At 71.0% G+C, this 227,140-nt stretch carries 204 protein-coding genes, 1 pseudogene and 2 riboswitches (2 of these 207 only partly in view); of the genes and pseudogenes, 108 read left to right on the top strand and 97 right to left on the bottom strand.

Going from position 1 to position 227,140, the window contains the following annotated elements:
- Window positions 1–798 carry the 3' portion of a GuaB3 family IMP dehydrogenase-related protein gene (locus AQI70_RS18705; RefSeq protein WP_062151172.1) on the top strand. The gene continues 327 nt to the left of window position 1, outside the view, so only the last 798 of its 1,125 coding nucleotides appear in the window; the start codon falls outside the window, past its left edge; it ends in the stop codon at window positions 796–798.
- Window positions 799–1,439: 641 nt separating this feature from the next.
- Here the strand turns inward: AQI70_RS18705 and AQI70_RS18700 are convergent.
- Window positions 1,440–2,648: a nucleotide sugar dehydrogenase gene (locus AQI70_RS18700; RefSeq protein ID WP_062151169.1), complete on the bottom strand. Its 1,209-nt coding sequence runs from the start codon at window positions 2,646–2,648 to the stop codon at window positions 1,440–1,442.
- Window positions 2,649–2,910: 262 nt separating this feature from the next.
- On the opposite strand from AQI70_RS18700, the gene AQI70_RS18695 reads away from it, so the two are divergent.
- The gene (locus tag AQI70_RS18695; RefSeq protein ID WP_062151166.1) at window positions 2,911–4,617 is read left to right on the top strand and encodes a glycerol-3-phosphate dehydrogenase/oxidase; all 1,707 of its coding nucleotides are present in this window, start codon (window positions 2,911–2,913) and stop codon (window positions 4,615–4,617) included.
- A gap of 235 nt (window positions 4,618–4,852) precedes the next feature.
- Here AQI70_RS18695 and AQI70_RS18690 read toward each other — a convergent pair whose 3' ends face one another.
- The gene (locus AQI70_RS18690; RefSeq protein ID WP_062151163.1) at window positions 4,853–5,893 is read right to left on the bottom strand and encodes a serine hydrolase domain-containing protein; all 1,041 of its coding nucleotides are present in this window, start codon (window positions 5,891–5,893) and stop codon (window positions 4,853–4,855) included.
- A 220-nt stretch (window positions 5,894–6,113) separates the two neighbouring features.
- Between AQI70_RS18690 and AQI70_RS18685 the strand changes: the two genes are divergently transcribed.
- The 8 genes from AQI70_RS18685 to AQI70_RS18650 all read left to right on the top strand — a co-directional run bounded on the left by AQI70_RS18685 (window position 6,114) and on the right by AQI70_RS18650 (window position 21,492).
- Window positions 6,114–8,273 carry a serine/threonine-protein kinase gene (locus AQI70_RS18685; RefSeq protein ID WP_062151160.1) on the top strand — a complete coding sequence of 720 codons (2,160 nt, stop codon included), beginning with the start codon at window positions 6,114–6,116 and terminating at the stop codon, window positions 8,271–8,273.
- 184 nt (window positions 8,274–8,457) lie between these two features.
- Window positions 8,458–11,157: a protein kinase gene (locus AQI70_RS18680; RefSeq protein ID WP_062151157.1), complete on the top strand. Its 2,700-nt coding sequence runs from the start codon at window positions 8,458–8,460 to the stop codon at window positions 11,155–11,157.
- Between the two features lie 162 nt (window positions 11,158–11,319).
- Window positions 11,320–13,017: a serine/threonine-protein kinase gene (locus tag AQI70_RS18675; protein WP_062151154.1), complete on the top strand. Its 1,698-nt coding sequence runs from the start codon at window positions 11,320–11,322 to the stop codon at window positions 13,015–13,017.
- 74 nt (window positions 13,018–13,091) lie between these two features.
- Window positions 13,092–14,312 (top strand): serine/threonine-protein kinase, encoded by a 1,221-nt coding sequence (locus tag AQI70_RS18670; protein WP_079051359.1) that lies wholly within the window; start codon window positions 13,092–13,094, stop codon window positions 14,310–14,312.
- 93 nt (window positions 14,313–14,405) lie between these two features.
- Window positions 14,406–16,046 carry a serine/threonine-protein kinase gene (locus AQI70_RS18665; protein WP_079051358.1) on the top strand — a complete coding sequence of 547 codons (1,641 nt, stop codon included), beginning with the start codon at window positions 14,406–14,408 and terminating at the stop codon, window positions 16,044–16,046.
- 38 nt (window positions 16,047–16,084) lie between these two features.
- On the top strand, window positions 16,085–17,911 hold the full coding sequence (locus AQI70_RS18660) for a serine/threonine-protein kinase (protein WP_062151149.1): 1,827 nt from the start codon (window positions 16,085–16,087) through the stop codon (window positions 17,909–17,911).
- 120 nt (window positions 17,912–18,031) lie between these two features.
- A complete protein-coding gene (locus AQI70_RS18655) occupies window positions 18,032–19,645 on the top strand; it encodes a succinic semialdehyde dehydrogenase (RefSeq protein ID WP_062151146.1) in 1,614 nt (537 codons plus the stop codon).
- A 41-nt stretch (window positions 19,646–19,686) separates the two neighbouring features.
- On the top strand, window positions 19,687–21,492 hold the full coding sequence (locus tag AQI70_RS18650) for a GMC family oxidoreductase N-terminal domain-containing protein (RefSeq protein WP_062151143.1): 1,806 nt from the start codon (window positions 19,687–19,689) through the stop codon (window positions 21,490–21,492).
- Window positions 21,493–21,627: 135 nt separating this feature from the next.
- Here AQI70_RS18650 and AQI70_RS38600 read toward each other — a convergent pair whose 3' ends face one another.
- Complete coding sequence (locus AQI70_RS38600) at window positions 21,628–22,680, bottom strand: LPXTG cell wall anchor domain-containing protein (RefSeq protein ID WP_062151140.1); 1,053 nt, start codon at window positions 22,678–22,680, stop codon at window positions 21,628–21,630.
- A gap of 247 nt (window positions 22,681–22,927) precedes the next feature.
- On the opposite strand from AQI70_RS38600, the gene AQI70_RS18640 reads away from it, so the two are divergent.
- On the top strand, window positions 22,928–24,157 hold the full coding sequence (locus tag AQI70_RS18640) for a hypothetical protein (RefSeq protein ID WP_063801603.1): 1,230 nt from the start codon (window positions 22,928–22,930) through the stop codon (window positions 24,155–24,157).
- Between the two features lie 552 nt (window positions 24,158–24,709).
- Here AQI70_RS18640 and AQI70_RS18635 read toward each other — a convergent pair.
- Window positions 24,710–25,000 (bottom strand): chorismate mutase, encoded by a 291-nt coding sequence (locus AQI70_RS18635; protein WP_003998731.1) that lies wholly within the window; start codon window positions 24,998–25,000, stop codon window positions 24,710–24,712.
- A 329-nt stretch (window positions 25,001–25,329) separates the two neighbouring features.
- On the opposite strand from AQI70_RS18635, the gene guaA reads away from it, so the two are divergent.
- Window positions 25,330–26,910 (top strand): glutamine-hydrolyzing GMP synthase, encoded by a 1,581-nt coding sequence (gene guaA / locus AQI70_RS18630; protein WP_062151137.1) that lies wholly within the window; start codon window positions 25,330–25,332, stop codon window positions 26,908–26,910.
- Window positions 26,911–26,921: 11 nt separating this feature from the next.
- On the opposite strand, the gene AQI70_RS18625 is transcribed toward guaA, so the two are convergent.
- Entirely contained in the window at window positions 26,922–27,407 is a 486-nt protein-coding gene (locus AQI70_RS18625; RefSeq protein WP_062151134.1) for a pyridoxamine 5'-phosphate oxidase family protein, read from the bottom strand.
- A 140-nt stretch (window positions 27,408–27,547) separates the two neighbouring features.
- On the opposite strand from AQI70_RS18625, the gene AQI70_RS18620 reads away from it, so the two are divergent.
- A complete protein-coding gene (locus AQI70_RS18620; RefSeq protein ID WP_062151964.1) occupies window positions 27,548–28,396 on the top strand; it encodes a class II aldolase/adducin family protein in 849 nt (282 codons plus the stop codon).
- Window positions 28,397–28,447: 51 nt separating this feature from the next.
- On the opposite strand, the gene AQI70_RS18615 is transcribed toward AQI70_RS18620, so the two are convergent.
- Entirely contained in the window at window positions 28,448–29,368 is a 921-nt protein-coding gene (locus AQI70_RS18615) for a DUF4429 domain-containing protein (protein WP_062151131.1), read from the bottom strand.
- Between the two features lie 347 nt (window positions 29,369–29,715).
- Here AQI70_RS18615 and AQI70_RS18610 point away from each other — a divergent pair, with 347 nt between their 5' ends.
- Both AQI70_RS18610 and AQI70_RS18605 read left to right on the top strand, forming a co-directional pair.
- Complete coding sequence (locus tag AQI70_RS18610) at window positions 29,716–31,020, top strand: hypothetical protein (RefSeq protein ID WP_062151128.1); 1,305 nt, start codon at window positions 29,716–29,718, stop codon at window positions 31,018–31,020.
- Window positions 31,021–31,217: 197 nt separating this feature from the next.
- Entirely contained in the window at window positions 31,218–31,748 is a 531-nt protein-coding gene (locus AQI70_RS18605) for a DoxX family protein (RefSeq protein ID WP_062151125.1), read from the top strand.
- 40 nt (window positions 31,749–31,788) lie between these two features.
- Here the strand turns inward: AQI70_RS18605 and AQI70_RS18600 are convergent, their stop codons facing one another.
- Complete coding sequence (locus tag AQI70_RS18600) at window positions 31,789–32,028, bottom strand: hypothetical protein (RefSeq protein ID WP_062151122.1); 240 nt, start codon at window positions 32,026–32,028, stop codon at window positions 31,789–31,791.
- Complete coding sequence (locus AQI70_RS18595) at window positions 32,015–33,448, bottom strand: PspC domain-containing protein (RefSeq protein WP_062151120.1); 1,434 nt, start codon at window positions 33,446–33,448, stop codon at window positions 32,015–32,017. The genes AQI70_RS18600 and AQI70_RS18595 overlap by 14 nt, the downstream gene beginning before the upstream one ends.
- Window positions 33,449–33,590: 142 nt before the next feature.
- Here AQI70_RS18595 and AQI70_RS18590 point away from each other — a divergent pair, with 142 nt between their 5' ends.
- Window positions 33,591–34,916, top strand: a complete 1,326-nt coding sequence (locus AQI70_RS18590) for an ATP-binding protein (protein WP_208607392.1) — start codon at window positions 33,591–33,593, stop codon at window positions 34,914–34,916.
- Window positions 34,913–35,644 (top strand): LuxR C-terminal-related transcriptional regulator, encoded by a 732-nt coding sequence (locus tag AQI70_RS18585; RefSeq protein WP_062151114.1) that lies wholly within the window; start codon window positions 34,913–34,915, stop codon window positions 35,642–35,644. Before AQI70_RS18590 ends, AQI70_RS18585 begins: the two co-directional genes overlap by 4 nt.
- A 47-nt stretch (window positions 35,645–35,691) precedes the next feature.
- On the opposite strand, the gene AQI70_RS18580 is transcribed toward AQI70_RS18585, so the two are convergent.
- The gene (locus AQI70_RS18580; protein WP_062151111.1) at window positions 35,692–36,765 is read right to left on the bottom strand and encodes a C40 family peptidase; all 1,074 of its coding nucleotides are present in this window, start codon (window positions 36,763–36,765) and stop codon (window positions 35,692–35,694) included.
- A 529-nt stretch (window positions 36,766–37,294) separates the two neighbouring features.
- On the opposite strand from AQI70_RS18580, the gene AQI70_RS18575 reads away from it, so the two are divergent.
- Complete coding sequence (locus AQI70_RS18575; RefSeq protein WP_062151108.1) at window positions 37,295–37,648, top strand: hypothetical protein; 354 nt, start codon at window positions 37,295–37,297, stop codon at window positions 37,646–37,648.
- A gap of 130 nt (window positions 37,649–37,778) precedes the next feature.
- On the opposite strand, the gene AQI70_RS18570 is transcribed toward AQI70_RS18575, so the two are convergent.
- Complete coding sequence (locus AQI70_RS18570; protein WP_062151105.1) at window positions 37,779–38,942, bottom strand: C40 family peptidase; 1,164 nt, start codon at window positions 38,940–38,942, stop codon at window positions 37,779–37,781.
- Window positions 38,943–38,950: 8 nt separating this feature from the next.
- Window positions 38,951–39,118, bottom strand: a riboswitch (cyclic di-AMP (ydaO/yuaA leader).
- 343 nt (window positions 39,119–39,461) lie between these two features.
- Here AQI70_RS18570 and pcrA point away from each other — a divergent pair.
- Complete coding sequence (gene pcrA / locus AQI70_RS18565; RefSeq protein WP_062151102.1) at window positions 39,462–41,948, top strand: DNA helicase PcrA; 2,487 nt, start codon at window positions 39,462–39,464, stop codon at window positions 41,946–41,948.
- An 82-nt stretch (window positions 41,949–42,030) separates the two neighbouring features.
- On the opposite strand, the gene AQI70_RS18560 is transcribed toward pcrA, so the two are convergent.
- The gene (locus AQI70_RS18560) at window positions 42,031–43,524 is read right to left on the bottom strand and encodes a M23 family metallopeptidase (RefSeq protein ID WP_062151099.1); all 1,494 of its coding nucleotides are present in this window, start codon (window positions 43,522–43,524) and stop codon (window positions 42,031–42,033) included.
- Between the two features lie 273 nt (window positions 43,525–43,797).
- Window positions 43,798–44,655 carry an esterase/lipase family protein gene (locus AQI70_RS18555; protein ID WP_062151096.1) on the bottom strand — a complete coding sequence of 286 codons (858 nt, stop codon included), beginning with the start codon at window positions 44,653–44,655 and terminating at the stop codon, window positions 43,798–43,800.
- Between the two features lie 664 nt (window positions 44,656–45,319).
- Between AQI70_RS18555 and icmB the strand changes: the two genes are divergently transcribed.
- Window positions 45,320–45,736 (top strand): coenzyme B12-dependent isobutyryl CoA mutase small subunit, encoded by a 417-nt coding sequence (icmB, locus tag AQI70_RS18550; RefSeq protein WP_062151093.1) that lies wholly within the window; start codon window positions 45,320–45,322, stop codon window positions 45,734–45,736.
- 33 nt (window positions 45,737–45,769) lie between these two features.
- On the opposite strand, the gene AQI70_RS18545 is transcribed toward icmB, so the two are convergent.
- Complete coding sequence (locus AQI70_RS18545; RefSeq protein ID WP_062151090.1) at window positions 45,770–47,419, bottom strand: DUF5691 domain-containing protein; 1,650 nt, start codon at window positions 47,417–47,419, stop codon at window positions 45,770–45,772.
- Between the two features lie 104 nt (window positions 47,420–47,523).
- A complete protein-coding gene (locus AQI70_RS18540; RefSeq protein WP_062151087.1) occupies window positions 47,524–48,879 on the bottom strand; it encodes an SWIM zinc finger family protein in 1,356 nt (451 codons plus the stop codon).
- A 156-nt stretch (window positions 48,880–49,035) separates the two neighbouring features.
- Between AQI70_RS18540 and AQI70_RS18535 the strand changes: the two genes are divergently transcribed.
- From AQI70_RS18535 to sucD, 8 genes are all read left to right on the top strand, one after another.
- Window positions 49,036–50,166 (top strand): ATP-binding protein, encoded by a 1,131-nt coding sequence (locus tag AQI70_RS18535; RefSeq protein WP_062151962.1) that lies wholly within the window; start codon window positions 49,036–49,038, stop codon window positions 50,164–50,166.
- A gap of 315 nt (window positions 50,167–50,481) precedes the next feature.
- A complete protein-coding gene (locus AQI70_RS18530; protein WP_062151083.1) occupies window positions 50,482–52,932 on the top strand; it encodes a DUF5682 family protein in 2,451 nt (816 codons plus the stop codon).
- A gap of 11 nt (window positions 52,933–52,943) precedes the next feature.
- A complete protein-coding gene (locus AQI70_RS39220; protein ID WP_159042684.1) occupies window positions 52,944–53,081 on the top strand; it encodes a hypothetical protein in 138 nt (45 codons plus the stop codon).
- Window positions 53,078–54,241, top strand: a complete 1,164-nt coding sequence (locus AQI70_RS18525; protein WP_062151080.1) for a VWA domain-containing protein — start codon at window positions 53,078–53,080, stop codon at window positions 54,239–54,241. The genes AQI70_RS39220 and AQI70_RS18525 overlap by 4 nt, the downstream gene beginning before the upstream one ends.
- 282 nt (window positions 54,242–54,523) lie before the next feature.
- Window positions 54,524–55,552, top strand: a complete 1,029-nt coding sequence (locus tag AQI70_RS18520) for a hypothetical protein (RefSeq protein WP_159042683.1) — start codon at window positions 54,524–54,526, stop codon at window positions 55,550–55,552.
- Window positions 55,553–55,829: 277 nt separating this feature from the next.
- The gene (locus AQI70_RS40200) at window positions 55,830–58,022 is read left to right on the top strand and encodes a hypothetical protein (protein WP_244181743.1); all 2,193 of its coding nucleotides are present in this window, start codon (window positions 55,830–55,832) and stop codon (window positions 58,020–58,022) included.
- Window positions 58,023–58,531: 509 nt separating this feature from the next.
- On the top strand, window positions 58,532–59,713 hold the full coding sequence (sucC, locus tag AQI70_RS18510) for an ADP-forming succinate--CoA ligase subunit beta (RefSeq protein ID WP_062151074.1): 1,182 nt from the start codon (window positions 58,532–58,534) through the stop codon (window positions 59,711–59,713).
- A gap of 28 nt (window positions 59,714–59,741) precedes the next feature.
- Window positions 59,742–60,626 carry a succinate--CoA ligase subunit alpha gene (gene sucD, locus AQI70_RS18505; RefSeq protein ID WP_062151071.1) on the top strand — a complete coding sequence of 295 codons (885 nt, stop codon included), beginning with the start codon at window positions 59,742–59,744 and terminating at the stop codon, window positions 60,624–60,626.
- A gap of 83 nt (window positions 60,627–60,709) precedes the next feature.
- On the opposite strand, the gene AQI70_RS18500 is transcribed toward sucD, so the two are convergent.
- Window positions 60,710–61,849, bottom strand: coding sequence for a sigma factor-like helix-turn-helix DNA-binding protein (locus AQI70_RS18500; protein WP_062151068.1), 1,140 nt, complete (start codon window positions 61,847–61,849; stop codon window positions 60,710–60,712).
- A gap of 113 nt (window positions 61,850–61,962) precedes the next feature.
- Here AQI70_RS18500 and AQI70_RS18495 point away from each other — a divergent pair, with 113 nt between their 5' ends.
- Window positions 61,963–63,885: a cell division protein PerM gene (locus AQI70_RS18495; protein WP_244181739.1), complete on the top strand. Its 1,923-nt coding sequence runs from the start codon at window positions 61,963–61,965 to the stop codon at window positions 63,883–63,885.
- Window positions 63,886–64,493: 608 nt separating this feature from the next.
- Here the strand turns inward: AQI70_RS18495 and AQI70_RS18490 are convergent.
- A complete protein-coding gene (locus tag AQI70_RS18490; protein ID WP_062151061.1) occupies window positions 64,494–65,282 on the bottom strand; it encodes a hypothetical protein in 789 nt (262 codons plus the stop codon).
- 314 nt (window positions 65,283–65,596) lie between these two features.
- On the opposite strand from AQI70_RS18490, the gene purN reads away from it, so the two are divergent.
- Window positions 65,597–66,235, top strand: a complete 639-nt coding sequence (gene purN, locus AQI70_RS18485; protein ID WP_062151058.1) for a phosphoribosylglycinamide formyltransferase — start codon at window positions 65,597–65,599, stop codon at window positions 66,233–66,235.
- Complete coding sequence (gene purH, locus AQI70_RS18480) at window positions 66,232–67,842, top strand: bifunctional phosphoribosylaminoimidazolecarboxamide formyltransferase/IMP cyclohydrolase (protein WP_062151055.1); 1,611 nt, start codon at window positions 66,232–66,234, stop codon at window positions 67,840–67,842. Before purN ends, purH begins: the two co-directional genes overlap by 4 nt.
- 71 nt (window positions 67,843–67,913) lie before the next feature.
- On the opposite strand, the gene AQI70_RS18475 is transcribed toward purH, so the two are convergent.
- The 5 genes from AQI70_RS18475 to AQI70_RS18455 all read right to left on the bottom strand — a co-directional run bounded on the left by AQI70_RS18475 (window position 67,914) and on the right by AQI70_RS18455 (window position 71,518).
- Window positions 67,914–68,513, bottom strand: a complete 600-nt coding sequence (locus AQI70_RS18475; protein ID WP_159042682.1) for a hypothetical protein — start codon at window positions 68,511–68,513, stop codon at window positions 67,914–67,916.
- 13 nt (window positions 68,514–68,526) lie between these two features.
- Entirely contained in the window at window positions 68,527–68,868 is a 342-nt protein-coding gene (locus tag AQI70_RS18470) for a hypothetical protein (protein ID WP_062151050.1), read from the bottom strand.
- Window positions 68,869–68,995: 127 nt separating this feature from the next.
- Entirely contained in the window at window positions 68,996–70,804 is a 1,809-nt protein-coding gene (locus AQI70_RS18465) for a serine/threonine-protein kinase (RefSeq protein WP_244181712.1), read from the bottom strand.
- 139 nt (window positions 70,805–70,943) lie between these two features.
- Window positions 70,944–71,318, bottom strand: a complete 375-nt coding sequence (locus AQI70_RS18460; protein ID WP_062151044.1) for an ATP-binding protein — start codon at window positions 71,316–71,318, stop codon at window positions 70,944–70,946.
- Window positions 71,315–71,518 carry a hypothetical protein gene (locus tag AQI70_RS18455; protein ID WP_062151041.1) on the bottom strand — a complete coding sequence of 68 codons (204 nt, stop codon included), beginning with the start codon at window positions 71,516–71,518 and terminating at the stop codon, window positions 71,315–71,317. Before AQI70_RS18455 ends, AQI70_RS18460 begins: the two co-directional genes overlap by 4 nt.
- Before the next feature lie 120 nt (window positions 71,519–71,638).
- Between AQI70_RS18455 and AQI70_RS18450 the strand changes: the two genes are divergently transcribed.
- Window positions 71,639–72,496: a helix-turn-helix domain-containing protein gene (locus tag AQI70_RS18450; RefSeq protein ID WP_062151037.1), complete on the top strand. Its 858-nt coding sequence runs from the start codon at window positions 71,639–71,641 to the stop codon at window positions 72,494–72,496.
- Entirely contained in the window at window positions 72,477–72,692 is a 216-nt protein-coding gene (locus tag AQI70_RS18445; protein ID WP_062151034.1) for a DUF397 domain-containing protein, read from the top strand. Before AQI70_RS18450 ends, AQI70_RS18445 begins: the two co-directional genes overlap by 20 nt.
- Window positions 72,693–72,758: 66 nt before the next feature.
- Here the strand turns inward: AQI70_RS18445 and AQI70_RS18440 are convergent, their stop codons facing one another.
- From AQI70_RS18440 to AQI70_RS18425, 5 genes are all read right to left on the bottom strand, one after another.
- On the bottom strand, window positions 72,759–73,145 hold the full coding sequence (locus AQI70_RS18440; RefSeq protein ID WP_244181711.1) for a hypothetical protein: 387 nt from the start codon (window positions 73,143–73,145) through the stop codon (window positions 72,759–72,761).
- Window positions 73,146–73,237: 92 nt separating this feature from the next.
- Window positions 73,238–74,812 carry a serine/threonine protein kinase gene (locus AQI70_RS18435; protein WP_062151031.1) on the bottom strand — a complete coding sequence of 525 codons (1,575 nt, stop codon included), beginning with the start codon at window positions 74,810–74,812 and terminating at the stop codon, window positions 73,238–73,240.
- Window positions 74,809–75,630, bottom strand: a complete 822-nt coding sequence (locus tag AQI70_RS18430; protein ID WP_062151028.1) for an FHA domain-containing protein — start codon at window positions 75,628–75,630, stop codon at window positions 74,809–74,811. Before AQI70_RS18430 ends, AQI70_RS18435 begins: the two co-directional genes overlap by 4 nt.
- Window positions 75,631–75,818: 188 nt before the next feature.
- Entirely contained in the window at window positions 75,819–76,304 is a 486-nt protein-coding gene (locus AQI70_RS38595; protein WP_159042681.1) for a phospholipase A2 family protein, read from the bottom strand.
- A 798-nt stretch (window positions 76,305–77,102) separates the two neighbouring features.
- On the bottom strand, window positions 77,103–77,750 hold the full coding sequence (locus AQI70_RS18425; RefSeq protein WP_062151025.1) for a hypothetical protein: 648 nt from the start codon (window positions 77,748–77,750) through the stop codon (window positions 77,103–77,105).
- A 275-nt stretch (window positions 77,751–78,025) separates the two neighbouring features.
- Here AQI70_RS18425 and AQI70_RS18420 point away from each other — a divergent pair, with 275 nt between their 5' ends.
- The 5 genes from AQI70_RS18420 to AQI70_RS18400 all read left to right on the top strand — a co-directional run bounded on the left by AQI70_RS18420 (window position 78,026) and on the right by AQI70_RS18400 (window position 83,957).
- Complete coding sequence (locus AQI70_RS18420) at window positions 78,026–78,880, top strand: bifunctional methylenetetrahydrofolate dehydrogenase/methenyltetrahydrofolate cyclohydrolase (protein ID WP_062151022.1); 855 nt, start codon at window positions 78,026–78,028, stop codon at window positions 78,878–78,880.
- On the top strand, window positions 78,870–79,382 hold the full coding sequence (locus tag AQI70_RS18415; protein WP_062151019.1) for a DUF3017 domain-containing protein: 513 nt from the start codon (window positions 78,870–78,872) through the stop codon (window positions 79,380–79,382). The genes AQI70_RS18420 and AQI70_RS18415 overlap by 11 nt, the downstream gene beginning before the upstream one ends.
- Window positions 79,383–79,590: 208 nt before the next feature.
- Window positions 79,591–80,118, top strand: coding sequence for a helix-turn-helix domain-containing protein (locus AQI70_RS18410; protein WP_062151016.1), 528 nt, complete (start codon window positions 79,591–79,593; stop codon window positions 80,116–80,118).
- A gap of 423 nt (window positions 80,119–80,541) precedes the next feature.
- Window positions 80,542–81,819, top strand: a complete 1,278-nt coding sequence (locus AQI70_RS18405) for a helix-turn-helix domain-containing protein (RefSeq protein ID WP_063801602.1) — start codon at window positions 80,542–80,544, stop codon at window positions 81,817–81,819.
- A 1,148-nt stretch (window positions 81,820–82,967) separates the two neighbouring features.
- On the top strand, window positions 82,968–83,957 hold the full coding sequence (locus AQI70_RS18400) for a malate dehydrogenase (protein WP_062151011.1): 990 nt from the start codon (window positions 82,968–82,970) through the stop codon (window positions 83,955–83,957).
- An 83-nt stretch (window positions 83,958–84,040) separates the two neighbouring features.
- On the opposite strand, the gene AQI70_RS18395 is transcribed toward AQI70_RS18400, so the two are convergent.
- The 5 genes from AQI70_RS18395 to AQI70_RS18375 all read right to left on the bottom strand — a co-directional run bounded on the left by AQI70_RS18395 (window position 84,041) and on the right by AQI70_RS18375 (window position 88,497).
- Window positions 84,041–84,739, bottom strand: a complete 699-nt coding sequence (locus AQI70_RS18395) for an SDR family oxidoreductase (RefSeq protein ID WP_062151008.1) — start codon at window positions 84,737–84,739, stop codon at window positions 84,041–84,043.
- Window positions 84,721–85,191, bottom strand: coding sequence for a VOC family protein (locus AQI70_RS18390; protein WP_062151005.1), 471 nt, complete (start codon window positions 85,189–85,191; stop codon window positions 84,721–84,723). Before AQI70_RS18390 ends, AQI70_RS18395 begins: the two co-directional genes overlap by 19 nt.
- Window positions 85,188–86,399 (bottom strand): MFS transporter, encoded by a 1,212-nt coding sequence (locus AQI70_RS18385; protein WP_062151002.1) that lies wholly within the window; start codon window positions 86,397–86,399, stop codon window positions 85,188–85,190. Before AQI70_RS18385 ends, AQI70_RS18390 begins: the two co-directional genes overlap by 4 nt.
- A gap of 119 nt (window positions 86,400–86,518) precedes the next feature.
- Window positions 86,519–87,667 (bottom strand): ferritin-like domain-containing protein, encoded by a 1,149-nt coding sequence (locus AQI70_RS18380; protein WP_062150998.1) that lies wholly within the window; start codon window positions 87,665–87,667, stop codon window positions 86,519–86,521.
- A gap of 20 nt (window positions 87,668–87,687) precedes the next feature.
- The gene (locus AQI70_RS18375; protein ID WP_062150995.1) at window positions 87,688–88,497 is read right to left on the bottom strand and encodes a DJ-1/PfpI family protein; all 810 of its coding nucleotides are present in this window, start codon (window positions 88,495–88,497) and stop codon (window positions 87,688–87,690) included.
- Window positions 88,498–88,743: 246 nt separating this feature from the next.
- Between AQI70_RS18375 and AQI70_RS18370 the strand changes: the two genes are divergently transcribed.
- The 5 genes from AQI70_RS18370 (at window position 88,744) to AQI70_RS18350 (ending at window position 92,799) form a co-directional block, all read left to right on the top strand.
- On the top strand, window positions 88,744–89,517 hold the full coding sequence (locus AQI70_RS18370) for a cupin domain-containing protein (protein WP_062150992.1): 774 nt from the start codon (window positions 88,744–88,746) through the stop codon (window positions 89,515–89,517).
- A gap of 41 nt (window positions 89,518–89,558) precedes the next feature.
- Window positions 89,559–90,116, top strand: a complete 558-nt coding sequence (locus AQI70_RS18365; protein WP_062150989.1) for a type 1 glutamine amidotransferase domain-containing protein — start codon at window positions 89,559–89,561, stop codon at window positions 90,114–90,116.
- A 131-nt stretch (window positions 90,117–90,247) separates the two neighbouring features.
- Window positions 90,248–90,979 (top strand): HAD family hydrolase, encoded by a 732-nt coding sequence (locus AQI70_RS18360; protein WP_062150986.1) that lies wholly within the window; start codon window positions 90,248–90,250, stop codon window positions 90,977–90,979.
- Between the two features lie 29 nt (window positions 90,980–91,008).
- Window positions 91,009–91,677 carry a type 1 glutamine amidotransferase domain-containing protein gene (locus tag AQI70_RS18355; protein WP_062150983.1) on the top strand — a complete coding sequence of 223 codons (669 nt, stop codon included), beginning with the start codon at window positions 91,009–91,011 and terminating at the stop codon, window positions 91,675–91,677.
- 213 nt (window positions 91,678–91,890) lie between these two features.
- Window positions 91,891–92,799, top strand: coding sequence for a LysR family transcriptional regulator (locus tag AQI70_RS18350; protein ID WP_062150980.1), 909 nt, complete (start codon window positions 91,891–91,893; stop codon window positions 92,797–92,799).
- A gap of 39 nt (window positions 92,800–92,838) precedes the next feature.
- On the opposite strand, the gene AQI70_RS18345 is transcribed toward AQI70_RS18350, so the two are convergent.
- The gene (locus AQI70_RS18345; RefSeq protein ID WP_062150977.1) at window positions 92,839–93,735 is read right to left on the bottom strand and encodes a GNAT family N-acetyltransferase; all 897 of its coding nucleotides are present in this window, start codon (window positions 93,733–93,735) and stop codon (window positions 92,839–92,841) included.
- A 12-nt stretch (window positions 93,736–93,747) separates the two neighbouring features.
- Entirely contained in the window at window positions 93,748–94,785 is a 1,038-nt protein-coding gene (locus tag AQI70_RS18340; RefSeq protein ID WP_062150974.1) for a helix-turn-helix transcriptional regulator, read from the bottom strand.
- A gap of 74 nt (window positions 94,786–94,859) precedes the next feature.
- Between AQI70_RS18340 and AQI70_RS18335 the strand changes: the two genes are divergently transcribed.
- The 6 genes from AQI70_RS18335 (at window position 94,860) to AQI70_RS18310 (ending at window position 102,827) form a co-directional block, all read left to right on the top strand.
- Window positions 94,860–95,429, top strand: coding sequence for a DinB family protein (locus AQI70_RS18335; protein ID WP_062150971.1), 570 nt, complete (start codon window positions 94,860–94,862; stop codon window positions 95,427–95,429).
- Window positions 95,430–95,639: 210 nt separating this feature from the next.
- Window positions 95,640–97,166, top strand: a complete 1,527-nt coding sequence (locus AQI70_RS18330; protein ID WP_062150967.1) for an aldehyde dehydrogenase family protein — start codon at window positions 95,640–95,642, stop codon at window positions 97,164–97,166.
- A 145-nt stretch (window positions 97,167–97,311) separates the two neighbouring features.
- Complete coding sequence (locus AQI70_RS18325; protein WP_062150964.1) at window positions 97,312–98,841, top strand: GMC family oxidoreductase; 1,530 nt, start codon at window positions 97,312–97,314, stop codon at window positions 98,839–98,841.
- Window positions 98,841–99,923 (top strand): quaternary amine ABC transporter ATP-binding protein, encoded by a 1,083-nt coding sequence (locus tag AQI70_RS18320; protein ID WP_062150961.1) that lies wholly within the window; start codon window positions 98,841–98,843, stop codon window positions 99,921–99,923. Before AQI70_RS18325 ends, AQI70_RS18320 begins: the two co-directional genes overlap by 1 nt.
- Window positions 99,923–101,869 (top strand): ABC transporter permease, encoded by a 1,947-nt coding sequence (locus tag AQI70_RS18315; protein WP_062150959.1) that lies wholly within the window; start codon window positions 99,923–99,925, stop codon window positions 101,867–101,869. Before AQI70_RS18320 ends, AQI70_RS18315 begins: the two co-directional genes overlap by 1 nt.
- A gap of 1 nt (window position 101,870) precedes the next feature.
- Entirely contained in the window at window positions 101,871–102,827 is a 957-nt protein-coding gene (locus AQI70_RS18310) for an ABC transporter substrate-binding protein (protein ID WP_062150955.1), read from the top strand.
- A gap of 45 nt (window positions 102,828–102,872) precedes the next feature.
- Here the strand turns inward: AQI70_RS18310 and AQI70_RS18305 are convergent, their stop codons facing one another.
- Genes AQI70_RS18305 through AQI70_RS18295 form a run of 3 tightly spaced genes read right to left on the bottom strand, consistent with a single transcriptional unit; the run spans window position 102,873 to window position 104,583 of the window.
- Window positions 102,873–103,607 carry an isocitrate lyase/PEP mutase family protein gene (locus tag AQI70_RS18305; RefSeq protein WP_062151953.1) on the bottom strand — a complete coding sequence of 245 codons (735 nt, stop codon included), beginning with the start codon at window positions 103,605–103,607 and terminating at the stop codon, window positions 102,873–102,875.
- Between the two features lie 8 nt (window positions 103,608–103,615).
- On the bottom strand, window positions 103,616–104,074 hold the full coding sequence (locus AQI70_RS18300; protein WP_062150952.1) for a carboxymuconolactone decarboxylase family protein: 459 nt from the start codon (window positions 104,072–104,074) through the stop codon (window positions 103,616–103,618).
- Window positions 104,071–104,583 carry a carboxymuconolactone decarboxylase family protein gene (locus AQI70_RS18295; protein ID WP_062150949.1) on the bottom strand — a complete coding sequence of 171 codons (513 nt, stop codon included), beginning with the start codon at window positions 104,581–104,583 and terminating at the stop codon, window positions 104,071–104,073. Before AQI70_RS18295 ends, AQI70_RS18300 begins: the two co-directional genes overlap by 4 nt.
- A gap of 47 nt (window positions 104,584–104,630) precedes the next feature.
- On the opposite strand from AQI70_RS18295, the gene pdxR reads away from it, so the two are divergent.
- From pdxR to AQI70_RS18275, 4 genes are all read left to right on the top strand, one after another.
- The gene (gene pdxR / locus AQI70_RS18290; protein ID WP_062150947.1) at window positions 104,631–106,037 is read left to right on the top strand and encodes a MocR-like pyridoxine biosynthesis transcription factor PdxR; all 1,407 of its coding nucleotides are present in this window, start codon (window positions 104,631–104,633) and stop codon (window positions 106,035–106,037) included.
- A gap of 156 nt (window positions 106,038–106,193) precedes the next feature.
- A complete protein-coding gene (locus AQI70_RS18285) occupies window positions 106,194–106,547 on the top strand; it encodes a hypothetical protein (protein ID WP_003998657.1) in 354 nt (117 codons plus the stop codon).
- Between the two features lie 24 nt (window positions 106,548–106,571).
- Window positions 106,572–107,756 (top strand): glutathionylspermidine synthase family protein, encoded by a 1,185-nt coding sequence (locus tag AQI70_RS18280; protein WP_062150943.1) that lies wholly within the window; start codon window positions 106,572–106,574, stop codon window positions 107,754–107,756.
- Between the two features lie 178 nt (window positions 107,757–107,934).
- Window positions 107,935–108,807, top strand: a complete 873-nt coding sequence (locus tag AQI70_RS18275; RefSeq protein ID WP_062150941.1) for an alpha/beta fold hydrolase — start codon at window positions 107,935–107,937, stop codon at window positions 108,805–108,807.
- A 12-nt stretch (window positions 108,808–108,819) separates the two neighbouring features.
- Here the strand turns inward: AQI70_RS18275 and rocD are convergent, their stop codons facing one another.
- Window positions 108,820–110,034 carry an ornithine--oxo-acid transaminase gene (gene rocD, locus AQI70_RS18270; protein WP_062150937.1) on the bottom strand — a complete coding sequence of 405 codons (1,215 nt, stop codon included), beginning with the start codon at window positions 110,032–110,034 and terminating at the stop codon, window positions 108,820–108,822.
- Between the two features lie 162 nt (window positions 110,035–110,196).
- A riboswitch (ZMP/ZTP riboswitch) is annotated at window positions 110,197–110,299 on the top strand.
- A gap of 31 nt (window positions 110,300–110,330) precedes the next feature.
- On the opposite strand from rocD, the gene AQI70_RS18265 reads away from it, so the two are divergent.
- Window positions 110,331–111,779: a glycine hydroxymethyltransferase gene (locus AQI70_RS18265; protein WP_062150934.1), complete on the top strand. Its 1,449-nt coding sequence runs from the start codon at window positions 110,331–110,333 to the stop codon at window positions 111,777–111,779.
- Window positions 111,780–111,954: 175 nt separating this feature from the next.
- On the opposite strand, the gene AQI70_RS18260 is transcribed toward AQI70_RS18265, so the two are convergent.
- The 3 genes from AQI70_RS18260 to AQI70_RS18250 form a co-directional block, all read right to left on the bottom strand.
- Window positions 111,955–112,659 carry a hypothetical protein gene (locus tag AQI70_RS18260; RefSeq protein WP_244181710.1) on the bottom strand — a complete coding sequence of 235 codons (705 nt, stop codon included), beginning with the start codon at window positions 112,657–112,659 and terminating at the stop codon, window positions 111,955–111,957.
- Between the two features lie 189 nt (window positions 112,660–112,848).
- Window positions 112,849–113,871 (bottom strand): hypothetical protein, encoded by a 1,023-nt coding sequence (locus AQI70_RS18255; protein WP_425264621.1) that lies wholly within the window; start codon window positions 113,869–113,871, stop codon window positions 112,849–112,851.
- Window positions 113,855–114,466: an RNA polymerase sigma factor gene (locus AQI70_RS18250; protein ID WP_208607391.1), complete on the bottom strand. Its 612-nt coding sequence runs from the start codon at window positions 114,464–114,466 to the stop codon at window positions 113,855–113,857. Before AQI70_RS18250 ends, AQI70_RS18255 begins: the two co-directional genes overlap by 17 nt.
- 89 nt (window positions 114,467–114,555) lie before the next feature.
- Between AQI70_RS18250 and trpS the strand changes: the two genes are divergently transcribed.
- Window positions 114,556–115,569, top strand: coding sequence for a tryptophan--tRNA ligase (gene trpS / locus AQI70_RS18245; RefSeq protein ID WP_037886953.1), 1,014 nt, complete (start codon window positions 114,556–114,558; stop codon window positions 115,567–115,569).
- A 214-nt stretch (window positions 115,570–115,783) separates the two neighbouring features.
- On the top strand, window positions 115,784–116,362 hold the full coding sequence (locus tag AQI70_RS18240) for a 2'-5' RNA ligase family protein (RefSeq protein WP_062150927.1): 579 nt from the start codon (window positions 115,784–115,786) through the stop codon (window positions 116,360–116,362).
- Window positions 116,363–116,600: 238 nt separating this feature from the next.
- Here the strand turns inward: AQI70_RS18240 and dprE2 are convergent, their stop codons facing one another.
- A complete protein-coding gene (gene dprE2 / locus AQI70_RS18235; RefSeq protein ID WP_062150924.1) occupies window positions 116,601–117,356 on the bottom strand; it encodes a decaprenylphospho-beta-D-erythro-pentofuranosid-2-ulose 2-reductase in 756 nt (251 codons plus the stop codon).
- A 152-nt stretch (window positions 117,357–117,508) separates the two neighbouring features.
- Window positions 117,509–118,864: a decaprenylphosphoryl-beta-D-ribose oxidase gene (gene dprE1, locus AQI70_RS18230; RefSeq protein WP_062151943.1), complete on the bottom strand. Its 1,356-nt coding sequence runs from the start codon at window positions 118,862–118,864 to the stop codon at window positions 117,509–117,511.
- Between the two features lie 133 nt (window positions 118,865–118,997).
- On the opposite strand from dprE1, the gene AQI70_RS18225 reads away from it, so the two are divergent.
- From AQI70_RS18225 to AQI70_RS18210, 4 genes are all read left to right on the top strand, one after another.
- Window positions 118,998–119,534, top strand: coding sequence for a phosphatase PAP2 family protein (locus tag AQI70_RS18225; protein WP_062150921.1), 537 nt, complete (start codon window positions 118,998–119,000; stop codon window positions 119,532–119,534).
- On the top strand, window positions 119,527–120,519 hold the full coding sequence (locus tag AQI70_RS18220) for a decaprenyl-phosphate phosphoribosyltransferase (protein WP_062150918.1): 993 nt from the start codon (window positions 119,527–119,529) through the stop codon (window positions 120,517–120,519). The genes AQI70_RS18225 and AQI70_RS18220 overlap by 8 nt, the downstream gene beginning before the upstream one ends.
- Before the next feature lie 158 nt (window positions 120,520–120,677).
- Window positions 120,678–121,145 carry a GtrA family protein gene (locus AQI70_RS18215; protein ID WP_062151940.1) on the top strand — a complete coding sequence of 156 codons (468 nt, stop codon included), beginning with the start codon at window positions 120,678–120,680 and terminating at the stop codon, window positions 121,143–121,145.
- Complete coding sequence (locus AQI70_RS18210; protein ID WP_079051352.1) at window positions 121,133–122,266, top strand: YihY/virulence factor BrkB family protein; 1,134 nt, start codon at window positions 121,133–121,135, stop codon at window positions 122,264–122,266. Before AQI70_RS18215 ends, AQI70_RS18210 begins: the two co-directional genes overlap by 13 nt.
- On the opposite strand, the gene AQI70_RS18205 is transcribed toward AQI70_RS18210, so the two are convergent.
- Window positions 122,214–123,500: a D-alanyl-D-alanine carboxypeptidase family protein gene (locus tag AQI70_RS18205; RefSeq protein ID WP_062150916.1), complete on the bottom strand. Its 1,287-nt coding sequence runs from the start codon at window positions 123,498–123,500 to the stop codon at window positions 122,214–122,216. The two genes, AQI70_RS18210 and AQI70_RS18205, sit on opposite strands and share 53 nt — an antisense overlap.
- 91 nt (window positions 123,501–123,591) lie before the next feature.
- On the opposite strand from AQI70_RS18205, the gene AQI70_RS18200 reads away from it, so the two are divergent.
- The 4 genes from AQI70_RS18200 (at window position 123,592) to AQI70_RS18185 (ending at window position 127,661) form a co-directional block, all read left to right on the top strand.
- Complete coding sequence (locus AQI70_RS18200) at window positions 123,592–123,831, top strand: SCO4848 family membrane protein (RefSeq protein WP_003998640.1); 240 nt, start codon at window positions 123,592–123,594, stop codon at window positions 123,829–123,831.
- A 57-nt stretch (window positions 123,832–123,888) separates the two neighbouring features.
- Window positions 123,889–125,346, top strand: coding sequence for a metallophosphoesterase (locus AQI70_RS18195; protein ID WP_062150913.1), 1,458 nt, complete (start codon window positions 123,889–123,891; stop codon window positions 125,344–125,346).
- A gap of 215 nt (window positions 125,347–125,561) precedes the next feature.
- The gene (locus tag AQI70_RS18190) at window positions 125,562–127,118 is read left to right on the top strand and encodes an ABC transporter substrate-binding protein (protein ID WP_062150910.1); all 1,557 of its coding nucleotides are present in this window, start codon (window positions 125,562–125,564) and stop codon (window positions 127,116–127,118) included.
- Between the two features lie 96 nt (window positions 127,119–127,214).
- Window positions 127,215–127,661 (top strand): ATP-binding protein, encoded by a 447-nt coding sequence (locus AQI70_RS18185; protein ID WP_062150907.1) that lies wholly within the window; start codon window positions 127,215–127,217, stop codon window positions 127,659–127,661.
- Between the two features lie 16 nt (window positions 127,662–127,677).
- On the opposite strand, the gene AQI70_RS18180 is transcribed toward AQI70_RS18185, so the two are convergent.
- The 6 genes from AQI70_RS18180 to AQI70_RS40795 form a co-directional block, all read right to left on the bottom strand.
- The gene (locus AQI70_RS18180) at window positions 127,678–128,556 is read right to left on the bottom strand and encodes a TetR/AcrR family transcriptional regulator (protein ID WP_079051350.1); all 879 of its coding nucleotides are present in this window, start codon (window positions 128,554–128,556) and stop codon (window positions 127,678–127,680) included.
- A gap of 37 nt (window positions 128,557–128,593) precedes the next feature.
- On the bottom strand, window positions 128,594–129,619 hold the full coding sequence (locus AQI70_RS18175; RefSeq protein WP_244181708.1) for a trypsin-like serine peptidase: 1,026 nt from the start codon (window positions 129,617–129,619) through the stop codon (window positions 128,594–128,596).
- Window positions 129,620–129,795: 176 nt separating this feature from the next.
- Entirely contained in the window at window positions 129,796–130,347 is a 552-nt protein-coding gene (locus AQI70_RS18170) for a thiol-disulfide oxidoreductase DCC family protein (protein WP_062150904.1), read from the bottom strand.
- Window positions 130,348–130,351: 4 nt separating this feature from the next.
- Window positions 130,352–130,759 carry a hypothetical protein gene (locus tag AQI70_RS18165; RefSeq protein ID WP_062150901.1) on the bottom strand — a complete coding sequence of 136 codons (408 nt, stop codon included), beginning with the start codon at window positions 130,757–130,759 and terminating at the stop codon, window positions 130,352–130,354.
- 140 nt (window positions 130,760–130,899) lie between these two features.
- The gene (locus AQI70_RS18160; RefSeq protein ID WP_062150898.1) at window positions 130,900–131,310 is read right to left on the bottom strand and encodes a VOC family protein; all 411 of its coding nucleotides are present in this window, start codon (window positions 131,308–131,310) and stop codon (window positions 130,900–130,902) included.
- Between the two features lie 72 nt (window positions 131,311–131,382).
- Entirely contained in the window at window positions 131,383–131,544 is a 162-nt protein-coding gene (locus AQI70_RS40795) for a hypothetical protein (protein ID WP_341845957.1), read from the bottom strand.
- 139 nt (window positions 131,545–131,683) lie between these two features.
- Between AQI70_RS40795 and AQI70_RS40790 the strand changes: the two genes are divergently transcribed.
- Window positions 131,684–131,806, top strand: coding sequence for a hypothetical protein (locus AQI70_RS40790; protein WP_341845956.1), 123 nt, complete (start codon window positions 131,684–131,686; stop codon window positions 131,804–131,806).
- Between the two features lie 360 nt (window positions 131,807–132,166).
- On the opposite strand, the gene AQI70_RS18150 is transcribed toward AQI70_RS40790, so the two are convergent.
- The 6 genes from AQI70_RS18150 to AQI70_RS18125 form a co-directional block, all read right to left on the bottom strand.
- A complete protein-coding gene (locus tag AQI70_RS18150; RefSeq protein WP_062150895.1) occupies window positions 132,167–132,766 on the bottom strand; it encodes a Uma2 family endonuclease in 600 nt (199 codons plus the stop codon).
- A gap of 155 nt (window positions 132,767–132,921) precedes the next feature.
- Window positions 132,922–133,683: a succinate dehydrogenase iron-sulfur subunit gene (locus tag AQI70_RS18145; RefSeq protein ID WP_062150893.1), complete on the bottom strand. Its 762-nt coding sequence runs from the start codon at window positions 133,681–133,683 to the stop codon at window positions 132,922–132,924.
- A complete protein-coding gene (sdhA, locus tag AQI70_RS18140; protein ID WP_003998628.1) occupies window positions 133,683–135,437 on the bottom strand; it encodes a succinate dehydrogenase flavoprotein subunit in 1,755 nt (584 codons plus the stop codon). Before sdhA ends, AQI70_RS18145 begins: the two co-directional genes overlap by 1 nt.
- A 23-nt stretch (window positions 135,438–135,460) precedes the next feature.
- Window positions 135,461–135,943, bottom strand: coding sequence for a succinate dehydrogenase hydrophobic membrane anchor subunit (locus AQI70_RS18135; RefSeq protein ID WP_062150890.1), 483 nt, complete (start codon window positions 135,941–135,943; stop codon window positions 135,461–135,463).
- 5 nt (window positions 135,944–135,948) lie between these two features.
- Complete coding sequence (gene sdhC / locus AQI70_RS18130) at window positions 135,949–136,329, bottom strand: succinate dehydrogenase, cytochrome b556 subunit (RefSeq protein ID WP_078504082.1); 381 nt, start codon at window positions 136,327–136,329, stop codon at window positions 135,949–135,951.
- Window positions 136,330–136,517: 188 nt separating this feature from the next.
- Window positions 136,518–137,066, bottom strand: a complete 549-nt coding sequence (locus AQI70_RS18125) for a 2-oxo-4-hydroxy-4-carboxy-5-ureidoimidazoline decarboxylase (RefSeq protein WP_062150887.1) — start codon at window positions 137,064–137,066, stop codon at window positions 136,518–136,520.
- Window positions 137,067–137,280: 214 nt separating this feature from the next.
- On the opposite strand from AQI70_RS18125, the gene AQI70_RS18120 reads away from it, so the two are divergent.
- From AQI70_RS18120 to AQI70_RS18110, 3 genes are all read left to right on the top strand, one after another.
- Window positions 137,281–138,894, top strand: coding sequence for a family 20 glycosylhydrolase (locus AQI70_RS18120; protein ID WP_062151934.1), 1,614 nt, complete (start codon window positions 137,281–137,283; stop codon window positions 138,892–138,894).
- 88 nt (window positions 138,895–138,982) lie between these two features.
- Window positions 138,983–139,486 (top strand): hypothetical protein, encoded by a 504-nt coding sequence (locus AQI70_RS18115; protein WP_003998623.1) that lies wholly within the window; start codon window positions 138,983–138,985, stop codon window positions 139,484–139,486.
- A gap of 117 nt (window positions 139,487–139,603) precedes the next feature.
- Entirely contained in the window at window positions 139,604–140,215 is a 612-nt protein-coding gene (locus AQI70_RS18110; RefSeq protein WP_062150883.1) for a hypothetical protein, read from the top strand.
- 80 nt (window positions 140,216–140,295) lie between these two features.
- Here AQI70_RS18110 and AQI70_RS18105 read toward each other — a convergent pair whose 3' ends face one another.
- Complete coding sequence (locus AQI70_RS18105; RefSeq protein ID WP_062150880.1) at window positions 140,296–140,790, bottom strand: DUF1877 family protein; 495 nt, start codon at window positions 140,788–140,790, stop codon at window positions 140,296–140,298.
- A gap of 183 nt (window positions 140,791–140,973) precedes the next feature.
- Between AQI70_RS18105 and AQI70_RS18100 the strand changes: the two genes are divergently transcribed.
- Window positions 140,974–141,372 carry a hypothetical protein gene (locus AQI70_RS18100; RefSeq protein ID WP_079051381.1) on the top strand — a complete coding sequence of 133 codons (399 nt, stop codon included), beginning with the start codon at window positions 140,974–140,976 and terminating at the stop codon, window positions 141,370–141,372.
- A gap of 87 nt (window positions 141,373–141,459) precedes the next feature.
- Here AQI70_RS18100 and AQI70_RS18095 read toward each other — a convergent pair whose 3' ends face one another.
- From AQI70_RS18095 to AQI70_RS18085, 3 genes are all read right to left on the bottom strand, one after another.
- A complete protein-coding gene (locus tag AQI70_RS18095) occupies window positions 141,460–144,165 on the bottom strand; it encodes an FG-GAP-like repeat-containing protein (protein WP_062150874.1) in 2,706 nt (901 codons plus the stop codon).
- 139 nt (window positions 144,166–144,304) lie between these two features.
- Window positions 144,305–145,231, bottom strand: coding sequence for a L,D-transpeptidase family protein (locus tag AQI70_RS18090; RefSeq protein ID WP_062150871.1), 927 nt, complete (start codon window positions 145,229–145,231; stop codon window positions 144,305–144,307).
- Window positions 145,232–145,413: 182 nt separating this feature from the next.
- Complete coding sequence (locus tag AQI70_RS18085) at window positions 145,414–145,905, bottom strand: hypothetical protein (protein WP_244181707.1); 492 nt, start codon at window positions 145,903–145,905, stop codon at window positions 145,414–145,416.
- Window positions 145,906–146,418: 513 nt separating this feature from the next.
- Here AQI70_RS18085 and AQI70_RS18080 point away from each other — a divergent pair.
- Window positions 146,419–146,868: a hypothetical protein gene (locus AQI70_RS18080; RefSeq protein ID WP_062150865.1), complete on the top strand. Its 450-nt coding sequence runs from the start codon at window positions 146,419–146,421 to the stop codon at window positions 146,866–146,868.
- Window positions 146,869–146,969: 101 nt separating this feature from the next.
- On the opposite strand, the gene AQI70_RS18075 is transcribed toward AQI70_RS18080, so the two are convergent.
- Window positions 146,970–147,863 (bottom strand): septum formation family protein, encoded by an 894-nt coding sequence (locus AQI70_RS18075; RefSeq protein ID WP_062150862.1) that lies wholly within the window; start codon window positions 147,861–147,863, stop codon window positions 146,970–146,972.
- A 334-nt stretch (window positions 147,864–148,197) separates the two neighbouring features.
- Here AQI70_RS18075 and AQI70_RS18070 point away from each other — a divergent pair, with 334 nt between their 5' ends.
- From AQI70_RS18070 to AQI70_RS39810, 4 genes are all read left to right on the top strand, one after another.
- Window positions 148,198–148,629 carry a hypothetical protein gene (locus AQI70_RS18070; RefSeq protein WP_062150859.1) on the top strand — a complete coding sequence of 144 codons (432 nt, stop codon included), beginning with the start codon at window positions 148,198–148,200 and terminating at the stop codon, window positions 148,627–148,629.
- Window positions 148,626–149,510, top strand: a complete 885-nt coding sequence (locus AQI70_RS18065; protein ID WP_062150856.1) for a hypothetical protein — start codon at window positions 148,626–148,628, stop codon at window positions 149,508–149,510. Before AQI70_RS18070 ends, AQI70_RS18065 begins: the two co-directional genes overlap by 4 nt.
- Before the next feature lie 118 nt (window positions 149,511–149,628).
- Window positions 149,629–150,246, top strand: a complete 618-nt coding sequence (locus AQI70_RS18060) for an RNA polymerase sigma factor (protein ID WP_062150853.1) — start codon at window positions 149,629–149,631, stop codon at window positions 150,244–150,246.
- Between the two features lie 300 nt (window positions 150,247–150,546).
- Window positions 150,547–151,419 carry a hypothetical protein gene (locus AQI70_RS39810; RefSeq protein ID WP_062150851.1) on the top strand — a complete coding sequence of 291 codons (873 nt, stop codon included), beginning with the start codon at window positions 150,547–150,549 and terminating at the stop codon, window positions 151,417–151,419.
- A 37-nt stretch (window positions 151,420–151,456) separates the two neighbouring features.
- Here the strand turns inward: AQI70_RS39810 and AQI70_RS18050 are convergent, their stop codons facing one another.
- Window positions 151,457–152,260: a MerR family transcriptional regulator gene (locus AQI70_RS18050; protein WP_107117019.1), complete on the bottom strand. Its 804-nt coding sequence runs from the start codon at window positions 152,258–152,260 to the stop codon at window positions 151,457–151,459.
- Window positions 152,253–152,789, bottom strand: a complete 537-nt coding sequence (locus tag AQI70_RS18045) for a VOC family protein (protein ID WP_062150845.1) — start codon at window positions 152,787–152,789, stop codon at window positions 152,253–152,255. The genes AQI70_RS18050 and AQI70_RS18045 overlap by 8 nt, the downstream gene beginning before the upstream one ends.
- A gap of 242 nt (window positions 152,790–153,031) precedes the next feature.
- Between AQI70_RS18045 and AQI70_RS18040 the strand changes: the two genes are divergently transcribed.
- From AQI70_RS18040 to AQI70_RS40670, 4 genes are all read left to right on the top strand, one after another.
- A complete protein-coding gene (locus AQI70_RS18040; protein ID WP_062150842.1) occupies window positions 153,032–153,232 on the top strand; it encodes a cold-shock protein in 201 nt (66 codons plus the stop codon).
- A gap of 468 nt (window positions 153,233–153,700) precedes the next feature.
- Window positions 153,701–154,363, top strand: coding sequence for an RNA polymerase sigma factor (locus tag AQI70_RS18035; protein WP_062150839.1), 663 nt, complete (start codon window positions 153,701–153,703; stop codon window positions 154,361–154,363).
- A complete protein-coding gene (locus AQI70_RS18030) occupies window positions 154,363–155,415 on the top strand; it encodes a hypothetical protein (RefSeq protein ID WP_062150836.1) in 1,053 nt (350 codons plus the stop codon). Before AQI70_RS18035 ends, AQI70_RS18030 begins: the two co-directional genes overlap by 1 nt.
- A gap of 140 nt (window positions 155,416–155,555) precedes the next feature.
- Window positions 155,556–155,687: a hypothetical protein gene (locus tag AQI70_RS40670; protein WP_279616759.1), complete on the top strand. Its 132-nt coding sequence runs from the start codon at window positions 155,556–155,558 to the stop codon at window positions 155,685–155,687.
- 239 nt (window positions 155,688–155,926) lie between these two features.
- Here AQI70_RS40670 and AQI70_RS18025 read toward each other — a convergent pair whose 3' ends face one another.
- Complete coding sequence (locus AQI70_RS18025; RefSeq protein WP_244181737.1) at window positions 155,927–156,808, bottom strand: L,D-transpeptidase family protein; 882 nt, start codon at window positions 156,806–156,808, stop codon at window positions 155,927–155,929.
- Between the two features lie 244 nt (window positions 156,809–157,052).
- Here AQI70_RS18025 and AQI70_RS18020 point away from each other — a divergent pair, with 244 nt between their 5' ends.
- Window positions 157,053–158,633: an acyl-CoA mutase large subunit family protein gene (locus tag AQI70_RS18020; RefSeq protein ID WP_062150833.1), complete on the top strand. Its 1,581-nt coding sequence runs from the start codon at window positions 157,053–157,055 to the stop codon at window positions 158,631–158,633.
- A 28-nt stretch (window positions 158,634–158,661) separates the two neighbouring features.
- Here the strand turns inward: AQI70_RS18020 and AQI70_RS18015 are convergent, their stop codons facing one another.
- On the bottom strand, window positions 158,662–160,068 hold the full coding sequence (locus AQI70_RS18015) for an FAD-dependent oxidoreductase (protein WP_062151928.1): 1,407 nt from the start codon (window positions 160,066–160,068) through the stop codon (window positions 158,662–158,664).
- 76 nt (window positions 160,069–160,144) lie between these two features.
- On the opposite strand from AQI70_RS18015, the gene AQI70_RS18010 reads away from it, so the two are divergent.
- From AQI70_RS18010 to AQI70_RS18000, 3 genes are all read left to right on the top strand, one after another.
- A complete protein-coding gene (locus AQI70_RS18010) occupies window positions 160,145–160,795 on the top strand; it encodes a TetR/AcrR family transcriptional regulator C-terminal domain-containing protein (RefSeq protein WP_062150831.1) in 651 nt (216 codons plus the stop codon).
- Between the two features lie 104 nt (window positions 160,796–160,899).
- Entirely contained in the window at window positions 160,900–161,886 is a 987-nt protein-coding gene (locus tag AQI70_RS18005) for a glycosyltransferase family 2 protein (protein WP_079051348.1), read from the top strand.
- A complete protein-coding gene (locus AQI70_RS18000; RefSeq protein WP_062150828.1) occupies window positions 161,883–163,226 on the top strand; it encodes an alpha-2,8-polysialyltransferase family protein in 1,344 nt (447 codons plus the stop codon). Before AQI70_RS18005 ends, AQI70_RS18000 begins: the two co-directional genes overlap by 4 nt.
- Before the next feature lie 67 nt (window positions 163,227–163,293).
- On the opposite strand, the gene AQI70_RS17995 is transcribed toward AQI70_RS18000, so the two are convergent.
- The 3 genes from AQI70_RS17995 to AQI70_RS17985 form a co-directional block, all read right to left on the bottom strand.
- Entirely contained in the window at window positions 163,294–164,451 is a 1,158-nt protein-coding gene (locus AQI70_RS17995; protein ID WP_208607390.1) for an acyltransferase family protein, read from the bottom strand.
- Window positions 164,452–164,576: 125 nt separating this feature from the next.
- The gene (locus tag AQI70_RS17990; protein WP_062150825.1) at window positions 164,577–165,941 is read right to left on the bottom strand and encodes a polysialyltransferase family glycosyltransferase; all 1,365 of its coding nucleotides are present in this window, start codon (window positions 165,939–165,941) and stop codon (window positions 164,577–164,579) included.
- Window positions 165,941–166,921 carry a glycosyltransferase family 2 protein gene (locus tag AQI70_RS17985; protein ID WP_062150822.1) on the bottom strand — a complete coding sequence of 327 codons (981 nt, stop codon included), beginning with the start codon at window positions 166,919–166,921 and terminating at the stop codon, window positions 165,941–165,943. The genes AQI70_RS17990 and AQI70_RS17985 overlap by 1 nt, the downstream gene beginning before the upstream one ends.
- A gap of 198 nt (window positions 166,922–167,119) precedes the next feature.
- Between AQI70_RS17985 and AQI70_RS17980 the strand changes: the two genes are divergently transcribed.
- From AQI70_RS17980 to AQI70_RS17965, 4 genes are all read left to right on the top strand, one after another.
- The gene (locus tag AQI70_RS17980; RefSeq protein ID WP_062150811.1) at window positions 167,120–168,445 is read left to right on the top strand and encodes a DUF6716 putative glycosyltransferase; all 1,326 of its coding nucleotides are present in this window, start codon (window positions 167,120–167,122) and stop codon (window positions 168,443–168,445) included.
- A gap of 41 nt (window positions 168,446–168,486) precedes the next feature.
- Window positions 168,487–169,752, top strand: a complete 1,266-nt coding sequence (locus AQI70_RS17975) for an N-acylneuraminate cytidylyltransferase (RefSeq protein WP_062150808.1) — start codon at window positions 168,487–168,489, stop codon at window positions 169,750–169,752.
- 14 nt (window positions 169,753–169,766) lie between these two features.
- Window positions 169,767–170,705: an N-acetylneuraminate synthase family protein gene (locus tag AQI70_RS17970; RefSeq protein WP_062150805.1), complete on the top strand. Its 939-nt coding sequence runs from the start codon at window positions 169,767–169,769 to the stop codon at window positions 170,703–170,705.
- 118 nt (window positions 170,706–170,823) lie between these two features.
- Window positions 170,824–171,894: a hypothetical protein gene (locus AQI70_RS17965; protein WP_062150801.1), complete on the top strand. Its 1,071-nt coding sequence runs from the start codon at window positions 170,824–170,826 to the stop codon at window positions 171,892–171,894.
- Here AQI70_RS17965 and AQI70_RS17960 read toward each other — a convergent pair.
- Both AQI70_RS17960 and AQI70_RS17955 read right to left on the bottom strand, forming a co-directional pair.
- Window positions 171,881–172,072, bottom strand: coding sequence for a DUF397 domain-containing protein (locus tag AQI70_RS17960; RefSeq protein ID WP_062150799.1), 192 nt, complete (start codon window positions 172,070–172,072; stop codon window positions 171,881–171,883). The two genes, AQI70_RS17965 and AQI70_RS17960, sit on opposite strands and share 14 nt — an antisense overlap.
- Window positions 172,073–172,080: 8 nt before the next feature.
- Window positions 172,081–172,932 (bottom strand): helix-turn-helix domain-containing protein, encoded by an 852-nt coding sequence (locus AQI70_RS17955; protein WP_062150797.1) that lies wholly within the window; start codon window positions 172,930–172,932, stop codon window positions 172,081–172,083.
- Window positions 172,933–173,156: 224 nt separating this feature from the next.
- Between AQI70_RS17955 and AQI70_RS17950 the strand changes: the two are divergent.
- Window positions 173,157–173,560 (top strand): annotated as a pseudogene (locus AQI70_RS17950) (ATP-binding protein).
- A gap of 1 nt (window position 173,561) precedes the next feature.
- On the opposite strand, the gene AQI70_RS17945 reads toward AQI70_RS17950, so the two are convergent.
- From AQI70_RS17945 to AQI70_RS17935, 3 genes are all read right to left on the bottom strand, one after another.
- Window positions 173,562–174,224 (bottom strand): class I SAM-dependent DNA methyltransferase, encoded by a 663-nt coding sequence (locus tag AQI70_RS17945; RefSeq protein WP_062150795.1) that lies wholly within the window; start codon window positions 174,222–174,224, stop codon window positions 173,562–173,564.
- Window positions 174,225–174,399: 175 nt separating this feature from the next.
- Window positions 174,400–174,690: a DUF6881 domain-containing protein gene (locus tag AQI70_RS17940; protein ID WP_062150793.1), complete on the bottom strand. Its 291-nt coding sequence runs from the start codon at window positions 174,688–174,690 to the stop codon at window positions 174,400–174,402.
- A gap of 4 nt (window positions 174,691–174,694) precedes the next feature.
- On the bottom strand, window positions 174,695–179,344 hold the full coding sequence (locus AQI70_RS17935; protein WP_062150791.1) for an HYD1 signature containing ADP-ribosyltransferase family protein: 4,650 nt from the start codon (window positions 179,342–179,344) through the stop codon (window positions 174,695–174,697).
- Between the two features lie 603 nt (window positions 179,345–179,947).
- Between AQI70_RS17935 and AQI70_RS17930 the strand changes: the two genes are divergently transcribed.
- The 9 genes from AQI70_RS17930 (at window position 179,948) to AQI70_RS17890 (ending at window position 190,520) form a co-directional block, all read left to right on the top strand.
- A complete protein-coding gene (locus AQI70_RS17930; RefSeq protein ID WP_062150789.1) occupies window positions 179,948–181,168 on the top strand; it encodes a M20 family metallopeptidase in 1,221 nt (406 codons plus the stop codon).
- Window positions 181,169–181,487: 319 nt separating this feature from the next.
- Entirely contained in the window at window positions 181,488–182,543 is a 1,056-nt protein-coding gene (locus AQI70_RS17925) for a BMP family lipoprotein (RefSeq protein WP_159042680.1), read from the top strand.
- Window positions 182,544–182,814: 271 nt separating this feature from the next.
- Window positions 182,815–183,864: a BMP family lipoprotein gene (locus AQI70_RS17920; RefSeq protein ID WP_062150785.1), complete on the top strand. Its 1,050-nt coding sequence runs from the start codon at window positions 182,815–182,817 to the stop codon at window positions 183,862–183,864.
- A gap of 223 nt (window positions 183,865–184,087) precedes the next feature.
- Window positions 184,088–185,662, top strand: coding sequence for an ABC transporter ATP-binding protein (locus tag AQI70_RS17915; RefSeq protein WP_062150781.1), 1,575 nt, complete (start codon window positions 184,088–184,090; stop codon window positions 185,660–185,662).
- On the top strand, window positions 185,662–186,786 hold the full coding sequence (locus AQI70_RS17910) for an ABC transporter permease (protein ID WP_062150778.1): 1,125 nt from the start codon (window positions 185,662–185,664) through the stop codon (window positions 186,784–186,786). The genes AQI70_RS17915 and AQI70_RS17910 overlap by 1 nt, the downstream gene beginning before the upstream one ends.
- Window positions 186,783–188,060, top strand: a complete 1,278-nt coding sequence (locus tag AQI70_RS17905) for an ABC transporter permease (protein WP_062150775.1) — start codon at window positions 186,783–186,785, stop codon at window positions 188,058–188,060. The genes AQI70_RS17910 and AQI70_RS17905 overlap by 4 nt, the downstream gene beginning before the upstream one ends.
- On the top strand, window positions 188,057–188,464 hold the full coding sequence (locus tag AQI70_RS17900; protein WP_062150772.1) for a cytidine deaminase: 408 nt from the start codon (window positions 188,057–188,059) through the stop codon (window positions 188,462–188,464). Before AQI70_RS17905 ends, AQI70_RS17900 begins: the two co-directional genes overlap by 4 nt.
- A gap of 73 nt (window positions 188,465–188,537) precedes the next feature.
- Window positions 188,538–189,815: a thymidine phosphorylase gene (locus tag AQI70_RS17895; RefSeq protein ID WP_208607389.1), complete on the top strand. Its 1,278-nt coding sequence runs from the start codon at window positions 188,538–188,540 to the stop codon at window positions 189,813–189,815.
- A gap of 120 nt (window positions 189,816–189,935) precedes the next feature.
- Window positions 189,936–190,520, top strand: a complete 585-nt coding sequence (locus AQI70_RS17890) for a Uma2 family endonuclease (RefSeq protein ID WP_062150766.1) — start codon at window positions 189,936–189,938, stop codon at window positions 190,518–190,520.
- A 3-nt stretch (window positions 190,521–190,523) separates the two neighbouring features.
- Here the strand turns inward: AQI70_RS17890 and AQI70_RS17885 are convergent, their stop codons facing one another.
- Window positions 190,524–191,444, bottom strand: coding sequence for an AEC family transporter (locus AQI70_RS17885; protein ID WP_062150763.1), 921 nt, complete (start codon window positions 191,442–191,444; stop codon window positions 190,524–190,526).
- 220 nt (window positions 191,445–191,664) lie between these two features.
- Here AQI70_RS17885 and AQI70_RS37540 point away from each other — a divergent pair, with 220 nt between their 5' ends.
- Window positions 191,665–192,009: an STAS domain-containing protein gene (locus tag AQI70_RS37540; protein ID WP_244181705.1), complete on the top strand. Its 345-nt coding sequence runs from the start codon at window positions 191,665–191,667 to the stop codon at window positions 192,007–192,009.
- On the opposite strand, the gene AQI70_RS17880 is transcribed toward AQI70_RS37540, so the two are convergent.
- From AQI70_RS17880 to AQI70_RS17870, 3 genes are all read right to left on the bottom strand, one after another.
- Window positions 191,893–192,909, bottom strand: a complete 1,017-nt coding sequence (locus AQI70_RS17880) for a sigma-70 family RNA polymerase sigma factor (RefSeq protein WP_062150761.1) — start codon at window positions 192,907–192,909, stop codon at window positions 191,893–191,895. The genes AQI70_RS37540 and AQI70_RS17880 overlap by 117 nt on opposite strands.
- A 121-nt stretch (window positions 192,910–193,030) precedes the next feature.
- Entirely contained in the window at window positions 193,031–194,206 is a 1,176-nt protein-coding gene (gene dnaN / locus AQI70_RS17875) for a DNA polymerase III subunit beta (protein ID WP_062150757.1), read from the bottom strand.
- A 523-nt stretch (window positions 194,207–194,729) separates the two neighbouring features.
- Window positions 194,730–196,001 carry an MFS transporter gene (locus AQI70_RS17870; protein WP_062150754.1) on the bottom strand — a complete coding sequence of 424 codons (1,272 nt, stop codon included), beginning with the start codon at window positions 195,999–196,001 and terminating at the stop codon, window positions 194,730–194,732.
- 63 nt (window positions 196,002–196,064) lie between these two features.
- Between AQI70_RS17870 and AQI70_RS17865 the strand changes: the two genes are divergently transcribed.
- Entirely contained in the window at window positions 196,065–197,015 is a 951-nt protein-coding gene (locus tag AQI70_RS17865) for a LysR family transcriptional regulator (protein WP_062150751.1), read from the top strand.
- 8 nt (window positions 197,016–197,023) lie between these two features.
- Here the strand turns inward: AQI70_RS17865 and AQI70_RS17860 are convergent, their stop codons facing one another.
- Window positions 197,024–197,785 (bottom strand): prolyl oligopeptidase family serine peptidase, encoded by a 762-nt coding sequence (locus tag AQI70_RS17860; protein ID WP_062150746.1) that lies wholly within the window; start codon window positions 197,783–197,785, stop codon window positions 197,024–197,026.
- A gap of 257 nt (window positions 197,786–198,042) precedes the next feature.
- On the opposite strand from AQI70_RS17860, the gene AQI70_RS17855 reads away from it, so the two are divergent.
- Both AQI70_RS17855 and AQI70_RS17850 read left to right on the top strand, forming a co-directional pair.
- Window positions 198,043–199,206, top strand: coding sequence for an adenosine deaminase (locus tag AQI70_RS17855; RefSeq protein WP_003998409.1), 1,164 nt, complete (start codon window positions 198,043–198,045; stop codon window positions 199,204–199,206).
- Between the two features lie 139 nt (window positions 199,207–199,345).
- Window positions 199,346–199,714, top strand: coding sequence for a hypothetical protein (locus AQI70_RS17850; protein ID WP_062150743.1), 369 nt, complete (start codon window positions 199,346–199,348; stop codon window positions 199,712–199,714).
- A 148-nt stretch (window positions 199,715–199,862) separates the two neighbouring features.
- On the opposite strand, the gene AQI70_RS17845 is transcribed toward AQI70_RS17850, so the two are convergent.
- From AQI70_RS17845 to afsQ1, 5 genes are all read right to left on the bottom strand, one after another.
- Window positions 199,863–200,072, bottom strand: coding sequence for a PspC domain-containing protein (locus AQI70_RS17845; protein ID WP_062150739.1), 210 nt, complete (start codon window positions 200,070–200,072; stop codon window positions 199,863–199,865).
- 106 nt (window positions 200,073–200,178) lie between these two features.
- On the bottom strand, window positions 200,179–200,730 hold the full coding sequence (locus AQI70_RS17840; protein ID WP_062150735.1) for a VanZ family protein: 552 nt from the start codon (window positions 200,728–200,730) through the stop codon (window positions 200,179–200,181).
- Window positions 200,731–201,105: 375 nt separating this feature from the next.
- The gene (locus AQI70_RS17835; protein WP_062150732.1) at window positions 201,106–201,720 is read right to left on the bottom strand and encodes a hypothetical protein; all 615 of its coding nucleotides are present in this window, start codon (window positions 201,718–201,720) and stop codon (window positions 201,106–201,108) included.
- Window positions 201,721–201,739: 19 nt separating this feature from the next.
- On the bottom strand, window positions 201,740–203,311 hold the full coding sequence (locus AQI70_RS17830; RefSeq protein ID WP_062150729.1) for a sensor histidine kinase: 1,572 nt from the start codon (window positions 203,309–203,311) through the stop codon (window positions 201,740–201,742).
- Window positions 203,308–203,985, bottom strand: coding sequence for a two-component system response regulator AfsQ1 (gene afsQ1 / locus AQI70_RS17825; RefSeq protein ID WP_037886857.1), 678 nt, complete (start codon window positions 203,983–203,985; stop codon window positions 203,308–203,310). Before afsQ1 ends, AQI70_RS17830 begins: the two co-directional genes overlap by 4 nt.
- Before the next feature lie 263 nt (window positions 203,986–204,248).
- Here afsQ1 and AQI70_RS17820 point away from each other — a divergent pair, with 263 nt between their 5' ends.
- Window positions 204,249–205,058, top strand: a complete 810-nt coding sequence (locus tag AQI70_RS17820) for a SigE family RNA polymerase sigma factor (protein WP_062150726.1) — start codon at window positions 204,249–204,251, stop codon at window positions 205,056–205,058.
- A gap of 170 nt (window positions 205,059–205,228) precedes the next feature.
- On the opposite strand, the gene AQI70_RS17815 is transcribed toward AQI70_RS17820, so the two are convergent.
- The 5 genes from AQI70_RS17815 to deoC form a co-directional block, all read right to left on the bottom strand.
- Window positions 205,229–205,579, bottom strand: coding sequence for a DUF6281 family protein (locus AQI70_RS17815; protein WP_062150724.1), 351 nt, complete (start codon window positions 205,577–205,579; stop codon window positions 205,229–205,231).
- A gap of 59 nt (window positions 205,580–205,638) precedes the next feature.
- Complete coding sequence (locus AQI70_RS17810) at window positions 205,639–206,340, bottom strand: uridine kinase family protein (RefSeq protein WP_079051347.1); 702 nt, start codon at window positions 206,338–206,340, stop codon at window positions 205,639–205,641.
- Window positions 206,341–206,464: 124 nt separating this feature from the next.
- Window positions 206,465–207,403, bottom strand: coding sequence for an aldehyde dehydrogenase family protein (locus tag AQI70_RS17805; protein WP_062150718.1), 939 nt, complete (start codon window positions 207,401–207,403; stop codon window positions 206,465–206,467).
- Window positions 207,396–208,832, bottom strand: a complete 1,437-nt coding sequence (locus AQI70_RS17800) for an aldehyde dehydrogenase family protein (RefSeq protein ID WP_062150715.1) — start codon at window positions 208,830–208,832, stop codon at window positions 207,396–207,398. The genes AQI70_RS17805 and AQI70_RS17800 overlap by 8 nt, the downstream gene beginning before the upstream one ends.
- 5 nt (window positions 208,833–208,837) lie before the next feature.
- Window positions 208,838–209,800: a deoxyribose-phosphate aldolase gene (gene deoC, locus AQI70_RS17795; RefSeq protein WP_062151919.1), complete on the bottom strand. Its 963-nt coding sequence runs from the start codon at window positions 209,798–209,800 to the stop codon at window positions 208,838–208,840.
- A gap of 114 nt (window positions 209,801–209,914) precedes the next feature.
- Between deoC and AQI70_RS17790 the strand changes: the two genes are divergently transcribed.
- Window positions 209,915–210,601, top strand: coding sequence for a PH domain-containing protein (locus tag AQI70_RS17790; RefSeq protein ID WP_062150712.1), 687 nt, complete (start codon window positions 209,915–209,917; stop codon window positions 210,599–210,601).
- A 261-nt stretch (window positions 210,602–210,862) separates the two neighbouring features.
- Here AQI70_RS17790 and AQI70_RS17785 read toward each other — a convergent pair whose 3' ends face one another.
- The 4 genes from AQI70_RS17785 to AQI70_RS17770 all read right to left on the bottom strand — a co-directional run bounded on the left by AQI70_RS17785 (window position 210,863) and on the right by AQI70_RS17770 (window position 215,593).
- Complete coding sequence (locus AQI70_RS17785) at window positions 210,863–212,071, bottom strand: hypothetical protein (protein WP_425264620.1); 1,209 nt, start codon at window positions 212,069–212,071, stop codon at window positions 210,863–210,865.
- 162 nt (window positions 212,072–212,233) lie between these two features.
- Complete coding sequence (locus tag AQI70_RS17780) at window positions 212,234–213,865, bottom strand: phospho-sugar mutase (RefSeq protein WP_062150707.1); 1,632 nt, start codon at window positions 213,863–213,865, stop codon at window positions 212,234–212,236.
- A gap of 337 nt (window positions 213,866–214,202) precedes the next feature.
- Window positions 214,203–215,027 (bottom strand): purine-nucleoside phosphorylase, encoded by an 825-nt coding sequence (locus tag AQI70_RS17775; protein WP_062150704.1) that lies wholly within the window; start codon window positions 215,025–215,027, stop codon window positions 214,203–214,205.
- Between the two features lie 128 nt (window positions 215,028–215,155).
- A complete protein-coding gene (locus AQI70_RS17770; protein WP_003998392.1) occupies window positions 215,156–215,593 on the bottom strand; it encodes a gamma-glutamylcyclotransferase family protein in 438 nt (145 codons plus the stop codon).
- Between the two features lie 96 nt (window positions 215,594–215,689).
- Between AQI70_RS17770 and AQI70_RS17765 the strand changes: the two genes are divergently transcribed.
- Window positions 215,690–217,138, top strand: a complete 1,449-nt coding sequence (locus AQI70_RS17765) for an NAD(P)H-quinone dehydrogenase (protein WP_062150701.1) — start codon at window positions 215,690–215,692, stop codon at window positions 217,136–217,138.
- A 166-nt stretch (window positions 217,139–217,304) separates the two neighbouring features.
- Window positions 217,305–218,261, top strand: coding sequence for a DeoR/GlpR family DNA-binding transcription regulator (locus AQI70_RS17760; RefSeq protein WP_078504067.1), 957 nt, complete (start codon window positions 217,305–217,307; stop codon window positions 218,259–218,261).
- On the opposite strand, the gene AQI70_RS17755 is transcribed toward AQI70_RS17760, so the two are convergent.
- Window positions 218,258–218,911, bottom strand: a complete 654-nt coding sequence (locus AQI70_RS17755; protein ID WP_425264619.1) for a TetR/AcrR family transcriptional regulator — start codon at window positions 218,909–218,911, stop codon at window positions 218,258–218,260. The two genes, AQI70_RS17760 and AQI70_RS17755, sit on opposite strands and share 4 nt — an antisense overlap.
- A gap of 219 nt (window positions 218,912–219,130) precedes the next feature.
- On the bottom strand, window positions 219,131–220,906 hold the full coding sequence (locus tag AQI70_RS17750) for an acetyl/propionyl/methylcrotonyl-CoA carboxylase subunit alpha (protein WP_062150699.1): 1,776 nt from the start codon (window positions 220,904–220,906) through the stop codon (window positions 219,131–219,133).
- Between the two features lie 362 nt (window positions 220,907–221,268).
- Between AQI70_RS17750 and AQI70_RS17745 the strand changes: the two genes are divergently transcribed.
- Window positions 221,269–221,784, top strand: a complete 516-nt coding sequence (locus AQI70_RS17745) for a hypothetical protein (RefSeq protein WP_062150695.1) — start codon at window positions 221,269–221,271, stop codon at window positions 221,782–221,784.
- Here AQI70_RS17745 and AQI70_RS17740 read toward each other — a convergent pair.
- Both AQI70_RS17740 and mmpB read right to left on the bottom strand, forming a co-directional pair.
- Window positions 221,753–222,373, bottom strand: coding sequence for a Maf family protein (locus tag AQI70_RS17740; RefSeq protein WP_003998386.1), 621 nt, complete (start codon window positions 222,371–222,373; stop codon window positions 221,753–221,755). The two genes, AQI70_RS17745 and AQI70_RS17740, sit on opposite strands and share 32 nt — an antisense overlap.
- 31 nt (window positions 222,374–222,404) lie before the next feature.
- Window positions 222,405–222,533: a morphogenic membrane protein MmpB gene (gene mmpB / locus AQI70_RS40665; protein ID WP_279616758.1), complete on the bottom strand. Its 129-nt coding sequence runs from the start codon at window positions 222,531–222,533 to the stop codon at window positions 222,405–222,407.
- A 119-nt stretch (window positions 222,534–222,652) separates the two neighbouring features.
- Between mmpB and AQI70_RS17735 the strand changes: the two genes are divergently transcribed.
- Window positions 222,653–223,783 (top strand): SGNH/GDSL hydrolase family protein, encoded by a 1,131-nt coding sequence (locus tag AQI70_RS17735; protein WP_062150692.1) that lies wholly within the window; start codon window positions 222,653–222,655, stop codon window positions 223,781–223,783.
- Between the two features lie 21 nt (window positions 223,784–223,804).
- On the opposite strand, the gene AQI70_RS17730 is transcribed toward AQI70_RS17735, so the two are convergent.
- Entirely contained in the window at window positions 223,805–224,014 is a 210-nt protein-coding gene (locus tag AQI70_RS17730) for an acyl-CoA carboxylase epsilon subunit (protein ID WP_062150689.1), read from the bottom strand.
- A 17-nt stretch (window positions 224,015–224,031) separates the two neighbouring features.
- Window positions 224,032–225,645, bottom strand: coding sequence for an acyl-CoA carboxylase subunit beta (locus AQI70_RS17725; protein WP_062150686.1), 1,614 nt, complete (start codon window positions 225,643–225,645; stop codon window positions 224,032–224,034).
- Between the two features lie 110 nt (window positions 225,646–225,755).
- On the opposite strand from AQI70_RS17725, the gene AQI70_RS17720 reads away from it, so the two are divergent.
- Window positions 225,756–226,616, top strand: coding sequence for a biotin--[acetyl-CoA-carboxylase] ligase (locus AQI70_RS17720; protein ID WP_062150683.1), 861 nt, complete (start codon window positions 225,756–225,758; stop codon window positions 226,614–226,616).
- Window positions 226,617–226,742: 126 nt separating this feature from the next.
- A protein-coding gene (locus AQI70_RS17715) for an adenylate/guanylate cyclase domain-containing protein (RefSeq protein ID WP_003998380.1) crosses the window boundary here: on the top strand, window positions 226,743–227,140 show its beginning. It continues 730 nt past the right edge of the window; 398 of the gene's 1,128 nt are visible here — the first part of the coding sequence; it begins with the start codon at window positions 226,743–226,745; the stop codon falls past the right edge of the window.

Raw genomic sequence — 227,140 nt, 5'->3', positions numbered from 1 at the left:
ATCTACGCCGCTCCCATCAAGGAGGAGCTGATCGGCGCCCGCATCAAGGAGGTGCGCGACTCCGGCGTGGTCACGGCCGCCGCGCTCTCCCCGCAGCGCACCGCGCAGTTCTCCAAGGCGGTCGTCGACGCGGGCGTGGACATCTTCGTCATCCGCGGCACGACGGTCTCCGCGGAGCACGTCTCGTCCTCGCACGAGCCGCTGAACCTGAAGCAGTTCATCTACGAGCTCGACGTCCCGGTGATCGTCGGCGGCTGCGCCACCTACACCGCGGCCCTGCACCTGATGCGCACCGGCGCGGCGGGCGTCCTGGTCGGCTTCGGCGGCGGCGCCGCGCACACCACGCGCAACGTGCTGGGCATCCGGGTCCCGATGGCCACGGCGGTCGCTGACGTGGCGGCGGCCCGCCGTGACTACATGGACGAGTCCGGCGGCCGGTACGTGCACGTGATCGCGGACGGTGGCGTCGGCTGGTCCGGCGACCTGCCCAAGGCGATCGCCTGCGGCGCGGACGCCGTGATGATGGGCTCCCCGCTCGCCCGCGCCACGGACGCGCCGGGCAAGGGCCACCACTGGGGCATGGAGGCCGTCAACGAGGAGCTGCCGCGCGGCAAGAAGGTCCACCTGGGGACGGTCGGCACGATCGAGGAGGTGCTGACGGGGCCGTCGCACACTCCCGACGGTTCGATGAACTTCTTCGGTGCGCTGCGGCGGGCCATGGCTACGACCGGGTACAGCGAGCTGAAGGAGTTCCAGCGGGTCGAGGTCACGGTGGCGGACTCGCAGCACATGCGGTAGTCCGTACGGCGTGATGGGGGCCGGTCGCCTGTGAGGCGACCGGCCCCTTCGCATGCCGTGGGCGCCACGCGGGGCGTGTGGCGTGGCGCGGGGGCGCGTGGTTGCGTTCGAGGCGGATACGGCCTGGTCAGCCGGCCTGACAGCGATAACGTCCGTATCGGCGCCCCGGGTTGCTGGAGCGCCCCCTTCCAAGGACCTGGTCCGGACCCCGCCCTCGGGGCCCGGCCCGATTCCGACGGACCGTCCACCGGGCTACTGGGCGGTGTCGTGGAAGGGGGCGCCGATGGGTCGCCACCGCAAGCCCACCCGCTGGGACCGGATCCGTCTGTGGACGGTGAAGTGCCGGAGGAGGTGGATCTTGCGAATTTTCGGATGGTGAGCGGCCGCCCCCAAGCGACCTAGGGGCGGACACTCCGTGATCCATCCAGGAGCCTGCCGCAGTAGCCGCTGCGGTGGGCTCCACCTTGTTGGCGGATGGTGAGCGGCCGCCCCCAAGGCAACTAGGGGCGGACACTCCGTGATCCATCCAGGAGCCTGCCGCAGTACCCGCTGCGGTGGGCTCCACCTGTCTCCGTAAGGTACCCGCGCCGCGCCCCGCATGCCACCAGCCCCGGGTGCCCGCCCCGCCCACGCGCCCCCTGTCACAACCGATGCGCCGCCCCCGTAGGCGCCGCCCCCCGCGTGTCCAGCAACAGCTGTGCCTTCACCGACAGCCCCTGCAAGTCATACGTCCGATGCTGCTGAAGCAGAATCGTCAGGTCGGCCTCCGCAACAGCCTCGTACAGGGCGTCCGCGCGCGGCACTGGACGCTCCAGGACGCTCCAGGACGGGACGTACGGGTCGTGATAGCTGATGCAGGCGCCCAGCTCCAGCAGGCGGATCGCGACCTCCTGGGCGGGCGTGGACTGCTGGTCGGCGAGGTCGGGCTTGTAGGTGACACCGAGCAGCAGCACGCGGGCGCCCCGGGCCGACTTGCCGTGCTCGTTGAGGAGGGTGGCGGCGCGCTGGACGACGTACCGGGGCATCTGGCTGTTGACCTGCTGGGCCAGCTCGACCATCCGCAGGGTGCGGCCCGCGTGGGCGGTCAGGTCCTGCGGGACGGCGTGGCCGCCGACGCCGGGGCCGGGACGGAAGGCATGGAAGCCGAACGGTTTGGTCTCCGCGCAGCGGATGACGTCCCACAGGTCGACGCCCATGTCGTGGCAGAGGACGGCCATTTCATTGACGAGCGCGATGTTGACGTGCCGGAAGTTGGTCTCCAGCACCTGCACGGTCTCCGCCTCGCGCAGTCCACGCGCGCGTACCACCTTGTCGGTGAGGCGGCCGTAGAAGGCCGCGGCCGACTCGGTGCACGCGGGTGTGAAGCCGCCGATCACCTTGGGGGTGTTGGCCGGTGTGAAGGCGCGGTTGCCGGGGTCGACTCGGCTGGGGGAGTAGGCCAGGTGGAAGTCGCGGCCGGCACGCAGTCCCGAGCCCTCTTCCAGGAGGGGCCGCAGGATGTTCTCCGTGGTGCCCGGCAGTACGGGCGACTCCAGGATGACGGTGGTGTGCGGGCGCAGTCGTGCGGCCAGGGTGCGGGCGGCGGCCTCCACCTGGCTCAGGTCGAGCCCGCCGTCCGCACCGGCCGGGGTCGGTGCGCAGATGACGGCGGTGCGCACGCGGCCGAGCTCGGCGGGGCTGGTGGCGTGCCGGAAGCCCCCCGAGAGCATCCGGCGCAGTTCGGCGGGACTGAGAGAGGCGGCCTCGGGCCCGGTCCGGTAACCGAGCGTGGCGATGCCGGCGGCCACGGCGGCCTGTGCCAGGGGCAGGCCGTACGGGCCGAGTCCGATGACGGCGAGATCTGCGGGCATGGCGTGGGCCGTCCTTCCCAATAACCGAAGCGGGGCAGGTGCGCAAGCCCTGTGGACAGGACGAGGGAGCGCAATGTCAGACTAGGAGTAAATATGACCTACTTGCGGCATTGAATGATCGCGTTTCCGTGAGTGTTGTCCACAGGCTGGGGGCGCGTGGTGGCTGAAGTCGGGCAACCCGGTCAGAATTTGGGCATGGGGGGTACGAACCGGGCTTCGCCCGACGGGTGCGGCCTACGCGACCGATGAGCGGGAGGCAGCGGTGAGGACAGCGACACTGGGCCCGGCGGAGCGCGCCGAGTCACTCGCATCAATGGCCGAGCGCGAGCTGGACCTACTGGTCGTGGGCGGTGGCGTCGTGGGCGCGGGCACCGCCCTCGACGCGGTGACCCGCGGACTGTCCACCGGCCTGGTCGAGGCCCGGGACTGGGCGTCGGGCACGTCCAGCAGGTCCAGCAAGCTGATCCACGGCGGCCTGCGCTATCTGGAGATGCTCGACTTCGCGCTCGTACGGGAAGCCCTCAAGGAACGCGGCCTGCTGCTGGAGCGGCTCGCCCCGCATCTGGTCAAGCCGGTGCCGTTCCTGTATCCGCTGCAGCACAAGGGCTGGGAGCGCCTGTACGCCGGTTCCGGCGTCGCGCTCTACGACGCCATGTCGATGGCCCGCGGCCACGGGCGGGGCCTGCCGCTGCACCGCCACCTGAGCCGACGTCACGCCCTGCGCGTCGCCCCCGCCCTGAAGAGGGACGCGCTGGTCGGCGCGCTGCAGTACTACGACGCTCAGATGGACGACGCCCGCTATGTCGCCACCCTCGTGCGTACCGCGGCGGCGTACGGCGCGAAGGCTGCCAACCGGGCGCGCGTGACCGGGTTTCTGCGCGAGGGCGAACGCGTCGTCGGCGCCCGCGTGCAGGACGTCGAGGCGGGCGGGGAGTACGAGATCCGCGCCAAGCAGATCGTCAACGCGACCGGTGTGTGGACCGACGACACGCAGTCGATGGTGGGAGAGCGAGGCCAGTTCCACGTGCGCGCTTCCAAGGGCATCCACCTGGTCGTGCCCAAGGACCGCATCCACTCCTCGACGGGACTGATCCTGCGTACCGAGAAGTCCGTGCTGTTCGTCATCCCCTGGGGCCGGCACTGGATCGTCGGCACGACCGACACCGACTGGGACCTCGACAAGGCGCATCCGGCCGCGTCCAGCGCGGACATCGACTACCTGCTGGAACACGTGAACTCGGTGCTCGCGGTGCCCTTGACGCGGGACGACGTGGAAGGTGTGTACGCGGGGCTGAGGCCGCTGCTCGCCGGCGAGTCGGAGGCCACCAGCAAGCTCTCGCGCGAACACACCGTGGCGCACCCCGTCCCCGGGCTCGTCGTCGTGGCCGGCGGCAAGTACACGACATACCGGGTGATGGCCAAGGACGCGGTGGACGCGGCGGTGCACGGGCTCGACATGCGGGTCGCCGAATGCGTCACGGAGGACATTCCGCTGGTGGGCGCGGAGGGATACCGGGCGCTGTGGAACGCGCGTGCCCGGATCGCGGCGCGGACGGGGCTTCATGTGGTGCGGGTGGAGCACCTGTTGAACCGGTTCGGATCGCTGACGGAGGAGGTGCTTGAGCTCATCGCCGCCGATCCGACGCTGGGCGAGCCCCTGCAGACCGCCGACGACTATCTGCGCGCCGAGATCGTCTACGCCGCCTCGCACGAGGGGGCGCGGCACCTGGACGACGTGCTGACGCGGCGTACGCGCATCTCCATCGAGACGTTCGACCGGGGGACCCGGTGCGCGCGCGAGGTGGCCGAGCTGATGGCTCCGGTGCTGGGCTGGGACAAGGACCATGTCGAGCGCGAGATCGAGCACTACCGGAAGCGGGTGGAGGCCGAGCGGGAGTCGCAGCGGCAGCCGGACGATCTGACGGCGGACGCGGCGCGGTTGGGGGCGCCGGACATCGTGCCGTTGTAGTGCTTCGGCGGATTCCCGCCGACAGTTGTGGCTGGTGGCTGGTGGCTGGTGGCTGGTGGCTGGTGGCTGGTTGTCGGGCGCCGGTTGGTGGCTACTGGTTGCTGGTCGTCGGGCCGCCGGTTGGTGGTTGCTGGTCGTCGGTCGGGTCGACGCCGGCCGAACGCGCGCCGACGGCGGGAGAACGTCACCCGAACGGGTGGCCGGAGTCGGGATATCCGCTCGAACCTCGTCCGTTCTACCAGGTGCGAGGGCAGAACTCGGCGGAGAGCAGCCGGGGTTCGAGACCGGGAGCTGCGATCGCCGTCGTGTTCACCCGGAAGGTAAGGACACGACGACCGCCGACGGTGGCCGCGGAGCGCACGTAGCTGCCGGAGATGCGCCCGTTGTGCCCCCATACGACGGTGCCGCACGGCAGTTTCACGGGAAAGATGCCCATGCCGTACGAGCCATGCGCGGCACGGGTGTCGAGCATCTCGCGCAGCCAGCGCGGGGGAAGCAGCCGGCCGCCGAGCAGGGCGGCATAGAAGCGGTCGAGGTCGGCGAGCGTGGTCACCAGCTCGCCCGCGGCCCCAGCCACCCGCGGGTCGAGTTCGGTGACGTCGGCCCCGTCGGTGGCGAGGGCACGGCCGTGCGGGGAGGGAAGAGTGGTGCGGGATCCAGGGAAGGAGGTGCCGGTCAGACCCAGCGGGACGATGACGCGGCGCTCGGCCTCGGCGGCGTAGGAGTGGCCGGTGACCTGCTCGACGACCAGGCCGAGCAGAACGTAGTTGGTGTTCGAGTAGGAATAGCTGCCACGGTCGGCAGGGGGGTGGGTGAGTGCGATGTGCACGGCCTGAAGCGGCGTGAGGGGGACGGCGCCTTTGGTGTCGGCGGCGAAGTCGTACAGGCCGCTGGTGTGGGTCAGCAGGGAACGAAGGGTCAGCGCGCGCCCGTCGTTGCCGACCCCGCGCACCAGGCCCGGCAGATGCTGCTCCACCGTGTCGGACAGGGACAGCCGGTGCTCGACGGCCAGTTGCAGTACGACCGTCGCGATGAAGGTCTTCGTGATGCTGCCGGCGCGGAAGTGGTCGGTGCGGGCGATGCCCTGGCCGGCCCGGGCGTAACGGCTGCCGGTCTCCTCGCGGGCCAGCAGGGCCGCGGCGGGGGCCTTGCCCCGGGTGACGAGCAGCGGGAGGAGGGCGTCCGTCGCCGGTGCCGTGGGTGCCGGCGCGGCCGGGGTCAGAGCGAGGAGGGCCAGGGCCACGGAGACGGTCACCAGTGTTCGAAACGGCGGCATCGCCGGTCGTGCCATGGCGCGTCCTTCCCTTGTCGCGGCTCATCATGCCGGGCGGCGGAACGTGCGATTCAGCGGGGTCCGGGTGTGTCGCGACCGGGAGGTTCGGGTCCTGCGGTGGCCTGCTGGGACGAGGGGCACCCTGGGCGTCGGGCACTTGTCGGGTGAGAGACAATGGAGGCTCTGTCAGGGCGGGTTGTATGCGGGTTGTATGAGGGGACGCATGTCGGAGGCGGAGCGGGCGGGGACATCTCGTCAGGACACTCGTCAGGACAACCGCGAGCGTCTCCTGGCGGGGCGGTACCGGCTGGGCGAAGTGCTCGGCCGGGGCGGCATGGGCACGGTGTGGCGTGCCGTGGACGAGACGCTGGGGCGGACCGTCGCCGTCAAGGAGCTGAGGTTCCCGTCGAACATCGACGAGGAGGAGAAGCGGCGGCTGATCACGCGCACCCTGCGTGAGGCCAAGGCGATCGCGCGGATCCGCAACAACAGCGCGGTGACGGTGTTCGACGTGGTCGACGAGGACGACCGGCCGTGGATCGTGATGGAACTCGTCGAGGGCAAGTCGCTCGCCGAGGTCATCCGGGAGGACGGCCTCCTGGAGCCCAAGCGCGCGGCCGAGGTGGGCCTGGCCATCCTCGACGTGCTGCGGTCCGCGCACCGCGAGGGCATCCTGCACCGCGACGTGAAGCCGTCGAACGTCCTGCTGGAGACCGACACCGGCCGGGTCGTGCTCACCGACTTCGGCATCGCCCAGGTCGAGGGCGACCCGTCCATCACGTCGACCGGCATGCTCGTCGGCGCGCCGTCCTACATCTCCCCGGAGCGGGCCCGCGGCCACAAGCCGGGCCCGGCGGCCGACCTGTGGTCGCTGGGCGGGCTGCTGTACGCGTCGGTGGAGGGTGTGCCGCCGTACGACAAGGGCTCCGCGATCGCGACGCTCACGGCGGTGATGACCGAGCCGCTGGAGGAGCCGAAGAACGCGGGACCGCTGAAGGACGTCATCTACGGCCTGCTCACCAAGGACCCCGCCAAGCGGCTCGACGACGCCGGTGCGCGGGCGATGCTCAACGCCGTCATCCACGCGCCCGAGCCCAAGTCCGAGCCGGAGCTGGACGCGACGAGGGTCGTGCCGCTGCCGCCACAGCCCGGCGGACCCGCGGACAAGGGCCGTTCGGGCAGCGGCGCCGGGTCAGGGGCCAAGCGGGGCGAGGAGGCCGCTGAGCGGTTGCGCGGGGCGCTGCGTTCGGTGCGCAAGGCCGCGGCGAGCGCGGGGACGGCCGGATCGGCGGTTGTGGCTCGTGCCAAGTCCGGCAGTGGCACGGCGGTTGCGGGGACCGGCGGTGGTACGGCCGGCGGGTCGTCCACGGGAGCCGGTGAGCCCGGGGCGTCGTCGGGGTCCGGGACTTCGGGCCGGGCGTCCGGTGCCGGGGCGGGCGTGGCTGCCGGGTCCGTCGCCGGTGCCGAGGCCAAGGCCGGTGCGGAGGCCGGTGAGGGTGCCGGGGCCGGTGAGCGGGATGCGCAGACGGTGAACGGGCAGAGTGCCGGGCGGAGTTCGGGGTGGCCTGTGATGCCGCCGCCGGATCTGCCGCCGCGGCCCGTGCCGAGGGCGCCGCTCACCGATGTGGTGCCGAAGCGGACGCTGGTGATCATCGCGGTGGTCGTGGTGCTGGCCGTGCTCGGTGTGGTGCTGGCCTTTGCGCTCGACGGCGACGGTGACGGGTCGAAGGCTTCCGCGAGCGGCGGCGGCCCCAAGGCTTCCGCCGGCGCGAGCGCGAGCGCCGACACCAAGCAGGACGAGAGCAACGGGACTCATACGGACGGCGAGAACTCCGCGTCCGCGTCGTCGGGTTCGGGTTCGGGTTCCGGGGCGGAGGCCGGGCGTACGCCGAGCGCCGGAGCGAGCGCGACCGGCGGGAGCGGTGCCGAGGCGGGGTCCGGGAGCGACAGCGGGGTGGTCTCGACCCACAAGGGGAGCCAGGGGTACTCGATCGGGCTGCCGAAGGGATGGAAGTTCCAGTCCTCGGGGCCGGCGGGCGACCGGTTCACCGGGCCCGACGGGCAGAAGCTGCTCGTCGCCTGGACGACCACGCCGAAGGACGACCCGGTGGCGGACTGGAAGAACCAGGAGCGCGGCATGGTGCGCTCGCAGTACAAGAGGATCCGAATAGAGGAGGTGGACTACCGCGGTTGGAACACGGCCGACTGGGAGTTCACCTATGTCGAGGGCGGTACGAAGTACCGGACGATCGACCGCGGGTTCGTCGTGTCCGACGATCTCGGACATGCGCTGATGTACACCGCGAAAGCCTCGAATTGGGACAGTGGCCTGCGCAAGGACACCTGGAAGACGCTGACGGGTTCGTTCAAGCCGAAGTCGTGAAGTGAGCGAAATTCGGTTTGGGCTCGCGGCGGCGGGGATTGAGGCGTGAGATACGGCAACCGCTCTTTGCGAGTTGCCTCCGGCACGTATCGTGAGTGCTTCCGGACCGTACGCATTCAGTCGTGCGTCGGGAACGGGACGCAGGGCGAGCGGAATTGACCACCGGGCGGCCGGGGGAGGCAACGTGGACGACTATGCGGGTCGGGTGCTCGCCGACCGCTACCGCCTGCCCCTGCCGCCCTCCGACGAGTACGAACTCACCGAGACCCGGGCCTTCGACACCTACAGCGGGCAGGAAGTCCTCGTCCGGCAGGTGCCGTTGCCGGAGGTCGTCGAGGCGGAGGTGCTCGACGCCGAGGGTTTGCCCGACGGCTTCACCGCTCGGGACGCACGGGACCGCGGGGGGCTGCGGCGGCCCTCGGCGCGTTCGAGTACGCGCCGGCCCAGCGATCCCGCCGTGCGGCGGGCGGTCGAGGCGGCGCAGGCCGCGGCGCGGATCCCCGACCATCCGCGGCTGGACCAGGTCTTCGACGTGTTCGCCGAGGGCGGTTCGCTGTGGATAGTGAGCGAGTGGGTGGCCGCGCGCCCGCTGGCCGCGCTGCTCGCCGAGAAGCCGCTGACGCCGTATCGGGCGGCCGAGGTCGCCTCCGACGTCCTCATGGCGCTGCGGGTGCTGCACGCCCATGGCTGGGTCCACCGGAACATCACCGCGCGCACGGTGCTCGTCTGCGACGACGGCCGGGTGATGCTGACCGGGCTGGCGGTCGGGGCCGCGGAGGAGGCGCTGTGCGGGTATGACCCGGTGCCGGTGGAGGACACCGACGGGGGCGGCGGGACCGGGGCGTTCGACGGTGGGCCCGGTGCCGGGGGTGAGGATCCGGAGGCTGCTCGGCGTGCCGCCCTTCAGGCGCGGGTGAGCGGGGCGGGCGCGCCCGGGATCGACGGGACCGGCGTCGGTGGCATGGATCCCGAGGCCGCCCGGCGTGCCGCCATCGAGGCGCGGGCCACCGGGGGACTGCCGGTGCCCCGGGCCGGCGCGGGCAGCGGGACGGGAGCGTCCGGTGCGGGACCGCGCGGCGCCCTCGAAACCGGCGGGGACATCAGGGCCGCGCGGGCCGGAGCGATCGCGGCGTATCGGGCGGGGGCCCGTGCGGCGGCCCGGGTGCAGGAGGCGCAGCAGAGCGGGCGAGCCGCACTGCCCGGTGCCCGCCCGGCGCCCGAAGACGGCCCGGCCGCCCAGGCCAACGGCTCGGCGCAGCAGCCGTACTCCTTCGGCAGCGGCACCACCACACCCTCGGGGCAGATAGCCGACCCGTACGGCGTGCAGGCCACGCCCTGGCACGGGGCCATGCCCAGGAGCGGAGCCGGTGGCGCCGCGACGGACGACGGCCTCGGCCGCACGGCACTTCCCCCGGCGGGCCCGGACGCCCAGCCCGGCCCCGGCACGCCTCCGCTCCCGGGCGTGCCCGCACCGGGCGTCGGAGGCGTGCCCTCTCCCGGCGCCCCCGTGCACGGCGTGCCCTCACAGGTCGGCGCGCCCACCCCGCCCTCCCTCAGCAAGTCGCCCGACCCGCCCGCCCGTTGGGACGACCTCGTGGCCGGCGCCCCCGTCCGCCGCGGCCCCACCACCGCGCTCGCCGCCGAGCGAGCCCGGCAGGCGCGGATGGCCGTCGTCGGGCCGGTGACCGAGCGGTGGGCGCCGGAGCAGGCCGGGCCGGTGCATGAGAACTGGCAGCTGGCCGCGCCGATCGGGCCCGCCACCGACCTGTGGGCGCTGGGGGCGCTGCTGTTCCGTGCCGTGCAGGGGCATGCGCCGTATCCGGAGGAGTCGACGGCCGAGCTGGTGCAGCTGGTGTGCGCGGAGCCGCCCGCCTTCGCCGAGGAGTGCGGGCCGCTCAGGCCGGTCGTGGAGTCGCTGCTGCGTCAGGACCCCACCGACCGCCTCGACTTCGAGGAGCTGCGGGGCTGGCTGCGGTCGCTGGTGCGGTCCGCGCCCGAGCCGGAGGCGGGTGCCCATGTCGTCGCCGCCCCGCCGGCCGACCCGAACCGGCTGCCGATCGTGCGGCGCCGGGGCGAGCTGGTGCGCCGTCGGCGGGCCGGGCTGCCCGCGCATCACGGGCGGCACAAGCGGGCCAGGCAGGAGGCGCGTTCGCCGAAGCGACTCGGCCGTACGCTGCTGCTGCTCGTCCTGCTCGGCATGGCCGCGGCGATCGCCTACGCCATGCTGTTCATGCCGAAGGCCGACCCGGGAGGCGGCGGCACGGCCGACGCCGGTCGCACCGGCGCCGCGGGCCAGGCCACTCAGGCGGCGCCCGAGCAGTCCGCCGACGCGAGCAGTGAGCCGCGGCCCGACCAGACCTCACCGGGGTCCGGCAACGACCCCTCGGAGTCGGCCGGTTCCACCGAGACACAGACCACCGGCCCCGAGCTCCCCGACGGCTTCACCCTGCGCGAGGACCCGGCGGGCTTCCAGATCGCCGTGGCCAACGGCTGGGACCGCACGCCGGAGAACGGACGCGGGCAGGTCGTGTACTCGCACGGCGACTTCGACCTCATCGTCGTACCGGGCCGGGACACCGCGGAGCGGTACGGCAGCGACCCGATGGTCTACCAGCGGGAGCACGAGCGTGAGTTGCAGCCGTACCGGGACTCCAGCTGGGCCTCCTCCAGCGGGCTGAAGACCATCCAGGTCGGCGAGCGGACCATGGCCGAGGGGCAGTTCACCTGGACCGACGACGAGGGGCGCGAGCTGTTCGTGCGCAATCTCGCGATGCTGGTCGACGGGCGGTACCACGTGGTGCAGGTGCGCGGTCCGGAGGCCGAGCGGGACGAGGTGACGCGGCTGTTCGAGCAGGCGTCGGCGACCTATCGGGTCACCGGCTGATTCCGCCCGCGAACCCTGGGTGACAGTACGTCGCGGTTGCTTCCCGGCGCTGGAAGCGACAACCATCACAGTGCGGTCTCCATGGCACCCCCGTGGTTCCGGTCACGTCGGCCGGTCCTTAATCTGACCCTGTCAAGAACATTGCGGGGCGACGTGAATCAGATGCAGGGCCAGCTCGTTTCGGGGCGCTATCGGCTCGCCGACTCGATCGGCAGCGGCGGTATGGGCCGTGTATGGCGTGCGCATGACGAGGTGCTCCACCGGGCGGTGGCGATCAAGGAGTTGACCGCCGCGCTCTACGTCTCCGAGAGCGACCGGGAGCGGCTGCTCGCGCGCACCCGTGCCGAGGCGCGCGCCGCCGCGCGCATCAACCACTCCGCCGTCGTCACCGTGCACGACGTGCTGGAGCACGACGGGCGGCCATGGATCGTGATGGAGCTGGTCGAGGGCTACTCGCTGGCCGACGCGGTCAAGGAGCGCGGACGCGTCGAACCGACCGAGGCCGCCCGGATCGGCCTGTGGGTGCTGCGGGCGCTGCGCGCCGCGCACTCCGCCGGTGTTCTGCACCGTGACGTCAAGCCCGGCAACGTGCTGGTCTCCGAGGACGACGGCCGTGTCCTGCTGACCGACTTCGGTATCGCCCAGATCGAGGGCGACACCACCATCACCCGGACGGGAGAGGTGGTCGGCTCGGTCGACTACCTCGCCCCCGAGCGCGTCCGAGGCCACGACCCGGGCCCCGCCTCCGACCTGTGGGCGCTCGGCGCGACCCTGTACACGGCCGTGGAGGGCCGCTCGCCCTTCCGCCGCACCACGCCGCTGACCACCATGCAGGCGGTCGTCGACGAGGAACCCGCCGAGCCGCTGAGCGCCGGCCCGCTCGCGCCCGTGATCACCGCCCTGCTGCGCAAGGATCCGGCCACCCGGCCGGGCGCGGCCGAGGCCGAGCAGATGCTGGCCGAGGCGGCGGAGGGACGGCGGCCGAGCGCGGCGCAGGCGTATGTGCCGACCCAGCTCACCCGGAACGATCCGGAGGCGCGCACGGGCCCCCTGGGCACCGGCACGGCCACGCGCACCCGGACGGCGGCGGCGACCGGCACGCCGTACCCCCCGATGACGGCTCCGACGACGATCGGCCCGCCGTACGACACCACCGGCACAGGCACAGGCACAGGCACCGGCACCGGTGCCACGCCCGCCCGGCCGCCCCGGCGCCGCCGGCTGCGCACGCTCGCCCTGGTCGTCGCGCTCGCGGCGGTCTTCGGCGGCGGAACCGCGGTGGTCCTGCAGAAGTGGGGGCCGAAGGGCAGCGGCACGTCCGCCTCGACCTCGCCGTCACCGACGCCCACGGCGACCGACACGGGCAGCACGGCGGGCGGCGTGCCGGCCTCCTGGGTCCGCGTCGACGACCCCCTCGGCTTCAGCCTCCTTCTGCCCAAGGGCTGGAAGCGTGAGGTGGTCGGCAAGGAGATCGACGGCCTTCAGCAGGTCGACTACACGCCCGACGGCGGCGAGCACTTCGTGCGCATCGCCGTCGACACCTCACCCGACTTCGCGAACGCCCACGACCATCAGCGCGACCTGGCGGAGCAGGTGGGGCAGCGCCTTGTCGGCTACCGGACGGTGTCCCTGAGGAAGAACCTCTACCGCGACCGCGAGGGCTCCCTGTGGGAGTACACGTGGACCGCGCAGGCCAAGGACGTGCCCTTCCCCGGGCCGCGCCGCGCCATCGACCAGGCGTACATCGACCGGGACGGCACGGAGTACGCGATCTACATGTCCTCGCCCGCGAGGGACTGGAAGACCACGCGCAAGCAGTTCACGGCGGTGCTGCAGGGCTGGCTGCCGAACGGCTCCTGAATTCTTTGCTGCTTTGCATAGTTGGCCGATCGACGCCCCGGAGTCGATCCGTCCGGTGCGGCATGATGGGGCGCATGGGGACCGAGGGGGAGAACTTCCGTGTGATCGCGGGGCGTTACCGTCTTGAGTCGAGGCTCGGTCGCGGCGGTATGGGCGTCGTATGGCAGGCGATCGACCAGTTGCTCGGGCGACGCGTGGCGGTGAAGGAGCTTCCCCTCGACGAGACGCTCTCCGCGTCCGAGGCCCGGCGGCAGCGCGAGCGCACGCTGCGTGAGGCCCAGGCGGTCGCGCAGCTCAGCCACCCGAACGTCCTCATCGTCCATGACGTCATCGAGGACGACGAACGCCCGTACATCGTCATGGAGTTGGTCGACGGCGACTCCCTCGCCGACCGGATCGCGACGCACGGGCCCGTGGACGCGCGGGAAGCCGCCCGGATCGGCGCCGATCTGCTGAGCGCGCTGCGCACGGCCCATGCGGCCGGAGTGCTGCACCGGGACATCAAACCGGCCAACGTGCTCATCGAGAACGGCACCCACCGCGTCGTCCTCACCGACTTCGGCATCGCCCAGGTGGCGGGTGCCAGCACGCTCACCGAGTCCGGGTCCTTCGTCGGCTCGCCCGAGTACACCGCGCCCGAGCGGATGTTCGGGTCCAGGACCGGGCCCGCCTCCGACCTGTGGTCGGTGGGCGCGCTGCTGTGCGCGGCTCTGAGCGGCGAGTCGCCGTTCCGGCGCGACTCGTTGAGCGGCATCGTGCTCGCCGTGGTGTCCGACGAGATACGTCCGCCCGCGCAGGCGGCGCCGATCCTGCCCGTCGTCCAGGGGCTGCTGGAGCGGGACCCGGGGCGGCGGCTGGACGCGGCCGGGGCGGAGTGGATGCTGCGGGAGTTCGTACAGACGGGGCTCATGCCCGTGCAGTCGGGGCTCGGGCCCGTGCCGAAACGGTTCGGCAGCGCGGAGCGCCGGTACTCCCCGCGCAGTGTGCTGGCCGCCGCTCTGCTGGTCGCCGCGATGGCGGTGGCGGGGGTGTCGGCGGCGGCCCTGCTGGTGAAAGGGGGCGGGGACGGGGGTGTGGTGCCGACCAGTTCGGCGCCGGGGACCTCGGCCGAGCCGACCGGTACGGCGAGCCCCTCCCGGACGCCCAGTGGGTCGCCCTCGCGCAGCTCATCCCCTTTACCGAGCGCATCCTCATCGCTCAGCGCATCCTCATCGCTCAGCGCGTCACCCTCGCTCAGCGCGTCACCCTCGCTCGGCACCTCCTCCTCGCTCAGCGACGCTTCCGCCTCGCCCTGAAAGGGGACATAAGCGGCGACCGGGGTCACGGGTCTGTGACCGGAAAGCGTTCCAGGTGGATCCTGGAGCGCTTGCCGCGATATGGATGAACCCATGAGCAGCAACGGGGGAGCCCCTCAAGGATCCGACGAGCCAACGAGTTTCGTTCTGCAACCGCCGAGTCCACCGGTGGCCGTACCGCATCCCGACAACCCGTACGCCGCGTCCGCCCCGCAGGTGCCGCATCAGCCCGCACCCGCGCCGGACCCTGGTGCCGGGCGGCTGATCGCGGGCCGGTACCGGCTGCTCGCCAAGCTCGGGCACGGCGGCATGGGCACGGTCTGGCGGGCGAAGGACGAGACGGTGGACCGCGAGGTCGCCGTCAAGGAGCCCCGCGTACCGGATCACCTTCCCGAACGCGAACGCGCCAACGCCTTCGAGCGGATGCGTCGCGAGGCACGCGCCGCGGCCCGGCTCGACCATCCGGCGGTCGTGAACGTGCATGACGTCGCGGTCGTGGACGGCCGGCCGTGGATCGTGATGGAGCTGGTGCAGGGCCGTTCGCTGGGCGACGCGTTGCAGGAGGGCACGCTCGGGGCCCGGGAAGCGGCGCGAATCGGCCTCGAAGTGCTCGGCGCGCTGGAGGCCGCGCACGCGGCGGGCATCCTGCACCGGGACGTGAAGCCGGACAACGTCCTCCTCGGCCGCCACGACCGTGTCGTCCTGACCGACTTCGGCATAGCCCAGATCGAGGGCGAGACCAATCTGACCGACACCGGCGGCTTCGTCGGCTCGCCCGAGTACATCGCGCCCGAGCGGGTGCTGGGCCAGCGGCCCGGACCGGCCAGCGACCTGTGGTCCCTGGGCGTCGTCCTGTACGCGGCGACGGAGGGTGTCTCGCCGTTCCGCCGCAGCAACACCCCGGCCACCCTCCAGTCCGTCCTCAACGCCGCGCCCGCGCCGCCCGCCTCCGCGCAGGGCCCGCTCGCCGAAGCCATCAACGGCCTGCTCCAGAAGGACCCGGCGCGCCGCCCGAACGCCGCGCAGACCCGTGCGCTGCTGGAACAGGCGGCCAACCCGCCGGCGCCGGCCGCCGCCACGCAGGTCGTGCGGGTCGCCGCCGACGCCAAGGGCGGTGTCCGGCTGGGGCGCAAGGCGCTGCTCGGGCTCGGTGCGGCGGTCGTCGCGGCGGCGGTGACGGCGTATCTGGTGATCGCCGAGCCGTTCGCGGGACCGCTGCCGGACGGTTGGACTCAGCGGGCGCAGCCGAAGCTGGGCGCCACGCTGACCGTGCCCGAGGCCTACCAGGCGGACAGGCCGGACGCCGACGACACGGACAAGAACTGGGTCACGTACTCGGACTGGAGCGGCAGCATCTGGATCGGGCTGAACGTCGCCAGGAAGTCCGAGGACACCTCGAACGAGATCAAGAACTCCGCCGCGGCCGAGATGTACGCCGACAACGAGGAGTTCAAGGGCCAGGGCAACTACGACCTGTCCATGCCCGAGAACCCCGGGACGGCTCCGAAGGACACCGAGTACCAGGGCAAGCCGTCGGCCGAGAACACCATCGTCTACACCACCACCGACAGCCAGAACCCGCGCCCCCGCGAGCTGAAGATCTTCTACTACAAGACGTCGGCGGGCGACATGTACAAGCTGACGATCAGCTACCCGGGCAAGGGCGACTTCACGGACCGCGGACGTGAGGTGGCGAGGACGGCCATCGCGAACCTGGACATCGACAAGCTCTGAACTGGCCAAGGCCCCGCCCCGCAGGGTAGTCATGGGGCATGAGCAACCACGGTGGCGGCACCGGCCCCAACGGGCGGGTGATCGGCGGGCGTTACCGGCTGGTCGAGCGCATCGGCTCCGGCGGGATGGGTACCGTCTGGCGGGCGTTCGACGAACTGGTGGAACGTGACGTGGCCGTCAAGCAGCCGAGGTTGCCCGGCGACCCGGAGGACGCGGCCCATCAGCGGGCCGCGCACCGGCTCTACCGTGAGGCACGCGCCGCCGCCCGCGTCGACCACCCCGCCGCCGTCTCCATCCACGACGTCGTCGTCGAGGACGGGCTTCCCTGGATCGTCATGGAGCTGGTCCGCGGCGAGTCCCTGCACGAGGTCCTCCAGCGCGGGCCGGTGGAGGCGACCGAGGCCGCCCGCATCGGCGCCGCCGTCCTCGGCGCCCTGCGCGCCGCCCACGCCGTCGGCATCGTCCACCGGGACGTCAAACCCGCCAACGTCCTGCTCGGCCCACCCCCACTTTCGAATGCGCTCAAGCGGGGGCACCCCCATCGCCGCGTCGTCCTCACTGACTTCGGCATCGCCCATGTCCAGGGCGAGGAATCCCTCACCGCCAGCGGCGAGTTCGTCGGCTCCCTGGAGTTCATCGCCCCCGAGCGGATGTCCGGCCGCAGCGCCGGTCCCGCCTCCGACCTGTGGTCGCTGGGCGTGCTCCTGTACGCCGCCGTGGAGGGCTGGTCGCCCTTTCGCCGTACGACCCTGGAGTCCACGCTCGCCGCGATCCTCGCCGCCGATCCGCCCGAGCCGAAGCAGGCGGGGCCGCTGGGGTCGTTGATCGTACGGCTGCTGGTGAAGGATCCCGAGCGGCGGCCCGGCGCGGAGGAGGTCGAGGCCGTTCTGGAGGCGGTGATGGAGGGGTGGCCGGTGCCGGATCCCTCCGGGGATGAGGCCGTCACCGCGCCGCAGAACGCCTCCGGGCTGCGGGAGTTCGCGGAGGACGCGGGGACGGTACGGCTTTCCGCGGCGGCCTCCGAGCCGGTGTCCGCGGCGGCCTCCGAGCCGGTGTCCGAACCGGTGTCCGAACCGGCGGGCACGTCGGAGCCCGAGCCGACGTCCGAGCCAGAGCCAGAGCCAGAGCCAGAGCCAGAGCCGGAGCCCGAACCCGAGCCCGACTCCGAGCCCGGCAAGACAGCCGAACCGCCCCCCGAACCGGCGACCGCCTCCACGGCATCCCCGAAGCCCAGGCGCCGCTCCTGGCTGCGCCCCGTTCCTCTGGCCGCCCTCGGTGTCCTCCTCGTGGCCGGTGCCGGGTTCACCACCTCCTCCTTCCTCGTCGACCAGGGCGACGACACCAAGGAGACGAGTCCCACCCACAGCTCGGTCGGCCCGACCTCGAAGACACCCCCCACCCCCACCCCCACCGCCGACGCCTGGGTCGCTCACCCGGAGAAGGACATGGACGCCGTCCTCTCCCTCCCCGCCGAGTACAAGGAGGCCGCGCGGGAAGGCAGCGCCACGGACCAGCCCCGGCTCGTCGTCTACGACATCGGCCTCGTCCAGGTCCGCCTCACCCAGTGGGACAAGGCCCCCCGCCCGCTGCTGGACCAGGCGCAGTACGCGCACGACACCTGGGACAGCTACAACCACGACGCCAGCACCCAGTCCACCCGCACCACCTTCAAGGGCCACGACGCCGTCCTCTCCGACACCACCTACGACATGGAGGAGTCCCCGTCCCGCGTCATGCAGCTGATCGTGGTCACCGGTGACGACCGCATGTACGAACTGCGCGTCGACATGCCCAAGGGCACACCCACGGAGAAGAAGGGCACCGCGGTCTTCAAGGGCGCCCGTGACCGACTTGAGATTGGGTGAGTCGGCAACGCCCTGATCAGCGCGTTTGTTGCCAGTGGACACTGGCGTCGTGTGAGCACTCGGTGAATCCGCGTTACCGACGGGTACACAAAGCCTCCGCTGCCGCATACCCTGCGCGTCATGACGGAAGCGCAGGCCCCGGCCAAGACCGGCACCAACCCCCTCGCCCCCGCCCCGGAGGGCGCCCGTACCGCAGCCGACGTGGTCACCCCCGAGCTGGTGGCCCAGCTGACCAAGGGCGTGGTCGGCTCCGGACGCACCGCCAACCACACGCCGTTCACCGGCGAGAAGCTGGCCGACCTGCCCGAGTCCACGCCCGAGGACGTCCAGAAGGCCTTCGAGGCGGCCCGCCGGGCGCAGGCCGTCTGGGCGCAGGTCCCCGTGCGGCAGCGTGCTTCCGTCCTGCTCCGCTTTCACGACCTGATGCTCGAACGCCAGGCCGAGGTCCTCGACCTCATCCAGCTGGAGACCGGCAAGGCCCGCCTCCACGCCCACGAGGAGGTGCAGGCCGTAGCCGTCGCGGCCCGCCATTACGGCCGTAAGGCACCCGCCTATCTGAAGCCGAAGCGGCACGCGGGTGCCATGCCCACGCTCACGCGCGTCACCGAGCTGCGCCACCCACGGGGAGTCGTCGGCCAGATCGCCCCCTGGAACTACCCCCTGGAGCTGTCCGTCGGCGACGCGCTGCCGGCGTTCGTCGCGGGCAACGCGGTCGTGATGAAGCCGGACACGGAGACCTGCCTCACCGCCCTGTGGGCCCGTGACCTGCTGATCGAGGCCGGCCTGCCCGCCGACGTCTTCCAGGTCGTCCTCGGTGACGGCCCGGTCGTCGGCCCCGAGGTCGTCAGGCACGCCGACTACGTCTCCTTCACCGGCTCCACCCGCACCGGCCGCGAGGTCGCCCAGGGCGCCGCCGCCCGGCTGGTCGGCGTCTCTCTCGAACTCGGCGGCAAGAACGCGATGCTGGTCCTGGCGGACGCCGACATCGAGAAGGCCGCCGCGGGCGCCGTGCGGGCCTGCTTCTCCTCCGCCGGCCAGCTGTGCATCTCCATCGAGCGCCTCTACGTCCACGAGTCCGTCGCGGACGCCTTCGTCGAGCGCTTCGCCGCCCGCACCAAGGCGATGCGCCTGGGCAGGTCCCTCGCCTACGGCGCCGACATGGGCTCCCTGGTCGGCGAGCGGCAGCTGGAGACGGTCACCCGGCATGTGGAAGAGGCCGTCGCGAAGGGCGCGAAGCTCGTCGCGGGCGGTGTGGCGCGGCCCGACATCGGCCCGTACTTCTTCGAGCCGACCATCCTCGACGGTGTCGAGCCGGAGATGACCGTCTGCACCGAGGAGACCTTCGGCCCGGTCGTCTCGATCTACCGTTTCAAGACCGAGGACGAGGCGATCGAGCTTGCCAACTCCACGCCGTACGGCCTGAACTCCTCGGTCTGGACGAAGGACGGCCGCCGTGGCCGCGAGGTCGCCGCCCGCCTGCGCACCGGCACGGTCAACGTCAACGAGGGCTACGCCCCCGCCTACGGCAGCGTCCAGTCGCCCATGGGCGGCATGAAGGACTCCGGCCTCGGCCGCCGCCACGGCTCCGAGGGCATCCTCAAGTACACGGAGGCCCAGACGGTCGCCCAGCAGCGCCTGCTGCCGATGGCCCCCTCACTGGGGATGGACGACGAGAAGTACGCGCAGTTCATGAGCAGGAGCCTGCGGCTGATGAAGGCGTTCCGCTTCCGCTAGACAACCCGCAAGCCAGCACCCGTTCTCAACGAGGAGAGCACGTGTCACAGGAGAAGTCTGTCCGGACCCGGGACGAGGACGGGTACGACTACGACGTCATCGTCGTCGGATCGGGGTTCGGCGGCTCCGTCACCGCGCTCCGGCTGACCGAGAAGGGCTACCGCGTCGGCGTCCTGGAAGCCGGCCGCCGCTTCACCCGCGAAACCCTCCCGAGGAACTCCTGGGACCTGAAGAACTACCTCTGGGCCCCCAGGCTCGGCATGTACGGCATCCAGCGCATCCACCTGCTGGGCAACGTCATGGTGCTGGCGGGAGCGGGCGTCGGCGGCGGCTCCCTCAACTACGCCAACACCCTCTACGTACCGCCGAAGGCCTTCTTCGACGACCCCCAGTGGCGGGACATCACCGACTGGCAGGAGGAGCTGAAGCCGTACTACGACCAGGCCCAGCGCATGCTCGGCGTACGGCTCAACCCGACGATGACCCCGTCCGACATCCACCTGAAGGCCGCCGCCGAGCGGATGGGCGTCGGCGACACCTTCCACATGGCGCCGGTCGGTGTGTTCTTCGGGGACGGCAAGGACGCGGAGGGGGCGGCGCGGGTCAGGCCGGGCCAGGAGGTGTCCGACCCGTACTTCGGCGGGGCGGGCCCGTCCCGCAAGGCGTGCACCGAGTGCGGCGAGTGCATGACCGGATGCCGCCACGGCGCGAAGAACACCCTCAACGAGAACTACCTCTACCTCGCCGAGAAGGCGGGCGCGGTCGTCCACCCCTTGACGACGGTCGTCTCGATCACGGACGACTCGCAGGGCGGGTACGCGGTGGCGACCCTGCCGACCGACCGGAAGAAGAAGGGCGCGGGCAGGCTGTTCAAGGCCCGCCGGGTGGTGCTGGCGGCCGGTACCTACGGCACCCAGACCCTCCTGCACCGCATGAAGGCGGGCGGCCAACTGCCCTACCTCTCCCCGAAGCTGGGCGAACTCACCCGCACGAACTCGGAGGCCCTCGTCGGCGCGCAGACCGACAACCGGCGCTACCGCAAGGCGACGGGCGAGCCGAAGGTCGACTTCACCCGCGGAGTCGCCATCACCTCCTCGATCCACCCGGACGAGAACACCCACATCGAGCCGGTCCGCTACGGCAAGGGCTCCAACTCGATGGGCGGGTTGTCGATCCTGCAGGTGCCGTACGCGGAGGGGCGGTCGCGGGTCGGGGCCTGGCTGGCGAACGCGGCCCGCCACCCCTTGCTGGTCCTGCGCTCCCTCTCCAACCGCCGCTGGTCGGAGCGGACGATCATCGGCCTGGTGATGCAGTCGCTGGACAACTCGTTGACGACGTACCTGAAACCGGACGGCGTGGGCAAGGGCCTGCTGACCGCCCGCCAGGGCCACGGTTCCCCCAACCCCAAGCAGATCAGAGCGGCGTCGGAGGCCGCGTCGGTGATCGCGGCGGACATCAACGGCTTCGCCGGCTCCAACGTCGGCGAACTCATGGGCACCCCGCTCACCGCCCACTTCCTCGGCGGCTGCCCGATCGGTTCCTCGCCCGAGACCGGCGTCATAGACCCGTACCACCGCCTGTACGGCCACCCCGGCATCTCGGTCGTCGACGGGGCGGCGGTGTCGGCCAACCTGGGCGTCAATCCCTCACTGACGATCACGGCGCAGGCCGAGCGGGCGATGTCGTACTGGCCGAACAAGGGCGAGGCCGACCCGCGCCCGCCGCAGGGAGCGGCGTACGAACGCCTGAAGCCGGTCGAGCCGATGTCACCGGCGGTGCCGGCGGAGGCGTTCGGGGCGCTGCGGCTGCCGTTCCTGGGGATACCGGCGGTGCCGCCGAAGAAGTGAGCGGCCGGTAAGCAAGCCTTCCAGCGCTCCACCGCTCCAGCACGGAGAAGGACCCGCACCCCCCTCCGAGTGCGGGTCCTTCTCCGTCTTGCGGTGAGCCTCGCTACTGCTCACTGCTGGTTCTTACCGGGGCGCTCACGCCTCGGCGCCGGCCTTACGACGACGCACGGCGAACACCGCGCCGACGCCGGCGACGACGGCGGCACCACCGACGAGACCGATGGTCGGCAGCACGGAGCTGGAACCGGTCTGCGCGAGGCTGCCGGTCACGGGCTGCTCGCTGACGCCGCCCTGCGGCTTCTCCGGGGAACCGGACGAGGGCTTCTCCGCGCCCGGCTTGGCCTGGCCCGGGTTCTCGTTCGACGAGCCGGCGGGCAGGACGTCGAAGAACCAGCCGTCGCCGAAGCCCTCGGCGATGCAGTCCTCGCCGTTGATGTTGTCGATGTACGCACCGGTGCCGAAGTGGTAGGCCTCGCCGGCCGGGGCGTTCTTGTGGATGTTCACCCGCAGGTCGATCTTGTTGAAGTCGTTGGGCTTCATCATGTCGGTGCCCCAGAAGTAGCCACCGGCCAGACCGTCCTCGTCCTCGATGCCCTCCCAGGCGTTCGTGGTCGGGTTGCGGAACTGGAGGTCCACGTACGGGCTGAGAGTCGGCTTCCAGGTCTCCCAGTACTTGGTGCTCTCCACCTCCGCGTAGAAGGCGACGTCCTTGAGCGTGACGTCGGAGGTGTTGGTGACCTTCAGGGAGAAGGAGTGCCAGCCGCTGCCCGCCACGATCTTGCCGGGCAGGGCGCTGACCTGCACGTCCAGTGCTTCTTCGGCGAAGTCTTCGTCGACTTCCTCACAGTACGGAAGCGGCTCCTCCTCCTCGGGGGTGCTCTCCTCCGGGGCGGGCGTGCTCTCTTCGGCGGCCGGGGTCGACTCCTCGGCGGCGGGCGTGCTCTCCTCGGCCGCGGGAGTGCTCTCCTCCGCCGCCGGCGTGCTCTCTTCGGCGGCCGGGGTCGACTCCTCGGCCGCGGGTGTGGTCTCCTCGGCCGCGGGAGTGCTCTCCTCCGCCGCCGGCGTGCTCTCCGACGCTGTCGGCGTCGACGTCTCGTCCGTGGCGAACGCGGCCGGCGCGGACAGCAGCGCGATCGGTGCTATGACAGCCGTCGTGGCTGCGGCGGCCAGGGCACGGCGAAGCTTCATGAAGACCTCAGAAAGTCCGGAGTGCTGCGACGACGCAACACGCGTATAGAGGGAGGCCTCCGCGTGTGGGGCGCGGGTGTGGCCCTTGGTTCGCACGGTTTGATCGGTGACCGCTGTGAATGGTTGTGCCGTCACTAACAGGTTTCTTATGTGGCCTACATCACATCGCATGAACTTCCGCTCCGCGCCTCCCAACTGACGTACGCTCAGCCGGCCCACAGCCCCTGGAGAGGAAGCGCGCAGCACCGTGGCCGACAAGCCGTCCGAAGAGCCCAGACCGGAAGCCGAGCTCAAGGGCCCACTGCCCGAGAGTTCACCCATTCCGGACGACGCTTGGGAGAAGTTCGTCCAGGATGCCGAGCGCGACGCCGCCTCGGCCCCGAAGGAGCCGTCCGCACGGGCCCGGATGGTGGCGGAACGGCTGCGCGCGCTGGACGAGGCGGAGGCCCGGAAGTCGCGCGCCGAACGCCGTTGGGGGAGGAAGAAGGCGCCCGCCGGGCAGTGGCAGCCGCAAGGGTGGCGTACCGGCCCCGCCTGGCAGGAGATGAACGGCCGGGGCTCGCGGCGACGGACCGTGTGGAGCGCGCTCGGCGTGCTGCTGGCCGTCGCGGTGGCCGTGATCGCCCTCAATCCCTCCGCCGCGCTGTCCTGGCTGCCCGGAGGTGCGGCGCCCGAGGCGGCCGCGGCGTCGGCGTCGCCGCTGGCTCCGGAGACGGGCCGGCCCAGCGGCGCGCCCGCCGGCACCACCGGTCTGCCCACGCGCAAGCGGCCGTTCACCGGCTCCCCGGCCCAGCGCTGGGCCGCCGGCGCCGACGCCATCGAGGTGCCGAAGGCCAAGGCCGTCGCCGGTGTCTCGGCCGCGCGGATCGAGACGGCCCTGCGGCTGACCAAGGACTTCCTGGTCGCCTCGAACCTCGACCGCGAGGTGTTGAACGGCGCCCAACCGAAGAAGGCGCTGGCACTCATCGACCCGCTGCAGAAGGACTACCTGTCCGAGCTGCGCGCCGGGCTTCGTCGCCCCACGGTGGAAAACGACCCCACGTGGACCTTCACCCGCTTCGACCCCGACCGGGTCGAGCTCGTCGGCCCTGACGTGAGGGTCCGCGGCCGTATGACCGTCGAACCCGGTGGCACCGCCGGACAGGCGCTGATCCGGGCTGATTACACCTTCGTGTATCCGCTGGCCAGGGCCGGAGGCGGCAAGGAGGTGGTCCGTACGATCGTCCGCCGGATCGTCGAGGTGAATGTCCCGGATCCCGTCAAGTTCCAGGCAACCGAGGGGCACATCTGGGTTCATGACCTCAACGCCGAGATCTCCAACGACAACTGCCGGGACGGCGACGGGCGCATCCAGCCGATGTTCCGGGCCGATCTGTACGCCGACCGCCGGCCCTCCGGCGAGGCGGTCGATCCGTACGACCGCAGCAGGGGGCTGGACGGGGCCGGCGAGGAGTGCGGCACCGTCTCGCGGACCTGAGCGGACGGTCGACCGGCATGAGAAGAGCCCCGCGGGACGGAGCCGCGGGGCCCTTCTTTCGTCAGCACCGACGTCAGGGCAGCATCGGTGCCTGGGAAGCGGCGCCGGGGGATTGCGCCGCTGATGTGGTCTCGACCTCTGGCAGTGCGACAGCGCACAGCCGGACGAACATGCAGTTGTCTGTGGTGGGACGTCGTGGAGCGGGACTTCGGGGCTTGCTACGCATCGTGCTGGATGGTCGCGACCACCGCAACCGCTTGACCCAGGCTTGTACGCCTTCTTGTGCTTCTCAGACCTTCTCGCACTTTCCGCCGGCCGGCCCCGGGCGTCCCCGGAGCCGGCCGTTCTCTTGGGTGACCGGGCTGCTGTCCCCTGCCGTCCGGTCACTTCCTGGAGCGAGGTCCCACGACGTGCGGCACGATCCGTACGTCTCATCGCTCCAGCGAGCCACGCGTGGTTCTTTCGGGCCCGCCCCTGGCTGGCACGGACACCGGTACCAACGAAGGGGTGCGGGAGGCGTCACGCGCCGTACGGGTGAGAAGGGGTTCGAATTCAGATGCGACCGCGGCACAGTTCGAGGAGCGTCATGGCGAGGGACGTGCCCGGCTTGCCCAGCGCCTCGCTGTAGTGGGTGAGGACCTCCATCTCGCGGGAGAGGTTCACCCGGCGGCCGCCGGAGTTGATCCGCGCCTCCTGGATGACGGCCGAGACAGCCATACGTTCCTGGATCAGCCCGATGATCCGGTCGTCCAGGGCGTCGATGCGTTCGCGGGCGCCGGTGATCACGTCCGCGGCCTCGGTGGTGCGGGCGCCGGTCACGTCGATGGCGGTCGTGGCGGTCATTTCGGGGCTCCTCGTGGATGGGGGAGGTGCCCCGGAGCGACAGGATCCGGAAACGACAGGCGCCCCGGACCTTGTCGGCCCGGGGCGCCTGGGAAGTCGCTTGTCAGTTGCTCAAGCAGCACGACCATGGCAGCCGGCGGGCCGGGTGCCATAGGTAAAGAGGAAGGTCGGGTGCGTGAGCATGGGGCCAGTATGCCGGGGGAGGGTGCCGGGTCCAAGCCGGTTCGCATGGTGAGACGGGGCTCTCCTTCCGGGACGGGAGGTCACCCGTGGCCACCCCGGTAGAATTGGCCAGCACAGAGACCCCGCCCCACCGCCGGAAGGCTCCCGTGTCACCAGCGACCCCCGCTGCCGCCGCCCCCGACACCGTCCTGGTCGTCGACTTCGGCGCGCAGTACGCCCAGCTCATCGCCCGTCGCGTCCGCGAGGCCCGGGTCTACAGCGAGATCGTGCCGAGCACCATGCCGGTCCAGGAGATGCTCGCCAAGAACCCGGCGGCGATCATCCTCTCCGGCGGCCCCTCGTCCGTGTACGAGGAGGGCGCCCCCCGCCTCGACCGCGCGATCTTCGAGGCCGGCGTCCCCGTCTTCGGCATGTGCTACGGCTTCCAGCTCATGGCGCAGAGCCTGGGCGGGACGGTCGACAACACCGGTGCGCGCGAGTACGGCCGTACCGATCTGCATGTCTCGAAGTCGTCGTCCACCCTCTTCGAGGGCACCCCGGCCGAGCAGCACGTGTGGATGTCGCACGGCGACGCGTGCTCCGCCGCCCCCGAGGGCTTCTCCGTCACGGCCTCCACGGACGTCGTCCCGGTCGCCGCCTTCGAGAACGACGAGAAGAAGCTGTACGGCGTCCAGTACCACCCCGAGGTCATGCACTCCACGCACGGCCAGCAGGTGCTGGAGCACTTCCTGTACCGGGGCGCGGGCCTCAAGCCGAACTGGACCACCGGCAACGTCATCGAGGAGCAGGTCGCCGCGATCCGCGAGCTGGTCGGCGACAAGCGCGCCATCTGCGGTCTGTCCGGCGGCGTGGACTCCGCGGTGGCCGCCGCGCTCGTGCAGAAGGCCATCGGCTCCCAGCTGACCTGCGTCTACGTCGACCACGGTCTGATGCGCAAGGGCGAGACCGAGCAGGTCGAGAAGGACTTCGTGGCCGCGACCGGCGTCCAGCTGAAGGTCGTGGACGCCGAGGAGCGGTTCCTCAAGGCGCTCGCCGGGGTCAGCGACCCCGAGGAGAAGCGGAAGGTCATCGGCCGCGAGTTCATCCGGGTCTTCGAGCAGGCCCAGGCCGAGATCATCGCGGACGAGGGTCCGGCGGTGGAGTTCCTCGTCCAGGGCACCCTCTACCCGGATGTGGTCGAGTCCGGTGGCGGCACCGGCACCGCCAACATCAAGTCCCACCACAACGTCGGCGGGCTTCCGGAAGACCTTGAGTTCAAGCTGATCGAGCCGCTGCGCAAGCTCTTCAAGGACGAGGTCCGGATGGTCGGCCAGGAGCTCGGTCTGCCGGAGGAGATCGTCCAGCGCCAGCCGTTCCCGGGCCCCGGCCTCGGCATCCGCATCGTCGGCGAGGTCACCAAGGAGCGCCTGGACCTGCTGCGCGAGGCCGACGCCATCGCCCGCGAGGAGCTCACGGCGGCCGGCCTCGACCGGGACATCTGGCAGTGCCCGGTGGTCCTGCTCGCGGACGTCCGGTCCGTCGGCGTCCAGGGCGACGGCCGCACCTACGGCCACCCGATCGTCCTGCGGCCCGTCTCCTCCGAGGACGCGATGACCGCCGACTGGTCGCGGCTGCCGTACGACGTCCTCGCGCGGATCTCCACCCGGATCACCAACGAGGTACGGGACGTCAACCGCGTCGTCCTCGACGTGACCAGCAAGCCCCCGGGCACCATCGAGTGGGAGTGAGCCTTTGAGGCTCAGGTCCGCTTGAGAGTGCGCACCGGCTCTCCGGGCCTCCAGACCTGGACGACCAGATACGTGTCGTCCTCGACGTAGGTCCGTACGACCTCCGTCAGCTCGGTGCGGAAGAGGTGGAACGGCTCCGGCGGTTCCACCTCTTGCGTGTACGCCTTCTTCGTCTCGGCGTCCTCGACCTCGATCGCCCGCCCGCTGATCCGGACGTCCCCGCCGCCCATGCCGGTGCCCTCCCCGGGGTTCGCCTGGAGCGCGAAGCGGGGGTCGCGGCGCAGGTCGAGGGCCTTGAGCGAGTCCGGCATCATGCCGAGCCACAGCTCGCCGTTCAGGAAGCGGACCTCCAGTCCGGTGGTGCGAGGGGAGCCGTCCTTGCGGAGGGTGGCGAGGACGTGGTGCGTGAAGGCGCCGAAACGCTCCTCCGTGATGCGGGCGAGCTCCGGTTCCGCGTCGGTGAAAGCAGCCCAGTTCGCTGCGGTGTGCTTGGTCATACGGGGAGTGTCGCGCCGATACCCGACATCCGCTGTCGGGTATGGCGGCGTCATCTTCACCGAACGTCTCTGTTCTCCTGCGCTGACCGCGGGTAGCTTCCGCCCCGTAGGGACGAGCCAGTGCGTTGCGGGAGGACTTGATGCACGGGACCCAGGGGGCAAGCGGGGCCCACGGGACGCATGGGGCTTCTGGGGCCGCCGGTCCCGTGCCGCCTCTCCCGCTGCCCACGGACCAGTTGCAGTTCGCCATGCCGCCGATGCACGAGTCGGTCGACGACGAGCGGCGCCACCGTAAGGAGCGGCTCGCGGGGGCGTTGCGGATCTTCGGGCGGCTCGGGTTCGAGGACGGGGTCTCGGGCCACATCACCGCGCGCGATCCCGAGTTCACCGACTGCTTCTGGGTCAACCCGTTCGGGATGCCCTTCAGGCACGTCACCGTCAGCGACCTGGTCCTCGCCAACTCCGAGGGGCAGGTGATCGACGGCCGTTACCACGTGAACCAGGCGGCCTTCACCGTGCACTCCCAGGTCCACGCCGCCCGCCCGGACGTCGTCGCGGTCGCCCACTGCCACTCGGTGCACGGGCGGGCGCTCGCGGCGCTGGGGGAACTGCTCGACCCGATCACCCAGGAGAGCTGCGCCTTCTACGAGGATCACGCGCTCTACGACGCCTACTCCGGGGTGGCCGTCGACGCCACGGAGGGCCAGCGGATCGCGGCGGCGCTCGGCTCCCGCAAGGCGCTCGTCCTGCGCAACCACGGGCTGCTGACCGTCGGTGACTCGGTGGACGCGGCGGCCTGGTGGTTCCTGTCGATGGAACGGTCCTGCCAGGTGCAGCTCACGGCCAGGGCGGCGGGGCGTCCGGTGCTCATCGAGCATCGGCTGGCGGTGGCCACGCGGGAGCAGTTGGGCGGGGATCTGGTGGCGTGGATCAACTACCAGCCGTTGTGGCAGGACGTCAGTCGGAGTGAGCCGGATCTGTTGAGCTGACGGTTCGCGAACGCCGTGGTTCGCGAGCGCGATGGTTCGCTAGCGCCCAGGTCAAAAGCCCCGGAGGACGACCGCCTTCGTCATGGCGAACTCCTCGTCCGTGAGCACCCCGTCCCGGTGGAGCTCGCCCAACTCCCGGAGCCTGCGCAGGAGTACGTCGTGATGGTCGGCCGGGGGCCGGGCCGGGGCGGAGGCGAGGGCGGGGGCGAGGGCCTGGACGGACGCCGTCGGTCGGGGGCGGTCGGCGGCTTCGGCACCGGTGCGGGTGGACGGGTGCGGGAGGCGGGCGGTGACCGCCGTGGCGACCAGGGCGGTGAGCAGGTCGCGGCGGGCGCTGCCCCACAGGTCCAGGGCGTACGGGTCCTTCTCCGGCGGCAGTTTGGAGAACACCGTCTCGCGGGTCACGAAGCGCAGGAAGCCGTCCTCGTAGCCGGAGTTGGGGAGCCACTCGACCTGGACGAGGTCGCCCACGTGGATGATGCGCGGGCCGGTCGCCCGTTTGACCCGGTCGGAGGTGTCGGACCAGTCGATCCGCACCTGGGTGCCGTCGAAGGAGACCGTGCCGTCGGAGGAGCGGACGGACACTGGGACCGGGGGGCCGGGGAGGAGATAGGCCTTGGTCGGTTCCTTGGGGATCTGGTCCAGGAGCAGCGCGTGGCGGATCTCCTCGGCGATGTACTCGGCGACCCCGGAGCGGTCGATGTCCACCGCCAGCCGGTAGGGGTCCGCCGGCTCGGGCAGTCGGCCGCCGGTCGCCTGGAGAAGCGGGTCGGCGCCCTCGCGCAGGCGCATGCGCAGCCGTCCACGTTTGCGTTCGGGCTCGAAGACGATGCTCGCGACGGCTTCGAGGGGTACGGCGATCTCTCCGTACGTCTGCCGGAACAGCGGCACGGAGCGGTGGAGTCCCGGCGTGATCCGGACCGTTGTGCCGTCGAAGGCCCAGGTCCCGTCGCGCTGGATGATCTCGGCCATAGGGAAATTCTCGCAGTCGGGTCAACACGCTGGTCCGCACATCACCCCGCGCCGGAGGGAGCGGCTGGGCGGGGGACGAGTGGTGTAGGGCACAATTCGCTGTCGGCGCAGGGGAGTTGCCGGTGGTGCGGCGATGGTCGAGGTCCGCGGTGGCCGAAGTCTCCGGTGGCCGGTATCTGAGACGGGCTGTCGATTGTGGGCCCATGGGGCTATAAGGCCATGAGGTCATTGGGTGACCGGGTCTTCGGCGTCACCGGGTCACTTGGGTCAGCAGGTCACCTGGGCGCCAGGGCACCAGGCCACTGGGGCACCAGGTCGTGAGGTTGTGGGGAAGGCGGGCGTCGGGCGTGGCGGTGCAGGAAGCTGGGCAGGGCGGCGCGGTGGCGGGCGTGCGCGGGAGTGGGTATGCGGGCGCGCACGGGGGCGGTTGCACCTGTGGGGACTGTCCGCACGGGGCGCGGTCGGGGCATCGGCAGGCGGTTGCCGAGTTCCTGCTGAAGCGGGACCGGTTCGCGGCAGGTCACGGCTTGCCGGCCGCGGTGGCCCACTCGGCCTCGGCCTCCCGGCAGTGGGTCTCCGAGGAGTTGACGCAGTCGGCGGAACTGGTTGCCGAGCGGGGGCGGGCCGAGGGCCGGGCGTGGTTGGCGCGGCTGTGGTGGCGTACGGCGTGTGTGGTCTGGGGACTGGTCGTGGCGCTGCTGCTGGTGCAGGCGCTCACGGCGATCGGGGCGGGGTGGACGGCGGCGCGTACGGCCGGGCTGCTGGCGGCACTGGTGACCGCCGGGGCGCTCACCGCGGCATCCTGGTTCCACCGGGCGCGGGGCGGGGCGCTGGCGCCGGTCATCGGTGAGGACAACCGGCTGTCCACGTCGCGGGTGGTGGCCGGCGCGTGGGTGCTGTTCCTGGCGTACGCCGTGCTGGTGCTGGTGGGGCAGCTGGCGGCGGCGTCCGGGCACGCTGAGCGCGATGCGTTGATCGCCGGTCTTGAGCTGGGGCGGGGTGCGGGTGTGGTGACCGTGCTCGCCGTGGTGTGTGCGATCGCGGTGCTGGTGCGGCGGGTGGTCGGAGTGCGGGTGCTCGGGCAGCGGCTGCAGAAGGTGCGGGCGGACCGGCCTCGGGCGGCGGATCTGCTGACGGATGACGCGGGGCGGGGGGCCTTCGCGGACATCCAGTACGTCGTGATCGGTGGGGTCGCGCTGCTGTTCGCGGCGGTGCGGCTGGCTCGGCGGCCGGATCAGTTGCCGGACCTGCCGTGGGGGTTGGCCGTGGTGGTGCTGATCTCGGCGGCGACGTATCTGGCCGGGAAGTATGCGGAGGGGGGCCGGCCGGTGATCCTCTCGGTGGTACGGGCCCGGGAGGCCGGGGACCTGGACGCGCCGATCCGTACCGGAGACGACATCGAGATCCGGGGGGCGGGGTTCGTGCCGCCCGGCGCGCAGGGGGCGGACCGGTTGTCGCGGATGGTGGTGCGGATCGGGGCGGTGCATGTACATGTGCCGCTGGTGCCGGTGAACGGGGGCTTCGTCAATCCGACGGACGCGGTGCTGAGAGTGCCGGTGCCGGCGGACGTGGAGCCGGGGCGGGTGGAGGTGCAGGTGGTTACCGCGGCGGGCGTGGAGACCAATCGGTACGCGATCGACGTCACTGATTGACGGTGCCTCCGGCGGTTGGGCGGGGGATGCCTGCGGCGGCGCCGAGTGCGGCTACGGGCCCGCCCTCCCGCAGCGTCCGGCGGCCATCCGGAGGGGCGGGAGAAAAAACGGGGCGGCGCAGGGTTGAGCCGTGTGGCCGCTGCGTACGTATCGTCTTCTGAGGGGTCTCCATGGCGGGCGAGAGGCGGCTACGGGTAATGACTCACGGTATGCACACGGACACGCACACCCCTTACCTCGACGGCGGCCGGGACTGGCGGGACACCGCCACCCGTTACGCACTGCTCCCGCTCCGCGTCTTTCTCGGCGTCACCTTCATCTACGCCGGCCTGGACAAACTCACCGACAGCGCATTCATGAAGGACGCCGGTTCGGGGTCGATCGGCGACATGATGCGTGCCGTGCGTGACTCCTCGGCCATTCCGGCCCTGGTCGACCTGGCGTTGAAGAACCCGGTGGCGTTCGGCAATGCCATCGCCTTCGGTGAGCTGGCGGTCGGTATCGGCACCCTTCTCGGGGTGTTCGCCCGACTGGCGGCGCTCGGTGGCGCGCTCATCTCGCTGAGCCTGTGGTTGACGGTGAGCTGGGCCTCCGATCCGTACTACTACGGCAATGACCTGGCCTACTTGATGGCCTGGCTGCCTCTGGTGCTCGCGGGCGCCCCCATGTTCTCCGTGGACGCGGCACGCCGCGCGCGCCGACGGCAGCGGTCGGGTGGCTACCGCTAGCGCTCGCATCGGCGGATGGTGACGCGGACGCGGAGCCCGGTCAGTGTTGCGGGTCCGTGGGCGTTGGGTCGGCGAGGCGGGCTGATCCGCGGCGTCTGCGTATGCCCCGGGTGAGGAGCGCTACCGCGCCTGCCAGGCACAGGCCGCCCACCACCAGGGGGATCACCGCGAACCACGGTGTCTCCCAGGCGCCGCCCGCGTCACCGGCGTAGATGATGCCCGCGAGGGTCAGGACGGTGCCGGCGACCAGTCTTCCGGGCTGGAACTCATGACGCAGCACGGCTGACCTCCGCCTGTCCCACGCCGACGCTGAGGTCGAGGTCGAGCGTGCCCGCGTTCTTGATGCCGGTGGCCGGTGTCAGGGTCAGCTCCTTGTGCTTGCCCGGTGCCACGTCCACGTCCTGCTTGTCCTCGCCCGGCAACTGGATGTCTCCCACCCCCACGTCGATGCTCACCTTCACGGTCACGTCCTTGGGGACGATCACCTTCAGCCGGCCCATGCCCACGTCGGCTCTCGTCGTCACCGTCTGGTCCCCGGCGAACTTCAGCCCGGTCAGGTCCAGGGTTCCGACGCCGGTGCCGAGGTCGTACTGCTGTTGTACGTCCGCCGCCGTCGCCGGCCGCCAGTTCTTCTCCATCCAGTGGGTGTCGATGTCCCTGGGCAGCGCGGCCGAGGCGGCCAGCAGACCCGCGGTGATGATCGCCAGGAAGACGGAGCCCGCTCCCGTACGCCCCAGGAACGCGCTGACCGCTATGCCCAGACCGAGCACGAGCAGCGCGCAGGACAGACCGGTCTGCAGGCTGGTGCCGAGTGCGTGGTCCTCCCAGGTCGCGCCGGTGCCCAGGGCGCCCGCGAGCAGGGCCAGCAGGAACACCCAGCCGCCGATCCACCGGGGGCCCCGCGGCTTCGGTGGACCGGGGTGCCGGGCGCGTATGTCCTCGCGGCTGCTCCACGTGGTGCCGAGGCTGATGTTGACCGCTGCCGCGATGTCGCGGTCGCGGGAGTCGCGGGGGCCCCAGAGATAGCCCGTGCCGCCCTCGTGTGTGCCGTCCTTGACGATGGGGTCGCGCCACCAGGAGGGGTAGGCGGCGGGGACCGGCGGTGCCTGGGCCTCCGGCGGGGCGTCGGCGACGGCCTGGGCGGCCAGGGGATCGGGGCCGGGGGCGCCGCGATGGCGCGACCAGTACCCGGCGCCCGCGAGGAGGAGGGAGAGGACGACTGCGAAGGTCAGCACGCCGCCGTTCCTCAGCAACGTCAGGAACACACCGCAGCCGACCAGCGCGAACAGCACGGCCGTCAGCGCCTGGCCGTCCACTCGGCCGGTCAGCAGCTTGCGCACCTCGTTCTCGTCCTCGTCGTCGTACGGGACGAAGAGCCAGGCGAAGCCGTAGAAGATGAGGCCGATGCCGCCGGTCGCGGAGAGCACGGCGAGCGTGATCCGGAAGATCACCGGGTCCATGTCGCACTGCCGCCCGAGCCCGGCGCACACGCCGGCCAGCATCTTGTGCCGTCGGTTCCGCCGGAACCGGTGCGGTGGGTCGAGTACGCCCGTCGCCGCGGACGCGTCTGCTTCCGCGCCTGCGTGCGCGCGCGGTTCCTCACCCGCGGCGCTCGCGGACGCCGCGGCGGACGGAGTGCCCGCGGTGGGCACGGTGTCCGGCTCGGGCACGGAGTACGCGGCGTGCTGGTGATCTGTCATGTGTCCATGGTGACGGGCGCGTCGGCCCGGCGGCAGTCGGTATGACCCTGGTCGGACCCTGATATCGGCCCTGAGGCGGGGGCGGGGAAGCGTTCGACCCGGCGGTTTTCGAAGATCAGGGGTGTCTCGGGGGTGGACCCTGATGCCCCGGTGCCCCCGCCGTGTGACCATCGATGGCATGCCGGAAGCCGCAGCAGCGCCACTCGTCGAACCGCGGCCGCCGCGCAAGCTCTACCGCAGCAGCGACGGACGCTGGCTCGGGGGCGTGGCGCGGGGGCTCGCCGGACATCTCGGCCTGCCCGTGGTCTGGGTGCGGCTCGTGTTCGTCGGCCTGTTCCTGGCGGACGGCCTCGGTGCGCTGTTGTATGCCGCGTTCTGGTTCTTCGTGCCGCTCGGCGTCGGCGGCGTCGACGCGCAGAAGCCGTCCCCCTTCGCCACCGAGACCGCGGCCGACGGTCGTCGCAGACTCGTGGCCCGCAAGCCGGACCGGGGACAGATCGTCGCGCTGCTCCTCATGGTCGTCGTGGCGATGGTCTTCGTCGGCAGCGTGGACCTGGGGGGCGGCGCCAAGGCCTACCTCCTGCCCGCCGTGCTCGTCGGCGCGGGCGTCGCCCTGGTCTGGCGCCAGGCGGACAACGCCCGCCGGGCCCGCTGGATGGAGGTCGGGCGGCGCCGGCGCACCCTTACGCTGCTGCGCGCCGCGGGCGGTGTCGTGCTGGTCACGGCCGGTGTCTCCGGCATCTTCGTCCTGCAGGGATCCGCCGCCCATCTGGGCTCCGTCCTGCAGGCGGCCCTGGCGGTCCTCGTCGGCATAACGCTCCTCGCGGGCCCGTACCTGGTCCGGATGACCCAGGACCTCTCCGAAGAGCGCCTGATGCGCATCCGCGCCCAGGAGCGCGCCGAGGTCGCCGCGCACGTCCACGACTCGGTGCTGCACACCCTGACCCTGATCCAGCGCAACGCGGACAACGCGGGCGAGGTCCGCCGCCTCGCCCGGGCCCAGGAGCGCGACCTGCGCACCTGGCTCTACAGGCCCGAGGGCACCGGCAAGGACGAGGCCGACGAACCCGCCAGCCTCGCCGACGCGGTCCGGCGCAACGCCGCCGAGATCGAGGACAAGCACGGCGTCCCCATAGAGGTCGTGGTCGTCGGCGACTGCCCGCTCGACGAGAAAATCGGCGCACAGATGCAGGCCGCACGCGAGGCGATGGTGAACGCCGCCAAGTACGGTGGCGAAGGCGGCGCCGTACAGGTCTACGCCGAGGTGGAGGGGAGGACCGTCTTCGTGTCCGTCCGGGACCGCGGTCCGGGCTTCGACCTCGACTCGATACCCGCCGACCGCATGGGCGTTAGAGAATCGATCATCGGCCGCATGGAGCGCAACGGCGGTACGGCCCGGCTCCGGGCGGTACCCGGCGGCGGTACGGAGGTCGAGCTGGAGATGGAGAGGGCGGAGAAGACGTCATGAGCGACCCGACCGAGGCGAACGGTACGGCGGGAGCGGCGGAGGCGGCCGAGTCCGGCGGCGCGGGCGCGCGCCACGTGCGCGTGGTGCTCGTCGACGATCACCGCATGTTCCGTACGGGAGTCCAGGCCGAGATCGGCCGGACCGAGCAGACCGGCGTCGAGGTCGTCGGCGAGGCCGCGGACGTCGACCAGGCGGTCACGGTCATCACCGCGACCCGGCCCGAGGTCGTCCTCCTCGACGTGCACCTTCCCGGTGGCGGCGGCGTCGAAGTACTGCGCCGCTGCGCCCCGTTGATGGCGGACCCCGAACAGCCCGTCCGGTTCCTCGCCCTGTCCGTCTCGGACGCGGCGGAGGATGTCATCGGCGTGATCCGCGGGGGTGCGCGTGGCTATGTGACCAAGACGATCACGGGCACCGACCTGGTCGACTCCATCTTCCGGGTCCAGGACGGTGACGCGGTCTTCTCGCCCCGCCTTGCCGGGTTCGTGCTGGACGCCTTCGCCTCCACCGACGCCCCGCCGGTCGACGAGGACCTCGACCGTCTGACCCAGCGCGAGCGTGAGGTGCTTCGGCTGATCGCCCGTGGCTATGCGTACAAGGAGATCGCCAAGCAGCTCTTCATCTCCGTCAAGACGGTCGAATCCCATGTCTCGGCGGTCCTGAGGAAGCTCCAGCTGTCCAACCGCCATGAGCTGACCCGGTGGGCGACGGCGCGGCGCCTGGTGTGAGCTGCCTGGTGTGAGCTCAGGGCCCGGCCGGGGCCCGGCTCGCTCGCTCACACCACCCGCGTCGCCCCCGCGAACGGCATTTCGTCGAGCGGCGCCACCCGTACCGGCGCCGAGGGGTTCGGGGCGTGGATCATCTGGCCGTTGCCGATGTAGAGGCCGACGTGGCTGATGCTGGAGTAGAAGAACACCAGGTCGCCCGGGAGCAGTTCGGAGCGGGAGACGCGGCGGCCGGTGTCGATCTGCGCATAGGTCGTGCGGGGCAGGGAGATTCCGGCCGAGCGGTAGGCGGCCTGGGTGAGGCCGGAGCAGTCGAAGGCGTCCGGGCCGGTCGCGCCCCAGACGTAGGGGCTGCCGAGCTTGGAGTAGGCGTAGGAAATCGCCGCCGCGGCGCGTGAGCTGGGGGCCTGGGCGGTGGCGGAGCCAGGGGCAGTCAGGGTGTCGCGGGGGCCCGTCGAGGAACGCGCGGCGCGGTCCGTCGCGCCGCCCCCGCCCTCCTGGAGTCGTGCGCGTTCCTGGGCGGTCAGCTGGGCGAGCAGGTCCCGGGCCGCGTCCAGCTTGCCGGTGATCGTCTTCTTGTGCCGTCGCAGTTCCGTCTGGCGGGACTTCAGCGAGGTCAGTTCGATGCGCGCGGCGCCGCGCAGCTGCTCGATCTCCCGCAGCTGCCTGCGGACGCTCGCGACGGACGCCGCCTGCCGGTGTCCGGCGCGTTCGGCGAACTCCGCGCCGTCGAGATAGCGGTCGGGGTTGTCGGAGAGCGCGAGCTGGAGGGCCGGGTCGACGCCGCCGTCGCGGTACTGTGCCGCGGCCATCGAACCCAGGGCGTCCCGCGCCGAGTTGAGCTTCTCCGTCTTGCGCGCGGCCTCGTCCTGCAGGGCCCTGATCCGTTGCTCGGCCGCGTCCGCCTTCTCCTTGGCGCCGTTGTACTTCTCGGTGGCGACCTCCGCCTCCTGGTACAGCCTGTCCACCTTCGCCTTGACCTGCGCCGGTGTCAGCTGTGGCTCGGCGTGTCCGGTCCCGTCGAACCCGGTCGCCGTCGCCGCGCCCGCCAGGGCGATCGTCCATGCCGTGCGGGCCGTATTGCCGCCGACCGAGCGCTGACGGGGTTTTCGGTGCGCTGCCACGTGGACTGCACGTCCTTTCGTACGACCGCCTCGTCCCGTACGACCGCCGGGGCGGCGGCCGAGCGATCGCCCGGGGCCCGGGGGAAGCGGCGGGTGTACGAGCGCCTGGGGGAGCGGACCGTACGACCGCCCGGGGCGGGCTACGCGTCCGGCGGCGGCCCACACAGGGGAGCGGGTCGCCGCCGGACCTTTCTCGGCGGTGGTGTCCGACTGCCGCCCCTGGCCCGGGCGGCGGTGGGGAGCCGGTCACCTGGTGGAGGACGCTAAACCTCGCTGTGTCGGGGTGGTAACGCGTTGTGCGGAAGTGCCGGGAGCGGACCGCGGGATGACCGCAAGTGAGCGCGTTCCCGGGGTGGAGGCGTCGGGTTCGCGCGGGGTGCTGACCGATGTGGCGGTTTTGGGGGCTCGTAGGGGCGGCGGGGTGCTATGGGGCGCATATATGCAAGATCGGGGAGGGGGCGGGCGTGTGGGAGGTGGGGGAGCGGGGCGGTGTCGGGTGGACGTCCGTGGGTGATTAGGCTCCGGCTCCATGGACGTACTCATCCATCTCTTCGTCGGCCTGCACATCATCGGTATCGCCGCGCTGCTCGGTGGTTTCCTCACCCAGATGAAGGCGATGGGCCAGGGCACCGCCCGGTTCGTCCCCGCGATGCTGCACGGCGCGCTGACCATGCTGGTCACCGGGATGATCCTGGTCGGCCTCAATCAGGCGGACGACCAGCCCGTCAACAACATCAAGATCGGTGTGAAGCTGGCGCTGCTGATCGTGATCCTCGGGCTCGTCTATGTGAAGCGGGACGAGGAGACGGTGGACAAGAGCCTGTTCGGGGTGGTGGGGCTGCTGACCACGGCGAACGTCTTCATCGCCGTGTTGTGGACGTGACGCCGGCCACCGCGGGCGGACAACCCCGGCACGTCCCCCGGCCGGCCGTACGCGGGTGCGCGTACGGCCATCCGTGGGCAGTGCTCTACGCGCGCGTGCCGGAAATCATCGCCACGCGCGCGGGTATCCGTCAGGCCGGGCGGACCACGCTGTGGATCGACGACTCTCCGTCGTAGTAGATCGACTCCTCGCGGACGTATGCACCGGGCTTCGGGGCGTGGATCATCATGCCGTTGCCGATGTAGAGGCCCACGTGGGTGACGTCGTCGTAGAAGAAGATCAGGTCGCCGGGCCGGGCGTTGGAGAGGGAGACCGTGGTGCCGCCGTTGACCTGGTCGTAGGTGACACGGGGGATGTCCACGCCGGCGGCCTTCCAGGCGGCCTGGGTGAGGCCTGAGCAGTCGTAGGAGTCGGGGCCGGTGGCGCCCCAGACGTACGGCTTGCCTATCTGGGCGCGGGCGAAGGCCAGGGCCTTCTCGGCCTTGGTGGCGTACGAGGGGTCCGTGGCGGAGGAGTCCGAGGTGCCGGAGTCGGACGTCGACTCGCCGCTCTCCTGCTGGGCGGCCTCCTGGCGCCGGCGCTCCGCCTCGGCCTGTTGCCGGGCCAGCTCGGCGGCCTTGCGGGCGGCTTCCTCCTGCTTGCGCTTCTCGATCGCGGCGAGGCGGGCCTTCTCCTCCGCCGTCAGCTTGGAGAGGAGTTCGCGTGCGTCGGAGAGCTTTCGCTGGACGGTGGCCTTGGCGGTCTGCAGGTCGTTCTGCGACTCGGTGAGCGTTTCGAGGCTCCGGGTGGCCTCCTGGCGCTTCTTCATCGTCGCGGACTGCTGGGTGAAGTAGGCGTCGACCGACTCTTTTTGACGGTCCGTCATGCGACCCATCAGCTGGGTCTGGTCGAAGTAGTCCTGCGGGGTGTCCGCGAGGAGGAACGTCGCGGTGTCGGGGGCGGCGGCCCCCGTGCGGTACTGGGCCGCGGCGGAGCGGCCGAGCTCCTCGCGCGCCTCGTTGAGCTTCTGGGTGCGCTGGGCGACGTCGTCGAGGAGGGTGTCGACGCGCTTGCGCTGCTTCGCGGTCTTCTCCTTGGCCGCGTTGTACTTCTCGGTCGCCGACTCCGCCTGGCGGTAGAGGTCGTCGACCTTCTTCTCGACCTCTTCGAGGCTCGGCTTGTCGTCCGCCGAGGGGCTCGCGTTGGCCGTCTGGGACAGCAGGGCCACCGAGGTGAGGGCCGCCGTGGCGAGGGCGGGGGTCCGTATGCCTGCTACGCGCGTACCCGCGGGACGCGACTTGCGGTGCGACGCCAAGGGAGGCGACTCCTTCCATGCTCCGCCTACCGAGTTAGCTGTCGGGTTCGGGCGGGTGCTTCGGAAGGGTTGCCCTACGGCCTGCCCCGGGAGGGAGGTCGGGCCGATTCACCCCAGGTTCGGTGGGTCCCCGGCTCCGGTCGCCATGCGCGTACCGGACTCGGCGGAGGCCGTGCGGCCCGGCGACGTTCGCCGGAGGGGGTCGTACGGCCTGCCCGGCACGGTAGCCAACTCGTGTGGCCCCTGTGAAGGTTGATGTTCGATATGCCCGATACATTTTCGTGACCTTGTGGCGGGGTGCCGCGGACCGTGGTCGATCCCGAGGGGTCTGCGGTGAGTTGTGCCTGTTTTGTGCGGAGCGGTGACGTCCGCTTGGTCGATTGCAGACCGTGACAGGGTTGTCATGGAGGGTGAGATGCTGGTAGGGGGCAGGTCTGGAAGATCATCGAGCTGCGAAAACGGGCGATGTTCTCAGGGTGGCGGCGGGCTGTCAGTGGCGCGCCCTAGACTCGGAGAGCGATGAGCAGCCTCTTTGACGACAGCTTCCTGGCGGACCTCCAGGCCCCACGCGGGCACGAGGAGGAGCCTCCGCCGCCGCCCGAGGACGATCACACTCCGGAACCGGTTCCGGACGATCTGTTCGGCGGGAAGTTCGACGTGCCGCCGGACCGGGACGCCTACTACCGCGACGGCGCCCCGCGCCCGGCCATCGACGCGGCCGCGCTCCTGGAGGGGCTGAACGAGAACCAGCGCGCCGCCGTCGTCCACTCCGGTACCCCGCTGCTCATCGTGGCCGGCGCCGGCTCCGGGAAGACGCGGGTGCTCACCCACCGCATCGCCCATCTGCTGGCCGAGCGGAATGTTCATCCGGGGCAGATCCTCGCGATCACCTTCACCAACAAGGCCGCGGGCGAGATGAAGGAGCGCGTCGAGCAGCTCGTCGGCCCGCGGGCGAACGCGATGTGGGTGATGACCTTCCACAGCGCGTGCGTGCGGATCCTGCGGCGGGAAAGCAAGAAGCTCGGCTTCACCTCGTCCTTCTCGATCTACGACGCGGCCGACAGCAAGCGGCTGATGGCGCTCGTCTGCCGTGATCTGGATCTCGACCCCAAGCGGTTTCCGCCCAAGTCCTTCAGCGCCAAGATCAGCAACCTCAAGAACGAGCTGATCGACGAGGAGGACTTCGCGGCGCAGGCGAGTGACGGCTTCGAGAAGACCCTCGCCCAGGCATACGCCCTGTACCAGTCGCGGCTGCGCGAGGCGAACGCCCTCGACTTCGACGACCTGATCATGACGACGGTCAACCTGCTGCGCGCCTTCCCGGACGTCGCCGAGCACTACCGCCGCCGTTTCCGGCATGTCCTGGTGGACGAGTACCAGGACACCAACCACGCCCAGTACGCCCTGGTCCGCGAGCTCGTCGGCACCAGCGAGCATCCCGTCGACGTGCCGCCCAGCGAGTACGACATCCCGCCCGCCGAGCTGTGTGTGGTGGGTGACGCCGACCAGTCGATCTACGCCTTCCGCGGCGCGACGATCCGCAACATCCTCCAGTTCGAGGAGGACTACCCGGACGCGACGACCATCCTGCTGGAGCAGAACTACCGGTCGACGCAGACCATCCTCTCCGCCGCCAACGCGGTCATCGAACGCAACGAGTCCCGCCGCCCCAAGAACCTGTGGACCAACGCGGGCGCGGGCGCACGCATCACCGGGTATGTGGCGGACACCGAGCACGACGAGGCGCAGTTCGTCGCCGACGAGATAGACCGCCTGACGGACGCGGGCGAGGCGAAGGCCGGCGACGTCGCCGTCTTCTACCGGACGAACGCCCAGTCCCGTGTCTTCGAAGAGGTCTTCATCCGCGTCGGCCTGCCGTACAAGGTCGTCGGCGGCGTGCGGTTCTACGAGCGCAAGGAGGTCCGGGACGTCCTGGCCTACCTGCGCGTACTGGCCAACCCGGAGGACTCGGTCCCGCTGCGGCGGATCCTCAACGTGCCCAAGCGGGGCATCGGCGACCGCGCCGAGGCCATGATCGACGCCCTGTCCCAGCGGGAGAAGATCAGCTTCCCGCAGGCGCTGAAGCGGGTCGACGAGGCGTACGGCATGGCCGCGCGGTCCACCAACGCCGTCAAGCGGTTCAACGCGCTCATGGAGGAGCTCCGTACGATCGTCGAGTCCGGCGCGGGACCGGCGACCGTCCTGGAAGCGGTGCTCGAACGGACCGGCTACCTCGCCGAGCTGCAGGCCTCGACCGACCCGCAGGACGAGACCCGTATCGAGAACCTCCAGGAACTCGCGGCCGTGGCCCTGGAGTTCGAGCAGGAGTCGGGGGAGGGCGAAGCCTCCGGCGGGCTGGCGGACTTCCTGGAGCGGGTCGCGCTCGTCGCCGACTCCGACCAGATCCCGGACGAGGAGGAGGACGGCTCCGGCGTCATCACCCTGATGACCCTGCACACCGCCAAGGGCCTGGAGTTCCCGGTCGTCTTCCTCACCGGCATGGAGGACGGCGTCTTCCCGCACATGCGCGCCCTCGGCCAGACCAAGGAGCTGGAGGAGGAGCGGCGCCTGGCCTACGTCGGCATCACGCGCGCGCGGGAACGGCTGTATCTGACGCGCTCGTCGATGCGCAGCGCGTGGGGGCAGCCGTCGTACAACCCGCCGTCCCGCTTCCTGGAGGAGATCCCGGCGCAGCACGTGGACTGGAAGCGCACGGGCGCCTCCGCGCCGGTCTCCTCCGGCCCGGCGTCCGGGATCGCCGCCTCGCTGTCCTCGTCCCGCTCGCGTTCCTCGGCCTCCGGCGCATCCGGTTTCGCCACGCGCCGGACCTCGGAAAAGCCGGTCGTCCAGCTGGCGGTCGGGGACCGGGTCACGCACGACCAGTTTGGGCTCGGCACCGTCATGGCGGTCAAGGGCACGGGCGCGAACGCCGAGGCGACGGTCGACTTCGGGGACGCCAAGCCGAAGCGGTTGCTGCTGCGGTACGCGCCGGTGGAGAAGCTGTAGCACTCACCAGTGCGCCCCCGCCGCACGGCGAGGGCGCACTGGGAGGCTGACGGGCGTACTCGGATCAGGGGTTGCGAGGGGCTCAGGACGGGTTGAGCCCGTGGCTGCGCAGCCACGACAGCGGGTCTATCGCCGAACCGCCGCCCGGCCGTACCTCGAAGTGCAGATGCGGGCCGGTGGAGTTGCCGGAATTGCCGGAGTACGCGATCGGGTCGCCGGCCTTCACCGTCGTACCGGAGGCGACGCGGTAGCTGGAGAGGTGGCAGTACCAGGTCTCCGTGCCGTCCTTCGCGGTCACGATCATCATGTTGCCGTAGGCGCTGTTCCACTGCGTACGGACGGTGCCGTCGGTCGCGGCCATCACCGTCGTGCCGTACGAGACGGGGAAGTCGATGCCGGTGTGCACGGACATCCAGTTGATGCCGGACTGGCCGAAAAAGGCGCTGAGGCCGTGCTGGGCGACCGGAACCGCGAACTTCGGGCGCAGCCGCTCCTTACGGGCCGCCTCCTCCGCCGCCTTCCGCTTCTCGGCCGCCTGCTGGGCCTTGAGATCGATGCGCTCCTGCGTACGGCTGGCCCGGTCGGCGAAGTCGTCGGCGCCGGCGGAGAGGCTCTGGAGCTGGGTGTCCAGCTTGTTGTTCGCGGTGGACGGCTTCACGGCCTCGCCGTCCGAAGCCGTCGTCGAGGTGTCCTTGTCGTCGGTCAGGCTGCCGACGGACGCGGCGGCGATCCCCGCGACGCCCATCACACACGCCGAGGGCACGGCGATCGTCAGCAGCGCGGAGCGCTTGGGGGGCGTACGGCGGCGGGAGCGGGCTCCACTGCGGGAGCCGGCGCGCGGGGAGGGGGCCGGAGCGGACTCCTCCTGGTCGTCGAGCAGGGGGGCCGCGCTGGGGAGTTCGCCGGTGGCGGTCAGCTCGGCGTCGCCCTGGGCGGGGTCGTCGTAGCCGGTGGAGCCGCCGTGCTCGATCTGCTCGAAGTGCGCGGTCGCCTGCTGGTCGAAGGATTCTGCTGACTGCCCGTACCCGTCGGCCGCGTGCCCGGCGGTGCCGTCGGAGTTCCACTGTGTGGCGTCGTACGCCCCGGTGTCGAAGGCCTGCGTGCCCCATTCCCACTGCTGGGTCTGGTCGGCCGGGGTGCCGGAGAGGTCGGGCTGGGTCCAGGCGCTGGTGTCCCACTGGCCGGAGGCGTCGTGGCCGGTGGCCTGCTGCGGGACGAAGGGGAGTCGCTGCTGCTCGTCCGTCCAGGCGGTGGTGTCGTACACGCCGGTGTCGTAGGCGGCGTGGTGCTGGGCCGCGTAGGCGTCGTAGTGCACGGTGTCGTGGCTGCCCGTGGACCACTGCGTGGTGTCGTACGCGCCCGTGTTCTCACCGGGGAGGCTGCCGAAGAGGGGGTCGGCGTCGAAGCTGGCGGTGGTGTGGCCGGCGGCGCCGAATCCGGTGGCGTCGTACGTGCCGTATGTGGTGGAGTCACCGTAGTGGGCTTCCTGGGCGCCGTACGACGCGTAGTGCGCCGAGGCGGCATCGGAAGCCGGAGCCGGGGAGGTTGCGGTCCCCGACGGGTGACGATCGTTCACCAACTTCTCTCTCGCCTCGACAACAGGGGCTGCCAGAGCAGTGCGGCGACTGTACCCGGCGGTACGCGGGCACGACAATCTTCGGCAGGTTTCGCGCGCGAAGGAAACGGGCATTCGGCCGTGTTTTGGCGGACTGCGGGCGCGAGTTTGGCCTTGTGTTCGAAGATTGTTCGATGTCGGTCGCTGTCCCAGGGCTGTTCCAAGGCTGTCCTGGGGCTGTCCTGGGGTTGTCGGGGGTCGTCGGGGCTTGTCGGCGGGCTGTGAGGGGGGCGGTCAGGCCACTGTCAGGCCGCCCGGCCGGGGGGTCGCCTCGGATCCTGGCCGTGCGGTGTCGAGGGCCTGCCTTATGCCGGTCGCCACTGCGGGGTGCACGGGCAGGGCGAGGTGGCCGATGCCGGTCACGCGGATGTTCTCCGCCGTCAGGTCCGGGTGGTCGATGCAGGCCGTCTCCAGCGGGTCCATCAGGTGGTCGAGGTCGCTCCAGAAGCTCACGAAGTGCGTACGGCAACCGGGCGCGGGGCGGGCCAGTTCCTCAAGGACCGGTGATCCGGGGCGCATCTGACGCACGATCGGGTGCGCGTTGGCCAGCGGCACGACGCTGGTGCCGGCGTGCGGTGTACCGAGCGTGACGAGCGTGCGGACCCTGAGGTCGCCGCCGAGGCACTGCACGTAGTAACGCGCTATCAGCCCGCCGAGGCTGTGTCCGACGACGTCGACCTGCCTGCTGCCGGTGCGCTCGCAGATGCCCTCTATGTGCCGGCCGAGCAGTTCGGCGGCCGAGCGGATGTCACAGGTCAGCGGGGAGTAGTTGAGCGACTCGACCTGGTGCCTGCCGTGCTGGGCGAGGCTGCGGCGCAGCAGGACGAAGACCGAGCGGTTGTCGATGAAGCCGTGCAGCAGGACGACGGGCGGGTTGGTCTCCGTCGGCAGCTGGGCGGTGTCCTGGGGCAGCTTGGGGGTGGTCCGGCGCTCCTGGGCAACACCCGAGGGATAAAGGAGCAGGTGGCCGGCGAGGATCGCGATCTCCAGGGCGGTCGCCTTCAGCAGGGCCACGGAGAGGCCGGCGATTCTGCTCGGGAGCAGGCGACGGCAGAGCGGGAGAAAGGGGAGTGCTGCCCCGGTGACCTTCATGGCCGACCTCCTTGCGGCACGCAGGAGGACGGCTCCGGCCCCCGTGTGCCCTCGTGGGAGGCCGCGGCCGAGGTGGCCGGCGGGGCATGAGGAGGGCGCGTGGGGCAAGCGAGGCGCGTGGCCTGGGTCGGCCCGGTGGAGCTCGGTGCGCCGATGGCCTGACGAGGCTCCTTGCCGGTGTGGCGACGAGGCTCCCCGCTGTCGTGCCTTACCTGCCCTACGTGCCCTTCGTGCCACCGTCGATACGCCGCACCGTCGCGACGCGCGACCTGCGGCGCGGTGGTGCGGCGACCTCGTTGCGGCTCCCGTTGCGCTTGGTCCCGCTGCGACGCGCGCACCGCAGACTGCCGCGGCCCGTGTGCCGCAGAGATATGGAACGGTGCGCGGCGAACGTGTCCCACCGTGTGATTTCCCCCTCGGTATGCACCGCGAAACTGCCGGTTGCGGGATGCTGGAGATAACGTTCGTTCACTTCCCCGGGCGGTGTGGCCCGGGCGTCCGTGCCAGCGTGGCGCCGTCCGGAGCGGTGGGCGAGGGAAAAGTGCGATACACGCACCATGTATGTCATGTGCGATGGGTGCGGCATGACGTGTTGTGCGGCATAACGCATAGGTGAGCGGTACCTGTCGGTACGGATGGATGTAGTCGCTTCATGGAGGCAGTGATGGGTGTGGCAGCCGGTCCGATCCGCGTGGTGGTGGCCAAGCCGGGGCTCGACGGCCACGATCGCGGGGCCAAGGTGATCGCGCGGGCGCTGCGTGACGCCGGTATGGAGGTCATCTACACCGGCCTCCACCAGACACCCGAGCAGATCGTCGGCACCGCGATCCAGGAGGACGCCGACGCGATCGGGCTGTCCATCCTCTCCGGCGCCCACAACACCCTCTTCGCCGCGGTGATCGACCTCCTCAAGGAGCGCGACGCGGAGGATATCCTGGTCTTCGGTGGCGGAATCATCCCTGAAGCGGACATTCCCCCGCTGAAGGAGAAGGGCGTCGCGGAGATCTTCACGCCGGGGGCTACGACGCAGTCGATCGTGGACTGGGTGCGGGCCAACGTGCGTCACCCTGCGGAGGCGTAGGCCGGTGCGGAGCGGGTCGGCCCGGGGTGACCGTCAGCTGGGGGCTGCGCCCCCGGACGGGCCGGCTGTGCCCAGTTCCTCGATCATCGCCGCCCGCAACCGCAAGGTCGTGACGAGCCGCTGGAACGCCTCCGCCCAGTAACCCCCGGCCCCCGGCGACGCGTCCTCCGGCTCGTCCGGTACCGCCAGCAGGCCGTCTAGGCGGCTGGCCTCGGCCGGGTCGAGGCAGCGCTCGGCCAGGCCCATCACTCCACTGAAACTCCATGGATAACTCCCCGCGTCCCGCGCGATGTTCAGCGCGTCGACCACCGCCCGCCCGAGCGGCGCGGACCACGGCACCACACACATCCCGAGGAGCTGAAACGCCTCGGACAGGCCGTGCATCGCGATGAACCCGGCCACCCACTCGGCCCGTTCGCCGGAGCCGAGCGTGCCGAGGAGCTTCGCGCGCTCGGCCAGGGACACGGCACCCGGACCGCCCGCCTCGGGAGCGGAGGGTGACCCGAGGAGTGCCCTCGCCCACTCGGCGTTCCGCTGCCGTACCGCCGCCCGGCACCATGCCGCGTGCAGCTCGCTCTGCCAGTCGTCCGCCACCGGCAGCGCCACGATCTCCCCAGGCGTACGCCCCCCGAGCCGCCTCGGCCACGCCCCGAGCGGTGCCGCCTCCACCAACTGGCCGAACCACCACGACCGTTCGCCCCGACCTGCCGGCGCCTTGGGCACGACCCCGTCGCGTTCCATGCCCGCGTCGCACTCGTGCGGTGCCTCCACCGTGATCGTCGGAGCCTCCCGGGTGTGGTCCAGCGCCACACACGTCCCGGCCCGCACCGCCATCCGCGCCGCGAGCGCCGACTCCGGCAGCGCGGACAGCAGCTCCGCCGCTGTCGCCCGGACGTTGCGGCTGCGGTCGGCCAGCGCCTGCTCCAGGAACGGCTCGTCCTCGGGGCCAAGGCCGGCCCGCAGCGAGTCGAGGAACATCAGCCGGTCCTCGGCCCGCTCCGTCGCCCATGTCGTGGTCAGCAGCTCCCGTGCGGCCGCGGGCTCGTGCGCGCGTATCGCGGAGAGCAGGGCGACCCGCTCGGCGAACAGCCCCTCCTGCCACAGCTGTTGGACCTGGGCCGCGTCCTCCAGATGCGGTAGCGCCGCGCCCGCGCCCGGAGTGGCACGCAGGGCGAACCGCCAGTCCGGGTTCAACCGGGCCAGCCACACCGCCCGTGGGCCCGCGAACGTCAGCGCCGCTGGCCGCAGGTCCGTACGTCCACGTGCCGCGTCCAGCAGCGCGGGCAGTGCCTGCGGGGGCGGCGCGAAACCCCGCTCGTTCGCCGCCGCGAGCCACTGGGGCAGCAGTTCCATGAGGTCCGGTGCCGTACCTCTGCGGCCGCCGCCGGCCGCGCCGGGACGGTCGGCCAGCAGCATCGCCAGCCTGCGGGCCGCCGCCGGGGGAAGTGCCGGCCGGGGATCCTCGGGGGCCGGTCGCGGGCGCTGCGCCGCTCGCGCCGGCCGCAGTCCGGCCCGCCGTCGTACGGTCTCCACGGCCGCCGCGTCCAGCAGCGCCACGGGCGCCTCCCGGCCCGGCTCGCAGCCCGGGGGCGTACGCCGGTCCGTGCCGAGCAGTGCCGTAGTAACGAGTTCCTCCCAGGCGGCCGGCGCCGGCGAATCCGCAGGAAGTGCGGGACTGTTCATGGGGGTTCCTTCCTCTCTGGCCTTCGTGCCGGCTGCCGTGGAGCGGCTGAGGGCTCAGCAGGGTGGTCGGGGACTGGAGCCGCGGTCGCGGCGAGATGCGGCCCTCAGCACAGCTGCACCACCTCGCCCTTCCCCTCCGCCCAGGCCGTCAACGGGGTGAAGCCGCGGTGGCCGCACTCGCCGAACACCTTGACCGGCGCGCCGCCCGACAGCGCGACCAGGCGCCACAGGCCCGGGCGGGCACGAGCGGCCGGGGTGAGCGGCAGGGCGGTGTCCGCGTCGGCGTCCGCCAGCTGCCAGGAGTCGCCGTCCGGGGTCGGTACGACCCGGTCCAGGGTCACCGGGACGGAGTCCAGCCACGGATCGCCGCGCAGCGCCTCGCCGTAACGGGCCGCCGCCTCGGCCGTCGTCACACCCGGCGGCCGGATCGCCGTCGGCGCGGGCGGTGCGAACTGCTCGCCCAGGGCGGCCCGCAGTTGCCCGGCACCCGGGTACGCCGACACCTCCGCCTCCAAAGCCAGCCCCACCGGCAGGGCCAGCTCCGGGGCGCGGCCGGCGGCACCGTAGGAGAGGAGCAGCGCGGTGCGGCCCGAGTCGGCGCCGTACAGCCATATCCGGCGCGTCGTCAGTTTCACGTCGGCCGTGTCGTACTGGGCGAGGACCAGCCAGCGGTCCCGCACGGGCGGGCCGTCCGCCGAGGCGGGCAGGCCGACGCGGGAGCGGACGGTGTCCGCCAGGCCGTCGGGCAGCAGCTCGCGGCGCAGCCAGCCCTGGTCGAGGAGATGGAGCAGGGCGCACTCCTCAAGCAGGCGCACCGGCCAGCCGGGACCGGACGCCGGGATCGCCCCCAGTTCCCGGACCCGCGCGGCCAGCCCCGGCGCCTGGGCGTCGACCATGCGGGCCGCCGTCTCCTCCCCCAGCCCGTACCCCGCCTGTTCCGCGCCGGCCAGGCCGCCGCGCAGCAGGTCCGCCAGGCGCTGCTCCAGCTCCGTCGCCCCCGCGGTGACCCGCACGGCCCGGCGCTCCGCCCTGCGCCGTGCCGCCTCCGGGTCAGCGGTTCCGGAGGCGGAGCCGGGCGCGCTCGCCGTCCGCTTCTCCTCCGCCCGCTGCCTTCTCCCCTTTATCCACTGCTCCGCCCAGTCCGGCGGCTGCCCCGGCGGCACCGCACCGTCCCCGCCCGCCCAGAGCAGCAGCAGCCCGAGCGCGTGCTTGCACGGGAACTTCCGGCTCGGGCAACTGCACTTGTACGCGGGCCCGGACGGCTCCGCGATGTCGATGACCGTCTGATACGGCTTGCTGCCACTGCCCTTGCACAGCCCCCACACCGTCCCCTCGTCGGAACTCCCCGCCTCGGACCACGGCCCGGCCGCCCCGAGTCTGCTTCCCGCTTTGCGTGACGCGGCGTCAGGCGCCAGTGCCAGCACCTGGTCCGCGGTCCAGCGCACCCCCTGCTGAGTCATGCCATCGAAGGTAGATCCCAGCACTGACAATCGGCCGGGACCGAGGCTGCGCGAGCACCCTCGCAGGCGCGTTTGCGCAGGTCGGAACGCATTGTCAGTGGCGTGGTGCAACGTGGATGCCAGATCGAACCGGCCGAGCTGGAGGGGGACTTCGTCATGTCTGTGTCCGTTGAGCCGACATCCGCCGAAGCGGGGGAGAGGCACTCGTCCGAGGCGTTGCGACCGCATGCCGAGGACGCCTTCGCCCATGAACTCGCCGCGCTGGCCACGCAGGACGACCGTCCGCGCCCGGCCCGCTGGAAGCTGTCGCCGTGGGCCGTGGCCACGTATCTGCTCGGCGGCACGCTGCCGGACGGCACGGTGATCACACCCAAGTACGTGGGCCCGCGCCGCATCGTCGAGGTCGCCGTCACCACGCTCGCCACCGACCGCGCCCTGCTCCTGCTCGGCGTGCCCGGCACCGCGAAGACCTGGGTCTCCGAGCATCTGGCCGCGGCGGTCAGCGGTGACTCGACGCTGCTGGTGCAGGGCACGGCGGGCACACCGGAGGAGGCGATCCGGTACGGCTGGAACTACGCGCAGCTGCTCGCGCACGGGCCGAGCCGGGACGCGCTGGTGCCCAGCCCGGTCATGCGGGCCATGGCGGAAGGCATGACCGCCCGTGTCGAGGAGCTGACCCGTATCCCGGCCGACGTGCAGGACACGCTGATCACGATTCTGTCGGAGAAGACGCTGCCGATACCGGAGCTGGGGCAGGAGGTGCAGGCGGTCCGCGGCTTCAACCTCATCGCCACGGCCAACGACCGTGACCGCGGGGTCAACGACCTCTCCAGCGCTCTGCGCCGCCGCTTCAACACGGTGGTGCTGCCGCTGCCGGAGAGCGTCGAGGCCGAGGTGGACATCGTCTCCCGCCGCGTCGACCAGATCGGCCGTTCCCTCGACCTGCCGGCCGCGCCCGACGGCATCGACGAGATCCGCCGGGTCGTGACCGTCTTCCGCGAGCTGCGCGACGGGGTGACGTCCGACGGCCGCACCAAGCTGAAGTCACCGAGCGGCACGCTGTCGACGGCCGAGGCGATCTCCGTCGTCACCAACGGCCTCGCGCTGGCCGCCCACTTCGGCGACGGCGTGCTCCGGCCCGGCGATGTCGCCGCGGGCATCCTCGGCGCCGTCGTCCGCGACCCGGCGGCCGACCGCGTCATCTGGCAGGAGTACCTGGAGGCGGTCGTGCGTGAGCGGGACGGCTGGACGGACTTCTACCGGGCCTGCCGGGAGGTGAGCGCGTGAACGGCGACCTCGGGTGGGGGCGCCCGCGGGGTGGTTCGGCGGGGAGTGGATCCGTGGCGGTGGCGGTGGCGGGTCGTGGGAGCGGGACGGTGGTCGGCGGCGACTCGGGGTGGCCACGGAGTTGAGGGGCGGGGCGATGTGCGGTGGTCCGCGGGCGAGGGGGACGGTGTGAACGGGGGCGATGTGCGGTGGCCCGAGGGTGAGGGGGTAGGTGTGACAGGCGTTGACAGGACGGGGAGCGGGGGGTCGGACGCAGGCGTCGGCGTAGTGGGCGGGGGGCGGGCGGGGTCGGACAGCCTGGCTGCATCCGCCTCGGTGGCGAAGCCGCCGGGACCGCTGCTGCTCGGTGTACGGCACCATGGGCCCGGGTCGGCGAGGGCGGTGCGGGCGGCGCTGGCCGCGGCCCGGCCGCGGGCCGTGCTGATCGAGGGGCCGCCCGAGGCCGATGCCCTGATCCCGCTCGCCGCCGACGAGGCCATGCGGCCGCCGGTCGCCCTCCTCGCCCACGCCGTGGACGAACCTGGCCGCTCGGCCTTCTGGCCGCTGGCCGAGTTCTCCCCGGAGTGGGTCGCGATCCGCTGGGCCGTGGAGCATCAGGTCCCGGCCCGCTTCATCGACCTGCCGGCCACCCACACGCTGGCGTGGGGCAAGGACGCGGAGTCGGCACCCGCCGACAAGCAGGCCGACGACGCCGCCGAAGTGCAGGCCCATGGGAACGGCGCCGGTGCCGACGTCCGGGTCGACCCCCTCGCCGTGCTCGCCGATGCCGCTGGTTATGACGACCCCGAGCGCTGGTGGGAGGACGTCGTCGAGCACCGGGGTGTGGGGGACGGCGACGCGTTCGCGCCGTTTCTCGGACTTGAGGAGGCCATGGGGGCGTTGCGGGAGGTGTACGGGACCGGGGGGCATGAGCGGGACCTCGTGCGGGAGGCGTATATGCGGCTCCAGGTCCGTGTCGCTCAGCGGGAGTTCGGGGACGAGGTGGCCGTGGTGTGCGGGGCGTGGCATGTGCCCGCGCTGCGGCAGAAGAGCACCGTGGCCGCCGACAAGGCGCTGTTGAAGGGGCTGCCCAAGGTCAAGGCGGACATGACCTGGGTGCCGTGGACGTATCGGCGGTTGGCCCGGGCCAGCGGGTACGGGGCGGGGATCGACTCGCCGGGGTGGTACGGGCACCTCTTCGGCGCGCCGGACCGGCCGGTCGAGCGGTGGATGACCAAGGTGGCCGGGCTGCTGCGGGACGAGGACCGGCTCGTGTCCTCGGCGCACGTCATCGAGGCGGTGCGGCTGGCGGAGACGCTCGCGGCGATGCGGGGGCGGCCGTTGCCGGGGCTGAGCGAGACGACGGACGCGGTGCGGGCGGTGATGTGCGAGGGCTCGGACGTGCCGCTGGCGCTGGTGCACGACCGGCTCGTGGTGGGGGACGTGCTCGGGGAGGTGCCGCGGTCGGCGCCGGCGGTGCCGTTGCAGCGGGACCTCGACCGCATCCAGCGTCGGCTGCGGCTCAAACCCGAGGCGCTGGAGCGGGAGTTGGAGCTCGACCTGCGCAAGGAGAACGACGCCGAGCGCAGCAGGCTGCTGCACCGGCTGCGGCTGCTCGGTGTGCGGTGGGGCGAGCCGGTCGTGTCGCGGGGGAGCACGGGGACGTTCCGGGAGACGTGGCGGCTGCGGTGGGAGCCCGAGCTGTCCGTGCGGGTCGCGGAGGCCGGGGTGTGGGGGACCACCGTGTTCGCCGCCGCGACCGCCAAGGCGGAGGCGGACGCCGTCGGCGCGCAGGGCCTCGCCGACGTCACCGCACTCGCCGAGCGCTGCCTGCTGGCCGAACTGCCGGACGCGCTGCCCGTGGTGATGCGGGTCCTCGCCGACCGGGCCGCCCTCGACGCCGACGTCGGCCATCTCGCCCAGGCCCTGCCCGCGCTGGTCCGCTCGCTGCGGTACGGCGATGTGCGCGGCACCGACACCGGAGCGCTCACGGAGGTCGCCGCGGGGCTCGCCGAGCGGATCTTCGTCGGCCTGCCCCCGGCCTGCGCCGCGCTGGACGCGGACGCGGCCGAAGAGATGCGGCGCCATGTGGACGCGGTGCATGGGGCGGTGGGGTTGCTGGGCGACGCGGTTGCCGCGGGGCGGGGCACGCAAGGTGAGGACGCTGCGTCGGGGCTGGCTGCCCAGGGCCCGGGCGGCTCGCCCGCCCTCGGCCACCGCGCCCTCCGCGACCGCTGGCGTGCGGTGCTTCGGGTGCTGTCCGTGCGGGACAGCGTGCCCGGCGTCGTCCGGGGGCGTGCCGTGCGGCTGCTGCTGGATGACGGGGAGTTGGCGCAGGACGAGGCGGCGCGGTTGATGGGGCTCGCGCTGTCGCCTGGGACGTCGCCGGGGGACGCGGCCGCCTGGATCGAGGGGTTCGTCGGTGGCGGTTCGGGTGGCGGGATGCTGCTCGTGCACGACGAGCGACTGCTCGGGTTGGTGGACGCGTGGCTGACGGGGGTGTCGGCGGAGGCGTTCACGGATGTGCTGCCGCTGCTGAGGCGCACCTTCTCGGCGTATGAGCCGGGGGTGCGGCGGACGTTGGGCGAGTTGGTCCGGCGGGGGCCCGGGGAGCGTGCGCGCACGCAGGTCGGCGGCTCCGGCATACCCGGCTTCGCCGCCGAGCTCGATGTCGAGCGGGCGGATGCCGTGTTGCCGGTGGTGCGGCTGTTGCTGGGGATCGAGCGGGCGGAAGAGGACGTCGAGGACGACCTGTCCGACAAGGGACTCGTGGGGGTTACGGGATGAGGAGTGACGGAGTGAGCGAGTCGGAGGAGCGGGGCGAAGCGGTGGGTGCCGGCAGGCAGCAGCCCGCGCTGCGGGCGCATGGGCGGCCGACGACGACCGTGCCGGTGATTCCGCTGTGGGAGCGGCCTCGCGAGGGAGCGTGCCGATGACGACCGAGTCGACGGACCCGGCGCGGGAGCGGCTGCGACGGTGGCGGATGGTGCTGGGCGGGGACAGCGCCGACGGCACCGGGTGCGCGCTCGCCGGGCGGGACGCCGCGATGGACGGGGCACTCGCGGCTCTCTACGGGAAGGGGGACAAGGCGCAGTCGGGGAAGGACCGTTCGGCGGGGCTCGGGGCGTCGGCGCCGTCCGTGGCGCGATGGCTCGGCGACATCCGGACGTACTTCCCGTCGTCCGTCGTACAGGTCATGCAGCGGGACGCCATCGACCGGCTCGGGCTGTCCACGCTGCTGCTGGAGCCGGAGATGCTGGAGGCGGTGGAGGCGGACGTGCACCTCGTCGGCACGCTGCTCTCGCTCAACAGGGCGATGCCGGAGACCACGAAGGAGACGGCACGGGCCGTCGTGCGCAAGGTCGTCGAGGACCTGGAGAAGCGGCTCGCCACCCGCACCCGGGCCACCCTCACCGGCGCCCTCGACCGCAGCGCGCGGGTCAGCCGGCCACGCCATCACGACATCGACTGGAACCGTACGATCGCGGCCAACCTCAAGCACTATCTCCCCCAGTACCGGACGGTCGTGCCGGAGCGGCTCATCGGGTACGGGCGGGCGTCGCAGTCCGTGAAGAAGGAAGTCGTGCTCTGCATCGACCAGTCGGGGTCGATGGCCGCGTCCGTGGTGTACGCGTCCGTGTTCGGGGCCGTGCTGGCGTCCATGCGGTCCATCAGCACACGGCTGGTCGTCTTCGACACATCCGTCGTCGACCTCACCGACCAGCTCGACGACCCGGTCGACGTTCTCTTCGGCACGCAGCTCGGCGGCGGTACGGACATCAACCGGGCGCTCGCGTACTGCCAGTCGCAGATCACCCGGCCCACGGAGACGGTGGTCGTGCTGATCAGCGACCTGTACGAGGGAGGCATACGGAACGAGATGCTCAAGCGGGTCGCCGCGATGAAGGCGTCGGGGGTGCAGTTCGTGGCGCTGCTGGCGCTGTCGGACGAGGGGGCGCCGGCGTACGACAGGGAACACGCGGCCGCGCTCGCCGCGTTGGGCGCACCGGCCTTCGCCTGCACGCCCGATCTGTTCCCGGAGGTGATGGCGGCGGCCATCGAGAAGCGGCCGATTCCGGTGCCGGACACGGTGTGACGTGCGTCCCGAACACAGGGCGCGGTGCGTCTCCGACACTGCGAGGAGGGATATGGGGAGGAAATACAGGTGATTTGTCGACCCGGTGACGACCGACTTCGGCCAGCAAAACGGACATGAGTACCCATCGGTAACGGGGGGCTTGCGCAACCTCCGCACTGCCGTGCGAGGATCGACGCCTCATCAGCGGTGCGCTGCGCTCCGCTCGTCCGTACCGCGTCGCGCCGACTCGTTGCTCGTCACGTGTACCTCGTTCCGCCGCACGGGAGGACCCACCTCGCCTTGACCTGGCCAGCCGCCTTGCCTGTTGCCGCTCTGCGCGTCCTGCGCACTGCGGCTGGGCGGCGTGCCCTGCAGCTGGTGCTGCTGGTGGGCGCTCTGTTCGCGATCGGGTTCCTCTGCGGGGAGCAGGCGCATGCGGCGGATGGGGTGTCGGTCGGCACTGCGTCCACGTCGTCCGCCGACCTCAGGGCAGCTCCCCGGACCTTGGCCCCCACGGACCACGCCCGCCTGGACGGCGACGGTGACGGCAACAGCGACGGCAACAGCGACGGTGACGGCCAAGCCCTGCGCCCTCTAACCGATCGCGTCGTCCAGACCGTCGGCATCCGTGCCGTGCAGCCGGTCGGGGACGTCGTGCAGACGGTGACCGAGGAGCTGACCGAGGCGCAGGCGAAGGTGCCGCCGCCGGCGTCACTGCCCTCCCTGCCGTCCGCCCCCGAGTCGCCGACCTGGCCGAGCCGGCCGGGACTGGAACTCCCCGGCCTTCCGGAAGCTCCCGGCCTCCCAGAAGCCCCCGGTCTCCCGCATGCCCCCGGCCTCCCGCATGCCCCCGTTCTCCCGGAAGCCCCCGGCTTCCCGGGCCTCCCCGCCCCCGGTGTGCCCGCGGTGCCCCCGGTGCCCGGGCATACGTTGCCCGCGCCCGTCACCGGGACGCCGCAGCCGGAGTCCCCGGCGCCCGCGTCGGCTGACCGGCGCGACGACGAGGAGCGCGTCCGCGAGGAGGCAACCGGCGTCCACGGGCCCCGGTTCGGCGTGGACGCCGCAGTGTTCCGTGCCTCGGCGTCCGCCGACCCGCACCGCACCGCCCCCTCCGGCTACGCCCCCGCGCACCAGGCGCAGGCCGAGCACCCGGGCGGGGTGCTGGGCAACCGTTCGGCGGGCGACAGCGGTTCGTCGCGGCACGGTGACGCGCACGCCGTCGCGCTGCACCAGCGGGCCCCGCTGCGGCTGATCGCCGGTGTCGTCGTCCGCGTCGACGCGGACGGGATCCAGGACAGGCACCGGGACATTCCGGTTTCCCCCGCTTAGGCCAGTAGGCCGGCCCTCCCCGCCGTAGACCTGCCGCGCGGGGGCGGAAACAGGTCTGCCCGCCCGTCCGGACACCCCCCAGCTCCCGGATGTCCCCCGGACATCCCCCGGACGGAAGCCGCCGGAGCCGTACCCGGTCCCGCTGGTCCCCGACTCCCCGGACCGCGACCGGAACGGCGCCGGAATGTCCCCAACCGTCCGAAGTCCCGGAGCCATTCGCATCCGCCGATCCTCCGGGGGCCTTCGGAGCCCCAAGATCTAGGGATCCGACGCACGTATGAACAAGAACATCCGCCGTTCGATCGTCATAGCCGCCGGTGTGACCGGCGCCTGGGCGCTCGGTTCGACCGCCGCCAGCGCGGACGAGCTGCCCGCCTCCACCCTCTCCGTACCGGACACGACCACCGACGCGGCCGACGCGAGCGCCACGGCCGACAGCGCCGACGGCTCCGGTCTGCTCGGCGTGGTCACCGACACCGTCAACGGTGTCGTCTCCGATGTGACGGGCACCGTCTCCGGCGTCACCGAAGGGGCCACCGGCACGGTCGACGACACGGCCGGCACGGTCAGGACCGCGCCCACGAGCCCCGCCGACCAGGCCCGCCGTTACGTCGACGCCAAGGTCACGATCCCGTCCGCCGCCAAGTACGCCAAGGCCACCAAGGCGACGGGCGCCACCCAGGGCATCCAGGGCGCCAAGGCCGCCCGCGCCGACCAGACGGCGGTCAAGGCAGCCGCGCGGGCCGAGGCCCAGGTCGCCGCGGGCGTCACCGACCTCAGGGACACGCCGCAGGACGCCCCGAAGCTCCCCGACGCCATCGACTACCTCTTCGGCCCGCTCGCCGCGTTCGCCCCCGAGCTGGAGCAGGCGCTCGCCGCCGCCCAGACCAAGCTGCAGGGCACCCAGGCGGCGGCCCGTGCGCAGGCGCAGGGCGTCGAGGGCGTCGTACGGACGAAGGCGCAGTACGCCGTCGCCGGCGCGGGCCGCACCGGAACGGCCGCGCAGGACGTCGCCCAGGCCGCCGTAGCCACCGCCAAGGGCAAGGCCACCACCACGGCGGCGACCGCGCAGTCCGCCGCCACCGGCAAGGCGACCGCCGCCAAGACGGCCGCCGAGGCCTCCGTCTCCGCCGTCCCGAGCCACGTCACCGGCACGGCCGGCGGTGTGAAGCAGCGGGTCGTCGGCACGGTCAGCACCGTCCCCGGCACCGTCACCCCGGTCGTCGAGCAGACCGCCGACGCGGCCGTCCCGCCGATCGTCACCGAGGCCGTGCACGGCGTGCAGCCGGTCGCCGGGCGCGCCGTCCAGGGCGTCGTCCCGGCCGCCCAGCACGCCGTGGCGGGTGTCGCTCCCGCCGCCACCCACGCCGTGGCCGGGGTGACCCCGGTCGCCGGGCACGCGGTGGACGGCGTCCGGCCGGTGGCCGCCGGCGCGGTGGCCGGTGTGCAGCCGGTCGTCGGCCAGGCGGTGGACGGCGTCGTCCCGGTCGCCCAGGGTGCTGTCGCCGGGGTCGCCCGGACCGCCGGGCACACGGTCGACGCCGCGACCGCGCTGGCCTACGGCGTCGTCGCCGACGTCCAGCCCGTGGCCGGCCAGGCCGTCGCGGGTGTGCAGCCGGTCGCCGCCGGTGCCGTCCAGGGGGTCCAGCCGGTCGTCGGCGGGGTCGTGCAGGGCGTGCAGCCGGTGGCCCACGGCGCGGTCGGCGACGTACAGCACTTCGCCCACGGCACCCTGGCCGACGTCCAGCCCGTCGCCGCCGGTGCCGTCGCCGACGTCCAGCCGGTCGTGCAGGGGGTCGCCGCGGACGTACCCCCGTACGCCACCGGTCTGGCCGGCCAGGTCGCCGCGGGCGGCAGCGGTGCCGTCCTGCCGCCCGTCGCCGGCACCGCCGTGCACGGCGTCGCGCCGGTCGCCGAGCAGGCCGTCTGGGACGCGAGTGCGCTGGCGTACGGCGTGACCGGTGACGTGCAGCCCTTCGCGGGCGGTGTCGTCGGCCAGGTCGACCCCTTCGCGCACGGCGTGGCCGGGCAGGCCGTGCCCTTCGCCGAAGGCGTCACCGAGCACGTGCAGCCGTTCGCGTACGGCGTCACCGGCGCCGTCCAGCCCGTCGTCGACACGGTCATGGACACCGTCCAGCCGGTCGCGCAGGGCGTCGGCGGCAGCGCCACGACGTTCGCGTACGGCGTGACCGGCGACGTGCAGCCCTTCGCGGGCGGTGTCGTCGGCGAGGTCGACCCGTTCGCCCACGGCGTCGCGGGCCAGGTCGCACCCTTCGCCGGGGATGTGACCGGGACGGTCCACGGCTCGGCGGGCCCGCTCGCCGGCCACGCCGTCGCGGGCGGGCACGGCGTGGCCCACTCGGTCACCCCGGGCTACGCGCAGGACGCCCAGGCCGTCCAGGCCGCCCACGACCTGCACCACGGCGGCGCCTACGAGACGTACGACGCGTACGGCACGTACGGCATCTGACCGCCGACTCGACTCCGTGGGGGCAGCCGGACCCGGACGGCCGAAAGCCGTCGGCCGGTCCGGGCGGACCCCCGCGGAAGGGACGGGTGCTCCCCATTGGGGTGGGGAGCACCCGTCCCAAGCCCACCGGGGCGGCCCATTCGTGCCTCTTCGGGCTGTTCAAGGGACCTCACCGGGTCAACCCCAACCCGGTGAGGTCCTTTCTCATGCCCCTCGTGACCTCTCATGGCCTCTCATGGCCTCTCATGACCGCCACCAACGGCCTCACAGTCGGCACGCCGTGCCAGTGATCTCGGCTGATCGCGGCATCATGTGACAGGTATCACCGCTCACGTGTGAGATGCGATTTAGAGAGGTCCGCCCCGCGGCGATAACCTGCGAGACGGACATGCCGCGCGCTCGGACACCGTGTGCGCCTCCCTTGTGACACATGCGGACCGTCACGTTGCCCTTCGCGGCACGCCCACGCATCCAACGAACCGCGAGATCACTGATAGGGACGGAAGCGCGTGGACCTGTTCGAGTACCAGGCGAGGGACCTCTTCGCCAAGCACGATGTACCGGTGCTGGCCGGTGAAGTCATCGACACGCCTGAGGCGGCCCGCGCAGCCACTGAGCGCCTCGGTGGCAAGTCCGTCGTCAAGGCACAGGTGAAGGTCGGCGGCCGCGGCAAGGCCGGTGGCGTCAAGCTGGCCGCGACCCCGGACGAGGCCGTCGCCCGGGCGACCGACATCCTCGGCATGGACATCAAGGGCCACACGGTCCACAAGGTCATGATCGCCGAGACGGCCCCGGAGATCCTGGAGGAGTACTACGTCTCCTTCCTCCTCGACCGTGCCAACCGCACCTTCCTCTCCATCGCCTCCGTCGAGGGCGGCATGGAGATCGAGGAGGTGGCGGCCACCCGTCCGGAGGCCGTCGCCAAGATCGCGATCGACGCCATCGACGGCGTGGACGAGGCCAAGGCCCGCGAGATCGTCGAGGCCGCCAAGTTCCCGGCCGAGGTCGCGGACAAGGTCGCGAACGTCCTGATCAAGCTGTGGGACACCTTCATCAAGTCGGACGCCCTCCTCGTCGAGGTCAACCCGCTCGCGAAGGTCGCCTCCGGTGACGTCATCGCCCTCGACGGCAAGGTGTCCCTCGACGACAACGCCGAGTTCCGTCACCCCGAGTACGAGGAGCTCCACGACAAGGCCGCGGCCAACCCGCTCGAGGCCGCCGCCAAGGAGAAGAACCTCAACTACGTCAAGCTCGACGGCGAGGTCGGCATCATCGGCAACGGCGCGGGTCTCGTCATGAGCACCCTGGACGTCGTCGCGTACGCCGGTGAGAAGCACGGCAACGTCAAGCCGGCCAACTTCCTGGACATCGGCGGTGGCGCCTCCGCCCAGGTCATGGCCAACGGTCTGGAGATCATCCTCGGCGACCCGGACGTCAAGTCCGTGTTCGTCAACGTCTTCGGTGGCATCACCGCCTGTGACGAGGTCGCCAACGGCATCGTCCAGGCCCTGAAGCTCCTTGAGGACCGCGGCGAGGAGGTCACCAAGCCGCTCGTCGTCCGCCTCGACGGCAACAACGCCGAGCTCGGCCGGCAGATCCTCACCGACGCCAACCACCCGCTGGTCCAGCGCGTCGACACCATGGACGGCGCGGCCGACAAGGCCGCCGAGCTGGCCCACGCCGCCAAGTAAGCACTCAGGACGAGGACACCAACACACCATGGCTATCTGGCTCAACAAGGACAGCAAGGTCATCGTCCAGGGCATGACCGGCGCCACGGGCATGAAGCACACCAAGCTCATGCTCGGTGACGGCACGAACGTCGTGGGCGGCGTGAACCCGCGCAAGGCGGGTCAGACCGTGGACTTCGACGGCACCGAGGTACCCGTCTTCGGGACCGTCAAGGAGGCCATCGAGAAGACCGGCGCCAACGTCTCCGTCATCTTCGTGCCGGAGAAGTTCACCAAGGACGCGGTCGTCGAGGCCATCGACGCCGAGATCCCGCTGGCCGTCGTGATCACCGAGGGCATCGCCGTGCACGACTCGGCGTCGTTCTGGGCGTACGCCGGCAAGAAGGGCAACAAGACCCGCATCATCGGCCCGAACTGCCCCGGCATCATCACCCCGGGTCAGTCCAACGTCGGCATCATCCCGGGCGACATCACCAAGCCGGGCCGTATCGGCCTGGTGTCGAAGTCCGGCACGCTGACGTACCAGATGATGTACGAGCTGCGTGACATCGGCTTCTCGACCGCCGTCGGCATCGGTGGCGACCCGATCATCGGCACCACGCACATCGACGCGCTCGCCGCGTTCGAGGCCGACCCCGAGACCGACCTGATCGTCATGATCGGCGAGATCGGTGGCGACGCCGAGGAGCGGGCCGCGGACTTCATCGCGAAGAACGTGACCAAGCCGGTCGTCGGCTACGTCGCGGGCTTCACCGCGCCCGAGGGCAAGACCATGGGCCACGCCGGCGCCATCGTCTCCGGTTCGTCCGGCACCGCCCAGGCGAAGAAGGAGGCCCTTGAGGCCGCGGGCGTCAAGGTCGGCAAGACGCCCACCGAGACGGCGAAGCTGGCCCGGGAGATTCTGGGCGGCTGAGCGGTTCTACTGCTCTCCGGCTGACGTTGGTGGGCCCGTTCCCTGCGTGGGGGCGGGCCCTCCGCGTTTTCGCCCGCCCCGCGCTACCCCGGCTGCGGCGCGAGTCTTTGCGGTCCGTTGTGTGCCTCCGACCGCAACTTCGCCCGTAGCTTCACCTCCGCCTCCGACAACGGCCCCGGCGCCACCCTTGGAGGCACGCCCAGCACCGTCGCGCCCGGCGGGACCGGTGGCTCGTACCGGGTCGGTGCCGTCCGCAGGGTCAGGGCCGTCGTGCCGATGAGCGCCACCGTGAACGCGATCGCCGCCCGCGTCCAGAAGCGGGCCCGGCGTTCGCTGCCGTCACGCACGTCCGTCGGCCTGGCCGCGCGCAGGCGCTCCGTGGAGGCCAGTTCGGCCAGGCGGTCGTGGAGCTCGGCTGGGTCGGACAGGGCGGGGAGGTGGGCGGCGACCGCGGCGCGGGCGTGGAGGAGACGGTTCGCGGTCGCGGGTGTGCTCGCCTCCGTCTCCGCCGCCGTCTCCGGCAGGCCGAGGCCCACACCGTCGAAGAGGAGCAGCGCGCGGCGCTGGGGCGGCGGGAGGGTCAGGAGTACGGCCATCAGGGCGCGGTCGGACGCGTCGGAGGGCGGGGGTTCGGGATGCCGGTAGCGGGGGCGGAACCGGTGCCAGGGGGAGAGGGCGCAGTCGTACGCCGCCGCCCGTACCCAGCTTGCCGGGTCCCGGTCCCGGGCCACCTCGGGCCAACGCTGCCAGGCGAGTTGAAAGGCCCGCTCGACCGATTCCCGTGCGAGCTCGCGGCGCCCGGTGAGCAGATATGTCTGCCGTACGAGGGCGGGGGCGCAGAAGGCGTAGAGCGCGTCGAAGGCCTGGGCGGGGGTGAGGGGGCGTTCGGGCGGGGGTTCGTGGCTGGGTTCCGGGTCTTCACTGCCGGGGCCGGCCGCATGTACGGCGTCGTCGGCCACTCGCTGATGTCCCGTCACCGCGGGCTCGGCCGAGGGCTCCTGAAGCACCGTCTTCTCCGCCTTCTCCGCGAGGGAATCCAGCAGTCGCACGTACGCCTCTCGCCGCCGGCCCCGCGGTGTCGTACGGCCGGACTCCCACGCACATACCGTCTCGCGGGTGACGCCCACCCGTGCCGCGACCTGAGCCTGTGTCAGTGCACCGGCCTCGCGCAGGCGTCGGCGTTCTTCGGGCGGGGGGAGCGGGATGGCGTGGCTCTGCGTCACCGTGCACCCCTCCGTGCGAAAAAGTACATAAACGTATATTGAACGACACATCCGAAGTTCGCCTATTACGACAGAAAAGCGCGTGTCGTTGGCAGCATGGCGGCGTGATCGAGATGACCGCTCGTCGAACGCCCCCGTCGGTCCTGCTCAGACGCATGCGCCACCGGACGCCCGGACTGGCTCCCAGCCTGCTCCGGGGCGCGGTGGCGGCCGGACTGGGGCTGGGTGTGCTCACGGTGCTGGTGATGGTGCTGTGGATCAGTTCGCCGTATCCGGACAGCGGGCCGGGAGGCGCCCTGCATGTCGCCGCCGTGCTGTGGCTGCTGGCGCACGGCGTCGAACTGGTCCGTAGCGACACGCTCTCGGGGGTCCCGGCGCCGGTCGGTGTCACGCCGCTGCTGCTGTTCGTGCTGCCGGTGTGGCTGGTGCACCGGGCGGCGCGGGACGCCGCGGCGGACGGGGGTGACGGGACGCCGCTGGTACCGGGGCGTACCGCGTGGGCCGGAGTCGTGCTCGGGTACGTCGGGGTCGGGGTGGTGGCCGCGGTGTACGCGGCGCGGGGTGATCTGCGGCCGGCGTGGGGGTGGGTCGCGGTGTGTGTGCCGTTGGTGGCGATGGGGGCGGCGGGGGTGGGGGTGTGGACGGCGTGCGGACGGCCGCCCGAGGTGGTGGAGCGGGTGCTGGTCGCCTTGCCGAGATGGGTGCGGCGGCTGGTGCCCGGGGTGCGGGCGCGGGCCCGTTTCGGTGCCGCGGCGCGGGCGGCCGGGGCCGGGGGGGCGGTGCTCGTCGGGGGTGGCGCCCTGCTTGTGGGCGGGTCGTTGGTGTGGCACGGCGGGGCGGCCCGGGAGTCCTTTGTGCAGCTGACGGAGGGGTGGTCGGGGCGGTTCGCGGTGCTGCTGCTGTGCATGGCGCTCGTGCCCAACGCGGCGGTGTGGGCGGCGGCGTATGCCCTGGGGCCGGGGTTCGTGCTCGGGGCGGGGCATGTGGTGGGTCCGCTGTCCGCGGCGCCCGCTCCGTTGTTGCCGCCGTTTCCGTTGCTGGAGGCGGTGCCGGATGCGGGGGTGGTGCAGCCGCTTCACTGGGGGGTCGGGGTGGTGCCCTTGGCGGCGGGCGCGGTGATGGGGTGGCTGGTGGCGGGGGCCGCTGTGTGTGGGTGGGGGGCGGAGGAGCGGCTGGAGGGTGGGCCGGCTTCTGGGGTGATTCGGGCGCAGGGCGGGCGGGCGGCCGAGGCGGTTCGGTCGCGGACCGGGCCGGCGACTGAGGTGGGGCGCGCGCGGGGCGGGCCGGCGGCTGCCGGCGAAGTCTGGTCGTACGGGCGGACCGCCGCGGTTGCCGTGCTGGCCGCCGTGTTGTGCGCGGCCGGGGTCGCTGGGCTGGCCGCGCTGTCGGGTGGGCCGCTGGGGGTCGGGGTGCTCGCGCGGTTCGGGCCCGTGTGGTGGCAGGCGGGGGTGGCGACGCTGGGGTGGGTGACGGTGGTGGGGGTTCCGGTGGCGGTGCTGGGGCGGGGGTGGCGGTGCCGGAAGGGGGCGGCGGGGGGCACGGAGGACGTGGCGGAGTCGGTGGGCCGGTTGGGGGCACGGCTGCCGGTGGTCGGCGGGCGGTTGTCGCGGGGGGCGGACGCCGGGGAGGGGGAGGGGGTGCCGACGACGGACTCGAAGGCGGGGCACTCCGTTTATGACCATGAGGTGGCGTACACGGCGCTGGAGCAGGAGCAGGCCGGTGGCGTGGGGGAGGGCCGGGGGGTCGGGGGTGGGTCGTGCGAGCAGGGTGGGGCGGACGAAGGCGAGGCTCGCGAGCAGTGGGGTGGCGGTGGGGCTTGTGAACAGGGGGGTGGCGAGGAGGTTCGCGAGCAGGAACTGCCGTATGTGGCGTACGACCATGACACGACCTTCGAGCCGTACGACTTTCCGCAGGCTGAGCCGGTGCCTGGGCCGCCGCCGGGGCCGGCGCCCTCGGAATCGGTGGATGCGGATCCGTCGGTTCCAGGGGACCCTTCGGATCCGCCCGGCGTCCGTGAGGGCACCGCGTCCCAGTGAACGCCGGATGCCCGGGGTGGGGTGCCGACGGATGTTTGCGCCCCCGCCGCCCCTACCCGTCCCATCCTCCAGGGGCTCCGCCCCTTCAACCCCGGTCCCTGGGGGCCTGCAGCCCCCAGACCCCCGCTTCGGCCCTGAACGGGCCTCGTCCTCAAACGCCGGACGGGCTGAGATTGCCTGGCCCAGCGTCGGGAAGTGACCGCTATTGGTGTGCGGGTCCCCTCCGGGTGGGTGGGGGCTAGGGACGGTGTGGTCTTGTCCTCGGACGCCGGGCGGGCTGAAATGCGTGGTCGGCGCCAGGAAGTGACCGCCATTGGTGTGCGGGTCCCCTCCGGGTGGGTGGGGGCTAGGGACGGCGTGGTCTTGTCCTCGGACGCCGGGCGGGCTGGATGATGCCGACTGGCGTTGGGAAGTGACCGCCATGGGTGTGCGGGCCCCCTCCGGGTGGGTGGGGGCTAGGGACGGCGTGGTCTCGTCCTCGGATGTCGGGCGGGCTGGATTATGCCGACCGGCGTGGACAGGTGCGGTGTGGTCTTGTCCTCGGATGTCGGGCGGGCTGAAGGTGCCGGCCGGCGCTGAGAAATGATCGCCGTCGAAGGTTGCGGCGCTCAGTCCTCGGTGCCCAGTACTCCCCGTAGCTCCTCCGGCAGGAGCTGGTCGCAGGACTGCTTCGCCTCGTTCGTCAGGGCGTCGTTCGTGCAGGTGTAGTAGTCGCTGTAGACCAGCTGCGCCGCGAACCCGGCGGCGACCACCGCGATGGCGAGGGAGGCCGTGACCAGGCCGCTCACCGCTGCCGTGGTCTGGGGGCGGCCGGTGGTCTGGGGGGCCGGGGTGTTCGGGTCGGGGGTGCGGGGCTTGGTGCGGAGGCTGCTGATGCCCCAGTAGAGGGCCAGCGCGCCCAGGAGCAGAGCCACGTACGGCCAGCTGAACAGGGCGAAGAAGAAGGCCCACATGCCGGAGAGCAGGGCGTAGCGCGCGCGGCGCTGGGCGGGGTCGGTCGGGTCCCAGCGCAGGCCCGTGCCGGGGCCGCCGCCCGCGGGGCCGTCCGGGCCGCCGCGGGGGCGTTCGCCGAAGCCGCCGGAGGAGCGGCCCGGCTGGCGGTCGCTCCACTGGCTGCCCCACGGCGAGCGGCCGCTGCCCTCGTCGGACCCCTGCGAGCCGTCCCCGCCCGACGGGCGCCGCGGCTGCCACGGGCGGTCCGGCGTGCCCTCCGGCGGCGGAGCGAACGGGTTGTCCTCGGGTGCCTGGCCGCCACGGCCCCGCTCGTCGCCGTTCTGACCGCCCGAGGGGGCGTCAGGCGGTGAGGCGGGGCGCTCCCGCAGCAGCATGCCGCTGTGCTCCCCTCCCTGCACCGACTGCGGGGGGAGCGTGAGGAGTCGCAGGCTGCGGTCCGGCATCAAGTGAGCGTCTTCCCCTTGTGGATACGGCTGGATAACGACAGTCGGGTCCGGCTGTCTCGCGTCGAGCCGGTACTTCGTGAACGCACCGCACAGCGACCGCGTTCCCGAGCCCGCTCCCCGCAGACGCTACCTTCCGGCCATGCCCCCGTCCCATGGGGGCTGCCCGGTGTGCCGGTATCGTTGCTGACGGTCGGCTGCTTCGTAGACTTCCCCGTATCCCGGGGCGCGATGCATTCGTATGAACGTACAGGCCGTAAACCTGCACGCCGCCGGCCGCACGAAGAACGCACCCCCGAGAAAGGGCCCCCGCCGTGGCCGCCAAGCCCGTGGCCAAGTCGGCCAAGCGCCTCGTCGTGCTGGTCTCCGGATCCGGCACCAATCTGCAGGCGCTGCTCGACGAGATCGCCGCCGTCGGCTCCGAGACGTACGGCGCCGAGATCGTGGCCGTCGGCGCCGACCGCGAGAACATCGAGGGGCTCGCGCGGGCCGAGCGCGCCGGGCTGCCGACCTTCGTGCGGAAGGTCAAGGACTACGGCAGCCGGGAGGAGTGGGACGCGGCCCTCGCCGAGGCCGTCGCCGCGTACGAGCCCGACCTCGTCGTCTCCGCCGGGTTCATGAAGATCGTGGGCAAGGAGTTCCTGGCCCGGTTCGGCGGCCGGTTCGTGAACACCCACCCGGCCCTGCTCCCCAGTTTTCCCGGCGCCCACGGCGTCCGTGACGCCCTCGCGTACGGCGCCAAGGTCACCGGCTGCACCGTCCACTTCGTCGACGACGGCGTCGACACCGGGCCGATCATCGCGCAGGGCGTGGTGGAGGTCCGGGACGAGGACGACGAGAGCGCTCTGCACGAGCGCATCAAGGAAGTCGAGCGAAGGCTGCTCGTCGATGTCGTGGGGCGGCTCGCCCGCAACGGCTATCGCATTGAGGGACGAAAGGTAGTTATCCAGTGACCGCCGACAGCACCACTGTCACGGCCGAGAGCGGCAAGCGGGGCATCCGTCGCGCGCTCGTCAGCGTCTACGACAAGACCGGACTCGAGGAGCTTGCGCGCGGGCTGCACGAGGCGGGTGTGGAGCTCGTCTCCACCGGGTCCACCGCCGGGCGCATCGCCGCCGCGGGCGTGCCCGTCACCAAGGTCGAGGAGCTCACCGGCTTCCCGGAGTGCCTGGACGGCCGCGTCAAGACGCTGCACCCGCGCGTGCACGCCGGCATCCTCGCCGACCTGCGCCTGGAGGACCACCAGCGGCAGCTGGCCGAGCTGGGCGTCGAGCCGTTCGACCTGGTCGTCGTCAACCTCTACCCGTTCCGGGAGACCGTCGCCTCCGGGGCCACCCCCGACGAGTGCGTCGAGCAGATCGACATCGGCGGTCCGTCGATGGTGCGCGCCGCGGCCAAGAACCACCCGTCCGTGGCGGTCGTGACCAGCCCGGCCCGGTACGCCGATGTGCTGGCGGCCGTGCAGAGCGGCGGCTTCGACCTCACCACCCGCAAGCGCCTCGCGGCCGAGGCCTTCCAGCACACGGCGGCGTACGACGTGGCCGTCGCGAGCTGGTTCGCCTCCTCCTACGCCCCCGTCGACGACTCTCGGTTCCCCGACTTCCTCGGGGCGACCTGGGAGCGCGAGAACACCCTCCGGTACGGCGAGAACCCGCACCAGCCCGCCGCCCTGTACGTCGACACCGCATCCATCAGCGGCTCCGCCGCGGGCGGCGGCGGCCTGGCCAAGGCCGAGCAGCTGCACGGCAAGGAGATGTCGTACAACAACTACACGGACACGGACGCCGCCCGCCGTGCCGCGTACGACCACGCCGAGCCCTGCGTCGCGATCATCAAGCACGCCAACCCCTGCGGCATCGCGATCGGCGCGGACGTCGCCGAGGCGCACCGCAAGGCGCACGCCTGTGACCCGCTGTCGGCGTTCGGCGGTGTGATCGCCGTCAACCGGCCGGTGTCGAAGGAGATGGCCGAGCAGGTCGCCGAGATCTTCACCGAGGTCATCGTCGCGCCCGACTACGAGGACGGCGCGCTGGAGGCCCTCACCAAGAAGAAGAACATCCGGGTGCTGCGCTGCCCCGAGGGCCCCGCCAACCCCGTCGAGGTCAAGCCCGTCGACGGCGGCGTCCTCCTCCAGGTAACCGACCGCCTCCAGGCCGACGGCGACGACCCGGCCAACTGGACGCTGACGACGGGCGAGGCGCTGAGCGAGGCCGAGCTGGCCGAACTCGCCTTCGCCTGGAAGGCCTGCCGGGCCGTCAAGTCCAACGCCATCCTCCTCGCCAAGGACGGCGCCTCGGTCGGCGTCGGCATGGGCCAGGTCAACCGCGTCGACTCCTGCAAGCTGGCGGTCGAGCGGGCCGGAGCCGAGCGGGCCCGGGGCTCGTACGTCGCCTCGGACGCCTTCTTCCCGTTCCCGGACAACATCGACGTCCTGAGCGAGGCCGGGGTCAAGGCCATCGTCCAGCCCGGCGGTTCGGTCCGCGACGAGCTGGTGGTCGAGGCCGCGAAGAAGGCGGGCATCACGATGTACTTCACGGGGACGCGGCACTTCTTCCACTAGGTAGTGGGGGAGACACGCCCCTCCGCCCGTACGCGGTGCATTCCGCGTACGGGCGGTTTTCCGTGGGCGGGTCAGCTCACGATGAAGGGCTTGTTCGGATACAGCTTCGCGACCCCTTTCGACACGCACTCGAACACGTCACGCTTCCGGTCCGGCCCCGCGGTGTGCACCAGTTCCGGCAGGCTCCCGTCGCCACCCGCGGTCGTGATGCCACGGCCGGACAGACATGCGCGGGCCTCCGTCAGGAGCGCGCCGGACATGCGCGGCGGATGCTGCTCGGCATAACGCTGCTCGACCGTGACCACATGCGCGGCGTGGCACTGGTCGCCGTAGGCGGCGACTTCGTCCTCCGGCATCGACGGGTTTTCGTACCACAGGCTCATGTTCTGGTGGTTCACCGGGTTCCAGCCGTGGCTCACCAGCCTGACATCGCCTCGCGCCAGGCACTTGCGCAGCCGCGCCACGGCGTCCTCGTAGTCGCCCCTGCTGGCGGAGCCGTCGGCCAGCAGTGCGTTCTGCGCGGCTCGGCCCTCCGCGCGTTCGTCATCGCTGACGTACTCGTGGAACTGGGCCGCTGGTGTCGCGACGACCGGTCCCTCGTGCGTATGACCGCAACCGGTCGTCCCGAGCACCAGCGCCAGTGCGGCGACAACGCCGTACCGCATTCTCATGGCGAGCGGCGCTCTAGTGCCAGATGTTCTTGTAGGAGCAGTCGGCACAGCTCTTGTGATCGCTCACCTGGATGGACATGCCCGAGGGCGCGTAGATCCACTCCCGCTCCGGGTCGTGCTGCCAACTGCCGATCACGCCGTTGATCCGCACCCTGAGCCAGGCGTGTCCCGAGCAGCCGCCTGAGGTCTTCTCGGTCTCGGCGTAACCGTGGTCGCTGTAGCCGTAGTACTTGCACGAGCCGCGACTGACGTCGACGACTCCCGCGTGCGCCTGAGCCGGTGCCGTGGCCACGGCCAGCCCTGCCACCGCCGCTGTCATCACAGCCGCCGCCTTGATCTTGGTCATGTTGCGCATGGGTCCCCCTGTTCGGCTTTCTCCACGGTCTCTGACGTCTGTGAGTGTGGGCGCTGCCGAAGACGGACTCCAGTGTTTTCGTTCTGACGCAAAGACTCACCTTCGCGGTGTTCGCGTCAGACCGCCCTCACGTCGAACTGCGCAGCGCCGCCCAGGTGTTGGGGCCCACCTGGCCGTCCACCTCAAGTCCCTTGGCGCTCTGGAACTGCTTGACCGCGGACTCGGTGTCCTTGCCGAAGTCGCCGTCCACGCCCGCGCCGCCGACGCTGTAGCCGCGCTTGGTGAGCATGCACTGCACCTGGACGACGCGTTGGCCCTTGTCGCCGTAGTCGGTGAGTTCGGTGCCGGAGTAGTAGGTGCACTGGGAGATCCAGGGCGGAGTGGCGGGTGTCGTGGCGGTCTTGGTGGGGGTGGCGGTCGGGGCGCCGCCGCTGCCGCCGGTCTCGTCGCCGTCGGACGGGTCGGAGTCGTCGGAGGGCGTGGGGCGCGTTCCGCTTGCGCCGCCCTCGGATGTGTTCGGGTTCTCCGACGTCTCGGCTGCCTCCGTCTTCGAGGCGGCCTTCTCCTTTCCCCGCTTCTCCTTCCCCTTCTCCTCCTTGTCCTTGGTGCCGGAGGGCGAGGCGGAGGTGCTGGGGAGGGGTGCGGCCTGTGCGCCGCCGGCCGTGGTGCCGCCGGCCGCCGTCGGCGCGGCCGAGGCCGATGCTTCGAGGGACGGGCGGGTGAGGAAGAAGGTGCCCGCGGCGACGGCGCACACGGCGAGACCCGCGGCCAGGGCGAGGTACGCCTTCCGCTTCCTGCGGCGGCCACCGTCCTGCGGGACCGGCGGCTGCGCGGGGGTGGGGTACTGCCCGGGCGGCATCGGCGGTGTCGGTGTCCCGAAGGCGGGGCCGGGGGCAGGGAACGCCGCGCGGTCCGGTGCGCGCAAGTGGACGGTCTCCTGGACGGCGACGCTCTCCAGCACGTCGCACGCCTGCCGCCGGGCGAGCAGCCGGGCGCCCAGCGGCTCGTGCCAGGCCGCCGTGCGGCTGTGACCGGCGGCCGTGGCGGCGTCGAGGAGTTGCCGCGGGGTGGGGCGTCCGGCGGGCTCCTTGGCGAGGCAGGAGGACATGAGGGCGGCCAACGCGGGGTCCACCGCGGTGAGTTCGGCCATGATCTCCGGCTTGGGTGCCTCGAAGGCGACCCGGTGCATCACGTCGACGCCCGTGCCGTCCCCGAAGGGGGCATGCCCGGTCGCGGCGTAGATCAGGCTTCCCGCGAGCGAGAAGACGTCGGAGGCGGTGTCGCAGCTGCCCTCGCGCAGATACTCGGGCGACATGAAGGCGGGCGTGCCGACCCGGCTGCCCGTCGTGGTGATCGCGCTGCTGTCGGCGGCCTGCGCGATGCCGAAGTCGATGACGTACGCGCCCTGCAGGGACAGGATCACGTTGGACGGCTTGAGATCCCGGTGTACGACGCCGGCGGCGGCCAGCGCCGACAGGGCCTGCCCGAGCTCCGCCACCAGCCGCCACACCCCGGCGGCGCCGAGCGTGCCGCACTCGCGGACGGCTTCGGCGAGGTCGAGGCCGGGCAGGTACTGCGTCGCCATCCACAGCAGCGAGTCGTCGAACCCGGTGCCGAGCAGGTCCGGTGTGCGCGGCGTGTGCACCTGGGCGTGCACGGCGGCCTCCCGCTCGAACCGCCGCCGGAAGCGGGCGTCCTCGGCGTACTCGGGGCGGATCACCTTGACGGCGGCGAGCCCCGGGGAGTTGTCGGCGGGGCGGGCGAGGTAGACGTGGCCCATGCCGCCGCTGCCCAGCAGGCCCAGCGGCACGTACGGGCCGATGCGTCCGGGATCGGCGGGCCGCAGCGGGCTCGCGCCCGCCTCCTTCAGCTGGTGCAGGCCGACGTCACCGGACGCCGCTCCGTGCGGCGACATGGGTTGCCGCTGGTCGCTCATGAGTCCCCCGACTGCCTTCTCTTCCCCGACTTGCCTTTGTTCCGCGGTGGTTGACGCGAGGCTATCGCGCCCGAGCTGATGCGGTTGTTGCCGGTCTTGTCGAAGGCTCGCCTCATGATGGAGCAGTACCTGCGATGTTTCAGGGTCGGGCAGGCAGCTCGCACCACACGGTCTTGCCGCCGGGAGTCCTGTCGACGCCCCAGCGCCGTGCGACCGCGTCGAGCAGCAGAAGGCCCCGGCCGGTCTCGTCGTCGGCACCGGGACGGCGCAGGACCAGCCAGGCGTGCGGGTCCGGGTCCGTGACCGCCAGGCGTACGTCACCCGTCTCCGTCCGGGACAGGCTCATGGTCACCGGCGTGCCCTCGCCGAGGTGGGTGATGACATTGGTCAGCAACTCGCTGGCACAGAGCTGGACTTCGGGGCAGGGGACGCCAAGGTGCTCGCGCACGGTGCGGCGGGCCTCGGGCACGGCCTTGGGCAGCGCGAGCAGGTCGATGAGGAGCGGTGCGGTCACCGGGCGGCCGCCTTGCGCAGGACGGCCGTCAGGGCCTGGACCGTGGCGAGGTTGCAGTTTCCGAGCGCGACGAGGGGGCGGGCGGGCAGGGCCGTGAGGGAGGGCAGGTCGACCCGCAGGGACGGGAGCGTGACGCCGTTCGCCGCCAGGGCGGCACGGAGTTGCTCGACCTGGGTGTCGGCCTCGTGGGGTGTGGTCATCGTCGTGGGCCTTGCCTTTCCGTGTGCGTTGTGTGGTGAATCAGTCACACAGTGGCGTGGGGCGGCGTACCGTCAAAGAGGTTTGGGCTTCACAGCGGGGAATGTGAAGGGGTGTGGCCAATGGCGGCCGGGAGCCAGGACATTGACGGCTCGGCGAGCGTTCCCGAGTTCTACGGCAAGGAGTTGCGGTGGAAGCGGGAGGCGGCGGGGCTCTCGCAGCAGGAGACGGTGAAGGGGTCGTTCTACTCGCCGACGTATCTGAGTGAGATCGAGCGCGGGCACCGCCGTATGCCGGAGGATCTGGCGCATCACGTGGACCGGGTGCTGGGGACCGACGGGTTCTTCGGGCGGCGGTGTGGAGATGTGCGGAAGGCGAGGAGGAACGGGCACGCCGAGTACTTCGAGCGGGTCCTGGAAGCGGAGAGGCACGCGGACGCCATTGAGGAGTGGTGCCCCACCGTTCTGCCCGGTCTGCTCCAGACGCCTGCCTACGCGCGGACGTTGGTGCGGACGGCGCACCCGGCGGCGTCCGACGAAGAGGTCGAGGAGAAGGTCAACGCCCGGATGGCGCGGGCCCGCCTCTTTGAGGACGACCACAGAAAGCCGGAGTACTGGGTCATCCTGCACGAGTCGATCCTGCGCCACCCGATCCTCCCGCCGGAGGAGATGGCCGAACAGCTGGACCGTATCGCCGCGTTGGGGAGGCGCCGTAGGATCGTTCCACAGGTCCTGCCGTGGAACACCGGGCCGTATCCGATGATGCAGGGCGGCGCAAAGATCATGACGTTCCCCGACGCTCCACCGCTCGTCTACACCGAGTCCTCGTACAGCGGCGACACCATCGACGATCCGGCCCTCGTGAAGCGTTACAGCAAGTCGTACGATCTGCTCAGGGCCGCCGCACTGCCGCCTGAGGCGTCCCTCGCCATGGTCGAGGAAGCGGCAGAGGATTACCGAGATGGCAAGCAACCGGATTGACTTGAGCACCGCTGCCTGGCGCAAGAGCAGCTACAGCAACGGCGATGGCGGTGACTGCGTCGAGGTCGCCCACAACCTCCCCGGCATCGTCCCCGTCCGGGACTCCAAGAACGCCGAGGGCCCAGCCCTGGTGTTCCCCCACCAGGCCTGGGCCCTCTTCGTCGACTCCCTGCACCCGTGTACTTCTTGCCGTTGAAGTGCACGGGCTGACGGTTGGCCTCCGGCCCTCCCCCGAGGGAGCCGGAGGCCGCGGATCACGTGGTCAGCAGGTGCGCAGGCCCGGAATCGCCCCGTAGTTCACGCCGCCGGACACCTTGTTCGCGGGGAACCAGCCCCAGCCGCCGTTGCTGACGTTCGTGTCGGCCTGGGTCCACAGCCACCAGTCGTTGCGTGCGTCGCCGACCGGCGGGTTCTCCTGGCCCGGGAACTTCTTCTGGCAGACGAACCAGTTGTCGCCCGCGTTCAGCCAGCCCGCGACGTTGCCGTTGAACATCACGTTGCCGCCCTGGTAGTTGTGGCAGTAGCGGGAGTTGTTCGGTCCGCTGCCCCAGCATCCGTTCGGTGCGGCCGACGCCCCCGTTGGCGTCAGGGCGACGGCGCCCGTGGCGAGTACGGCCGCCGCACCCAGCGAGGCGAGCATGCGCTTCATGGTCGGTGTCCCTCCGGTCGTGCCACCCCCGTTGGTGGACACGACCACCGTGCGGCCCGGCCGCCGCGAGCGGAACCTCGGAACTCTGAGGGTCACTTCTTGCCGGGCGGCGTGTACTCCTTGAGGTAGTGGGCGACGCGGGTGGCGTAGTCGCGGTACTTCGGGGGAACGCCACCCGCGTCGTTCACGACCCTGGTCGATGTCCGGTAGGCGGCGGCGAGCAGCACCCGGCGGTCGCCGGACAGGCCGCTCTGCTTGAGGCGGGGTTCCATGAAGCAGAGGTAGCGGCCGACGGCCGGGATGGACTCGGCGGGGGTCAGGGGAGGCTTGGGGGTCTCCTTCGCGGGCACGCCGTCGTCCCGGATCCACCAGCGCAGGATGCTCGGTGTCCAGCGGGCGATGCCGTACTCGCCCTCGTCGCCCGCGTCCGGGTCGGAGAGGTCCGGGTCGAAGTTGCTCTCCGCCTTCAGCAGGGCGGCGATCAGCGCCGGGGTCACCTCCGGCTGGACGCAGTCGTGGGCGGAGTCGACGATGAGGCGGCGGTAGGCCACGGGGATGCCCTTGTCCGTACGGAGCTCGGAGGCGCCGTAGCCGGCGGCCGTGACCTTGGTGGTCTCACCGCCCGGCGATCCGCCCCCCGCCTTGTCGCCACCGGCCCAGGTGCTGACTCCGTAGCCGAGGGCGGCCACCGTCACCACGGCGGTCGCGGCGGCCAGCACCGTCGTACGGCGGGCATGGCGGCGGGGCAGGAGGACCCGAGGCAGACGCGGTGAGCGGCCCGTGCCCGCCGCGGCCTCCACCCGGCGCAGCAGTGCCGGGGTGTCGATCCGGTCGGCGTGCGTACGGCTCAGGCAGTCCCGCACGATCTCCCGCCACACATCCGGGAGTTCGGGGGAGAGTCGCAGCTCGTCGGTGCCGCGGGCGTAGGCGGCGGCCGCGTCGCGGCGGGCCGTCGGGGTGGCGCCGGGCAGCGGGAAGGAGTCGGTGAGGACAAGATGGGCCAGGACGCCGAACGCCCAGACGTCGGCCGACGGGCGGATACGGCGGCCGCGTTCGCCGATCTCCGACCACAGCAGCTCCGGCGGCGTGTAGTCGGGGGTCGAGAAGGCGGGGGTGTACGCGTGCGTGCCCTCCAGCTCGGCCGCCATGTTGAAGTCGGCGAGCCGGGCCGAACCGTCCCGCATCAGCAGCACGTTGGCGGGTTTGAGGTCCCCGTGCACCCAGCCGGCGTGGTGCAGTTGCGCCAGCCCCTCGCAGATCTGCGCGAGCAGGGCGGGACCGGCGGCGGGGCGGGGTTCCCTCGCGAGCAGGGCGGACAGGGAGCCCTCCGCCTTCTCCAGGACGAGGACGGTGGCGCCGTCGAGGGCGGGGACGGCCGGGTCGTCGACGGTGAGGGTGCCGTACATCCGGATCAGCCGCGGCTGCTTCAGCCGGCGGTGCAAGGCGACCTCGCGCTCGATGAGTTCGCGCAGGTGGGTGAGTTGGCGGGGGGTGCCGGTGCCGGTCGGCAGGAACTTCAGGGCCACTGTCTTCGGGAGGTCCTCGTCGGCTGCGACGCGCCTTCCCTCGTACACGCTTCCGAACGCCCCCGTGGCGATCGGCTCCCGCACCTCCCACCCGCCCACCCGGTACCCCTTCGGCACCGGCACGGCGTACGGCTCGGTCACCGCGTCACCCGGCCGGACACCGGAGCCGACGAAGGCGTAGACGACGGCGAAGGTGAAGGCGACGGCGAAGGTGAAGGCGACGGCGAAGGTGAAGACTTTCTCAGCACGACCAGATCGTCCTCGCGGACCAGGTCGAAGCGCAGGGCCAGCGAGACCAGCGACTCCTTCTTGCCGTTGAGCCGCGGCCCCGTGTCCGCCGTCTCCGGGCCGGGCTTGAGACGCAGCTTCACGGCGAGGTAGTCGATGTTCCACTGGACGGACGTGCGGGACGCGGCCGGCCAGGTGGGGCGCAGCCGCTCCACGACCTGGTCGACCGTGGGCAGCGGGGCGTGCGGTTCGCCGCGTAGCCGGGGTTCGCACAGGGCGGCCAGGACCGCGAAGTACCGCTTCGTGCGGTCGACGGAGAAGGCGGGGGCGGTGGTGGCGCCGTCCAGGCCGCCGTCGGAGATGAGGTAGTCGTGGCGCGGCGCCCACACCTCGATCGGCAGCAGATCGCCGGCCGCCGGCAGCACGATCCGCGAGAACTCGAAGGGGACCGGCGCGTCCAGCCGCCCCGGCCCGACCTTGATGTGCTCGCCCGCGCCCTCCGGGTTCTCCACGACGTACGTCTGTTCCCGGCTGAGGTTGCTCAGTATCCAGAAGGCGCCCTGCGCGGTGATCTCACCCGCTCTGCGGGACACCCCGTCGTGCGCGATCGTGAGGTCGTTGTCGGCGGCCGCACGCCCGAAGCTGAGCCGTTCGCCGGGCGCGAGCCGGATCTGGGTGCGGTGGGTCTCGTCCTCCGTGGTCGGCGGAGGTACCACGATGATGCTGTACAAGGTGCGTCTCCCCGTGCCTGACGGCTACCCACGTCAGAGTAGGGCGACGCAGCGGGGCCGTGTCCCCCTCATACGGTGAGACACGGCCCTCGACTGTTATTGGCGTGAACTGATCCCCGTTCCCGGGCTTTCAGTGAGCGTCCTGTGGTGCCTGTGATGGCTTCGGCGACCTCAGGTGCCGGTCCGTACTAGTGATCATCCCCGAAGGAGGTCACCGCTTGGTGGTAATTGACAGCCGTATTGGTGCATGAATACCGCAGCGGGTTCAACGATCCATAAGCGTACTTACAGTTCTGGATGAGCTGCGTCATCAGCGTGGCATCGCATGCCTTCTTATGGTTACCCGGCTTGGCGTAGCACAGGTCATGCCGGGCGCAGGGGCCTCGGAAATCCGCACTCAAATAGCTGTCGGGCGAGCTCGTGCAGTAATCGTGCAGGCTGCCCTTCCGCGGGTTGTAGACGTAATTGGACGGTACCGTCACCTTGCTGAGCCTGCTTGCTGAGGCTGCGACGGCCTGTATCCCGGCGGTGTCGTTGTCGGCTGCCTGCGCTGGAACAGCAGTGAACAGGCCGATGGTCGCGGCAGCGAGAAGTCCAGTCATGAAGGACCGTTGCGGGCGAAGGTTTTTCATCGATTTTCCCCTGTGATTCGACATGGATGCGCGCGGCAGCATCAAGGCAGGATGCATTGATGTTTGTACGGCTACGAAATGCGCAGTGTTGGGGTGCGGGCCCGCGGGAAAACGCCTGAGCGGCTGCGGCGCCAGGGCATCCCGGCAGGCGGTGCCATCGCATGGCTTGGCCTGCAACGGTGTGGATCCGCACTGGAAGCGCTCGGCCCGTGGGTCACGCCCTCGAAATAGCCGACATTCGACACACCGTCCGCCGGGTGTCGGGATAAAGCTCGACCGTCATCCGACGCCGAGCGTCAGATGGTGTCGACGAATGATGATGGCGGCCGGAAGGAAGCGGCTGCGAAGGCCGCTGCATATGCGTGACGCGCCCGTTGACCTTGACTGGTCATCTTCATGCGATTTCCCCCGTGAGGCAGCTGGCAGGTCCTGGTCAGGGAGCTGCATTCAGCTTCATTTGGTTCATACGGGCGGCCAGAAGGCGCGGCCCTCGATTCATTGTTATATGCATGTGGTCTCGTTGTGCAAGTAAGCAAGCGTCCGGCGAGGAGCAGATCTCACGCACATGGAACAGGGAAACCCGCTAGGGGGTATGATCAAATCGGGCAAAGGGTGGCAATTTTGCCAATTGAGTGTGTGTGGAACCTCAGGAGAGCCTCAGATTTCCGACTGATCAAAGAGGAAGTAAATTCTCGCCGGACTCGGACTTCTTCACCTCCGGTGCCGTCCGTGGGGAGAGGAATGACGTTGGCGACACAACAGGGCCGCGCCCCCTCGTATGGGTGGGGGCACGGCCCTGGCCTCTGACGAGTCAGTGGTGAGGGATGTCTGGTGGCGACCTCAGTAGCGCGGGCGGTTGAACCACGCCGTGCCGCTGGGCACCACCGGTGCGGCCGTGATGATGCCGCCGAAGACGACCCACAGCAGTGGGAAGATGATCGCTGTGGCCAGGCCCGAGTCGAGGCCGACGAACAGGCCGATGAGCCCGACGATTGTGCCAAGCGCGCCGTACACCACCGTGGTGATCCGGATGCCTTGGCCGCCCTTGCCGAACTTGACACCGAGTGTGATGGACAGCGCCGCAAGGCCGAGCGCGACAAGCGCGAGGACTACGAGAACCCCCGCCGCGATGTCACCACCCTCGCCGATCGAGCTGAACGGGTCGTCGGAGGAGGAAGTCAGGGAATCCGCGGAGTTGGATACGTCGTTGGCGATGGCCGCGACGTACAGCCAGGCAACGCCCGCCAGGATCTGCACCGCCGAGATGATGAACAGAAAGACGCGGGCAGTGACGAGCAGGCCCGGCATCGACTGCGGTGCCATCTGGTTGGCGCCCGCGTAGCCGGGATACGCCGGCTGTTGCGGGTAGCCGTAGCCCTGCTGGGGCGGGGCGCCGGGTGGGGCCTGCTGTGGGTAGCCGTACCCGGGAGCGGCCGGTGGTTGCTGCTGGGGCGGTCCGTAGGGGTTGTTGGGGTCGCCGAAACTCATGGCGGTCTTTCCTCCGTTTTGTTCCTGTGCGGGGACGACGCGCGGCACGAATCGGAGGAGAGGTCTACGTTTGCGGTTCGTCCCCCCGGTACTGCCCCGCGGTGCTGCCGTCACATCGTTCTTTAGCCGCCTCTTACTTGTCCAGCCGCATTCCCTATGTGTTGTGCAAGTGCAACATCACTGATCATGGGCGGATACGGGCGGAGATACGGTGGTCGATGCCAGGGGAGACCCGGATTGGAACCGGGAGGGCGTCATCCGCGAGGATGGGTGCCATGACCGCCCAGATTCTCGATGGCAAGGCCACCGCAGCCGCGATCAAGTCCGATCTGACCGCCCGCGTGGCGGCGCTGAAGGAGAAGGGCGTCATGCCCGGCCTCGGCACGATCCTCGTCGGGGAAGACCCCGGCAGTCAGAAGTACGTCGCCGGCAAGCACCGCGACTGCGCCCAGGTCGGCATCGCCTCCATCCAGCGCGAACTGCCCGCCACGGCGACCCAGGAGGAGATCGAGGCGGTCGTCCGCGAGCTGAACGAGGACCCGGCCTGCACCGGCTACATCGTCCAGCTGCCGCTGCCCAAGGGCATCGACGAGAACCGCATCCTGGAGCTGATGGACCCGGCCAAGGACGCCGACGGTCTGCACCCGATGAACCTCGGCCGCCTGGTCCTGAACGAGCCGGCCCCGCTGCCCTGCACCCCGAACGGAGTCCTGACCCTGCTCCGCCGCTACGGCGTCGAGATCAAGGGCGCCGAGGTCGTGGTCGTCGGCCGCGGGGTGACCATCGGCCGCCCGATGCCGCTGCTGCTGACCCGGCGCAGCGAGAACGCGACGGTGACCCAGTGCCACACCGGCACGCGGGACCTGTCGGCCCACCTCAAGCGCGCGGACATCATCATCGCCGCGGCCGGTTCCGCGCACCTGATCCGCCCCGAGGACGTGAAGCCGGGCGCGGCCGTCCTCGACGTCGGTGTCTCGCGCAGCGCCGAGGGCAAGATCGTGGGCGACGTCCACCCCGGCGTCGCCGAGGTGGCCGGCTGGATCTCCCCGAACCCGGGTGGTGTGGGTCCGATGACCCGGGCGCAGCTGCTGGTCAACGTGGTCGAGGCGGCGGAGCGCAGTGTCGGCTGAGGACGCCGCCGGCAGGGCGGAGAAGACTGCCGGGGCGGAGGAGACTGCCGGGGCGGAGGAGATCGAGGTCCGGGACCCGGTGAGCGCGCCGGACGCCGACGGGGTGCCCCGGCGCACCACCCGCCGCTTCCCGCTGTTCACCCGGGACACGGCCCGCCCCGAGGGCGGCGGCCGCGCGGCCTCCGGTGACGCGCCGGCCCCGGCCCGGCAGTGGCCCGTCCTCGTCGTCCTCGGCCTGGTCGGCATCGGCCTGCTGATCACCGCGCTCGACGTGTTCCGGGTCGGCACGCTGGTGATCGGCAGCGCCCTGCTGGCCGGCGCGGTGCTGCGGTGGCTCCTGCCGAGCGTCGGCATGCTCGCCGTGCGCTCCCGCTTCACCGACATCGTGACGTACGGCGTGCTGGGGCTCGTCATCGTGCTGCTGGCGCTGATGGCGCAGCCGAATCCGCTGCTGAAGGTCCCGTTCCTGAAGGACGCGCTGCACTTCACGGTGGAGAACTGAAGCCCAGCGCGTGACGGCGGCCCGTCCTCTCCCCCGAGGAAGGACGGGCCGCCGTCTGTGTCTCCACCCTCGGGCACGGTGAAGGGGCCGTTCAACGCCTGTCAGTGCGCTGTGGCACGGAGGTGACCGTTCCGCTACCTCGGGTGAGCCGGGAACCAATGCGCCGTCCCCTGTCGTCACCCGATCGGATCTGGTTCGGAGGTGAGCGATGGGTGCCTGGCAGCCGCTGCCCGACGATCTGCCGCCGGAGGTGCGGCACTTCGTGGAGCAGTTGCGGCAGCTCAAGGACCGTACGGGCCTGAGCCTGGTCGCGCTGGGCGCGCGCACCGCGTACAGCAAGTCCTCCTGGCAGCGCTACCTCAACGCCACCCAGCCACCGCCCCGGCAGGCGGTCGTCGCGCTGTGCCGGGTGGCGGAGACCGGGAAGGACGAGGCGGAACGCTTCGGGGTGCGGTGGGAACTGGCGGTGCAGGCGTGGCCGAAGCCCGCACCGGGGTCGGCGCGGCCGGAGGGTGAGGCGCGGGAGGGCGGCGAGGCGTACGAGCCTCGGGAGTCTCGGGAGTCTCGGGAGCCGTACAAGGATTACGAGGAGTACGAGGACGATCCCACCCTGCCGTGGTGGGACGCCCCGCCGGAGGAGCCGGGGCCGCCGTCGCGCCGGTTGTTGGTGGTCGCCGTCGCGCTCGTCGCCGCTCTGGTGCTGACGGCCCTGTTCGGGGCGCTTGCACTCGGCTGAGCCCGGCGAGTGTGTCGCGTCGGGATTGCCCGAATGAGGGGCATGTGACGCGGGTGATCGTTTATGTGCTTTCTGTGTGTCGATGTGTTGACAAGTTCGGGGATTTGCAAGGAAGTCGCTCAACTGTCGGGCTAGCGTGGTCGATCGGGACGGCCCGGAGCGTCCCGAGTCTGTGTGCAAGGGCTTACTGCCAGGGTTGTGTCGGCTGGAGAGGGGAGCCGGTGGAACACTGGAGGCGGTCCGACGGGCGTGCAACGGTGCATGCCCCCGGTCCCGACGCTCCCGTGCGCCCCCACCCCGGGAACTGAGATCCTTACTGGGCGCATCCCTGTGGGTAGCCAGAACGGGGACTCGGCAGAGGGCACCACGCGCGGGGGAACGCGAGAAACACCAGCACGAACCGGGGGGAAGAGGGGGGAAGCAATGCCTCGTTGGAGGGCCTTGCCGGATGAACTGGATCCGCAGGTCAGGGAGTTCGCCAGCCAGCTGCGGCGGCTCGTGGACCGCAGCGGTCTGAGCATCGCGGCGGTGGCCGACCGCACGGGATACAGCAAGACGTCCTGGGAGCGGTATCTGAACGGGCGGCTGCTCGCGCCCAAGGGCGCGATCGTGGCGCTCGCCGAGGTCACCGGCACGAATCCGATCCATCTGACGACGATGTGGGAGCTCGCCGAACGGGCCTGGAGCCGTTCGGAGATGCGCCACGACATGACCATGGAGGCGATCCGGATCTCCCAGGCGCGCGCCGCGCTGAGCGAGTTCGGGGCGCCGCCGGCGAACGCCAAGGGGGGCGGGAAGGCGGGCAAGGCCGTCCGCAAGAGCGGCAGCGCCACGGCGACGCCCGGAGTGGCGGGGCCGGCGGGGGTGGCACCGACGGTGCCGCCCGCGGTGCCGGTGCAGCCGACGGCGCCGGAGGTACGGGACTCTGCGGTACGGGACTCTGCGGTACGGGACTCTGCGGTACGGGACTCGACCGGCGGCGACGTCCGCGAGGGCAACTCGTGGGGGGTGGCGGGATACCGAGGACCTACGCCTACGGGTGGCCGTACGGCCGGGGCGTCCGGAGCTTCTGGGGCTTCCGGAGCGGCCGGAGTGTCCGGGGGCCCGGGTGCGTCCGGAGCGGTGCCGGGATCGCCGGGGGCGCAGAGTCCGTACGGCGAGCCTCCGCGGGGGGCTCGGCCGGGACGCGGCTCCTCTGCCGGGGGCGGTGGCAAGCGGCGGCTGACGATGTTCCTCGCGGGGGTCGTCGGTGTGCTGGTCGTGATCGCCGCGGTGTTCTACCTGACCGACATCGGCGGCAAGGACAAGAACGGGGACGCGGCCAAGTCGCCCTCCCCGTCCGCGACGACCGACCCCGACCTGCCGGCCGGGGTGAAGTGCAGCGGGGACTCCTGCACCGGCAAGGACGCGGAGAGCATGGGGTGCAGCGGTGACCTCGTGACGACCGCCAAGACCGCGACCGTCGGCGCGGCCGTGGTCGAGGTGCGCTACAGCGAGACGTGCGGCGCGGCGTGGGGGCGTATCACGCAGGCCGCGCAGGGGGACGAGGTGGTGGTGACGGTCGGCAAGACGAAGCAGACCGGTTCGATCACCGTCGCCGGTGACACGATCGCGTACACGCCGATGGTGGCCGTGAAGGACGCGGGCGACGCGACGGCTTGCGTGACGCTGGCTGCGGGGCAGGAGGGCTGCACGCAGTGACGGGACACCGGCGCACATGCGCCGGCCGTTCCTGAACCGGCGCTGCCGGACCCGCATCTTTCAGCACCGGCCGACAACAACCAGCCCATCCGGCCCGGGAGGCGGAGGACCGCGCCGTCCCCAACCCCCGCGCACCCGCATGGTGCGCACGCCCCGGTGGCGGTCACTCCCGGCGCCGGCCGGGGTATTCCGGCCCGCCGGGCTCTGGAGGGGGGCCGCGCCGTCCCCGGCCCCGCCCACCCGGAGCCCCCACCTACCTGCTTGGGGGCGCGCGCCGGTGGTGGTCACTTCCGGGCGTCGGCCGGTGTATTTCAGCCTGTCCGGCGCTGGAGGGGGAGGCCGCGCCGTCCTCAGCCCCGCCCACCCGAGCCCCCGCCCGCCCGCTTGGGGTGCGTGCTCCGGTGGTGGTCACTTCCGGGCGTCGGCCGGTGTATTTCAGCCCGTCCGGCGCTGGAGGGGGAGGCCGCGCCGTCCTCAGCCCCGCCCACCCGAGCCCCCGCCCGCCCGCTTGGGGTGCGCGCCCCGGTGGTGGTCACTTCCGGGCGCCGGGCGGCGTATTTCGGCCCGTCCGGTCCTGGAGGGGAAGGCCGCGCCGCCCCCGCAGCCTCGCCCACCCGAGCCCCGCCCACCCGAGCCTCCGCCCGCCCGCTTGGGGCGCACGCCCCGATTGGTGTCGCTTCCCAGCGCCGGGCGCGTATTTCAGCCCGTCCGGCGTTTGAGGACGAGGCCCGTTCGGGGCCGAAGCGGGGGTCTGGGGGCCGCAGGCCCCCAGGGGGTCCGGGGTTGAAGGGGCGGAGCCCTTGGGGGATGGGACGGGTAGGGGCGGCGGGGGCGAGAAAAGAATTTCGGTGGGGCAGGAATGGCCGTCGGCAAAGTGGGCACGCGCAACGTACCCCCACGGGAGTCCGGCAATCGGTACCCCCACCGGCGGCCGCCCAAGGTCCCCCCTCTCCCGGACCGGGCGGCCGCCCCCTTTTGCCGTAGTGGTGACCATTCTGTGGGGTGGGCCACACGGACCCGGCCGTCCGGGATCCCGGATGCGCGATAGCCTGACCGCTGATCTATCTTGACGCCAAGAGATCGATCATTTGTACGTCCCACCCCCGGGGCAGGGACGCCCCACCGCCAGCTGTCATACGGAGAACGCCATGACCCGCACTCCCGTGAACGTCACCGTCACCGGCGCGGCCGGCCAGATCGGCTACGCCCTGCTGTTCCGCATCGCCTCCGGCCAGCTGCTCGGCGCGGACGTGCCGGTCAAGCTGCGGCTTCTCGAGATCACCCCGGCGCTCAAGGCCGCCGAGGGCACCGCCATGGAGCTCGACGACTGCGCGTTCCCGCTCCTGCAGGGCATCGACATCACCGATGACCCGAACGTCGCCTTCGACGGGGCGAACGTCGCGCTGCTCGTAGGCGCCCGGCCCCGCACCAAGGGCATGGAGCGCGGTGACCTCCTGGAGGCCAACGGCGGCATCTTCAAGCCGCAGGGCCAGGCCATCAACGCGCACGCCGCGGACGACATCAGGGTCCTGGTCGTCGGCAACCCGGCCAACACCAACGCGCTCATCGCGCAGGCCGCCGCGCCCGACGTCCCGGCCGAGCGCTTCACCGCGATGACCCGCCTCGACCACAACCGCGCCCTGACCCAGCTCGCGAAGAAGACCGGCTCCACGGTCTCCGACATCAAGCGGCTCACCATCTGGGGCAACCACTCCGCCACCCAGTACCCGGACATCTTCCACGCCACCGTCGCCGGCAAGAACGCCGCCGAGGTCGTGAACGACGAGAAGTGGCTCGCCGAGGACTTCATCCCGACCGTCGCCAAGCGCGGCGCGGCGATCATCGAGGCCCGCGGCGCGTCCTCCGCGGCCTCCGCCGCCAACGCCGCCATCGACCACGTCCACACCTGGGTCAACGGCACCGCCGACGGCGACTGGGTGTCGATGGGCATCCCGTCCGACGGTTCCTACGGCGTTCCGGAGGGGCTCATCTCCTCCTTCCCCGTCACCTGCAAGGACGGCAAGTACGAGATCGTCCAGGGCCTGGAGATCAACGAGTTCTCCCGCACCCGTATCGACGCCTCCGTCAAGGAGCTGGAGGCGGAGCGCGAGGCGGTCCGCTCCCTCGGCCTCATCTGAGCCCCGCCCGACAGGTTCGGGCGACGCTTTCGCCACCGGTCCCCGGTCGCTGCTACAGCGGCCGGGGACCGGTGCGTTCAGGCCTAGTTGAGCTGTCCGACGGGCCGCATCTGGAGGTGGTTGATGTCCACGCCCGCGGGCTGGTTGAGGGCGAAGAGGACGCAGTCGGCGACCTGGGCGGCGGTCATGGTCGGGGCGTCGGGCCGTCCGCCGCGGATCTCCCAGAACGGGGTGTCGACCATGCCCGGCGCGATCAGGGTGACGCCCACGCCGTCGGCCGTGGCCATGAGGCGGGTGTTCTCGGCGAGGGCGTGCACGGCCCACTTGGTGACCGAGTACAGGTTGCCCGGGGTGTTCTTCACGCCGGCGACGGAGCCGACCAGGACGAGTCGTCCCTTGGTCTCCTTCAGGTGCGGCAGCACGGCCTGCACGACGAGTGCGGGGCCGAGCACGTTGGTGAGGATCATCGAGCGCATGGCCTCGGGAAGGTGGTCGGCGAGTGTGCCCGGCAGGGAGAAGCCGGCGTTGACGATGACGTTGTCCAGCCGCCCCCAGGACTGTGCGGTCATCCGGACGGCCTGCCGCACGTGTTCGGCGTCGCCGGTGTCGCCCGGCAGCGTCATGAGCCGGTCGCTGTCCACGTCCGTGCTGCGCGCGAACTCGGTGAGCCGGTCGGCGCGACGGGCCGTGACGGCGACCCGGTGGCCCTGCTCGAGCAGGCGGCGGGCTGTTTCGGCGCCGATGCCGGTCGAGCCGCCGGTGATCAGTGTGACGGGTTCCACGGGTGGGCCTCCTCGTTGATGGCGGGCATCCGGTCACCGCCGGGGTTCCAGGCGTCGATGAAGCTGGGCTGGCGGCCGTGTCCGACCAGTTCGACGTGTCCGCCGATGCTGTCGATGTGGTGGTAGGCGAACGGGCGGCCGTAGGGGCATCCGCTGAACGCCTGGGGGAAACCGGCCTTGGCGAGCCGGTCCGTACCGGCGTCGATGTCGGAGGTCCACCAGCCGAGATGGTGGAAGCGGGGCTCATCGGTGTCGCCCCACGGGCCGCCGGGCGGGGCTTCGATGAGTTCGATGAACGGCTCGCCTCCGGCGGTGAACACGATCCGGTAGTCCCACTCACCGATCGACGCCGCCATGGGCTCGCGCCACTCGACGGCCGCGGCGGTGGACAGGTCCCGCATCGCGGCCTCCAGGTCGGGGACGACGAAACAGACGTGATAGAAGCGGCTCATGCCACCCCCTCCCGCTCGGTCGCCGGCTGCGCGACGGGCGCGGCGCCGGGTGCGGGGAAGGCGTTGCGGCGGGCGCCGAGGGCGATGGCCAGGGCAACGGCGAAGACCGCGCAGGAGATCCACGGAAGGGTGTCGACGCCACCGACGTCGAGGGCGATGCCCCCGGTGACGGAGCCGATGGACATGCCCGCGTTCAGCACCGTGACGATCATGGCCTGGGCGATGTCGGCCGCGGATCCGGCGGCGCGGGCGGAGGAGGCCTGGAACATGGTCGGCGCGAGCCCGAGGGCGAAGCCCCAGCCGAACATGACGACGACGACCGGCCATGCCTCGGTACCGAGCAGGCCGAACAGGGCCATGCAGGCGGTGAACAGGCCGAGGGTTCCCACGACGACGGCGCGCAGGTTCCGGTCGATGAACGCTCCGGCGGCGAACAGGCCGGCCATGGCGGCGACACCGAAGGCGAGCAGGACGGGACCGACCGCGTCCCCGAGCCCGGCGCGCCGGAGGTAGGGGTCGATGTAGGTGTAGAGGTTCATGTGGCCGATCTCGAACAGCAGGGCCGAGACCAGGATGGCGGCCAGGCCCGGCAGGAGGAAGACGCGGCGCAACGGGATGCGCGTGGCGGCTTCCTCGCCGGGGAACGGGCGGACGGTGGCGGAGATCCACAGGGCGACGACGAGGGCGAGCCCGCCCATGACGGCGAAGGTGTAGCGCCAGCCGAGGAGACTTCCGGCGTACGTTCCCAGGGGCACGCCGAGGGCCAGGGCGGTGGGCACGCCCGCCATGGAGATGGCCAGCGCCCGGCCCTTGACGGGCTCGTCGACCAGGCGCATGGCGTATCCGGCGATCATGGCCCACTGCACGCCCGCGCCCATACCGGCGATCAAGCGGGCCGCCATGGTCAGCGCGTACGAGTCGGAGACGGCGGTGAGGAGGTTGACCAGGGCGACGAGCGCGACGGTGGTCACCAGGACGGGCCGCCGCGGGAGGCCGCGGGTGAGGCTCGTCAGGGGTATCGCAGCCAGCACGGAGCCCGCGGCGTAGATCGTCAGGAGCTGTCCGGCCTGGGATTCGGACACGGCGAGTCCGCCGCCGATGTCGCCGAGGAGACCGGCGGGGACGGTTTCGGTGAGCATGGTCAGGAACCCGGCCGTGGCCAGGGCCAGCAGACCGCCCAGCGGGAGGTGATGGGACTTGCGTGGCACAGCGGTGACGTTCCCCTTAGGTAGCAGTGGCTGTGTCGGTGGACGCCCTTGGTGTGCGGGGGCGCGGCGGATGCCGTCCGGTGGCTTGCGGGCGCAGGCCACCGGACGGCATCGGGTGCTCAGCGGCCGCCGTTGTTGTTGATGAAACGGGGGCCGTAGAAGACGGGCCGGGTCAGATCGGTGTACCGCTCAAGTGCCTTGAACTGGGTGGGGTACAGGGCTTCGAGCCGGCTGATGGCCCGCTCCGGGACCGGGTGGCGCATGATGTTGAAGCAGGACCGGACGCGCATCTGGTCCATCTGCGTCACCGCCGCCCCGAGCGACGGCCACCAGGTCTCCACCGGCCCGTTCCACGCCCGGTCGAGGGCGGCCATCATCTGGGTGTAGGCGTCGTCGAACCCTTCGAGCTCCTTGCGGACCTCCGGGGCGCTCGGATCGTTGTCGAGGACGGCCCGGTAGCCGTCGGAGGGCACGGCGAGGGTGTTGATGACCACCGGCCACACGATCTCCTCGCCCTGGAAGAACTGCGCCTCGTTCTCCCGTGAGATCTCGGTCTCCCCGTCGGGGGCGAGGTAGCGGCGGCCGTAGCGCAGTTCGGCGAAGCGGGCGTAGTGAGAGCCTTCCTTCTGGAAGTCCTCGCCCGCTTCCACGGTCCCCTGGCCCTGGCCCTCGCCCTGCTCGGTGATGATGTCGAGCCCGGCGTGGAACTTCTCCACCGGGTCGACGCCCTCGGCCGGCTCGAAGGTGAGGTAACCCAGGTTGCCGCCGACCTGGTTGGCCGGCCCGCCCTGCTCGACGGCGCGCCGCAGGGCGTCCTTGTGGCTGTCGATCGCCTCACGGATCGCGTCGTAGAAGGCGCCGATCGTCGGGTAGACGGCGGCGCGCTGACGGGCGTTGAGCATGAACTCCGGCGCTTCCAGGCGCATGAAGTTCTCCAGCGAGCGTGGTGAGAGCTGCGCCAGGATGACCGGCAGATCAGGCGCGACGCCGCCGGGCAGGCCTCGGGAGGCGTAGGTGGGGTTGAGGGTGGCGATCTGCGGTGTGCCGCCGAGGGCGGCGACCATGTTGGCGGCGATGGCCATGTGGACCATCTCCTCCATCAGCACGGAGCGGATGGTGTTGTAGGAGGGGTAGTTCTGGACCTCCAGGGAGTACATGGCCGCGCAGTACAGCGGCATGGTGGAGTGTTCGAGCGCCACCGCGGTCTGCAGGGCTCCGCGTATCCAGTTGAGGTCACGGAGGAAGACGGGTGTGACCTGGGTAGCCACCGGTGTTGTGCCCCCTCTGGTCAGAGCGCGTCGTCGGTCTTGGCCGGGTAGAGCATCGGCTCGAAGAGGTTCTGGAAGGCCTCCTCCAGCTCGGGGTGGTGGTAGAACTCGGGCCCGACCTCTTCGAAGATGGCGTCGCCGATACCGCCGTAGGTGTCGAACATCATCGACACGATGGTGCCGACCTCGCGGCCGAAGTAGTGGGCAACCAGGGCGACGGCACCGCCGTTGATGCCGTAGGAGCCGGTGAAGGTCCAGATGCGCGAGGCGGGATGGGCGACCCACATGCGGCGGTTCTCCGGCACGTCGAAGCCCTCGCCGCGCATGCCGCGGGCGATGGCGGCCACGGAGGTGAGGGTTTCGTCGTTGACGATGCCGGAGCGGGCCAGCGCGCCGACGCCGGAGCAGTTGGCGGCGATGACCTTGCCGGCTTCGTGGTGCCGGCGGATGGCCTTCAGCACGCGCTCGTCGGACAGCAGCGCGGCCGAGCCGACACCGCCGGGGATGTAGAAGATGTCGAACAGGTCGTCCTCCGACAGGACGCCGTCGGGGACGACATTGGTGCCCATCTGCATCTTCACGACGCCGGGTTCGAGGGCGACCAGACGCACGTCGAGGTCCCGGGGGGCGGCTTCCCGCTGCCAGGGGGCGATGGATCCGTTGAGCACCATCGCGGTGCCCTTGAAGATCTCGGTGGGCGTGAGGCAGTCCTGTTCGGAGACCGACTCATAGCCCAGGATGCCGATGGAGTCGATCTGGGTGGTGATGGTTCCCGGCGTCCGGGGCTCGGGAGTGATCTGGCGTCCGCGGGCGGGAGTAGGTGTGCTCACAGCGTGCTTCCCTTCCTCGAAGGAGACGACCGTGCCCCTGCCGTGGCGGGGGCCTGCTCCGTGACCCTCACATCCCTCCGGACCGGCTTTCAAATAACTGTTCGAGCAGGGGGGCATTGGCAGGACTTCAGGGCCAATGCTCGTTATGGGGGCCTGGCGCGTCGGCTATTTGGATCTCCTCCCTCCGGTCCCTAGGTTCGTTGTCGGCCGGGGGGACGCAGCCGACACCGAAGGGGGAGCATCCTCATGTCCGAGCTGACGCAAGGCCTGACAGCAACCCAGACCCGCGAGCGGGTGACCCGGATCGACCCGGGCCCGCGTGACTTCTCCGCCCTCAACGAGGTCGTCCGCAAGGGAAGCCGGATCGGCAACGAGACCCTGGACGGAGACGACCACCTCAACGAGGTCATCCCCAAGCCGTGGGGCATGGAGTACCGCATCTACGTGGACGACTTCATCGACGTCTGGAACCTGAAGATCAACGAGGGACAGTCCACCTCGATGCATGTCCATCCCCGCAAGCTCACCTATCTGCTGTGCCTGGCCGGCCAGGGAGTCACCGACACCCTCACCGACCAGCACCCCGTAGGTGCGGGAACGATCCTGCGCATCGGCGGCGGGGCCTTCCACTCCACTCGGAGCCTGGGCCCGGGCCCGCTCTGGCTGGTCGAGATCGAGGCGCCGCGCAACAAGTTCGACCTGATCCGGCTGCGGGACAACTACAGCCGGGAGCACACCGCGTACGAGACCGAGCACACCGAGGCTCCCGAGCTGCCGGCCAAGCCGGTCTCCTATCTGCCGCAGGCCCGGCTGCGTGAGCGGTCGCCCGACGGCGAGTTCACCTTCTCCATCCGCGCGGGCGCCGACATCTTCTACCGGCGCCAGCAGAGCGATCTGTTCCACGTCCCGCTCGGCCTGACCGGTGTGGTCACCGGCGAGATCGACATCCTCGCCCCCGCCCAGGCGGACGACCGGCGCCCGGCGCTGGACCAGTACTACCTCTCCCTCGCCCTGGCCTGACCGCGCACATCCCTTCAGCTTCGACGTACAGGAGGACACTCATGCCCAGTGCCGTGATCATCACCGGCCCCGGATTCCAGGACCACGACGTCGTCTACACCTACTACCGGCTCATCGAAGAGGGCTGGAACGTGGACGTCGCCACCAAGAACGGCGCCGATGTCGTCGGCAAGTACGGTGTGCCGCTTCCGATGGACAAGACCGCCAAGCCGCTGGTCGCCTTCGACCAGCTCGACGCTCGCAACTACGACGCGGTCATCCTCACCGGCGGCCACGAGGCTCCCGACCGCGTGCGCCAGGACGCCCATGTCCTCGACTTCGTCCGTGCCATGGACACCGCCGAGAAGGTCGTCGCCGGCCTGTGCCACGGGCCGTGGATCATGGTCTCCGCCGGAGTCCTCAAGGGCCGCACCGCGTGCGCCTACATCGGTCTGCGCGACGACGTCATCAACGCCGGCGCGAACGTGGTGGACTCCGATGTGATCGTGGACGGCCACATCATCACCTGCTCGTACTACGCCTACGTCGGCCGCTTCATGCAGCAGGTCTTCGCCACCGTCGCCGCGAAGACCGAGGCCACGGCCCAGGCAGCGGCCTGACCCCCGGCCCGCCCGCCGCCCGGCGGGCCGGGAGGACTGCCGCCTGAATCGTGCGGGGCGCCGGAGACGGCTGCCCCCGGCCAACAGAGCCGGCGCCCCGCACCCCCGGACCGACCTTTGGGGGATCACCTTTGCTGGTACTCGACTTCGACGGCGTCATCGCCGACGCCTTCACCGAATGCGCACTGGTCACCTATTACGCCGACCACGACCCCGGGCAGATCGCCGCGAAACCGATCCGTGAACTGGCCGACGCGATGCCCAGGAGCTTCCTGGACAGGTTCCGCACCGTGCGCAGATACGCGCGGCTGCTGGAGGACTTCATGGTCGCCCGCAGTCCCGCCGCCGAGGCCATCCGGACGAACGACGACTACGAAGCGCTGCTGTCCCGCATCCCGCCCAAGAAGCTCAGCGCCCTCACCGCGGGCGCGACCGCCGTGCGGGCCGCGCTGCGCCAGGAACAGCCGGACACCTGGCTGGACATGCACACCCTCTACCCCGGCATCCATGAGCTGCTGCACCGGCACCGCGGGCGCGGCACGTCGATCGTCACCGCCAAGGACGCCGCTTCGGTCTGGGAGATCCTGGCCCACTACCGGCTGGAGAACACCGTGGTCGAAGTGATCGGCGACTGCTCCGACAAGCGCACGGCCGTCCTGCGCCTCGCGGACAACGACGGTCTGCCCGCCGAGGCGGTGACCTTCATCGACGACCACATCACCAACGCGCTCGCCGTCCGCGACACCGGGGCCCGATCCCTGTGGGCCTGGTGGGGCTACCACACCGAGGACCACATCGAACGCGCCATCGCCCGCCGGCAGCGGCGCGTGTACCTGCCCGAACTGGCCACTCTCACGGCCTGAACCCAACCCCGCAGAGAAAGGAAGCCTTCATGCCGAAGGTTCTCTTCGCCCTGACCTCCCACCACCAGCTCGGTGACACCGGCCGTGCCACCGGCTTCTACGTGCCCGAAGTCGCCCACCCCACCGAGGTGTTCACCAAGGCCGGATGGGACATCGCCTTCGTCTCCGTCAAGGGCGGCGAAGCACCTCGGGACGGCGTCAAGGACGGTGACACCGTCTCCGCCGCGTTCCTCGACACCTATGCCGAGGAGCTGAAGAACACCCCGACCGCCGACCAGCTCGACGCCGCCGACTACGACGCGATCTACTTCGCCGGTGGCCACGGCACGATGTGGGACTTCCCGGCCGCCACCGAGCTGGCCGAACTGGCGTCGGCGATCTACCGGCGCGGCGGCGTGGTCGCGGCCGTCTGCCACGGCCCGGCCGGTCTGCTGCCGGTCACGCTGGCCGACGGCACACCGATCGTGCAGGGCAAGCAGGTCTCGGCGTTCACCAACGAGGAGGAGGACGCCGTCGGGCTGAGCGACGTGGTTCCGTTCGCGCTTGAGACCGCGCTGATCGAGAAGGGCGCCAAGATCACCAAGACGGGGAACTTCGCCGAACACGCGGTGGCCGACGGCCGCTTGGTGACGGGTCAGAACCCGGCCTCGGCGGCCAAGGTGGCCGAGCTGGCCATCCGCCAGTCCTCCGCCGCCTAGCCTCTTCGCTGCTATCCCAGACTGTCGGCGGGCGGGCCGGATCGGTTTGCACATGCTTTACGCGACTGCTCCAGCGAACCGCCCGTCGGCACGTTCTGGGTCATGTACGTTACAAGAAAGGCCATGTACGTACCAGATCAACAACGGGGGATGGCGTGCACCGCACCGACTTGGGCACGGCCTCCCTGTGCCGGCAACGGGGGGCCGGATGACATGCAACTGGGATGGCTGCAAACATTCATAGCCGTCTATCACACAGGATCGTTCACCAAAGCCGCGCGGCAGCTCGGTATCACTCAGCCCTCGGTCACGCAGCACATCCGCGGGTTGGAGGGCGAACTCGGGAAGCCGCTGTTCGACCGTACACCACAAGGGGCGGTACCGACAGTCGAAGGGAAAGCCCTTGCTCATGACATCGAGAGCTCCATCACCCAGATCAACGCGGCGATCAGACGCCACTTCGAGCAGACGCCGAGCAACCGGCCCCTGCGCATCGGAGGGCCCGCGGAACTGGTCACCGCCCGCCTCCTGCCTTCCATCAGCTCACTGATCGCCTCCGGGCTGGACGTACGCGTCAGTCTCGGCGAGTCGTCGGAGCTGCTGGCCGACCTCAAGAGCGGCCACCTGGACATAGTGATCTCCACCATCCAGCCCCGATGTCGTGGCGTGGACGGAATCCCGCTGACCGACGAGGAGTTCGCCCTCGTCGCCGCGCCCCAGGTCGCCGACGGTCTCCCCGCCGGAGCACTCGCGGTCGACGGACCGCGGGCGCTGGAGAAGGTTCCGCTGATCGCGTATGCGGAGACCGTGCCCCTCATCCGCCGGTACTGGCGGACCGTGTTCGAAACTCCTCCGCCCGAGCATCCGGCCGTGGTCGTACCGGATCTGCGGGCAGTCATCGCCGCCGTCGTCGCCGGCGCCGGTATCTCGGTGGTCCCGACCTATCTGTGCACCCGTGAACTCGCCTGCGGAGAACTGGTCACGCTGATCGAGCCCGAGCTGCCACCCATCAACACCTTCTATCTCGCGACCCGTTGCGGGTCGCTGTCCGACCCGCGCCTTGCCGGCCTGCACGATCTGCTGGTGGAGAAGGCGCGGGACTGGATGCCGTCGCAGGTGTAGAACCGGGGGAGGCGGCCCGGCCGCCTCCCCCGGGCGTCCTCATGAGCGCAGCCGCTTCTCGAACCAGTGGTTGCCGTAGACGTCGTCGTTGTAGGCCGCGATCTCCGAGTACCCGCACGCCCGGTACATCGCCTGCGCCTCGGTGAGCACGGCATGGGTGTCGAGGCGTACGACGGTCAACTGCCGTGCCGCCGCCTCCTGTTCGAGGGCCGCCAGCAGGCGGCGGGCCAGGCCGAGGCGGCGGGCGTCGGGGTGCACCCAGACATGGCGGATCTCGCCGACGCCGGGTTCCAGGCGGCGCAGCGCCCCGCAGCCCACCGGGCGTTCCTCCTCGTAGGCGACGAAGAAGGCGCCGGCGTCGCCGGACACCTCCTGGGGCCGTACGAGGGTGTCCTTGTCGTACCCCTCGGGAAAGCGCTTGTCGATGTCGGCCGCGTACGCGTCCAGGCAGGCGCGGGCGTCCGGGGCGGCACCGTCGACGAGGTCGACGGTGATCCCGGCGAGGCGCAGCAGCCGCTGAGCGGTGGCCATCGCCTCGGTCAGCTCGGCGCGCTGTGCCGCGCTGAGGCCTTCGAGCAGCGCGGCGGCGGCCGCGTTCGCCCGCCGGTTCTGCTCCTTGACCTCCACCCGCCCGGCCGCGGTCAGCTCGATCATCCGCAGCCGGTTGTCCCGCGGGTGCGCACTCAGCCGGACCATGCCCTGCGCCTCCAGGGCCTTGGCCATCCGGCTCAGATACCCGGCGTCCAGGCCGAGCCGGGTCCTGAGCTCACGCAGGGACGCGCCGTCCGCGCACTCGGAGATCTCGAACAGCAGCCGGGCCTCGCCCAGCGGGCGGTTCTGGCCGAGGTAGTGGTCGTCCAGTACGCCGATGCGGCGCGTGAAGTAACGGTTGAAGCGGCGGAAGGCCGTCAGGTGCTCCGTTGACACTGGCTCCATATTTCTTTGACTCTAGTCAAAGGACTTGTCGTGGTCCACGGTTCTGCCCGGGTCCACCGCTTCGGTCACCGCTTCGGTCACCGCTCCGGCCGCCGCGTCGGCGAGGCGCCGGCCGAGCGCGCCCGCCGCCTCCCGCAGCTCCCGCGGTCCGACGATGCGGAACGGCGCCCGGATCGCCGTGAGCTGCGCCGCGTACCAGTCCGGTTCGTCGGTGGTGGCGAGGAGGCGTGTGGTGCGGTCGTCGACCGGCTCGGGGCGGCCCAGGCTGCGGGGCAGCCACTCGGCGACGAGCGGGGCGGGCGCGTGGATCACGATCTCCACCTCGTAGGTCCAGCCCTCGGAGAGGTGCTCCTCGACCGTCTCTGCGGGGTTCAGACCGGCGGGCGGCCCGAAGGTGTCGGGGAGCTCCGTCACCGTGGCGACCCGGTCCACACGCAGGACGCGCCGCGCCTCGCGGGTGTGCGACCAGCAGAGCAGATACCAGCGGCCGTGGTGCACGACCACCGCCCACGGATCGACCTCCATGGTGCGCTCCCCGCGCGTTCCCAGCCGGTAGCCGAGCCGCAGACGGCGGTGCGCGGCGGCGGCCTGCACGAGGGTGGCCGTGGTGCCGGGGTCGGGGCGCGCGGTGCTGCCGGGGCCGCCCCGGGCGCTGACCCTGCGCACGGCCTCGGCCGGGTGGGCGACCGGTTCGGGAAGGGCGCGCAGGAGCTTGCCGAGCGCACTGCCCACCGGGCCGGACGGGTCCGCCGCGTCGTGATGGCCGTCCAGTACGGCCATGACCAGGCCGAGCGCCTCGGTCGGGCTGAACATCAGCGGCGGCAGGCGCAGGCCCCGGCCGATGCGGTAGCCGCCGTACGGGCCCCGGGTGGACTCCACCGGGATGCCGGCCTCGCGCAGGATGCCGACGTAACGGCGTGCCGCGCGCTCGGAGACGCCGAGCCGGTCGGCGAGGCGGTCGGCGGTGATGCCGGGGCTGCTCTGGAGCAGTTCGAGGAGCAGGAGGGCGCGGGCGGTGGGGCTGTCGGCGTGGCTCTCGGCGTGGCTCATCGTCTGCCCAGGTGCTGTGATTTCCCGAAGGTTCCGGAAGCGGATCGACCGGAATGGTTCCTAGTCTGCCCCTCATGACCTACGACAGCGAACAGCCGGTCCTCCTTGAGCCGCCCGTCGCCGGCACCGAGGCGGACACCCTGATCGGCTCCCTGGAGCGGCAGCGCCGGACCTTCGCCTGGAAGTGCGAGGGCCTGGACGCGGCGGGCCTGAGCGCGCGGCTCGGCCCCTCCGCCCTCACCCTGGGCGGGCTCCTCAAGCATCTGGCCCTCGTCGAGGACGAGTACTTCACCCGGCGCCTGCTCGGGGCCGAGCTGCCCCCGCCGTGGAACGCGGTCGACTGGGACGCCGACCCCGGCTGGGAGTGGCGGTCGGCCGCGGCGGACGAGCCGGAGCGGTTGTACGCACTGTGGCGGGAGGCCGTGGCCCGTTCGCGGAGGAACCTGCGGCAGGTGCTGTCCGAGGGAGGCGTGGACCAGCCGGTCCGCCACACCTGGCCCGACGGCCGGACGCCCAGCGTGCGGCGCATCCTGGCCGACCTCATCGAGGAGTACTCCCGCCACGTCGGCCAGGCCGACATGATCCGCGAGTCGGTCGACGGACGGGTGGGGGAGGACCCGCCGGCCGACTTCCCGGCACCTTGATGGTGTAGGGGAGTGGCTGCGCGTCGTCGATCGAACCGATTCCGCCCGGTTTGTTCGCGCGTTCAGTGACACAGCTGTTCAGTGACACAGCGCACTTTCGGCCCCTGATCGCGCATGCATCCGAAGGCGGGGGGCAGGCGCACCCGGTCCCGTGGGTGACACGTGTGTGACGCAGGGACTCTGAACAGGAACGGAAGGCAACACTCGATCATGGCGGAACGAACGGAACTCCAGGCGCGCAGCACCATCCACGCGGGAGGGGAATGGCGTGCGGCCGTCTCCGGAGCCACGCGCGAGATCCTCGACCCCGCGGACGCGACGCCCTTCGCCGTGGTCGCGGAGGGTGACGAGAAGGACACCGATCTGGCCGTGGCGGCCGCTCACCGCGCCTTCGACGGCGGTCAGGGGCAGTGGCCCCGTACGCCCGTCGCCGAGCGCGCGGCCCTGCTGCGGCGCGTCGCCGACCTGCTGGTGCGCGACCGCGAGAAGCTCGGCCTGCTGGAGAGCCGGGACGCCGGCAAGACCCTCGAAGAGGGCCGGGTCGACATCGACTGCGTCGCCGACGCCTTCCGCTACTTCGCCGACCTCGTCGCCGGCGAGGCCCCGGGCCGGGTCGTCGACGCGGGCTCGTCCGACATCCACAGCGTCGTCGTCCATGAGCCGGTCGGCGTGTGCGCGCTGATCACGCCCTGGAACTACCCCCTCCTCCAGGCCAGTTGGAAGATCGCGCCCGCGCTGGCCGCCGGGAACACCTTCGTGGTCAAGCCGAGCGAGATCACGCCGATGACGACCATCGCGCTCATCGAGCTGCTGGTCGAGGCGGGCCTCCCGGCCGGGGTCGCCAACATCGTCACCGGCCCTGGCCACTCGGTCGGCGCCCGGCTCGCCGAGCACCCCGACGTCGACCTCGTCTCCTTCACCGGTGGCCTGGTCAGCGGCACCAAGGTGGCCCAGGCCGCCGCCCCGACCGTCAAGAAGGTCGCCCTCGAACTCGGCGGCAAGAACCCCAACGTCGTCTTCGCCGACGCCTGCGCCACCGACGAGGCCTTCGACACCGCCGTCGACCAGGCCCTCAACGCCGCCTTCATCCACAGCGGCCAGGTCTGCTCGGCGGGCGCCCGCCTCATCGTCGAGGAGTCCGTCCGGGACCGCTTCGTGGCCGAACTCGCCCGCCGCGCCGAGAGGATCCGCCTCGGCCGGGGCACCGCCGACGGCGTCGAGTGCGGCCCGCTCGTCTCCGAGCAGCAGCGCGCGAAGGTCGAGGCGTACGTCGACTCCGCGCTCAAGGAGGGCGCGGTGCTGCGCTCCGGCGGCAAGCGGCCCGAGCCGTCCCCCGAGCGGCCGGAGAGCGGCTACTTCTACGAGCCGACCGTCCTCGACCACTGCCACCGCGAGATGAGGGTCGTACGGGAGGAGGTCTTCGGGCCGGTCCTCACCGTCGAGACCTTCCGCACGGAGGACGAGGCGGTCACCCTCGCCAACGACACCGAGTACGGCCTCGCGGGCGCGGTGTGGACCGCCGACGCGGGCCGGGCCCGGCGCGTCGCGGGCCGCCTGCGCCACGGCACCGTCTGGATCAACGACTTCCACCCCTACCTCCCGCAGGCGGAGTGGGGCGGCTTCGGCAAGAGCGGGGTGGGCCGCGAACTCGGCCCCGCCGGCCTCGCCGAGTACCGCGAGACCAAGCACGTCTACCAGAACCTCGCCCCGAAGCCCGTCCGCTGGTTCGCGGGCTGACCGCTCGGCCCCCGGCCGGTCCACCCCCCTTGACCGGTCCACCCCCTGACCGGCCCACCCCCTGACCGGTCCAGCCCCTTCGACCCGGTCCTGCCCCCTCCCCCCTCGGGGCAGGACCTCGCAAGACCCCTGGAGTACCCCCACCATGTCCCCCAACACCCCTGTATACGACTACGTCGTCATCGGCGGCGGCACGGCCGGCTCGGTCATCGCCGCCCGCCTCACCGAGAACCCCGACGTCACGGTCGCCGTGATCGAGGGCGGCCCCAGCGACGTCGGCCGGGACGACGTCCTCACCCTGCGCCGCTGGATGGGCCTGCTCGGCGGCGAGCTGGACTACGACTACCCGACCACCGAGCAGCCCCGCGGCAACTCCCACATCCGCCACAGCCGCGCCCGCGTCCTGGGCGGCTGCTCCTCCCACAACACCCTCATCTCCTTCAAGCCGCTGCCGTCCGACTGGGACGAGTGGGAGGAGGCCGGCGCCAAGGGCTGGGGCACGGTGCCGATGGAGGCCTACTACGCCCGGCTGAAGAACAACATCGTCCCGGTCGACGAGCAGGACCGGAACGCCATCGCCCGCGACTTCGTCGACGCGGCGCAGAGCGCGCTCGGCGTCCCGCGCGTCGAGGGCTTCAACAAGCAGCCCTTCCACGAGGGCGTCGGCTTCTTCGACCTCGCCTACCACCCCGAGACCAACAAGCGCTCGTCGGCGTCGGTGGCGTATCTGCACCCGATCATGGACGAGCGCGACAACCTCACGATCCTGCTGGAGACGTGGGCGTACAGGCTGGAGCTGAACGGCACCCGCGCCGAGGGCGTGCACGTGCGCACCAAGGACGGCGAGGAACTGCTCGTACGGGCCCGCAACGAGGTCGTGCTGTGCGCGGGGGCGGTCGACTCCCCGCGGCTGCTGCTGCACTCCGGCATCGGACCGAAGGCGGACCTGGAGGCGCTCGGCATACCCGTGGCGCTCGATCTGCCCGGCGTCGGCGAGAACCTGCTCGACCACCCCGAGTCGGTGATCGTCTGGGAGACCCACGGCCCGATCCCCGACAACTCCGCGATGGACTCCGACGCGGGCCTGTTCGTGCGCCGCGACCCCGAACACCAGGGCCCCGACCTGATGTTCCACTTCTACCAGATCCCGTTCACGGACAACCCGGAGCGCCTCGGCTACCAGCGGCCGGAGTTCGGCGTCTCGATGACCCCGAACATCCCCAAGCCGAAGAGCCGCGGCCGGCTCTACCTCACCAGCGCCGACCCGTCCGTGAAGCCCGCGCTCGACTTCCGCTACTTCACCGACGAGGACGACTACGACGGGCGGACGTTGGTCGACGGGATCAAGATCGCTCGCGAGATAGCGAAGACCGAACCGCTGGCCGGCTGGCTCAAGCGCGAGGTCTGCCCGGGCCCCGAGGTCACGGACGACGAGGAGCTCAGCGAGTACGCGCGCAAGGTCGCGCACACCGTGTACCACCCGGCCGGCACCTGCCGTATGGGCGCCGCCGACGACGAAATGGCGGTCGTGGACCCGCAGTTGCGGATCCGCGGCCTGGACGGCATTCGTATCGCGGACGCCTCCGTCTTCCCGACCATGACCGCCGTGAACCCGATGATCGGGGTGCTCATGGTCGGGGAGAAGGCGGCCGACCTGATGGGAGGTGACGCGTGATGACCACGACGACACAGAACACCACGCCCGAGACCCGTAAGCCCCCGACCGCGCCGGTCTTCTCCGTCGAAGGCCTGTGGAAGGTCTTCGGCCCGAAGGCGCACCGGGTCCCCGCCGACCCGGAGCTGACCGCGCTCGCGCCCGCCGAGCTGCGCAGCCGCACCGGCTGCACCGCGGCGGTCAGGGACGTCTCCTTCGACGTCCGCAAGGGCGAGGTCTTCGTCGTGATGGGCCTGTCCGGCTCCGGCAAGTCCACCCTGGTGCGCTGTCTGACCCGGCTGATCGAGCCGACGGCCGGCACCATCGCCATCGACGGCGAGGACGTCCGCGCCATGGACAAGTCCCGGCTGCGCGAACTGCGCCGCCACCGCGCCGCGATGGTCTTCCAGCACTTCGGCCTGCTGCCCCACCGCACGGTCCTCGACAACGTGGCGTACGGCCTGGAGATCCAGGGCGTCGGCAAGGCGGAGCGCCGCCAGCGGGCCGCCGAGGTAGTGGCCAAGGTCGGCCTGGAGGGCATGGAGCACCGCAGGCCGGGCCAGCTGTCCGGCGGTCAGCGCCAGCGCGTCGGCCTCGCGCGGGCGCTCGCGGTCGACCCCGAGGTGCTGCTCTTCGACGAGCCGTTCAGCGCGCTCGACCCGCTGATCCGGCGGGACATGCAGGAGGAGGTCGTCCGCCTGCACCGCGAGGAGGGCCGCACGATGGTCTTCATCACCCACGACCTCAACGAGGCCCTGAAGCTCGGCGACCGCATCGCCCTCATGCGCGACGGCGCCGTCGTCCAGCTGGGCACCCCGGAGGAGATCGTGGGCTCCCCGGCCGACGACTACGTCCGCGAGTTCGTCCGGGACGTCCCACGCGAGCAGGTCATGACCGTGCGCACGGCCATGCGGGCCGCGTCGGCGGGGGAACAGGGCAACGGCCCGGCGGTGGCGCCGGACGCCACGGTGTCCGAGGCGATCGAGGCGGTCGCGCGCGCGAAGGCTCCGGCGCGCGTGGTCGACGAGGGCCGGTGCGTCGGGGTGGTGGACTCCGAGGCACTGCTCGAGGTGGTGGCCGGGACCGCCAAGGAGACGGTCTGATGGCAACGATCACCGCACCGACTCCCCGTGGTCTGCCCGCGGTCCTGAGAAACCGGGCTGTCGCCAAGCTCGCTCTCCTGGTCCTCGCCGCCGCGATCCTCGTACCGCTGGCGAACGCCCGCTGGGCGAGCGGCAGCTGGCCGGCCGCGCTGACCGTCGACGTCTCCGAGCCGCTCACCACGGCCAGCACCTGGATCATCGACAACCGGGACAGCCACCCGCTGTTCCTCTACTTCTTCGGGCACATCAGCAACGCGGTCGTCGTCTGCGTACGCGCCGTGTACCTCGTGCTGCTCGCCGCCGGCTGGGCCGGCGTCACCGCCGCCGCAGCGCTCGTCGCCTGGCGGGTCACGGGCCTCAGGCTCGCCGCCGGCACCGGTGTGGCGTTCCTGGCGTGCGGGTTCCTCGGCATGTGGATCCCGACCATGCAGACCCTCGCGCTCATGGTCGTGGCGGTCCTCGCCTCGGTCGTGGTGGGCGCGCTGCTGGGTCTCGCCTCCGGGCTGTCCGACCGTATGGACCGGGCCCTGCGCCCGGTGCTGGACACCATGCAGGTGCTCCCGGCCTACGCCTACCTCCTGCCCGTCGTGCTGGTCTTCGGCATGGGCGTGCCCGCCGCCGTCCTGGCCACCGTCGTCTACGCCGCCCCGCCGATGGCCCGCCTCACCGCCCTCGGCCTGCGCGGCGCCGACAAGGAGGTGCTGGAGGCGGTCGAGTCGCTGGGCGCGACCGCGCGGCAGCGGCTGCTGACCGCCCGTATCCCGCTGGCCCGCAAGGAACTCCTGCTCGGCCTCAACCAGACGATCATGATGGCGCTGTCGATGGCGGTCATCGCGTCGGTCATCGGCGCCGGCGGCCTCGGTGACCGCGTCTACCAGGCGCTGGCCTCGGTCGACGTCGGCGCGGCGCTGACCGCGGGCATCCCGATCGTGCTGCTCGCCGTCGTACTGGACCGCGTGACCGGCGCCGCAGGGGAGCGGCTCGGTGACGAACCGCAGCCCAACGGCCGCGCGCGCTGGGTGTACGCGCTGACCGGCGCCGTGGCCGTGGCGGTGGCCGGGCGTCTGGCGGGCCGCCTCGACTGGCCCGACACCTGGACCCTGAACTTCGCCGGGCCGGTCAACCGTGCCGTCGACTGGATGACCGACCACCTCTACTCCGGCGTCCCCGTCATCGGCGGCACCGCCGACTGGGCCGCCCACTTCACCACCTGGATCCTCGACCCGCTGCGCGACGGCCTGCAGTGGCTGCCCTGGTGGTCGGTCCTGCTGATCGTCGCCACGCTCGCCTGGCTGATCGGCACCTGGCGCACCGCGCTGACCGCCGTGCTCGCCATGGCCGCGATCGGCGTCCTCGGCGTGTGGCAGCCGTCGCTCGACACTCTCTCCCAGGTCCTGGCGGCCGTCGCCGTCACCCTGGTCCTGGGCTTCGCGACCGGTGTCGCGGCGGCCCGCAGCGACCGGGTCGAGCGCTTGCTGCGCCCTGTCCTGGACGTCTTCCAGACGATGCCGCAGTTCGTGTACCTGATCCCGGTCGTCGCCCTGTTCGGCGTGGGCCGTGCCCCCGCGGCCGCCGCGGCCGTCGTCTACGCCCTGCCCGCCGTCGTCCGCATCACCACCCAGGGTCTGCGCCAGGTCGACCCGGCCGCCATGGAGTCGGCCCGCTCGCTCGGCGCGACCCCCGCCCAGCAGCTGCGCCAGGTCCAGCTTCCGCTCGCCCGCCGGGCGCTGCTGCTCGCCGTCAACCAGGGCGTGGTCCTCGTCCTCGCCGTCGTCATCATCGGCGGCCTGGTCGGTGGTGGCGCGCTCGGCTACGAGGTCGTCTTCGGCCTCGCGCAGGGCGACCTGGCGACCGGTCTGGTGGCCGGTGCCGCGATCGTCTGCCTGGGCCTGATGCTGGACCGGGTGACCCAGCCGACCGAGCGCCGCGCGAAGAAGGGAGCGTGACATGCGACTTCGTACGACTGCCGTAGTGGCCGCGGTGTCCTCGCTGGCGCTGCTCACCGGCTGCGGTGCCGCAGACATGACCAAGCAGACCTCGCCGTTCGCCAACGCCCAGGGCGCCAGGACCGTGACCCTGTCCGTGCAGTCCTGGGTGGGCGCCCAGGCCAACGTGGCCGTCGCCCAGTACCTGCTGGAGCACGAGCTCGGCTACCGCGTCGACACCGTCCAGATCGACGAGGTGCCCGCCTGGGACGCGCTCAGTCAGGGCCGGGTCGACGCGATCATGGAGGACTGGGGCCATCCGGAGGAGGAGCAGCGGTACATCAAGGACAAGAAGACGATCGTGAACGGCGGCGACCTCGGCGTCACCGGTCACATCGGCTGGTTCGTCCCGACGTACTTCGCCAAGGAGCACCCGGACGTCACCGACTGGAAGAACCTGAACAAGTACGCCGACCGGATGCGCACCGCCGAGAGCGGCGGCAAGGGCCAGCTGATGGACGGCTCGCCGTCCTACGTCACCAACGACAAGGCGCTGGTGAAGAACCTCGGCCTGGACTACCAGGTGGTGTTCGCCGGGTCGGAGGCCGCGCAGATCACGCAGATCAAACAGTTCGCCAAGGAGAAGAAGCCCTTCCTGACGTACTGGTACGAGCCCCAGTGGCTGTTCAAGAAGGTCCCGATGACCGAGGTGAAGCTGCCGGCGTACAAGGAGGGCTGCGACGCGGACCCGGAGAAGGTCGCCTGCGCCTATCCGCACACCCCGCTGCAGAAGTACCTCAACGCCGACTTCGCCAGGAACGGCGGTGACGCGGCGGCCCTGCTGAAGAAGTTCAAGTGGACGACCGAGGACCAGAACGAGGTCTCCCTGATGATCGCCGACCAGAAGCTGACGCCCGAGGAGGCGGCGAAGAAGTGGGTGGACAGCCACGAGTCCACGTGGAAGGCGTGGCTGTCCTGACGGATGGCGTGGCTGTCCTGGAGGACGGCGTGGCTGTCCTGAGCGTCACTTCGCGAGGCCGGCCGCGATGTCCCGCAGTGCCTGGGCGGCCCGGCGCTGGAGCCCCGGCCCGAACGTGATCCGGGTGGCCCCGAGTTCACCGAGTTCGGTGGGCGAGGGGCCGTCCCCGGTTATGGTGCCGTGCACGTTGATGGGCCCCTGGATACCGGACCGCAGCAGCGGCAGTATGTCGGTGGGGGCACCGATCGGGTACACGCAGTCGGCACCCGCGGCGACGTACAGCGCGGCCCGCTCGATGGCCCGTTCGGCGGCCTGCTTGGGCTCGGCGGCACCACGGACGAAGGTGTCGATGCGGGCGTTGACGAAGAGCCGGTTGGCGGCGGCGTGCCGTACCTCGGCGAGCCAGTCGGCGTGCTCGCGCGGGTCCTTGAGGACCCCGTCCGCGGAGTCCTCGAGGTTGCAGCCCACCGCGCCCGTCTCCAGCAGCCGCTCCACCAGCTCCGTCGGCGCCAGCCCGTACCCGCCCTCGATGTCCGCCGACACCGGCACGTCGACGGCGCGTACGATCCGCGCGACGGCCGCGAACATCTCCTCGGCCGGGGTCTGCCCGTCCTCGTAGCCGAGGGCGGCGGCGACCCCCGCACTCGGCGTGGCGAGCGCCGGGAACCCGGCCTCGGCGAAGACGCGGGCGCTGGCGGCGTCCCAGGGGCCGGGCAGGACGAGCGGGTCGCCGGGCGCCTGGCGCCGGTGCAGGGCACGGAAGGCCTCGACCTTGGTCACGGTGCGGGTCACGGTGTGTATCCCCCTGGTGGAATGCGCCGGGTGACCATCACCCGGTTCCAGTTGTTGATGGCGACGATCAGCCCGACGAGATGGGCGAGCCGGGCCTCGTCGAAGTGCGCGGCGGCACGCTCGTACACCTCGTCGGGCACGAAGCCGTCGGTGAGGACGGTGACCGCCTCGGTCAGCGCGAGCGCGGCCCGTTCCCGCTCGCTGAAGACGTCCTCGGCCTCCTCCCAGGCGGCCAGCAGGTCGAGCTGCCGCTCGCTCACGCCGTACTTCCTGGCGAGGGCGAGATGCATGTCCAGGCAGAACGCGCAGTGGTTGAGCTGCGAGGCCCGGATCACCACGAGCTCGGCGAGCGCGGGGTCGCCGAGGCCTTTCCTGGCCGTCGCGCTGAGCGTGGACATGGCCTGCCCGACCGCCTGCCCGACCGCCTGGTCGAGGAGCCGGGTGCGGACCGTCACCCGCGCTGTCCCGGCTGGTAGTGGCCCGGGGCCATGCGGAAGGTCACCCCGAACCGGTTCCACGCGTTGATCACCGCGATCGCGGAGACCAACTGGGCGAGTTCGGCCTCTTCGAAGTGCTTGGCGGCCTTCTCGTACACCTCGTCGGGCACGAACCCGTCCGTCAGGACGGTCACCGCCTCGGTCAGCTCCAGCGCCGCGAGCTCCTTCTCGGTGTAGAAGTGCCGCGACTCGTCCCAGGCGCTGAGCTGGACGATCCGCTCGACGCTCTCGCCCGTCGCGAGCGCGTCCTTGGTGTGCATGTCCACGCAGAAGGCGCAGTGGTTGATCTGCGAGGCACGGATCTTCACCAGCTCGTACAGCCTGTGGTCGAGGCCCTGCTTGGCGGCCGTGTCGAGACGGATCATCGCCTTGTAGACGTCGGGGGCGAGCTGGGCCCACTGCAGGCGGGCGGGGTGTTCGGGGGCGTACTCCACGGTCTTCGTCGCTGTCACTTCGGTGGTCGTCATGATCTCGACCCTAGGAGCGAAGCAGCCCAGGAGTATGGTCCACTTCCATGCCGAAACCTTGGGCCACTCTGGGGATCGACCTCCACCTGGAACCGACGGGCCCGGGCCTGCGCCGCGGCCTCACCGACGCCCTGCGCGAGGCGGTCCGCACCGGGCGCCTCGCCCCCGGCACCCGTCTGCCCTCCTCCCGCTCCCTCGCCGCCGACCTCGGGATCGCCCGCAACACGGTCGCCGAGGCCTACGCCGAACTGGTCGCCGAGGGCTGGCTCACCGCCCGCCAGGGCTCGGCCACCCGCGTGGCCGACCGCACGGTGAGCGCGCCGACGGGCGCCACCGCCCCACCCCGCGCCCCGGCCCCGTCCCGCCCCGAACGCCCCCGCCCCGCCTACGACCTGGTCCCCGGCACCCCCGACCTCGCCGCCTTCCCCCGCACCGAGTGGCTCAAGGCGGCCCGCCGCGCCTTCCTCGCCGCCCCGCACCGGGCCCTCGGCTACGGCGACCCGCGCGGTCGCCCGGAACTGCGCACCGCCCTCGCCGGCTACCTCTCCCGCGCGCGGGGGGTGCGCGCCGACCCCGAACACATCGTGGTGTGCGCGGGGTTCGTGCACGGTCTGCAACTGCTCGGCACGGTGCTGCGGGGGCGCGGGGTGCAGACCGTGGCGGTGGAGTCGTACGGCCTGGTGCCGCACTGGAAGCAGCTGACGGCGGCCGGCCCGGCCACGGTTCCCCTCCCCTTCGACGAACTCGGCACCGATCCCGGCGCGTTGACGCACGAGGGCGCGGTCCTCCTCACCCCCGCCCACCAGTTCCCCATGGGCGTGCCCCTGCACCGCGACCGCCGGGCGACGGTGGTCGACTGGGCGCGCCGCACCGGGGGACTGGTCCTGGAGGACGACTACGACGGTGAGTTCCGCTACGACCGCCAGCCCGTCGGGGCGCTCCAGGGCCTGGACCCCGGCCACGTCGTCTACCTGGGCACGGCCAGCAAGTCCCTCGCTCCCGGCCTGCGCCTGGCCTGGATGGTGCTGCCGCCGCCGCTGGTGGCGGAGGTGACGGCGGCGAAGGGCGGCGTGGACACCTGCGGCACCCCGGACCAGCTGACCCTGGCGGAGTTCCTCACGTCCGGCGCCTACGACCGCCATGTCCGCGCCGCCCGTCTGCGCTACCGGCGCCGCAGAGACGCCCTGGTGCGGGCGCTGGCCGACCACGCCCCGCACCTTCAGGTCACCGGCATCGCGGCCGGCCTGCATGCCGTTCTGCGCCTGCCTCCCGGCGCCGAGCAGTCGGTGGTCCAAGCCGCCACCTGGCAGGGGCTGGCCCTGCACGGCCTGACCTTCTACCGCCACGAGGCCGCCACCGTGGAGCCGCTGGACGCGCTGGTCGTCGGGTACGGCACCCCGCCGGACCACGCGTGGGCGGGGGCGTTGGAGGCGTTGTGCCGGGTGCTGCCGTGAACGGCGACGCACCGCGGCCGCTGCTCGCGGGGGGTGCCTGCGCCGGCTCGTTCACCGATCTCTAGGCTGTCCGCCGGACAACAACCGGATCCACGGACACCGGATCCACGGACACCGGATCCACGGACAAGCGCCAGATCATCGGGGGAGACACACATGGCGGAAACGCGACGTCGGCTGCGCTCCAGCACGGTCGTACTCGGCGGCATGGGCGTCATAGCGGCGGCCCTGACCTCCTGCGGCTCGGAACCCGACCGCCGCTGCGTCGACCGCGACAGCTACACCTACGAGGGCTACAAGGTCATCGCGGACAAGAACTGCAAGTCCGGCTCCGGTTCGAGCTCGTCGTACGCCAGGGGCGGCAAGAAGAGGTCCGGCGGCTCCGACGCCGCCTGGTACTACGACGCCGACGTCTCCAGCGGCCGCGCCGACTACGGCACCTTCAGCCGCAGCGAGGCCGTCGACCGGGGCGGCTTCGGCTGCTCAGGTTCGGGCAGCAGCGGCGGCTGAGCGCGGCATCGGCAGGACACGCACATGGAGCGCCGCACGATCGAGCCCCGTCCCGGCTGGCAGCAGACCGTCGAGGAGCAGGGGCTCATCTACCCCCTCACCCGCCACCCCGACAACTCCCTGCGCCCGTACTGGGACGAGAGCGCCTACTACGTCTTCTCCCTGGAGGAGGTCGAGGCGCTGGAGGAGGTCGTCGAGGAACTGCACGGCATGTGCCTGACGGCGGCCGAGCACATCGTCGCGGAGAACCGCTTCGCCGACCTCGGCATCACCGACCCGCGCGTCGCGGACGCCGTCGCCGAGGCCTGGCGCCGTCGCGCCGAACTCCCCTCCGTCTACGGCCGCTTCGACCTCCGCTACGACGGCACCGGCCCGGCGAAGCTCCTGGAGTACAACGCCGACACACCCACGTCCCTCGTCGAGGCCGCCTCACCGCAGTGGTTCTGGATGGAGGAACGCTTCCCCGGCGCCGACCAGTGGAACTCCCTCCACGAACGCCTCGTCGCCGCCTGGAAGAAGCAGTCCGCCCTGCTCCCGCCCGGCAACCCGCTCTACTTCGCGTACTCCTCCGCCGACGAGCTCGGCGAGGACATGATGACCGTCGCCTATCTGAAGGAGACCGCGGAGCAGGCGGGCCTGGACACCGGCTGGATCTCCATGGAGGAGATCGGCTGGGACCGCCTCTCGGGCCGCTTCGTCGACACCCAACTGCGCTTCATCCGCAGCTGCTTCAAGCTCTATCCGTGGGAGTGGCTCACCACCGACCGCTTCGCCGACCACGTCCTCGACACCCTCGACAACGGCGGCGGCACCGGCACGACGCTGTGGATCGAGCCCGCCTGGAAGATGCTCCTCAGCAACAAGGCCCTCCTCGCCGTCCTCTGGGAGCTTTACCCGGACCACCCGAACCTCCTTCCCGCCCACCTCGACGGGCCCCGGGAGCTGGCGGAGACGACGGGTTACGTCGCCAAGCCGCTGCTGGGCCGGGAGGGCGCGGGCGTGACCGTGCACGAGAAGGGCGCGGATCCCGTACTGCGCGACGAGCCCTGCTGCTACCAGCAGTTGGCCCCGCTGCCCGACTTCGACGGCAATCACGTCGTCCTCGGCGCGTGGGTCGTCGAGGACGAGTCGGCGGGCCTCGGCATCCGTGAGTCGTCCGGCCTGATCACGGACGAGTACGCACGCTTCCTGCCCCATGTGATCCTCTAGCCCCCCGGCCGCCCGCCTCGGGCCACGCATCTTGTCCTGAGCGCACCTCCCCGGACGCCCGTCCCCTCGAAATCCGCGTCGCGAGGCCGAAATCATCAGGCCGAAAACCATGTGTCCTGCCCGCCTCCTCCATCGATACGATACGTCTCGTCTCGCACGGCCAGTCAAAGGGAGCCTCATGGAACACTTCATCGACGCCGCACCCGGCATCCGCCTCTGGGCGGAAGACCACGGCGCCCCCGACGCACCCCCACTCCTGCTGATCATGGGCGCCCTGGCCCCCGGCCTCGGCTGGCCGGACGAACTCGTCGCCCTGCTCGCCGCCCAGCACCGGGTGATCCGCTACGACCACCGGGACACCGGCCGCTCCACCTGGGCCTACGACGAGCAGCCCTACCCCCTTACGGCCCTCGCCGACGACGCCCTCGCGGTCCTGGACGGACTCGGCGTCACGCGCGCCCATGTCGTCGGCATGTCGCTGGGCGGCATGCTCACCCAGCTCCTGATCGCCGACCACCCCGACCGCCTGCTGAGCGCGACCCTGATCGGCACCGGCGCCCTCAGCGACACCCCGTACGTCCACCCCGACGGCACACGCACCCCGTCGCAGGAACTGCCCGGCCCGGACCCCCAGGTCATGGAACTGTGGTCCCAGCCATGGACGGACCAGGGCCCGGAGGCGGAACTGGACCGGCGGACGGAACACTGGCGGGCCCTGGCCGGCGACCGACTCCCCTTCGACGCCGACTACTTCCGCGCCCTGGAGCGGAAGATCATCGCCCACACCGGCCACCACACACCCGGCGACGCCCACGCCCGCGCGGACACCTCGGGCATGCTCCGCACCGAACAACTCGCCCGCACCGAGGTCCCCACCCTCGTCGTCTCGGCCCCCGCCGAACCGGTCTACCCCCTCCCGCACGCCCACCACCTCACCCAGACCATCCGCGGCGCCCGCCTCGCCGAGATCCCCGGCATGGCCCACGCCCTCCCACCCGAGATCCACAAGGCGCTCGCCACCGAGATCCTCGACCACACGGCGCACCACTGAGGGCGAGCCGTCTCACACCCCGAGCACACCCCGCAGCTGGGCGAGCCCCCAGTCCAGATCCTCCTTTCCGATCACCAAGGGCGGCGCGATCCGGATCGTCGCCCCATGGGCGTCCTTCACCAGCACACCCCGGTCCATCAGCTTCTCGGACACCTCCCGCCCCGTGCCGAGCGCCCGTGCGATGTCCACCCCCGCCCACAGTCCGCGCCCCCGCACCGCCGTCACCCGACCCGTCCCGGCCAACGCCCCCAGCTCCCGGTGCAGATGCGCGCCGAGCTCCGCCGCCCGTGCCTGGAACTCGCCCGTCCGCAGCATCGCGATCACCTCCAGCGCCACCGCACAGGCCAGCGGATTCCCGCCGAACGTCGACCCGTGCTCCCCCGGCCGGAACACCCCGAGCACATCGGCCGACGACACCACCGCCGACACCGGCACGACCCCGCCCCCGAGCGCCTTCCCGAGCACATACACATCCGGCACCACCCCCTCGTGCTCGCACGCGAAGGTACGACCCGTCCGCCCCAGCCCCGACTGGATCTCGTCCGCCACGAACAGCACGTTCCGCTCCCGCGTCAGCTCCCGCACCGCCGGCAGATAACCGGCCGGCGGAACGAGGACCCCCGCCTCGCCCTGGATCGGCTCCAGCAGCACGGCGACCGTGTTCTCCGTCAGCGCCTCCCGCATCGCCGTCAGATCCCCGTACGGCACGATCTCGAAGCCCGGCGTGTACGGCCCGAAGTCCGCCCGCGCCTCCGGGTCGGTGGAGAAGCTGATGATCGTCGTCGTACGCCCGTGGAAGTTGTTCGTGGCGACCACGATCTTCGCCATCTCCGCCGGCACGCCCTTGACCCGGTACCCCCACTTCCGGGCGGTCTTCACCGCCGTCTCCACCGCCTCCGCCCCCGTGTTCATCGGCAGCACCATCTCCATCCCGCACAGCTCGGCGAGCTGCTCGCAGAACGCCGCGAACCGGTCGTGATGAAACGCCCGCGACGTCAGCGTCACCCGCTCCAGCTGCGCCTTCGCCGCCTCCACGATCCGCCGGTTGCCGTGCCCGAAGTTGAGCGCCGAATACCCGGCCAGCAGATCCAGATAGCGGCGCCCCTCCACATCCGTCATCCAGGCACCGTCCGCCGTCGCCACCACGACCGGCAGCGGGTGGTAGGTGTGGGCACTGTGCGCGTCGATCGCGGAGATCAGGGAATCGGTGGTGCTCGACGTACTCACGGGGCTCTCCGTTTCCGCCACCACGAGGGCTCGTGTTCCGGCCGGCACGAGGCTCGTGGCCACTGTCCATTTCTGGCCGTACGAGTGCTTTTCGGCCCCTTCTTATCGTTGCTCGCATGGTGGACGCGGGACCATGGTGCGTCGGCGCGCCCGGTAGGCTGATCGACGGGCCGTGACTGGCGCGCTGGGATGGGACCGACCATCGGGGAGCGGCCCACTGGACCCTGTCGTCCAGCACCGAGTGCCGTGCGCCTGGGCCGTACCGTGAACGCTGCACACGACGTCCGGAGGTCCCCATGTCAGCCGAGCCCCTCTCCACCGAGTCCACCGCCTTCCGCTCCGCCCTCGACGTGATCCGCGCCGTCGAGCCGCGCGTGGCCGACGCCATCGGCCAGGAGGTCGCCGACCAGCGCGAGATGCTCAAACTGATCGCCTCCGAGAACTACGCCTCCCCGGCCACCCTCCTGGCGATGGGCAACTGGTTCAGCGACAAGTACGCCGAGGGCACCGTCGGCCGCCGCTTCTACGCCGGCTGCCGCAACGTCGACACCGTCGAGTCCCTCGCCGCCGAGCACGCCCGCGAGCTCTTCGGCGCCCGCCACGCCTACGTCCAGCCGCACTCCGGCATCGACGCCAACCTCGTCGCCTTCTGGGCCGTCCTCGCCGACCGCGTCGAGGCGCCCTTCCTGGAGAAGACCGGCGTCCGCCAGGTCAACGACCTCACCGAGGCCGACTGGGCCGAACTCCGCCAGGCCTTCGGCAACCAGCGCATGCTCGGCATGTCCCTGGACGCCGGCGGCCACCTCACCCACGGCTTCCGCCCGAATATCTCCGGCAAGATGTTCGACCAGCGCTCCTACGGCACCGACCCGGCCACCGGCCTCATCGACTACGACGCCCTGCGCGCCCAGGCCCGCGAGTTCAAGCCGCTCATCATCGTCGCCGGCTACTCCGCCTACCCCCGTCTCGTGAACTTCCGGATCATGCGCGAGATCGCCGACGAGGTCGGCGCCACGCTCATGGTCGACATGGCCCACTTCGCGGGTCTCGTCGCCGGCAAGGTCCTCACCGGCGACTTCGACCCGGTCCCGCACGCCCAGATCGTCACCACCACCACCCACAAGTCGCTGCGCGGCCCGCGCGGCGGCATGGTCCTGTGCGACAACTCCCTCAAGGACCAGGTCGACCGCGGCTGCCCGATGGTCCTCGGCGGCCCGCTCCCGCACGTCATGGCCGCCAAGGCCGTCGCCCTGGCCGAGGCCCGCCAGGAGTCCTTCCGCGACTACGCCCAGCGCATCGTCGACAACTCCCGGGCGCTGGCCGAGGGCCTGATGCGGCGGGGCGCGACCCTGGTGACCGGCGGCACGGACAACCACCTGAACCTGATCGACGTCGCCTCCTCCTACGGCCTCACCGGCCGCCAGGCCGAGGCCGCGCTTCTCGACTCCGGCATCGTGACCAACCGCAACGCGATCCCGGCCGACCCCAACGGCGCCTGGTACACCTCCGGCATCCGCATCGGCACCCCCGCCCTGACCACGCGTGGCCTGGGCACCGCCGAGATGGACGAGGTCGCCGCCCTGATCGACCGCGTCCTCACCACCACCGAGCCCGGCACCACCAGCAAGGGCGCCCCGTCCAAGGCCCAGCACATTCTGGACCCGAAGATCGCCGACGAGATCTCCCACCGCGCCACCGACCTCGTGGCCGGCTTCCCGCTCTACCCGGAGGTCGACCTGGGCTGACGGCCCGACCGGTCTCCCCGGCCGGGACTCACCGGCCGGATCCCCGCTAGGCGTCCAGCCGAGCGGGAGGCCCGGGATCCGCAGTTCGATCAGCTGTTGTCGTGACTCCTCCCGCGGCGGTCCGGTCACTCGCCGGGCCGCCGCTGCGAGTGCCGGCACCGTCCACCGGTGTCTGTCACACGTCCAGCAGTTCCTGCCGCGGTCCGCTCTCACGGCGGCGCAGCCTCGCCGGTATCCGTGACACGAACGGCCGCAGCACCAGCGCCAGCACCGCCCCGGCCGCCGCGCCAGGCAGTGCCCACCATCCGCCGGCCCCGTCGTCCGCCCGTGCCGCCGAGGCGCCGACCGCCGGGGTCACCGGGGCCGCCGTGTCGGACGAGGTGCCGCCCGTCCGGGCCGGGGCCGGAGCGGGGGCCATCTCTGAGGAGCGCTCACTCGGGGCGCCCATGACGCCCAGCTCCTTCAGCAGCTGCCGCAGCTGGGTGGGCTTCTGGGCCTGGTGCCAGAGGCCGTCGAAGGATCCGGTCGGCTTTGTCGTGGTGTGTATCCAGATGTGCCGACTGCTGGTCGCCAGGTACACATAGTCGACCCGCCAGGGATCCACATCGTGGATCAGCCAGGTGACATTGACCCGGCGGGCAGCCTCCAGCGTGGCCTCCGGGGGCTTGGTGCGCGTCCCCTCGCCCCCGCCGAGGGGGCCCAGCAGCCGCTGCAGCTCCTCGTACTCCTTGTCGCTGTAGTGCAGCGACGCTGTTTCCTCGCTCCCCGGCGACACCACGAGCGCGCTCGTCGGCCCTCCGGCCGGGGCGGGCGAGGCTCCCCACACGACAAGAGCCAGGCTCGCCGCCAGCGTCCCCGTCCACGCGGTCAGTCCACGCACCCTGTCCTTCCACCGGCGCATTTCGAACCCCCGAAGCAACTGATCCGTGCGGCCCGTCCGCGGGCCGCCTGTCACTTCTGGTACACCGCCCGGCCCGCCGGGGTTCCCACTCCGCGCGCCCTATTTCGAGGAGGTACGCGCGCCCTATTTCGAGGAGGTACGCGCCCTACTTCGAGGAGGTACGTGGGCCTATTTCGAGGAGGTCGTCGAAGGGCCGGCCGCCCGGCCCGCGATCGACTCCGCGATCTCCACCGCGCGCTTCTTCGCCGCAACGCCCTCCAGCCGGAGCGTGACCACGCCGTGGCCGCCCGAAGAGGTCCACAGCAGGGTCGGCCCCGCGGTGCGCTTCTGCCAGGTGTAGGTGCCGCCGTGCGGGTCCACCAGCGGAAAGCTCAGCAGGTGCGGCCGGGGGAACCACAGGGCCGGGTCCGGCACTCCGTCACCCGGCGTGTCACCGATCGCGGGCAGCAACACCGGCTGCTCGCGGACCCCCTTGATGAAGCTGGGGTCCAGGCGCGCCCGGAACTCGTCCAGCCGGATCGTGCCCCCTGGCTCACGCCAGCACAGGCTCACCAGGAACCGGTCCCGCGGCAGCGCGCTCACCGTGACCGCGTCCGGCGCCCCCAGCGCCTCGGGCAGCACCGGCGCGAACCCGGCCCGCCGCTCGGCCTCGGCCAGCGAAACGGACCGCCCGCAGCCGGGCACCTCGGCGCCCGGTGAGGGCACCGCCGACGGGTCGTACCGCACCTCGACCCCGGCGAAGCCGAACCAGTCGATGACCGCCGCCCGCACCGGGGGCGTGAGCACGAGCACCGTCAGCAGGCCGCACAGCGCCGCGGTCAGCGAGCGCCACCGCGCCCGTGTCCAGCGCCGCACCGCTCGCAGCCGCTCGGCAGCCCCCGGCGGCTCGGCGACCGGAGCAGGCAGCTGCTGGGCGAGTATCTGCCCCAGCACACGCTCGACCATCGTCTCCGCGCCCTCCGCCGCACCCGGCCCGTCCAGCGAGCGGCCCAGCACCCGCAGCTCCTCGGGCAGCCGAGCCGGGTCGCCGCGACGGCCGCGCTCACCGCCACCGCCACCGCCGCCGAGTCGCCGACCAGGACCGTCGGCGCTTTCGTCCCGCCCGGCGCCGCCCCGCTCGTACGCACGCCGGCCGTCACCCTCGTACGCCCTTCGGCCCTCGCCGTCGTACCGCTCACGTCCGTCGCTCATGCTCATCACCCCCTTCCCGAGGCTGGAAATCCGGCAGCAACCGGCCCAGCTTCCGCAGCGCGCGGTTGAGCCGGGATTTCACCGTGCCCCGGGGCCAGCCCAGGGCCTGGGCCGTCTCGGACTCGTCCATTTCCAGGAGATAGCGGTAGGTGACGACCAGGCGGTGCTCCTCGCTCAGCTTGCCCAGGGCGGCCTGGAGCGCGGCCCGGCGCTCTATCTCCAGCGCGGCCACCGCCGGGTCCGCCGATTCCGGTATCAGCGGCTCCGCCTCCACGAGCGCCGCCTCGCGCCCGGCGAGCGTGCGCTGGCGGGCAGCTGTGCGCACTGTGTTCCTCGTCTCATTGGCGACGATCGCCAGCAGCCATGGCTTGAAAGCCGCGCCGTCCTTGAACCGGCCCAGCGAGCAGTACGCCTTGACGAAGGCCTGCTGCACCACGTCCTCCGCGTCCGCCCCCGCCCCGAGCGCGGCGGCCGCCCTGAGTGCGATGCCCGTGTGAGCCCGCACCAGCTGCGCGTACGCCTCCGGCTCCCCGGCGCGTACGCGTGCGATCACCGCGGCCTCATCGACGATGCGGCCCCCCTCCCGCGTCCTCACACCTTTGTTACACCGCCGGGGACGGATCGGTTCCCATCTGTTCCCGACCAGTTCCGGAGCGGCCTTCGGAACCTGAGAGAATGGTGAGCATGGCCTCTGATCGACCCCGCGTGCTCTCCGGAATCCAGCCCACCGCAGGCTCGTTCCACCTCGGCAACTACCTCGGCGCCGTCCGCCAGTGGGTGGCTCTGCAGGAGACCCACGACGCGTTCTACATGGTCGTCGACCTGCACGCGATCACGGTCCCGCAGGACCCGAAGGAGCTGCGGGCCAACACCCGCCTGGCCGCCGCCCAGCTGCTGGCCGCCGGACTCGACCCCGAGCGCTGCACGCTCTTCGTCCAGAGCCACGTCCCCGAGCACGCCCAGCTCGCCTGGGTCATGAACTGCCTCACCGGCTTCGGCGAGGCCTCCCGCATGACGCAGTTCAAGGACAAGTCCGCCAAGCAGGGCGCGGACCGGGCCTCCGTCGGCCTGTTCACGTACCCGATCCTGCAGGTCGCGGACATCCTGCTGTACCAGGCCAACGAGGTCCCGGTCGGCGAGGACCAGCGCCAGCACATCGAGCTCACCCGCGATCTCGCCGAGCGCTTCAACGGCCGCTTCGGCCAGACCTTCACCGTTCCGAAGCCGTACATCCTGAAGGAGACGGCGAAGATCTACGACCTGCAGGACCCGTCGATCAAGATGAGCAAGTCGGCGTCCACGCCGAAGGGCCTCATCAACCTGCTCGACGAGCCCAAGGCCACCGCCAAGAAGGTCAAGAGCGCGGTCACCGACACCGAGACCGTCATCCGCTACGACGCCGAGAACAAGCCGGGCGTCAGCAACCTGCTCACCATCTACTCGACCCTCACGGGGGCGGGAATCGCCGAACTGGAGCAGAAGTACGACGGCAAGGGCTACGGTGCGCTCAAGACGGACCTAGCCGAGGTCATGGTCGAGTTCGTGACGCCCTTCCGGGAGCGCACCCAGCAGTATCTGGACGACCCGGAGACGCTGGACTCGATCCTGGCCAAGGGCGCGGAGAAGGCGCGCGCCGTCGCCGCGGAGACGCTCTCCCAGGCGTACGACAAGGTGGGATTCCTGCCCGCCAAGCACTGAGCCCGCACCACGGCAGGCGGCCGGAACACTGCTGTACCACCGCACAGCGCTGCACATCACTACGGTTGCGCCTGCCCGCGGCACAGCCGTAGCCGTACAGTCGATAGCCGAGTGGCCGCATCCGTGGCCACTCACGCTCACCGACGGGGCATGAGTGACAACAGGACGAGCTCCTCGCGACCGACGAGCTCACCGACGGACGACAGGAGATGACGTGGGGACCGTAACGATCGGCGTGTCGATCGCGGTCCCGGAGCCTCACGGCAGCCTGCTCCAGGAGCGGCGCGCGGGCTTCGGCGACGCCGCGGCTCACGGCATCCCCACGCATGTCACGCTGCTGCCGCCGACGGAGGTCGACGCCTCGCTGCTGCCCGCGATCGAGGCGCATCTCGCCGAGGTCGCGGCCGCCGGCCGCCCCTTCCCGATGCGGCTGTCCGGTACCGGCACCTTCCGGCCCCTCTCGCCGGTGGTCTTCGTCCAGGTCGTCGAGGGCGCCGAGGCCTGCACCTGGCTGCAGAAGCAGGTCCGCGACGCCTCCGGGCCCGTCGCGCGCGAGCTGCAGTTCCCGTACCACCCGCATGTCACGGTCGCCCACGGCATCGACGACCAGGCGATGGACCGCGCCTTCGAGGAGCTCGCCGACTACGAGGCCCACTGGTCCTGCACCGGCTTCGCCCTCTACGAACAGGGCGCCGACGGCGTGTGGCGCAAGCTGCGGGACTTCGCTTTCGGGGGCGCGGTGGTGCCGCCGCAGGCGGGCCATGCGGAGCGCGGGTCGATTCCCGCGAATTAGCTCCGCCGGCAGGCCGCGACGCGGTGGGTGCCGCGACGGGCGGCTGCCGTGTCGGTTGGGTGCCCCGGCGGGTGAGGGCCGTGTCGGTTGGGTGCCGCGACGGGTGAGGGCCGTGTCGGTTGGGTGCCGCGATGTGTCGTCGATCGTCTGCGGCGCCGTTGTGGCCGGTCGCGCTCGCGCGCCGAGCCGCGTATGGATACAGCCCCGCCCGTCTCCAGGGGCGCCGCCGAACCGAGACCTACAGCGGCAGCCGGCGGAACAGTCCCCTCGGCACATGCCGCAGGGCCGACATCACGACCCTGAGCGTGCCCGGCACCCACACCGTCTCCGAGCGTCGCCGCAGGCCCAGCTCGATCGCCGTCGCGACCGCCTCCGGGGTGGTCGCGAGAGGTGCTTCCGCCAGGTCCGCGGTCATCTTCGACCGTACGAATCCGGGGCGTACGACCATGACGTGGACGCCGGTGCCGTGCATGGCGTCGCCCAGGCCCTGGGTGAAGGCGTCGAGGCCGGCCTTGCTGGAGCCGTAGATGAAGTTGGCCCGCCGGGCCCGCTCGCCGGCGACGGAGGAGAGGACGACGAGCGAGCCGTGGCCCTGGGTCTGCAGGGCGCGTGCGCTGACCAGGCTCGCCGACACGGCACCCGTGTAGTTGGTCTGGGCGACCCGCACCGCGTTCAGCGGCTCCCGCTCGTCGCGTGCCTGGTCGCCGAGGATTCCGAAGGCGAGCAGCACCATGTCGACGTCGCCCTCCGCGAAGACCTTGCCGAGCACCGTCTCGTGGGACTCGGGGTCGAGGGCGTCGAAGGCCACGGTGTGCACGTCCGCGCCCAGGTCGCGCAGCTCGGCCGCGGACTGCTCCAGGGCGGGGGAAGGGCGGCCCGCCAGCCACACCGTGCGGGTACGGCGCGCGATGAGGCGGCGTGCGGTGGCCAGCGCGATCTCGGACGTACCGCCGAGGACGAGCAGGGACTGGGGGATGCCGAAGGCGTCCTTCACGACAGCTCCTAGAGATCCGAGTGATCCGATGCCGGGTTGGTGCCGGGGTGATGGCGGGCGGGATGCCGGGTTGATGGCGGGCGGGATGCCGGGTTGATAGCGGGCGTGATGCCGGGGTGATGGCGGGCGTGATGTCGGCGTGATGGCGGGGGCTACAGGCCGAGGCGGCGGGCCAGGTCGGACACGAACACGCCGCGCGGGTCCACCTTCGCGCGCAGTGCGCGGAAGTCGTCCAGGCGCGGATACATCGTGGCGAGCAGCTCGGGCCGCAGCCTGGAGTCCTTGGCGAGGTAGACGCGCCCGCCCGCCGCGGCGACGTCCTCGTCCAACTCGTCGAGGAGGGCGCCGAGGCCGGGCAGCCCGGCCGGGATGTCCAGGGCCAGCGTCCAGCCGGGCAGGGGGAACGAGAGCCAGCCGGGGTCGGCGTCCCCGAAGCGCTTGAGGACGGCCAGGAAGGACGGGCAGCGCTGTTCCGAGAGGCGGTGCACGATCCGGCGCAGCGTGTCCTCCTGGCCGCGTCCGACGACGAACTGGTACTGCACGAAGCCGCTCCGGCCGTAGATCCGGTTCCAGTGGGGCACGCCGTCCAGGGGGTGGAAGAAGGTGGCCAGTTTCTGCAGTTCGCCGGTACGCGCGCGTGGCGCCCTGCGGTACCAGAGCTCGTTGAACCAGCCCACGGTACGGCGGCTCAGCAGCCCTTCCGGGAGGAAGGAGGGGGCGGCGGGCAGCCGGGAGGGGCGGAAGCCGAGTGGGTCTCTGCGCGCGCGCGTGCCTTCGCGCAGCGCCGCCAGGGGCGCGTGGTCGCCGCGCGTGAGCACCGCGCGTCCCATCGCCGCGCCGCGCGCCAGCAGGTCGATCCAGGCGACCGAGTAGCGGTAGTGGTCGTCGGTTGCGACGAGACGCGCCATCAGGTCGTCGAGGTCCCGCGCGCGTTCCGTGTCGACGGACATCAAGGAGGTCTCGACCGGCTGGAGCTGGACCGTCGCCGTGAGGATCACGCCGGTCAGACCCATGCCGCCGGTGGTCGCGTCGAACAGGGGCGTGCCTCGGCGGACGGTGTGGATCGCGCCGTCGGCGGTGAGGAGCTCCAGCGAGAGGACGTGGCGGGAGAACGAGCCCGAGACGTGGTGGTTCTTGCCGTGGATGTCGGCACCGATCGCGCCGCCGACCGTCACATAGCGGGTGCCGGGCGTCACGGGCACGAACCAGCCGAGCGGCAGCAGAACCTCCATCAGCCGGTGCAGGGAGACACCCGCGTCGCACAACACGGTGCCGCCGTCGGCGTCGATCGCGTGGATACGGTCCAGGCCGGTCATGTCGAGCACCGCGCCCCCGGCGTTCTGGGCCGCGTCCCCGTACGCCCGCCCCAGGCCCCTCGGGATGCCCCCGCGGGCCCCGCAGTCCCGGACGGCGGCCACGGCCTCCTCGTAGCTCCGTGGGCGGATCAGACGGGCGGCAGTGGGGGCGGTGCGGCCCCATCCTGTGACGGAGACGGTGTCGGCAGGCATGTCGGCGACCGTATCGCCCATTTATGAGCGATTAGTTCTGAAACATTCCTTGCCTCCCCGAAATGGGTGATTAATGGGATGTCGCTCAATATTGCCGTAATTCTGGCGGCGTTGGCGTGAACAGTGAGTCCACATGGATCACCTCGACGACATGGACCACCGAAGCCTTCGGGGCCTGGACCGCCGAATCCTTTCAGCGCTCCACGTCCGCGGCCGTGACCCACGTGTCGCCGTGGCCGCGCGGGCCCTCTCCCGGGTGGGCGAACACGGCGCGCTGTGGCTGGCGGCGGGTCTCGCGGGGGCCGCCGTGGACGGTGCGCGACGCGGCGCCTGGCTGCGCGGCACGGCGCTCACCGCGGGTGCGCACCTCGTCAGCATGGGGGTGAAAAGGGTGGTGCGCCGCCCGCGCCCGGCGCATGTCGAGCCCCTCGTGCGCACCATTGGCCGGCACTCCTTTCCCAGCTCCCACGCGACCTCCGCGGCGGCCGCCGCCGTCGCCTACGGCGCGCTCGGCGCGTACGCGATCCCGCCGCTCGCTGCCGCGATGTGCGTGTCGCGGCTGGTCGTCGGCGTGCACTACCCCTCGGACGTGGCGGCGGGCGCGGTACTGGGGGCGCTCACGGCGTGCCTCGGGGCGGGCTGGATGAGGAGAGGGCACGCCGATGACTGAGACCGCGCCCCTCACGAGCGCGGCGCACACCAGGCAGGCCGCGCTCCATGAGCAGCGCACGCCCCCGCGAGGGGCCGCGCCGCCCCCTCGCCCACGCGGCCCCCGCACGCTCTTGAAGGGCCTCGTCAAGACCGCGCGCCCCAAGCAGTGGGTCAAGAACATCCTGGTCATCGCCGCTCCGGCCGCCGCCGGCCGGCTCTTCTCGGCCCACGCCCTGACCCAACTCGCGGTCGTCTTCACCCTCTTCACCGCCTGTGCCGCCGCCGTCTACCTGATCAACGACGCCCGCGACGCCGAAGCGGACCGCGCCCACCCCACCAAGCGGCACCGCCCGGTCGCCGCCGGACAGGTCCCCGTGCCCGTCGCATACGCCGTCGGAGGCGCCCTGGCCGTCCTCGCACCGGCCGCCGCGGCCTGGCTGACCTCACCGGCCGTCGCGGCGCTGCTCGCTGCGTACATCGGCATGCAACTGGCGTACTGCGTCAGCCTCAAGCACGTCCTGGTCGTCGACCTCGTCGTCGTCACGACGGGGTTCCTGATGCGGGCGATGGTCGGCGGGCTCGCGCTCGGCATCCCGCTCTCGCGCTGGTTCCTGATCACGACCGGGTTCGGGGCGCTGTTCATGGTGTCGGCCAAGCGCTACTCCGAGGCCGTGCAGATGGCCGGGAAAGCGGGCGCCACGCGCGCGTTGCTCACCGAGTACACCACCGGCTATCTGCGCTTCGTCTGGCAGTTGGCGGCCGGGGTCGCCGTCCTCGGCTACTGCCTGTGGGCGTTGGAGGAGGGCGGTGTCCCGCACACCAGCGTGCTGCCCTGGCGCCAGCTGTCCGTGGTCGCCTTCATCCTCGCGATCCTGCGGTACGCCGTCTTCGCCGACCGCGGCACGGCGGGCGAACCCGAGGAAGTCGTCCTGCGCGACCGCGCGCTGGCCCTCATCGGGGTGGTGTGGCTGGCGATGTACGGGTTGGCGGTGGCCAATTGGTAGGCACGCGCGCGTGGAGCGACGGAGATGAGCCGACAGGTGCGCGCAATCGGCGGGGCGGACGCGGGGCGACTGGGAGGTGGTTGGGGGTGGGGGGACGTGGAGCGGTGGGCACGTGTGCGGGGGTGGGTGAGGGCGGATCGGTGGGCGCGCAGGCGTGGGTGAGCGCAGGCCCCACACCCGGCCGACGTCAACCCCGGCCCCCGAGAGCCACCCGCCGTGAACTGCTCGGCTTCGCCGCCGTCGGTCTCCTCGCCTACGCCGTCGACCTCGCCCTCTTCACCTGCCTCCGCGGCCCCGCCGCCCTCGACCCCCTCACGGCCAAGGCGCTCTCCTTCGTCGCCGGGTGCTCGGTCGCCTACGCCGGGAACGCCCTCGGCACCTACCGTCACACCCGCCCGCGGGGCCTGCGCCCCTGTGCCGTCTTCTTCGCGGTGAACATCGCCGGAGCGGTCGTACAGCTCCTGTGTCTCACCGTGAGCCACTACGGCCTCGGCCTCACCTCCCAGCGCGCGGACACTGTTTCCGGTGCGGTAATCGGGATGGCGCTGGCTACGGTCCTGCGGTTCTGGGGCACTCGGACATTGGTCTTCCGCGTGGAGGGCAGAGTCGGATCATGGACTGGCTGAAGAAACTCCCGGTAGTCGGGCCGCTGTTCACCCGGCTGGCGACCACGCACGCGTGGCGTTCGTACGAGCGCATGGACCGCGTGAAGTGGACACGGCTGGCCGCCGCGATGACGTTCACCAGCTTCATCGCGCTCTTCCCGCTGCTGACCCTGTCCGCCGCGGTGGCCGCCGCGACGCTCAGCGAGAAGCAGCAGGCCACGCTGGAGGGCAAGATCGCCGACCAGGTGCCCGGCATCTCCGAGCAGCTCGACATCGACACCCTGGTCCAGAACGCCGGCACCGTCAGTCTCATCGCCGGCGCCGTGCTGCTGTTCACCGGCATCAGCTGGGTCGGCTCCATGCGCGAGTGCCTGCGCGCGGTGTGGGAGCTGCCCGACGACGAGGAGAACCCGGTCCTGCGCAAGGCCAAGGACGCGGGCGTCCTGGTGGGCCTGGGCGGCGCGGTGCTGGTGACGATCGTGGCCTCCACGATCGCCAGCGCCATGGTCGGCTGGATCACCCGGCAGATCGGCATCGACGAGGGCGGCCTGGGCGGGGCGCTGCTGTACATCGCCGCGTTCGCCGTCGCCGTACTCGCCGACTTCCTGGTGCTGCTGTACGTCCTGACCCTGCTGCCCGGCGTCGAACCGCCGCGCCGCCGTCTGATGGTGGCCGCACTCATCGGCGCGATCGGGTTCGAACTGCTGAAGCTGCTGCTGAGCGGTTATATGCAGGGCGTGGCCACGAGGAGCACGTACGGCGCCTTCGGCGTGCCCGTCGCCCTGCTGCTGTGGATCAACTTCACCGCGAAGCTGGTGGTGTTCTGCGCCGCCTGGACGGCGACGCAGAGCAAGGAGGTCGAACTCGCCGACGCCCCCGAGGACTCGGACGGGCAGGAGGACACCGGCGAGTCCGAAGCCTCGGACGGGTCCGAAGGCACACACGAGTCCCAAGGCCCAGGCACGTCCCAAGTCCCAGGCAGGTCCCAAGTCCCAGGCACGTCCCAAGTCCCAGGCACGTCCCAAGGCCCAGGCAAGTCCCAAGGCCCAGACGGGCCCGACCACCCCGGCGGGCCCGCCAAGCCCGGGCTCAGGGGCGGTTCCGACGGCGCACCAGGTCGGGCAGCGGCCACCGGCGGTTGATCAGGAACGCGCCCGCCGCGAGCAGCACCAGCAGCCCGCCGGTGATGCCGAGCGCGACGCCGATGCCGCTCGACCCGGTCGCGGCCGAGGCACCCACCGCCGGCTTCGCGGACTCCCCGGAGTTCCCGGCGCCACCGGCTTCCCCGGAGTCGTTCGCACCCGGCTGGGCGCCGGGCTGCGCGGCGTTCTTCGGCGGCACCAGCTCACCCACCGGCTGCACCTTGCCGGCCGCCTGGAAGCCCCAGTCGAAGAGCCTCGCGGTCTCCTTGTAGACCTCGTTGTGCTCGTTCTTCTCCGGGTTCATGACGGTGACGAGCAGCACCTTGCCGTTGCGCTCGGCGACCCCGGTGAAGGTGGCGCCCGCGTTCGTCGTGTTGCCGTTCTTGACGCCCGCGATGCCCTGGTAGACGGGGATGTCGCTGTCCCCGGCCAGCAGCCGGTTGGTGTTCTGGATCTCGAAGGACTCGCGGACCTGCTTGCCCTTCTTGTTCTTCTTCGTCTCGCCCGGGAACTTGGCGGTGACGGTCGAGCAGTACTCGCGGAAGTCCTTCTTCTGGAGCCCGGAGCGGGCGATCAGCGTCAGGTCGTACGCCGACGAGACCTGGCCCGGAGCGTCGTAACCGTCGGGGGAGACGGCGTGCGTGTCGAGGGCCTGCAGCTCCTCGGCGTGCTCGTTCATCTCCTCGACGGTGTTCTTGATCCCGCCGTTCATCTTCGACAGGACGTGCACCGCGTCGTTGCCCGAGCGCAGGAAGACCCCGAGCCACAGGTCGTGGACGGTGTACGTCTCGCCCTCCTTGATCCCGACCAGGCTGGAGCCGGCCCCGACGTCCGCCAGGTCGGAGGGGACGACCTTGTGCTCGGTGGTCCTCGGGAACCTCGGCAGCACCGTGTCGGCGAACAGCATCTTCATGGTGCTCGCCGGCGCCAGCCGCCAGTGCGCGTTGTGCGCGGCGAGCACATCGCCGGACTCGGCGTCGGCGACGATCCAGGAGCGGGCGCTCAGGTCCTTGGGCAGGACGGGGACGCCGCTCGCGAGGTCGACCTGGGTGCCGGGTTGTCCCAGCCGCTCGCCGCCCACGGTCGACATGTTCGCCGGGGGAGTGGCCGAGGGGCTCGTACTCGGTGACGGCTTGGGAGCCGCGTGGGAGACGGGCGCGGTCAGCGCCAGGGACGACAGGACGGCGGAAGCGACCAGCAGGGATCGCCTGACGGTCTTCTTGGGTGCGGGCACGACCGAGAACGTACATGCCCTTCCCATGGAAGTCCCGCTTCCGACCCCACCCCGCTCGGGGAACCGGGCACGTGACGGTGATACTGAAGCCATGAAGCTCAGCCGCCCCGTCTCCTGGTTCCTGCTCGCCTTCGGGGTGTGGAGCTGGGTCATCTGGGTCACTTTCGTCAAAAACCTGATCAAGGACAGCAGCGGGCTCGCGTTCGAGGACGGTCACCCGACGGCGTACTTCTGGGTGCACCTGCTGCTCGCCGTCGTCTCCTTCGTATTGGGGACGGTCATCGGGGTCATTGGGTTGCGCGGAGTGCGCGCACTGCGCCGGACGTCATAGGAACTCGACCGGAGCCCGGGACGTTCACCCAGCACGCAACGGAAAGGGAACGTCGGCGTGGTCATCGTCTTCGCACTCGTCGCACTGCTCGTGCTGTCCGCCCTGGTGGCGGGCAACTGGCTGGTGTGGCGCCGACTGTTCCGCGACACGACCCGCGGTCCCGGATTCGTGCGCCGCGCGGGCGCGGTGGTGATCGCCGGCGGATGGGCACTGACGGTCGCGGCCTTCGTCGCCGAACGCGCGGGCGCGCCCTTCCCGCTCCAGCAGGTCCTGGCCTGGCCGGGCTTCCTGTGGCTGGCCCTGTCGATATACCTGCTGCTGGGTGTGCTGGCGGGTGAAGTCGTACGACCCCTGCTGCGGCGGTGGGTCGAGCGGCGTGCGCGCGCCGAGGAAGCCGTCCCCGAGCCGGAGCTGCTGCCGGTGGGAGTGACGGCGGCCATGTCACCCGCCGCCGAGCCGGCCGCCCCCCAGACCGCGCCGCCCGCCTCCGGCCCGGCCCCGGCCCCGGTGCCCGTGACGGGCCTGGACCCGGCGCCTACGACCGGCCAGGGCCCCGCATTCACGACAGCCCTGTCCCCCTCGCCCCAGACCGGCTCGGCCCCGTCGTTCACGCCCGCCCCTGCCCCTGGACCTGCGCCTACCCCTACCCCCGCCCCGGACTCCGCCGACCCGTCACGCCCTCTGGCCACCCCCACCCGCCGCCTCTTCGTCTCCCGGGTCATCGCCGGCGCCGCCGCCGCGGCCGCCGTGGGAACCGTCGGCTACGGCACCTACGGCGTTCTGCGCGGCCCGCAGGTGAAGCGGGTCACCGTCCCCCTGGCCAAGCTCCCGCGCGCGGCGCACGGTTACCGGATCGCGGTGGTCAGCGACGTCCACCTGGGTCCCGTCCTGGGCCGGGGCTTCGCCCAGAAGGTCGTCGACACGATCAACGGCACCCAGCCCGACCTCATCGCGGTGGTCGGCGACCTGGTGGACGGCAGCGTGAAGGACCTCGGCCCGGCGGCGGCTCCGCTCGCCCAGCTGAGAGCACGGCACGGAAGCTTCTTCGTCACCGGCAACCACGAGTACTTCTCGGGAGCCGAGCAGTGGGTCGAGGAAGTACGCCGCCTGGGCCTGCGCCCCTTGGAGAACGGCCGCACCGAACTGCCCCACTTCGACCTGGCCGGTGTCAACGACGTCGCGGGGGAGAGCGAGGGCCAGGGCCCCGACTTCGCCAAGGCCCTCGGCGACCGGGACAGAGCACGCGCGTGCGTGCTCCTCGCCCACCAGCCGGTCCAGATCCACGACGCCGTCGACCACGGTGTCGACCTCCAGCTCTCCGGCCACACCCACGGCGGCCAGCTCTGGCCCGGCAACCTCGTCGCGGAGTTGGCCAACCCGACCCTGGCCGGCCTGGAGCGGTACGGCGACACCCAGCTGTACGTCAGCCGGGGCGCGGGCGCCTGGGGCCCGCCGACACGCGTGGGCGCCCCGTCGGACATCACGGTGATCGAGCTGGCGTCCCGTCAGGCTTGAGGCGCCGGACCCGCCGGTCGCCGCGTCCCGCGCCGCCTGTGTACGGCCTGTGAAACCTGCCGGAAACACCCGTAGGTAAGTTCTTTCCCATGTCGTCAGAATCCTCTTCCCCCTGATGAAACAGGTGTGATTAGGTGTGCGCGCCACTTAGGGGAGTGGCGCAAAATCACTGCTTCACGCGGGGCCCCGTCGAGGGCCGGGGAGAGGGCACACCCATGCGTTCGGTTCGCATGCGGATTCTCGCGACGCTGCTCGTGCTGGCGGCCGTGGGAGTGGGCGGCTGGCAACTGCTGCCGTCGCAGGACGACGAGAACAGGACCATCGCGGTCGGCACGACGGACGCCGTTACGTCGCTCGACCCGGCCGGCGCCTACGACGCGGGCTCCTGGGCGCTGTTCAACAACGTTTTCCAGTCACTGCTGACCTTCGAGCCGGGCGGTGTCACACCCGTGCCGGACGCGGCCCGAAGCTGCGCCTTCGTAGGGTCGGGTCTGAGCACCTATCGCTGTGAACTGCGCGAGGGGCTCACCTTCCCGAGCGGGCGGGCGATGACCGCGCAGGACGTCAAGTACTCCTTCGACCGGGTCAAGCGGATCAAGTCGGACGTCGGCCCGTCCGCCCTCCTGGACACCCTCGCCTCGGTGAGCGCGAGCGGACGTACCGTCACCTTCCATCTGTCGTCGCCCGACGCCACGTTCCCGCTGAAGGTGGCCACCGGGGCGGGCGCCATCGTCGACCGCGACAGGTACCCGGCCGCCGCTCTGCGCACCGACAACGCTGTCGACGGCACAGGCCCGTACACCCTGACCGCGTACACGAAGGGCAAGAAGGCCGTCCTCGCGCCCAACACGCACTACAAGGGCGCCCTGAAGGACACCGGGAGCCCGGTCGAACTGCGCTACTACGCCGACGCGGACGCCCTCGACGACGCCTGGAAGGCAAAGCGGGTCGACGTCGCCACCCGCACCCTGCCGCCGCAGGTCCTGGCCGCCCTGAACGCCGCCGATCCGGGCCAGCGTGTCTCGGAGGCCGACAGCTCCGAGATCCGCAACCTCTACTTCAACACGCGCGCGGGTTCGCCGCTGCACGACGTCCGGGTCCGGCAGGCCATGGCCTGGCTGATCGACCGCGAGCGGCTGGCGGCCACCGTCTACAAGGGGACCGTCGACCCGCTGTTCTCGCTGATCCCGACCGGCATCACCGGCCACACGACGTCGTTCTTCGACGCGTATCCCAAGCTGAACCCCGCCAAGGCGCGCGTCCTGCTCTCCGAGGCCGGTGTGAGCCTGCCCGTCCGCTTCACCTACGGCTACGCCACCGGCCGCGGCGCCGCCGCCGAGGAGGCCGCGGAGATCAAGCGGCAACTGGAGGCGAGCGGCCTGTTCAAGGTGACGGTCAAGGGCTACGAGTGGACCGACTTCCAAAAGCGCTGGGCGAGCGGCAAGCTCGACGCGTACGCCGTCGGCTGGGTCGCCGACTTCCCCGACCCGGACACCTATGGCGGCCCGCTCGTCGGCGCCGACGGCACCATGAACACCGGGTACCGCAACAAGACCGTCGACCGGCTGATCGCATCCAGCCAGCAGTACGCCGACCGCAGCGAAGCCACACGGGACTTCCGGTCGCTGCAGGAGGCCGTCGCCCACGATGTCCCGGTCATCCCGCTGTGGCAGGCCAAGGAGTACGTGGTCACCAGTGAGGACGTCGGCGGTGGCCAGTATCTGGCCGACGGCACCGGTGTGTTCCGGCTCTGGCGCCTCAACTGGATCTGACGCGATCTCGCGGCCTTGACAGTTCCCCCGCTGATGCCGGGGACCCACTCGGCACTGCACCATGTGACGGAGGTGTGGGCGGGGTGAGGAGCAGACGTGTTGAGACGCAACGCCTTCCGGCTGCCCCGGCACCCGGCGTCCGTCGGTCTCGCCCGGCGCCGGGTCCGGGACCACCTGGCCGACTGGGGGCACACGCCACGGGACCCGGCGCTGGAGGACGCGGTGCTGCTCGTCTCCGAGCTGGCCACCAACGTCGTACGCCACGGCCCTCTCGTGGAGCGCGAGTTCGAGGTCGCCGTGACCGCGCTCGCCGACGGCTCCTGCCTGATCGAGGTGTCGGACGAGGGGCAACTCGAGCCGCGACTGCGCATGGTGGGGAACTTCGAGGAGGCCGGCCGCGGCCTGCACCTCGTGGAGAACCTGGCCGCGGCGTGGGGGGTGTGGGGCCGGGGACGACACGGGAAGACGGTGTGGGCGCTGATCCTCGTCGACGCCGGCGCCGACGAGCGGGACGCGGCCCCGCGTGGAGGCGCCGTCGACTGACCGCCGCCACGAGCTCTCAGGGCCGCTCGTCCGGGGCGGGCGCCCCCTTCTCGACGCCCTTCTTCTTGTCCGCCTTCCCCTTCACCTTCTCCTCCTCCTTCACCTTCTCCTCCTCCTTGGCCTTCTCCTCCTCCTTGGCCTTCGCCTCCTCCTTGGCCTTCTCCTTCTCCTTCGCCGGATCCGGCATCACCTTCGTCATCCCCGGCAGGAAGTCCGTGAACAGCTCGTGCACCTCGCGCACGAGCGGCCGCAGCACCCGGAACCGAGCCAGTGCGACGCCCCGCGCGGTCAGCCGGGCACCCCGCTCGGCGAGCCGGTAACTGCGCTCGCGGCCCTCGGTCCGGTCGAAGATCCAGTACAGGACGAGCCCCATCTGGGAGAGCCACATCAACTCGGGCAGGACGTCCCGGAGCTCCTCGGGCACCTTGGTCTTCGTGGCGCCCGCCAGTACCTGCCGATGGACGCTGATGGCCTCCACGCGCGCGTGCTCCGACTCCGGGGAGAAGGGGCTGAGCGGGCTGTCGGGATCGGCGGCGTTCTTGAAGAACTGCACCGCGAACTCGTGGTACGGCGTGGCGATGTCCAGCCATGCCTTCAACACGCCCGCGAGCCGCGCCTCCAGGTCGGTCTCCCGGGCCAGGACCGCCCGGACCGCCACCTGGTGCTCGGCGGCGATCCGGTCGTAGAAGCCCTGGATCAGGTGTTCCTTGCCCTCGAAGTAGTAGTACGCGTTGCCGACGGAGACCCCGGCCTCCTGGGCGATCGCCCGCATCGTCGTCTTGTCGTAGCCGCGCTCCTGGAACAGCCGCATGGCGGTCTCCAGGATCAGCGCACGGGTCTGCTCGGACTTGCTGGGCGCGTCGCCCTGTTCAGGGCTGTCGTTCTTCGAGGGCACGGAACGAGAGCCTAACGAGTGCCGTTTCGGCCCACTGTCAGGAGGCCTGTGCCGTCTGGTAGAGGTTCTGGGCGTCGGCGCCGAAGTACGGGCCGTACATCCGGTTCGGCAGGAAGTTGTACTTGAAGCTGTTCACCGAGGACAGCAGCCCGGTTCCCGTGGACTCGTTGAACTTGGTGAACCACGGGCCGCCGCTGGAGCCGCCGGTCATGTTGCAGTTCATGCCGTGGTCGTTGGAGAGCAGGAAGTCCCGGCTGGTGTTGCCGCTGCAGTAGATGAACTTCTCGCCGTCGTAGGGCGAGGCGGCCGGGAAGCCGAAGGAGTACATGGGCAGGTTGTAGCCGGTGTTGAAGGCCAGTCCCTGACCGCCGACGACGTCCGTCAGCCGCTTGCCGTCCAGCGGGGCCATGACCGCCGCGCCGATGTCGTAGTTGATGTCCTCGCTCGCGGTCCACTGCGGGGTGGACAGGGTCTTCGACGCGGTCCAGCGGCCGTAGGGGGCCTGCCCGTCGTGGTAGCCCGGCACGAACACGAAGTTGGTGTGCCAGGCGCCCTCCAGCTTCACGCAGTGGCCCGCCGTGATCACGGTGCTCTTGTTGGCGCTGGTGACGGCGTTGCCGGAGCAGGACGCCGTACGTCCCTGGTAGGTGAAGAACACCCGTCCCGCGGTGGACACGACCGCACCGCCGCCGGTCCACTGTCCGCCGCTGTTGGGGAAGGCCAGCAGGCCGATGTCGGCGGCGGCCTTGCCGAGGGCCTTGGCCGGGGCGCTGGGCGCGATCGTGGTCGCCCGGCCCTTGAGGGGTGCGGAGCCGCCGTCGATGTGGCCGTTGACGTCGATGAGGTCGAGCGGGGTCGCCGCCCGCATCCGTTCCGGGGTCCAGAAGTCACGGGCCTGCTTCTGCGCGTCCGCCGAGACGGAGCTGACGCCGGCTGGGGTGTCGGGCCTCGGCGCGGCGCCCGCGGGTGTGGCCAGGGCGCCGGCGGTGAGCAGCGCGGTGACGCCGACGAGGGTGCCGAGGAGGGGGCGGGGTATGCGGGTGACGCGGGGTGTGCCTCTCACGCGTACTCCTTCTGCTTCTGCGATGTGGGGACCGGGCGACCGGACGGGCCGCCCGGCTGACAGGCAGTCGGTGCGAGTGCGGAGTGGAGAACCGGGAGGCAGCGTGCCAACCCCAGCGCCGTTTTGGAAGAGCGCATGCCAAAACAGAGTGCGGGCGCCCTTTCTCGGCGCCGGGCTCACTGCGTGACGGGGGCGCCGCCGGCGCAGCCCGGTGGGTCGTACGTCCAGCCCCAACTCGGGTCGTACGACCACCCGTCGGCGCGCCGGTAGACCCGCCCGCCCCACTGCGCGTCGCTCTGCCGCGCCGCACCCCACTGAGCCTCACCCGACCGCGCCGCACCCCACTGCGCCTCACCCGACCGCGCCGCACCCCACTGCATCTCGCGCCACTTGGCGGCGGCGAGCACGGCCCCCCTGGCGAGCCGGGCCCCTGACGGTGTGCTGAGGCGATGCGCGAGCGGCCGGTGCTCGCGCAGGGCCCACAGGGTGACGATCCAGGCGGCGGCGCCCCGGTAGACCTGCCCGGCGTCGCCGACGACGGTGATCTCGCCGAGCGTGGCGCCGTGGTCGAGGCCGGGGTGGCGCCGGCGGGCCTCGTCGGACCCGGCCGGCACCAGCTCCAGCGGCACCAACTGCGGCTGGCGTACGAGCCAGTCGCGCAGGTACGTGCACAGGGAGCACTCACCGTCGTAGAGGACGGTCAGTCGGCGGACGGGGGCGCCGGTCACCGGTTCACGCCCCGGCCGACGGAGTGACCCAGCCCTGCGGCGCGACCGGCGGCACCTGCTCCCGCTCCAGCACGCCACGCCGCCGGATCTTGTTGAGCACGTAGACGTTGCCCAGGTGCATCACGCCGAGCACCAGCAGCACCACGCCCAGCTTGGTGGACAGGGCCTCGAAGATGCCGCGGGTGTCGACGACGGTCTCGTCGTCGCTCAGGTACAGGGCGACGAAGCCGAGGTTGACGAGGTAGAAGCCGACCACCAGAAGGTGGTTCACGGCGTCGGCGAGCTTCTCGTTCCCGCGCAGGACGTCGGCGAGGAAGATCCGGCCGTTGCGGCTGAGTGTGCGGGCCACCCAGATGGTGAGGGCGATGCTGACGACGAGGTAGATGACGTAGGCGATGACCGTGCGGTCCATGGCGCCTCCCCCTTCTTGAACGCGTTCAAAACGTTGCCAGGGAAGACTGTAGACCTGCCTTTGAACGTGTTCAACTCAAGGGGGTGAGGGCTGCGTCACGTCCGTTCAGGAGTCCCGTCCCGCCCGTGCGGGGAGTGTCGTCAGGGCCTGCGCCCGAGTTCCGGCCGCTTGGAGTAGTCCGTGAACCCGATGACGTTCCCCCAGGGATCGGAGATCTCGACGGTCCAGCCGGTGACCACGGGGGCGGGCTCGTCGATCAGCGCGATGCCCGCGTCGCCCAACGCCCGCGCAGCCGCCCGCGCATCCGGCACCTCCAGCCACACGCGCGGGGAGGGCCACGGCGGCGGCCGGTGCCCCAGTGCCTCCTCCTGCCGCAGCAGGATCCCCGGGGTCTCGCCCCCGACCTTCAGCAGCGCGATCCCGGCCTCGTCGAGCCGGAATCCCACCGTGAACCCGGCCTGTTCGTAGAACCCGACGGCCTCGCCGATGTCGCCGACCGGCAGCAGCACGTTGTCGAACCCGAGCAGCTCGTACGACTCGTCATCTGACATACCGTCAGGGTAAGGGGATGATCGGTCAGAACCCGTGATTGTCAGTGGCGGCTCGTACTGTGGTCGGCAGGGTCAGGCCTCGCAGCCCCCCCACGCGACGCCGCTCAGCGCGATGTCGTCCAGGCGGATGTCGTACGACGACGGCGTGGGGTCGGCCTGGTAGAGCTGCCGGCCCAGCTTCAGCTTGTCGAAGGTCGGGAAGAGGAAGGAGTCGGAGGCGAGGTGGAACTCCACGCACTGCCACGCGCCGGCCGTCGCCGGCGCCGAGGTCTTCCAGGACGTCCAGTCGCCCGTGGGGCCGAGGTCGGAGCCGGCGCCCCAGAAGTCGCCCCGGTCGGTGGGGGCGTACTGGCCGCCCAGAGGGCGGACGAGCGTGGGCGAGTCCGAGCCGGACGCCTCGGCGATCGTCCAGTGCGCCCAGTCGGAGGCGCTGGGGAACGCGTCGACACGCAGACGCAGGCGGGCCCAGAAGCTGTTGCCGGGGGCGGTCAGCTAGGGGAAGACGAGGAAGGCCCGGCCGTTGCCCTGGGTGCGGATGCGCAGTTCGCGGCCGTGTCCCGTGCCGCTGGGGGCGACGGTCAGGGTGCCGTCTGAGGCGTCGGTGATCCAGCCCCTGCCTTCGGTGACCGGGCCGAGGGGGAGATGGTTGAAGTTCTCCCGTGCGAGAACCGGGGAGAGTGTTGCTGAGGCGGTGGGGGATGCCTGACCAGCGCGGAGGCCGCGGCCAGGAGCACGGCGGCTTTCCTCAGGAGTGACATGGGGACAGCTTGGTGACCAATGGACCTATGAGCCACAGCAGTTGGAGGAGAGAGGGCTGGTTTGTCGTCCAACTTTGGCCTGATCGGGCCGTTGCGGCTCAGCCGTTCGTGTGAGGCTCGCCGGCCTTGAGGAGCTCGGCCACGTCCAGGGCGACCTTGCCGCCGACGGATTCAGGGAGTGTGACCAGTTCGCCGGCGGTGTGGATGTGATGGGTGGCGTAGCTGTCCCGGACCGGGTCCGTCAGGACGTGAAGGCGCTGATGCCGACGGTCGATGATGACGTAGACGGGGATCTTGGCCTTGGCGTAGGAGACGACCTTGGCCCGCAAGTCCGTCTTCCAGTTGCTGGAGGTGACCTCCATGACGAGCCGGAAGCAGGCCGGGTCGTAGCAACTGTTCTCCACGAGGTGATCGCGATAGTCGTCGTCGACCACCGACAGGTCGGGGATCACATAGTCCTCAGGCCCGGTCGGCGGCCAGAGACCGATACCCGGCAGCGGCCGCACCAGGCCGAGCTGTAGGAAGGGGGCCGCGAAGAGCATCAGGGCCCCGGAGTGTGGGCCGTCCCGTGCTGGACTCAAGAGAAGCTGTCCTCCGATGATCTCGACGCGGCGGCCCGGAAGACGCTCCATGATGAGGTTCGCCTCCGCGATCAACGGACGGTCGGCGTGCGGCCGCTCGACAGCTGCTGCGGACATCAGGTGCCTCCCGTGGGCTGGCGTCGAGAGCATCATCGTAGGACGGACCATGCCTGCCCGTCCTTCGCAGCCACGTTCACCCGATGGTGTGGCATATGCCCGAGGGCCCCGCCTCCACCGGAGACGGGGCCCTCACGGACGTACGGCAACCGACCTCAGTACCGGCGCGTGATCAGCGCCTTCTTCACCTCGGCGATCGCCTTCGTGACCTCGATACCGCGCGGGCAGGCGTCCGTGCAGTTGAAGGTCGTGCGGCAGCGCCAGACGCCGTCCTTGTCGTTGAGGATCTCCAGGCGCTGCTCGCCGGCCTCGTCACGCGAGTCGAAGATGAAGCGGTGCGCGTTGACGATGGCCGCCGGGCCGAAGTACTGGCCGTCGTTCCAGAAGACCGGGCAGGAGGACGTGCAGGCGGCGCAGAGGATGCACTTCGTGGTGTCGTCGAAGCGCTCGCGGTCCTCGGCCGACTGAAGCCGCTCGCGCGTGGGCTCGTTCGTGTCCTTCGTGATGAGGAAGGGCATGACGTCCCGGTACGCCTGGAAGAACGGCTCCATGTCCACGACCAGGTCCTTCAGGACCGTCAGGCCCTTGATGGGCTCGACCGTGATCGGCTTCTCGGGGTTGATGTCCTTGATGAGGGTCTTGCAGGCAAGACGGTTCTTGCCGTTGATCCTCATCGCGTCCGAGCCGCAGATGCCGTGGGCGCAGGAGCGGCGGAAGGTCAGCGTGCCGTCCAGGTCCCACTTGATCTTGTGGAGGCCGTCGAGGACGCGCTCCTTCGGGTCGATCTCCAGCTGGAAGTCTTCCCAGGTCGCCTCGGCCGAGACCTCCGGGTTGAAGCGGCGGACCCGGAAGGTGACCGTGATGTACGGGGACGCGGCGGACTCCGCCTCCACCTTGTCCATAACGGGGGTAGCCATCAGTACTTACGCTCCATCGGCTGGTAGCGGGTCTGGACGACCGGCTTGTAGTCGAGACGGACGGTTTCGGTTCCGTCGGCGCCGACCTCGCGGTACGCCATGGTGTGGCGCATGAAGTTGACGTCGTCGCGGTTCGGGTAGTCCTCGCGGTAGTGACCGCCGCGGGACTCCTTGCGGGCCAGCGCGGAGACCGCCATGACCTCGGCCAGGTCGAGCAGGTTGCCGAGCTCGATGGCCTCCAGCAGGTCGGTGTTGAACCGCTTGCCCTTGTCCTGGATCGCGACGTTCCTGTAGCGCTCGCGGAGCTCCGCGATCTTCTCCACCGCCGTCTTGATCGTCTGCTCGGTGCGGAACACCATGACGTTCGCGTCCATGGTCTCCTGCAGCTCCTTGCGGAGCGTCGCCACCCGCTCGGTGCCGGTGGAGGAGCGCAGCTGCTCCACCTGGTCGATCACGAACTGCGCCGGGTTCTCCGGCAGCTCGACGAAGTCCGCCGTCTGGGAGTACTCGGCCGCGGCGATGCCGGCCCGCTTGCCGAAGACGTTGATGTCCAGCAGCGAGTTGGTGCCGAGGCGGTTGGCGCCGTGCACGGACACGCAGGCGACCTCGCCGGCCGCGTACAGACCGGGGACGACCGTGGTGTTGTCCGCGAGGACCTCACCCTCGACGTTCGTCGGGATGCCGCCCATCGCGTAGTGGGCCGTCGGCTGGATCGGGATCGGGTCCGTGTACGGCTCGATACCGAGGTACGTACGGGCGAACTCGGTGATGTCCGGGAGCTTGGCGTCCAGCTGCTCCGGCGGGAGGTGGGTCAGGTCCAGGTAGACGTGGTCGCCCTCGGGACCGCAGCCGCGGCCCTCGCGGATCTCCGTGTAGATGGAGCGGGAGACGACGTCACGGGAGGCGAGGTCCTTCATGACCGGCGCGTACTTCTCCATGAAGCGCTCGCCGTCCTTGTTGCGCAGGATGCCGCCCTCACCGCGCGCACCCTCGGTCAGGAGGATGCCCATGCGCCAGATGCCGGTCGGGTGGAACTGGAAGAACTCCATGTCCTCCAGCGGGATGCCCCGCCGGTAGACCGCAGCCTGGCCGTCACCGGTCAGCGTGTGCGCGTTCGACGTCACCTTGAAGAACTTGCCGCAGCCGCCGGAGGCGTAGATCACGGCCTTCGCCTGGAAGACGTGGATCTCACCGGTCGCCAGCTCGTAGGCGACGACACCGGCGGACTTCTTGACGCCGTTCTCCTCGGTGATCAGCTGGTCCAGGACGTAGAACTCGTTGAAGAACTCCACGCCGTGCTTGACGCAGTTCTGGTACAGCGTCTGCAGGATCATGTGGCCGGTGCGGTCGGCCGCGTAGCAGGACCGGCGGACCGGGGCCTCACCGTGGTTACGGGAGTGACCGCCGAAGCGGCGCTGGTCGATCGTGCCGTTCGGCGTGCGGTTGAACGGCAGGCCCATCTTCTCCAGGTCGAGGACGGAGTCGATGGCCTCCTTCGCCAGGATCTCGGCGGCGTCCTGGTCGACCAGGTAGTCACCGCCCTTGACCGTGTCGAAGGTGTGCCACTCCCAGTTGTCCTCCTCCACGTTGGCCAGCGCGGCGGCCATACCGCCCTGCGCGGCGCCCGTGTGGGAGCGGGTGGGGTAGAGCTTGGTCAGCACGGCGGTGCGGCTGCGCTTCGTCGACTCGATGGCGGCGCGCATACCGGCGCCACCGGCGCCGACGATGACGGTGTCGTACTTGTGGATCTTCATGAGTGGTTGCCTCAGCCCCGTGCCTAGCGGATGTTCGGGTCGAAGGTGAAGATCACCAGCGTGCCCAGCAGGATGGTGAACACCGTGGCGGTGTAGAGCAGGCCCTTCAGCCACAGCCGGGTGTTCGCGCGCTCCGCGTAGTCGTTGATGACCGTGCGCAGGCCGTTGGCGCCGTGCAGCATCGCCAGCCACAGCATCAGCAGGTCCCAGATCTGCCAGAAGGGGGACGCCCAGCGGCCGGCCACGAAGGCGAAGCCGATCTTGGACACGCCGCCGTCCAGGACGAGCTGGATCAGCAGGTGGCCGATGACCAGGACGACCAGCACGATGCCGGACAGGCGCATGAACAGCCAGGCGGCCATCTCGAAGTTGCCCCGGGTGGGCTTCGGGGTCTTCTTGGTGCGCTTGCGCGGGGCCTCGATGTAGGGGGCCGGGTTGTCGACGTTGTAGAGGGACTCGCCCTCGACCGGGCCGATCCCGGATGCGGTGGTTTCAGTGGTGGACATGCGCGTCAGCTCCCGAACAGTTCACGAGCGGCGTGGCCGAGGACGGGGTAGATCGCCCCGAGCATCAGCACGAGCCAGAGGCCGACGACGGACCAGAGCATCTGCTTCTGGTAGCGCGGGCCCTTCGACCAGAAGTCGACGGCGATGACACGCAGGCCGTTGAGCGCGTGGAAGAGGATGGCGGCGACGAGGCCGTACTCCAGCAGCGCGACGATCGGCGTCTTGTACGTGGCTACGACCTTGTCGTAGTCCTCGGGGGAGACACGGACGAGGGCGGTGTCCAGCACGTGAACGAACAGGAAGAAGAAAATGAGGACGCCGGTGACTCGGTGAGCCACCCAGGACCACATTCCTTCCCGGCCGCGGTACAGCGTTCCAGCCGGCACGGAAGTTCCTCCGGGAGCGGGGATTGGGGCCGCGCCGGCTTGTGCTGTCGGTCGGGCCCGGCCGGGTACGGTCCACCGGCCCCCAGCATCGTAGCGATGCGCTGCCGCTGGGCTGAGCCCGGGTCTGGTGGTGTGATCAAACTGGCACGCGGATGGGTGATTTACGGCTAATGGGGTGGTTTGCTCGGTTATTTGCCGAGTGCGGTGCCGTTGGGGCTTGTTGCGCAGTTCCTCGCGCCCCTGAGGGCGCGGACCAACCGCCCTTTTGCCAGGCGCCGGAGTTCCTCTGCGGTAAGGACTCGTTCCTCTTCCGGGTCGTTTGTCAATCGTGACCTGATGGCCGCCAGCACGTGGTCAAGCGTTTCTTCCGGGGGTACGTCGTCCAGGCAGATGACGAAGACGTGTCCGAACTTGGCCTCGTATGCGGCATGCGCGGCGTTAAGTGCTGTATATGCCGCGCCATACACGCCCTCCGGCAACACGGGGAGCGTCTCGGCTGCCAATGCCCCCGCCAGATCCCCCGGCGTCAAGTCGTACGCCGCCTCGTCCGAGGCTGCCAATAGAGAGTCGACGTCGGGGTAGGGGCGGTGGGCGGCCAAACGTTCGGCCCAGCGGACGCTGCGAAGGCAGGCCAGAAGGAGTGCGCGAGCGTCGTCGGCGGGCGCGGTGTTGAAGGCGTCCAGGACGGTGGGCAAGGACGGTATGGCGACTCGGCCAGGAAGGTGTGTGGGCGTCACGTGGGTTTCGGCAGGGGATTCTGGGAGAGGAGTGGCGCCACGTTACCGAGTGTGGACGTGAGGTGTCCGACGGATGCCCGAATTTCAGTCGAACGGGAGAGTTTCGGAACGTGTGGTGGACGTCCATGGTCCTCACAGGGCCTAGGTTGGCGCCGTGAGCCAGCACAAGCACAGGCGCCGGGCGCCGGCGAAGAGGGCGCTGAAGCAGACGTGGGTGCTGATCGTCGCGGTGGTCGTCGTGACGGTCGCGGCCGGGGTGAGCCTCGGGCTGCTGGCCACCGGCGACGACGGAGGGCCCGCCGGGTCGGAGCAGCGGCGCACCGCCCCGGGCACGTCCGAGGCCGCCTCGCCCTCCGCCCCGCAGGGGAGGCCCAGCCCGACTCCGTCGCCCACCCGGTCGTACCCGCTGTCGCAGGCTCCCCGGACCATCCCCGCCGTACGTTCCCACACCGCCGCCCGCGGGCCCGGCTGGCGTCCCGCGCAGGGCGAGCGCGTCGTGGTGAGCGACGGCGAGCTCGCCGACGAGGGGCGGCTCATCGCCGGTGAGCTGGGGCTGACGTACGCCGGCGAGAAGGACGACGTGCGCGCCGGGGACGTACGACTGGCCCTCAACGACGACGAGGGCGCGGACCCGGAGTCGTACACCATGACCGTGCGCGGCGGGCGCGTGACGATCAGCGGGCCGGGTGAGGCGGGGGTCTTCTACGGGACGCGGACGCTCAAGCAGGAGGTCCACGGCGGGGGCACGGCGCCGGAGGGGGTCGTGCGCGACGAGCCGGCCAAGCCGGTGCGCGGGTTCATGCTCGACATCGCCCGCAAGCACTTCACCGCGGACTGGATCGAGGACCGGGTGCGGGAGCTGGGGGACCTGAAGTTCAACCAGCTGGGTCTGCATTTCTCCGACGACCAGGGGTTCCGTATCGAGTCCGACTCGCATCCCGAGGTGGTGTCGCGGCAGCACCTCACCAAGGCGCAGGTCAGGAAGATCGTCCAGCTGGCGGCCAGTCGGCACATCACCGTGGTGCCCGAGATCGACTCGCCCGGGCATCTCGGTGCGGTCATCGCCGCGCATCCCGACCTGCAGCTGCGCAATGTGCGGGGGGTCGCGACGCGCGGCGCGATCGACATCTCCAAGGGCGAGTCCGCCGAGATCGTCGACGACCTGCTCAACGAGTACGTCGACCTGTTCCCCGGGAGCCAGTGGCACCTCGGCGGCGACGAGTACCAGGCGCTGGTCGTCTCCGACCCCGAGGCGTCCTACCCGCAGCTCGCCACCGCCGCCCGCGAGGCCCACGGCGCCGGCGCCACCGTCGCCGACCTCGCCACCGGGTGGCTCAACGACCGCGCCGACACCGTCCGCGCCCATGACCGGACGGTGCGGGCGTGGAACGACGGGTTCTTCCGGGACACCTCCGTCCAGCCGGACAAGGAGATCCAGGTGGCGTACTGGACGGGCAAGGAGATCGGCGCGCGGGTGCCCGTGGAGTATCTGAGGGCCGGGCGCGAGCTGATCAACTACAACGACGAGTTCCTCTACTACGTGCTGGGGGAGCCGCAGACGTTCGTCTATCCGACGGGCGAGCGGATCTACGAGCAGTGGACGCCGCGGGTGGTGCGGGGCACGGTGGCCGTGCCGGGGACGTACGACGACCAGATCCTGGGCGGGTCCTTCGCGGTCTGGTGCGATCTGGCGAACGCGCAGACGCAGGCGCAGGTCGCGGCCGGGATCCGGATGCCGCTGCGGGCGACGGTGCAGAAACTGTGGGACGCGGGGCGGCCGGAGTTGTCCTGGGCGGAGTTCAGGGCGCTCGCGGACCGGCTGAGCTGAGCAGTGGATTGGCCCATACGGCTGCGAACCCGCGTACGACTGTGGTGTATTCGGCCCGAGCCGAACCGAACAGCCAGGGGGAACCGGGATGGGCTACTGGGGGTACTTCGTCGTAGGCCGTGGGGAGCGGCCGCTGGCGGAGCTGGAGGTGCTGTCGCGCGCGCAGGGCATGACCCTGCGCGAGGAGGCGCCGGGCGGCTGGCAGGTGTGGGAGTACCCGAGCAGCGGCGGTGACGTCGGGAGCATGAACGCACTCGCCCAGGAGACGGGGGCGCCCGCGCTCTTCGGGTACGTCATGGACAGCGACTGCGTGGTCGTCGAGGCGGCGGCGCCCGAGAGCGGGGCGTGGACGACCTGTCTGGCGCGGGCCGCCATGGCCGGATACCTCAGTGCCGGGAACGAGGGGCTCACCCTTGAGGACTACTTCCTCGAACCCCCCGACGCCGCCGAGCGGGCCGTCGCCTGGGCCGCCGAGGCCGGGCACGAGGTGAACGCCGGGTCACTGCTCGACGTACTCACCGCTGATGCGGATCCTCTGGCCGAAAACCTCTTCTTCCGGCTGCTCGACCGGCTCGGTGTGGTGCCGCTGTGACACTCCCGAGCCGTTGCACGCAGTAAGGGGAAGTGCGGGCTCCGTTAAGGAAGGGGCCTGCCAGGGTCCTGTGTGCAGACTCCGACCCTCACAAAAGACCCGCTCAGGGAGGCGTGGATGAGCCTGGTGGAACTGATCGCTCAGGCCGACGAACGCGGATTGGCCGCCAGCGGGTTGGCTTGTTTGGATCGGTGCATGCCGCTGCTGGGCGGTGACGACGAGGTGCTGCGGCCGCTGTGGGCGAACCTCGCGGCCGGCGGGGACCCGGCCGGGTGGGGCGAGCTGCTGGAGCAGGTGCGCGGCAAGCTGGGCATCGCCGATGTCGTGGACGACGAGGACATCGAGGACGAGGCCGCGCTGCTCGCCCGGCGGATGCTGGCCGCGGCCCCGGCCGTCCGGTCCGCCGCCGAGGCGCGGATCTGGGCCGACGCCTGCTCGGTCGCCTCGCTGCAGATACACCGGCTGCTCGATCCCGCCCAGGACGACGCGTCCTCGGGCGACGCCCTGCCTCAGGCGCTCAACTCGGTGCGAGCGGGGGGCACCGCCGTCGAGGGCCGTACGGAGGGCATGTCACCGCTCGTCGCCGCCGAACTGCGCCGCCAGATCAGCGTCCTGGAACTGCTCGCCGGGCATGGCGCGGGCGGGCTGCGCCGGGCGCTGGAGGTCTCCACGGAGGGCCGGCGGGTGCTGCGGGCGGTGGTGTCGCGGCGGGCGCGGGGGAGGGTCTGACCTTCGGCCGGCCTCCCGCTGGTCTCGCGGCCTCCTGCCGGCCTCCCGGCCTTCCCTCGCCCGCTGACCTGCTCGGGCCGTCAGGTCATCAGCCACTTCACCACCGCGTCGCCGTACTGGGCCGTCTGCGCGTAGAAGGCGGTCAGGTCGCGGTGCGTCGCCGCGAAGAGGCCGCGCAGCTCCGTCTCCGCGTCCGACGCGCGGTACGGCCGCAGCAGCTTCGTCCGCGCGTGCCGCCACAGGTCGTCGAAGTCGGCCGACTTGAGGTACGCGGCGACCTCGGTCACCTGGGCCGCGGTGAGCAGCAGGAACGGCGGCACGGCGGAGTCGGCGGGGAACACCGGGCGACCGCCCAGGACCACATGGGTCCGGGGGCCTTCCGGCGCGTGGTTCGGGGGGATGCCGCTGTAGAGGAGCTCGAACTCGCCGTACAGCTTGTCGAGCACCTCCTCGCGATGCCGGCCGATCCGCTCCCGCACGGTGTCCCAGTCGTCCTCGAACAGGCGCTGGAACCAGGTCGCGCTGTTGCGCAGCGCCGAGGGCGGCACCGCGCGGAGATGGAAGTACATGCTCATCGGTGACTGGAGCGCACGGGAGCGGGGAAGCGTCACTCCCGCGTCAACCTGACGGCCGGTAAACCTGGTCCCTGGGGGAGTCCTGTGACCGTCGTGGGGCGGAGGTGCGGCGGTCCTGCACCGGTCCCGGGCAGCCCCCGGATCGGCGTGACGAAAAGCTGTTCGGCCACGCTCTTCCAGGATGTGACGACTCAGCAGGACACCAGGCCCTCGGCTGCGACCAAGCCGGTGCGATGGGCGGCGGACGCGGTGGCGACGATGCGTGAGGGGGCGCGGCTGAGGCTCGACTACTCGGCGCAGAGCCTGTGGCGGGTCGACCGGATGATCGACGAGCTGCGCCGCGAGCGGACGCCGTATGCCGCCGTGGAGACCATGCTGCGCGGTCTCGGCGCGTACGCCGGTGAGGTGATCGTCCGTCAGACCGGCGCGGAGTGGTGGACGGCGGGCGGCGACCACTGGATCCGTACGCCCGACGGACGGATGTGGGATCCGATCGACGAGGCGCGGCGGTGTTTCGCGGGCGACGGGTCGCTGCGGTTGCTGTGCCGGGACGCGACGGAGGCGGCCGGTCCTCGGACCTGATCCGGCGGAGCTGACGCCCGCAGGACATGACTCGGCCGGGACCCCGTGCGGTGGACGGGGTCCCGGCCGAGTGCGCGCCGGTGGGTGTTACGGCGTCAGCGTCTGGCCCAGGTGGGCGTCGGTCGGGGTGCCCAGCGTGGTCTTGCTGTAGATGACCGCCTGCTTGTAGCCGAGGCCCGTGCTGTTGCTCGGGATGTGCAGCAGGATGCCGTCCGTGCCGTCCTCGCCCTCCGCGCCGAACGTCAGGTCGGCGCGGCCGTAGCCCGACAGGTCCGTCAGCGACACCGCCGAGCCCAGCAGGTCGCCGGACTCCGCGCTGCCGGGGACGTCCGTGGTCTCCTGCGAGATACGGATCGAGCCGGTGCCGGTCAGGCCGGATGACGTGCCCTTGACCAGCAGCGCGTCACCCGCGTTGGTCTGGTTCACGCCGCTGCGCGGGAAGTCCTCGCCGGGGACGCCGGTGAGGGCGTCGGCGAAGCCGTCGGCGTTGTAGTCGCCGACCGAGACCGAGGCGCCGAACAGGTCGCCGGACTCGTTGCCGCCCGCGACGTTCGCCGTGTCCTGGTGGATCGTCGTCATGCCCGTGGTGGTGAAGCCGGTCGACGTGCCGGGCACCATCGTGATCTGGCCGCCCGACAGACCGCCCGACTCCGAGGCCACCGGCTGGCCGATGACGATGTCGTCGTAGCCGTTGCCGTTGACGTCACCCGCGGCGATGGAGCGGCCGCCCTTGACGGAGATCACGCCGGCCTTGGTCAGACCGGTCGCCGAGCCCGCGAAGCGGACCACACGGCCGATGCCGCCGGTGTCACGGTAGTTGAGGGCGACGTCCGCGTAGCCGTCCCGGTTGAAGTCGCCGGTCGCGGCGTCCAGGTAGGCGACCGCGCCCGTGGCGGAGGTCAGCGTGCCGGTGGCCGTCGTGCCGCCGGTCAGCTTCGCGTTCCAGTTGCCGCCCTTGCCGGTGCCGGCCGAGAACACGTCCGCCTTGCCGTCGCCGTTGAAGTCGCCGACGGTGACCGTGGAGCCGAGCTTGGCCCCGGCCGCCGTGACGCTGCCCGACGTGGAGTACGAGAAGCCGGAGTCGAGCCCCGGCCCGTACAGCACGGTGACCGAGCCGCGGTCGGCGTTGCCGCTGGTGTCGTCCTCGCCGGGCGCGCCGATCGCGAGGTCGGCGTAGCCGTCGCCGTTGACGTCGCCCCACGCCGTCGAGGCGCCGAAGTTGTCGCCGGACTCGTGGCCGCCGGGGACGCCGGTGCTGTTCTGGGTGATCGTCCGCTTCGAGGCGGTGACCGGGCCGTCGATGCCGCCCGGCACGACCGTGAGGGTGCCGCCGTTGCTCAGCGCGCGGGGCGTGCCGGTGACCAGGTCGGTGATGCCGTCACGGTTGTAGTCCGTGGTGGCCAGGGCGTGCGAGATGCCCGGGGTCTTGGCGACCTGGGCGATCCGGCTGAGCTTGGGGTAGAGGTTGGCGCCGGGGCAGGCCGTGGCGTTGGTGTCCCGGTGGCCGAAGACCCGCGGCAGCGTGATCGACTGCCCCTTCGGGATCTTGTTGCCGCTGTAACCCTGGTCCACGCCGGACGTCAGCGTGACCTTGCCGGTCGGGTCGATGCCGTACATGCCGAACTTCCAGGCGATGACCCGCGAGATCGCGTCCATGCCGGCGCGGCTCGGCTGGGCCGACTCGAAGTTGCCGATGTACGAGATGCCGACCGTGTTGGTGTTGAAGCCGGCGTCGTGCGCGCCGATCACCGGCAGGTCCATGCCGCCGCTGCGGCCCTCGAAGATCTGGCCGCACCGGTCGACGACGAAGTTGTAGCCGATGTCGAAGTAGCCCTGGCTGAAGTGCGCCTGCTGGATGGTGCGCATCCGGGCCCGGGACTCGGCGCAGGACAGGCCGTTGTCGCTGTCGACGCCGGTGTGGTGGATGACGGCGGCCTTGATCTCGGTGCCGTACTCCGGCGTGCCGTCGTAGTCCGTCGAGGCGCCCCACTCGGCCTGCGTGATGATCGGCGGCTTGACGACCGTCGAGGGACGGGGCGCCGGGACCGTCGAGGTCGGGGTGGGGGAGGCGGTCGGGGACGGGGACTGGGTGGGCGTCGCGGTCGCCGTCGGCGTGTCCGTGGGCGCCGGGGTGCCGGGCGCCGTGGCCGGGTCGGTCGGCTCGACCGGTTCCGTGGGCGTGACCGTCTGCGTCGGGACCGGGGACTGCGTGGCCGGTGCCGTGGTCTCCTCCGCGGCGAACGCGGCCGGCTGTATCGCGCCCTCCGGGTCCGTGCCCGGGTCGAGCAGCTTGACGTCCATGCCGGTGGGCTGGCCGGCCGCCTCGGTGCCGTCCGCGTTGACGACCCGCACCTCGATGCCGTCGGAGTCACCGGTCCACACCGACTCCGTACCGCCGCGCAGAGCGGCCCGCTCGCCCTCGGCGCCGTCCGCCTGGCTCGGCTCGATCGTCAGCTTCTGCCAGCCCGACCACTTGCCGGTCTCGATGTCCCGGGTACGCACCTCGGGAGTGCCCTTGGCCTTCGCCTCGGGGTCGTTCCAGGTCAGCACGACCGCGCTGAAGCGGCCGGTCTCCTGCTTGGCCAGGCCCTTGCGGCCCGAGCCGCGATCCTTGAGCTTGAGCGTGCGGATCGACGGCTCGCGGCCGTCCCGCTTGGCGTCGGCCGGCGTGGACGGATCCGCGATCGCGTACGTCACGACGCCGGCACCGCTCAGCACGACGGCGCCCACCGTCAGCCACGCCCGTCTCTTGAGGCTGAGCGGTTTGTACGCATGGGTCCTGCGAGGACTCAACTGTCCCACCCCTAGGAAATGGTCACGGTCGCATCACCTGTCACACAGGTGGCATATACAAACAGCGCACAGGCTTCAGGAACTGTCACCCGCTGACGTGGGACTTGAGGCTTGAGTGACGCAGATCACGGCATATTGATCAGCCGATGGCGATCCGGGGACGGGCGGACGGCGTGATCCAGCCCATGATCCGGTCCATGGTGGCCCGGGGCACCGAGACGCAGCCCGCCGTCGCGCCACTGCCGTTGACGTGCAGGAAGATACCGGCGCCCCGGCCGGGAGTCGCCGGCCAGCGGTTGAAGTTGATGACGAGCGCCTTGGCGTACTGCACGGGGTAGTTGATGAGGTGCTCGCTGCCCCGGTCGCCGGACTCGGTGAGCGGGAAGTCCGCGCCCTCCTCGCCGTGCAGGGAGTTGTAGAACTTCGACTCGGGGTCCTGCACCCACCAGTCGTCCTCGGTGACCACGTGGTACGGCATGGCGGTGCCGCCGGCCACATGACCGAAGCCCTCGGTGATGGTGTAGGTGCCCGTGGGCGTGGTGTACGTGCTCTGCCGGCGGGTCGCCCCGTCGGTCACGCCGTTGGAGCCGACCCGGCCGGCGCTCGTGCTGAACTGCGCCTTCCAACCGGCGGAACCCTTGGCCCAGGCGGTGACGGTGGCGTACGAGCCGCTGGCCTTGACGGTGATCAGCTGGGTGGCGTCGCCCACCTCGGCCGGCACCGGGAAGTCGGGCGCGGCGGGCGCAGGGGCCGCCTGACCGCCGGGCGCCGCGCCCGCGCCGCTCGCCGCGGCGCCGGTCTCCTTCGCGAGGGCCGCGGACGCCGAGACGGACGCGGAGGGGGACGCGGCAGCGGAGGCGGAGGCGGACGGGTCGGCGGACGGGGAGGCGGAGGCACTCGGAGACGCGGTCGCGGAGGCCTCGGCCGTGCTCTCCCACGGTGTGTGCGAGACCCCGATCGAGTCGGCCGCCGGCTGCCGGTCGTCCTGCCCGCCGCAGGCGGACGTCACCGCCAGCACACTGACGACGGCGGCGCTGACCAGGGCGTGGCGGGGGGAGGCGTGCACGCTGAACTCCTTGCGAGTGGGGGTCTGTCGGCGGGTGTGTCGGGGGGCGCCCACGGATGTGGCGCGGTCACGTTCGGGCGGACCGGCGTCAAGCCCAGCGTCGAAAGGGGCGGCAGGGGCGAAGCGGCTCGTGGTCGGCCCGGTGGGGAAGGGCCGACGGCCGCCGCGTTGCGGAGTCGAGATCAGCCCTCGGCCCTGTCCGAGGGCGCCTGTCCGGGCAGGGGAGCGGCGCAGGTGGCGCGGCCGAACGTGCCGGTGGCCGTGGCGCTTTGGGCGTGTTCGCCGCGGATGGCGAGGGTGCAGCGGGCCTGGCCGCCCTTCTCGCCGAGGACGATGCTGACGGTCGGTTCCTTGCCGAGCGGGACGTCGACGGTCTTGCGCCAGGGCAGGGTGGCCGCCTTGACGACGACGGCCTCTCCGGAGGAGCTGCGGGCCCGGTAGGTGATGTCGGCGGTGCCCTTGCCGGTCACTTCGTACGTCACCGCCGCGGTGGGCGTGCGGTTCGCCGGTTTCCTGTCGCTCTCGCCCGAGTCGAGCACGCCGTAGAGGACGAGACCGCCGCAGGCGGCCAGCACAACGCCGCCGGCGAGCAGGGCGGCGCGATCGCCGGCCGGCTTGTTCGGTATTTCGGTATCCGTTTCCGCCGCTTCGGATTCCTGGGTTTTTCCGGGCACGGTCGAATTCTCCTGCATGGGCGAAGGGGCGGGCTTTCCAGCTGCAGCCGTGCGGTTATACACGACGCCCTCTATCGAAGGCCAGCGAGCGGATATTTCGGACATTCGCTGGCGCCAGATTGGGCAGGCTTATGGCGTGCCTTGTGGTGCCTGCGGTGACAAGTACCGCGCTGCCGCAGATCGCTTATGCGGCGCCCGCCGACGACGGTGACGAAAAGGGAACGACTGGTATTCCGATGCGCTGGACGCCACGGGTGACTGGTTGTCGGAGAACTCCGACACGCTGCAGGAGGCGTCGCCGCGGTGGTCGTCGGCGCCGGTGAGTGCGTCGTCGGTGGGCATCAGGGTGATCCTCAACCCTGACGGAAGCCTGCGCCCCGCGCACCCCATCCCGTAGGGCGCCCGGTCGCCACACTCTCCGCGCCGGGCATGGTCGACCGTGCCCGGCGCGGGACACCCCGGAAGGACAGAGGTTCTCAAGACATGTTTCTGGCGCGGTGCGACGGAAGTTCCATGGCGGAGCTCACGGAAAAGCAGGCGGACAGGCTGGCCGTGACGAGCGAGATGAATCTCCGCTCTGCGTACTTCGAGGCCGACATCGAGTTTTCGGCGAGCGGGATCGAGAGTGAGGTGTTCCGCCGCACGCCGGTCCTCGACTTCATGTTCTGTCTGCTGCTCGCGGCCCATCAGGTCAAGGCCGGTGAGGAAGGGACGATCAGCTTCACCGAGAACGACATGACCATCCAGATCGCACCCGTCGGGGAAGCGGACCCGTCGGAAGACCAGCATCTTGCGATCACGCGCTCCTGGGACCCGCGAGCAGGCGAGTGCGGCAGGAGCGAATTCGTCCAGGGGGTCGCGCACTTCGCCGAGTCGGGGCCGGCCGACATTCTTGCCAGGTACCCCTCCTTTGCGGAGAACCCCACCCGCGCGAAGTTGGAGCAGTTGCGCGCCACTCTGTGACAGGTCAAGGCGAGGGCGTCAGGGGACGCTTTCCCGCCGGGGCGCGCATACGGAGGCGGGGCCGGTCCTCGGTGGACGCGGCCCCGCTGGTCCGGACGGCGTCAGCTCGCCCAGACCTCGGCCTCGTCGGCCGGGACGGTGGTGGCCAGGCCCAGTTCCTTGCGGGCGGCGACCGACTTGTTCGGGTCCAGGCCGGTGAAGGCCGGGTCGTAGGCGATGTAGAACGCGTCGGCGTCGGCGGCGTTCGCGGCCTTCTTCCAGTGCTCGGCGGTCTTCGTCAGCTGCGCGCGGAGCTTGCCGACCTCCGTGCCCTCGATGCCCTTCAGGCCCGCGAGGTGCGCGTCGAGGGCGGCGGCGACGGCCTTGGCCTGCTTCTTGTAGCCGGCCAGGTCGTCGTCGACGGTGTCCGACTCGGGCTGGTTGGCCCACAGCGCGTCGTAGACGCCGTTCGAACCCTTCAGGAACGCGGTCTGCTCAGCCTTGAAGGACTTCGCCTCGGCGTCCAGCGAGCCGGTGAACTTGCCCGACTCCTTGGTGTAGGTGCAGGTCACGGCACGGTCGCCGGTCGCCCAGCTCTCCTTGGTCGGGGTGTAGTAGAAGATCTCGACACCCTTGGGGAGCGCCCAGGTGTCCGGGGTGAACTTCCCCGCCTCGGCCGGGCACCGCTCGTCGGCGACCGCCCAGATCGCCTCGTCGCCGGGGTACGACTTCTTCTCTTCCTCGATCTTGTATTCGCCGACGACCTGACCCGCGTGCGCCTCGTCGCAGGGCACGATCTCGACGAGCATCGTCTCGCCCTCGCCCTTGCTGTTCGGGTTGTAGCAGTCCCCGATGCTCAGCGAGAACACCGACCGCTGGCGGGCCACCTTCTTCGCGCCGTCCTTGGCGCTGTCGACGGCATCCGAGACATCCGAGCACCCCACCGCGCCGATCGCGAGCAGGGCGACGACGGCAGATATGCCACGAACGGAACGGTATGGGCTACGGATCGCCATGACGTGTACATCCTCTTATGTGATCTTTATGAGGGCCGCGCGCATCGTATGCCATTGCTGTGGCCCGACTGTGCGAAGTCCCCGCCGGTGCAAGGCGGGTGCGCGGCAAGGTCTGTGACAGCCCAGGGGGCGCAATGGTTGTACGTGGCCGCGGCACGGCCTCGACGGCTGCTTCACAGACGCACGAAAAGCCGAAAGGTTGTACCTCTTCTATGACTTTGCTGTGTGTGAATGAACACGCCCGTCACCCGTGATGTTCGCGAGGTGACGTCCGCTTGGTCAGCGGAGGGATCAGAGGGAGTCCCTCGCCGGCCGAGCAAAGGGGTGGGGCCCCATGAGCACAGTGGACGAGCGGGCACCGGGCGCACGGGAGATGGGGCCGTACGCCGCGGCCTTCGTCGCGGGCGTCACCGCCAACAACCGGCTGCCGCTGGACTACTCGGTGGCCAGCCTGCGCATCGTCGACTGCCTGGTCGACGGACTGCGCAAGGGCGGCGCCGACCGGGAGCGGCTGCGGGGGACCCTGTTGGGGCTCGGCGCGTACGTCGGTGAGGTCCTGGTGCGCCGCGCGGGGGCGGTGTGGGTGGACTTCGACGCCGACCAGAGCGCCTACTTCGGCCAGCGGGTCGGGGTGCGCATGCCGGACGGCCGGGTCTGGAACCCGCTCGGCAAGGTCCGCAACCGGTTCGAACTCGGCGGCCCCGGGGAGTCTCTGCAGATCTTCTATCTGACCCTGCACGGGCGGGCACGGAGAGCCGTGGCATGAGAAGCGACACCGGAAGACACCTCGCCGCGGCGACGGCGCTTGTCGTCTCGGCCGCACTCACCGGGTGCTCGGCGGATGCGGCTGACGCGACGCCCTCCGAGCCGAGCCGCCAGGCCGCCGCCCCCACTGCCCCTGCCGCATCAGCCGCCGGCGAGCCCGCCCCCGCCCCCGAGACCTCCGCCGAGTTCCTCGCCCTGGCCAAGAAGGCGATGGACGCGCAGAAGGGCTGGCGGTTCACCGTGCGGGGAAGCGAGAACCTGGTTCTCCAGGGGCGCGAGAGCGGCGCGACCTACTCGGCGCGCGTGCACCGCACGACCGGCGACCCCTGGGCACTGCACTCCGTCGGCAGCAGCCGCAGCAGCAAGGGCGTGACCGAGTCCGAGGAGGTCTACGTCGTCGACGGCGTCGGGTACGTCAAGGAGGGCGACGCCGCCTGGCGGCACGGGCCCCTGACCGACTCGGAGATCGCGGGCAAGGTCGAGGATCCGGTGGCCGCCCTCGACACGTTCGAGGAGTACGGCGAGGCGGTCTCCCTCACCACCTCGGACCGGCGGATCGAGCTGCGCGTCCGTACGGCGTCCGCCGCGCTGCCCGCCGTACGGGGCCAGGGCGTCGTACGCAAAACGCTGCGCGAACTCGCCCCCACCCTGGAGCAGTTGCGCGCGGCCGGCGTCGCGGTACCGGAGAGCGGGATCACGGTGGAGCGCGCCGAGGAGACGCTCGTCCTCGACTCCGCGACGTATGAGGTCACTTCGCACACCTTCCGGTGCGTCCTGCGCATCCCGTACGGGACGGGCAGCATCCGCTACGGACAGGAGGTGACCGAGCGGACAGCGGGCCCGTACGAGGGAGCCGTCGTGTTGCCGGCGGGAGTGCGGTGACGGACGCACTGTGACACTTACCTCCGGCCCGACGCTGAGGTCCGTGGGGGACAAGGGCGTGCACGGCCGTGCCGAGAGGGACGGACGCGCCGCGAACCGGTACGGACGAGGACAGTTGTTGGGCCACGGAGGGGAACCCCGCCGCGTGCGCGCGTACGACGGGGAATTGGGCGCGGCCGTCGCGCGGGCCCAGGAAGGTGACGAGGCCGCCTTCGCGGTCGCGTACCGGCTGGTGCAGCCAGGACTGCTCGGGTACCTGCGCGGGCTGGTCGGGGACGACGCGGAGGACGTGGCGTCCGAGGCCTGGCTGGAGATCGCCCGGGACCTGGGGCGGTTCAAGGGAGACGGAGCCGGGTTCCGGGGCTGGAGCGCCACCATCGCCCGGCACCGGGCGCTGGACCATCTGCGCCGGCAGAAGGTGCGGCCCCGGTCGGCGGCGCTGGAACAGGACGTACTGGATCTGCCCGGTCCGCACAGCACGCACGACCAGGTGCTGGAGTCGATCTCCACCGAGCACGCCCTGCGGCTGGTCCGCGGGCTGCCCCGGGACCAGGCCGAGGCCGTGCTGCTGCGGGTCGTGGTCGGCCTCGACGCCCCCGCCGCCGCCCGCGTCCTCGGCAAGCGCCCGGGAGCGGTGCGGACGGCCGCGTACCGGGGGCTGAAGCGCCTGGCCAAGCAGCTGGGCGTGGAAGGTGTGACGGAAGACGGCCCCCGGACGCTGGGGGAATCGAAATGAACAGTGAATGACGGCGGCGGCCGAGCCGGCACGTCGGCCCCCCGGCGAGGCGGGCCGGCCGGGTACGGCGGCTGCCGGAACGGTGCCGGTCGGCGCACGGGCGCCTGAGTCGTACGGACGCGGGAGCCGTACAGGCTCTGCGGAGGCCGTGCGTCACCGCCGTACCGCCACATGGCCCGGCTGGTCCCAGCGACCACGCCGGGCGAAAAGGGAAGCCATACGGCCCCTGCGGACCTGTGAGTCACACAGACCCCACAGGCCACATCGAATCGAACAGGCCGGACAGGAACGGAAGCGGACATGGGTGAACGGCAGAACGGCGGTGGGTACTCCGGCCGTCGGCGTGTGCACCCTGACGGCACGGGACCGGGCCGCGCGTCCGGACCGGCCACGGCGCTCGACGACGCCGCGCTGGAGGCGCTGCTCTCCGCCGCCGTGCTGCGCGGTTACCGCCCGGACACCGAGGGCGAGCAGCGCGCCGTCGCCGCGTTCCGGGCCGCGCGGGACGCGGGGGCCCACCGCGTACGCACCCGGCGCCGGGACGACTGGCGGCCCCGCGAGCGCCGACTGGTGCTCTCGCTGAAGACCACGCTGTCCCTGTTCCTCGCGAGCCTCACGCTGGGCGGCGTCGCGGTCGCCGCGATCGGCTCCTCCGACTCCTCGGACGGCCCCGCCGACGACCAGGGCAGGCCGTCGGGGCCGTCGACCAGCGCCCCCGGTCTTCCCGCCGCCGAGCACTCCTCCGCCGCGTCCGACGCCGCCACCCACAAGCCCGGGCACCCGTCCGCCGCCCAGGACACCGAGGCCCAGTGCCGCGCCTACGAACAGATCAAGGACCGCGGCAAGGCGCTGGACTCGACGGCCTGGCAGCGGCTGGTCACCGCGGCGGGTGGCGAGGACAAGGTGGCCGCCTACTGCGCCGAGCAGCTGGCGCGGGAGACGGCCAGGAGCCGTCCCAGCCAGGCGGCCACGCCGGGCGGCGGGGCCTCCGGCGCGGCGAACGGCGCGGCGAACGGCGCGGCCGACGACGCCGGCGGCAACGCGGATGACAACGCCGCCGACAACGCGGAGACCGGCGCCGAGCGCGGCGCGGCGAGCGGCGCGGACAACGAGAACGCGGGCGCGGGTGGCGAGCAGGCCGACAAGGCCGCCGAGAACGGCAGAAAGAACTGACCCACGCCCCACGGATGCGGACCTCCGGACCCGGGCGCTACTGCCAGGTCGCGGTGTCGGGATCGATGCCGTGGGCGCGCGCGCTGGCGTCGACGATGCGACGGAACCACGTGGCAAGGCCGGCGCGGATGCCGTCGTAGTGGGCGGCGAACCCCGGATCGGCCTCATACATGCGGCCCAGACAGACCTGCATCTGCCTGGTGAGCGGAAAGTACGAAGCAAAGACCTCGCGGTGCCTCTCGACGAGTCGATTCGCTTCCGGGCTGCCAGGTGTGACGCCGGCGTCCATCGCGTCCCCGAGGGCACGGTCGAGATCGGCCACGGCGTCGGCGACGGCCTGCCATTCCTCCGGACCGCGAGAGGCCGAGCGTTCGGCGTACTGCCGCCATTGCGTCGTGTCTCCGTAGCGCTGACGGGCCTCGGTGGGCCAGTCCGGGTTCCACTGGGGGCCGAAGATCGCGGCCTGCTGCTCGACGGTCAGCAGCAGGCCGCGCTCGTGGGCGTCGATCATCCGGTCCAGTCCGGCGCTGAGCTGCCGGAGCCGGTCGATCCGTTCGGCGACCTGGGTGCGCTGCGCGCGCAGCGCGCCGGGCACGTCCGCGGCCGAGTCGTCCAGGACGTCCCGGATCCTGTCCAGGCCGAGACCGATCTCACGGTAGACGACGATGCGGTGCAGGCGTTCCAGGTCACCGGCGGTGTAGAGCCGGTATCCGGCAGCCGTGCGCAGCGACGGTCGCGCCAGACCGATCTCGTCCCAGTGGTGCAGCGCGCGGACTGTCACGCCCAGGCACGCCGAGACCTGACCGACGGTCAGGCCATCGGCATCAATGGCATCAGGCATGCCCCTCATTGTCGTTGCCGCCGCCGCCCGGTGGGGTGATCCCGACGGCTGCAAGGTTCCGCGCCTCCTGACTGGCCGGGTCGAAGGGCTTCGCCGCAGTGAAGACGATCCGTGCGTTCTCGGGGGTGATCACCGTCACATCGCGGGTGCTCCAGGGGGTGTCCCGCGGACCTTCGACCGAGTCCGGGCGCAACGCGCGACAGGCCTCGACAACGGAATCGACCTGGCTGAGCACACACGCGAAAGTCAAGCTCATCGCCGGTGCCTGCGCCGGATCGCTCGCCGCCGGGACGAGGAGAACGTCCTGGAACGCCCACCGGCGCAGATGCACAACGTTGCCGGGGATGCTGAACAGGTCGACGAACCCCAGCCCACGAGTCCAGAAGTCCACCGACGCCGCCAGATCGCTCGTGGGGATCGTCGCGAACGCGGGCATCGCATAGATGCCGCGGAACGGCTCCGGCGGAACCGTATCCGGGCCGGCAGCGGGCACGGGGCTCATCTCGAACGCGTCGTAGTAGTCGCTCATGCGGCCCACCCTCCAGCCTCACGCAACGTGAGGGTCAAGCCGGACAGGGCCGGGAATGAATCCGGCGGGGGTGTGGTTGTGGAGAGTGGTCGTAGTTTTTGTGTCTGTGTTTCACCGCACGCTCGCGAAGAACGACGTCGCGGGCGCCGCCTTCCTTCAGGGAACTGGAGAAGTCGCGTCCAGGCCGGCCCGGGGCACCGCACGGTGCGGGTCCCGTACCCAGCCCCTGCAAGGAGCAAGAAATGACTCAGGGAACCGTCAAGTGGTTCAACGCGGAGAAGGGCTTCGGCTTCATCGCCCAGGACGGGGGACCGGACCTCTTCGTGCACTACTCCGAGATCGAGGGCCACGGCTTCCGTAGCCTGGAGGAGAACCAGCAGGTCGAGTTCGAGGTCGTCCAGGGCCCCAAGGGCCCGCAGGCCGCACACGTCCGCGCGATCTGAGGTCCGGCGGGCGAGACCTGCCGAACCCCCGCTGCGGAATGAGAGGGCCGGTGCCGTGCGGCGCCGGCCCTCGGCATGTCCCTGGAGGACGTGAAGAACCCGGGGCCGCCCGGCCGAAGCCGGAGCCGGAGACGACGCGGAGACGGCCGGGGCCGCCACCCCCCACAGGAGAGGCCCCGGCCGTCGCGCGGCACGGGCCGCGCGGCGGCCCGTACTCTCTACAGCGCCGTGACTGCGTTTTCTGTCACACCCCGGCCGGCACATCCCCGTCTCCCGGGTGGTTGCATGTTGTACGGACATGGACGAGCAGCGCTTTCAGGCCGTAACGTGCCTTTCGCGCCGGACGGCGGAGGAGATGGGACCACCGCCACGACCAGCGGTCCTGAACCGCGACCATTGACTGAGCAATCACGACGGCGAGAACCCGGCCCGCGACAGCGGGGCCGGCTTAGGCGCAAAAGGGGCGCAGTGCTGGGGGACGACGCGGAGCTGACCGCCGCGGTGCTGGCGGCACAGGACGGAGACGAGACCGCGTTCCGGACTGTGTACCGTTCCGTGCACCCGCGGCTGCTCGGGTACGTACGGACGCTGGTCGGCGACCCCGACGCCGAGGACGTCGCGTCCGAGGCGTGGCTGCAGATCGCCCGTGACCTGGAGCGGTTCAGCGGCGACGCGGACCGCTTCCGCGGCTGGGCCGCCCGAATAGCCCGCAACCGCGCGCTGGACCACATACGCATGCGTGGCCGCCGCCCCGCGATCGGCGGCGACGAGACGGAGCTGACCGGCAAGGCCGCCGAGTCCGACACCGCGGGCGAGGCCATCGAGGCCCTGGCCACCGACGGCACCCTCTCCCTCATCGCGCGGCTGCCGCAGGACCAGGCGGAGGCCGTCGTCCTGCGCGTGGTCGTGGGGCTCGACGCCAAGACGGCCGCGGAGACGCTCGGCAAGCGCCCGGGTGCCGTACGGACCGCCGCGCACCGCGGTCTGAAGCGGCTGGCCGAGCTGCTCGGCGACGATCCGGAATCGGCCGGGGTCCTGGACGCCCTGCCTCCTCAGCGAGGAACCCGCGACCGTGCGGTGACGTCTGCGAGTGTGACGCAAAGCGTCACGCGGACGCAGAAGGATGTGTGATGGCCGACGAGCAGTACAGGTGGCTGGACCGCGAAACGGCGGAGCGTTTGCTGCGCGGAGAGTCACTCGAAGCTGTTGACGCGGCCGACCGCGACGAGGCCGAACGGCTCGCCAAGACGCTCGGGGCGCTGACCGTCGAACCCCCGCTGAGCAGCGGGGAACTCCCTGGAGAGGCCGCCGCGCTGGCGGCGTTCCGCGCGGCGCGCGCGGACCGGGGCGAGGCCTCCGTGACCGACGGCCACCGCGCCGCCTCCGCTGCCTCGCACGCCCCCGACGCCGGGCTCGTCCGGATCGGCGCCCCCGCCCGCGCCGCCCGTCGCCCCCGCTGGGGCCGTCCCGTACGGCTCGGTCTCGCCGCCGCGCTGGCCGCCGGCATGGTCGGCGGGGTCGCGGTCGCGGCCGGAACCGGAGTCCTGCCGACGCCGTTCGACGAAGACGAGCGGGGCCGCCCGGCCGCCTCGGTCTCGGCCGCCGTGCCCTCGGAGCGCACCCTCGTGTCGCCCTCCCCGGGCACCGGTGCGCTGGGGGAGCCCACGCCCGGCGGCGACTCGAAGGCCCCCGAGGACTCCGGTACCGCCGAGGAGACGGCGCCCGGGAACTCCGCGACGGACCGCGGTTCCGCCGCCGACGACCGGAACCAGCCCTCCGGCGGTTGGTGGAAGGCCGTCGCCTCGTCCTGCCGCGACGTACGCGACGGCAAGCAGCTGTCCACCGACCGTCGCCGCGCCCTGGAGAACGCGGCGGGCAGTTCCGCCCGCGTGTGGAAGTACTGCAAGGACGTCCTCGCCGGCGCCGGCGAGAGCACCGAGGAGCAGCCCGACAAGGGCAAGGGCGACACCGGCGAGTCCGGCGACCAGGGCGGCAAAGGCGACGACGAGGGTCACCCGGCCGGTTCCGGCGGCAACAGCAACGGCAACGCCAACGGCGGCAGCAACAACCACCGCGCCGACGGCGCCGCGGAGACCCCGTCGACCGCGACCCGCCTGACGCCGGACCGAACGCTGCCGTCCGCTACGACACCGCCGCCGAGCGCGTCGTACAGCGCGCTCTGAGCGCAGTGCACAACCTGCGAGTTGCGCACCGGTCTGCAATTTCTGCGCGGTCGGTGCGACTTTTTCCGCCGCCACAGCGCTGAATCAGGTGAGCCGACTGGTCATGGGCGCCCAAGCCCGCACAAGACCAGGGAGGCCTCATGGGACGCGCGTTCTGGCGCACGATCCGGATCGCCATCGAGAAGGACAACTGGACGGCCCGGCTCGTCGTGCTCGCCCTCGCGGCAGGAGCCACCGCGCTCGTCGCCTGCACCATCGTGACCGCCAGATGACCCGAGCCGACGCCCATCACTCCCGTCTCACGCCGCTGACCTGCGGTTTTGTGGTCCGAGAAAAATTCTTGGCAAGGGGAGTGACATTTTCAGCCGACCCGACGCTGATGTGAGTGAGCCGACTGGTCATCGGCCGTCGCACAGAGCCGGGGTTCCCCCCGTACCTGCGGCTCGTGCATCGGCGCGGGCGGGACACGTTCCCCCGGTCCCGCCCGCGCCCCACTTCCACCTCTCGCGCCTCACCAGTGGACGACGACCTTGTCGCCGGTCCTCACCTGCGCGAACATCTCCGCGATCGCCCGCTCGTCCCGTACGTTGACGCAGCCGTGCGAGGCACCGGCGTAACCCGTGGCCGCGAAGTCGGACGAGTAGTGCACCGCCTGGCCGCCGCTGAAGAACATCGCGTACGGCATGGGCGAGTCATAGAGCGTCGACACATGGTGCCGAGACTTCCAGTAGACGCTGAACACACCCTCCCGTGTCGGTGTGTACTGCGACCCGAACCGCACCGGCACCGTCATGACCGTCCGCCCGTCGATCATCCAGCGCAGGGTCCGGCTCGACTTGCTGATGCACAGCACCCGGCCGGTCAGACACCGCGCGTCCGGCGCGTCGGCCTCCTGCCCGCCCATCAGGTACAGGTCCCACTTGCCGGGCTCGCGCGTCATCTTCAGCAGCCGCTGCCAGGTGACCTCGTCGGTCTTGCCCGTCCTCGGCAGCCCCCGCTTGCCCTGGAAGCCCCTGACCGCCTGCTCGGTCAGATCGTCGTAGGTCCCGGTGGGCCCGTCGAAGAGCCAGGCGATCTGACGCAGCCGGGCCTGGAGCTCGCGTATGTCACGTCCCTCGTCGCCCCGCGACCACAGCACGGCGGGTGCGGGGGGCGTCGGCGTCGAGCTCGGCTTGTCGTCGGGCGGCGCCGGCTTCGCTGACGGCGTGCCGCTCGGGAGCTCGATGCGCACCGGCGTGCGCTGCCCCTCGCCGGAGGCCTGCACCGTGCAGCCGCACAGCACCGTGAGGGCGGCGCCCGAGGCGAGTACGGCGGCCGGTCTGCCCAGACCCCTGACACGGGCCCGTCGCGCCCGCCGCGTCCGCCCCGCCCTCCCCATGCCCTTGGTACGCATCACGCCCCCGGTCGTCTCACCGCGGCGGCCACCCAGGACCGCACTGATGTCACCTGAGATGTTCCCCGCGCGTGACCGGTTGCGAACTACGCGGCATGGTGGGAGACAGCGGGAACCAGCGGGAACAGTTCTGTGAGGAAGCTCCCAGCAGGGGCCCTCCACCCCGCGCACGGGCGCCGCTACAGTCCGTCGCGAGGTCGTCTGTACTGGCGGGTAGCAAGCACAGCAACGCGGAGGCACACACATGGCGCGCGAGTCGGAGTCCGGACTGCCCATCGAGCCGGTCTACGGGCCGGAGGCGCTCGCGGGCTGGGACCCGGCCGAGAAGCTGGGCGAGCCCGGTTCCTATCCCTTCACTCGCGGCGTGTACCCCACGATGTACACCGGCCGCCCCTGGACGATGCGCCAGTACGCCGGCTTCGGCACGGCGGTGGAGTCCAACGCCCGCTACCAGCAGCTGATCGCCAACGGCACGATGGGCCTGTCGGTCGCCTTCGACCTGCCCACCCAGATGGGCCACGACTCCGACGCGCCGATCGCGCACGGCGAGGTCGGCAAGGTGGGCGTCGCCATCGACTCCATCGACGACATGCGGGTGCTGTTCGGCGGGATCCCGCTGGACAAGGTGTCGACGTCGATGACGATCAACGCCCCGGCCGCCCTGCTGCTCCTGCTGTACCAACTGGTCGCGGAGGAGCAGGGCGTCAGCGCCGACAAGCTCACCGGCACCATCCAGAACGACGTCCTCAAGGAGTACATCGCGCGCGGGACGTACATCTTCCCGCCCAAGCCGTCGCTGCGTCTGATCGCCGACATCTTCAAGTACTGCAAGGCCGAGATCCCGAAGTGGAACACGATCTCGATCTCCGGCTACCACATGGCCGAGGCGGGCGCGTCCCCCGCGCAGGAGATCGCGTTCACCCTCGCCGACGGCATCGAGTACGTCCGTACGGCGGTGGCGGCGGGCATGGACGTGGACGACTTCGCGCCCCGGCTGTCGTTCTTCTTCGTGGCCCGTACGACGATCCTGGAGGAGGTGGCCAAGTTCCGCGCGGCCCGCCGGATCTGGGCGCGGGTGATGAAGGAGGAGTTCGGCGCGAAGAACCCCAAGTCGATGATGCTGCGCTTCCACACGCAGACGGCGGGCGTGCAGCTGACCGCGCAGCAGCCCGAGGTGAACCTGGTCCGGGTCGCCGTGCAGGGCCTGGCGGCGGTGCTCGGCGGCACGCAGTCACTGCACACCAACTCCTTCGACGAGGCGATCGCGCTGCCGACGGACAAGTCCGCGCGCCTGGCCCTGCGCACCCAGCAGGTCCTGGCCTACGAGACGGATGTGACGGCGACGGTCGACCCCTTCGCGGGCTCCTACGTCATCGAGAAGATGACCGACGACGTCGAGGCGGCGGCGGTCGAGCTGATGCGCAAGGTCGAGGACCTCGGCGGCGCGGTGGCGGCGATCGAGCACGGCTTCCAGAAGAGCGAGATCGAACGCAGCGCCTACCGGATCGCCCAGGAGACCGACTCCGGCGAGCGGGTCGTGGTCGGCGTCAACCGCTTCCAGCTCGACGAGGAGGAGCCGTACGAGCCGCTCCGCGTCGACCCGGCCATCGAGGCCCAGCAGGCGGAACGGCTCGCGAAGCTGCGGGCCGAGCGGGACCAGGCGGCGGTGGACTCGGCGCTGGCGGCGCTGAAGAAGGCCGCCGAGGGCGAGGACAACGTCCTGTACCCCATGAAGGACGCGCTGAAGGCCCGGGCCACCGTCGGTGAGGTGTGCAACGCGCTGCGGGGGGTCTGGGGGACTTATGTGCCGTCGGACGCGTTCTGAGTGACCGGCCCCGGACACTCCGTCGGCGTCACGGCCGGCGAACCCCGAACCGGCCCAGGTAGTCGCTGAGTCCGGCTGCCTGGTCCCCGGCCCACCCCACGTAACCGTCCGGCCGTACGAGAAACACCCCGCTGCCGTACGACTCCTGCGCCCGCCCTCGCACCACCCGCACCGCCCCCGGCACCTCCGCCACCTCCACGCCCACCGCCACCACCGTCCAGTGCGGCCCCCGGAACGCGTCAAACAGCCGTACGCCCCCCAGCATCCCGTCCGGAGCCCGGTCCCCGGCCCGCACCGCACCCGGCGCCTCCCGCGTCTCCGCCGTCAGGCTCGACTCCCGGTACCCCAGCCCCAGTTGACGCGTAGCCTCCCCGCGCCGCACCTCCCCCCGGTGCACGCCCGTCGACAACCCCAGCATGTCCGCCGCGACGGGCCGCCGCTCCTCCTCGTACGTCCCCAGCAGTGCCTCGCCCGCCCCGTCCCGCAGCACCGCCGCCAGCTTCCAGCCCAGGTTGTACGCGTCCTGCACGCTGGTGTTGAGCCCCTGCCCGCCGGCCGGTGAGTGCACATGCGCGGCGTCCCCCGCGAGGAAGACCCGCCCGTCCCGGAACCGGTCCGCGAGGGCCGCCCGCGGCCGGAAGTCCGAGGCCCACCGCAGCTCCGTCACGTCCTCCGGCGCAAGATGCGAGCGCGCGGCGACGACCTTGCGGATGCCCTCCAGGGAGAGGTCCACCGACGTCCCCTCCGGGAACCGGGCCACGACCTGGAAGTCCTCCGTACCCGCGAGCGGGCAGACGGCGAGGAAGTCGTCGCCCTCCCCGCGTGGCGGGAAGATGTGCCAGTTGTCCCGGTCCAGGCCCGTGATGCGGACGTCCGCCACCAGCATCGGGCTCGGATCGACCGTCTCCCCGGTCATGGCGATGCCCACGGCCCGCCGTACCGCCGAACGGCCGCCGTCCGCGGCGACGACGTACCGCGCGCGGAGGCTCTCACCGGCCGTGCAGCGGGCCGTCACACCGTCCTCGTCCTGGGTGAGCCCCACGACCTCCCGGCCGAAGGCGACCTTCCCGCCCAGCTCGGCCAGCCGCGCGAACAGGATCTCCTGCGTCCGCCACTGCGGAACCATCCACGGTTCGGCGTACGGCGAGTCCTCCGTCGCCTGCGCCGGGTCGAATATGCGGTGCTCGTGAAGCCGCTCGCCGTCCTGCCAGACCATCCCGGCCGGGTAGCCGCCGCCCGCCGCGCGGATCGCGTCGAGCACGCCCAGGTCGTCGAAGACCTCCATCGTGCGCGGCTGGATGCCCTTGCCGCGCGAGCCGGGGAAGAGTCCCCCGGCCCGCTCCACCACCAGCGCGTCCACTCCGCGCCGGGCGAGGTCGATGCCCAGCGTGAGGCCGGTGGGCCCCGCCCCCACGATCAGGACGTCCGTCTGCACAGCCATGGCCACTCCTTAACAGCGTTAAGTGCTCTCGGGGCACGAGAATCGCCTTAACGCCGTTAAGCTGTCAAGCGTGAACACGGAACGCCGGGCTCCCCTCGACCGCCGACGCGTCGCGGACACCGCCCTGAAGCTCCTGAACGAGGTCGGCCTGGACGGGCTGACCCTGCGCGCCATCGCCAGGGAACTGGACGTCAAGGCGCCGGCCCTGTACTGGCACTTCGAGGACAAACAGGCGCTGCTCGACGAGATGGCCACCGAGATGTACCGCCGGATGGTCGCCGGGACGCCCCTCGACCCCGCCGACACCTGGCGGGACCGGCTCCTGAAGTCCAACCGGGGCCTGCGCGCGGCGCTGCTCGGCTACCGCGACGGCGCGAAGGTCTTCAGCGGCTCACGCTTCACCGGTATCGAGCACGCCGAGCAGATGGAGGACAACCTGCGCCTGTTCACGGCCGCCGGCTTCACCCTCGCCCAGGCGGTCCGGGCGACCTCGACGACGTACCTCTACACCCTCGGCTTCGTCACCGAGGAACAGGGCGTCGAGCCGATGGCGGGGGAGCGGAGGGAAGGTTACGACGTGGCCGAACGCGCCCGCACGATGGCCGACTTCCCGCTGTCGGCCCGGGCGGGCGCGGAGATCTTCACCGACTACGACGCGCACTTCGAGGAAGGGCTGGCGGTGGTGATCGCCGGGATCGAGGCCCGGTACGGGATCAGCTGACCGTTACCTTTCGTTCACCCCGTGGTTGGCGGGGAGTCGGTGTCCGGCGTCGAACATCTCCTACGGTCGCAGGGATCCGCCCCGGAGAGAGCCCAGGTGTACGCGTGACCAACCGCCCCCCGACCCTGTCCGTGATCGTCCCCTGCTACAACATCGAGTCGTACGTACCCGAGACCGTGACCAGCCTGGTCAACAACGCACGGGACGACTTCGAGTTCCTCTTCGTCGAGGACCGGTCCACCAAGGACAAGACATACGAAGCGCTGCTGACGCTGACGAAGAGACTGAAGAACAGCCGGGTGATACGGCACGAGCAGAACGGCGGCCTGGCCACCGCGCGCAACACCGGCATCGATGCCGCCGAGGGCCGCTACCTCACCTTCCTCGACGGTGACGACTGGCTGGCGCCCGGCTATCTCGCGGATCTGGTGGACGTCATCGAACGCTTCGACGTCGACTTCGTACGCACCGACCACGTACAGGTCACGGGCGTCGAACGGGCCGTCCACCGGGCGCCCGAGGGACGCCGGCACACCCCCCTCGACCCGCGCACCTCGATCCTCCCGGTCGACGACACGACCATGGTCGACTACCCCTACGCCTGGGCCGGCATCTACCACCGCCGCCTCCTGGACCGCGGCATGCTCCGCTTCCACGACGGACTGAAGACCGCCGAGGACCGCCCCTGGATCTGGGACCTGCACCGCAGGGCGGACTCCTATGTCGTCGCCAGCCTGCGCGGGGTCTTCTACCGCCGGGGCGTGGCCAGTTCGCTGACCCAGATCGGCGATGTGCGCCAGCTGGACTTCTTCCGCTCCTTCGACCTGGTCCTCGCCGAACTGGCCGACGACCCCGAGGCGGGCAGGCTGCGCAAGAAGGCGCTGCGCAACTACTGCGTCGTCATCGCCCACCAGCTGCTCAGCCGGGGCCGGTTCGAGCGCAGCATCGCCGCCCGGCTGAAGGAGCTGGCGGCCGAGGCGCTGGGCCGGATGTCGGAGGACGAACTGGAAGAGGCGCTCGTCGGGATGGGCGAGGAGCGCGTGCACATGCTGCGCCGGATACGGGGCGGCATGAAGGGAGTGGCGGCATGATCCAGCTCTTCTTCTCGGCCACGCAGTACGCGGCCGCGACCGTCACCGCCGCCATCCGCGCCGGCCAGTTCGGCCCGCGCGAGGGAGTGCGCCGCATCCTCGTCGTCAGCAACACCGCCGCCGTCCCCGAGGTCGGCACCCCGCTGGACCGGATGGCCGGCTTCGAGAAGCTGCGCCCCGAGTTCGACGAGGTGCGCTCCTGGAACGAGTTCATCTCCCCGCACCACCCGGCCGGCTGGTCGCCGCGCGGCCAGGACACCCTGCTGTGGGAGAAGGCCGTACGCCTCGCCTGGAACCTCGGCGACGAGCCCGTGGAGATAGCCTGCGAGTCCATCCAGGCCAACCCCTCCCGCGCGGTCGCGGACATCTTCGCGGACAGCCCGATCCATGTGTACGCCGACGGCCTGATGAGCTACGGCCCCACCCGCAACCGCATCCCGCACGGCATGAGCAGCCGGATCGCCCGCGTCCTCCACCTGGACCTGGTGCCGGGCCTGACGCCCATGCTCCTCGCCGAGTACGGCGTCGAGCCCGAGGCCGTCCCCAACGAGGCGATCGTCGACGTCCTCGCCCAGATCGGCGAGTCCGGCGCCGGCATCCTCGCCGAGCGCCTCCCGGCCGACCACCCGCCCACCGCCGTCCTCCTCGGCCAGTACCTCTCGGCCATCGACCTGATCACCCAGGACGAGGAGGAGCAGCTGCACATCCGCATGCTGCGCGCCGCCGCCCGGGCCGGTCACCAGGACGTCCTGTTCAAGCCGCACCCCAGCGCGCCCGCCGTCTTCAACGAGTCCCTGGAGGCGGTCGCCGCCGAACTCGGCGTCAGACTCACGGTGCTGAACGAGCCCGTCCTCGCCGAGACGGTCTTCGCCTTCCTGCGGCCGAAGCTCGTCATCGGCTGCTTCTCGACCGCCCTGATGACCGCCGCCGCCTTCTACGGCATCCCCGTCGCCCGCGTCGGCACGGACCTGCTCCTCGAACGCATCACCCCGTACGAGAACAGCAACCGCATCCCGCTGACCATCATCGACGCGGCCCTGCCCGACGCGGAAGAAGCCGAGCTCGGCGCCCCGCTCGCCCTGGAAGGCATGGCCGAGGAGCTGGCGCCGCTGGTGCGCAGCGTCGGCTACTGCATGCAGTCCCGCAAGCATCACGCCCTGCGCGGCGAGGTGACCGCCTGGCTCGCCGCCAACCTGGCCGAGCACCAGGGCTACTTCAAGCGCCGCCGCCTCACCAGCCTGCGCCTGCCCGGCGGCAGCCCGGTACGGGCGGAGGCGCTGCGCCGGCATCCCGCGGTGCGCAAGGCGGTACGGCAGCTGCGGTCGACGGCCCGGAAGTGACGCGCGGTCACAGAACGGCAGTTGGGGCGCCCCGAGCCACGGGGGCGCCCCAACTGCATTTCGGGCTTCAGAACCGTACGGCCGGCAACGCCCGCTTCAGCTTCGGCCCGAACGGCTTCTCCACGAACCGGTGCATCAGCCAGGCCAGGACGAGCAGGCTGCCCACGGACAGCGCCAGCGTCTCGTACGACCCCAGCCCGAGCCCCCGGTGCAGCACCCGGATGAAGAACCAGCCCAGGTGCTCGTGGATCAGATAGAAGGGGTACGTCAGCGCCCCCGCCACGGTCAGCCAGCGCCAGTCGGCCCAGCGCGTCCAGCCCAGCGCCACCACCGCGACGGCGGCGAAGGCGCAGAAGACGATGGCCTGCACGACGAGCGGGTCGCGGTGGAAGTCGCCCTGCTCGCCCGGGTGCCACAGCGCCATGACCGAGTAGCGCTGGCCCAGCAGGAAGGACATGCCGACGATCCCCCACAGCAGCAGGTCGCTGCCGAACCGGTGGATCAGGTACAGCGCCAGGCCGCCGACGAAGAACGGCGCGTGGTCGCGCATCACCAGCTCGTCCGTCAGCGGGTGGTCGGCGATCCGGGCGAACGCACCGGCCAGCGTCCACAGGATGCAGAAGGTGACCACGCGCTTGTAGGTGACGCCCTTCCAGATCACGAACAGCGCGAAGAGGACGTAGAACTTCAGCTCCACCCAGAGCGTCCAGCACACGCCCAGCACCCGCGGCACACCCAGCGGCTGCTGCATCATCGTGAGGTTGACCAGGAACTCGTCCGGCCGGACCGGCGCGACGACGACCGGCAGGAGCAGCGCCGCGCCGCTGACCATGACGAGGGCCACCCAGTACGCCGGGTAGAGGCGGGATATCCGGGAGCGGAAGAAGTCGCCGAGACTGCGGCCCCAGCTGCTCATGCAGATCACGAAGCCGCTGATGACGAAGAAGAACTGCACGCCCAGGCTGCCGTACGTGGCGAACTGCGACAGCGTCGGGAACATCACGCCGGGCGACTGGTCCCAGGAGGCCGCCACCTCACCGTTCTTGCCGGTGAAGTGGTACATGCACACCATCAGGGCGGCCAGCAGCCGCAGACCGTCCAGGGCGCGCAGCCGGCTCTCCCCCCGGAGCCGGACCGGAGGCCGCTCGGCGAGAACCTGGTTCAGCCTGGGTGCCGCTGGTGCCACTGGTGCCGGCGGTGCCGTCGCCTGGTCGGCCGCGCTCATCCGGGGGCCCTTCTCGTGGGAGTCGTCGGGTAACCGAACGCTATGTACCTCCGACGGGTGAGAGGTGAGTGACTGCTGACGCTCAGGGAGCGCGAAGATGTCACACGGATGAACGACCACTCCCGCTATTTCCGGGTGGCCGCCTGCTTCAGCGCCCGCGCCCGGCGCGCCAGTCGCCGTACGGTCGCGTTGCGCGGGATGAAGGACAGCTGGGCCGGTACGGCGCCCGGCAGGGCCAGCGAGGTCAGGCGCTTGCGCTTGAAGTAGCGCCAGGTGTGCGGGTTGAGTTGCCGGGAGAGGTAGGACTCGGCCGCGCCGCGCAGCCCCGGGTAGATCTTGGGCTGCATCGCGAAGCCGACCGCCTGGAGCAGCGCGGCCAGTTCGGCCACCCGCTCCCGCGAGGGCATCGTCCAGCCGTTCACGGCGGTGGCGTCCGCGGCGTCCGGCAGCAGCTGGTCGGCGATGGTCAGCGGCACCCGGTTGCTGTTCTGGTAGGGCGCGAGCCGGGCCAGCACGGTGTCGGTGCCGACCCGCGCGACGGGTACGCCGTACAGACCGGCCGCGGTGAACAGCGCGGTGGAGAAGCAGCCGACCACGAGCGCGGGCCGCAGCCGCTGGAAGGCCACCTCGGCGAGGACGGGCCGGTCGAGGAGGGTGAGTTCGGCGCCCAGCCTGGCCGCCTCGTCCTCCAGGAGCCTCGACCAGCGGGCCGGGGCGACCGGGTGCGGCTTGAACACCAGCCTGCGGTGGCCGAGTTCGACGGCGCCGCGCACCATCCGCAGGTGCAGGTCCTCCTCCTCGGCGTCGCTGAGGATGCCGAGCGCGCAGAGGTACTGGCCGAGCAGGAGGGCCGGACGGTCATCGGTGTCCGGGGCAAGGGCGGGCAACTCGTCCTCGGCCTGGGCGAGTTCGCCGAGCACCTTCACGAACGCCTCGGACGGCACCAGTTCGGCCGGGACGCCGAACTCGGTGAGCAGCAGCGGGGTCAGGCCCGGGACGAGATCGAGGTGCAGCAGGCGGTCGATGCGGGTGCCGACCAGCGGGTCGATCTTGTCGCGCGTGGGGCCGTAGCTTATGAGGCCGTCGGCGTAGACGTCGACGGGAGCGCCGGTGAACAGCTGGCACAGCGCGAGGGCCGGGTCGACCTGGACGGACTCCACGGCGAGGCGCACCTCGTCGTCGCCGAGGCGCCACAGCAGCCGTACGTACCGCTCCCACATCGGGATGTCGTCCGCGCGGGGCGACCAACCGCTCGGGTGGAACGGGGAGATGGTCTCGTTCCAGGACAGCACCTCGTCGAAGCGCTCACGCAGCCGGTCGAAGCCCGGCATCGCGTCGACGGACGGGGTGATCTCGGGGTTGACCGCGTTGTTCGTGACGACCAGCAGCCGGCGGTCGGCCGGTGCGAAGAGACCGGCGTCCAGGGCGGCGGCCAGGGTCGCGGCGCCGTACAGGGTCGAGGCGCAGAAGATCTGAGTCGTACGAGGCATCAGGCGGCCACCGTCCGCGCCCCGACCGCCCTGCGGCGCACCCGCCGCAGCCGGCCCGCCCGCTTGGCGTCCATCGAGTCCATTACTTCCGCGAGCACGTCCTGCGGCATTCTTTTCAGGGCGGCGGCGCTCAGCGAGCGCAGTTTTCGAGCCACGGCGGGTTCGAACCTCTCGATGTGTCCGAGATGATGAGCCATGATGGCGCAATAAGTACGCACGGCTTTTGGCAGCAGCTTATCGGCCTCCGCGTCAGCGGCCGTTTCCTCGATTACCCGGTCGAACGCGCGAATGAAATCCAGCTGCCGTACATCACCGATCTGGGTGAGCGAGGAGGCCACTCCGCGCCGGTAGTGGACGCCCAGCAGTCCCACCACGGCGAACGACTCCGCCTCCCGGTGCAGCTTCCAGATCCACGGCCGGTCCTCGGCCGTGCGCAGCCCGTGCGTGAAGTGCAGCAGGCCGCGGTCGACCAGGCGGCGGTGGTAGACGCCCGCCCACGCGTAGGCGTAGTCCACGGACGTCGACCGGTCGGCGGGCAGGATCGCCTCCCGCGGGTTCAGCACCGCCCAGCGCCGGCCGTGCGGCACCCGGTGGATGCTGCGCGCCCGCCCGGTGCACTGCACATGGTCGGTACGGACGAAATCGCAGCCCAACTCCTCGATCGCCGCGAGCAGTTGCGGGAAGTAGCCGGGCGCGAGCCAGTCGTCGCCGTCCAGGAAGGTCAGATACTCGCCGCGCGCCCTGTCGATGCCCGTGTTCCGCGCGGTGGCCAGCCCTCCGTTCTGCTCGTGTCTGACGACCACCGCGCCCGGCAGCTCGCGCTCCGCGCGCGCGAGGATGTCCGGTGTCCCGTCGGTCGAGCAGTCGTCGACGAGGATGAACTCGAAGTCCTCGCGTGTGTTCGCACGCAGGCTCTTCAGTGTGTCGGGCGCGTATTGCTGCACGTTGTAGAACGGCACGATGACGGAGAGCTTGACCACGCAAAGGACGTTAGGGCGCGGTCCGGCATCCGTCTTTACCCGCAGTTTGATGTCAGGTGAACGACGCGTGGCGATGCCGTGAACCAGGATTTTTCTCAGCGGGTTCCGGCCCCGATTCGCCGTTCGTCGATGTGCTGTTAACCGTTTGTTGGATTCGGGTTGGGCAGAACCTCGGAAACGCTTCCTAGCGTCTTCGACGTGCCAGCAAGTGCGAAGAAGTCCCGGCGAGTTGCCGTACTCGCGGATTCCGACACCCGGTGGAAGTGGGGCGCGCTCACCGCGAACCGCATCGCTCCGGAGAACGCAGACGAGTCGGACATCCGCCTGGACGGTTATCTCCTGCGCGGCCGTGCCACCCCCACCGCCCGCCAGCTCCAGGAGGTCGGCGCCCCCGCCGACTCCCTGCGTGAGGTGACCGCCGTCGAGTTCCTGCGCACCATGGCGCGGGAGCCGTACGACGTCCTGGTCCTCGCCCTCGTCGGCGGGGGAGTGCAGGCGATGCTGCACGGCCTGAAGCGGATCTGGGAGGGGCAGCCGGAGCGGCCCGTGGTCGTCACCGGCTACGTCGGCGTCGTCTACGAGAAGCTCGCCGACGGCCTGCTGCTGCGGCACGGCGCGGACCTCGTCCTCGCCAACTCCCGCCAGGACGCCGAGCGTTTCCGCGCGGTGTACGAGGGGGTCGGCGCCGACGCCTCGGCGGTGACCGAGGTCGCGCTGCCGTTCCTCGGCGGGGCGCCCTACACCGGCGGGCACGACCCCTACACCGTGGTCTTCGCCGCCCAGCCCTCCGTGCCGGACAACCGCAGGGACCGCACGTACCTGCTGAACCGCCTCATCCAGCACGCCCGCAAGCACCCCGAGCGCGAGGTACTGCTGAAGCTGCGCTCCAAGCCGGGCGAACACACCACGCACATCGAGGAGCTGCCGTACCAGAAGCTGGTCCAGCGCCTCGACCCGCCGGCCAACTTCCGCCTCGTGTACGGGCACATGGGCGAGGTCCTCGACCGCACCGACCTGCTGGTGACCATCAGCTCCACGGCCGCCCTGGAGTCGCTGCACCGCCGTATCCCCACCGTCGTCCTCACCGACCTCGGCGTGCGCGAGGTGCTCGGCAACCACCACTTCGTCGGCTCCGGCTGCCTCGCCTCCTGGGACCAGCTCGACGACGGCCACCGCCCGGTGCCCGACGAGGAGTGGGTGGCCCGGCAGGGCGTCGCGGCCGGGGGAGGCTCGTACGAGGCGGCCTTCGACGCGGCCCGCGAGCGCATCGCCAAGCTGCTGGACCGCCCCGGCGGACTGCCCGCCCTCACCCCGTACTACACCCCCGCCACCGCGCCCGGCTATCTGCCCGGCATCCTCGCCCGCCACCACCTCGGCCCGGACGGCAGCCCGCTGCCCGGCGCGCCCGCGCACGACAGGGAGCCCGGCCCGGTCCGGCAGATCGTGCGCCGGGCCGCCCGCGGCGCCTACCGGCACGGCGTGCAGCGCGTGGCGCCAGTCATCCGGCGGATGGGGGAGCTGTGAGCCGCCCGAACCCACGTCAAGGACGTCAAGGAGCCAAACCCATGTCCCACCCGGAAGCGGGCCAAGGCGCCTCGGTGCGCCGAGTGCTCGCCGTGATCCCCGCGCGCGGCGGCTCCAAGGGCGTGCCCGCGAAGAACCTCCTCCCCGTCGGCGGCGTCCCGCTGGTGGCCCGCGCGGTGCGCGAGTGCCGGGCGGCCCGGCTGGTGACCGACGTCGTGGTCTCCACCGACGACCAGGCCATCGCCGCCGCCGCCCGCGAGGCCGGCGCCGAGGTCGTGCTGCGCCCGGCCGCCATCGCCGGGGACACGGCCACCTCCGAGGCCGCCGTCCTGCACGCCATGGACGCCCACGAGGCCCTGCACGGGGCGCCGGTGGACGTGGTCCTGCTCGTGCAGTGCACCAGCCCCTTCATCGTCCGCGAGGACATCGACGGGGTCGCGGGCGCGATCGTCGACAACGGCGCCGACACCGCGGTCACCGTGGCTCCCTTCCACGGCTTCATCTGGCGGGACGCCGAGGACGAGGTCGCCGCGGGCTCCGTCGCGGAGGCCGACGCGGCCGTCGGCGGCGGCTACGGCGTCAACCACGACAAGTCCTTCCGTCCCCGCCGCCAGGACCGCCCCCAGGACCTGCTGGAGACCGGCGCCGCCTACGCGATGGACGCGCCCGGCTTCCGCAAGCACCAGCACCGCTTCTTCGGCCGTACGGAACTCGTCCGCACCGACCCCTCCCGGGTCCTGGAGATCGACGACCCGCACGACCTGGCGCGGGCGCGGGCCCTCGCCCCCCTCTTCGACGCGGACCGCCCCGGTTCGCTGCCGACCGCCGACGACATCGACGCGGTCGTACTGGACTTCGACGGCACCCAGACCGACGACCGGGTGCTGATCGATGCCGATGGACGGGAGTTCGTCTCCGTGCACCGCGGAGACGGCCTCGGCATCGCGGCCCTGCGCAAGAGCGGGCTGAAGATGCTGATCCTGTCCACGGAGCAGAACCCGGTCGTCGCCGCCCGCGCACGGAAGCTGCAGATTCCCGTGCTGCACGGCATCGACCGCAAGGACCTCGCGCTGAAGCAGTGGTGCGAGGAGCAGGGCATCGCGCCTGAGCGCGTGCTCTACGTCGGCAACGACGTCAACGACCTCCCGTGCTTCGCCCTCGTCGGCTGGCCCGTGGCGGTCGCGAGCGCCCACGACGTCGTGCGCGGCGCCGCACGCGCGGTCACCACCGTCCCCGGCGGTGACGGCGCGATCCGAGAGATCGCCAGCTGGATCCTCGGCCCCTCTCTCGATTCCCTCCCCCAGTAAGGACATCTTCTGCCATGAGCACCAACTCCCGTCTGCGCGCCTTCGGTTCGCGTGAGGTCGGCCCCGGTCGCCCCGTCTACATCTGCGGCGAGATCGGCATCAACCACAACGGCGAGCTGGAGAACGCCTTCAAGCTCATCGACGTGGCCGCCGAGGCCGGCTGCGACGCCGTGAAGTTCCAGAAGCGCACGCCGGAGATCTGCACCCCGCGCGACCAGTGGGACATCGAGCGCGACACGCCCTGGGGTCGGATGACCTACATCGACTACCGCCACCGCGTGGAGTTCGGCGAGGACGAGTACCGCCAGATCGACGAGTACTGCAAGGAGAAGGGGATCGACTGGTTCGCCTCCCCGTGGGACACCGAGGCCGTCGCCTTCCTGGAGAAGTTCGACGTCCCGGCGCACAAGGTCGCCTCGGCCTCCCTGACCGACGACGAGCTGCTGCGCGCCCTGCGCGCCACCGGCCGCGCGGTCATCCTCTCCACGGGCATGTCCACCCCTCGCCAGATCCGCCACGCAGTCGAGGTCCTCGGCTCCGACAACATCCTCATGTGCCACGCCACCTCCACCTACCCGGCGAAGGCCGAGGAGCTGAACCTCCGCGTGATCAACACGCTGGAGAAGGAGTACCCGAACGTCCCGATCGGCTACTCCGGCCACGAGACGGGCCTGCAGACCACGCTGGCCGCCGTCGCCCTCGGCGCCGTGTTCGTCGAGCGCCACATCACCCTGGACCGCGCGATGTGGGGCTCGGACCAGGCCGCCTCCGTCGAGCCGCAGGGCCTCACCCGCCTCGTCCGTGACATCCGCACCATCGAGGCCTCCCTCGGTGACGGCGTCAAGAAGGTCTACGACTCCGAGCTCGGCCCGATGAAGAAGCTGCGCCGGGTCACCGGTGTGGTCGCCGAGGCGGAGATCGCCGCGGCGGCGGGCGAGCCGGTCGCGGTCTGAGTCACAGCGTGCCGAGTCCGAGTGTCCCGGCCACGGGCGCTCGGGCTCGGAGCCGGTTGAAGCGCCTTTTGGACACGAGCGCATCATGAGCGCCTTACGACGGGACGGTCGTACGTCGATGAGCCCCCGCGCCGGGAACACCGGCCCCCACACTCTCGCCTTCGTTGAGAGCCCGGTACAGCTCCTGAACGTGCTGGAGTGGGCGCATGCCCCCGAGCACGCCGTCGGCGCGGGGCTCACCCTCGTCGTCCTGTCCCCGATCGACCCCATGACCCGCGGCCAGCTGCGCCGGATGGCCGAGCTGGCACGCGAGGAGGGCCACCAGGTCCGCTGGGAGGAGGCGCGCGGCGGCCCGGCGGCCCCCTTCCAGACGATCGGCGGCCTGGCGGGCCTGCTCCGCCGGGCCGAGCGCGTGGTCCTGGGCGACCCGTTCTCCCGCTACGTACAACTGTTGTTGACCATCACCAAGGCCCGCGACCTGGTCGTCGTCGACGACGGCACGGCCACCATGGAGTTCGTCGCCCAACTGGCTCGCGGCGAACGCCTGGTCCGCTGGCACCGCAAGGGCGGCCGCCCCGGCCCCCGCGACCTGGTCTTCGCGCCGGTGTCCTCGGCGGCCCGCAAGCGCCTGACTCCGAGCGAGCGCCGCAAGGTCGAGATCTTCTCCTCCATGCCGATGGAGGAGCGGCTGGAGGGCGTCACGGTCACCGCCAACACCTTCGCCTGGACCCGCGCCCGCTTCGGCCCGCCCCGCATCACCAAGGGCGCGGACATGGTCGGCACGTCGCTGGTCGAGACGGGTGTGGTGGACGGCGACCGCTACCTGGAGGCGGTGCGCGGACTGGCCAAGACGCACGGAGCCACCCGCTACTTCGCCCACCGCCGCGAGAGCGCGGAGAAACTCCACCGACTGGCGGTCGAGACGGGCCTGGAGGTCGTACGCCCCGACCTCCCCCTGGAGCTGATCGCCCGCCGCGGGCCGATCGGCCGTACGATCCTGAGCTTCCCGTCGACGGTGGTGCACACGCTGCCGCTGGCGCTGTCCGGCACGGAGGTCCGCGTGGCGGTGTGCGACATCGACCCGGCGTGGCTGACGCAGAACGCGTCGCCGAGGGCGCAGGGGTTCTTGTCGGGGGTGACGGGGACGGCTCGGGATGTGCACCGGCTGTCGGCGGTTACGGCTGTGTGATCTTCAAGGCTTCTATGAAGGGGCTGAAGGCTTCGGCTGGGAAGGTGAGGGTGCCGACGGCCGGGTCTTTGGAGTCGCGGATGGCTATGTGGGTGCGGCGGTCTGAGATTTCCACGCAGGCGTTGCCGTCGCCGCTGCCAGAGTAGGACGACTTCCGCCAGTTGCCGAGGGTGTCCATGGGGCGCCTCACAGCTCTTTCGCCAGCCTGTGGATGAAGTCACGCGACCGTTCGGGTTCGAGCGATGCCGCCTCCACTCTACGGAAGAGTGTTCGGAAGACCCCTAGCTGGGCCTTGGAGTCGATGAAGACCGAGCCATGAGGGCCGTCGCGTACCACCGTGTCCAGATTCGGGACGGGGCCGCCGGCGTACGCCATGGCCGCTGTGATGTCGGAGAAGTCCTCCAGTTCGAAGGGGATGACGCGTACCGTGACGTGGTCGGCGGCGGAGAGCTCCAGGATGCGGGTGAGCTGAGCCCGTGAGGCGGCTCGGCCGCCGACCTTGATGCGCAACGCCGCCTCGTGGACGACCGCTTCGTACGGTGTGGGAGCGGGGCCTTCGAGGATTGCCTTGCGTCGCATTCGATGCCGTACACGCAACTCGAGTTCCTCCTCCCGAAGCGCGGGCACGCGGCACGAGAACAGCGCACGGGCGTACTCCGCTGTCTGGAGAAGGCCTGGGACGTGCAGGAAGTCCACGTCCCAACGGAAGGTGGCGTGGTGCTCCAGCTCGGCGAGATTGAGGAACGGCGTGGGCAGCTGCCACCGGTACTCCTCCCACCAGCCCCGGGTCCGGTCGGTCGCCATGACCACCAGAGCATCGATCAACTGGTCGTCCGAGCAGGAGTAGTTGGCGACAAGGCGGCGCAGACGCTGCTCGCTCACTCCTGAAAGGCCTGACTCGATCTGGCTGACCTGGACGGAGCTCACGCCAAGGAGGGTCGCTGCCTCCCGGGCACTGAGTCCAGCAGCGTCCCGAAGCCTGCGCAGTTCAACCGCCAGTCGCCTCTGGCGTGCCGTTGGTTCGCGCCTGGTGCCCATCGACTGCTCCTTGCTTCAACGCGCTTGCGGGCGCGACTCGTTCGGGCGTCAGGTTACGCGACCGGCTTGCTGAACCGAAAGTTTCAGGTCTACCGTCAGTGACGCGACGCACACGCTGCGAACCTCCGGGCTACCGGAAGCGCACCGCTCCGTCCTGCCATGACGGCTGCGGCAATGACACCGCCGGACGACCGCAATCCCCACCACCCGAACGGAGTTCGCCCATGCCCGAAACCGAACCCTGGGAGTACACCCTGTACATCCCGAACGACGTCCGAGCCGTCACCGTCTCCCGTCGCACCCTCCGCCTGATCCTCACCCTGCACGGTCTCATCGGCCTCGCCGACACCGCCGAACTCCTCGCGACCGAGCTGATCGCCAACGCCGTACGTCACACCAAGGGACCCGCCGCTCTACGGTGCGCTGGTCGGCCGGGGTGCTGCGGATCGGAGCGTGGGACGCGGATCCCGAACCGCCGGAGCCGCCCGAGGAGTTGGAGCAGCTCGCGGAGCGGGAGGAGGGGCGAGGACTGGCCTTGGTCCGGGCGTGTGCCGACCTGTGGGGCTGGCAGCCGCTGACCAGACACGGGAGCCGGGGCAAGTACGTCTGGTGCGAACTGGCCACGTAGATCACGGCCGCTTGCGGGCCAGGACGAACGCGCGAGGCCGCCTCTCCTCGCCGGCCGGTTCACGCAGCACGCGGGCGTGCAGCAGGAGACCGGCCCCGGTCAGCGCCTCGGCGACGGTTTCCGGCGTACGCCAGTGGTAGTCGAGCGAGATCTCCTGGCCGAAGCGCTCGATGAGCCGCATGTGGTCGTCGCCGTCCCCGGACTGGAACGCGAGCAGGACGTGGCCGCCAGGCGCCAGAACGCGGTGGAACTCGGCGAAGGTGGCGGCGAGGTGCTCGGTCGGGACGTGGATGATCGAGTACAGCGCGATGATCCCGCCCAGCGTCTCGTCCGGCAGGTCCAGCGACGTCATCGAGCCGACGTGGAACCGGAGGTCGGGATACGCGCGGCGGGCCAGGGCCACCATCCGGGGCGAGAGGTCGACGCCGAAGACCGGCACACCGAGGGCATGGAGATGGGCGGTGACGGAACCGGGCCCGCTGCCGAGGTCGGCGACGGGGGCCGGGGCGTGCTCGCGGGCCAGCTCGGCGAAGGCGGCGACCAGGGAGCGGTCCAGGGGGGCGCTGTCGGCCGACCAGTCGGGGAAGGCCTCCGCGTAGGCGGGGGCGATGGCGTCGTAAGAGGTACGGGTGGATCGAAGAAATTCCGGCTGCATGTCGGTCACGGACGCACCCTAATGGTGGGCGGGGCGGGCGTCCGGGTGCTCACCAGGGTGTTCCCGTGGGCGCCCCGCCTACAGCGACGACCAGTTGGAATCGCGTTGACGGGAAGTTCCTCCTGCGGAGTCTCACACGCCGATACTCAGCTGAGCGAAACGGAGCAAGGGGAAGTCCAGTCGGTCATTTGCGCTCGACGGGCCAGGGTGCGCTTTGCCATTCTTTCTCGAATTCATCCCTCGTGATCACAAACGCCGAGAATTCCGGCTGGCTGGCCACATCCTCAATAGAGCCGACCGGGATCTCGCTCAGGCCGATGTCTCCCGATTCGTGGAGCTCGTCGGCCTTTAGTGTGCGCCCATTCCTATACCTCTGCACCTTTCGGACCTCATAGCCGTCCTCGCCGATCTCGCTATAAAAGATGACCGGTTCCGACGGAAAGTCGTGCAGCCACTCAACCTTCCAATATTCCATGAGATCAGCTCTTTCCGTGACTGACAATGCGCCCTGTCAGGTCAAGCGCTCCCTGGTTCGGGATGACATACACATCAGGTCGCTCAACCGAGCGCATGACTTCAAGCCCTCGCACGTCTATCTCAATATAGTGACTGAACTTGTGGCCGGCCCACGGGACGCGCACAAAGGCATACGAAAGCTGCCCCGGAGTCTTCGTGCCGGGTTGGATATCGGTGAAATACTGCCCATCTCCAAATCGGGCGTCCTTAGAGTTGTCAGCCCTAAGTGATGCGCGCATCTCGCCGCTTTCAAGGATTCCGTCGTAGCCCTTTTCGTTAGTGTAGTGGTACAGAGTGCCCAGATCTTCGTCAGCTACTCGTTCCACACGGTACGGGCATTCCTCTGGCGCCAAGCCCAGAGGATCACTCTCAGTATGGGGATTTTCGACGTATGTCGCTGGATTCGGCGCTGGAGTGAGGCCCAGCGGATCAGGGGTGACGTAGCGGGCGGATTCGGGGTCGTAGTGGCGGAAGTAGTTGTAGTGCAGGCCCGTTTCTGGGTCGTGGTACTGGCCGGGGAAGCGCAGCGGGGTGTAGGCGGTGGCGGTGCGGTTCCAGGCTGTGTTGCCCCAGAGGGTGCTGCGGGTGCGCCAGGCGATGTTGCCGTGTTCGTCGACGAGTTCGGTGGGTGTGCCGACGAGGTCGGTGATGATCGCGAAGAAACGCTGGTCGATGTCTTCCTGGGGTGCGTCGGCGAGCGTCTTGCGTTCGGTCTGGGCAATGGGGCGTAGGCCTTGGTGGTCCCAGGTGAGGGTGATGTCTGGTTGTGCGGTGCCCGGGGTGTGAGTTGTCTGTTCGGCGAGGGTGGTGCCGTCCCAGGTGAAGTCGGTCTGTTCCGCGACGGTTTCGCCGTCGGCGGCGAGGCGTTGTTTGGCGATGCGGCGTCCGAGGGGGTCGTAGCGGTAGCGCCATGTCGTGCCGTCGGGGGTGATCACCGATGTGAGGCGGTCTTCGGCGTCCCAGGTGTAGCGCCAGGTCTCTGGGTTTCGGGACAGGCGGGTCTTTTGGCGCAGGGTGATGCGGCCCGCTGCGTCGTGTTCGTATCGGACACTGCCCGCGCGGGTGATGCGGGTGCCGGTGTAGGCGCGGTCGCCGGTTGCCTCCTGGCCGGGCATGAAGTCCGGCCAGGAGGCGTGGATCTGGTTGCCTGCGGTGTCGTAGGTGTAGGACTCCGTCCAGTCGGGTGCGCGGACTGCGGTGACCCGACCTGCTGCGTCCAGGTCGAAGCGGCGATTGCTGCCTGGGTGTCCGTCGATGCCGGTGAGGTTGCCGTCGCCGCGGTAGGTGTAGGTGCGATGCCGAAGGGGTTGGTCGGCCGGACCGGTGAGTTCTTGTCCGGTCAGGCGGCCTACGGCGTCGTAGAGGTTGGTGAGGGTCAGGGTTTCGCCGATGTGGCAGGCCAGCTCGCGGCCTGCTGCGTCGTGGGCGAAGGTGAGGGTGCGGCCGGCGGTGGTCAGTGTGATGCGGTTGCCTGCGGCGTCGTAGGTCCGCTTACTCGTTGCGCCTGTCGGCGTGGTGCGGCTGGTGCGGCGGCCCAGCGCGTCGTACGTGTGGGAGAGCGTGCGGCCGTTGACGGTCTCAGATGTCAGGCGGCCCATATCGTCTCGCCGCAGGGTCAAGGTCGCGTCTGAGTTGGTGGCCTGGGCCAGGCCGCCCGTCGCGTCGTACGTGTAGGTGGTGACCGCTCCAGCCGCTTCTTTCCTCACCACACGGCCCAGAAGGTCTCTGTCGAAGCGGATGGCCTGGCCGGAGGCTGTGGTGATTGCAGTCAGTTGGCCTGCCGCGTCGTGTGTGTACGTCACCTGGCGGTTGTCGAAGTCCGTCTCCGCGATAAGGCGTCCCGCCGGGTCGTATTCGTAACTCCAGGTCAACCCCTGGGGGTTGGTGACCTGGGCGAGGCGTAGTTCGGTGTCGTGGGTGAACGTGTAGCGGACGCCGTCCGGGCCGGTGCGTGCGGCTAGCAGGTCGAAGTGGGTGTACTCGTAGCGGGAGATGGCACCCATGGCATCCGTATGGGTCAGGCAGTTGCCTTCACCGTCGTATGTCCATGCCTCGACCGTGCCGTCCGGGCGGGTACGCCGGGCCAGCTTGCCCTCAACGGTCCATTCGAGGCGGGTGGTCGCGCCGAGTGGATCCGTGATCGTCGTCTGGCGCCCGAAGGCGTCCCGCTCGCACCGGGTGACGGCGCCCAGTGGGTCGATGGCTTCAATCAGCAGGCCGACCGCGTCACACCTCACACGAGTCGTTGCGCCAAGGGCGTCTACGACCGTGGTGAGGCGGCCCCGGTCGTCGTAGATGAATCGGGTGGTTGCGCCGGTGTGGTTGGTGACCGATGTGCGGTTGCCGGACTCGTCGAACTCCTGGAACGTGACAGTGCCGTCCGGTCGTTGGATCGAGACGAGCAGGCCGAGCTCGTTGTAGGTGAAGGACGTCCGTGAGCCGTCGGCCTGCTGTCGGGCAAGGAGGTTGCTGGCGTCGTCCCAGGTGTAGATGGTGGTGCGGCCGAGCGGATCGGTGCGGGTCAGCAGTTGGTCACGGGTGTCGAAGGTCTGCCGGGTGGTGTGGCCGAGCGGGTTCGTCTCGGCGATGATCTGGCCGCGGTGGTCGAGCTGGTAGAGCGTGGTGTGGCCGAGCGCGTCGGTCCAGCGGGTGGTGCGGTGTGTGGTGTCGTAGACGAAGGTGCCGGACAGGTAGCCGTCCGGGCCGATGGTCTCCACGACGCGTCCGGCGGCATCGTGGACGTAGCGGTAGGTGGAGTCGTTGCGGTCGGTCCACGCGGTGATCCGCCCTTCCGCGTCGTAGTCGAACCGCAGTGGCTGCCCGGAGGAGTTGGTGACCTCGGTGAGGTCGCCGGAGGTGGGGTCGTAGCCGTAGGCCATGACCTGCACGGTGTCGTCGGCGTGGGGGCCGGTGTGCAGGGACAGGTGGGTGATGCGGCCCAGGTCGCGGTCGGTGGTGAGGCGGACGTCGTAGCCGCCGCTGTGGGTGATCGACAGGGGTAGGCCGGTGCCGTCGCGGTGGATGTCGATCTGGTTGCCGTTGCGGTCCTCGATCGTGGTCAGCCACAGCTGCCAGCCCTCACCACGCGGGCGGGTGAAGTACTTGGTCCAGCCGGTGCGCGGGTCTGTGGTGGCGAACTCCATGTGCTGGGCGCCGAGCTCGCTGGTGCGGCGCAGGGGTATGCGAGGGCCCTCCACCGGCAGTACTTCCGGCTGCTGTGGGGTGGGCAGACGATCGTAGACCAGCAGGGTGCCGTCCTCGCGCGCCCAGACGGCCTTGTTGCGGATGTCGACCTCGATGCGCTCGTCCAGGGTCGAGGCCCAGGACCGGCCGAACCAGGTGCCGAAGGTGTAGTCCGACAGGTGCGTGCGCCTCAGCACGAGAGGCAGGACGCCCGGCAGCGTCAGGTCGGTCTGCTGCAGCAGCATCTGGCCGCTGGCGACATCGACCGGGTCTCCTTTACAGGTACGGTTCTTCGGTTCCACGCTGTGGTGGCGGGGGTCGTTGAGTGCTTTGTTCAGCAGATCCGGCTTGGTGCCGGCCGGGCCGCCGTTGCTGCCCGGGCCCTTCGCCGGAGACCCCGGACCTCCCTTGCCGTCCTGGTCGCCCATGATCTTCTTCAGGGCGTCCTCGTTGGCCTTCTCGTTGCGCTTGTGGTTCTCCGAGGTGTCGCGCAGGTTCTTCGGGATGGTCTCGCCGGTGTGCTTGATGATCCGTTCGACGGCCTTCTTCATGCCCTTGGTGGCGCCGTCCACCACGCTGTCGATGCCCTGGGTGAACGGGTCCTTGCCGCGGGTGCGGCTGTTGGCGCCTGCCGCGCGGTCCAAAGACCCCGACAGGCGGGTCAACGAGGTCTCGCTCAGACGGCCCAGATGGCCTGCGGCCTTGTCGTACTCACCGTGGTCGATACGCATCCGGCCCGCGCCCCCGCCCCCACCGGCCGGGCCGGCAGAACCGCCGCCTGCCGAACCGCCGGCCGAGTTCAGCTGCATCGCGGCGGCGCCCTTGCCCCCGCCGCCGCCGGAGCCCTCGGCCGGGGAGATGGCGCCGGCCGCCAGGTCCAGCACCGCGTCCGTGACCATCTTCTCCAGCTTGGCGGCGACCGGCTCGGTCACCATCGCCATCACCTGGTCGACGATCTGGTCGGCGGCCTCCTTGATGATCCGGCGCACCACCTCCCGCATCGCCGCGATCTCCGCCGCACCGATCAGCGCCGACAAGCCGCCGGTGACAAAGGCCAGGCCGATGGAGACGCCGACCGAGGCGGCCATCACCCCCAGCTCGACCTCGGCCTTGATCTTCATGCCGTAGATCACGTCCGCGACGACATCCATCGCATCCGCGAACAGGCGCGCCACTTCCGGAAGTTGCTCCAGGTGCGAGGTCTTCACCTTGCCCCAGTGCTCCTGCAGGGCCTCCACCGCCCAGCCCTCACTGGAGGACAACAGACGGTTCACCGCACCGACGGCCTCACCCGCGTGCTCGTCGAAAGCGTCCGCGAGCTCGCGCATCGCGTCCGCCATCTCGCGGTAGTCGTCCTCATCGACATTCGGCCAGTTGATCCCGATGAAGTCCAGGATCTCGTCCAGCCAGCCCGGCAGAACGTAACCCAACCCCCGTCGACCTCCCCGTAAACGGTGACCGCGATGTCACCCTGTGATCATCACCAGTGCGAATCCGACCGTAACTGATCGCACTGGCGGTGGCCGAAGCCCTCTCGCAGTGGCCGCCGGGTATGGCGTGAACTTGTTCCCAGCTCGGCCGGCCCCGCCCCGTTGACAGCAGGGATCACGGAAGGGGGCTTGCCAGTGGCCGCACGGTGTTGGCTGGAAGGAGGTGGATGCGCGTCGTGATCTTGGATGTGCGTGGTGCCCATCGGTGCCCGAGTCCGGGCAGCCGGATCGAGGCAGGGGTCGCGGATCACCGCGTTCTGGGATCTGTCATCCAATGGCCCTCGCTCCCGCGTGACCGTGCCCGATGGGGCCGGTGGACGGGCGCCCCGGACTTTCACTGTGGGTGTGCGATCCCGACAGGTGAACAGAACCGACGGTTCTGATCGTGGCGTGGTATGCGTAGAGAAAAGAGTGACCTACCCATCTCAACCCCCACCCATGCGTCGAGCGGCCAGGTTTCCTCCCCCCAACGGGTTGAAGTTTTGTTGATCGAGGGTCAGTTGGCCACCTCGGCGTCCTACCCTTCAGAGGGTGAACCAACTGATGTCCCCAGAGCCAGAAGCCGATCACCCCGGGGAAGCCATCCTGTCCGGCACCCTGCCGGAGGCGCTGCGTGCCGAACTCGTCGAGTTCCGGCGCGACTTGCACATGCACCCGGAGCTCGGCAACCAGGAGTTCCGGACGACCGCCGCGATCAAGGCCCGTCTGGAGAAGGCCGGCCTCCAGCCGCGCGTGCTCGCCACCGGAACCGGGCTCATCTGTGACATCGGGGAGCCGGACGGCGAGCGGCCCATGCTCGCCCTGCGCGCCGACATCGACGCTCTGCCCATCCCGGACACGAAGACTGAGTGCCCGTACCGCTCCACCGTGCCCGACCGGGCGCACGCCTGCGGGCACGACGTGCACACGACCGTGGTGCTCGGCGCGGGGCTGGTGCTGGCCGAGCTCCACGAGCGCGGGCAGCTGCCGCGTCCCGTCCGCCTGCTCTTCCAGCCCGCCGAGGAGGTGCTCCCCGGCGGCGCGGCCGACGCCATCGAGTGCGGGGTGCTCGAAGGGGTGGGCCGGATCCTCGCCGTGCACTGCGACCCCAAGGTGGACGCGGGCAGGATCGGGCTGCGGCAGGGTGCGATCACGTCCGCCTGCGACCGGCTGGAGATCGCCCTGGAGGGGCCGGGCGGACACACGGCCCGCCCTCACCTCACGACCGACCTGGTCACCGCCGCCGCCCGCGTCGTCGCCGACGTGCCCGCGCTGGTCGCCCGGCGCACCGACGCCCGCAGCGGCCTCGCCGTGACCTGGGGCCGGATCGAGTCGGGTCACGCGCCCAACGTCATCCCGCAGCACGCCGAGCTGGAGGGGACCGTCCGCTGCCTCGACCTCGACACCTGGCGGCAGGCGCCCGACCTCGTCGTCGCCGCCATCGACGAGATCGCCAACCTCCACCGCGCCAAGTCGGAGATCAACTACATCCGCGGCGTCCCGCCCGTCGTCAACGACCCGGCTGTGACCGACCTGCTGCGCGACGCCATGACCGCCCGCCGCGGCGCCGACTCCGTCGAGGGCACCGAGCAGAGCCTCGGCGGCGAGGACTTCTCCTGGTACCTGGAGCACGTCCCCGGCGCCATGGCCCGCCTCGGAGTCCGTGCCCCCGGCGAGCGCATCGGCCGCGATCTGCACCAGGGCGACTTCGACGTCGACGAGTCGGCCATCAAGGTCGGCGTGGAGCTCTTCACGGCGGCGGCGCTCCTCGACGCCGCCGGGTAGCCCCACTGGGCGCAGAGCCCTCCCCTCCGCTTGCGGCCACGGCGCGGCGGAGGGAGTCTGGGCCCATGTCGGGCGGTCCTGAGCGTCATCACGGTGGAGGCACCCCTGGTCGCATCCCTGGTCCATGGAGTGTGCGGCGCGCGACGGGTGCCGTCGCCCCATGTGTGCCTTTCGATCCGGTGGTTCACAAGGGCGTAACCGGCCATCGGCACGAATGGATAACGGCAGGGCGAAACCCCGTTCCCAGGAGTGTCTACGCGCGTTAATGTGCGCCGAACTCAGCACCCACTGCGGGGCTTGGAGAATGGGGAACTTCACGATGCGTCGGATATCCAAACTGACCCGTGTCGCGGTGGGGGTCGCGTCGCTCGCGCTCGCCGCCACGGCGTGCGGTGGTACCAGCAGTGACAACGGTGGCAGCGGCGGCGGCGACAAGGGTGACAAGGGCCTCGCCATCGCCTACGACATCGGCGGCAAGGGCGACCAGTCCTTCAATGACGCCGCGTTCGCGGGTCTGGAGAAGGCGAAGAAGGAGTTCGGCTACCAGACCGACGACGTCGAGCCCACCGAGGGTGAGACGGACGCCGACAAGGAGCAGCGTCTGGCCTCGCTGGCCCGGCAGGGCTACAACCCGGTGATCGGCGTCGGCTTCGCCTATGGCCCCGCCATGGAGGCCGTGGCCAAGAAGTACCCGGACACCACCTTCGGCATCGTCGACTCCGTGGTCGAGGGCAAGAACGTCGCCTCCCTCGTCTTCGCCGAGGAGCAGGCCTCCTACCTCGCCGGCGTCGCCGCCGCCAAGGCCACCAAGACGAACACCGTCGGCTTCGTGGGCGGTGTGGACATCCCGCTGATCCACAAGTTCGAGGCCGGCTACAAGCAGGGCGTCCAGGACACCAGCGGTGGCAAGGTCAAGGTCGTCTCGCAGTACCTGACCCAGACCGCCGAGGAGGGCGGCTTCTCCAGCCCCGACAAGGGCAAGGCCGCCGCCGAGGGCCAGATCGAGAAGAAGGCCGACGTCGTCTACCAGGCGGCCGGTCTGTCCGGCCAGGGCGTCATCGAGGCCGCCGCGAAGGCCAAGGTCTGGGCGATCGGCGTCGACTCCGACCAGTACAAGCAGGGCGCGCTGGCGTCGTACAAGAACTACATCCTGACCTCCGCCCTCAAGGACGTCGGCGGCGCGGTCTACGCGCTGGCCAAGTCCGTCCACGACGGCAAGCCGCTGACCGGCACCCAGACCTTCGACCTGAAGGTCAACGGCGTGGGCCTGTCCGAGTCCAACCCCGAGTTCGCGAAGATCGCGGGCCTCAAGGCCGCCGTGGACAAGGCCAAGGCGGGCATCGTCGACGGCTCCATCAAGGTCAAGACGGAGTAGTCACGGGCGTACGCCTGTGAAGCGGGCGAGCACCCGAGGGTGCTCGCCCGCTTCGTCGTTCCCGGCGCGCGCATCACCCACCGCCACCCTCCCTTTGCTCTCGGCAAGCCCTTGGTCAAGGCCCAGCGTGGTCTTGGCCACGGCCGGATAACAAGGTGGACAGAAGGGGTTTCCCGGCAGGTCTACGCGCGTTACTCTGCGGCGAAAGCCAGCGCCGATGCTGCATGAAGAGCGGTACCGTCCGGCGCTTGTACGACAGGAGCACCTACACATGCGCCGGATTTCCCGGATCACGGTCGCAGGCGCAGCGACCGCCTCTCTGGCCCTCGCGCTCTCCGCCTGTGGCGGCACCTCGACCTCCGCCTCGTCGTCGGACTCGAAGGGTGACAAGGGCCTCGCCATCGCGTACGACGTCGGCGGCAAGGGCGACCAGTCCTTCAACGACGCCGCGTTCGCGGGTCTGGAGAAGGCGAAGAAGGAGTTCGGCTACCAGACCGACGACGTCGAGCCCACCGAGGGTGAGACGGACGCCGACAAGGAGCAGCGACTGGTGTCGCTGGCCAAGCAGGGCTACAACCCGGTCATCGGTGTCGGCTACGCGTACGCCGCCGCGGTGAAGGGTGCCGCGGAGAAGTTCCCGAAGACGACCTTCGGCATCGTGGACGACTCCACGGTCGAGGCGAAGAACGTGGCCGACCTGGTCTTCTCCGAGGAGGAGGCCTCGTACCTGGCTGGTGTCGCCGCAGCCAAGACGACCAAGACGAACACTGTCGGCTTCGTGGGCGGCGTGGACATCCCGCTGATCCACAAGTTCCAGGCCGGCTTCGAGCAGGGCGTCAAGGACACCAACCCGAAGGTCAAGGTCCTCTCCCAGTACCTCACGCAGACCGCGGAGGAGGGTGGCTTCTCCAGCCCGGACAAGGGCAAGTCGGCCGCCGAGGGTCAGATCGAGAAGAAGGCCGACGTCGTCTACGCGGCCGCCGGTCTGTCCGGCCAGGGTGTCATCGAGGCCGCCGCCGCCAACAAGGTGTGGGCCATCGGTGTCGACTCCGACCAGTACAACCAGGCAGCCCTCGCCAAGTACAAGGACTCCATCCTGACCTCGGCGATGAAGGACGTCGCCAAGGCGGTCTACAACCTGGCGAAGTCGGTCGAGGAGGGCAAGCCCGAGACCGGTATCGTTCGGGGCGATCTGAAGACCGGCCAGGTGAGCCTGTCGAACTCCAACCCGAAGTTCGCGGACGACACCGAGGTCCAGGAAGCCATCAAGACGGCCAAGGAGAAGATCGTCAAGGGCGAGATCAAGGTCAAGACCAGCTGACTTAAGCAACACCCTGAGCAGCGGTAACCGAGGGGTTACGTCCGCTCGACGGGGTACGGGGAGGCTCTCCCTCGGGAGGCGTTCCCCGTACCCCGTTGTCGCGGTGCGTCGGCCCCCTTTCAGGCCATAGGGGCGCTACGCGCGTAGACGACCCCCGTCCCCAGGAGAGTGCGCCATCAACGCGTCCAGCAGCCCTCCGGCCGGCGCGGCGGTCAACGGTCAGGTGACCGCCGTCGAGCTCGCCGGGATCACCAAGCGTTTCCCGGGTGTCGTGGCCAACCACGACATCCACCTCACCGTCCGCAAGGGCACCGTCCACGCCCTGGTCGGCGAGAACGGCGCCGGCAAGTCGACCCTGATGAAGATCCTCTACGGCATGCAGAAGCCGGACGAGGGCACCATCATCATCGACGGCGAGCAGGTCGGCTTCTCGTCGCCGGCCGACGCCATCGCCCGCGGCATCGGCATGGTGCACCAGCACTTCATGCTCGCCGACAACCTCACCGTCCTCGAGAACGTCGTGCTGGGCAGCGAGAAGCTGTACGGCATCGGCGCCAAGGCCCGCCGCAAGATCAAGGAGATCTCCGACCGCTACGGCCTCGGCGTGGAGCCCGACCGGCTGGTCGAGGAGCTCGGCGTCGCCGCCCGTCAGCGCGTGGAGATCCTCAAGGTCCTCTACCGCGGCGCCACCACGCTGATCCTCGACGAGCCGACCGCCGTGCTCGTCCCGCAGGAGGTCGACGCGCTCTTCGACAACCTGCGCGAGCTGAAGTCCGAGGGCCTGTCGGTCATCTTCATCTCCCACAAGCTGGGCGAGGTCCTCTCCGTCGCCGACGAGATCACCGTCATCCGCCGCGGTACGACGGTCGGCACCGCCGTGCCCGCCGAGACCACCCCGCGCCAGCTCGCCGAGATGATGGTCGGCAGCGAGCTGCCCACCCCGGAGACCGCCGAGTCCACGGTCACCGACCGTCCCGTCATCACGGTCGAGAACCTGCGCCTGGAGGCGGCCGGCGGCAAGGCCCTGCTGGACGACATCACCTTCACCATCCACGCGGGCGAGGTCCTGGGCATCGCCGGCGTCGAGGGCAACGGCCAGACCGAGCTGGTCGACGCGCTGATCGGCCTCAAGGCCGCCGACTCCGGCACGATCAAGCTGGTCGACGAGGAGATCACCGCCTGGCCCACCCGCAAGCGCCGCGAGCAGGGCATCGGCTACATCCCCGAGGACCGCCACCGCCACGGCCTGCTCCTGGAGGCCCCCCTCTGGGAGAACCGCATCCTCGGCCACGTCACCGAGAAGCCCAACGCCAAGGGCGTATGGCTCGACCCGAAGGCGGCCCAGGACGACACCCGCCGCATCGTCGAGGCCTACGACGTGCGCACCCCCGGCATCGACGTCACCGCCGCCTCCCTCTCCGGCGGCAACCAGCAGAAGCTGATCGTCGGCCGCGAGATGAGCCACAAGCCGCGCTTCCTGATCGCCGCGCACCCCACCCGCGGCGTGGACGTCGGCGCGCAGGCCGCCATCTGGGACCACATCCGTGAGGCCCGCCGCGAGGGCCTGGCCGTGCTGCTGATCTCCGCCGACCTGGACGAGCTGATCGGCCTGTCCGACACCCTCCGCGTGATCTACAACGGCAAGCTGGTCGCCGACGCCGACCCGGCCACCATCACTCCGGAGGAGCTCGGTTCGGCGATGACCGGTGCCGTCACCGGCCACCTGGAACACGAAGAGACCGCCGAGACTCCCGACCTCCGCAAGGCTCCCGAGTCCGGGGAAGACGAGGCCCGCTGATGAAGAAGTTCGACAAGGAGCGTGTGCTCCTCGCGGTGGCCGGCCCGGTCATCGCGCTCGCCGTGGCCTTCGTGCTCAGCGCGATCGTGCTGATCGCCTCGGGCAAGAGCCCGGTCGAGCCGTACACCCTGATGTTCGAGCAGGCCTCGTTCTCCGACATCCAGGTGCTGATCATCAACCAGGCCTCGATGTACTACATCGCGGCCCTCGCGGTGGCCATCGGCTTCCGGATGAACCTGTTCAACATCGGTGTCGACGGCCAGTACCAGCTCGCCGCCATGATGGCCGCCATCGTCGGCGCCCACGCGAACCTGCCGGCCGCCCTCCAGATCCCGCTGCTGCTCCTCACCGCGGTCTGCACCGGCGCCTTCTGGTCCGGCATCGCCGGTGTCCTCAAGGTCACCCGCGGCGTCAGCGAGGTCGTCGCGACGATCATGCTCAACGCCATCGCCACCTCGGTGATCGCCTACCTGTGGCTGCCGAGCGTCTTCGGCGTCAAGGTCGGCAACAACAACACCACCGGCGAGATGCACGAGTCCGGCTGGGTGCCCGGCATCGACATGGGCGACGCCGGTGAGATCTACGGCCTGGTCTTCCTCGCCGTCCTGCTCGGCATCGGCTACTGGGTCGTCCTCAACCGCACCCGCTTCGGCTTCGACCTGCGCGCCTCCGGCGCCTCGGAGAGCGCCGCCGCGGCCAGCGGTGTCGACCCCAAGCGCATGGTGCTCACCGCCATGCTGATCTCCGGAGGTATCGCGGGCCTCGCCGGCCTGCCGATCCTGCTCGGCGACACCCACACCTACAGCCTGAACTTCCCCACCGGCATCGGCTTCCTCGGCATCGGCATCGCCCTGCTCGGCCGCAACAGCCCCGTCGGCATCGCCTTCGCCGCCCTGCTGTGGGCCTGGCTCGACAAGGCCTCGCCCGAGCTGGACTTCCACGACTACGACAAGGAGATCGCGGTCATCATGCAGGGCCTCATCGTGCTCTCGGTCGTCGTCTCCTACGAGGCCGTCCGCGAGTGGGGCCTGCGCCGCCAGCAGCGCCGCGTGGGCGCCGAACTGGCCGCCGGTCACGTCCTCGGCGCCGACAACAACACCACGAAGGAGGTGGCCGGCCGATGACCACCCCGCAGACCTCAGCGGTCGACGTCAACCAGCCCACGCTGCAGCCCGCGGCGCCGACCGGCCGCCGCCTGTCGCTGCCCGTCCTGCTGCTGGTCATCGCCGGAGCCCTGGCGCTGACCTCGATCGTCCGCATCATCACCGGCGCCGACGGCATCACCAACGTCAGCCAGATGTCCACCGCCCTCCAGCTCGCCGTGCCGATCGGCCTCGCCGGCCTCGGCGGTCTGTGGGCCGAACGCGCGGGCGTCGTCAACATCGGCCTTGAGGGCATGATGATCCTCGGCACCTGGTTCGGCGCCTGGGCCGGCTTCCAGTGGGGCCCGTGGACCGGTGTCCTGGTCGGCATCATCGGCGGCTGCCTCGGCGGCTTGCTGCACGCCTTCGTCACCGTCACCTTCAACGTCAACCACATCGTCTCCGGTGTGGCGATCAACATCCTCGCCCTCGGCGCCACCCGCTACCTCGCGCCCCTCGCCTTCGAGGGCCACCAGGGCGGCTCCGCCAAGCAGTCCCCGGCGGTCGACTCCCTCGGCAACTTCACCGTGCCGGGCCTGTCCGACGGGCTGCGGGACCTCAACAACCACGGCTGGTTCTTCATCTCCGACATCGCCGGCCTGCTCGGCGGCCTGGTCACCAACGTCTCCTGGCTGACCCTGATCGCCGTGGCCCTGATCCCCGCCACCTGGTGGATCCTGTGGCGCACCGCGTTCGGTCTGCGGCTGCGTTCCTGCGGCGAGAACCCGGTCGCGGCCGAGTCCCTCGGTGTGAACGTCTACAAGTACAAGTACATCGCCGTGGTCATCTCCGGCGGTCTGGCCGGCCTCGGCGGCGTCTTCCTGTCCATCGTGGCCAACCCCTTCTACCTGGAGGGCCAGGTCAGCGGCCGCGGCTTCATCGGCCTCGCCGCGATGATCTTCGGTAACTGGATGCCGGGCGGTCTCGCCCTCGGTGCCGGCCTGTTCGGCTACACCGACAGCCTCAACCTGCGCGGCGGCTCGGAGAACGTCCACGCCCTGCTGCTGCTCGGCGCGCTGCTGCTGATCATCGGCGCCATCTGGCTGGTGATCAGCAAGAAGTACGTCACGGCGGTGATCACCGCAGTCGTCGGCGCCCTGGTGTTCGCCTGGTACGCCACCACCAACGAGGTTCCCAACCAGGTCGTCTCCGCCACGCCGTACGTCATCACCCTCGTCGTCCTCGTGCTGTCCGCGCAGCGCCTCAGGATGCCGAAGGCGGACGGCCTGCCGTACCGGAAGGGCCAGGGCAAGTGACCTCGGCCGCCTCCCACGACGTCGACTGGGACAGGCTGCGCGCGGCGGCCCGGGACGCCATGTCCCGCGCCTACGCCCCGTACTCCGGCTATCCGGTCGGCGTCGCGGCCCTGGTCGACGACGGCCGTACGGTGACCGGCTGCAACGTCGAGAACGCGTCCTACGGCCTCGGCCTGTGCGCCGAGTGCGGACTGGTCTCGGAGCTGCAGAACACGGGGGGCGGCCGGCTGACGCACTTCACCTGCGTCGACGGCAACGGCGACCCCCTCGTCCCGTGCGGCCGCTGCCGTCAGCTGCTGTACGAGTTCGGCGGCCCGGACCTGCTGCTGGAGACCCCGGCGGGGATCCTGCCGCTGTCGGAGATGCTGCCCCAGGCCTTCGGGCCGGACCATCTCAGCAAGTAACTCCGTGCGGCCCCTCTGACCACCTCAGGGGGGCCGTATCACTTCTGGAACCCTCGGAAGGAAACCCATGGCCATGGACGCCATCTCCGTCATCCGCACCAAGCGGGACCGCGGTGAGCTCAGCGACGAGCAGATCGACTGGGTCATCGACGCGTACACCCGCGGAGAGGTCGCCGACGAGCAGATGTCCGCGCTCGCCATGGCGATCCTGCTCAACGGCATGAACCGCCGCGAGATCGCCCGCTGGACGGCCGCGATGATCGCCTCCGGCGAGCGCATGGACTTCTCGTCCCTGTCCCGCCCGACGGCCGACAAGCACTCCACGGGCGGCGTCGGCGACAAGATCACCCTCCCGCTGGCGCCGCTGGTGGCGGCCTGCGGTGCCGCCGTGCCCCAGCTGTCGGGCCGGGGCCTCGGCCACACGGGCGGCACGCTGGACAAGCTGGAGTCCATCCCGGGCTGGCGCGCCCTCCTCTCGAATGAGGAGATGCTGCACGTCCTGGACACCACGGGCGCGGTGATCTGCGCGGCGGGCGACGGCCTGGCTCCCGCGGACAAGAAGCTGTACGCCCTGCGTGACGTCACCGGCACGGTCGAGGCCATCCCGCTGATCGCCTCGTCGATCATGTCGAAGAAGATCGCCGAGGGCACCGGCTCGCTCGTCCTGGACGTGAAGGTCGGCACCGGCGCCTTCATGAAGACCATCGAGGACGCCCGCGAACTGGCTTCCACCATGGTCGGCCTGGGCACCGACCACGGCGTCAAGACGGTCGCGCTCCTGACGGACATGTCCACCCCACTGGGCCTGACGGCGGGCAACGCCCTTGAGGTCCGCGAGTCGGTGGAGGTACTGGCGGGCGGCGGCCCGGCGGACGTCGTGGAACTGACGATCGCCCTGGCCCGGGAGATGCTGGAAGCGGCGGGTGTCCGTGACGCCGACCCTGCCAAGGCCCTGGCCGACGGCTCGGCGATGGACGTCTGGCGGCGCATGATCGCGGCCCAGGGCGGCGACCCGGACGCGGAGCTGCCGGTGGCCCGTGAACAGCACGTGATCAAGGCGCCCTCCTCCGGCGTCCTGACCCGCCTCGACGCCTACGACATCGGCGTCGCCGCCTGGCGCCTGGGCGCGGGGCGCGCCCGCAAGGAGGACCCGGTGCAGGCGGGCGCGGGCATCGAGATGCACGCCAAGCCGGGCGACACGGTGACCGAGGGCCAGCCGCTGCTGACCCTGCACACGGACACCCCCGAGCGCTTCGAGTACGCCCTCCAGGCGGTCGAGGGTTCGTACGACATCGCGGCGGCGGGGACGGACTTCACCGCGTCGCCGGTGGTGCTGGAACGCATCGCCTGACCAGGCATGCGCGGCCGGAGGCCGCGGATGTCCAGGCTCTTTCGGGTGAACGGGATCGGTGGACCCCCACCGGTCCCGTTCGGCATGCTGGGATCGGTGACGCACCGATAGGAGACCGCCATGAGCGCACTCACCGTGAGCCAGGACCCCGACCAGAACTGGGACGACCTCGTCCGGTTCTGGGAGGAGATGGACTGGCCCGAGGGCAGCAAGGTGGAGATCATCGAGGGGATCATCACCGTGTCACCTGCTCCCGCATCCCGCCACAACGTGATCGCGGCCCGTATTCAGCGTCGCCTCTACTCCGTGATCCCCGAGGACTGGGAGATCTTCCAGACGCTGGCGATCGCCGTGCCGTCACGTCTGGGCATGCTCATCCCGGACCTGCTCGTGGCTCCCGTGCGGGAATGCGCGGAGGCGGACTCCCACATCCCGGCAGTCCTCGCCGAACTCGTCGTCGAGGTGACCTCCAGGTCCAACGCCCACCATGACCGGGTCAGCAAGCCCGCCGCCTACGCGACCGCCGGGATTCCGCTCTACCTGCTGATCGACCGCTGGGCCCCCGGCGGGCCCACCGCGACGCTCTTCGGGGAGCCGAAGGGCGATGTCTACCGCGTCCTGAGCGCCGTGAAGTTCGGTGACCCCATCAGGCTGCCGGAGCCTTTCGACGTGACGATCGACACCGGGGAATTCCCGGTCGACTGACCGTCAGCCCAGTAACGTCGCCACCACGACCAGGACCGGCACGGACAACACCGTGGACAGCAGGATCGAGTCCCGCGCCAGCCGCTCACCCACCCCGTAACTCGACGCGTACGTGAAGAGGTTCTGTGCGGCAGGCAGTGCCGACGTCACCACCACGTCCAGCAGCTCAGCGCCCCGCAGCCCGAACACGCCGGCCGCCAGCGCCCACGCCGCCGCCGGCTGGCCCAGCGACTTCAGGGCGACCGAGAGCAGCACCGGCTGACGGTCGGGGCCTCTGCCCGGCATCGTGCTGCCGCACAGGGAGATGCCGAACGCCAGCAGGACCGCCGGGACCGACATGCCGCCGATCAGCGTCAGCGGGTCGAGGACAGGGGCCGGGACCTCCACCCCCGCCGCCGACACCGCCACGCCCGCCAGTGAGCCGACCGCGATCGGGTTGCGCAGCGGGGTGAGCAGCCGCCGCCACAGCGGGCCCTTCTCGCCCTCACCGGACAGATCGAGGATCGTCAACGCGATCGGGGTGACGCCGACGAGCTGGAACAGCAGTACCGGAGCCACCAGCGAGGCGTCGCCCAGCACGTACACCGCGATCGGGATGCCGAGGTTGCCGGAGTTGACGTAGCTGGAGCACAGCGCGCCGATCGTCGTACGGCCCACGCCCCAGCGCCGCACGGCCCCGACCGCGACGAAGACGCCGGCCGCGGCGGCCGTGCTCAGTGCCGTGACCAGGAGGCGGCTGGAGAAGATCACCGAGAGGTCGGTCTGCGCGAGGGTGGTGAAGAGCAGCGCCGGGGAGGCCACGTGGAAGGCCAGCTTGGTGAGGACGTCGCGGCCGTGGACGCCGAGGTAGCCGCGCCGCCCGATCACATAGCCCACCCCGATGACGACGGCGATCACCGCGAACCCGGTCAACACCCCCTGCACGGGGCCTCCTTGGCGGGGAGGAAACCGCTCGGTATTCGGGGACGTGCTGATAGGTGGCGCATACAGGAAACCCTCCTGGGATGGAGGGCAGCGGGTCAATGTGATCCCGGTCGGCGGACACCCCGGGCACGGACGTCAGACACCGACCGGGCACCGGACGAGGGGAGCCGCCACTCCGATGAGTTCTGTCCCCTCGCCCGGTCTACCGATCGTGGACGCCATGACACCCGCTGTACTCGTGCTGGCCGGCCCCGTCTTCCGGGACGAGGTGCCGGGGCTGTGCGACGAAGCACGGGCGCGGCTGGCAGCCACCGGGGCGCGAGTCCTGGTGTGCGACGTCGGCGGGCTCGGACCGCCGGGCCTGGGCGCCGTCGATCTGCTGGCGCGTCTCCAGCTCGCCGCCCGGCGGGCCGGCGGCCGGATCCGGCTCAGGGACGCCGACCCCGCCCTACACGCCCTCCTCGACCTGGTCGGCCTCCGCTTCGAGGTGGAGGGGGAGGCCGAACAGCGGGAACCAGCGCTGGGTGTCGAGGAAGCAGTGGAACCCGGTGATCCGGCCCTCTGATATCTCCAGGACCTGGACCGCCCATGGGGTGAAGCCGCCCTTCTCCGGGTCCGGCTTGTACTGGGCGAACCCGGGCAGTCCGTTGACCTGGACCGGCACCAGATGGGAGCCCGCGCAGGGGGCGCCGAGCGTCGTCATGAAGCCGGTGATGTCCTTGACGCCGGTCAGCCACAGGTCGAACGGCGGCATCGTCATGATGGCGTCCTCGTGCAGCAGGGCGGTGAGCGCCGTCATGTCGTAGCCCTCGAATGCCGCGACATACCGCTCCAGGAGCTTTTGCTGCTCCTCGTCCAACGGGTCGGAGACGGCGGCGTCGGCGCCCGGCTGCTGCTGCTCGGCGAGCGTGGCGCGGGCCCGCTGCAGGGCGCTGTTGACCGACGCGACCGTCGTGCCCAGCAGCTCGGCGACCTCGCTCGCCTTCCAGGCCAGCACCTCGCGCAGGATCAGCACGGCCCGCTGCTTGGGCGGCAGCTGCTGCAGGGCGGCCATGAAGGCCAGCCGCACGGACTCCTTGGCCACGGCCGCCTCCGCCGGGTCCTCGACCGTCGGCAGCACGCGGTCGTCCGGCATCGGCTCCAGCCAGGTGTTGTCCGGGCGGGGCGAGAGGGCCGCCCGGGCGAGCGGCGTCGACTCCGTCAGGTCCATGGGCCTGGCCCGCTTGTTGCCGGCGGTCAGCATGTCCAGGCAGACGTTCGTCGCGATGCGGTACAGCCACGAGCGGAGGCTGGAGCGGCCCTCGAACTTGTCGTAACTGCGCCAGGCGCGGACCATCGTGTCCTGCACCGCGTCCTCGGCCTCGAAGGACGAGCCGAGCATGCGGTAGCAGTACCCGGTCAGTTCGACGCGGTGTTTCTCCAGCCTGACGTCGAGGTCCGTTGTCGTCGCCGTACCGTCGCTCATCGTCCACCCACCCCTGTGGCCTCATCCCGTGGTGCGCGTCCTCGCGCCCCACACTTCGGAAGCTACCGCAGGCCACTGACAACGGCCCCCGGAGCGCACAAACGCGCAGGTCGGACAGGTGTCAGACCAGTTGCTTCACGGACATGAGCAGATGCCGGTGCGCGGCCGGCACCTCCCTCGCCACCCCTTCGGCGCCCGGTCCGCCGCCCTGCTCCTCGCCCCCGGCCGAGCTGAGGAGCGCCCGCTGACCCGTGCCCAGCAGTTCCATCCGCAGCCGGGGCGCCTCGAAGGAGTTCAGGGCGTCCAGCAGATACGCCGGGTTGAAGGCCACGGTGACCTCCGGCGCGCCGCTCAGCACGGCCGGCAGCCGCTGCGTCGCCACGTCGTCCCCGTACCCGGCCCGCAGCAGCACGGACCCGTCACCCGAGAAGTCCATCCGCACCGGACCGCTCGCCTCGGCCACCACCGCGACCCGCCGCACCGCGTCCGTCAGCGCCCCGCACTCCACCTCGGCGACCGCCGCCCCCGCCATGTCGAACAGCGACCCGTACTTCGGCAGCCGCCCCTCCAACAGCCGTACGACGGCCCGCATGCCCCCGCCCTCGAACCCGGCGAGCCCCCCACCGGCCGCGCGATCCAGCCCGATCCGCACGTCACCGCACCGCGCCAGCGACCGCGCCGCATCGAGCAGCCGCCGCGCAGGCACCAACGCCTCCACGGCGCCGTCGGACGCCGTCACGTCCCCTTCCGGCTTCCACCCCACGCGCCGTACGGCATACCGGTACCGGTCCGACGCCGACAGCGTCATCGAGTCGCCGTCCAGACGCAGCTGTACGCCGGTCAGCACCGGCAGCGTCTCGTCCCGGCCGGCCGCCACGGCCACCTGGCCGACGGCCGCGGCGAACGCGGCGGCGTCCACACTGCCGTACGCCGACGGCTGGGACGGCAGGGCCGGGTACTCCTCGCGCGGCAGCGTCGACATCCCGAACTCGGTGCCGCCCGCCTCCACCGTGAACCGCGTCCCCTCCAGGGCGCAGCTCACCGGCCCGTCCGGCAGCACCCGGCAGATGTCCAGCAGCCGTCGCCCGGGCACGAGCACCTGCCCGGCCCCGGCTGTCTCCGCGTCCACCTCGATGCGCGCCGCGGCCTCGAAGTCGAACCCCGACACGGTGAGCCGCCCCGCGCCGACCGCCAGCAGCAGGCCGCCCAGCACCGGCACCGGAGCACGCGAGGGCAGCGCCCGCGCCGCCCACCCCACGGCGTCGGCGAAGGCGCTGCGTTCGATCCGGAACTCCATCAGAAATCCCCCTGGTCGGGCCCGTTCGTCACTGATCGCGGAGGCTATCCGCGCCCACTGACAATGGGCTCCCACCAGGGGGAACGGGTTCTGCTCCGGCTCAGGCCACCGTGGTCGGCCGCCGCCGCAGACGCGCGGCCCGTGTCCCGAACCCCGTGCCAGGGGGACGGTTCTGCTCCGGTTCAGGGCCGCCGTGGTCAGCCGCCGCTGCAGACGCGCTGCCTGCGTCCGCAACCCCGTGCCAGGGGACGGGTTCTGCTCCGGCTCACGCCGCCGTCGTCAGCCGTCGCTGCAAGCGTGCCGCCCGTGTCCCGAACAGCGTGATCGTCACGACGCCGAGCACGGCCAGCAGGCCGACTGCGACGGTGCCGGTCCAGCCGGCGCGTGTGGAAGGCGGGGGCGCCCAGCGTGCTGTCTGCGCTGGAGTCGATGTGTGGTCGGGACCGGGCGGCAGTGGCCGCGGAGGCTGCCCGCGGCCACTGATCATCGGCTCTCCCCGGCGGGGGACGGGTTCTGGTCCGGCTCAGGCCGCCGTCGTCAGCCGTCGCTGCAAGCGTGCCGCCCGTGTCCCGAACACCGTGATCGTCACGACGCCGAGCACGGCCAGCAGGCCGACTGTGACGGTGCCGGTCCAGCCGCCCGCGTGGAAGGCGAGGGCGCCCACCGTGCTGCCTGCGCTGGAGCCGACGTAGTACGCGGACTGGTACAGGGCGGAAGCCTGTGCGCGGCCGTGGGCCGCCGTCTTGCTGACCGCCGAGGACGCCACCGCGTGGCCCGCGAAGAAGCCGCCGGTGATCAGGACCAGGCCCAGCAGGACCAGGGGGAGGGAGCCGGCCAGGGAGAGGAGGAGGCCGGTCGCCGTCGTGCCGCCCGCGGCGTACAGCGCGCCCCGGCGGCCCAGGCGGCCCACCAGTCGTCCCGCCGTCGACGCCGAGACCGTGCCGACCAGGTAGACCAGGAAGATCGAGCCGATGATGCCCTGGGGGAGCGAGAAGGGCGCCTCGGTCAGGCGGTAGCCGATCACCGTGTACACGCCGCCGAAGACCGTCATGAACAGGGCGCCGATCGCGTACAGGCGGCACAGCAGCGGGTTGGACAGGTGCTCGCGGACCGTGCGGGCCAGGACGCGTGGGCGCAGGGAGCCCGGCTTGAAGTTCCGCGGCGCCGGCAGCAGCAGCCGGAAGGCCACCGCGCACGCCACCGCGATCACGCCGATCACGCCGACCGCGATCCGCCAGCCCCATTCCTGGGCGACCCAGCCGGTGATCACCCGGCCGCTCATTCCGCCGACGCTGTTGCCCGCGACGAACAGCCCGATCGCCGTGACCAGCGCCTTCGGGCGGACCTCCTCGGCAAGATAGGCCGTCGCCGAGGCCGGCAGACCCGCCAGCGCGGCGCCCTGGACCGCCCGCAGCACGACCAGGACGGTGAGGTTCGGCGCGAAGGGGACCAGCAGTCCGACCGTCACCGCGACCGCCAGCGACGCCGTCATGACCGTACGGCGTCCGAACCGCTCGGACAGCGCGCTCATGGGCAGCACGAACAGGGCCAGCCCGCCGGTCGCCGCCGCCACCGTCCAGCTCGCCTCGCTCGCCGCGACCCCGAACTCACCGGAGATCAGCGGCAGCAGGGCCTGCGTGGAGTAGAGAAGCGCGAAGGTCGCGACACCGGCCAGGAAGAGGGCGAAGCTCATCCGGCGGTAGCCGGGGCCGCCCGGGGCCATACGGGAGTCGACGACAGGGACAGCGGGTGCGGCGCCCACGGTGGTGGACGCCCCGGTACTGGCGGGAGACATGCTTCGAAGCTACGTACGGCCCCGCTGATCCGTCCAATGCATGGAATCGCCATAATCGTTCCTATGGTGCATCAGCAAAGGTCACAGGCTCACCTGTCACCGTCCAGTGACACAGAAGACATGACGATGTTGCTCGCCCCGCGCCTCTCCTACTTCGCCGGAGTCGCCCGCACCGAGCACGTCACCCGCGCCGCCCAGGAGATGCAGGTCCCGCAGTCCACGCTCTCCCGTGCCATGGTCCGCCTCGAACAGGACCTCGGCGTCGATCTCTTCGCCCGCCACGGCCGTACGGTCTCCCTGACCCCCGCCGGCCGTACCTTCCTCACCTCCGTCGAACGCGCCCTCGCCGAGATCGGGCGCGCCGCCGACGAGGTCCGCGCCGACGCCGACCCGGCCACCGGCAAGGTCGCCTTCGGCTTCCTGCACACCATGGGCGCGGAGACGGTCCCCGGCCTCCTCCACGCCTTCCGCGCCGACCACCCCCGCATCCGGTTCAGCCTCGTCCAGAACTACGGCGAGGCGATGATCGAGCGGCTGCGAGCCGGTGAGCTCGACCTGTGCCTGACGTCCCCGGTACCGGACGCCCCCGACCTGGTGGCCCGCCGCCTGGACGAGCAGAAGCTCCGCCTGGTCGTCCCGGCCGACCACCGGCTGGCCGCGCGTAAGCGCATCCGCCTCGTGGAAGCGGCCGACGAGATGTTCGTGACCTTGGAGCCCGGCTACGGCATGCGCCGCATCACCGACGACCTGTGCAAGGAGGCGGGCTTCAAGCCCCGCATCGCCTTCGAGGGCGAGGAGGCGGAGACCCTGCGCGGTCTGGTGGCGGCCGGCCTGGGCGTCGCCCTCCTGCCCCCACCGACCGTCCCCCGCCCGGGAGTCGTGGAACTGACGGTCACGGCCCCGAGGGCGGCACGCGAGATCGGCGTCGCATGGCTGGCCGACCGCCCGGACACACCCCCGGTGGCCGCCTTCAAGAGGTTCCTGCTCTCAAGGAGAGGGAATCTGCTGCCCTGACAGCGACGCTAACGCCGCAACGACTTTCCGAACCCCGAGGCCAACGGCATCCGCAGGCCCAGCGGCGGCGGCGCGGCGAACGCGTCCTGGACGGGCCGGGAGAAGCCCCGCTCGAACAGCGTCCCCATGACGAAGTCCTCGGCCAGGGCGAGGACTTCATGCCGATGCTGCTGCAACCCGTGCCGGTCGGAGTGCACTTCGAACCGGCACACCTCCCGGTTCGCCTTCTTCGCCCGAGCCGCCAGCCGGAACGACAACTCGGGATCGGTGCGTTCGTCGTTGGTGCCGTGCACGATCATCACCCGCCGTCCCGCGAGCTGCTTCACCGGTTCGGGCGAGGCCGCCACATCCTCCTCCGGCAGCCAAGGAGCGAGCGCCAGCACGGAGTTGACGGCCTCATGACCGCCGGCGTGCAGGGCCGCCCGCCCGCCCATGTCGACTCCGGCGAGGCACACGGGGACGTCCCCGTAGCGCCGTACGACCTCGTCCGCGGCCCACAGCGCATCACTCAGGAGGTTGGCGTCCGTGCCGTTCCAGCCGCGGAAGCGGTAGTGGACGACATGCGCGACCAGCCCCTCCGCGCGTCCCGCCCGCATCAGACGGCGCCCCAGTGTCCGCACGTACGAGGTCACCAACACCGGGCCCGGCCTGCGATGTGAGACCTCGTCACCTCCGGGGAGCAGGAGCACCACGCCGCTCACCGCCGTCGGCTCCGGCCCGATCGCCCTTCCCAGCCGGGCTCTGCGAACCGGCGTCGCTTGCTGTGCCATGACAGAACAGTGTCAGAAGCGTGGGTGTACGCCACCCGTCCGTGCGGTCACCGTTACATATCGACGGATTCGTACAGCGGGAGGTGGCGGGAAATGGCGGGATGGACGGGGAGAGGGGCGGGGAGAGGAGCGGAGAAGAGCGGGGAGAGGAGCGGAGAAGAGCGGGGAGAGGCGGGTACGGAGGAGCGGGAAGGGAAAACGCGCGGCGAATGAGCGATCGACGGGTGATCTACGCGCGTAGGCGTTAGAGTGCGAAAATGACGAGCCAGACTGCCCCGAAGGCCAACACCCCGAGCTCGGACCAGATCCGCCGGGCGCCGAAGGTTCTGCTGCACGATCACCTCGACGGCGGGCTGCGCCCCGGCACGATCGTCGAGCTCGCCCGCGAGACGGGCTACTCCCGGCTCCCCGAGACCGACCCCGACAAGCTCGGTGTCTGGTTCCGCGAGGCCGCCGACTCCGGGTCCCTGGAGCGCTACCTGGAGACCTTCTCCCACACCGTCGCAGTGATGCAGACCCGCGACGCCCTCGTCCGGGTCGCCGCCGAGTGCGCCGTGGACCTCGCCGAGGACGGGGTCGTCTACGCCGAGGTGCGGTACGCGCCCGAACAGCACCTCGAAGGCGGGCTCAGCCTCGAAGAGGTCGTCGAGGCCGTCAACGAGGGCTTCCGGGAGGGCGAGCGGATCGCCCGGAGCAACGGTCACCGCATCCGCGTGGGCGCCCTGCTCACCGCCATGCGGCACGCCGCCCGCGCCCTGGAGATCGCCGAACTCGCCAACCGCTACCGGGACCTGGGCGTCGTGGGCTTCGACATCGCGGGCGCCGAGGCCGGCCACCCGCCCACCCGGCATCTCGACGCCTTCGAGTACCTCAAGCGCGAGAACAACCATTTCACCATCCACGCCGGCGAGGCCTTCGGTCTGCCGTCCATCTGGCAGGCGCTGCAGTGGTGCGGCGCCGACCGGCTCGGGCACGGTGTGCGCATCATCGACGACATCCAGGTGCACGCCGACGGCTCGGTGAAGCTGGGCCGGCTCGCCTCGTACGTACGGGACAAGCGCATCCCGTTGGAGCTGTGCCCCAGCTCCAACCTCCAGACGGGCGCCGCCGACTCGTACGCCGCCCACCCCATCGGTCTGCTGCGCCGGCTGCACTTCCGAGCCACCGTCAACACCGACAACCGCCTCATGTCCAACACCAGCATGAGCCGGGAATTCGAGCATCTTGTCGAGGCGTTCGGTTACACGCTCGACGACATGCAGTGGTTCTCCGTCAATGCGATGAAATCATCGTTCATTCCTTTCGATGAACGACTGGCCATGATCAATGACGTGATCAAGCCCGGATATGCCGAACTCAAGTCCGAGTGGCTGTTCCAGCAGACCGCGTCTACCAGCGGTTCTGCGGCGGACGCGGGCTGACCTGGAGTCCTTTGTGCAGATCGAATGCGGGCGGCATTCACAATCCGTTCGCATTTCGATGTTTGCGGCGGGGTGCTGGGCGTGTTTACGGTCGTGGACCGCTCACATCCCCGTTAACCAATTTCGAGGACGCATTTTCATGAAGCAGTCTGCTGCCAAGACCCTCGGTGTCGCCGCCCTCGGTGCCGCCTTCGCCGCCGCGGGTGCGGGCGCCGCGAACGCCGTGCCGGTCTCCCCGGAGGCCGCCGGCGCGGCGCTGGACTCCGTCACCAAGACCCTCCCGGCCGAGAACCTGGCCCAGTCGGCGCCGGGTGCCGCCGCCGGTGCCACCGCTGGGCTGACCCAGGGGCAGGAGGCGGTCACCACCGGGCTGGCCGCCGCGCAGCCGGCTGCCGAGCAGGCGGTCGCCGGGGGTCAGTCCGCGGTGGCCGGCGGTCTGCTCGGCGGTCTGCCGCTGCAGGGTCTGCCCACCCAGGGTCTGCCCACGGCCGGCGCTCCGCTCGGCTGAGCCCGCCTCTTGGTCGGGCCTGCCTCTTAGGTGAGCCCGCCTTGCCGAAACAGCGCCGCTGGGGCGCGCCCTTGTGCACGGGGTGCGCCCCAGCGGCGTGTGTGCGTACGGCGTGTGCGCGTACGGAGTGTCTGCGTACGGGGGTGGCTTACCAGGCCGTGCGTGCCTTGTGCGCCTTGTCCTCCGAGGGGAGCAGGATCCACAGGGCTATGTAGAGCAGGAACTGCGGGCCCGGGAGCAGACAGGAGACCAGGAAGATCACGCGCATCGTCGTCGCGGAGGTGCCGAAGCGCCGTGCAAGCGCGGCGCACACTCCGCCGATCATGCGGCCGTGGGTGGGTCGGGCGAGCGCGGTCATGGTGCGGCTCCTTCGCGAGCGTCGGCCGAAGGGCCCTTGTGGGCCTTCCGGGTGGGTGCCTCATCTGACATCCACGCTACGGCGACGAAGCGGGCAAAGCGTCACTCTATGGAGCTATCCCGACCCTGGGAATCGTCGGGGTCCGACCCTGAGCGGGCTCCTCCTGGGGGACGGTCGCCCGGTGTGCGCGCTCGGACCTGCGACGGAGCCCGGCGCGGGCCGCGGGGACGACCATGGTGTGCGTCAGGGCCACGCCGAGTGTGTTCAGCAGCAGCGAGTCGACGTCTACGACCTGGCCCGGTACGCCGGTTTGCAACAGCTCGATGCCCAGGGAGATCAGGGCGCCGGCGGCGACCGTGCGGACCAGCGAGCCGAGCGGGGAGACGCTGAGCCTGCCGTGCGCCATCGGGATCAGCACCCCCAGCGGGGCGAGCAGGCCGAGCCCCTCGGCGATGCGCCGGGCGGCCTCCTGCCAGCCCAGCGCCATGTCCGCTCTGATCCCGGCGAACGGCCGCAGGTTGGCGGGCATCACCCAGGGGACGTCCAGGGGGCGCAGCGTGAGCCAGGCGACGAACGCCAGGTGTGCGACCAGGAGGACACCCCCCGTCGCACGGATGCGGATCGCGGCGCTGCCGCCGATGGAGCCTTGACGCTGCACGCCCCCCTAGACGCGCCCCCCGGCGGGATCGGTTCCGGGGCGTGGCGTATCGGGGTGTGAGGTGTCCGCCACACACGGTGGGGGTGGGGCCGGGATGCCTTGTGCGGGTGCGTGGGGGTTCGCGTGCGAATGCCTGCGGCGGCCTGTGGGGGTGGGGTGGGGGTGCGCGTAGCGCCTGCGGTGGGTTTGTGGGTCGGGGCCGCGCCGGGGGGTGTCCGTCCTCGGACCGGCGGCCCCCTTAGGCCAAGAGGTGCCGCGTGTTGACGCCGGTCACTGCGGGCGGACACCCCCCGACACGTCCCCTTCCCGCCGTACGCGGCTGCCGCGCCGCGGGGGTGCGCCCCGGGGCGTGGCCGTACGCGCTTCTTGGTGGCCTCAGCCGTCCGTGATGTCCGTCGACGGAGGCTCGTTGCTGCCCGGTCTGGTGCGGACCTCGTCCGTGCACTCGTAGCGGCGCAGGGGCTCGCCGGTCGGGCCGCCCAGGATCACCGAGCCGTCGCCCTCGGCCGCCGTCGAGTCCGAGAAGGTGCAGACGATCTGGGCGAGGGCGTACGACGTGAGGTCCTTGGGCGGGGTGCTCAGGCGCAGTGTCTCGTCGGGGTCGCCGGGGCGGGGGCCGCTCACGCTCATGGCGCCGCGCACGTCCGTGGTGTAGCCGGCCTCCTTCTCGTCGGCCGACGGCGTCGCCTCCAACTCGTCGAGCAGGCCCTGAGCCACCAGCACCCGCCGTGCCGAGTCCGCCGTACCGTCGGGCACGCGTACCGTGCGCTCGACGGCCACCAACTGCGAGCCGCACAGCAGGAACACCTGCACGGGCAGTCCGCGAGTGGCCTGCGGTGACACCTGCGGTTCGGAGAGCGAGCAGCGCACGCGCGAGGGAGCGGGGCCGAAGTCGGTCGGTACCTCCGTGGGCCGTATGCCGCAGCCGGTCAGCAGGGCGGCGGCCAGCCCGGAGAACGCCAGAAGGCGGCCTGCGCCGCGTACGTTCATCGGGCGTCCCTCTCCGGCATCAGGCGTCCCCCTTCTTGGCACCCTTGTCCTCGTTCCCGTTCGTCTGTTCCGCCAGCTCCGACGCGTCCCGGGGCAGCCGCAGGGTGAACACCGCGCCGCCCTCGGGGGAGTTGGCGGCGGTGATCTCGCCGCCGTGGATATGGGCGTTCTCCAGGGCGATGGACAGGCCCAGGCCGCTGCCCTCGGAGCGGGGGCGGGAGGCGCTGGCCTTGTAGAACCGGTCGAAGACGTGCGGGAGGACGTCCTCGGGGATGCCGGGGCCGTGGTCCTGTACCTCGATCACTATCGAGTCGTCCGCCGCACGGACCGAGACCCGTACCGGCGAGCCGCCGTGCTTGAGCGCGTTGCCGATGAGGTTGGCCAGGATGACGTCCAGGCGGCGCGGGTCCAGGCGGGCCATGATGCCGCGCTCGGCGTCGAGGTCGACCGCGTCGAGCCAGGCCCGGGCGTCGATGCAGGCGGTGATCTGGTCGGCGAGGTCGACGTCGTCCAGGACCAGGCGGGCCGTGCCCGCGTCGAAGCGGGTGACCTCCATCAGGTTCTCGACCAGGTCGTTCAGGCGGCGCGTCTCGCTGACGACGAGGCGTACGGCGGGTTCGATCATGGGGTCCATGGAGCCGGACTCCGCCTCCAGCTCCTCCTCCAGGACCTCGGTGACGGCGGTGATCGCGGTGAGCGGCGTACGCAGTTCGTGGGACATGTCGGCGACGAAGCGCCGGGACGCCTCGTCCCGGCCGGCCATGTCGGCGACGCGCTTCTCCAGCGCCTCGGCGGCCTTGTTGAAGGTCCGGGAGAGGTCGGCGAGTTCGTCGGTGCCGGAGACGCGCAGCCGGGTGTCCAGCTTGCCCTCGCCGAGCCGGCGGGCCGCGACACCGAGGCGCTGCACGGGCTTCAGTACGGTCGTGGCGGCGGCCTGCGCGAGCAGTGCCGAGCCGATCAGGGCGAGGCCGGTGGCGATGCCCAGCGACCAGGCCAGGGAGTTGAGGTCCTTGGCCTCGGGCTCCAGGGACTTGAGCATGTAGCCGGTCGGGCCGCCGCCCATCACCTTGGTGCCGGCGACCAGGTAGGGCGTGTCGTCCTCCACGATCCGCTGCCAGTAGAGGCGGTACTCGGACTTCTCGGTGGAGGTGACCTTCTGCTTCTTGTTCACCGCCTCGCGCAGCGACCCGGGCACGTCGGCGAGCGTGAAGCCGTCCAGGCCGCCGGAACTGCCGTACACAGGGCTGCCGTCGACGTCCTCGGCGACGAGCAGCACGCTGAAGCGCTGGCTGCTGTTGGCCATCTGGCCCGCGGTGTGCTGCAGTTCGTCCTGTGTGGGTTCCTCGGGGAGCAGGCCCGCGCGGGTCTGCATCTCCTGCTGGAAGTCGCGCAGTACCGCGTCCTGGGTACGGGTGAGGACCGCCTCGCGGTTGAGCCAGTAGGCGATGCCGGAAGCGGACACGGCGGCGGTGAGCGCCACCAGGCCGAAGACGACCACGAGCCGCAGCCGCAGACTGGTGAAGCGCAGCCGCGACCAGACTCCCTTGCGTGTCGCGGCCCAGCCGCGCAAACCCCCTCGTGCCTGTGTCACTGAGGCGCGTCCAGGCGGTAGCCGACACCACGGACGGTACGGATCAGCGTCGGGGACGACGGGACGTCCTCGACCTTGGCGCGCAGCCGCTGGACGCAGGCGTCCACGAGGCGGGAGTCGCCGAGGTAGTCGTGCTCCCAGACCAGGCGCAGCAGCTGCTGGCGGGAGAGTGCCTGTCCCGGGCGGCGACTCAGTTCGAGCAGCAGGCGCAGCTCGGTCGGGGTCAGCTGGAGGTCCTCGCCGTTCTTCGTGACGGTCATCGCGGCGCGGTCGATGACCAGGCTGCCGAAGGTCGCCGCGTCGTTCGACTCCCGCTCCCCGCGCCGCAGCACGGCGCGGATACGGGCGTCGAGGACCCGCCCCTGGACCGGTTTGACGACGTAGTCGTCGGCGCCCGACTCCAGGCCGACGACCACATCGATGTCGTCGCTGCGCGCCGTCAGCAGGATGATCGGCAGCTGGTCGGTGCGCCGGATGCGGCGGCACACCTCGAACCCGTCGATGCCGGGCAGCATCACGTCCAGCACGATCAGGTCCGGCCGCTGCTCACGCAGCAGCTTCAGGCCGTCCTCGCCGGTGGCAGCGGTGGCCACACGGTGTCCCTGGCGCGTCAGTGAGAGCTCCAGGGCCGTACGGATGGCGTCGTCGTCCTCGATCAGCAACAGGGAAGGCACGGGGCTCATTCTGGCCCATGCGGGGCGGGGTTTCGACACCTGTACGAGCTGTACGGATACGCGCACGTAGCGCTCATGACCGTGTCCGCGCTGTCCCCCACCTGAGGGGGACCTGCGAGCGGGGCCCTGTGACAGGTCTGTGACAGTCGGCGGACACGGCCATGAAGGTGCCCGGGCAAGCTTTTCGGCACAGGCAGGACAGCAAGCCGCACCAAGCAGCACGACCGAGCAGAACACCGGAAGTCCACGACGGGGGGCGCGAGATGAACACGCTGCACAGCAACAGCACCAGCGCAGTGATCACGCGTCTGCACGACGTGCACGGGGGCCGGGGTTCGGAGAAGTCCGGTGCCGATGGGGCCACCTCCCTGCTCGAACGAAGCCGCGAGCTCGGGGGAGGGCGGGGGTGCGCTCGCGGCACCGGGCGTCAGCACACCGCGTACATGACGGTGGTTGACGGTTTCACGGGGGAGCCCGCGGCGGTAGCCGCTATGGGTACGGTCGGGGGAGCCGCGTACAGGGAGGACTCGGGGGAGCGGCGTCGCTCGCTGTCGGAGGCGGAGTTCACCGCCTACGTCCAGGAGCGCCGCGCCTCCCTGTACGCAACCGCCTACCACCTGACCGGGGACCGGTTCGAGGCCGAGGACCTGCTCCAGAGCGCGCTGTTCTCGACGTACAAGGCGTGGGACCGGATCAGCGACAAGGCCGCCGTCGGGGGTTACCTGCGGCGGACGATGACCAATCTGCACATCAGCGCGTGGCGCCGCCGCAAGCTGAACGAATACCCGACCGAGGAACTGCCGGAGACGCCCGGCGACACGGACGCGATGCGCGGCACCGAGCTGCGCGCGGTCCTGTGGCAGGCGCTCGCCCGGCTGCCCGAACTCCAGCGCACGATGCTGGTCCTGCGCTATTACGAGGGCCGCACCGACCCGGAGATCGCGGAGATCCTCGACATCAGTGTCGGCACGGTGAAGTCGAGCATCTGGCGGTCGCTGCGTCGGCTGCGTGAGGACGAGGTCCTCAGCTTCGGCCGTGACGAGGAGGACGCCTTCGGGGAGCTTGTCGCCTGAAGGTCCTGGGGGGGCCGCTCGGGGGAGCGGTAGCAAGTGGGGGGACCCACGGGGGCCGGGGGGCCCACGGGGGACCAGCGGGGGATGCTCCCCCACGGGGGAAACGGGGAGCGCAACGAGAGCGGGGCTGGAGGGCCGGGGGGTCCGTCCAGTCCCGCTTCGCTGTGCGGTCAGTGGACCTTCATGAGGATCGCTTCGGCGGGTGAGTCGCCGACGGCGATGGCGGCGGCCGGGTCCATCCCCTCGACCTCGTACGCGGTGATCCTGCGTTCGGGAACGGTGTCCCCGGGGTCGTTCGGGGTGTCGTCGCACTCCGGGATCGTGGCGGTGCCCAGCTTCTCCCCGACGGTGAAGTCGACGTTCGCGACGTCCCGATAGGTGCGATGGTCGTACGTCACCAGGTACGCGCACAAGGCCTCGGCCGCGCCGCCCGCGCCGCCCGCCTGCGCGCAGCCGACGGCCGCCGCGACGAGCAGCGCGGACATGATCAGCCGTCGGCCGGTCTGGGGAGCAGCGGTCATTGGCTTCCTTCCCACGGGGACCGTTTCCGGTCCTACGACGGAGAAGGCGCCGTGGTCGTTCAGGTGGCCGGGGTCGCCGCCGGGCAGCGGCCCGCCGCGGCCTCGGTGAGGCGGCCGAGGGCCTCGTCCCGGTCGCAGGCGTGGGCGCCGAGCGCGGTCTGGCGGGCGATGATCGAGCGCTCCAGGCGCATCAGCCGCCAGCCGCGGCGCAGCAGGAAGGGCACCGACTTGCGGCCCTCCCTCAGGTCGCGCAGGAAGCGGCGGCGGAAGGTCTTGACCGGACCGCGGCTCAGGCACAGCGCGTCGGCCAGCACACCGAGTTCCCGGCAGCGTGTGACGATCTCGGCCGCGAAGATGCCCTCCGCGATGAACAGCGGCGTCCGCCCGATCTCCACGGCCTCCTCGCCGGTGCGGGCGCTGAGCGAGATGTCGTAGAGCGGAACGTTCGTACGACCGGTGCGGCACAGCTCCATGATCGCTGCCACGGCCGTGTCGGCGTCCCACGAGTCGGGGTGGTCCCAGTCGATGTCGGAGCTCCCGGGGACCTGGGGCAGGGTCGGGTCGTCGCCCTCTTTGTAGAAGTCGTCGAGCCGCAGCACGGGAAGCCCGGAGCGGGCCGCGAGAAGAGACTTGCCGGAGCCGGAGGGGCCGCAGAGCAGCACGACTCGCGTCGGTATGGGCGGTTGGGAACTCACGGGACACCAGTGTGAGGCATCGCCGGGCCGGGGAACGACCCCGCGGGTCGGCTTTGATGCGCGCATCACACCTCGAACACGTCGGGTATCGGGGCGGTTGCGCCGCGTGGTGCAACGGTGGCGGCAGAGAGCCGCGCTTCCCCTGGACGGCGGGGAAGCGCGGCTCTCCGGTCTCGGTGCCCGGCGGTCCTCAGTACGACGAGCCGGACGCGCCCAGCGACCCTGTCGGGTGCCAGACCGTCTTCGTCTCCAGGAACGCCGTCATACGGTCGATGCCCGGCTTCGCCGACCAGTCGACCTCGTCCACAGGCTGTGGACGAAGGACGCGCTTGAGGTTGTCCGCCGCGGCGATCTCCAGCTCCTTCGCCAGTACGTCGTCGGCGCCCGCGAGGTCGATCGCGTTGACGTCCTGGTGTGCGGCCAGGGGCGTCGCGATCTCCGCCGTACGGCCGGAGAGGATGTTGACCACACCGCCGGGGAGGTCGGAGGTGGCCAGGACCTCGCCGAGGGAGAGGGCGGGGAGCGGGGACTTCTCGGAGGCGATCACGACCGCCGTGTTGCCGGTGGCGATCACCGGGGCGACGACCGAGACCAGGCCCAGGAAGGACGACTCCTGGGGGGCCAGGACGGCCACCACGCCGGTCGGCTCGGGGGAGGAGAGGTTGAAGAAGGGTCCCGCGACCGGGTTTCCGCCGCCGACCACCTGGGCGATCTTGTCGGTCCAGCCCGCGTACAGGACCCAGCGGTCGATCGTGGCGTCGACGACCGCCGCCGCCTTGGACTTCGACAGCCCCTCGGCGTCGGCGACCTCGCGCACGAACTGCTCGCGCCGGCCCTCCAGCATCTCGGCGATGCGGTAGAGGATCTGACCGCGGTTGTACGCCGTCGCCCCCGACCACGCCCCGAACGCCTTGCGGGCGGCGACCACCGCGTCACGGGCGTCCTTGCGGGACGACAGCGGTACGTTCGCCAGCCAGTTGCCCTTCCCCGCCGCGCCAGCGGCTGATGTCTTCGCCGTCACCTCGTACACCCGGCCGCTCTCGGAACGCGGGAACTTCCCGCCGACGTACAGCTTGTAGGTCTTGAAGACCGACAAGCGCTGTTCGGTCTTTTCGGTCTTCTCAGACATCGAGGTACGCCTCCAGGCCGTGGCGGCCGCCCTCGCGGCCGAAGCCCGACTCCTTGTAGCCGCCGAAGGGCGAGGTCGGGTCGAACTTGTTGAACGTGTTGGACCAGATCACTCCCGCGCGGAGCTTGTTCGCGACGGCGAGGATCCTCGACCCCTTCTCCGTCCAGATGCCCGCCGACAGGCCGTACGCGGTGTTGTTGGCCTTGGCGACGGCCTCGTCCGGGGTGCGGAAGGTGAGGACCGACAGCACCGGGCCGAAGATCTCGTCGCGGGCGATGGTGTGCGCCTGGGTGACGTTCGTGAAGAGCGTCGGGGCGAACCAGTAGCCGCTCTCGGGCAGTTCGCAGGCCGGGGACCAGCGCTCGGCGCCCTCCGCCTCGCCCTGCTCGACGAGCGAGGTGATGCGCGTGAGCTGTTCCTCGGAGTTGATCGCGCCGATGTCGGTGTTCTTGTCGAGGGGGTCGCCGAGGCGCAGGGTCGACAGGCGGCGCTTGAGGGACTCCAGCAGCTCGTCCTGGATCGACTCCTGGACCAGCAGACGGCTGCCCGCGCAGCAGACCTGGCCCTGGTTGAAGAAGATGCCGTTGACGATCCCCTCCACCGCCTGGTCGATCGGGGCGTCGTCGAAGACGATGTTGGCGCCCTTGCCGCCGAGCTCCAGGGTGAGCTTCTTGCGGGAGCCCGCGACGGTCCGCGCGATCTCCTTGCCGACGGCCGTCGAGCCGGTGAAGGCGACCTTGTTCACGTCAGGGTGCGCGACGAGCGCGGCGCCCGTGTCGCCGTAGCCCGGAAGGATGTTGACGACGCCCTTGGGCAGGCCCGCCTGGCGGCAGATGTCCGCGAAGAACAGGGCGGAGAGCGGGGTGGTCTCGGCCGGCTTCAGGACGACCGTGTTGCCGGTCGCGAGGGCCGGGGCGATCTTCCACGCCAGCATCAGCAGCGGGAAGTTCCAGGGGATGACCTGGCCCGCGACGCCGAGCGGCTTCGGGTTCGCGCCGAAGCCCGCGTACTCCAGCTTGTCGGCCCAGCCCGCGTAGTAGAAGAAGTGCGCGGCGACCAGGGGGAGGTCGGCGTCGCGCGTCTCCTTGATCGGCTTGCCGTTGTCCAGGGTCTCCAGGACCGCCAGCTCGCGGCTGCGCTCCTGGATGATCCGGGCGATGCGGAAGAGGTACTTCGCGCGCTCCGAGCCGGGCAGCGCCGACCACTTCTCGAAGGCCTTGCGGGCGGCCTTCACCGCGCGGTCCACGTCCGCCGCGCCGGCCTGGGCGATCTCGGAGAGGACCTCCTCGGTGGACGGCGAGACGGTCTTGAAGACCTTGCCGTCGGCGGCCTCGGTGAACTCGCCGTCGATGAACAGGCCGTACGAGGGCGCGATGTCGACGTTTCCGCGGGACTCGGGAGCCGGTGCGTATTCGAATGCCGATGCCATGGTGATCAGTCCACCGTCACGTAGTCGGGGCCGGAGTAGCGGCCGGTGGCCAGCTTCTGACGCTGCATCAGCAGGTCGTTCAGGAGCGAGGAGGCGCCGAAGCGGAACCAGTGGTTGTCCAGCCAGTCCTCGCCGGCGGTCTCGTTGACCAGGACGAGAAACTTGATGGCGTCCTTGGTCGTCCTGATCCCGCCGGCCGGCTTCACGCCGATCTGGATGCCGGTCTGGGCACGGAAGTCGCGTACCGCTTCCAGCATGAGGAGCGTGTTCGCGGGGGTGGCGTTGACGGCGACCTTGCCGGTGGACGTCTTGATGAAGTCCGCCCCGGCCAGCATGCCGAGCCAGCTCGCACGCCGGATGTTGTCGTACGTCGACAGCTCACCCGTCTCGAAGATGACCTTGAGGCGGGCGCTCGCCCCGCAGGCCTCCTTCACGGCGACGATCTCGTCGTACACCTTCATGTAGCGGCCCGCGAGGAACGCCCCGCGGTCGATGACCATGTCGATCTCGTCGGCGCCGGCCGCGACGGCCTCGCGCACATCGGCCAGCTTCACCCCCAGGGGCGCGCGGCCCGCCGGGAAGGCGGTGGCGACCGAGGCGACCTTCACCGAGGAGCCGGCGACGGCTTCCTTGGCGGTGGCCACCATGTCGGGGTAGACGCAGACGGCCGCGGTCGCCGGGGTCGTACGGTCGGTGGGGTCGGGGTGGACCGCCTTGACGCCGAGCGCCCGGACCTTGCCCGGGGTGTCCGCGCCTTCGAGCGTCGTCAGGTCGACCATCGAGATGGCGAGGTCGATGGCGTACGCCTTGGCGGTCGTCTTGATGGAACGAGTGCCGAGCGACGCGGCGCGCGCCTCCAGGCCGACCGCGTCGACGCCGGGCAGCCCGTGGAGGAAGCGGCGCAGCGTGCTGTCGGACGCGGTGACGTCCGAGAGGGTGTGCGCTGCGGTGGGTGCATTGGTGGGCATGGTCACCAGACGAGCATATCTACGCGCGTAGCAGCTGTACAGGGCCGGGTGCTCATCTTGTGCGGGGGGTGGTGCGTATGAGCGTCGTCCGACCCGTCGGGCAGAATCGGGCCCATGACGACCCCGGAGCATCAGTCACCCACACCGGAGCCCGTGTCCAGGGACCGGGTCTACCGCTCGCCCATGGGCATCGTCGGCGGTGTCCTGCTGCTGGCCATCGTGCTCTGGCTCGGTACCGACGCCCTGGTGCGGGGCGAGGGGCGCACGCAGTGGCTGGCGCTCGCGGGGCTGATTCTCCTCGTGCCGCTGGTGTCCGCGTTCACCCTGCGGCCCGCCGTCCACGCCAACGAGGAACGGCTGCGCATCCGCAACCCGCTCCGCGTGATCGTGCTGCCCTGGGGACAGGTCGCCGCGCTGCGGTCCGGCTACTCGAACGAGGTCGTCGCCAAGTCGGGCGCCAAGTACCAGCTCTGGGCGATTCCGGTCTCGCTGCGGGCGCGCAAGAAGGCGGCACGTCGGTCGGCCAGGGCGGCCGCGGAGAGAAGCGCTGCCGCGCGGGGTGAGCGCGGCGGTCGCGGGCTCGGGGGGCTCGGGTTCGGGGCGCCGCGGATGGATGTGGACGCCGACGGGCCGGTGCGCGCCGAGACCGACAAGGTTATGGACGACCTGCGGGAACTCCTGGAGCACCGGGCAGGGGCGGAGTCCGCGCAGGGCGAGGTGATCGTGCGGTGGGCCTATGAGGTGGCGGGGCCGGCGATCGCGGGGGCCCTGCTGCTGGTGATCTTGCTGGCGGTGGGGTAGCGGGCCGAGGGGCGGCCGGTTGGCGGGCGCCCGGCGGTGGGAGGGTTCCGCCGGGGCGGTGGCTTCTGAGCATTCCCGTCAGGAGGTCTCAGGTCTGTGCGTCTCCCGGTCTGTGCGTCTCCCGGTCTGTGCGTCTCCCGGTCTCTGCGTCTTCCGGCTTCTGCGTCTCCGGTCTCTGCGTCTCCGGTCTCTGCGTCTCTCGGCCTCTGCGTCTCTCGGCCTCTGCCTGTCCGACATGCGGGAGTCGGCCGACCTCGGGACTCAGGGCGCGCCCGGCCACACCAGCGCCATGTGGGCGCCGCAGTACGCCGAGCCGGCGACCGCCGCCGCCAGGACCAGCACGCGGTGGCGGCGGGTGGCGCGGGACAGGTGCAGGGCGACGGGGAGCAGGAGGGGGAAGGCGGGGAGCAGGAAGCGGGCGCGGGGGAAGTAGACGCCGCCGCTGCCCAGGACGATCGTCAGCAGTACGGCCGTGAAGACCAGCAGCGGCACCGGCTGCCGGTCCCACACGGACAGCCCGAACAGCACCACCGAGGTGATCAGCGTGAGGGTCACCAGCACCAGGAACAGCCTGGGCGCCGGGTCGTACACCAGCAGCCGCCGCATCATGCGCAGGGTCTCCCGGCCGCCGTCCAGCTCGTTGTGCCACAGCCGCTGTACGGCGAAGTAGCCGTCCCAGCGGCCGAGGCGCAGGCCCACCCAGCCGACGTATCCACACCAGCCGAGCGGCGCTACGACGGCCGCCGCGAGGGTGCGGAGGCCGAAGTGGCGGCGCAGGGCGAGCAGGGCCGTCACCGTGACCGCCGCGGCCACCGCGATGCCGGTCGGGCGGGTCAGGCCCGCCAGCGCCGCCAGCCAGGCCGCGGTGAGCAGGCGGCCGGTGAGCACGGCGTACAGCGCCCAGGCCGCGATCGCCGTGAACAGGGACTCGGTGTAGCCCATCCACTGCACCAGGCCGACCGGGAACGCGGCCCACAGGACGGTGAGGAGGACGCCGACACGGCGGCCGTGCAGCCGGTCGCCGACCGCGAAGACGCCCCATGCCGCGACGAGGGAGGCGAGGACGGCGAGGGCCAGTCCGGTGCTGGCGCGGGTGCCCGGGGTGAGGGCCGCGACCGCCTTGACCAGGACCGGGTAGAGCGGGAAGAAGGCGAGGTTGTTGGCGTTGTGCGCGGTGCCGAGCTCGCGCGCGTATCCGTGGTCGGCGATGCCGAGATACCAGTCGGCGTCCCACTGCGTCGCCAGGATCGGCCAGACACCGTGCTGCCGGCGGTGCGCCCAGACGGAGAGGAGCAGCAGGCCCGTGCAGCGTACGGCGAGGTAGCAGAGGAGGGCGGGGGCCGCGTGGCGCAGGGCCCGCAGGGCAGTGGAGAGAGCGCGCCGCAGCGGCGGGGGCGGGGAGCCGGGGTGGGGGTCGGCGCCGGGGGCGGTGGTCGCTCGGGGTGTCGGCCGGAATGCGGTCGAGGACACGGCGGCGGCTCCAGGCTGCTCGGTGGTGCGTTTCCGCTCCACCGTTGCCCGGGCGGCGGAAGGGGGCGTGGAGCCCGGGTCAACCGCCGTGGGGAAATCACCCGATGGGGTGCCTCCGAGTGGGGGCACCCCATGGTGTGCGCGTGGGGATCGGCGTACGGCTCAGATGCCGGCCGCCACCGACAGGTCCCGCTTGATCGTCTCCAGCAGGCCGGCCGCCTTGGCGCGGGCCGCCGGGAGGCCGGTGTGCGCCGGGACCGGGACGACGACCTCCAGGTAGCACTTCAGCTTGGGCTCCGTGCCGCTGGGGCGGACGATGACGCGGGCGCCTTCGAGGGTGTAGCGCAGGCCGTCGGTGGGCGGGAGCGACTCGGTGCCCTGGGTGAGGTCCTCGGCCTTGGTGATGGGCAGCCCGGCCAGCTCGGTCGGCGGCTGTTCGCGCAGCCGGCGCATGGCGTTCGCGATGACCGACAGGTCCTGGACGCGGACGGAGAGCTGGTCGGTGGCGTGCAGGCCGTGCTCCACGGCGAGGTCGTCGAGGAGGTCGAGGAGGGTGCGGCCCTCCTCCTTCAGCTGCGAGGCCAGTTCGGTGATCAGCAGGGCGGCCGTGATGCCGTCCTTGTCGCGGACGCCGTCGGGGTCGACGCAGTAGCCGAGGGCCTCCTCGTAGCCGTAGCGCAGGCCCTCGACGCGGGCGATCCACTTGAAGCCGGTGAGGGTCTCCTCGTAGCGGAGGTTCGCCTTCTCGGCGATCCGGCCGAGGAGGGAGGAGGAGACGATGGACTCCGCGAAGGTGCCCTGTGCTCCGCGGTTCACCAGGTGGGCGGCGAGCAGCGCGCCCACCTCGTCGCCGCGCAGCATCCGCCAGTCCTCGCCGTCCTTGACGGCCACGGCGCAGCGGTCGGCGTCGGGGTCGTTGGCGATGACGAGGTCGGGCTCGGTCTCGCGGGCCTTGGCGAAGGCGAGGTCCATCGCGCCGGGCTCTTCCGGGTTGGGGAAGGCGACGGTGGGGAAGTCCGGGTCGGGCTCGGCCTGCTCGGTGACGAGGGCGGGGGCGGGGAAGCCGGCGCGCTCGAAGGCGGCGAGGAGGACGTCCTTGCCGACGCCGTGCATCGCCGTGTAGACGGTGCGGGCGGTGCGGGGGGAGTCCGGGGCGAGGACGGCGTCGGTGCGGGCGAGGTAGGCGTCGAGGACGCTGTCGTCCAGGGTGTCCCAGCCCTCGGTGGGGCGGGGCACGACCGTGAGGGACGGGACGGCGGCGATCTCCTCCGCGATCTCGACGTCCGCGGGCGGGACGATCTGGGAGCCGTCGCCGAGGTAGACCTTGTAGCCGTTGTCGCGAGGCGGGTTGTGGCTGGCGGTGACCTCGACGCCGGCCACCGCGCCGAGGTGCCTTATGGCGTAGGCGAGGACGGGGGTGGGCAGGGGGCGGGGGAGTACGGCGGCGCGCAGGCCCGCGCCCGTCATCACGGCGGCGGTGTCGCGGGCGAAGTCCTCCGACTTGTGGCGGGCGTCGTAGCCGATGACGACGAGGCCGTTCTCGTGGCCGTGCTTCTTGAGGTACGCGGCGAGGCCGGCCGCGGCGCGGATGACGACCGTGCGGTTCATGCGCATGGGGCCGGCGCCGAGTTCGCCGCGCAGGCCCGCGGTGCCGAACTGGAGGGTGCCGCTGAAGCGCGTGGCGAGCTCTTCGACGTCCGCGGCTTCGATGAGCTTGGCGAGTTCGTCGCGGGTCTCCGGGTCGGGGTCCTCGGCGAGCCATGCCTGGGCGCGGGCGATGAGGTCGTCGTGCACGTCGGGTCAGCCTCTCGTTGTCGGTGGTGCGGGTGCGGGTGCGATGCCTGCGGCGGCCTGTGCTGTTGGGTGGGGGTGCGCGTAGCGCCTGCGGTGCGTGGTGGGTCGGGGCCGGGGTGGGGGGTGTCCGTCCTCGGTCCGGCGGTTGCTGCGTCTCAGTCCGTGCTGGGCGCCGGACGCCGGCCGCTGCGGGCGGACACCCCCCACCCCGTCCCCTTCCCGCCGTACGCGAGTGCGAGTCCGTCCACCTTGCGGCGCAGGGGCGACTGCACCCCCAGGGGCGGGCGACCAGCCCCCACGGAGACCTGCGGTCGCCAGACGACACGGCGAGGTGTCTCTACAGGCGGTCGAGCACCTGCGCCAGCAGCGAGCCCATCCGCGTCGCCGAGTCGCGCCCCGCCTGCAGGACCTCCTCGTGGTTGAGGGGCTCGCCCGTCATGCCGGCGGCGAGGTTCGTCACCAGGGAGATGCCCAGCACCTCGGCGCCCGCCTCGCGGGCGGCGATCGCTTCGAGGACCGTCGACATGCCCACCAGGTCCGCCCCGATCACCCGGGCCATACGGATCTCGGCCGGCGTCTCGTAGTGCGGGCCGGGGAACTGGGCGTAGACGCCCTCCTCCAGCGTGGGGTCGACCTCCTTGCACAGCGCGCGCAGACGCGGGGAGTAGAGGTCGGTGAGGTCGACGAAGTTCGCGCCGATGATCGGGGACGTCGCCGTGAGGTTGATGTGGTCGCTGATCAGGACCGGCTGGCCGGGGCGCATGCCCTCGCGCAGGCCGCCGCAGCCGTTGGTGAGCACGACCGTCTTGCAGCCGGCCGCCACGGCGGTGCGGACGCCGTGTGCCACGGCTGCCACGCCGCGGCCCTCGTAGTAGTGGGTGCGGCCCAGGAAGACCAGGGCGCGCTTGTCGCCGATCTTGTACGAGCGGATCTTGCCGCCGTGCCCTTCCACTGCCGGCGGGGGGAACCCGGGCAGCTCGGTGACCTGGAACTCGGCCTCGGGTGCGCCGAGGGCGTCCACGGCCGGAGCCCAGCCGGAGCCCATCACGAGGGCGACGTCGTGGGTCTCGGCGCCGGTGAGTTCGCGCAGGCGAGCGGCGGCGGCGTCGGCGGCGGCGTGAGGGTCGCCCTGGATGTCGTCCGGAAGAAGAGATGCGTTCACGCGACTGAGGGTAGCCGGTTTGGGCCTACGCGCGTAGATGACAGAGCTCACGGGATGGCGATCGTTGTCTTGTCGTTTCCAACGAAGGCGGGGCAGGAGGGAGTGCAGGTGATTGGGGGGCTAGCGGGTCAGCACGGCCGCTTCCGGAGCTCCATCACGTAGTCGTGCGGTGCCCCCGCCGACTCGGCCGCGTCCGCGATCTCGCCCAGGTAGCGGGCCGACGGCAGCCCGCCCTCGTAGGCGTTCAGCACGTACACCCACGCCGGCTCCTCGCCCTCCAGCGTGTGCACCCGTACCCGCAGCCGCCGGTAGATGCCGAGGCCGACGCCCTCCCAGCGGTCCAGGGACTCCTCGTCCATCGGGGCGATGTCGTACAGCGCGACGAAGACCTGCTCCCCCGGCTCCTCGACGAGCGTCGCCAGCGCGCCGTCCCAGCCGAGCTGCTCGCCCCCGAACGTCAGCCGCCACCCGTTCAGCCAGCCGGTGGCGCGCAGCGGCGAGTGCGGAGCGCGGCGGGTCATCAGCCGCGCATCGAGATTGCCGGCGTACGCGGCGTAGAGCGACATGCAGAGAGAGTACGGCAGAGGAATCGCCCGCCCCTCCAGTAACAGTGGTGTCTCGGGCGGGGCCCCAGGCGGTACCACCGTGAGGCGTGCGGGACAATGGAGTACGTGACTCGGATCGTGATCATCGGTGGCGGACCCGGCGGATACGAAGCGGCGCTGGTGGCCGCTCAGCTCGGCGCGGAGGTGACCGTCGTCGACAGCGACGGTCTGGGCGGGGCGTCGGTCCTGACCGACTGCGTGCCCTCGAAGACCCTCATCGCCACGGCCGAGGTGATGACCACCTTCGATTCCTCCTACGAGGAGCTGGGCATCATCGTCGCCGACGACACCCCGCACATCGACACGCCCGCGCGTGTCGTGGGTGTCGATCTGGGCAAGGTCAACCGGCGTGTGAAGCGCCTGGCGCTCGCGCAGTCCCATGACATCACCGCCTCCGTGACGCGTGCCGGTGCGCGGGTGATGCGTGGGCGGGGGCGGCTGGAGGGCATGCAGGCCCTCGACGGGTCGCGCAAGGTCGTGGTGCGGGCCGCGGACGGGACCGAGGAGACGCTTGTCGCGGACGCGGTGCTGATCGCGACCGGCGGTCATCCGCGTGAGCTTCCCGACGCGCAGCCCGATGGTGAGCGGATCCTGAACTGGACCCAGGTCTACGACCTCACCGAGCTGCCCGAGGAGCTCATCGTGGTCGGCTCGGGTGTCACCGGTGCCGAGTTCGCCGGTGCCTACCAGGCGCTCGGGTCGCGGGTCACCCTGGTGTCGTCGCGGGACCGGGTGCTGCCGGGTGAGGACCCGGACGCCGCCGCCGTGCTCGAAGACGTCTTCCGGCGCCGCGGCATGAACGTCATGGCGCGCTCGCGGGCCGCCGCCGCCAAGCGGGTCGGGGACCGGGTGGAGGTCACCCTCGCCGACGGCCGTGTCATCAGCGGCAGCCACTGCCTGATGGCCGTCGGTGCCATCCCCAACTCCGAGGGCATGGGCCTGGAGGAGGCCGGCGTCAAACTGCGCGAGTCCGGGCACATCTGGACCGACAAGGTCTCCCGCACGACCGCTCCCGGCGTGTACGCGGCCGGTGATGTCACCGGTGTGTTCGCGCTCGCCTCGGTGGCGGCGATGCAGGGACGTATCGCCATGTACCACTTCCTCGGTGACGCGGTGGCCCCGCTGAACCTGAAGACCGTGTCGTCGAACGTCTTCACCGACCCCGAGATCGCCACCGTCGGCTACACGCAGGCCGACGTGGACGCGGGCAAGATCGACGCCCGGGTCGTCAAGCTGCCGCTGCTGCGCAACCCGCGCGCGAAGATGCAGGGCATCCGCGACGGCTTCGTCAAGATCTTCTGCCGCCCGGGCACCGGCATCGTCGTCGGCGGTGTCGTCGTGGCGCCGCGCGCCTCCGAACTGATCCATCCGATCTCGATCGCGGTCGACAACAATCTGACGGTCGAACAGATCGCGAACGCCTTCACCGTGTACCCCTCCCTTTCGGGCTCGATCGCCGAGGTGGCACGGCAGCTGCACACACGGAAGTCCGGCGGCGAACTCTGACGGCCGGAACCGACTCCTCGCTGGTCACGGGGAGTTGTCGAGCATGCGTACGGCATAGTCGGCCGGACTAGGCCCTATACCACTTCTCGCCCTCGCGTGCGAACAACTTCTGTTATTCGGCGCAAACTGCTGAAACCAGACGGTCGTTGGGGTTACTGTCAGTTTCGTGTTCGCTGCAGAACGTCGCCAATTGATCCTCGAAATGGTGCGAGCGAACGGAGCGGTGTCGCTCCGTGAGCTCGCCCGCGTCGTCCAGACCTCCGAAGTGACCGTACGGCGGGACGTGCGCGCACTGGAGGCAGAAGGACTCCTCGACCGCCGGCATGGCGGTGCGGTATTGCCGGGCGGGTTCACGCGGGAGTCCGGCTTTCCGCAGAAGTCACATCTCGCGACCGCCGAGAAGACGGCCATCGCCGACCTCGCCGCGAACTTCGTGGAGGAGGGCGAGGCGATCGTCGTCGGGGCGGGAACCACCACCCAGGAGCTCGCACGCCGGCTCGCGCGCGTACCCGGTCTGACCGTCGTCACCAACTCCCTCCTGGTGGCGCAGGCGTTGGCCCATGCCAACCGGGTCGAGGTCGTGATGACCGGCGGTACGCTCCGCGGTTCGAACTACGCCCTGGTCGGCAGCGGTGCCGAGCAGTCCCTCCAGGGGCTGCGGGTGTCGCGGGCCTTCCTCTCCGGGAGCGGTCTGACCGCCGAACGCGGGCTGTCCACGTCCAACATGCTCTCGGCGTCCGTCGACCGGGCCCTCGTCCAGGCGGCCGCGGAGGTCGTCGTCCTCGCCGACCACACCAAGCTCGGTACGGACACGATGTTCCAGACGGTGCCGACGGACGTCATCACCCGCCTGGTCACCGACGAACCGCCGGGCCACGACGACCGTGCCCACACCGAGCTCCAGGCCCTCGCCGACCAGGGGGTGCAGATCGCCGTGGCCGGGGCGACGGGCTCCTCGGGGGGTGACGAGGTCCCGGCGCGCCGTGGGCAGCGGCCCGCGCTGCCGGGACCGCGGCGGGCCGCCGGCGGGGGGCTGAGGGCCGCGACGGTGCTGGGTGAGCAGGGGCCGGGTGCGGAGCGGGAACGGGAACGGGCCCGGGTCGCCGATCTGCGGCGGCGTTAGGTTCGCCTGTTCGCCGTAGGGGCGTGGGTTGTCGTGCGGGTGCGGGTGGTGTGTGGCTGGTCGCGCGGTTCCCCGCGCCCCTGGGTGGGTTTCAGCCCCCGCAGCGTCAGGTGCAGCAACCTGTCCGCCAACTCCGGGTCGCCCGGAGTCTCCTCCGCCGCCAGCGCGATCGCGTGGGTGAGCTGGAGCAGGTCGCCGATCGCCACGTCCGGGCGGACCGTCCCCGCCTCCTGGGCGCGCGCCAGCAGTGCGCCGCCCGCCTCGCGGATCGGGCCGCTGCACCGGGCCAGGGCCGAGGTGGTGTCGTACGACACGGACATCAGGGATCTGGCCAGGCCGCGGTACTCGCCCGCGTGCGTGACCATCTCGCGCAGCCAGGTCACGAGCGCCGCGCAGGGCTCCGGGGCGTGCAGGAGCTCGCGTGAGCGGGTCAGCAGGTCGCTGACCGCGTCCTCGAAGAGGGCGCTCAACAGGGCGTCGCGGTTGGGGAAGTGACGGTAGAGGGTGCCGATGCCGACGCCCGCGCGGCGGGCCACGTCCTCCAGGGACGCGTCCGTGCCGTGCTCGGCGAAGGCGGAGCGGGCCTCGGTGAGCAGGCGCTCGTGGTTGCGCCGGGCATCGGCGCGCATGCCTGTCGGCGACCGGGCCATGGGGTTCACCTGCCCTTCCTGCACTTGTTCCGTACTTGTCCCGTGGGTTCAGCATGCCATCGGGCGGTCGCCGTGGGGGTGCGGTGCCGACCGGGTGCGGGCTGTGGATGGCTGGCCTCGCAGCCCCCCCGCACCGGACACCGGCAACGAGGCGCCCGGCGGGCTGATCGCTCAGTCCGCCGGGCGCCCGGGATGTCGTACGGAGAATCCGCGTACGGGTCAGTCCTTGATCTCGCAGATGGCGGCACCCGAGGTGAGGGAGGCGCCGACCTCGGCGGTCAGGCCCTTGATGGTGCCGGACTTGTGCGCGTTCAGGGGCTGTTCCATCTTCATCGCCTCCAGGACGACGATCAGGTCGCCCTCCTTGACCTCCTGGCCCTCCTCCACGGCGATCTTGACGATGGTGCCCTGCATCGGCGAGGCGAGGGTGTCGCCGGAGGCCACGGGGCCGGACTTCTTGGCCGCGCGGCGCTTGGGCTTGGCCCCGGCCGCGAGGCCGGTGCGGGCCAGGGACATCCCGAGGGACGCCGGGAGGGAGACCTCCAGGCGCTTGCCGCCGACCTCGACGACGACGGTCTCGCGGCCGGCCTCCTCCTCCGCCTCCGTGGTGTCGGCGGGGGCGGCGAAGGGCTTGATGTCGTTGACGAACTCGGTCTCGATCCAGCGGGTGTGGACCGTGAACGGCGCGTCGGAGCCGGTGAGCTCCGGCGCGAACGCCGGGTCCTTGACCACCGCGCGGTGGAACGGGATGGCCGTGGCCATGCCCTCGACCTGGAACTCCTCCAGGGCGCGGGCGGCGCGCTGCAGGGCCTGCTCGCGGGTGGCGCCGGTGACGATCAGCTTGGCCAGCAGGGAGTCCCAGGCCGGGCCGATCACGCTGCCGGACTCCACGCCCGCGTCCAGACGGACGCCCGGGCCGGACGGCGCGGCGAACTTCGTCACCGTGCCGGGGGCCGGGAGGAAGTTGCGGCCGGGGTCCTCGCCGTTGATGCGGAACTCGAAGGAGTGGCCGCGCAGCGGCGGGTCGTCGTAGCCGAGCTCCTCGCCGTCGGCGATGCGGAACATCTCGCGCACCAGGTCGATGCCGGAGACCTCCTCGGTGACCGGGTGCTCGACCTGGAGGCGGGTGTTGACCTCAAGGAAGGAGATGGTGCCGTCGAGGCCGACGAGGAACTCGACGGTGCCGGCGCCGACGTAGCCGGCCTCCTTGAGGATGGCCTTGGAGGACGAGTACAGCTCGGCGATCTGCTCGTCGGAGAGGAAGGGCGCGGGCGCCTCCTCGACCAGCTTCTGGTGGCGGCGCTGGAGGGAGCAGTCACGGGTGGAGACCACCACGACGTTGCCGTGCTGGTCGGCGAGGCACTGGGTCTCGACGTGCCGCGGCTTGTCCAGGTAGCGCTCGACGAAGCACTCGCCGCGGCCGAAGGCGGCGACGGCCTCGCGCACCGCGGAGTCGTACAGCTCGGGGACCTCTTCGAGGGTGCGGGCGACCTTCAGGCCGCGTCCGCCACCACCGAAGGCGGCCTTGATGGCGATCGGCAGGCCGTGCTCCTCGGCGAAGGCGACGACCTCCTCGGCGCCGGAGACGGGGTCGGGCGTGCCGGCCACCAGCGGGGCGCCGGCGCGCTGGGCGATGTGCCGGGCGGCCACCTTGTCGCCGAGGTCGCGGATGGCCTGCGGCGGCGGGCCGATCCAGATCAGCCCGGCGTCCAGGACGGCCTGGGCGAAGTCGGCGTTCTCCGACAGGAAGCCGTAGCCGGGGTGGATCGCGTCCGCCCCGGACTCGCGCGCCGCTTTGAGGACCTTGTCGATGTCCAGGTAGCTGGTGGCCGGGGTGTCACCGCCCAGGGCGAACGCCTCATCCGCGGCGCGGACATGCAGAGCGTCCCGGTCCGGGTCGGCGTATACGGCCACGCTCGCGATACCGGCGTCCCGGCAGGCCCGGGCCACGCGGACAGCGATTTCGCCACGGTTGGCGATGAGCACCTTGCGCACGATTGAGGCTCCCTCCTTGAAACAAGCCGAGTTTAGGGACTGCCGACACGGCACTTCGACCCGTCCCCAATGGTGAGCTTGCCCACACGGAGCGTGATTCCAGGCTCGCTCGACCCGCGAAATCCCATGTCGTGCCTTGGCACGCAGGTCTGTCCCGGAAAACCCTAGCCCTCCGCTGTGGTCAAGGTCTCTGTCATCACGTGCTGCGGGCCACTCGGTTTCTTTGTGGAATCCCTACGAATGGCCCAACGGTTCTTTGCTCCCGCCCGAACCCTTGTCCCTGGGTTTACCCGTTAGTAGCGTTCGCGATGTCTCGAACGTACTTGGAGTAACAGCGCGGGCTCGGAAGTGGGTGGGGACCGGTGGTGCGCAGGCCGGTGGCGTGGATCGTGGCTGTCGTGCTCTTCGCCGAGGGCCTCGGCATCGCGGCGCTGCAGTGGTTCCTCGGGGTCGTGGTCGACCGTCAGGACATGTCCCTGGCCGGACTGGATCCTGACGTCATGTCGGTGTCCTCGAAGGCCGGCGGCCTGGTCTTCGGCGGCTACTTCGCGCTGTGCGGCCTCGTCGCCCTGCTCGTGGCCCTGCGCGACCGCGCCCCGGCCGGCTTCGGCCGCATCCTGCTGATCAGCGCGGCCGTGGTGCACGGGCTGCTGGGGGCGTTCGCCTGGGGGCTGGTGGGCTGGACGGCGTTCCTGTTCATGGTCGTCGTGCTGGCCCTCGTCGTGCTGCTGCTGATGACGTACGACGCCCAGGCCGGGCCCGGGGAGCCCGCCGGCGCCGCTCCCGACGGGGGCCAGGGCGACGAAGACTCCTCGGCCGGCGGCTCCTCGGCCGGCGGTTCCCCGGTCACCCCTGGGCCGGCGCCCACAACTCCGTGATGCCGATGCCCAGTTGCGCCAGCAGTCGCCGCACCAGCGGCAGGCTGATGCCGATCACATTGCCGTGGTCGCCGTCGATGCCGTCGATGAACGGGGCCGAGCGGCCGTCGAGGGTGAACGCTCCGGCGACGTAGAGGGGTTCGCCGGAGGCGACGTACGCGGCGATCTCCTCGTCGGTCGGCTCGCCGAAGCGGACGACCGTGGAGGCGGTGGCGGAGGTGTACCGGCCGGTCAGGGTGTCGTAGACGCAGTGGCCGGTCTGCAGGGTGCCCGCCCGGCCGCGCATCGACTTCCAGCGGGCCGTGGCCTCCTCGGCGTCGGCCGGCTTGCCCAGGGCCTGGCCGTCCAGGTCGAGGACCGAGTCGCAGCCGATCACGATCGCGCCCTTGACCTCCGGCTTGGCCGCCACGACGGAGGCCTTCGCCTCGGCCAGGGCCAGCGCCAGCTCGGCGGGGGTGGGCGCGGTGACGGCGTCCTCGTCGACACCGCTCACGATGACCTCGGGGTCCAGGCCCGCCTGCCGGAGCAGGTTGAGCCGGGCGGGGGACTGGGAGGCGAGGACGAGTCGACGGCGGGGCTGATCAGTCATGCGGTCAGCGTATCGGCGTGTCCGGCCGGACTCACCTCAGTCCGATCACGATCATCGCGAGCACCATGGCCAGCGCCATGAGAACGCCCAGCCGCCGCAACATCTCCTGCATCTCGCGCAGTTCCTTCGGCGGCTCGTTCTCGGGGTCGGACCACAGCATGCCTTCCATCGTCCGTCGGGGTTGCTCGGCGGCGCCTGAGTACGCGTACTCAACTTCCCTCAAACGGTGCTACGGTTCCATTAGCTAATGGGGCTTCAGTTCCGTTTGGAGGATGTGCCATGTTCACCGCTGCCTGGACCGCCGCACCTCAGCCGCCCAGCGAGGGCTTCACACCCAACTGGTCCCGCGAGGGCTTCTGGCGCCGGTCACTGCGGCAGGTCGCACGGCTCTCGGCGGGTGGCGGCCGGGTGCGGGTACGGCTCTCGCACGCGTACGGCACCTCGCCCGTCCGGGTCGCCGCCGCGAGCGTGGGGCGTACGGCCGTCGGGGCCGCCGTGCGGCCTCAGTCGCTCACGCGGCTCACCTTCGGGGGCTTGGGCGCGGCCGAGATACCGCCGCACGGGGAGCTGGTCAGCGACGACGTCCGCCTGGCGGTCGCCGCCGGGGACTCGGTGACCGTCACCCTCCACTTCGACGCCACCACCGGCCCCGCGACCTTCCACGCCCAGGCCTTCACGACCAGTTACCGGGGCGAGGGCGACCTGTCGGCGGACACCGGCGGCGCGGGCTTCGACGCGGCGACGCAGTCCTGGTACTTCCTGTCCGCGGTGGAGGTCGACGCCGGACGCACGGACGCCGTCGCCCTCTTCGGCGACTCGATCACGGACGGGTTCGGTTCGACACCGGGCGCGAACCGGCGCTGGTCGGACGCGCTCGCCGAGCGCACGGGGCGGCCCGTCCTCAACGCCGGGATCGGCGGGAACCTGCTGCTCAACGATTCGGCGTGGTACGGGGAGAAGGGCGTCCACCGGTTGCGCCGGGACGTCCTCGACCAGCCCGGCGTGGACACCCTCGTCGTCCTGCTGGGCCTGAACGACATCGGCTTCAGCGAGACGGACGAGCAGCCGACGTATCAGCCGGCGCCCGTGGTGGAGGCCGCGGAACTCATCGTCGGCCATCGGGAGTTGATACGGCAGGGCAGGGCGGCCGGGCTGAGGGTGATCGGCTGCACACTGCTGCCGTTCGGGGGCTCGGACCACTGGGGTGAGCACGCGGCCAAGGTGAGTCACGAGCTGAACGAGTGGATCCGCTGCTCGGGTGAGTACGACGCGGTGGTGGACCTGAACCGGGCGCTGGCCGACCCGGTGGATCCGGATCGGCTGCGCCCGTCGTACGACTTCGGCGATCACCTGCACCCGAACGACGCCGGGTACGAGGTGATGGCCCAAGCCCTGTCGATGGCTCTCTAGGGCCTGTCCGCCGGACAGGCCCTAACCGGGCCAGTACGTACGCGCCCACGTCGTCGGACCCGGCTGCGGCAGGCGCCGGGCCGCGATGCGGGACGGGTCGGACCAGGAGTCGCGCGCGGCGGGAGCGCCGGACGGCAGGGTGTTCGCCGCCGCGGCGCGGGCGCGGACCACCGCCAGTGCGGCGGCCAGCTCCTCCGGTGTCGGGTTGCCCCGTAGGACCTTGATGTTCATGACGGCTCCCAGCAGGCCTAGAGGGGGATGTTGCCGTGCTTCTTCGGGGGCAGGGACTCCCGCTTGGTGCGCAGCTGACGCAGGCCCCGCACGACGTGGAGACGGGTGTCCGACGGCATGATCACCGCGTCGACGTAGCCGCGCTCGGCCGCGACATAGGGGTTGAGGAGGGTGTCCTCGTACTCCTGGATCAGCCGCGCGCGCACCGTCTCGACGTCCTCGCCGCTCGCCTCGGCCTCCGCGATGGTGCGCCGGTGCAGGATGTTGACCGCGCCCTGGGCGCCCATGACGGCGATCTGGGCGGTCGGCCAGGCGAGGTTGAGGTCGGCGCCGAGGTGCTTGGAGCCCATGACGTCGTAGGCGCCGCCGAAGGCCTTGCGGGTGATGACGGTGATCAGCGGGACCGTCGCCTCGGCGTAGGCGTAGATCAGCTTGGCGCCGCGGCGGATGATGCCGGTGTGCTCCTGGTCGACGCCCGGCAGGAAGCCGGGCACGTCGACGAAGGTGAGCACCGGGACGTTGAAGGCGTCGCACGTGCGGACGAACCGGGCCGCCTTCTCGCTCGCGTCGATGTCGAGGCAGCCGGCGAACTGCATCGGCTGGTTGGCGACGATGCCCACCGGACGGCCCTCCACCCGCCCGAACCCGGTGATGATGTTCGGCGCGAACAGCGGCTGGGTCTCGAAGAACTCGGCGTCGTCGAGGACGTGTTCGATCACCGCGTGCATGTCGTACGGCTGGTTCGCGCTGTCCGGCACGATCGTGTCCAGCTCGCGGTCCTCGTCGGTGACGGAGAGGTCCGCCTCCTCCGGGAAGGCCGGGGGCTCGGAGAGGTTGTTGGACGGCAGGTACGACAGCAGCTGCTTGACGTACTCGATGGCGTCCTTCTCGTCGCCGGCCATGTGGTGGGCCACGCCGGAGGTGGAGTTGTGGGTGCGGGCGCCGCCCAGCTCCTCGAAGCCGACGTCCTCACCGGTGACGGTCTTGATGACGTCCGGGCCGGTGATGAACATGTGCGAGGTCTGGTCGACCATGACGGTGAAGTCGGTGATCGCCGGGGAGTAGACCGCGCCGCCCGCGCACGGGCCCACGACCAGGCTGATCTGCGGGATGACACCGCTGGCGTGCGTGTTCCGGCGGAAGATCTCGCCGTACGCGCCCAGCGAGGCCACGCCCTCCTGGATACGGGCGCCGCCGGAGTCGTTGATGCCGATGACCGGGCAGCCGGTCTTCAGCGCGAAGTCCATGACCTTGACGATCTTCTGGCCGTAGACCTCGCCGAGCGCACCGCCGAAGACGGTGAAGTCCTGGGAGAACACGGCCACCGGGCGGCCGTCGACGGTCCCGTACCCGGTGACGACCCCGTCGCCGTACGGGCGGTTCTTCTCCAGCCCGAAGTTGCTGGAGCGGTGCCGGGCGAACTCGTCGAGTTCGACGAAGGACCCTTCGTCGAGGAGCAGCTCGATGCGCTCACGGGCCGTCAACTTGCCTTTGGCGTGCTGCTTTTCGACGGCGCGTGCGGAGCCGGCGTGCGTCGCCTCATCGATACGGCGCTGGAGATCCGCGAGCTTGCCCGCGGTGGTGTGGATGTCGATCCCTTGGATCTCGTGACGCTCTTCCGGCTCGGACATCGGGATGGCGCTCCCTGCCTGCTCAAAAGGGGGGACGGTTACTCATCCGTAGCGTAGTGGCGTGCCTACGAAACAGCAGTGCGGCGTTTACCACACCTAGGGTGGCTTGCATGACGCCACGAGATGCATCAGACGACAGCCGTTGGTCCGACCTGGACCGCCCGCCGCTGAACGCCGCCGCGCTGCGGCGCGGGCTGGTGCGGGAGGGCGGACTGTGGCGCGAGGTGGAGGTGGTGGCGCGCACCGGTTCCACCAACACCGACCTGGTGGACCTGGCGACCGAGGGCAAGGCCGGGGAGGGCACGGTCCTGATCGCCGAGGAGCAGACGGCCGGCCGTGGGCGGCTGGAGCGGAACTGGACGGCACCGGCGCGCTCCGGGCTGTTCTTCTCCGTGCTGCTGAACCCGGCCGAGGTACCGGTGGCCCGGTGGGGATGGCTGCCGCTGCTCACGGGGGTCGCCGTGGCGACGGGCCTGTCGCGCGCCGCGGGCGTCGATACGGCACTCAAGTGGCCCAACGACCTGCTGGTGACCGTCGGCGGAGAGGAACGCAAGGCCGGCGGCATCCTGGCGGAGCGGGCCGGGAGCGAGGGGGTCGTCATCGGCGTCGGCATCAATGTCACGCTGCGTGCGGAGGAGCTGCCGGTACCCCAGGCGGGGTCGCTGACGCTGGCCGGGGCCGTGAGCACGGACCGGGATCCGCTGCTGCGGGGGGTGCTGCGGTCGCTGGAGCAGCTGTACGGGCAGTGGCGGGCCGCGGCCGGGGACCCGGTGGTGAGCGGGCTCCAGGAGACGTATGCGGCGGGGTGCGCGACCCTGGGGAGGGTGGTGCGGGCCGAACTGCCGGGGGAGCGGTCGGTCACGGGGGAGGCCGTGGCGATCGACGGGGACGGACGGCTCGTGCTGGCGACCGGAGAAGGGGTACAGGAGCCCGTGGGGGCGGGCGACATCGTGCACTTGCGGCCGGCGTGAGCTGCCGGTGCGCCGCATCGGGGCCGCGCCGGTGGGGCGGGCCTCTCGGGAGTGAGGTGGCCCACACCTGCCGTACAGTTGAGGCCGGTCGATATCTGACCGTGGCAGATCAGAAGGGCAGCAGGCGTGACCGTCGACGACACGGGCTCCGGCACGGGCGCGGACGGCCGGGTGGACCCCCACGCCGCCGACCCCGGCGAGGATCCGCTCGCCCTGCGTCTCGAACAGCTCATCCTCGGCGCCGAGCGGCGCTACACCCCTTTTCAGGCGGCCCGTAGCGCCGGTGTCTCCATGGAGCTGGCGTCCCGGTTCTGGCGGGCCATGGGGTTCGCCGACATCGGGCAGGCCAAGGCGCTGACCGAGGCCGACGTACTGGCGCTCAGGCGCCTCGCCGGCCTTGTCGAGGCGGGGCTGCTCAGCGAGGCCATGGCCGTGCAGGTGGCCAGATCCACCGGGCAGACCACCGCCCGGCTCGCAGAGTGGCAGATCGACTCCTTTCTGGAGGGTCTGACCGAGCCGCCGGA

The organism is Streptomyces curacoi, from assembly GCF_001513975.1.
Classification (GTDB): Bacteria; Actinomycetota; Actinomycetes; order Streptomycetales; family Streptomycetaceae; genus Streptomyces; species Streptomyces curacoi.
The sequence above is the reverse complement of the archived record's forward strand: the minus strand, read 5'-3'. Positions and strand labels throughout refer to the sequence as shown.

Coding starts and splice junctions, on each gene's coding strand:
- AQI70_RS18635 (WP_003998731.1), bottom strand. CDS start 25,000: ATGACCGCCACGACCGCCATCGACGTGACCGGCGCCCGCACCACCGAG.
- AQI70_RS40200 (WP_244181743.1), top strand. CDS start 55,830: ATGAACAAGAACATCCGCCGTTCGATCGTCATAGCCGCCGGTGTGACC.
- AQI70_RS18455 (WP_062151041.1), bottom strand. CDS start 71,518: ATGACCACACCCCACGAGGCCGACACCCAGGTCGAGCAACTCCGTGCC.
- AQI70_RS18105 (WP_062150880.1), bottom strand. CDS start 140,790: ATGAGCATGTACTTCCATCTCCGCGCGGTGCCGCCCTCGGCGCTGCGC.
- AQI70_RS18320 (WP_062150961.1), top strand. CDS start 98,841: ATGACCACGACGACACAGAACACCACGCCCGAGACCCGTAAGCCCCCG.
- AQI70_RS18700 (WP_062151169.1), bottom strand. CDS start 2,648: ATGCCCGCAGATCTCGCCGTCATCGGACTCGGCCCGTACGGCCTGCCC.
- AQI70_RS18295 (WP_062150949.1), bottom strand. CDS start 104,583: ATGACGACCACCGAAGTGACAGCGACGAAGACCGTGGAGTACGCCCCC.
- AQI70_RS17890 (WP_062150766.1), top strand. CDS start 189,936: ATGAGCGCACTCACCGTGAGCCAGGACCCCGACCAGAACTGGGACGAC.
- AQI70_RS18280 (WP_062150943.1), top strand. CDS start 106,572: ATGGAGCGCCGCACGATCGAGCCCCGTCCCGGCTGGCAGCAGACCGTC.
- AQI70_RS18495 (WP_244181739.1), top strand. CDS start 61,963: ATGACCGCTCGTCGAACGCCCCCGTCGGTCCTGCTCAGACGCATGCGC.
- AQI70_RS18620 (WP_062151964.1), top strand. CDS start 27,548: ATGCACGGGACCCAGGGGGCAAGCGGGGCCCACGGGACGCATGGGGCT.
- AQI70_RS18655 (WP_062151146.1), top strand. CDS start 18,032: ATGACGGAAGCGCAGGCCCCGGCCAAGACCGGCACCAACCCCCTCGCC.
- AQI70_RS18465 (WP_244181712.1), bottom strand. CDS start 70,804: ATGAGCGACCAGCGGCAACCCATGTCGCCGCACGGAGCGGCGTCCGGT.
- AQI70_RS17925 (WP_159042680.1), top strand. CDS start 181,488: ATGCGTCGGATATCCAAACTGACCCGTGTCGCGGTGGGGGTCGCGTCG.
- AQI70_RS17970 (WP_062150805.1), top strand. CDS start 169,767: ATGAGCACCAACTCCCGTCTGCGCGCCTTCGGTTCGCGTGAGGTCGGC.
- AQI70_RS18345 (WP_062150977.1), bottom strand. CDS start 93,735: ATGGAGCCAGTGTCAACGGAGCACCTGACGGCCTTCCGCCGCTTCAAC.
- AQI70_RS18045 (WP_062150845.1), bottom strand. CDS start 152,789: ATGAGCGACTACTACGACGCGTTCGAGATGAGCCCCGTGCCCGCTGCC.
- dprE1 (WP_062151943.1), bottom strand. CDS start 118,864: ATGCCTGCCGACACCGTCTCCGTCACAGGATGGGGCCGCACCGCCCCC.
- AQI70_RS18590 (WP_208607392.1), top strand. CDS start 33,591: ATGCCCCGGTGCCCCCGCCGTGTGACCATCGATGGCATGCCGGAAGCC.
- AQI70_RS17835 (WP_062150732.1), bottom strand. CDS start 201,720: ATGAACGTACGCGGCGCAGGCCGCCTTCTGGCGTTCTCCGGGCTGGCC.
- AQI70_RS17820 (WP_062150726.1), top strand. CDS start 204,249: ATGAACACGCTGCACAGCAACAGCACCAGCGCAGTGATCACGCGTCTG.
- AQI70_RS38595 (WP_159042681.1), bottom strand. CDS start 76,304: ATGCTGCCGCGCGCATCCATGTCGAATCACAGGGGAAAATCGATGAAA.
- AQI70_RS18050 (WP_107117019.1), bottom strand. CDS start 152,260: ATGCCTGATGCCATTGATGCCGATGGCCTGACCGTCGGTCAGGTCTCG.
- icmB (WP_062151093.1), top strand. CDS start 45,320: ATGGGTGTGGCAGCCGGTCCGATCCGCGTGGTGGTGGCCAAGCCGGGG.
- AQI70_RS18070 (WP_062150859.1), top strand. CDS start 148,198: ATGAGCACAGTGGACGAGCGGGCACCGGGCGCACGGGAGATGGGGCCG.
- AQI70_RS18475 (WP_159042682.1), bottom strand. CDS start 68,513: ATGAGAATGCGGTACGGCGTTGTCGCCGCACTGGCGCTGGTGCTCGGG.
- AQI70_RS18470 (WP_062151050.1), bottom strand. CDS start 68,868: ATGCGCAACATGACCAAGATCAAGGCGGCGGCTGTGATGACAGCGGCG.
- AQI70_RS18225 (WP_062150921.1), top strand. CDS start 118,998: ATGGATCACCTCGACGACATGGACCACCGAAGCCTTCGGGGCCTGGAC.
- AQI70_RS38600 (WP_062151140.1), bottom strand. CDS start 22,680: ATGAAGCTTCGCCGTGCCCTGGCCGCCGCAGCCACGACGGCTGTCATA.
- AQI70_RS18190 (WP_062150910.1), top strand. CDS start 125,562: ATGCGTTCGGTTCGCATGCGGATTCTCGCGACGCTGCTCGTGCTGGCG.
- AQI70_RS18585 (WP_062151114.1), top strand. CDS start 34,913: ATGAGCGACCCGACCGAGGCGAACGGTACGGCGGGAGCGGCGGAGGCG.
- dnaN (WP_062150757.1), bottom strand. CDS start 194,206: ATGGAGTTCCGGATCGAACGCAGCGCCTTCGCCGACGCCGTGGGGTGG.
- AQI70_RS17855 (WP_003998409.1), top strand. CDS start 198,043: ATGACGAGCCAGACTGCCCCGAAGGCCAACACCCCGAGCTCGGACCAG.
- AQI70_RS17870 (WP_062150754.1), bottom strand. CDS start 196,001: ATGTCTCCCGCCAGTACCGGGGCGTCCACCACCGTGGGCGCCGCACCC.
- AQI70_RS18030 (WP_062150836.1), top strand. CDS start 154,363: ATGGCCGACGAGCAGTACAGGTGGCTGGACCGCGAAACGGCGGAGCGT.
- sucD (WP_062151071.1), top strand. CDS start 59,742: ATGGCTATCTGGCTCAACAAGGACAGCAAGGTCATCGTCCAGGGCATG.
- AQI70_RS18165 (WP_062150901.1), bottom strand. CDS start 130,759: ATGGACCGCACGGTCATCGCCTACGTCATCTACCTCGTCGTCAGCATC.
- AQI70_RS18315 (WP_062150959.1), top strand. CDS start 99,923: ATGGCAACGATCACCGCACCGACTCCCCGTGGTCTGCCCGCGGTCCTG.
- AQI70_RS18420 (WP_062151022.1), top strand. CDS start 78,026: ATGACCGCCCAGATTCTCGATGGCAAGGCCACCGCAGCCGCGATCAAG.
- AQI70_RS18615 (WP_062151131.1), bottom strand. CDS start 29,368: ATGGCCGAGATCATCCAGCGCGACGGGACCTGGGCCTTCGACGGCACA.
- AQI70_RS17860 (WP_062150746.1), bottom strand. CDS start 197,785: ATGGCACAGCAAGCGACGCCGGTTCGCAGAGCCCGGCTGGGAAGGGCG.
- AQI70_RS17730 (WP_062150689.1), bottom strand. CDS start 224,014: ATGAACATCAAGGTCCTACGGGGCAACCCGACACCGGAGGAGCTGGCC.
- AQI70_RS18150 (WP_062150895.1), bottom strand. CDS start 132,766: ATGTCCGCAGCAGCTGTCGAGCGGCCGCACGCCGACCGTCCGTTGATC.
- AQI70_RS17790 (WP_062150712.1), top strand. CDS start 209,915: ATGACGACCCCGGAGCATCAGTCACCCACACCGGAGCCCGTGTCCAGG.
- AQI70_RS18145 (WP_062150893.1), bottom strand. CDS start 133,683: ATGGCTACCCCCGTTATGGACAAGGTGGAGGCGGAGTCCGCCGCGTCC.
- AQI70_RS18685 (WP_062151160.1), top strand. CDS start 6,114: ATGTCGGAGGCGGAGCGGGCGGGGACATCTCGTCAGGACACTCGTCAG.
- AQI70_RS17880 (WP_062150761.1), bottom strand. CDS start 192,909: ATGAGCGACGGTACGGCGACGACAACGGACCTCGACGTCAGGCTGGAG.
- AQI70_RS18310 (WP_062150955.1), top strand. CDS start 101,871: ATGCGACTTCGTACGACTGCCGTAGTGGCCGCGGTGTCCTCGCTGGCG.
- AQI70_RS18555 (WP_062151096.1), bottom strand. CDS start 44,655: ATGAAGGTCACCGGGGCAGCACTCCCCTTTCTCCCGCTCTGCCGTCGC.
- AQI70_RS18575 (WP_062151108.1), top strand. CDS start 37,295: ATGGACGTACTCATCCATCTCTTCGTCGGCCTGCACATCATCGGTATC.
- AQI70_RS39810 (WP_062150851.1), top strand. CDS start 150,547: ATGGGTGAACGGCAGAACGGCGGTGGGTACTCCGGCCGTCGGCGTGTG.
- AQI70_RS17975 (WP_062150808.1), top strand. CDS start 168,487: ATGTCCCACCCGGAAGCGGGCCAAGGCGCCTCGGTGCGCCGAGTGCTC.
- AQI70_RS18330 (WP_062150967.1), top strand. CDS start 95,640: ATGGCGGAACGAACGGAACTCCAGGCGCGCAGCACCATCCACGCGGGA.
- AQI70_RS18400 (WP_062151011.1), top strand. CDS start 82,968: ATGACCCGCACTCCCGTGAACGTCACCGTCACCGGCGCGGCCGGCCAG.
- AQI70_RS18660 (WP_062151149.1), top strand. CDS start 16,085: ATGAGCAACCACGGTGGCGGCACCGGCCCCAACGGGCGGGTGATCGGC.
- AQI70_RS18425 (WP_062151025.1), bottom strand. CDS start 77,750: ATGAGTTTCGGCGACCCCAACAACCCCTACGGACCGCCCCAGCAGCAA.
- AQI70_RS18115 (WP_003998623.1), top strand. CDS start 138,983: ATGGGCTACTGGGGGTACTTCGTCGTAGGCCGTGGGGAGCGGCCGCTG.
- AQI70_RS18210 (WP_079051352.1), top strand. CDS start 121,133: ATGGACTGGCTGAAGAAACTCCCGGTAGTCGGGCCGCTGTTCACCCGG.
- AQI70_RS18545 (WP_062151090.1), bottom strand. CDS start 47,419: ATGAACAGTCCCGCACTTCCTGCGGATTCGCCGGCGCCGGCCGCCTGG.
- AQI70_RS18220 (WP_062150918.1), top strand. CDS start 119,527: ATGACTGAGACCGCGCCCCTCACGAGCGCGGCGCACACCAGGCAGGCC.
- AQI70_RS18025 (WP_244181737.1), bottom strand. CDS start 156,808: ATGCGTACCAAGGGCATGGGGAGGGCGGGGCGGACGCGGCGGGCGCGA.
- AQI70_RS18285 (WP_003998657.1), top strand. CDS start 106,194: ATGGCGGAAACGCGACGTCGGCTGCGCTCCAGCACGGTCGTACTCGGC.
- AQI70_RS17865 (WP_062150751.1), top strand. CDS start 196,065: ATGGTGCATCAGCAAAGGTCACAGGCTCACCTGTCACCGTCCAGTGAC.
- AQI70_RS18625 (WP_062151134.1), bottom strand. CDS start 27,407: ATGACCAAGCACACCGCAGCGAACTGGGCTGCTTTCACCGACGCGGAA.
- AQI70_RS18390 (WP_062151005.1), bottom strand. CDS start 85,191: ATGAGCCGCTTCTATCACGTCTGTTTCGTCGTCCCCGACCTGGAGGCC.
- AQI70_RS17905 (WP_062150775.1), top strand. CDS start 186,783: ATGACCACCCCGCAGACCTCAGCGGTCGACGTCAACCAGCCCACGCTG.
- AQI70_RS18350 (WP_062150980.1), top strand. CDS start 91,891: ATGCAACTGGGATGGCTGCAAACATTCATAGCCGTCTATCACACAGGA.
- AQI70_RS37540 (WP_244181705.1), top strand. CDS start 191,665: ATGACACCCGCTGTACTCGTGCTGGCCGGCCCCGTCTTCCGGGACGAG.
- AQI70_RS18020 (WP_062150833.1), top strand. CDS start 157,053: ATGGCGCGCGAGTCGGAGTCCGGACTGCCCATCGAGCCGGTCTACGGG.
- AQI70_RS17720 (WP_062150683.1), top strand. CDS start 225,756: ATGACGCCACGAGATGCATCAGACGACAGCCGTTGGTCCGACCTGGAC.
- AQI70_RS17960 (WP_062150799.1), bottom strand. CDS start 172,072: ATGGACACCCTCGGCAACTGGCGGAAGTCGTCCTACTCTGGCAGCGGC.
- pcrA (WP_062151102.1), top strand. CDS start 39,462: ATGAGCAGCCTCTTTGACGACAGCTTCCTGGCGGACCTCCAGGCCCCA.
- AQI70_RS18525 (WP_062151080.1), top strand. CDS start 53,078: ATGACGACCGAGTCGACGGACCCGGCGCGGGAGCGGCTGCGACGGTGG.
- AQI70_RS17800 (WP_062150715.1), bottom strand. CDS start 208,832: ATGGCATCGGCATTCGAATACGCACCGGCTCCCGAGTCCCGCGGAAAC.
- AQI70_RS18605 (WP_062151125.1), top strand. CDS start 31,218: ATGACTCACGGTATGCACACGGACACGCACACCCCTTACCTCGACGGC.
- trpS (WP_037886953.1), top strand. CDS start 114,556: ATGGCCTCTGATCGACCCCGCGTGCTCTCCGGAATCCAGCCCACCGCA.
- AQI70_RS18335 (WP_062150971.1), top strand. CDS start 94,860: ATGACCTACGACAGCGAACAGCCGGTCCTCCTTGAGCCGCCCGTCGCC.
- AQI70_RS17850 (WP_062150743.1), top strand. CDS start 199,346: ATGAAGCAGTCTGCTGCCAAGACCCTCGGTGTCGCCGCCCTCGGTGCC.
- AQI70_RS17920 (WP_062150785.1), top strand. CDS start 182,815: ATGCGCCGGATTTCCCGGATCACGGTCGCAGGCGCAGCGACCGCCTCT.
- AQI70_RS18325 (WP_062150964.1), top strand. CDS start 97,312: ATGTCCCCCAACACCCCTGTATACGACTACGTCGTCATCGGCGGCGGC.
- AQI70_RS18450 (WP_062151037.1), top strand. CDS start 71,639: ATGGCGGCCGGGAGCCAGGACATTGACGGCTCGGCGAGCGTTCCCGAG.
- AQI70_RS17765 (WP_062150701.1), top strand. CDS start 215,690: ATGGAGTACGTGACTCGGATCGTGATCATCGGTGGCGGACCCGGCGGA.
- AQI70_RS18365 (WP_062150989.1), top strand. CDS start 89,559: ATGCCCAGTGCCGTGATCATCACCGGCCCCGGATTCCAGGACCACGAC.
- deoC (WP_062151919.1), bottom strand. CDS start 209,800: ATGCCCACCAATGCACCCACCGCAGCGCACACCCTCTCGGACGTCACC.
- AQI70_RS18670 (WP_079051359.1), top strand. CDS start 13,092: ATGGGGACCGAGGGGGAGAACTTCCGTGTGATCGCGGGGCGTTACCGT.
- AQI70_RS17740 (WP_003998386.1), bottom strand. CDS start 222,373: ATGACTGATCAGCCCCGCCGTCGACTCGTCCTCGCCTCCCAGTCCCCC.
- AQI70_RS18135 (WP_062150890.1), bottom strand. CDS start 135,943: ATGTCCACCACTGAAACCACCGCATCCGGGATCGGCCCGGTCGAGGGC.
- AQI70_RS18255 (WP_425264621.1), bottom strand. CDS start 113,871: ATGAGCGACGGACGTGAGCGGTACGACGGCGAGGGCCGAAGGGCGTAC.
- AQI70_RS18200 (WP_003998640.1), top strand. CDS start 123,592: ATGAAGCTCAGCCGCCCCGTCTCCTGGTTCCTGCTCGCCTTCGGGGTG.
- mmpB (WP_279616758.1), bottom strand. CDS start 222,533: ATGCTGTGGTCCGACCCCGAGAACGAGCCGCCGAAGGAACTGCGCGAG.
- AQI70_RS18675 (WP_062151154.1), top strand. CDS start 11,320: ATGCAGGGCCAGCTCGTTTCGGGGCGCTATCGGCTCGCCGACTCGATC.
- AQI70_RS18445 (WP_062151034.1), top strand. CDS start 72,477: ATGGCAAGCAACCGGATTGACTTGAGCACCGCTGCCTGGCGCAAGAGC.
- AQI70_RS18665 (WP_079051358.1), top strand. CDS start 14,406: ATGAGCAGCAACGGGGGAGCCCCTCAAGGATCCGACGAGCCAACGAGT.
- AQI70_RS18410 (WP_062151016.1), top strand. CDS start 79,591: ATGGGTGCCTGGCAGCCGCTGCCCGACGATCTGCCGCCGGAGGTGCGG.
- AQI70_RS17955 (WP_062150797.1), bottom strand. CDS start 172,932: ATGGGCACCAGGCGCGAACCAACGGCACGCCAGAGGCGACTGGCGGTT.
- AQI70_RS17810 (WP_079051347.1), bottom strand. CDS start 206,340: ATGCGCGCATCAAAGCCGACCCGCGGGGTCGTTCCCCGGCCCGGCGAT.
- pdxR (WP_062150947.1), top strand. CDS start 104,631: ATGCCGAAACCTTGGGCCACTCTGGGGATCGACCTCCACCTGGAACCG.
- AQI70_RS17725 (WP_062150686.1), bottom strand. CDS start 225,645: ATGTCCGAGCCGGAAGAGCGTCACGAGATCCAAGGGATCGACATCCAC.
- AQI70_RS17845 (WP_062150739.1), bottom strand. CDS start 200,072: ATGACCGCGCTCGCCCGACCCACCCACGGCCGCATGATCGGCGGAGTG.
- AQI70_RS18065 (WP_062150856.1), top strand. CDS start 148,626: ATGAGAAGCGACACCGGAAGACACCTCGCCGCGGCGACGGCGCTTGTC.
- AQI70_RS17990 (WP_062150825.1), bottom strand. CDS start 165,941: ATGCCTCGTACGACTCAGATCTTCTGCGCCTCGACCCTGTACGGCGCC.
- AQI70_RS18160 (WP_062150898.1), bottom strand. CDS start 131,310: ATGTCAGATGACGAGTCGTACGAGCTGCTCGGGTTCGACAACGTGCTG.
- AQI70_RS17995 (WP_208607390.1), bottom strand. CDS start 164,451: ATGAGCGCGGCCGACCAGGCGACGGCACCGCCGGCACCAGTGGCACCA.
- AQI70_RS18540 (WP_062151087.1), bottom strand. CDS start 48,879: ATGACTCAGCAGGGGGTGCGCTGGACCGCGGACCAGGTGCTGGCACTG.
- AQI70_RS18075 (WP_062150862.1), bottom strand. CDS start 147,863: ATGGCGATCCGTAGCCCATACCGTTCCGTTCGTGGCATATCTGCCGTC.
- AQI70_RS18405 (WP_063801602.1), top strand. CDS start 80,542: ATGCCTCGTTGGAGGGCCTTGCCGGATGAACTGGATCCGCAGGTCAGG.
- AQI70_RS18110 (WP_062150883.1), top strand. CDS start 139,604: ATGAGCCTGGTGGAACTGATCGCTCAGGCCGACGAACGCGGATTGGCC.
- AQI70_RS18690 (WP_062151163.1), bottom strand. CDS start 5,893: ATGCCGCCGTTTCGAACACTGGTGACCGTCTCCGTGGCCCTGGCCCTC.
- AQI70_RS17930 (WP_062150789.1), top strand. CDS start 179,948: ATGTCCCCAGAGCCAGAAGCCGATCACCCCGGGGAAGCCATCCTGTCC.
- AQI70_RS17735 (WP_062150692.1), top strand. CDS start 222,653: ATGTTCACCGCTGCCTGGACCGCCGCACCTCAGCCGCCCAGCGAGGGC.
- AQI70_RS18080 (WP_062150865.1), top strand. CDS start 146,419: ATGGCGGAGCTCACGGAAAAGCAGGCGGACAGGCTGGCCGTGACGAGC.
- AQI70_RS18440 (WP_244181711.1), bottom strand. CDS start 73,145: ATGAAGCGCATGCTCGCCTCGCTGGGTGCGGCGGCCGTACTCGCCACG.
- AQI70_RS40670 (WP_279616759.1), top strand. CDS start 155,556: ATGGGACGCGCGTTCTGGCGCACGATCCGGATCGCCATCGAGAAGGAC.
- AQI70_RS18000 (WP_062150828.1), top strand. CDS start 161,883: ATGATCCAGCTCTTCTTCTCGGCCACGCAGTACGCGGCCGCGACCGTC.
- AQI70_RS17895 (WP_208607389.1), top strand. CDS start 188,538: ATGGACGCCATCTCCGTCATCCGCACCAAGCGGGACCGCGGTGAGCTC.
- AQI70_RS18355 (WP_062150983.1), top strand. CDS start 91,009: ATGCCGAAGGTTCTCTTCGCCCTGACCTCCCACCACCAGCTCGGTGAC.
- AQI70_RS18595 (WP_062151120.1), bottom strand. CDS start 33,448: ATGACAGATCACCAGCACGCCGCGTACTCCGTGCCCGAGCCGGACACC.
- sdhA (WP_003998628.1), bottom strand. CDS start 135,437: ATGAAGATCCACAAGTACGACACCGTCATCGTCGGCGCCGGTGGCGCC.
- AQI70_RS18275 (WP_062150941.1), top strand. CDS start 107,935: ATGGAACACTTCATCGACGCCGCACCCGGCATCCGCCTCTGGGCGGAA.
- AQI70_RS17965 (WP_062150801.1), top strand. CDS start 170,824: ATGAGCCCCCGCGCCGGGAACACCGGCCCCCACACTCTCGCCTTCGTT.
- AQI70_RS18340 (WP_062150974.1), bottom strand. CDS start 94,785: ATGAGCCACGCCGAGAGCCACGCCGACAGCCCCACCGCCCGCGCCCTC.
- AQI70_RS18535 (WP_062151962.1), top strand. CDS start 49,036: ATGTCTGTGTCCGTTGAGCCGACATCCGCCGAAGCGGGGGAGAGGCAC.
- AQI70_RS17805 (WP_062150718.1), bottom strand. CDS start 207,403: ATGTCTGAGAAGACCGAAAAGACCGAACAGCGCTTGTCGGTCTTCAAG.
- AQI70_RS17815 (WP_062150724.1), bottom strand. CDS start 205,579: ATGACCGCTGCTCCCCAGACCGGCCGACGGCTGATCATGTCCGCGCTG.
- AQI70_RS18265 (WP_062150934.1), top strand. CDS start 110,331: ATGTCAGCCGAGCCCCTCTCCACCGAGTCCACCGCCTTCCGCTCCGCC.
- AQI70_RS18490 (WP_062151061.1), bottom strand. CDS start 65,282: ATGCCGGACCGCAGCCTGCGACTCCTCACGCTCCCCCCGCAGTCGGTG.
- AQI70_RS17940 (WP_062150793.1), bottom strand. CDS start 174,690: ATGGAATATTGGAAGGTTGAGTGGCTGCACGACTTTCCGTCGGAACCG.
- AQI70_RS17755 (WP_425264619.1), bottom strand. CDS start 218,911: ATGGCCCGGTCGCCGACAGGCATGCGCGCCGATGCCCGGCGCAACCAC.
- AQI70_RS17770 (WP_003998392.1), bottom strand. CDS start 215,593: ATGTCGCTCTACGCCGCGTACGCCGGCAATCTCGATGCGCGGCTGATG.
- AQI70_RS17910 (WP_062150778.1), top strand. CDS start 185,662: ATGAAGAAGTTCGACAAGGAGCGTGTGCTCCTCGCGGTGGCCGGCCCG.
- AQI70_RS18040 (WP_062150842.1), top strand. CDS start 153,032: ATGACTCAGGGAACCGTCAAGTGGTTCAACGCGGAGAAGGGCTTCGGC.
- AQI70_RS18370 (WP_062150992.1), top strand. CDS start 88,744: ATGTCCGAGCTGACGCAAGGCCTGACAGCAACCCAGACCCGCGAGCGG.